The following is a 225,706-nucleotide window of genomic DNA, read 5'->3' on the forward strand; positions in this document are numbered from 1 at the left end:
ATCGCGCTGCCAAGTCATCCATTAATGCTGAGACAGAGAGATCCAGCTCTTGCATCCTTCACCCTGTGATCGCTTTCATATCAGTCACATGGATTATAGCGCATTCAGTTACGGCTGTAGTACTAGGAGGCTTCCATGTCCATCGATCTCCATTTCACCGATAGCGGTGGTGGCGGCACGCCGCTGGTTGTCGTGCATGGCCTGCTCGGCAGTGCCGACAACTGGCGTTCGCACCTCAAGCAGTGGCAGCGCCGGCATCGGGTGATTGCCGTGGATCTGCGCAACCATGGCCGTTCACCGCACGTCGCGGGGATGGGCTACGAGGCCATGGCCGAGGATATTCTCGCGCTCCTCGACCGACTCGCAGTGGCCAGCGTGCATCTGCTGGGGCACTCCATGGGCGGCAAGGTGGCGATCAGCCTGGCACGGCTGGCACCGTCCCGGGTTGCCTCGCTGATCGTTGCCGACATTGCGCCGATCAGCTATGGCCATGACCACGACAGAGTCTTCGCCGCGCTGCGTCGTGTCGAGGCGGGAAAGCCTACCAATCGGCGCGAGGCCGACGTGCTGCTCGCCGAGCATGTCGAGGAGTCCGCGGTGCGCCTATTCCTGGCGACCAACCTGGAGCGCGACGACGAGGGTATCCTGCGCCTGCGCATCGGGCTGGACGAGATCCAGGAGGACTACGAGACGATCATGGGAGAACCGGCGGGCGAGGGCGCCTACGAGGGCCCGACCCTGGTGCTGCGTGGAACCCATTCGCCTTATGTGACCGACGAGATGCTGCCGGTGCTGCGCGAGGTATTGCCGCGGGCCGAGATCGAGACACTGGAGGCGGGCCACTGGCTGCATGCCGAGCAGCCCCAAGCCTTTCAGGCGGCGGTCAACGCCTTCCTTGAGCGTGTGGAGGCTTAACCGGGCGGCGACGCTCCGGGGTCGATGGCCAGTCGCGATACCGGGTGGCGCTCCTGGATCAGTCCGGCCTCTAAGAGATACTTCTCGAAACGCTGGTAGCGGCCCTGGTCGAGAGCCGCCGGGCTTAGACTCAGGCGCGAGCGGACCGTCTCCCAGGCCTGGCGATTGACGGCGGTGTCCAGCGCCGGTTGCGCATCGCTGATCAGCGTCCAGGCCGCGTCCGGGTGGTTGGCGATCCACACCGCGGCCTCCTCGAGGGCCGCCACCAGCCGACGAATGGCATCCCGTTGCGCCGCCAGATGCTCACGGTTGGCTAGCAGCACCAGGCCGTCATACAGCGGGATACCCAGTTCCTCGATGCGCAGGACACGCGTGGCCAGCCCCTCGTCGGCTAGCTCGCGGGGCAGCAAGTGGCGCATGGCCCCGATCACGCCGTCCACGCGACCTTCGAGCAAGGCGTCACCGAGGCGGAAGTGCAAGGCCTCGGTCTCGATCTCATCGTCGCGAATGCTGGCGTCATGCAGCAGGGCGGCCAGCAGCACGTCGCGGCTGTCGATATCGGCGTGGCCGATGCGCTTGCCGGCCAGTTGCAGCGGGGCCTCGATGCCGGCATCTTCGCGCACCACCAGAGCGCTGAGAGGCATGGCGACAAGCGTGGCGACCCGCACCAGCGGTAGACCGCGGTCCACCTGGAGGTGTAGCAAGGGCTGACGGGCCAGGGCCAGGTCGATGCGTGAGGCCGCCAGCAGCTTGCTCGGTACGTCCGGGTCGGCCGGTGTGGCGAGGGTCACATCTAGCCCGCGACTGATAAACAAGTCCCTCTCTCTGGCGACAAACAGGGCGGCATGGCGAAGGCTGGGATAGCCGTCGAGCATGACCTTGAGCGCGATGGCCGGCGGCGGCTCGATCGGTTCCGCCGGGCGCAGGGCGATGGCGGGGACGCTGGGGCGTGAGGGGGTATCGACGCTGGGCCCGCTGGGGAGCTCGCTGTAGCGACGGCGGGTCTCTGCCCAGGCAGCCGCCTCGGCGACTGCCTTCGCTACCTGGTTGCTGAGGTCCGGCACCCTTACTGCGGTACCCAGCGGCGGATAGCTACCCTGTACCGCCATCTCGTCGTCAGAAGGGGCGGCCGCGGCGGCGAGCGCCGGTATCAGCACGGTGGCCAAGAACGGCAGGCTCCTGTGCAGAGCGCGCCGAAAAGGGGACATGATCATCGAAACGGGTCTCCTGCCAGGCCGGACATGCGGGGGTGTCGCAAGCTTAACCGCTGGCCACTGGTCACGGCCAGTCAGGCCCAAAAACGCAAATCGCTGTGCCAGGCATGGCATGCGATAATCGTCTCTCTCGCAGCCGACGTAGGACGCCATGGATTCGATCAATACGCTCTTCTTGCTTAGCGGCTTCCTACTGACCCTGAGTATTCTCGCCAGCCGGCTCTCCTCGATGGCCGGCGTCCCTTTGCTGTTGATCTTTTTGGGTCTGGGCATGCTGGCTGGCAAGGAAGGCTTGCTCGGCATCGTGTTCGACGACTATTCCCTGGCATTTTTGATCGGCCACCTGGCACTGGCGATGATCCTTCTCGACGGTGGCCTGCGCACCCGCCTGAAAACCTTCCGCGTCGGCTTCCGGCCGGCGCTCTCCCTGGCCACACTGGGGGTCTTCATCACCAGCTCGCTGGTGGGCGTCTTTGCCATGTGGCTGTTCGACCTGAGCCTGGTGCAAGGGCTGCTGGTGGGAGCCATCGTGGGTTCCACCGATGCCGCGGCGGTGTTCTCCATGCTCAGCGGGCGGGGCGTCAATCTCAACGAGCGGGTCGGGGCGACGCTGGAGATCGAGTCGGGTACCAACGATCCCATGGCGATCTTCCTCACTCTGGTGCTGGTGGACCTGCTGGTCGGGGATATCGGCGGGGTAGGCGAGACCCTGCTGTTCCTCGTCCAGCAGTTTGGCCTGGGCATCGTCATCGGCGTAGGCATCGGCTGGCTGAGTGCCCGCCTGCTGAGCTGGCTGGACCTGGCGCCAGGCCTCTATTCACTGCTGGCCCTGGGGTTGGGCTTCTGTATCTTCGGCCTAACCAGCGCCCTGGGGGGCAGTGGTTTCCTGGCCATCTACCTGGCGGGCCTGATGATCGGCAACCGGCCCGGCCGCCACCTCGCCTTCATTTTGCCGGTGCACGATGGCCTGGCTTGGCTCTCGCAGATCGGCCTGTTCCTGGTGCTGGGTCTGCTGGTCACGCCCAGCGAGATGCTGGACTATGCGCTCCCGGCATTGCTGGTAGCCCTTGCGCTGATCTTCGTCGCCCGCCCCCTGGCGGTGCTGGTCGCTGTCAAGCCGTTCTTCAAGTTTCGCTGGCGGGAGATCGGCTTCATCGCCTGGGTGGGCCTGCGTGGTGCAGTGCCCATCGTGTTGGCAATCTTTCCGGTCATCGGCGGGGTGGAGAATGCGTCGCTTTACTTCAACGTCGCCTTCGCGGTGGTGCTGCTGTCGTTGCTGATTCAGGGCGGCACCCTGCCGTGGATGGCACGTCGCATGAGAGTGGAGCTGCCCCCCAGCGTGACCCCGAACCGACGCGGGCCACTGGGCATCCTGCCCGAGAACGACTACGAGATGTTCGTCTATGAAGTCGAGAATGCCGATCTCAAGGACGTGCCGATCCGGCTGCTGCGCTTTCCCTCAGGAGCTTTGATCTCGGCGCTGTTCCGCGAGCATGCCATGCTGCATCCCAAGGGCAGCACCCGGCTACGGCTGGGTGACGTGATCTGCGTGATCGGTCGTACCGATGATCTGCCGGCGTTGAACCGGCTGTTCAACGGGGACGCCACGCTCAAGCGCGAACGGGCCTTCTTCGGGACATTCACCTTCGACGGCGCGGCCCACATGCGTGACATCGCCGATGCCTATGGCCTGACGCTGAGCCCCGGCGAGCAAGACATGACATTGGCGGAGTTCGTCTCGCTGCGGGTCGGAGGCCACCCGGTGGTGGGCGATGATGTTGACTGGCACGGCATACACTGGGTAGTCAGCGCGATGGACGGCAATCGGGTCACCCGGGTGGGGCTGCGTCTCTACTGAAACCCCGCAAGCCTTTGCGGCTTATCGCGGCGCACGCCGGCCAACTGGCCGCTTTGAGTATCTCCAGCGCCAGCTGGATGGCCGGATCACTCGCCGGTTAGGGAAATATGGGCGGCTATCATGACATAGTGATGGAGGAAGGAATCGGCGAGGAGACCAATGCATGCTGACGACACACGCCGCGAACAGCAGGGGCCGCGATTTCGTCGTGGGTGACCTCCACGGACAATATCGATTATTGCAGGATGCCTTGCAGGGTGTCGCTTTCAATGCCGCGGAAGACCGCCTGTTCTGCGTTGGCGATCTCATCGACCGCGGCAGCGATTCGCTCGACTGCCTCAAGCTCGTCTTCATGCCCTGGTTTCACGCCGTGCGCGGCAATCATGAGGAACTGGCCCGCCATGCGCTGTTCGAGGGCGAGGACAGCAGCGCCTGGGCGCTGTGGATGATCAACGGCGGGGGCTGGGTTACCGCGAGCGGCGTGGACGAGTCGCGCAGGGTCCTGGAGGCGGCGCTTCCCCAGTTGCCCCTGGCGCGAGAGCTCGCGGTTGCGGGCAAGCGTCTGGGCATGGTGCACGCCGAACCCCCGGCCGTCTGGTCGCGTCTCGAGGCGGCCGACCGGGAAGCGCTGGTCTGGGGGCGTTCGCGCATCCAGCGGGGCGACGCGACGCCGGTGGTGGGAATCGACGCCGTCGTCGTCGGCCACACCATCGTGGAGCGGCCGACGACGCTGGGCAATGTCCACTACATCGATACCGGGGCCTTCAGCACGGGCCGCCTGACGCTGATCGAGGCATGTGAGTTGCTGCAGGAGCAAGGCGAATGAAAAAGACGCCACTCGTAGGCGCCTGATTCTGAATAGGAAGTGGCGGAGGGACAGTCCGATTTGTATCGTTCGGAATCAATATCTTATGGGCGTATTTTTCTTGTACCCAACAAAATTGCCAACATATATTGTGATATTGAATGATCCCGCGTTAGCTTGTCTCTGGCGCGTCCGGGTGCAGGATGATCAGCAGCGAACGGCTGGCCTGGGCGTACGCCTGGGCCTCGCGCTCGGCACGCTCCACGAATGCCTGCATGTCCTCGCCGGCTTCACGCTCGCACCGCCACCCGGTTTGCTGGCAGACATAGGCGTCGCACTCCCATAGATGGTCATGCTTGTGAACGGGCGTGATGACGATCACCAGCGGCTCACGGTCGGCACCGGCCTGCACTTCCAGGCGGTGCAGGCGGCGTTGTAGATCCTTGCTCATCGCGTCACCCCGTTGGCATCCATGCCGAACACGACGACGACGCCTTGATGCCGGTTCGCCTCCAGGGCGGCGCGGGCCTGTAGATCCTCGTCAGACTCGCCACCATCACGCCAGACATGGGCAGCGCCACCCTTGGCCATCGGCACCACTTCCCAGCCAGCCAGCGCACCCTCTGGCGGGCCAATCCACAGAACACAGCGTTCGGTCGCCTCGCGCTCCAGGGCCTCTAAGCGCTTCTCCAGGTCACGCTTCATTGTCGTCAGCCTCGAATATCGCCATCAGGTCGCTACCCTGTTGCCGGCCATCGCCACCAGCAGCCAGGTCGGACAGCTCGTCTATCAGGTCGCTGATGGCCTTCACCGTCTGGTCGTGCGCTCTCGGCTCCAGGGCGTCGAGTCGTCGCTGTGTTTCACGCCTCATCTGTCACCACCTCGGCATTCTTCCAGCCTTGCAGGGTGCGCAGCTTCTCGGCACGCTCTCGGGCCTTCTCGGGCGTGAAGTCCCATAGGCGGGCCACTTCCTTTCCGTGGATGATGATGGCGGCGGCGTGGCGCTTGTCGGCAGCCTTGTTGATCCATGACACGTTGGCGTCAGGGTTGCTCAAATTACCCATTGCTCTGTTCCTCCAGGGTGTCGAGGCGCCGCTGGATCTCGTCCAGCTCTACCACCCGCACCAGGGCGGCGAGGGCGTCCAGCAAGCTCCGGCCTTGGTCGGGCGGTATCTCGCCGGCAGCGATGGCGGCGAGCACCTGCCGGCCTTGGTCTGCCAGCGGGGCCTCCCTGTCCAGGGCGAACGTCACCGGGGCGTGGGCAGGGCGATGTACCGGCACAACGCGGGCAAGTACCAGTTCAGCGGCGCGGAGGTCGCCACCCTTGGCGGCCTCGAGCACCTTGGCGGCCACTTCCTCGGCGTCACCGTCCAGCAGCCGGCGTAGCTCGTCAGCACGGGCGGGGCGTCCGGCTGGATTACCCGACGCGCCCTTGATGAACCTGCCCCGCTTGTCGCGTTCGGCCATGCTCACCTCAGAGATTGCGCAGCACGTCGTCATAGCGGGCGCGGGCCTCGTCGGCCTTGCGGGCTGCCGGGTCGTGGTCGTGGTTGATGTAGTGCCGGCGGATGAAGGTGCCAGCCTCAGCGGTCGCCGCTTCCAGCTTCTCGCCGCTGCGCTTCATGGCGTCCATCTCGGCGGCCAGCTTGGGCTCATGTCGGCGCATGTAGCTATCAAACATGCGGGCCTTCTCGTCGGCAGACAGGCCCGTCAGGAAGCCAGGCCCGTTAAGCACGGCGGCCATAACCTCGCGGTCGCCATTGGCGGCGGCCTCGTGGATAGCCAGGCGGCGCTCCTCGGTGCTCATAGACGCCAGCTTGGCGCGGATCTCCATGCCGTGCCGGCTGTCCTCGCTGATGCCGAGCCGGTCGTGTACCACCTGCTCCATTTGCTTCAGAGAGTCGATGTTGCGCATCGCCACAGCCTTGAACTTGTCGTCCAGGCGCTTAGCGGCGCGTTCTGCATCGGCGTTCACGCGGTCCTGATGGGCGGCAGGCGTCACCCTGGGGTCACGGGCCTTCACCAAGTGGTCGAGTTGATCAATCGCGTTGACCACCCCCATATGGTCGGCCTTGGTGCTGGTGAAGAAATGGTTTTCCGGGTGCGCCTCGAGGGCTGTCTCATGCCATTTGTAGCTCGCCAGCACATCGGGGCGCACAGGCTCCTTGTACGGCTTCTCGGCGCTGAACGGCTGCCGACGGGCGCCTGGGATCTGCTCACCGGCTTGATACGGGTTCGGCTTGGCGGGCTGGGTCGGATCTTCAAAGCTCATTGGTCGTTGTCCTTGCGCTTCTTGCGCTGTTGCTCAGTGATGTAGACGAGCCATCCGGCGGCGGTCGTGTCGCCGCTGTCGGCCTTGTCTGCCAGCAGGCGGTAATACGCTGCAATGGCGGCTTCGCTCGGCTTCGTGTTGCGGCGGCCCTTGGGGCGGCCTGGGCGGGCATCGGGCTCAGGCATGGCGCTGTCCTCATGCGGTGTGGGCCTGCTCCAATTATACCAGAAAAACTCCAATTTATGGTGGTTATATTGTTGGGTATCTTATAATTAATCCGCCATGATACTGATTTACATAGGTTGGAAGCGGAACAGCTCTCCGCCATTCCTGTTCCGGCCTGCATCCAGGCAAAGAAAACCCGGCTCGATGGCCGGGGACTCGTCACTCCTCGATGCTGGCATCGGACCATCGGGCTCTGGCGGCTTCCAGTGCCTCCTCCGGCGACATCAGCTTGCCGCACAGGGTGGCGATGGGCTTGCCGCCACGGATCACCCTCCAGCTTCTCCGCTTGTCGCTGTTGGCTGGGGACAGTTCTTGCAGCAGCTCCGCCTTGTGCGCCTTGATCCAGACGCGCACCTCCGGGGTGATGTTGTCGGCAGGCCAGACATAGATGCGGCCACCGGGCAGCGGGTCGGCATGGAGGTCGTGGGCTTGGAGGTAGTCGATGGCGGCCATCAGAACTCCTCCCCGGACACACGGGCGAAAGAATCTTTCCGAACCGATGTCACTGACGTCACCATGTCACCGCTCGATGGTGACGTGGTGACTTGAGTGACATCGGTTCCAGAACTTTCTTTGAACACTCGCCAGACGACGCGACCGCCTCTCACCTTCCCCAGCGACCGGCACTCGATGCCAAGCTGCCGGAGTGCAGGCGCGGCTCTGCGCATGGCGTCGGCAATGCCCTTTGCCGACCTTGGCCATGAATCACAGCCCAGCGGCTTGTAGCTCTCCAGGGTGCGGCGCCACTCGTCAGCCGTGACCTCCTGGGCCTCGCCGGGATGGATCTCCGCCCAGTCTCGGATAGCGGTTGCCACCGGGCTCGCCTCGAGGGTGCGCTCGAGCCCATCTTGCCGGGCGGTGTCGAACTGGCGCATGAACTCCTCCGGGTCATGCCCCATCGCCTTGGCGACTGCCATGCCGAGGAGCGCGAACTCCAGCAGGCGCGGGCGGCGCTCTGCCGGCAGCGTCATCTCCGGCAGGATCTCCAGGGCGCGGGCGGCGATGTCCAGCAGGGCGCCGATGATCTCCGGGCGCTTGGCCTCAAACTCCGCCTCGAGCCTGTCCTTGGCCTGGGCGTCGTGGATCACCGGCACCTCTACCGTAATGGTGCGGCTCACTAGATCCTGTTGAGTGACGGCTGCGGATATGCCGTTGAGGATCACCGGGCGCTTGAGCTGGATAACGCTCTCGTCGCTGTCCGTGTACAGCTTGCGGCGAGCAAACCCGCCTCCGGTCGCCACGACGCACAGCGCGTCCTGCATCGGCGCTTGGAGGTGGCTCACGTTCTCGATGCTGATAACGTGGTTCACGCCACCACTGACGAACAGATCCTCGGCAGACTTGGGCGCCCCCCGGAGGTCGGCGGCGTTGGGGTCGATCAGCCGACGCAGTGCCGACTGCGTGCCAGACTTGCCGCTGCCTTGCTCTCCCAGCAGCTCCAGCACCGGGAAGGGTGTGTCCGGTCTCAGGCACTCCACCAGCCACGCCACGACCAGCAGGCGGGCCTGCTCCGGCACGTTGGCCACCTTCCACAGCGCGTCGATACTGCCACCAGGCACCGGCTCCGGCAGCGGTTGGGCGCTCTCCGACCGGCAGAACATCAGCTCACTCTGCTCCTCCAGCGTCCAGGCGCCAGCCCACAAGTGAACGCAGCGGCTACTGCCTGTGATGCCGAGGTCGAGCCAGTAATGCCCCGCACCGCCGGCCACACGGATATGCACCGGGCGATGCTCTTTCATGGCGATGCCCTCGAGCGTCATCCTAGCCTCGCGGAGCGATTGGTCGCGGACGGCCCTTTCGTGCTGGGCGTAGAACTCTGCCGTCAGCCAGTGCCGAAACGCTCGGCTGCCGAGGGAGCGAACCTCCCCGGTTCCGCGATGCCGCGCAAAGGCGACATCGTTATCGTCGTGGAAAAGGTCACTCCACGTTTGCACGAACCCGACGATCAGATCGGTCTGCGCTTGCTTGCCGCTGTCGCCATCCTCCTCCTGTGCCAGCTCTACCACCGGCTCCTCCGGCAGTACCTCACCGCCCTGGGCGACGATCTCCTCGAGCTGCTCCAGGGTGCCACCGGCGTCGAGCCAGTCGATAACGTCGCCCTTCTCCGGCAGCCCCGGCAGCATCACCACCTGCACCTCGGCGCCAGCCGCCTCGAGGGACGCCTGGGCCTTGCGGGCGTGGGCGATACCGGGCGCATCGTTGTCGGGCAGGATCACCACACGGCGGCCAGCCAGGTACCGGCTATGCTCGTCTGTCCACTTGCCGGCGCCCCCGGCGTTGGTGGTGGCCAGCAGCCCCAGCTCCTCGAGCGCGTGAACGTGCTTCTCGCCTTCGACCAGATAGACCTCCGCCTCCGGCTGGGCGGCCAGCTTGTCGAGGTGGTACGGGATGCGCGTGTCGATACCCTTCACTCCCGGCAGGAAACGGCCACGCTCGTCGAGCCGCCCCTGGCGGAAGGTCTTAGGCTGCCCCTGGGGCTCGTACCTGACGACGTAGAAGCGCGGGCGCCCCTTGGCATCGTTGTAGCGGTAGCGGGCCACCTCATCGGCTTTGGTGGGCGGCTTGGGCGGCTCCGACTTCTCGCGGAAGCCGTGCTCCTCGAGCCAGGTCAATTGCTCGTGGCGAGTGCCTAGGCCAGTCTCGCGGGCGATCAGATCCAGCACGCCTCCGCCGGCTTCCTCCTCGTGGCTGTACCATGTGCCTTCCTCGGGCTTCACCGCCAGGCTCCCATGCGTGCCGAACCTCAGCTCGCCTTTCTTGCTTAGTGCCTTGTTCGGCTCGCCCAGCAGCTCGCGGGCGACCGGCTCCATCAGCAGCGCCAGATCCTGCTTTGCGCTATGATGATGTCGAGCCCGGTCAAAGCTCTGTCGAGGTGCCTGCCCCTGCCGGGGGGCGGGCGCTTTCGTTTGTGCGGTCATTGGGCCTCTCCCTCCCGGTCGATGCGCCACGCCTCTTGCCAGGCGCCAACGATCAGATCGGCCAGGCGGTTGGTCGTGTCGCTATCCAGCAGCTCCAGGGCCTCCACCAGCTCGCTGAAGCCCTCCAGCTTGTGAAGTTGATCCTCGCGGGTGCGGGTGTAGCGGGCGAGCCTTTGAAGCCGGCGAGCGTGGCCTCTCGCTGCCCAGCCGAGGCCGTCTTGCCGATGGCCGATGTCTTCCAGCAGGGCGATCAGGTCGTTGGTGGCGCTCATGCTGCACCCCCTTTGCCAGCGGCGGCTTCCAGGGTGCGGGCCTTGCTCATGTGGAGGTTGTAACGCTTGAGACGGGTCGCGGCGCTGCTGTCTGCGAACAGGGCAGCTCGAGCCATTGCGCGATGCGCAGCGGCGCGGTCGGAAAGGATGCGGGAAGGGAACAGGCGTGTGAGTGCCATAGGTCTGACTCCATTCGGTGTGGAGTCGTCCCCGGTTGCCGCCAAGCAACGGATGGGGGCGACTGTACGCGGATTGGCGGACCGGCCCGAATGGACACCGGCAGCCCCGTAGGGCTTCCACGCACAGCCGCCATAGCTCGTGGCGGGCACAAAAATAGCGCCAGACACGGATGCGGCGCTTGTGCGCCATTCAGGTTTCGATCCGCCAAGATCGGCCACGGATTTTGCCGTGACACGCTCATGATAGTGATACGGGATGATAGGCGCAAGCATCAGGCCACCTCCCGCTCGGCTTCCCACTTCTCGATGTCTTCCAGCTTCCAGCGGGTACAGTTGGAGGTCAGCTTGATCGGCTTGGGAAAGTCCGTCTCACGCGCCCAGCGCCAGATGGTCGGCACGGATGCGCTGTAGCGGGCGGCCAGTTGCTTTACGGAAAGGTAGGTCATTGCGGCTTGCCTCATTCATCGGAGTGCAAGCCCAGATTGCCGAGGGCGTGAGGGGCGAAAAATCCGCTCGTCGGCGGGGAGGGGTATTACTCAGGATCTTGGGCGGCCCCGCCTGCTGACATAGGAGGGCACCTTGCCACGCAGCCAGCGGCGTATCTCCTCCTCCGGCTCTTTGCCGGGTGGGATGAACTTGTGCCGAGGATCAGTGGGCGGGTAGATCCTCAGCAGATGATCGAACACGACCTCGCACAGCCCGCGCATCCGCATATTGTTCTCAGTGTCCATTAGGCTCAGGTAAGCGGTCGCGTAGGACACAGCCTCCCTCTTCACCTCTCTGAGCCCATCCTTGTAGGCGTCGGAGTTGCGCCTCGTGCTCTCGATTCTCTCTTTCCACTCCACAAGGGCCTCGGCATCAGTAGGCGATACAGGGAACTCCAGCTTTGCCAGCAGCCTTCCGACCTCGAGCCCAAACAGGTAAGACAGCTCCGCCGCCGCGCCTGGGTCATCCTTGGCTATCTCGTCAGCCAGTTTTCTTCCGGCTCGCTGGGCGAACACTGCCTGTCGCGCCACGTCCTCACGGTCATGACTCCAGTAGATCACCAAGGACGCCAGCAGGTCTCTCGCCGAGGCCAGTGCCATAGGATCGCCGGAGGGCATTCCTGCATCCTCCAGTGCCTTGAGCAGCGCACGGCGCATGACCTCCTCTGTCTCCGTGCGATCATCAGCCATACCACCTCCTTTGTTGGCTCCTATGATGGGTAGCCGGGCAAATCCCGCCCAACATGCTGATTTCATGCGACCGGAGGCGGATTGCGCATCCGCCATGCACGACTTGACGACTTAAACGACATTGGTTGCGGAACTTTCTTTTGGCCGGATGGGCGTCACGTTCTCCCCCTTGGCCGGCGCGGTGTCGATGAACTCTGCCCACCGCTTCATCAGGTCGGCACGCTTCTCCAGCAGCTCGCCGCGCCGATAGGCGGCCTCGACGCCGGAGGCGATGGTATGCGCCAGCGCCATCTCTGCGACGTGCTGCGGTGTGGAGGTACGCTCGGCTGTCCAGTCGCGGAAGCACGAGCGGAAGCCGTGAACCGTCACCCTGTACCCCATGCGCTTGAGGAGGGCGCTCATTGCCGCGTCAGACAGCTTGCCGCCCCTGGGCGCCGGGAATACCAGGGCCATGCCCTCACCACCGGGCAGAGACTCCAGCAGCGCCACAGCAGCATCGGACAGCGGGACGCGGTGCGGCTTGCCGTTCTTCATCCTCTCGCCGGGAATCGACCAGATGCGCTCCTCGAGATTGATCTCCGACCACCGGGCGCCACGGGCCTCCCCGCTGCGCACAGCCGTCAGGACTACGAACTCCAGGCACCGGGCGGCCATGCCCTCACGCTGCCGGAGGTCGCGCATAAAGTCGTGGATCTTGTCGAAGTGCAGGGCGGCGTGATGCTCCACCTTGGCGATCTTGGCCGGCGCCGGGAGGATGGCGTCGAGGTTGTTCTTCCAGGCGGCCACGTTCGGCCCCTGCCGGTATCCATGCGCCGATGCCCACGCCAGCACCGCCTCGATGCGCTGCCGGGTGCGGGAGGCGGTCTCGGTCTTGCTCTGCCAGATGGGCTCCAGCACCTCGACGATATGAGCAAGCTCGATGTCATCGACCGCCATCTTGCCGAGGGTGGGGTAGGCGTAGGTCTCGAGCGTGGTCTCCCACTGCCGGGCGTGCTTCTTGTTGGTGGCCTCTGCCATCTTCTTGGCGATTACCTTGCGGGCGCACTCCTCGAAGGTGATGGCCTTGGCCTGGGCGGCCATCAGGGCGCTTCGGGCGGCCTGGCGCTCTAGCACCGGGTCGATGCCCTCCTCCTTGATCTTGCGCTTGATCTCGAGGGCGTACTCCCTGGCCTTCGCCACCGTGACCTCCCTGGCGCTGCCGAGGCCGATGTCTCTGCGCTTGCTGCCGACCATGGTGCGCAAGATCCACGACCGGGCGCCGGTCTTGCCCACTTGCAGGTGGAGGCCAGCAGCTCCTCCGACTGAATAGAATCCCGGCTCCACCAGGCGCTTGATCTCCAGCGGGGTCAGTGTCTTCGCTACTTTCGGCATCTCGCTCTCCCAACGTCCTACCCAACATAGATATGCTGAATTGGATGATAGTAGCTGATACGCCGTTATACAAGGAAAGGCGCTAAGTTGGGGTCAGAAAAGGAAAAACCCGCCTCGAAGGGCGGGTTCTATGGGCCTGGGTGGCGGAGGGACAGGGATTCGAACCCTGGGAGCCCGTTAAGGCTCGCCGGTTTTCAAGACCGGTGCATTCAACCGCTCTGCCATCCCTCCGGCTCACGGACGGGTATACTACCAGCTTTCTCTGCGGGGTCAAGAGCGCCTTGGGATCAAGATGTTAGGCTTCTCATGGGAAGGTGGGGCACAATGGCATCTTCGGCGATAGCAGCAGGAGAGACTCATGACTGAGCCCTACGAGCGTCTTGGGGTGCGCCCGATCCCCGCCGTCTCTGCCGCCGTGGTCAGGGGTGATCGCATTCTCATGGTGAGACGAATGAATCCCCCCAATGCTGGTATGCTGGCCCTGCCGGGGGGCAAGGTAGAACCGGGTGAGAGTCTTCAGCAGGCGGCGGCACGGGAGCTGTTGGAGGAGACAGGAGTGATCGCCGCGCCGCGGCGCATTCTGACGGCCATCGATCTCTTCGATCATGATGACGCAGGCTTGCTAACAATGCATTTCGTTATCGTGGTGGTGCAACTCGAATGGCAAGGTGGAGTGGAGCTGGCCGCCGACGATGCCACCGAGCTGCGCTGGATGAATCTCGAGGCACTCGAGCAAGGTGACGGAGAGGTCAGTGACTCGGCCTTGCGCGTGGCGCGCCGGGTGCTGGCCGAGGCGATGTCCGCGGAAAATGCGTTGAAGCCTGACTAGCCAGTCGCTTGCGTCGGGAACCTTCTGCCGGCATTCTAGGTCAAGTGCCTAGATCATCCACACAGGGAGCTACCGATCCATGGCTTATCAGAATACCCAGATAACACGACAGCAGAACCAGGCTGTCGGTACCAGCAAGGTTCTGAGAAATACTTATGGCCTGCTGGCGATGACCCTGCTGTTCTCCGCAGCGACTGCCGGTGTCGCCATGGCCATGGGCATCGAGCGAATGAACATCCTGGTGTTCTTCATCGGTGCCTATGGTCTGATGTTCCTGGTGCATAAGACCGCCAACTCGGCGCTAGGCCTGTTGTCCACCTTCGCCTTTACCGGCTTCATGGGCTTCACCCTGGGGCCGATCCTTAGCGCCTACCTCACTCTGCCCAACGGCGCGCAATTGATCATGACCGCGCTGGGTATGACCGGGGTGACCTTTGTCGGGCTCTCGGCCATAGCGCTGATTACCCGCAAGGACTTCAGCTTCCTGGCGAACTTCCTGATGGCCGGTGCCATCGTATTAATCATTGCCATGGTGGCGGGTATCTTCCTGCAGATCCCTGCGCTGTCACTGATGGTCTCGGCCGGCTTCGTGCTGTTTGCCTCGGCGGCCATCCTCTACCAGACTAGCGAGATCGTTCATCGGAGCGGTGAGACCAACTACATCCTTGCCACCATCACTCTCTATGTCTCGATCTACAACCTGTTCATCAGCCTGCTTTCCATCCTGGGAATCATGAACCAGGAGTGATGCAACTGCCTCGGCACACTAGCCTGGCCCCGCCTTCCGGTGGGGCCAGGCTGTTTACGGAGGACCCCTATGCGCTACGCTATCCTGCTGATGGGTGCCCCTTACAGTCACCAGGCGAGCCATTCCGCCTTGCGGTTTGCCCATGCCGTGCTGGCACGTGGCCACCATCTCGAAGCGGTGTTCTTTTATCACGACGGGGTGTATAACGCCGCCCGTCTGGCCGCACCTCCCCAGGATGAGCCGCATCTGGTGGATGCCTGGATGGCGATCGCCAGTGAGCATCGGGTGGCCTTGCAGGTCTGTATCGCCGCAGCCCTGCGCCGTGGCCTGCTGGACGAACGTGAAGCGGCCCGGCATGGCAAGGACGGCGTCAGCGTTGAACCCCCCTTCGAACTGACCGGGCTGGGGCAGTTGATCGACCTTGGCACCCGTTGCGACCGTCTGATCACCTTCGGCCCCTGAGTGTTTCCCGATGGAGGCGCGATGCAAGAATCCCCCGACGATAGCGATCTGCTGGTGATCCTGCGCCATGGCCCCCATGGCAGCAGCTGGCTCAGGGAGGGCCTGGATGCCGCCCTGGTTGCGGCAGCCTTCGGACGCTGCGTCTCCCTGCTGTTCATGGGGGAGGGGGTGACGGCCTTGATGCCCGAGCAGCAGGTGGGCCCCCTGGGGCAGAAGGGGACGGCGGCGACGCTGGAGATGCTGGAGATGTATGATATCGAGACGCTGCTGGTGGACGAGCAGGGTCTGTCGGATCTCGGCCTCTCGAGAGATGACCTGATGCTCGAGGTGGAGTGCGTGTCGTCTGAAGTACTGGCGTCTTTCCTGTCGGAGCATCGCCTGGTATTGACCTTTTAGCCAGACGCAAGGAGTGCGCCAAATGCTACTGCATGTCGTGAATCGGTCCCCGGCAACCAGCCGGGTCTATCAGCAAGCCTTGTCCGGCATGTCATCGGAGGATCGCCTGCTGTTGATCGAGGATGGGGTTCAAGGGGCGCTCCCCCAGTTAGTGCGGTATTACGCAGAGGTGGAAGGGAGGCTATTCGCCCTCAAAGAGGATCTTGAGTCTCGCGGGCTGCTCGGGCGCTGCGATGCCAGCGTGCAGGTGGTCGATGTGGATGGCTTCGTGGAGCTGACCGAGGAAGCCGAGCGCACAGTGAGCTGGTACTGATGGCAAGTACAGAAATATACCGTTATCTAATTATTAATCAACAACACTACAGACTAGATCCTGAAGGCTACTTAATTGACATCAAAGAATGGACATCTGAGGTAGCAGAAGCCCTGGCAAAGGAAGAAGGTATAACGCTAACCGCAGAACACTGGGAAATCCTCCATGTACTTCGTGACTTCTATGCCCGTTACGAGATGGCGCCCGCCATGCGCCCTCTGGTCAAGGCAGTAGCGCAATCCCTGGGGCCGAAGAAAGGTCGTTCCATCCACCTGATGCACCTCTTCCCCGGCAGCCCGGCCAAAGTAGCGGCACGCCTAGCCGGACTGCCCAAGCCTACTCATTGCCTGTGAGTCGAGAATCGTGAACTTCCTGGCGCATGGCTGGCTCGCCCGAGGCGGCAATAACGACTTTCTCTATGGCAACCTGATTGCCGACGGGGTCAAGGGCGCGGACCTGTCGGCCTGGAAGACCGACCAAGCCGCAGGCATTCGCCATCACCGCCGCGTGGATGCCTTCGTCGATGGGCATCCGGTGGTCTCCGATGTGCTCGCACGATCCCCGCGCCGACAACGACGCTATGCCGGCATTGCCCTCGACCTGGTATGGGATCACTTCGCCGCTCGGCTTTTGGCAAGCGATGAGCGACGCTTGTTGGTACAGCGCTGCTACCGGGTACTGGCGACACGCCCGGCCCCGGCTCGTCTGGCGTCAATGATGCCGATCCTGGTGGAGCAGGACTGGCTAAATCGCTACGCCGACTTCAGCTTCACCTGCCGGGCCATCGAGGGCATCGGCCAACGGCTCTCGGGGCCCAACCGTCTGGCTGAACTGGTGCCCTGGCTGGAGGAGGACTACGCGCGACTCGCCCGAGACTTTGCCAGGCTCTGGCCAGCCGTGAATGAAGTGCTAGGCGTTCCGCCGCGAGATGCGTCGCTCACTCGACCCTGAGCCATAGGCAATCGACAGGATCGCCTGGTTCGATACGCGTCTCGGCCGGAATTACCGCCAGCGCATCGGCAGAGATGCAGGATGACAGCACCCCCGAGTTCTGATCCCGGAAAGCCCGAGCCACGATTCCCTTGCTGCCGAACTCGAGTGCCACGCGCATGTAATGGCGTCGTGGTTCGGTTTGCGTGGCGAACTCTGCTTGGGCCGTGAGGCAGGGCAATTCGGCGAGCGCCGGGCAACCCTGAAGGGCCCCCAGCAGGGGACGCAGGAAGAGCCAGGCGCCAACGAAGCAGGAGACAGGATTACCGGGCAGGCCGACGAAGCGGACGTCCCTTCCTTTCTCGTCGGGCAGGCGCCCCAGTGCCAGGGGCTTGCCGGGACGGATCGCCAAACGCCACAGGTCCAGCTGGCCCAGCGACGTCAGGGCGGCCTTGACATGATCCTCCTCGCCGACACTGACACCGCCGGTGCTGATCACCAGGTCGGTCCCACGGGCTGCGGTGCGCAGGGTTTCGCGAGTGCCTTCCGGGTCATCGGGAATCGAGGTGATCAGCGTCAACTCGGCGCCGAAACGTTCGAGAAGGCGCCTGAGCATCGGCCGGTTGGAGTTATAGATCTGGCCTGCGGCCAGTGGCTGACCCGGCTCGACGATCTCGTCGCCGGTGGAAAGCAGTGCCACTCTCGGCCGGCGTCGCACAAGGACCTCGGTGATGCCCTGACCGGCCAAGTGGCCCAGCGCGGCGGCCTCCAGCCGCTCGCCGGCAGGCAGCAGCAGATCCCCCGCCGCCACGTCACGCCCCCGGCGGCGGACGTTGTCGCCGGCCGGAATGTCGGGCGGTATCGCGGCCAGGTCATCCTCGACCTCGACGCGTTCCTGCATCACCACGCAGTCGGCACCCGGGGGAATCTCGCCCCCGGTGAAGATGCGTGCACAGGTGCCCGGCACCAAGGGCTTAACCGGCGAGCCCGCAGCGATGCGCTGGGCAATGTTCAGTCGCTTGCCGGCATCGCGATGGTCAAGGGCATAGCCGTCCATGGCGCTGTTGTCGAAGGCTGGAACGTCTAACCGGGCCTCGATGCCCTGGGCAAGCACACGGCCCGCCGCTTCGTCACAGGGCAGGGATTGCGCCGGTGTGATGACCACGTTATGCAGCAGCGCCGTCAGTGCCGTGTCGATAGATTGCAGCTCAGCCATGCTGGCCTCGCTCGGGGATTACCAGGTTAGCGAAGTTACAGGGTTTGTGCCGACTATCCAGCTGCTCGGCAAGGATGCCGTGCCAGGCGGTGCGGCAGGCCCCCGTGGAACCGGGCAAGCAGAACACCACGGTGGCGTTGGCCAGTCCGCCAAGGCAACGGCTCTGCACGGTGGAGCTGCCGATCTCCTGCCAGGAAAGCTGCCTGAAGAGCTCGCCGAACCCTTCGATGCGCTTGTCGAGCAGGACCGAGACCGCCTCCGGGGTGGAGTCACGACCGGTGAAGCCAGTGCCACCGGTGGTGAGGATCACTTGGACCTCGGGAGCGGCGATCCAGCCGGCCACCACCGCACGGATGCGGTAGACATCGTCGGGCACAATCCGCTTCTCGACTAGACGATGGCCAGCATCAGTGAATCGCTCGACCAGCGCCTGGCCACTGCGGTCGGTCGCCTCGGTGCGGGTGTCGGAGATGGTCAGCACCGCGATGGAGAGGGCAATCATCGGTTCGCTCATCCGTCCTCGCGCTCCTGTTTGGCGGCCTGGCGTGCCTCGAAGGCGGCCATCTGTTCGGGAGTGGCCTGCTGCTGATATTTGGCTTTCCACTGCGCGTAGGGCATGCCGTAGACGTGTTCGCGGGCCGTGTCGTAATCGAGCTCGGTGCCGCGCTCGTCGGCGGCGGCTACCAACCACTTGGAGAGGCAGTTGCGACAGAAGTCGGCAAGAATCATCAGGTCGATATTCTGCACCTCCTTGTGCTCGTCCAGATGGCGGAGCAGGCGGCGAAAGGCAGCTGCCTCGAGCTCGGTACGCGTGGTGTCGTCAAGATGCTGCATGAAAGATTCCTCTTGCGGTGGCGGTTGTGTCTTTCGCACCAGCTTAACAAAAGACACCGCCCGAAGGCGGTGTCAATGGGCCGATTTCAGCCAACGCTCAGCCAGAGCGAGGGGCTGGCTCATCGCCCTGGCCAGACGAGCGGCTGGCCGCCAGCTGCTCCTCGGAGGTGACCTGATCTTTGACCTCCTCGTACCATAGGTTGTGGTGCTGCTTAGCCCAGGTCTCGTCGACATAGCCGCTGGTCATGCCCTCCAGCGCGCCTTCGGTGCCTATGGTGCCGATGTAGATATGGCCCAGGGACACGGCCATCAAGATCAGCGAGGTCACGGCGTGGAACATGTTCGCCCACTGCATGTTGTCACGAGTCTGGCCGAACAGCGGAAAGTCGAGCACGAAACCGCTGACGATCACCAACAACCCCACGCTGGCAAGAATCCAGTACCAGGCCTTTTCACCGCCATTGGCGAAGCCGGCGTCTGGGTGCTTGTTGCCGACCATGCCGCCGCCCTGCTTGAACCACTGCCAGTCGTGCTTGCGAGGCAGGTTGACCGTAAGCCACTTGGCTAGCATGAGTAGCAGCAGGATGCCAAAGACCGGGCCCACGTAGTTGTGGACCAGCTTGGTCAACGCGATCATGCTGGACCAGAAAGCGTCGCCGAAGGCATGGCGGAAGACGAACTTGCCGTACAGCAGGTTGAGGCCGGTCAGCGCCAGGACGATGAACAGCGTCGCCACGGTCCAGTGCATGGCGCGTTCCAGCGCGGTCCAGCGCAACAGCTTGCGGCCTGTGCGTTCCTCGTCGAGGTCGCTGCGGCCGACGATCAGGTAGAAGATCACCAGGATCGCCAGCATGCTGCCCAGGGCGATGAGACCGGCCGGGGAGATCCAGTCGTTGCGGATCTGGCGCCAGGTCTCGCCGCTGGCGTTGATCAGACTGTAGTTGGAGCCGTAGCGGCTGTCCCGGTAGTTGGGCCCTGTCTCGCCGCTCTTGACCTGTCGCCAGACGTCGGCATCGACCGTCGGAACGGCGAAGGCGGCTTCCCTGCCGGGGTCGGCCTCCTGGGCCAGGGTCAACGGCGCCAGGACCAGGCTGGCCAACACGACCAGCAGCATCAGGAACAGCCGACAAGGGCCTGTACCCCTCGTTGAAATGCTCATGACTTCGCCTCCTTACCCCTGATGGGTGGCGTCATAGGCCAGTGAGTCGGCATCGGCCCTGGGATTGCCCGACCAGCCGCCGTCCTTGTGCCCGCGCTGGACCACGCGCTGGCGGAAGATGTCGGCGACCTCCTGGGCATCGCCGGCCAATAGTGCCTTGGTCGAACACATCTCGGCACACAGCGGCAGCTTGCCCTCGGCGATGCGATTAGCACCGTACTTCTGGTACTCCTCCTCCTTGGTTTCCGCCGGCCCGCCGGCGCAGAAGGTGCACTTGTCCATCTTGCCCCGTTCGCCAAAGGCGTTCTGCTTGGGGAACTGCGGGGCGCCGAAGGGACAGGCATAGAGGCAGTAACCGCAACCGATGCACAGATCCTTGTCATGCAACACGATGCCGTCATCGCGCTGGTAGAGGGTTTCGGTGGGGCAGACGGCGATACAGGGGGCATCGTCGCAGTGCATGCAAGCTACCGAGATGGAGACCTCGCTGGGCTCGCCATCGTTGAGGGTCACCACGCGACGTCGCTGTATGCCCCATTCCACCTCGTTGGCATTCTTGCAGGCGGTGACGCAGCCATTGCACTCGATGCAGCGCTCCGCGTCGCACATAAATTTCATTGTGGCCATGGTGTTCTTCTCCTCAGCTTGCCTTCTCGATGCGACACAGCGTGCATTTGGTTTCCTGCATCTGGGTCACCGAGTCGTAGCCATAGGTAGTAGCGGTATTGGCCGCCTCGCCAAGCACATAGGGGGCGGTGCCTTCCGGATAGCGATCATGCAGGCTCTCGCCCTGGAACACGCCACCGAAATGGAAGGGCATGAACACCACTTCGGGGGCAACCCGTGGAGTGACCAGTGCCTTGATCTTCACGCGTCCGCCCTCGGCGCCTTCGAGCCATACCATGTCACCTTCGGCAATCGACAGATCGTTGGCCAGCGCCGGGTTGATCTCGACGAACATCTCCTGCTGCAGCTCAGCAAGCCAGGACATGGAGCGTGTCTCCTCGCCACCGCCTTCGTACTCCACCAGGCGTCCGGAGGTGAGGATGATCGGGTATTTATCGGTGACGTCCTTCTGCTGGATGCTCCAGTAGAGGGTGGGCAAACGGTAGTGAGAAGCCACGTCGTCCCAGGTGCGGTACTCCTGCACCAGGTCACGGCGACTGGTGTAGAGCGGCTCACGATGCTTGGGGATGGGATCAGGAAAGGTCCAGACGTTGCAGCGCGCCTTGGCGTTACCAAACGGGGCACACTCATGAGCGATCGCCACGCGCTGGATGCCTCCGGAGAGGTCGGTCTTCCAGTTCTTACCTTCTGCCTCGGCCTTCTCCGCATCGGTCAACTCATCCCACCAGCCAAGGTCCTTGAGCATGGTGGCGGTGAACTCGGGGTAGCCATCCTCGAGATCGGAGCCCTTGCTGTATGAATCTTCGGCCAGCAGGTTTTCGCCGTTACGCTCGACGCCGAAACGGGCGCGGAAGGTCAGGCCGCCTTCCGACACCTTCTTGCTGGTGTCGTAGAGGATCGGTGTGCCGGGGTGGCCCATCTCGGCGGTGCCCCAGCAGGGCCAGGGCAGGCCGTAATAGTCGCCGTCGACGGGCCCGCCCTCGGCCTTGAGGTCGCGAAAGCTGAAGGTATGCCAGTTCTGCTGGTGGGCTTTCAGACGCTCCGGGCTCTGACCGGTGTAGCCCACCGTCCACATGCCGGCGTTAAACTCGCGGGTAATATCCTCGATCAGTGGCTCGTCGCCATTCATCCGGTAGTTTTTGACCAGTTCGTCACCAAAGCCGAGCTTTTTGGCCAACAGATACATGATCTCGTGGTCGGGCTTGGACTCAAACAGCGGCTCGATGACCTTGTCACGCCACTGGATGGAGCGGTTGGTGGCCGTGACGCTGCCGTAGGTCTCGAACTGGGTGGCGGCCGGCAGCAGGTAGACACCGTCCTGGCGATCATGCATGACGCCTGCCACGGTGGGGTAGGGGTCGACGATGACCATCATCTCGAGCTGCTGCATGGCCTTTTGCATCTCGGGACCGCGAGTCTGGGAGTTGACCGCATGCCCCCAGTAGAACATCGCCTTGAGCCGCGTGCGCTGGGAGATATCCTCTTGCTGCTCGAGTACACCATCGATCCAGCGCGAGACGGTGATCCCGCTGGAATACATCGGCTTGCCGTCGGTGTACTCGGTCTGGTCGAAGCGACTTTTCAGCCACTCGTAGTCAAGGCCCCAGATGCGCCCCCAGTGTTTCCAGGCTCCTTCGGCCAGGCCATAGTAGCCGGGCAGCGAGTGGGACATCAGGCCGAGGTCGGTGGCACCCTGGACGTTGTCATGGCCACGGAAGATGTTGGCCCCGCCGCCGGACTTGCCGATGTTGCCTAGTGCCAGCTCGAGGATGCAGTAAGCGCGGGTATTGTTGTTGCCAGTGGTGTGCTGCGTGCCGCCCATGCACCACACCACGCACCCGGGGCGGTTCTCGGCCAGGCGACGGGCGGTGTCGCGCATCGTCTCCTCGGGAACCCCGGTGATGTTCTCGACAACGTCGGGCGGGAAATTGGCCACTTCATCACGCACCTGATCCATGGCATAGACACGCTGGTCGATGTATTCCTGATCTTCCCAGTTGTTATCGAAGATGTGCCACAGCAGGCCCCAGATGAAGGCCACGTCGGAGCCGGGACGAATCCGCACGTAGCTGTCGGCCTTGGCCGCCGTGCGGGTGAAGCGCGGGTCGACGACAATGATCTCTGCCTGGCTGCGCTCCTTGGCCAGCAGGATATGCTGCATGGCCACCGGGTGGGCTTCGGAGGGGTTGGAGCCGATGAACATGATCGACTTGCTGTTCTGGATGTCGTTGAGCGAGTTGGTCATCGCCCCGTAACCCCAGGTGTTGGCCACCCCGGCCACGGTGGTGGAGTGGCAGATACGTGCCTGATGATCGGTATTGTTGGTGCCGGCCAGAGCCGCGAACTTGCGCATCAGGTAGGCCTGCTCGTTGCTGAACTTGGCCGAGCCCAGCCAGTAGATGCTGTCCGGGCCATTCGCCTCGGTCAGTTCCAGCACCTTGTTACCGATTTCCTCAATGGCATCGTCCCAGCTGAGCCGCTGCCACTCGCCGCCCACCAGTTTCATGGGGTACTTGAGGCGGCGAGTCGAGTGACCATGTTGACGCAATGAGGCGCCCTTGGCGCAGTGGGCACCGCGGTTGATGGGGTGATCGAAGGCGGGTTCCTGCTTGGTCCACACACCCTCCTGGACCTCGGCATAGACACCGCAGCCCACCGAGCAATGTGAGCAAACGGTCCGCTTGGTCTCCACCGGAGCGTCAGAGACGGCGGTTTTCTCAGCCGCCTCGGCACGCTGCATCATGGGCGCGCCCATGAAGCCTGCCGCCGCCAGTCCCCCGGTGGTGGCCCCGCTGCGCTTGAGAAACTGGCGGCGGGAAATGCCCAGCCCACCGGCTCTCGGGGTATCAGATCTTGGAGTCAGACGCATGGCTTTGTTCTCCTGGCTGGGTCGTCAGTCACGCAGGGTGGCGTAGAAGGCACGGATGTGGGCGGTTTCCCGGTACTCACCGCTGGTAGCGGCTTGTTTTGTCGGTGCCTTGGTCTCGGCCTGGGCCAGGGTCACGTGGCCCACCGCAGCGGCCGCACCGGCGGCGGCAGTGCCGATGCCTAGCGTCTTGAGAAAGCGCCGGCGCTCTGGATTGCGTGTGTTGGTCATGGGGGTGTCTCCTTCTTCTTTATGCTGTCTACTTTAAGCTGTCTGCGGCCTCTGCTGCGCCTTGTTGGGGTGGCCTCACCGTTTGGCGTGAGGCATCAGGGTTGGACGATCCGTACAGGAGAGGCGAGCGCCTCGGCTTCGAGATGCCGCGACTCCTCTTCGATGAAGGCCTGGCCGAACCGCCCCAGGTGAGCATGGAAGGGGGTGTCGACCTGGCCGAGATCCGCCAAGCATTGCGCGGCCCAGGGAGCAAGGTGCGCCATGAAGAAACGTGCCTCGTCGGGAGATCGGCTCTCGATCAGCATGGCCATCACCTCGCACAGGGCAGCCAGGTGATCCTCCGGGTCGCGACTGTGTTCGGCACGCTGGAAGCCGAGTCGTTTGAGGTCGCGGCGCAGTTCAACCAGAGCAGCGTCCATCAGCTCGCCGTTGCGATACCAGGAGGCGTAGGGCGTGATGTCGCCCTGCACCACGCCGACCAGATGGCGAAAGTGGGACCGCGCCAGGATCTCGGCATCGGCGTGTCCCGCGGCGGCAACCAGCGATGCCCAGCGCTCGGCGAGCAGGGAGCCGTCCCGTTCAACCTCCAGCCCGGCCAGCCACTCGAGCAGGGCAGCATCTGGAGCCTCGCGCACCAGCCGAGCCAGCAGCTGGTAGACATCAGTTCGCAGGGCATCATGCTCGTTCAACTCGTTCATGACGTCATACCTTCAACTGCGATTCAGGATCGCGGGCCATGGTCTGCCAGACATCCTTCACCCGGCAGTCCTCGCACATCTCCAGCCGGGCCAGGGCATCGCCGGCAAAGTAGGGGTGATCGGCCAGCTTCGACTTGAGGGTCGCGACGGTGCTGGCGGTGGCGAAGGGCTTGCCACAACGGATGCAGGGGAAGGCCGCCTCCTCGTGCTGGACGAGACGTTCACGACGTGTTGCATCGGCAAGAAAGCCGGGCACCAGGGTGATGGCATCCTCCGGGCAAGCCTCGGCGCAGAGCCCGCACTGCACGCAATCTGCCTCGCGAAAGCTCAGCAAGGGGCGATCATCGCCGGCGGCCAGTGCCGGGGTGGGGCAGTTGGAGACGCAGGAAAGGCAGAGGGTACAAGCGTCAGCGTCGACCGCAAGACCGCCATAGGCGGCACCCGCCGGCATTGCATGGCGTTGGCCGTCAGGGTGGCCAAGACGTGCCAGGTGGGCCAGCACGTCATCGAGGCGAGCGCGTTTGTCGCTGCTGGTGAACGTCAGCGGGGCACGATCCACCTCGAGCGGCGATGCGCCCGGCAGGGCATCGCGGGCTACCATGTCGCCGGCCATCAGGCGTTTCACCCGGGAAGGGGTGTGACCCATGGCATGGAGCAAGGCATGGGCCTGGTCGAGCTGATCGTCGATGAAGGCCGTGAGCCGTTCGGGCATGTAGGCGCGGCACTGGATGCGCACCTCGGCGGCACCGCCGGCCAGCGCGGTCAGCCACTGGTCGTGGCCGGCAGCGCCCAGCTCCTCGAGGGGGATGTCGAGAACATGGCCTGCCGCCTCGCCTTCCTCCGCCAGGTCACCGGCCTCGGCGAAGCGCACCACCGGTGCCGTGCCGCCGGCATCACGGTAGGCGGCGAGCTGGGCCAGCAGGGTCTGCTGCTGACGGGCGGTCTCGGGTAGGCGGAACTGGATGGCCCCGGTGGGACAGGCGCTGCTGCAACTGCCGACGCCATGGCAGCGGAAAGGGTCGATCTCGATCCACGCCTCGATGCGTCCCTGGTGGCTGCGGATAGCATCAGCCGGGCATACTTCAAGGCAGCGCGTGCAGCCCGTGTAGCCGCTGGCAGAGTGAGCGCAGAGGGCATTGTCAATCTGGAAGTAGCGCGGCTTGTCGAAGTCGCCGACCAGACCGGCAAGCGCCTCCAGCTGGGCGTCACGCTGAGGATCAGACCAGGTGAGGGCGACATAGCCAGGCGGTGGCAGTTCGAGGGCAAGCCGGGGCACTTCGCCGAGATCAAGCACTAGGTCGAAATGCTCGCGACCGGCCAATGCCCGCGCCAGGTCCAGGGTCTCGTCCACTCCTGCCAGGATGGCAGAGAAGCGGCCCAGGTAGCCGGCGATCTCGATCCGTCGGGACTCGGCCCGGGACAACCGCTGGCTGGTCATGCCGGCGGTTGCGGCCAGCAACGCCTCGTCCTCCTCGAGCGAGGCATCATCGTCCATCGGCTCGGTGAACAACAGGGCAGGTGCGGGCAGGCCTTTTTCGTGCAGGGCGTGGGCGGCGCGACGGACATCGCGTTCGTTGCCCAGCACCAGGGCATGGCCCTCGCTGTGATAGCCGACACTCGCCGGGGTGAGGTTGACCGGCCAGGAAACACGCTGGCGTACCGCCTCCCGTGCCTGCCGATTATGGTTGTCATCCACCGGCGTGATCTCAATTCGCTGGTTCATGCAGTCTCATGGTCGTGTAGGGAAAGAGGGTTGTCTCGACATGCCAATGTTCAAGTCTTCACTGAAACAGTGTCGAGTGCAAAGGCTCCCTTGGTCTAAGACATAAGTCTGATCCATCAGCCAGATAGACTGGCGTTATGAGCGACAGTGTGTAGGTAGATGGCTGCAGGGCCTGGTACTCATGTCGAGCGCTCATCAGTCGTTCCGCTCTTAGATGAAGGTATCTCATCAGTATCAGCGTCGCTTTGCGAAGCCGGCCGGGATGTGCCCAGGGATGACTCATCGGTATCTCCCCCCCTGCTGGCCAGCTCCTCAGAGGCAGTCTCTTGCGGTGTTTGGTCATCGTGAGGTGCCTGGTCTTCACTCCACGGTTGACGCGTCCAGTCGCGAAGTCGCTCGGCCACTTCGCTCGCCAAAGGCGTTAGCTTCTTGCGAAAATCATCATCGTAGTCGTTGAGACCATCACGTAGGCCATAGTGCTCAGCGGCAAAGAGGCGCCGCAGGGCGCGCTTGCGCAAACCGCTGCTAACCCCGTCGGCCAGGTAGGCCTTGATATCGCTGCCGGCGGGCAGGGTATCGGGGTCGGGCAGGGTATGGTCGAGACTGCCCGGGGGTGGTGCAGCAGGTGGTGTGAGCTCCCTGGTGGATGGCGCCGGTGTCGACGCTTCCTCTTGCGGCGTCTCGGCTTTCCGTGACTCTCCATCCTGCGGGGATGTATCGGAGCGCGGGGCGTCACACTGCGTGGTGTCACCCCGCTTGAGGCGCGACCATCGTTCGAAGCGACTCATGTATCGATCTCCCGGGCGCGCCCGGCACCCTTGTGTTTCTTTTTGCGACCCTCCATCGGAGCCTCGCCATGATGGGCGAGGTAAGCCTCGATCCAGGCTTGAATCGCCAACGGCATGTCGACCTCCAGCACTTGGTGCTCACCATCGAGCCAGCCGGCGGCCACGTCCTGGCTGGCCGAGATGGCGGCGGGGACAGGGGTGTCACTGGCGTCACCAGCCCGCACGAACAGGCGTGGGGTGGCGCTACCCAGGTTGAAGCGATAGGCGGCACGCTCGGTCATGTAAAGCTGCAGATCGAGTGTCCAGGGGCCGGCAGTGCCGGGGGCGAGGTCGGTGATCCCCCAGCGGGTCGTGGTGAAGCCCTTGATGGAGAGCGGTTCGCCGACGACATCGAAACTGAGTGAACGAGAGCTGCGGATTGGCGACATGGAACGAGTAGCTCCGACGTTATGTATATCCAGTAAAGACAGTCATGAAGGACAATGCCATCATCGTCAATCAATGTTCTGCCGAGGAGCCATGGATGAACGACATCAGCCTGAGCCGGGCACGCCTGCCGGCCACCCTGGAGATCGAAGTGCTCAACGAGTTCGGCGAGGCCAGGCAGCAGGCCATTGCTGCGGAGCGTGCCTTAACAGTCTACCTCAACAAGCGGGAAATCGTCACCCTGATGACCCTGGGGGCCGATCCCGAGGCGCTGGTAGTGGGTTACCTGCGCAATCAGGGACTCTTGAGTGGCCTGCAGGATCTCCAGGCGGTGCATGTGGACTGGGATGTGGAGGCGGCCGCGGTGGTCACCCGCCATCTGCCGGAGGATCTGGATGAGCGCCTGGGCCAGCGCACCGTCACCACCGGCTGCGGTCAGGGGACGGTCTTCGGCCGGCTGCTCGAGGCGACCTCCCTGAGCCCTTTGCCGGATACCGTGATGCGACAGTCGGTGCTTTATGACCTCCTCGACAATCTCGGCGCTTACAACGAGACCTATCGCAGTGCCGGCGCCGTGCATGGCTGCGCACTGTGTCGCCAGGCGGCGGTGCTGGACTTTGTCGAGGACGTGGGGCGCCATAATGCCGTGGACACCCTTACCGGTCGCCAATGGCTGGCGGCAGCGGAGAGCAGTGACGCCGACATCTTCTACACCACCGGCCGGCTGACCTCGGAGATGGTCCTTAAGGTGGCGCAGATGGGCATTGGGATGCTGGTATCGCGCTCGGGGGTGACCCAGAAGGGTGTTGAGCTGGCTGAGCGCTTTGGCGTGCTGTTGATCGCCCGCGCCAAGGGGCGTCATTTTCAGGCGATCCATGGCGCCGGGCGGCTGGAGCTCGATGCCATCCCCACGCGGCGCCCGGGAGACCGGGCGCGGGCCTGAGCCTCAGGTGCTGCCCTCGCCCCGGGTGCAGACCGACAGCACCACGGCATCGGCCTCGCTGACCGAGATCAGGGCATGACCCATGGCGCTGTCAAAATAGATGCTGTCGCCGCTGGTCAGGGCCAGCGGCTCGTAGTACTCGGTGTAGAGCAGGATCTCGCCGTCGAGCACCATCAGAAACTCCTCGCCATCATGGCGCACCCACTCGCTGAACTCCTCGAAGGCGCGCGCCCGCACGATGGTCTTGAAGGGGATCATGCGCTTCTGGGCGAGCTCGCAGCTGAGCAGCTCGTGCTCGTAGGTCGGAGTGGGATGGCGCTGTCCTTCTCCCTGACGGGTGAGGTCGCGTCGTCCCGTGGTGCGGGGCTGGACCTTGGGTGGCGAGAGCAACTGGGGCAGGTCGATGCCCAGGCCATTGATCAGCTTCTGCACAGCCGTAAAGGTAGGTGAGATCTGGTCGTTCTCGATCTTGGACAGGGTGGAGCGAGCTAGGCCGGTACGTTGGCTGACGTCCTCGAGGGTCCACTGTTGGGCCAGCCGATGTTCCTTGAGGCGCTCGCCGAGGCGCAAGGGTTCGACGAAGGGCTTGCGGCCGGCGGCAATGCGCAGGGCAGCGTCCTGATCGGTGGTGGCGGTCATGCACTGTTCACTATCGGAAACGAGATTTCGCCAAGTTTACCACAGTCACCACCCACGGCCTTGCGCCCGCGACCCGTTCATACCGCGCTGTGACGCGAAAAACAACAAGCCGGTGACGCTTGCGGCCATTTCTCTGCCCCGGGAAACCTGCGCTCAATTACCGAAGGGTAGCCCGAGCAGGGCCTTGAGATGCGCTTCGGCACAGCGCCCCAGGGAATCCACTTCATAGCCGCCTTCGAGTACCGATACCAGGCGGCCGTCGGCATAGAGCTCAGCGATCTCCAGCGCCATGTGGGTGATCCAGTGGTAGTCCTCGTCTTCCAGGCAGAGCTCTGCCAAGGGGTCCTCGCGGTGGGCGTCGAAGCCTGCCGAAACCAGCACGATCTCTGGTTTGAAGGCATGCAGGGCAGGCAGCCAGTCGTCCTCGATGGCCTTTCGAAAGGCGGCACTGTCGGTGCCGGCAGGCAGTGGCGTGTTGACCACGTTATGCCATTCGCTACGCAGGTACCGCCACGGGTAGAAGGGAAACTGGAAGCTGGAGCAGACCAGCACGTCAGGGTCATTCTTGAAGATATCGATGGTGCCGTTGCACTGATGCACGTCGAAGTCGAGGATGGCGATCCGGCGGGCGCCATACTTGGCCTTGGCGTGAGCAGCACCCACCGCGACGTTGTTGTAGAAGCAAAAGCCCATGGCATCGGAGGCTTCCGCATGGTGCCCAGGGGGGCGCACCGCGCAGAAGACGTTGTCGGCCTGGTGGCGAAATACCTGGTCGACGCCCCGCACCACCGCCCCCGCGGCTAGTCGTGCCGCCTTGAGACTATCAGGATTCATCATGGTGTCACTGTCCAGAGTGACGATGCCGTGTTGCGGTACGCATTTGTCCAGGGCCCGCAGGTGACGAAGCGGATGGACTCGGGCGAGCTGCTCCTCGGTTGCCGCCTTGGCGTCGGACTGCATGGTATGCTGCAGCACACCGGAGAGCATCAGCCGAGCGCGGATGGCATCCAGCCGCAGCGGGCTTTCGGGGTGTTCGGGCCCCATGTGATGCAACTGACAGTCAGCGTGAGTAATGTAGGCGGTAATCATGCACTGGCTCCGAAATGATTAAGTTCACCTTAAACGCGACCGCGGCGTGTCGGACAGTGTCAAAAAGTCTTACACAATGAAGGGGAGCGCCCCTTCAAGGAGGATACTGCGTGAGCACCCGCTTCCTGCGCCACTTCTTCGAACCCGCCAGCATCGCAGTGATCGGGGCGTCCGAGAAGCCCCACTCCACGGGCGGGCTGGTGATCCGCAATCTCCGCGAAGGCGGCTTTGCCGGCAGTATCTGGGCCGTCAACCCCGAGGACGATGAGACGGTCTTCTCGGTGCCCTGCGTTGGCCACGTCTCACAGCTACCCGAGGTGCCGGACCTGGCGGTGATCTGTACACCGGTGGCGTCGGTGCCTGAGCTGCTCGACAAGCTCGGACGCTTCGGCGTCAAGGCTGCGCTGGTGCTCTCCGTTGGGGCCCACCTCGACGACGAGCAGAACGGCACGGAGTCGATCCGTAGCCGCATGCTCGCTGCCGCCAGGGTCTCGGGCATCCGCGTGCTTGGCCCTGAGTGCATGGGACTGATCGTTCCGGGGCGCAAGCTCAATGCCTCTTACGCCAGCCAGCCGGTCAAGGCGGGTCGCGTGGCCTATCTCGGCCAGTCAGGCATGCTCGGCAATGCCATGATCGACTGGGCCGCCGGCCGCGGCATCGGCTTCTCGCACCTGCTGACGCTGGGGGACAGCGTCGATGTGCTGCTGCCGGACCTGATGGATTACATCAACCAGTTTTCACCCGCCCAGGCGATCCTGCTTCACCTTGAGCACATCATGGACGCCCAGCATTTCATGACCTCCCTGCGCGACGCCTCACGCAATCGCCTGGTGCTGGCGATCAAGAGCGGTCGCACCGCCGAGTCGGACATCTCCGGACTGCCGCCGACGCCCGGGGTGGCCAATCGTGACCAAATCTTCGAGGCGGCCTTCGCACGGGCCGGGGTGGTCCGGGTCGATGACTCTGACGATCTGTTCGACGCCCTAGAGACGCTCTCGCGCATGAAGCCCCTCAAGGGGGACCGCCTGGCTATCGTGTCTAACGGCCTGGGACCGGCGATGCTGGCCATCGACAAGCTGATCAATGCCGGGGGCAAGCTGGCCCACTTCAGCGAGGCGACTCGCAGGGCGCTGTCTCGCGACGACTTCGATATCAGCAAGCCCGGCGAGAATCCGGTGGACCTGGGCGGCAATGCCACCCCGGAGCGCTTCGTCCAGGCGCTGGAAATCGTGGCCGCCGAACCGGAGGTGGATGCGGTGCTAGTCGTCCATGCGCCGACCCGCCTGGCACCCTCCAAGACCACTGCCCAGGCGATCATCGCTGCGCGCAAGCGCTTCCGGCGTAACCTTTTGACCAGCTGGATGGGGCTGGAGGAGGCGCTGTCGGCCCGACACGAATGCAACCTGGCCGGCATTCCCACCTACATCTCGCCGGAGAAGGCGGTAAAGGCCTTCATGCACATGGTCGACTATCAACGCGTTCAGGCCCTGCTCCAGGAAACCCCGCCGAGTCTGCCCTTTACCACCACCCCGGAGATTCGACGGCGCTGCCGGTCGCTCATCGAAGAGGCCCGCGCGGCGGAGCGCGAATGCCTGTCGCACTCCGAGACCGCGCAGGTGCTGAAGGCCTACGGGCTGCCAGTGGCGACGAGCCGCTATCCACGTAATGCCGAGCAGGCCGCCGAAGCGGCGGCCTGCTTCGAGGGACCCATGGCCCTCAAGGTGATCCATGAGGGTAACTGTCGACCTTTCCGCTACCGCCAGCATCCGCACAAAATCTCCGCTGGCCTGATCCAGGACCTGACAGGCCCCGAAGAAGTTGCCGAGGCCGTGGAACGTCTGGGTGACAAGGTAGCGGAGAAGTTTCCAGACCTCGCGGTGCATGAGTATTGCCTGCAGGCCATGCAGCGCGGCAAGCACTCCATGCAGCTGTGTGCCGGCATCACCCGAGATCCGGTCTTCGGTCCGCTGATCGTGTTCGGCATCGGCGGCTACAAAGTCAATATTCTGGCCGACCGCCAGGTCGCCCTGCCGCCGCTCAACATGAGCCTGGCCGCCGACGTGGTAGGGCGCACCCATGCCGCCCGGTTAATTCGCGAGCATTCCAGCCATCCCGAGCGTGATCTGGAGCGGCTCTGTGAGCTGCTGGTCAAGCTGTCACAGATGGCCAGCGACCTGACACAGCTGCGCGGCCTGGAGCTCAACCCCCTGCTGCTCAACCGCGATGGCGTGGTGGCGGTGGACTTCGCCATGGACCTGGGCTCCCCCGCGCGCTTCGCGATCATGCCTTATCCCGAGGAGCTGCGTGAATGGGTGACGCTCAAGAACGGCTGGCAGGTCGAGATTCGCCCTATCCGGGCCGAGGATGCCCCGCTACTCAATCGTTTCCATGAGCAGCTTTCTGAGGAAAGCATCCGTTTTCGCTACTTCCACAACAAGGCCGATCTAACTCAGCGAGACCTGTCGATCCTCTCGCATATCAACTACGACCGCCAGATGGCCTTCATCGCTGAGCACCGTCGTGACGATGGCAGCAAGGAGATGCTCGGCGTGGTGCGGGTCTGGAACGACGCCGACAACATCCGCACCGAGTTCTCGATCATTGTCCGCGACGACCTCCAGGGGCTGGGCATCGGCAGCTTGCTGATGAAGAAGATGATCAGCTACTGCAAGAGTGTGGGTACCCTGGAGATGATCGGCAAGATCATGGTCGACAATCACCCGATGCGCGCGTTGATGAAGCACCTGGGCTTCAAGCTGCGCTACAACATGGAAGAACAGGTGGTGGATGCGGTGCTGCGGCTCAATGAACCGGAGAGCGATTGGCAGCGTCACCGCCTAGAGAGTCTGCCGGACTGAGCCGGTTGCCGGATGGGGCCACGCACCCCTGCGGAGTGGCGGGGGCCTTTGATGCAGACGGATAAGGCTGGTCAGGGTGCGAGACGGAAATGCTGCCAGGTGCCATCACGCCGCTCGTAGCGGACACGGTCGTGCAGGCGGCTAGGCTGTCCCTGCCAGAACTCGATCATGTCGGGGATCACTCGGTAGCCGCCCCAGTGGATGGGTCGCGGAATCTTTTGATCCTCATAGGCGTGCTCGAAGCGCTGCTCGCGTTCGGCGAGCCAGGTGCGATCCGGGATTACCACGCTCTGGGTGGCCACCCAGGCGCCCAGCTGATTGGCACGCGGACGCGTGGCGAAGTAGGCATCCGACTCCGCAGGTGTCACCTGTTCCACACGCCCCTCGACGCGCACCTGGCGGGAAAGCGACGGCCACCAGAAGACCAGGGCCGCATGCGGTACGTTGGTCAGCTCACTGCCCTTGTGACTGTGATAATTGGTGTAGAAGACCAGCCCCTGATCATCGACGCCTTTGAGCAGCACGATACGGGCATGGGGTAATCCCTGGCTGTCGGCAGTGGCCAGGGTCATGGCGTTGCCGTCATCCCCCTCGGCATCTAGCGCCAGGGTCAGCCATTCGTCAAACAACACCATGGGCTCATCGGGGGTGGCGGACTCGTCGAGCTGGCCACCTTCATAGTCGCGCCTAATGTCGGCAATCTTGCGTGTCATGACCTTCTCCTCGGATTTTGTGCCATGGTCGCCGCTCGCCGGAACGAGCTCAATACCTCGGACGGGGCAGGCAAGCGATATTTTTGGCTAAGCTTATGGCGTCCAGCCCAGCTGCACCATGGCCATGTAGGCGCCCGTGCCGCCGATGATCGACAGCAGGGCATTGCGCTGCCATAAATGCAGGCCCACCACTAGCAGTGAAGCGAGGATCATTGGCCAGCCATTGGCCATGGCATTGAGCCTTCCATCGACCAATGGACGGAAGTCACGCAGGGCGTAGAGTACCAGGATCATCATCACCGCCGGCGGCAGGTAGCGACCCAGGTGCAGGATCAGCGGATGCTCTGCATGGCGTGCCAGGGCCACGAAGGGCAGCACCCGGGTGACGAAGGTTGCCGCGGCACATACCATGATGAATTCCAGCAGCTCAAGGCCGTTCATGGGCGATCTCCAAGCTGCCGGCGCCGATAGTCGGCCAGCAGCACCAGGCTGGCGGCGCCGATCGCCCCTAGTAGCAGGTGGCGCTCGGGCAGCACTAGCATGGCCACGAGACCGGTGATCAGGGCGACGGCGAAGGGCAGCCACTGGCGCAGCCGCCTTGCCTGCTCCAGGGTCAGCACGATGAACAGTGCGGTCAGCGCGAACTCGATACCGCGACTGTCGAACTGGAAGGTGGTGCCGATCAGCACGCCTGCGATAGACCCCAGCACCCACCACAGCTGGTTGAGCAGGCTGATGCGAAAGGCTTGGGCGTGGTCGATACCGCGGTCAACGGCGTGAGTGGTCAGTAGCGAATAGGTTTCGTCGGTGAGGGCAAAGATGAGATACGGCTTGCGCCAACCGGCCCCCTGGAAGCGACGCAGCAGCGACAGGCCGTAGAAAAGATGGCGTGAGTTGAGCATCAGGGTGGCCACGGCCACCTCTACCAGGCCAGCTTCGCCGGCGAGCAGCGCGACAGCCAGGAACTGCCCCGCCCCGGCATAGATGAGCAGCGACATCAGCACCGCTCCCCATGCAGGGATGCCCACCTCGATGGCGAGGATGCCGAAGGCCGCTCCCAGCGGCAGATAACCGAACATCACCGGCAGGGTGGTGACGCCGGCCTCCTGCCAGGCGTGATGCTTGCGCAATATAACTCTCCTGTTCGCGTTTTTCACATCCGCTAGGTGGAGCGCTGCTGGCGGCTGCGGAAGCGAGCATAGCCCGTGCAGCCAGCGAACAACACCAGCGAGACCAGCGCCTCGGCAGTGCCGCGCAGTTCCTGGCCGGGCAGGGTGGCCACCATCACCCCCTGGGTGAAGTAGAGCAGGCTGACAAAGGCCAGCCAGGCATGCCCGCGGGGTCGACGAGTGAGAAGTGAGGGCAAAAAGAGCACCAGCGGCAACACGAAGGCCACCAGCGGCAACAAGGGATTGCCATCGGTGGTTACCATGACACCCCGGTAGACCATCAGCGCCAGCAGCAGGCCGTAGCTGCCCAGCACCAGTCGGCGCGAAGCCGCCGTCAAGCGGTCAAGCCCCTTGCGGGCCTCCAGGTCTTCCAGCCACTGTTTCATCTCATGAGCCCTTCGAGCGTGAGGCTGCAAGGGCCAGGGTGAGCCGCGCCAGACGCTTGCCCTGGGCGAAGATCAGGCGGCGCTCATGCTCATCCAGCGGTCTGTCGCTGCGCTTGCCGGCGAGGTGACTCGTTCCATAGGGCGTGCCACCGGTGCTGGTCTCCATCAGCTCGACCTCGCTGTAGGGCAGGCCGGCATAAACCATGCCATGGTGCAGCAGCGGCAGCAGCATCGAGATCAGCGTGGTTTCCTGGCCACCATGCAGGCTGGAGGTCGAGGTGAAGGCGGTAGCCGGCTTGTCGATCAGCGCCCCCCCCATCCATAGCTCGGCGGTGCCGTCGATGAAGTGCTTGAGGGGAGCGGCCATGTTGCCAAAGCGGGTCGGGCTGCCAATGGCCAGCCCCGCGCAGTGACGCAGGTCGTCGAGGCTGGCGTAGATGGCCCCCTCCTCGGGAATCTCAGGATCGACAGCCTCGCAGGTGGTCGAGACCGGTGGCACGCTGCGCAGGCGGGCGTCGATGCCCGGGCAGGACTCGACGCCGGCCGCTAGATGCTCGGCCATGGCGCGGGTGGCGCCATGGCGCGAATAGAAGAGAATCAGTACATAGGGAAGCTTTGCGGTCATGGGAATTCCTGGTGGCAGAGCGTGATCAAGGGCGCCTGCCGGTTCCACTCGGGGAAAAGCGGCTCATTGTAGGCCGCGGTCCAATCCTGCCACAACCGGGCTGGCTCAGTCGCTGCCCCTGTGGTCGGGGAAGAGGCGCTCGATGGCCCCCAGCACCGACATGATCACCAGCGCCATGAGGGTGATCATGCCGGCCAGCGCGAAGTTGTGGACCCCGGCGGAGACGCCGATGGCACCGGCCAGCCAAATCGACGCTCCAGTAGTGATGCCATGAACACTGGTACCACTATGAATGATACTGCCGGCGCCCAGAAAGCCGATGCCACCGACCACGCCTTGGACGATACGGGTGGGGTCGATGCGTGCCGAAGGGTCGCCCTCGGCGGTACTGAACAGGATATCCAGCCCAACGATCAAGAAGGCCGCGGCCCCCAGGGCCACCAGCATGTGCGAGCGCAACCCCGCCGGCTTGCCGCGCAGCTCGCGCTCCAGGCCCAGCACCAGCGCCAGGCCGGCGGCCACGCCCAGCCGGGTGAACATGTCGAATAGTGAAATCTCGGTTTCCATGGCATCTCCCTTGACCGAACAATGGTGCGGATGAGGATCTCAATGGCGGCGTCGGTAGGTCCAGACGCGCCGACCATCGGCCAGTGTGACGCGAACACGGTCGTAGCGAATGCCGAGTCTTTCATAACGGTCCAGGCGTTTCAGCTCCTTGGCATCGACCGTCAATACCAGGCCCTCCACGCGTCCCTGTCGGGCCTCTTCCAGATCAAGGCCGTCGCGCCGGAATCCCTCGAGCACGGCGGGCTCGGGGTCGCCAGTGCGGCCGTAGACCAGCCAGCGCACCGGGGCATGGGTGAGAGTGCCATAAACAAAGACCCGATGGGGGCCTTGCTGAATGGGGGGCAGCTGGTCGGGGCGATCGTAGGTCCAGGGGCTGAGCATCGTCAGCCACAACCAGCCGGACAGGGCCAAGGGGGTGCCGAGGGCCAGGGCGCCCAGCCATTTGAACGCTCGCATGGGATATCCTTGTCGCAAAACAGACGACCATCCTGCCACGACCGCGGCGGTGACTTAAGCCTTCAGGATGGCTCTGCTAGGATGAAAGCTCACCATCATGTCCAGGAGGTGCCCTATGGGCCAGGCAAATCATGACGACGAGGATTTCCGGGCACTGATGGCGGATGTTCGCCCCCTGCGTCGCACTACCAACCGCGCCGATCCCGGGCGCAGGTGTCCCGAGCCCAGCGAGGCCCAACTCGCCAGGCGGCTGAGTGCTGCGGCCGAGGGAGAAGGGCGCGACTTTCTTTCCGATGATTTCGTCGAGCTGATAGCGCCTTTCGATCCCCTGGCCTTCCGGCGAGACGGCATCCAGCAGGCGGTCGTCGAGCGCCTGCGCCATGGCGGCTATCCGGTTCAGGCCAGCCTGCATCTGCTGCGCCGGCCGCTGACGGAGTGCCGAGGTCTGCTGCCAGCCTTCATCCGCGAAGCCTACGCGCACGACCTGCGCTCGGTGTTGATCGTGCATGGCCGGGGGCGCGAGATCGACAGCCCCCCCAACGTGCTGCGCTCTTACCTGGCGAAGTGGCTCGCGGCCTTCGACGAGGTCCAGGCCTTCGTCTCGGCCGGCCAGTCAGAGGGTGGCCTCGGGGCGACCTGGGTGATGCTGCGCAAAAGTCCACGGGCCAGGGCCGCCAACCGCGAGCGCCAGCAGAAGCGCCGGGGATAATGATAAAGGGGCTGCAGGATATGCACCGTCAGGCGCCTTTCCGCTCGCGCATCCGGCGCTCAAAGAGCGGTTCGCGCACGTCCACGGCGGGCTGGTAGCTGACGCTGAAGGCTCCCAGTGCCCGTAGGGCGTCGTCGAGGTGCTGGTCCTCGCGCAGCGCCAAGGCATCGAAGCCGCAGCGGCTCATATAGTAGATCTGGTCGACCAAGACATCGCCGATGGCGCGAATCTCCCCCCTATAGCCGTGGCGCTCCCTGAGCAGGCGAGCCAGGGTGTAGCCGCGGCCATCGGTGAAGGTCGGGAAGTCGATGGCGATCAGTGGCGCCTCGGCGAGTTCCTCGGCAAGGGATGAGGTGAGCTCGCTATCGCTGGCAAGCCAGGGGGCCAGCTCGGGCTCGTGGGGATGTTCCCGCCACAGAGACAGGGGCACAATCACGGGACGAGTGTCCGGCAGGTGCGCTTCGCTCCGGGATAACGCCCACTTGTCCTCTGCCGGCTGTCCCAGCTTGATCAGGGTTCGGCCGGTTTCCATAAGCGAGTGCTGGGCCTGGTCGACAGGCGTTTCACGATCAGGCATAGACGCGTTCCTTGAAGGGCTTGAGGCCGATGCGGCGATAGGTGTCGAGGAATCGTTCATCCTCGAAGCGCTGCTCCACGTAAACCTTGAGCACCTTGTCGATCACATCCGGGATATCCTCGCGAAAGAAGGAGGGGCCGAGAATCTTGCCCAGCGAGGCATCGTCGGTGGAGTTGCCTCCCAGCGATACCTGGTAGTACTCCTCGCCCTTCTTATCGACCCCCAGGATGCCGATATGGCCGACATGGTGGTGGCCACAGGCATTCATGCAGCCGGAGATATTGAGATCCAGCGGCCCCAGGTCGTAGAGGAAGTCGAGATCCTCGAAGCGCTCCTGCAGGGCTTGGGCGATGGGGATCGACACCGCATTGGCCAGGCTGCAGTAGTCACCGCCAGGGCAGCAGATGATGTCGTTGAGGGTGCCCACCGTGGGGTTGGCCATGCCCAGCGTATCGAGGGCCTGCCACAGAGACTCCAGCTCGTCTACCGGGACGTCGGAGAGCACCAGGTTCTGCTCGTGGGTAACCCGGGTCTCGCCGAAGCTGTAACGGTCAGCGAGGTCAGCGATGGCTTCCATCTGGTCGGCGGTGACGTCGCCTGGCGCGTGCTCGCGGCGCTTCAATGACAGGGTAACCGCCTTGTAGCCAGCCACCTTGTGGTCGGTCACGTTGTTGGTGACGAAGCGGGCGAAGGCACGGTTCTCGCCGCGCAGCCTCTCGAAAGCGGCGATGGCCTCATCGGCCACCGGGCGCCGCTCGGGCTCGGGGAAGTGGGCCATGGCGGAGGCCACGACGCCCTCCGTCAGGGTCTGAGGACCCTCCTTGAGGTGGGCCCATTCGGCCTCGACGCGACGACGGAACTCCTCGATGCCCAGCGCCTTGACCAGGATCTTGATGCGCGCCTTGAACTTGTTGTCGCGACGCCCGAACTGGTTGTAAACCCGCACGCAGGCTTCCAGGTAGGTGAGCAGGTGCTGCCAGGGCAGATCCTCGCGCACCACGTCGCCGATCATCGGGGTGCGTCCCAGGCCGCCACCGGCGAGCACCTTGACCTTCAGCTCACCCTTGTCGTCGCGCCACAGGCGCAGGCCGATGTCATGGACCTGGATGGCGGCGCGGTCCTCGGCCGCACCACTGACAGCGATCTTAAACTTGCGCGGCAGGAAGGCGAACTCGGGGTGCAGGGTCGACCACTGGCGGATCAGCTCGCACCAGGGCCGCGGATCCTCAACCTCGTCCTTGGCGATGCCGGCGAACTGGTCGCTGGTGGTATTGCGGATGCAGTTGCCGCTGGTCTGGATGGCATGCATCTGTACCTCGGCCAGCTCACCGAGGATGTCGGGTACATCCTCCAGCGCCGGCCAGTTCAGTTGCAGATTCTGGCGGGTGCTGAAGTGGCCGTAACCGCGATCGTAGCGTCGGGTGATCGTCGCCAGGCGCCTGAGTTGGGCGCTCGAGAGCATCCCATAGGGAATGGCGATGCGCAGCATGGGCGCATGCTTCTGGATATAGAGCCCATTCTGCAGGCGCAGCGGACGAAACTCGTCCTCGCCGAGGCGGCCGGCCAGGTAGCGATCCATCTGATCCCGAAACTGGACGACCCGCTCGTCCACGAGGGTCTGGTCGTAGGTGTCGTACCGATACATTCAGGCGTTCCTGCTGGTCGAAGCGGGTGAAGAGCGTATCCGTCCGGCACCATACTCTCTTCGCTTTATTCTATGAAAGAATAAATAATCATAGAAATTTGAAAAATAGTTATTAAAAATCGTTTCATGCCGATTGCTGCACGGGATCGTAGGAGAGCACCGGCGCGAGCCAGCGCTCGAGCTCCTCGACGCTCATTCCCTTGCGGTGGGCTAGTATCTCGACCTGGTCGCGGGTGATCTTGCCGGTGGAAAAGTATTTCGAGCGCGGGTGGGAGAAGTACCAACCGGCCACCGCGGCGGCCGGCCACATGGCGAAGTTCTCGGTGAGTTCAATACCGGCATTCTTGCCGGCCTCGAGCAGGCGGAACAGGGTCGCTTTCTCGGTGTGGTCGGGGCAGGCCGGGTAGCCGGGGGCCGGGCGGATGCCCTGGTACTGCTCGGCGATCAGCGCGTCATTGTCCAGTGTCTCCTCGGGCACATAGCCCCAGAACTCCTTGCGCACCCGCTCGTGCAAGCGCTCGGCGAAGGCTTCGGCGAGCCGGTCGGTAAGCGACTGCACCAGGATGGCGTTGTAGTCGTCGCCGGCGGCCTTGTACTGTTCTGTCAGCGCTTCGACGCCGTGGCCGGTGGTAACCGCGAAGCCGCCGATCCAGTCGGGCTTGCCACTCTCCCTGGGGGCGATGAAGTCGGCCAGGCTGTGGCAGACACCGTCGCGGTTCTTGGTGGTCTGCTGGCGGATATGGTGCAGCCGCTCGATCACCTCGCGACGCGATTCGTCGGCATACACCTCGATGATGTCGTCATCGACGCTATTGGCCGGCCACAGGCCGATCACCCCGCGGGCCTGGATGCGCTTTTCATCGATCAGCTTGCGCAGCATCGCCTGGCCATCGGCGAACAGCTGGCGGGCCGCCTCGCCGACCTTGGCATCGTCGAGGATCTTGGGGTACTTGCCGGCCAGCTGCCAGCTCATGAAGAAGGGCGTCCAGTCGATGCGCTCGACCAGCTCCTCGATGTCATAGTCATCGAACACTTGAAGTCCGGTGATCGCCGGTCGCGGCGGCGTGTAGCCTGTCCAGTCCATGGCTGGCTTGCGGCTCCGGGCCTCAGCGTAGGTGAGGTCGGCCGCTTTGGGGCGACGTTTGGCGTTGCGTTCGCGCACCGTCTGGTATTCGGCGCGGATCTCGTCGATATAGGCCGGCTTGAGCGCCGGGGAGAGCAGCTTGCCGGCTACGCCCACCGCCCGCGAGGCATCGGTGACATAGACTACCGGATGCTCATAACCGGGCTCGATCTTCACCGCGGTATGGGCCTTGGAAGTGGTGGCGCCGCCGATCAGCAGCGGCAAGGTGAAGCCCTGGCGCTGCATCTCCCTAGCCACGTGGACCATCTCGTCTAGCGACGGGGTGATCAGCCCGGAGAGGCCGATAATGTCGGCGTTCTCGTCGCGGGCGGTCTGCAGGATCTTTTCGGCGGGCACCATCACGCCGAGGTCGATGACTTCATAGTTGTTGCACTGCAGCACCACGCCGACGATGTTCTTGCCGATGTCGTGGACATCGCCCTTGACGGTGGCCATCACGATCTTGCCCTTGGCCTGAGTGTCGGCGCTCTTCTCGGCCTCGATGTAGGGGATCAGGTAGGCTACCGCCTGCTTCATGACCCGCGCCGACTTCACCACCTGAGGCAGGAACATCTTGCCGGCGCCGAACAGGTCGCCGACCACGTTCATGCCGTCCATCAATGGCCCTTCAATCACCTCGATTGGCCGCTCGGCGCGCTGCCGGGCGAGTTCGGTGTCTTCCTCGATATGGGCGGTGATGCCCTTGATCAATGCATGTTCGATGCGTTTCTCGACTTCCCAGCTACGCCATTCGAGGTCTTCCTTCTTGGCCGGGCCGCTGCCGTCCCCCTGGTACTTGTCGGCGAGTTCCAGCAGGCGTTCGGTAGCATCGTTGCGGCGGTTGAGCACTACGTCCTCCACGGCCTCGCGAAGCTCCGTGGGCAGGTCGTCGTAGACCGCCAACTGGCCAGCGTTGACGATGCCCATGCTCAGGCCGGCGCGGATGGCGTGGTAGAGAAACACCGAGTGGATCGCCTCGCGCACCGTGTTGTTGCCGCGAAACGAGAAAGAGACATTGGAGACCCCGCCAGAAACCAGGGCATGGGGCAAGTGCTCGCGAATCCAGCGGGTGGCCTCGATGAAGTCCACGGCGTAGTTGTTGTGCTCCTCGATGCCGGTGGCGATGGCGAAGATGTTGGGATCGAAGATGATGTCTTCCGGCGGGAAGTCCAGCTCATCGACCAAGATCCGGTAGGCGCGCTGACAGATCTCGGTCTTGCGCGTGAAGGTGTCGGCCTGACCGGTCTCGTCGAAGGCCATCACCACCACCGCGGCCCCGAAGCGCCGGCAGGCCGTGGCCTGCGCACGGAAGGCGTCCTCGCCCTCCTTCATTGAGATGGAGTTCACCACCGACTTGCCCTGCACGCACTTAAGGCCCGCCTCGATGATCTCCCACTTGGAGGAGTCGATCATGATGGGCACCCGGGCGATGTCGGGCTCACCAGCGATCAGGTTGAGGAAGCGCACCATGGCCTCCTGGGACTCCAGCATCCCCTCGTCCATATTGATGTCGATAATCTGGGCGCCGTTCTCCACCTGCTCCAGGGCCACTTCCAGAGCGGTGGTGTAGTCCTCATCGACGATCAATCGCTTGAAACGCGCCGAGCCGGTGACGTTGGTGCGCTCGCCGACGTTGACGAACAGCGAGTCAGCCTCGATGTTGAAGGGCTCGAGCCCGGAGAGGCGGCAGGCACGCGGCCGATCAGGCACGCGGCGCGGCGCCAGCCCCTGGATGGCGGCATGGATCGCCGCGATATGCTCAGGGGTGGAGCCACAGCAGCCGCCGATGATGTTAACCAGGCCACTCTCGGCGAACTCGGCAACGATCGCCGCCATCTCCTCCGGGGTCTGGTCATACTCGCCGAACTCGTTGGGCAGGCCGGCATTGGGGTGAGCCGAGACGAAGGTATCGGCCTTGGTGGCTAGCTCCTCGATGTAGGGCCGCAGCTCCGCCGCCCCTAGAGCGCAGTTCAAGCCGATGGAAAGCGGCCGGGCATGGCGCAGCGAGTTCCAGAACGCCTCGGTGGTCTGACCCGAGAGGGTACGACCCGAGGCATCGGTGATGGTGCCCGAGATCATCACCGGCAACCGCTCGCCGCGTATCGCGAAGAGCTCCTCCAGGGCATAGATCGCCGCCTTGGCGTTGAGGGTATCGAAGATGGTCTCGATCAGGATCAAATCGGCACCGCCCTCGATCAGCGCTTCGGCGGCCTCGAGGTAGTTCTCGCGCAAGGTATCGAAGGTGACGTTGCGCTTGGCCGGGTCATTGACGTCCGGCGACAGCGAAGCGGTGCGCGAGGTAGGCCCCAGCACGCCGGCCACATAGCGCGGCACGCCGCTCTCCTCGGCCACGGCGTCGCATACCTGACGGGCCAGACACGCAGACTCGCGATTGAGTTCGGGGACGAGTGCCTCCATGCCGTAATCGGACTGGGAAAGGCGGGTACTGTTGAAAGTATTGGTCTCGACGATATCGGCCCCGGCCTCCAGGTACTGGCGATGGATCCGCGTCACTAGATCAGGGCAGGTCAGGGCCAGCAGGTCATTGTTGCCCTTGAGATCGCTCGGCCAGTCGGCGAAGCGTTTCCCGCGGAATTCCTGCTCGGAGAGCCCGGCATTCTGCAGCATGGTCCCCATGCCGCCGTCGAGCATCAGGATGCGTCGCGCAAGGCTGTCATGGAGCGTGGCGGTCAGGGCGGTAGGAACGTCGGCCATGGGTCGAATCGATCTCCAGCGTAGGCGTCAAGGAACGAGCCGGCAGCGGGGCGCCTGGGGGCATCTTGTCGAGGAGTGCGCTGCGGGCAGGGGCGGGCCTGGAGCGTTTGGCGCATCGGCAGGCCGTCGGGCAAGGCGGCTATCTTAGCAAAAGCCATGGCCCCGGGGCAGGGGGGCGGCTAAAACCTAGCAATTCAGTCGGGATTGTGTCGATCGCACGTGTCGCTTACCATTAGGGACATCACTTGTTCAGACCATGCCGCGCCACCTCCCCACCACGCGGGATGTCATGATAGCGAGAATACCATGAGCGACAACATCCAGATCACCGACAGTGCCCAGGACTACCTTGCCGAACTGCTCGAGAAGCAGAACGTGGAAGGCATCGCGGTGCGCATCTTCATCACCCAGCCCGGCACTCCCTACGCCGAGACCTGCCTGGCCTACTGCCGCCCAGGCGAGGAAGAGCCCAGCGACGAACTGCTGGAGCTCGAGAAGATTCGTGTCTACCTGGACAAGAACAGCCTGCCCTTCCTCGAGGAGGCCGTGGTCGACTTCAATGCCGATCGCATGGGGGGGCAGCTGACCATCAAGGCGCCCAACGCCAAGATGCCCAAGGTCAATGCCGACAGCCCGCTCGAGGATCGCGTCAACTACATCCTCTACAGCGAGATCAATCCGGGGCTGGCCTCCCATGGTGGCGAGATCAAGCTGGTCGAGCTGACCGATGACCAGGTGGCGATCCTGGCGTTCGGCGGCGGCTGCCAGGGCTGCGCCGCGGTGGACCTGACCCTCAAGGATGGCGTGGAGCGCACCTTGCTGGAACGCATCCCGGAACTCGCCGGCATCCGCGACGTGACCGATCATACCGACACGACCCACGCCTACTACCGCTAGGCCGCTCGAACTCCCATCTGGAAGCACAATTCATAGCGTGCTGCTGGCTTAGACGCCCCTTTTCAGGGAAGCCTTCGGTTGTCATCGCGATCTGAAGATCGCTCCCATGCAAGTCGGTGTCCTCTTTATCCTTTTCATCTCATCCTTTCATCCTGCCCCTGAAGGCCCCGCTCCCGAGGGGCCTTCGTCGTTCTCGGGCACCTCTTCATGGGGTCGGGCGAGCACCGGCGCCTGCCACAGGCAGCGGTGGAGTTGGGCCTCCAGGTCGCGCAGCCGGCGAACCTGTTCCTCCAGCAGTTGCTTCTGCTCGTCGATTCGCGCCTGCATCAGCGCCTGCTCATGCAGCAGGGTCCGGGTGCGTTCCTCGGCCTGATGGCGCGCCCACTCGGTCTCGCGGTGGCGCTTCTCCTCGTCGGTTAGGGCCGCTCGCGCCTGTTGAACCAGCTGCTGCGCCCGCTCCAGGCGTGCCTCGAGCTGCCCCAGACGCTGAGCCTGCTGCTTGTCGGCCGCCTGGCGCTCCTGGCGTGCCTCGTCGAGCAGCCCCATGAGGCGCGCCTCGCTGCTTTCGTGACGTTTCTCCTCGCGGGCCAGGCGTTCCTGATGGCTTGAGGCCTGCTCGCTGAGCGCCTGTTGTTGCCGCTGTGCCTGGCGTTCGTGCTCTTGCTGCAGGCTTGCTAGTTGCGCCTCCAGGCGAGTCTGGCGAGCGGTGAGCTTTGCCTCGCGCTCCGCCAGCACATCGCGCTCGGTTTCACGACGCGCCAGCTCGCCGCTCTGTTCCGCGAGGCGCTGCTCGGTACGCGACAGGTGAGCTGCCAGCGCCGATTCACGCTGCTCGGCGTCCTCGGCCCGGCGCAGGGCCTCGTCGGCTTTCTCCTTCGCCGCCTCCACGCGGCCTTCGGCTTCCTGCCGATAGTGGGCAAGCGCCTCGTTGGCCGATGCCTGGGCCTTCTCCCACAGCGACTCGGCAAGTTCCTGCAGGGCCTCAGGCATGCCCCGCGGCGGAGGCAGGTCGCGGTTCTCCTCGCGCCGTGTCCGCCACTCCCGCAGGTGCTCGCTGATGGTCGTGAAGCTGCCGGTGCCCAGCACCTCGCGCACCTTGTGTACGCTGGGCGCCTCGCCCTTTGCCAGCAGGGCATCGACGGCCCGCTGCACATCCTCGTAACGCACGCCGCTGCGTGCCATAGCCATCCCCTCTTGGTTCCGCCGGCGCCATTACCGGCCATCGAGCGCAGTATAGCCGCAGGAGGTCGGAATCTGAAGATTTATTACGTTTTATGTAAAGCATAATTTTATTTACAAATCACATAATAAAATTAAGATTACGCGGCTTATCTTGCTTTTATTATAGGGGAGGCCGGATACTAGCGAGTAGGGCACAAGGAGCGAATATGGATAGCGAAACGAGGCCGGCAGTAACGGGCAAGAGACTCGAGGCGACATCGGCGGCACTCGAACGACTGCCTACAGTGGCAGGAGAGCGGCAAGACCTGCACATTGCCGCCGGCAACGACGCCGAGGCCGTGGCACGGTGGCTCGACGAGTACCGGGCCAGCCCCCGGACCCGACGTGCCTATCACCGCGAAGCGCAGCGCCTGCTGCTATGGCTGGCGGAGCAGGGCAGGGGGCTCGATGCGCTGCGCCGGGAAGACCTGGATGCCTTCGAGGCCTTCCTGGCCGACCCGCGCCCCGCCGCGCGCTGGATCGGGCCGGTTCGCCCACGCCATGACCCACGCTGGCGTCCCTTCCGCGGTCCGCTGTCGCCCGCCAGCCGTCGCCAGAGCCTGGTGATCCTGCAGGGCATGTTCGCCTGGCTGGTGGAGGCGGGTTGGGTGGCCCACAATCCCTTCCGCCTGATGCGCGACAAGCGCCGCCGCCTGGACAACCGCCAGGGCGGGATCGAGCGCTACCTGGAGCGTCCGCTGTGGGAGTGGCTATGGGCGTGGTTGAACCGGCCGGCGGAGGAGGGCGCGGCGAGCCGACATCGCTTCGAACTTGCCCGGCGGCGTCTGATCTTCGGTTTCGCCTACCTGCTGGCCCCGCGGATCAGCGAGATGAGCGCGACGCGCATGAACGACTTCCAGCGCCGCGAAGGGCGCTGGTGGTGGCATGTCGTAGGCAAGGGTGACAAGGCGGCTCGTATCCCGGTGCCGCCGGACATGATGGCGTTGCTGGGCGAGTGGCGAAGCACGCTGGGTCTGGCGGCGGAACCCTCGCCGGATGACGAATCCCCCCTGCTGCGGGCCCTGGACGGCCGCCGAGGGTTGGGCGACAACTGGCTCTATCGGCTGATCCGCGAGAGCTTCCAGGAGGCAGCCGAGGCGCTAGAGAAGGAGGCGGGCGAGATGACTCACGGCGAGGCGGGGCGCCTGCGTCAGGCGACACCCCACTGGCTGCGCCATACGGCGCTGACCCATCAGGCGCAGGCCGGGGTGGAGCTGCGCTACCTGGCCGCCACGGCTCGTCATTCGCGTCTCGACACCACGGCGCGCTACCTGCATGCCGAGGACGCGGAGTGGCATCGCCAGCAGGCGCGGCACGGGCTGGGGGCGCGAGGGCCGGCAGGCGATGACGACGATCGAGATGGCGGGCATGAGTCGTTATAATGGCACCAGCCACCTTCCAGGAGAGACCATGACTGCCGTAAGCACCGCCGAACAGGCCCAGCAGGAGCTTCTCGAGGAGTTTGAGATGTTCGACAACTGGATGGACCGTTACCAGTACCTCATCGACCTGGGCAAGCAGCTGCCGGCCTTCCCCGAGGAGTGGAAGGTCGACGAACTGAAGATCCAGGGCTGCCAATCCAACGTCTGGATGCACCACTGTCGCGAGGGCGAGACCCTGCATTTTGATGCGGTCTCCGACGCCGCCATCGTCTCCGGGCTGATCGCCGTGTTAATGCGCATCTACAATGATCGCTCCCCGGCAGATATCCGTGCCACCAGCCCGCACTTCATGCGCGACCTGGGCCTCGACAAGCACCTCTCGCCGACCCGCAGCAACGGCCTCAACGCCATGCTGGAGCGCATCTACCGGGTGGCCGAGGCAGAGATGGCCGCTTGATCAGCGGTTCCCGGGTGGCTGGTCGTCCGTCCGGCAGCGGAACTGCTCGTCAAGTTCTGGATCCTCCCGGCAGAGCCGTTCGCTGGGGCCGCCCGGCACCGGGTCAATGCCGCCCTCGCCGCCCGGGTGACAGCGAGCGATCCGACGCAGCGCCATGATCCCGCCCCTGAGCGGGCCATGCATCTCCAGCGCCTCCCGCGCATAGCTCGAACAGCTCGGCCAGTAGCGGCAGCGTGGCCCCAGCAGCGGGCTGAGGGTGAGCTGGTAGAGCCTCACCATCGCGATCATCAGCCAGCTCAGGGCCCGACCCAGCCATCGCCACAGGCGCTGGATCGCGGTAGCCAGCCAGGACCTCTCAGCCCTTGCCATACAGGGTATCAGGGTCGATCAGGGGATCGCTGGCGATGCGTGCCGCATCGCCCTCCAGTGCCACATAGAAACAGCTGCGCCTGCCGCTGTGGCAGGCCGGCCCGGTCTGGTCCACCTGTAGCAGCAGGGTGTCGCCGTCGCAGTCCAGCGCCGCGCCCTTCAGATGCTGCTGCTGGCCAGAACTCTCGCCCTTGCGCCACAGCCTGCCCCGCGAGCGTGACCAGTAGCAGACCCGGCCAGTGCGCAGGGTTTCGTCCAGGGCCTCGCGGTTCATCCAGGCCATCATCAGCACCTCGCCACTGTCGTGCTGCTGGGCGATGACCGGGAGCATGCCGTCGGCATTGAAGCGGATGGCGTCGAGGATCTCGCCCAAGGGGAAGCGGCTGTCGGCGGCGGCCTGTTCCAGGGCCTTGAAGGTATCGCTCATGGAAACTCCGCGTAAAGGGCAGGGCGCTTGGAGGCTTGCCGGCAGGCATCACACTGACCCAGCAGCTCGATGGTCTGGCGCTGGACCACGAAACCCCGTTCGCGGGCGCGGCGCGTCAGGTGATCGTTTATCTCGTCCAGGTGCAGCTCCTCGACACGCCGACAGAGGCGACAGATCAGCAGCTGGAAGCCATGGGCATGCTCGGGACAGGGACAGGCCACATAGGCATTGAGGGACTCAATGCGATGCACCAACCCCTGGTCGATGAGAAACTCCAGGGCGCGATAGACGGTCGGTGGTCGGGCCGCCGCGTGTTCCGTGGCCAGGCGGTCAAGCAGCTCATAGGCTTTCAGACTGCCGGGGGCGTCGGCAATCATCTCCAGTACGCGCCGTCGGATCGGCGTGAAGCGTGCGCCGCGTTGCTGGCACTGCCGCTCGGCTTGGCGGATCATGTCGCAGAAATCGGTCATGGCACCCGGAGCGATGGCTGGGAGAAAACGATATTCTACGCACCGCGTCATGGAGGGGCCAGTCGCAGCCGCCCTCCGGCCATCTCGCGGGGCAGCGGTGTTCGGACGCTACAGCTCCGGTATTTAACATAATATACATTATACGAACCCAAGGAGGGGGTGTATTCATGTAATACCTGGCCATGCGGATGGCACAGTTTCGGGTATTCCACTAGTATATTTATACACAACCTATAGTTGGAACTTGCTATGTACAGGAAATGGCTTTTCCGCCTGGCCTTGATGGTGCTTCCTCTGGGAGTGCTGGCCGGCTGCAGCAGCGTGGATGTCGAGCATTACGCCGGCACCACTCCGCGCCTCGACATCGGCGACTACTTCAATGGCAAGACCCGTGCCTGGGGCATGGTCCAGGATTATAGTGGCGAAGTGCAGCGGCGCTTCACCGTGGACATCAATGGTCAGCTCGAGGGCAATACCCTGACCCTGGATGAACGCTTCACCTATGATAATGGTAAGACTGACCGCCGCGTATGGACCTTCGAGCGACAAGGCGAGAACCGCTGGATCGGGCACGCCGATGACGTCGAACAGGCGGTGGAAGCACGCCAGGCCGGCCACGTCTTCCACATGAACTATCGCCTGCCCGTCGAGGTCTCCGGTCGCGAGATGACCTTCACGCTGGACGACTGGATGTACCTGCAGCCTGACGGTCGGCTGATCAACCGCACGGCCATGAGCAAGTTCGGCGTGACGCTTGCCGAGATCACCATTGTCTTTGATCGCAACGCGCCGCCCTGAGCATCGCTTGGATACAACAAGGCCCCGGATCTGAAAATCCGGGGCCTTTCCGTCTATGGCAAATGCCGTCTATGGCAAATGCGATCACAGCGGTGTCTTGTCGTCCGGTTCATTGGCCGGCGCGTAGGAGCCATCCTCACGATGGACTTCCTTGCCCGTCAGAGCCGGCGTAAACACGCAGGCCAGGTGCATGGTCTTGCTAGCACGCAGCAGGTGATCGTCGTGCTGGTCGAGAATGTAGATATCACCCGGCTTGATCGGCCATATCTTGCCGTCGGCCAGGGTCTCCACCTCGCCTTCGCCTTCGATGCAGTAGACGGCCTCGAAGTGATGCTTATAGTGGATGTGGGTCTCGGTACCTTCGAAGATGCGCGTGATATGGAAGGAACATTTGCCGCCGTCTTCTGCCAGCAACAGGCGTGTGCTATCCCAGTTGCCGTTCTCGGCCACGACAAGGCGCTCGCCCTGTTGACGGGCTTCCTCGAGATTGCGAACGATCATGGATGAACTCCCTTTGTTCAGATCCAGAAATTGGTCGCCGCCAGGCGGCAGACCACTGATCCCGCGCCTCGCCATTCAGCTGCAATGTGACGCAGGATAACCACCAGCTTATCAGCTGAGTGCTTGCTTGGCGCTTTTTTCGAGGATATCGAGGCCTTCTTGCAGCTCCTCGTCGGTGATGGTCAGCGGACAGAGGCACTTGACCACCTCGCCGTCCTGGCCGCTGGTCTCGATGACCAGTCCGTTCTCGAAGGCCTGGTGGGTAATCTTGTCGGCGATTTCGCCACTGCCCACATCGATGCCGCGCATCAGGCCGCGACCCCGCTCCGAGGCCTCGATACCCAGCTCACGCAGCATGCCGGCAATCTTCTGGAAGCGCTTAGCGACGATCTCGCCCTTGCGCGTGACCTCCTGGGCCAGGGCATCATCGCTCCAGTAGTGGCGCAGTGCTGCGGCGGCGGTAGTGAAGGCCAGCGCGAAACCGCGGAAGGTGCCGTTGTATTGCCCCGGTGTCCAGACATCGAGCTCAGGGCGCATTAGCACATGGGAGAACGGCAGGCCCAGCCCGGAGAGCGACTTGGAGTTGGTAACGATATCGGGCACGACGCCGGCATGCTCGAAGCTGAAGAACTTGCCAGTGCGGCCGCAGCCGGCCTGGATGTCATCGACGATCAGCAGGATGTCGTAGGCACGACAGATCCCCTCGAGGCGCTTGAGCCAGTCGAGGCCGGCGACATTGATGCCGCCCTCGCCCTGCACGGTCTCGACGATCACTCCCGCCGGGATGTCTAGGCCGCCGGACTTGTCGCCGAGCAGCTTCTCGAAGTAGTCCAGGGTGTCGGCGCCCTCCCCCAGGTAGCCATCGAAAGGCAGGAAGCTGGCGCCGACCGTGGGAACCCCGCCGGTGGCCTGGCGGAACTTGCGGTTGCCGGTGGTGGCCAATGCTCCCATGGTTACACCATGAAAGCCGTTGGTGAAGCTGACGATGTTGTGGCGGCCCTTGACGTTGCGCGCCAGGCGGATAGCCGCCTCGACCGCATTGGTGCCGGTCGGTCCGGGGAACTGGACCTTGTAGTCCAGACCGCGTGGCTTGAGGATCACCTGCTCGAGAGCCTCGAGGTAATCACGCTTGGCGGCCGTCCAGAAATCCAAGCCGTGAATGATGTTGTCCTCGGCCAGGTAGTCGAGCAGTGCCTGCTTAATGTGCGGGTTGTTGTGCCCGTAGTTGAGGGTACCGGCACCGGCTAGGAAGTCGATGTACTCACGGCCATTCTCGTCGGTCAGGCGCGCATTGCGGGCCTGGGTGAAGACTACCGGAAAGGAGCGGGAATAGGTCCGTACGTCGGACTCCATGCGTTCAAGTATCTGGGTCTGCATGTGCGACCTCCTGTCAAAACGGAAAAAGCAGCACGCGCGAGCGCGGCCGAAGCGTGTGGGAATGTCTGCCGTGCGGAGCGGCAAGACGAGGGAAGAAGGAACTCAGATGCGACCGGTTTGGAAGGGGCCGATGCGCACGAGGTTTTCCGGGTCATGCTCGCCACCGAGCTGATCGGTGGAGAAATACTCGCGGCTGTTGAGCGGTGCCTGCCAGCGTTCGGCAAGTCGTCGGAACAGCCCCCATGAAGCCTGGTTATCGGGAGTAATGGTGGTTTCCAGATGGTGAACCTCGGCCATCTCCGGGCGGCTCATCACGGCTTCCACCAGGCGCCGGGCCAGGCCGGTACCGCGCGCCTTCTCGCCAACCGCCACCTGCCACAAGAAGTAGGTGTCCGGGGCGTTGCGCTTCACGTAACCGGAGACGAAGCCGACAATTTCCCCTTCCTCGTTGGTGGCCACGGCGCAGCTGTCGCGAAACTGGGTCGCCAGCAACAGATAGGCATAGGCGGAGTTGACGTCCAGTGGCGGGCAGGACTTGATCAGCTCGTAGATGCCCCAGCCGTCATCGGGATTGGGCTTGCGGATAAACAGCGGGTAAGAGTCGTGGCCGACGACGGCATCCGCCACCGTGGGACGAGCCAGATTGGCAGAAGGCGTGAAAGGCTCAGTGGTTGTGTTCATGGGTGTGGTTCGCTGTAGCGAATTTGTGAAAGAGTATAACAGCAGCATATCGGCGATTCAAAAATCATGATTATTATCCTGACCATCCGCTTTCATAATGGAATATTATACTGAATAGGCTGGCCTCGACAGTCGAGCTGCCTACCTGGGAGCATGGCCCACGGCGGGAGCGCCGGAACCGATTGCCGCAGGCCACCTCAAAGGGTGGCCCGCCGCAGTACCGAGGTTCGGCAAGGGCTCAGCGCCGAGTCGGCGTCCGCAGGGTGACGAATTCCTCGGCACTGGTGGGATGGATGCCCACGGTGGCATCGAAGTCGGCCTTGGTGAGGCCCGCGCGCACGGCCACGGCGATGCCCTGGATCAATTCACCTGCCTCCTCGCCCACCATATGGGCCCCCACGACTACGTCGCTGGCGTCATCGACGACCAGCTTCATCAGACAGCGTTCACGGCTGCCGGAAAGGGTGTGCTTCATCGGGCGGAAATCGGTCGCGTAGACGCGGATTTCGCCACACGCCACGCGGGCCTGCTCTTCGGAGAGTCCTACGCTTGCGATGTTGGGGTGACAGAATACCGCGGTGGGAATGTGGCGGTAGTCCAGCGGGGCCGGCTGGGTCTTTTCAAAGTGGTGCTTGACCAACTGCATGGCCTCGGCGAGGGCCACCGGCGTCAGCTCGGGGCCACCAGTCACGTCGCCCAGCGCCAGGATCGAGGGCACGGAGGTCTCGAAGCGCTCGTTGACGCGCAGGTGGCCAGTATCGGTCAAAGCGATATCGAGGCGATCCAGGCCCAGACCCGCGAGATTCGGGCGTCGTCCGGTCGCGGCCAGTACTGTATCCACCTCCAGTTGCTCGCCATTGGTGAGGCTCACCCGCAGCCCCCCTTCGACCTTCTCGATCGAGACGATATTGGCCTCGAAGTGCAACTGGAGACCCTTCTTGGCCATTTCGTCGCGGGCGAACTCGCGCACCTGTTGGTCGAAGCCGCGCAGGAACAGCTCGCGTCGATAGACTAGATGGGTTTCGCTGCCAAGGCCATTGAAGATGCTGGCGAACTCCACGGCGATATAGCCACCGCCAAGCACCAAAAAGCGCTCGGGAAAGCGTTCAAGGTCGAAGATCCGATTGGAATCGACGACATGCTCGTTGCCCGGGAAATCCGGCACCCAGGGCCAGCCGCCCACCGCGACCAGAATCTTCTCCGCGCTGAGGGTCTCGTCGTTGACGCTGACATGGTGCGCATCCAGCACGTGGGCGCGACCGTTGATCAGGCGCACGCCGGCCGAATCGAGCAGCCCCGCGTAGATCTCATTGAGACGCTTGATCTCGCCGATCTTGTTATCGCGCAACGTAGCCCACTCGAAGTGCGGGGCCTCGGGCAGGTGCCAGCCGAAGCCACCGGCATCCTCGAAGGCCTCATGGAAGTGGGCGGCATAAGAGTAGAGCTTTTTGGGTACACAGCCCACGTTGACGCAGGTGCCGCCCAGGTAGCGATCCTCCGCCACGGCGACCCGCGCACCGGTGACAGCGGCGGTGCGAGCGGCGCGCACCCCGCCGGAACCCGCCCCAATCACGAACAGGTCAAAATCGAAATCTGCCACGCAAGCCTCCTGTCGAAGGGTCGAGCCGCATGCGGCCCGTCAATGAGTCTGGTCATGCATCATACCAGTCCGGGCAAGGCCCCGGGAGAGCGCTTGACCCTCTCGAACGGCAAGGTTAAAAGAGGGCAGCCCACTTGCCTGCCGAGCCCTACGGAACCCGCCATGAGAGATGAGATCGAGAAACTGCTGGCCAACAACCGCGCCTGGGCGGAGAAGATGTGCCGGGACGACCCGGACTATTTCGCCCGCCTGGCCCGCCAGCAGAGCCCCGAGTATTTGTGGATTGGCTGCTCCGACTCTCGCGTGCCGGCCAACCAGATCATCGACCTGCCGCCAGGCGAGGTCTTCGTGCATCGCAATGTCGCCAACCTGCTTCACCATAACGACATGAATGCCCTATCAGTGGTGCAGTTTGCCGTCGACGTGCTCAAGGTGCGCCACATCATGGTGGTCGGCCACTATGGCTGCGGTGGGGTGCGGGCGGTGGTTGGCGGCGGCGAGTGTGGCATGGTTGACTATTGGCTGCATCCGCTCCGCGAGCTCTATAGTCGCTACCGGCATGACCTGGAAGGACTGCCGCTCGAGGAGCAGGTCGACCGCATGTGCGAGCACAACGTCGAGGCGCAGGTGAAGAACCTGTGTCGCACCAAGATCGTCCAACGGGCCTGGCAGCGCGGTCAGTCGCTCTCGGTACATGGCTGGGTCTACGGGCTGAGTGATGGTCGGGTCTCCGATCTCGACTGCAGCGTCCACGGCCTCGATCAGGTCGCCACGCTCTATCGCATCGATCGCCTCACCCCCGCCGGAGACTGACACAACCCCGGTCTGGCAGACTCATTGCCGGGCGCCGGGCGCCGGGCGCATGGCCATTCTCACAATTTCGCTTGTGCCCCGGTGGTCAGGCTCACTATGTTGTTGGCTGGACCTTCGCGGTCATCACCCCAATAAAAAGTCACCCAGCATGGAATAACCTATGACTCTCAAGAAGACCCTACTGGCGAGCGTGATCGGCGCCGCCATGACTACCGCCGTGCTGCCTTCCGTGGCCAGCGCCGAGACCACCCTGCGCATGGCCTATGACGCCGACCCGGTCTCACTGGACATCCACGAGCAGCTTTCCGGGGGAATCCTCCAGCTCTCCCACATGACTTTCGACCCCTTGGTACGCTGGACCCAGGATCTCTCCTTCGAACCGCGCCTAGCCACCGGTTGGGAGCAGGTCGACGACACCACCATGCGCATGACCCTGCGCGAAGGGGTGGAATTCCACAGTGGCAATCCCTTCACCGCCAAGGACGTGGTCTGGACCGTCGAGCGTCTCAAGCGTAGCCCGGACTTCAAGGCGCTCTTCGAGCCGGTCGAGAGCGTCACGGCCATCGACGACACCACCATTGAGATCACCACCCGCGAGCCCTATCCGCTGCTACTTAACCTCGCTACCTACATCTTCCCGATGGACAGCGCCTTCTACAGCGGCACCGACGCGGACGGCGACCCCAAGGACGAGATCGTCAAGAACGGCAACTCCTTCGCCTCGGCCCATCTCTCCGGCACCGGCCCCTTCACCGTGGTCGAGCACCAGAAGGGCACCCGCATGGAGTTCGAGCGCTTCGACGGCTACTGGGACGACGAGTCCCCCGGCAACGTGGATCACATCGTGCACACCCCGATCAGCGAGAACGCCACCCGCGTGGCCGCCCTGCTCTCCGGTGACGTGGACTTCATCGCCCCGGTGCCGCCCAATGACCTGGAGCGGGTGCGCGAGGACGACGACGTCCAGCTGGTCACCATGTCCGGTACGCGGATCATCATCTTTCACATGAACCAGGCGCGCGTCGAGGCCTTCCAGGATCCGCGGGTCCGCCAGGCCTTTGTCTATGCCATCAACCAGGAAGGCATCGCCGATCGCCTGATGAAAGGCTTCGCCACCCCGGCAGCGCAGTTCTCGCCGAAAGGTTATGCCGGCCATGTCGAGAGTCTCGAGCCACGCTACGACCTGGAGAAGGCCAAGCAGCTGATGGAAGAGGCCGGCTACGCCGAGGGCTTCGAGATCTCCATGATGGCGCCCAACAACCGCTACGTGAACGATGCCAAGATCGCCCAGGCAGTGGCCGCCATGCTGGCGCGCATCAACGTCACGGTGGACCTCAAGACACTGCCCAAGGCCCAGTACTGGGGCGAGTTCGACGACCGCGCCGCCGACATGATGATGATCGGCTGGCACGCCGATACCGAGGACAGCGCCAACTTCCACGAGTACCTGACGGCCTGCCCGGATGCCGACAGCGGCGCCGGCCAGTACAACGCCAGCAACTACTGCAACCCGGCGCTCGACAAGCTGGTGGCCGAGGCCAACCTGGAGGTCGACCTCGAGAAGCGTGCCGAGATGCTGCAGCAGGTCGAGCAGACCCTGCACGACGAGGCGGCCGTGGTGCCACTGCACTGGCAGGACCTGGCCTGGGCCTCTGCGGACAACGTCATGATCGAACCGATCCTCAACGTGATGAACTTTCCCTACCTCGGGGATCTGGTCATCAAGCAAGAATAAGCCTCTCTCGCGCCGGCCCTGGCGGCCGGCCATCCGAAACCTGACCCCTGTGACGCGCTCGCCAGTCGAGTGCGTCGCCGCGTGTTGCACTCGGGACGCCAGCCATGATCGCCTTTTTGATCAAGCGCCTCTTCCATGCCCTGCTGGTGATGTTCGTCATCAGCATCATCGCCTTCGCCATCCAGGACAATCTGGGTGACCCCATCCAGCAGATGGTCGGCCAATCGGTGCCGGAGAGCGAGCGTGAGGCCCTGCGCGAGCAGCTGGGCCTCAACGACCCCTTCGTGGTCCAGTACCTGCGCTTCGCGGGCAATGCCCTGCAGCTGGACTTCGGCTACTCCTACATCTTCAACGAGCCCACCACCGAGGTGATCGCCCGCCACCTGCCGGCGACCCTGGAGCTGGTCTTCGCCACCTCCCTGCTGATCGTGCTGTTCTCGGTACCGATCGGCGTCTACAGCGCGATCCGCCCCCGGGCGTGGCTGTCGCGCTTGTTCATGGGGGTGTCGATCATCGGCATCTCCATCCCGGTCTTCCTCACCGCCATCATGCTGATCCAGCTGTTCGCCATCGGCGTCTCCTGGTCGCCCTTCCCCGCCGATACCGGCTGGGGCGCCTGGCTCAACGACCTGGTCAGTACCGAGGGCGGCATGCCGGCCTACGGCCGTGGCAGGCCGGTACCCGTGTTCGGCACCTGGGCGACCAACTTCGCCTCACTCGAGGGCCTCACCTACCTGGTGCTGCCAGCCATCTCGCTGGCCTCGATCATGCTGCCGTTGTTCATCCGCCTGATCCGCGCCGAGATGCTCGAGGTGCTGCAGTCCGAGTATGTGAAGTTCGCCCGCGCCAAGGGTATCCCCTTGCGCCGCATCTACTTCATACATGCCCTCAAGAACACCATGCTGCCGGTGATCACCATGGGTGGCGTACAGATCGGCACCCTGGTGGCCTACACCATCCTCACCGAGACGGTGTTCCAGTGGCCGGGCATGGGGCTGATGTTCCTCAATGCCATCCAGCGCTCCGACGTGCCGCTGATCATCACCTACCTGATGATCGTGGGGCTGATCTTCGTGATCACCAACACCCTTGTCGACCTGATCTACGGCCTGGTCAATCCCACCGTCAAACTGACAGGGAAACCCGCATGACAACCCCGACACCTCGGGTGGCGAGCCGCTGGTCACGCTTTCGCGGCTCCTACCTGCTCTACAGTTTCAAGCGTGACCTGGTCGCCCAGCTGAGCCTGGTGGTGTTCATCGCCCTGGTCGCGATGGCGGTGCTGGCTCCCTGGCTGGCGCCCATGGACCCCTACGACCTGGCGCAGATCGACATCATGTCCTCGGAGCTGCCGCCCTTCTGGGTCGCCGGCAGCGATCCGACCTACCTGATGGGGACCGATGCCCAGGGGCGCGATCTGCTCTCCACGATTCTCTACGGTGCCCGGGTGTCGCTGATCATCGGCTTCGGTGCGGTGGCCCTGCAGGCCTTGCTGGGCGTCAGCTTCGGGCTGCTCGCCGGCTATCTGGGGGGGCGCATGGATGCCTTCCTGATGCGCCTGGCCGACATCCAGCTGTCGTTCTCCACCCTGATGGTGGCCATCGTGGTGGGCGCTGTGGTCAAGGCGGCCTTCGGCGGCGCCACCTTCAGCGCCTATGCGGTACCGCTGCTGGTGCTGATCATCGGCCTGGCCGAATGGCCCCAGTATGCCCGCACGGTGCGCGCCTCGGTGCTTGCCGAGCGCAGCAAGGAATACGTCGATGCGGCCCGGGTGATGGGTTTCACCAGCCGGCGGATCATGTTCCGCCACATCCTGCCCAACACACTGTCGCCGATCTTCGTGATTTCCACCGTGCAGGTGGCCAACGCCATCATCTCCGAGGCGGCGCTCTCCTTCCTCGGCCTGGGCATGCCGGAAACGCACCCGTCGCTGGGCTCGCTGATCAAGTCCGGCTTCGACTACCTGCAGTCGGGCTCCTGGTGGATCACCCTGATCCCCGGCCTGGTGCTGGTGGTGCTGGTGCTGGTGATCAACCTGCTCGGCGACTGGCTGCGCGACGTCCTCAATCCGCGACTCTACAAGGGCTGATCCCATGGCACTGCTCGACGTAAACCATCTCGACGTGCGCTTTGCCCTTCGCCGCGGCGATGTCCAGGCGCTGCGCGACGTCAGCTTCAGCCTCGAGCGCGGCGAGCGCCTGGGGATCGTGGGCGAATCCGGCGCCGGCAAGTCGGTGGCGGCCTTCAGCCTGCTCAACCTGATCGCCAAGCCGGGCTACATCGCCGGCGGCAGCATCCACTTCGACGGCCGTGACCTGACCGCCATGAGCGACCGGGCATTGCGCCATATCCGCGGCCACCGCATGTCGATTATCTTCCAGGACCCGATGATGACCCTGAACCCGGTGCTCTCCATCGGCGAACAGATGGTCGAATGCCTCAAGGCCCACCGGCGCATCTCGACCCGCGAGGCCCGGGCGATCTCGCTGCGCAAGCTCGAGCAGGTGCAGATCCCCTCGCCCGCGGCACGCCTGGACCAGTACCCCCACGAGCTCTCCGGCGGCATGCGCCAACGGGTGATCATCGCCATCGCGCTGCTGCTCGACCCGGATATCATTATTGCCGACGAGCCCACCACCGCGCTGGACGTGACCATCCAGGCCGAGATCATGGCGCTGTTGCTGGAGCTTTGCGAGACGCACCACGTCGGCCTGATCCTGATCACCCACGACCTGGGCGTGGTCAGCCAGGTCTCCCAGCGCATGCTGGTGATGTACGCCGGCCGGGTGATCGAGCAGGGCCCGACCCGGGAGATCATCAACGACCCCCAGCATCCCTACACCCAGGGGCTGATCAACGCCCTACCCCAGATGGCTACCCCGGGCAGCCGGCTGAACCAGATCCCCGGCAGCATGCCCTCGCTGGACAACCTGCCGAGCGGCTGCGCCTTCCACCCGCGCTGTGGCTTCGTCGAGCGCGCCGACGGTACAACCCGGCGTGCCTGTATCGATTTGGTCCCCGGCTACGTGACCTCCGGCAACGGCCGGGTCGCCTGCCACATGGTCGCCGAGATGCTCGAGCGCGAACGCATCCCGGCCGAGGAGATTCGCTGATGAGTGCCATCGCCCATGCTAAAGCCCAGGCCCCTCACCCTGCCCCTGCTGCGGAGACGGCCAGCCCCCTGCTGCAGGTCCGCGGGCTGGAGAAGCACTTCTCGCTCTCCGGGGATTTCCTCGAGCAGCTGAGGTTCAAGGGAGGGCGCATCGTCCGCGAGCAGCGCTACGTGCATGCCATCAACGGCGTCGACCTGGAGATCCAGCGCGGCGAGGCACTCTGCGTGGTCGGCGAATCGGGCTGTGGCAAGTCCACGGTGGCGCGCACCGTGATGGGGCTGCTGCATCCCAGTGCCGGCGAGATCCATTATGCCGGCCAGCGCATCGACGATCTTTCCCACAAGGCGCTGATGCCCTACCGCCGCCGCATGCAGATGATCTTCCAGAACCCCTATGCCTCGCTCAATCCACGCATGACCATCCAGCAGACCCTCGAGGAGCCGATCCGCCTGCATCACCCCGACTGGTCGGCGCAGCGCGTCAAGCAGCAGGTCGCCGAGGTGATGGCCTCGGTGGGCATTGCGGCCGACTGGGGTGGCCGCTATGGCCATGAGTTCTCCGGTGGTCAGCGCCAACGCATCGCCATTGCTCGCGCCCTGGCGGTGGACCCGGAGTTCATCGTCGCCGACGAGCCGATCTCGGCGCTGGATGTATCGATCCAGGCCCAGGTGCTGAACCTGCTGATGGAGGCCCAGCAGCAGCGCAACCTGACCTACCTGTTCATCACCCACGATCTGGCCGTGGTCGAGCATTTCGGTACCCGGGTGGCGGTGATGTATCTGGGCCGGGTCTGCGAGGTGGCGCCGACGGCGACGCTCTTCGCCCGGCCGCGCCACCCCTATACCCAGGCCCTGATGTCGGCGATTCCGCGTCTCGAGGACGACCGGCCGCAGCACATTCGCCTGCAGGGCGAAGTGCCCACACCGGTCAACCTACCCTCGGGCTGCGTCTTTCATGGCCGCTGCCCGCATGCGAACGAGCGCTGCCGGCGCGAGGTTCCGGCGCTGATCGTCACCGCCGAGGGCGGCCAGGTGGCTTGTCACGCCGTGGAGGAAGGACGTATCGACTGATCGCTGGTCGAGAGACTGGGCGCAGAAAGTGATACGAGCTTATCCCATGTTGTCACACTCGCTGAGGGTTTCTGCCTAGTCTGGCCACGTGGCGAGACCCGCGATCAATGTCGAGAATCCCGCAGCTGGCCGCCGCGCGCATCCATCACCTGAGGGGGAAAGATCGTGGACACGATGAATCAGTCACGTCAGGCGTCGACCAACACCAAGGTGCCTCGCCAGGCGCCCATGCTGCCCCCGGAATTGATGCAGGCGGTAGCCGATTGCGAGCTACGACAGTGCGACCGATATCGGTGGCGGGCGCTACGGTTCCTGGCCTACCACCCCGGCCTCAGTCGGCTGATGCAGGCCCTGGCCGGCGAGAGCCATGAGCGCCTCGGTGCCCTGGCCGAGGCGTTGGCCATGGAGTCGCCCTGCCTGTCTGACAGCGCGCCGTGGCCCTGGCACTACTCGGGCCAAGGCAGCGCGCACTTCTTCATCGTTGACGACGCCATGGCGCGCCTCGAACTGGCCCGTTGCCTGCTGGAGGAGCATCGCATGGAGCGTTTCTATATGCGACTGGAGCACAGCAACGCCATGCCGGAACTAGACGCCTTGTTGGGTGACGGCGTAGCCCAGTGCCGGGCGCATTGCCAACTGCTCGAGGAGACCCGGCAGTCGCTGCCGACGCGCTATCGCGCGCTGAGCAGCATCACCCGCGGACGGTGACGCGCGCGGCGCATCCTCTGACACCCGCATTGCAATTGTAACCGGCACAGGGGTCTACTGATGAAGCGAAGGGCGAGGCATCGCCCTCGCTCTGCCGTGTTCGGCAGCACCGCGAGGATGGATCGCCTCGCCATCGCCTTCATCGACGAGGACCCCGCATGAATGACCGCCATCGCCTCCAGGCAACCCTGAAGCGCCACTTCCCCCTGCACGACGACGATTGCGCACGCCTCGAACAGCTCGAACAGCACACCCACTCAGCAAGCAAGAACGAGGTACTGTGGCACTTCGGTGCCAAGCTACAGGATCTGTACATCCTGCAGAGTGGCTGGGCCTGTACCATCCGCGATACTCGCGACGGGGAAAGTCAGATCATCGAGTTGCTGCTGCCCGGCGATATCATCGGCCTGCGAGAGTTCACCTTCCAGCGGCATGTCTGCGAGGCGCAAATGATCAGCGCGGGCACCATCAGCCCCTTTGCCCACGAGCAGATCGTCGATTTGATCGCGTCGTCCGCGCCTCTGGCGGTAGCCCTGTTCGCCGCCATCGCCCGCCAGGAGGCATTGCTCACCGAACGCATGCTGGTCAACCTTCACCGTCCCGCCCGGGTACAGGTCAGCCACTTTATCCTCGAGACCTTCCTGCGCCTGAGCAAGATCCAGGCCGTGGATCCCGGCCATATGCCCTTCCCCATCTCCCAGCGCCTGCTGAGTCAGATCCTCGGCCTCTCCCCGGTGCATATCAATCGCACCCTGGCGGCGCTGGAGCGCGACGCGGTGCTCGAAAAGCATCGTGCCCACGTGGTCATCCATGACATCCGCCGCCTGCACGACGTGGCGGATTTCAACGCCGACTACCTCAGCGACCGCGTGGAAGATCTCAGCGAGCGCCTGGCTGCGTTGAGAAAGGAAGGCGGTTTACCCTCTAGAACCAGCCGACCGAGCAAGTGACACCGCTACTCATCAGGATGCCGTCATCCCGGGCGTGGGGAGACGGATCGGCATGCGGTGAGCGACAACTAGGGCACGGTTTTAGCCACCCATTCCATGCGCTCTCGGGCAAGAAGATGCAAAAAAGCCTCCAGAATTAACCCAAGTTGGCAGACGCTGGCCAGGGCCTTTACTAGGCTGTGCCTTAAGCATGGTAATCGACGATCATCCGGGGTCGAGAGGCCATTTCGTGGATCACGCTGTCCCATGAGGTGAACCCTATCGTGAACACGCCGAGCGTCACATCCATGATCGAGGATACCCTGGCCCGGGCCAATGCGCACGAGCACCAAGTGTTCCACCGCTACCGCTGGCTCAGCCTGCGTTTCTTGACCTATCAGGTCGCCCTCAGCAAGCTCATGAACGTGCTGGCCGGCGAGAGTCAGCAGCGCGTCCAGGCGCTGATCGAGGTGGCCGCCGCGTTGCCCCTCAATCGGTTCCCGCTGCGCGTTCCGACCAGCGGATCCGAGCAGACAGGGCGGAGATCGCAATCTTTCTTCATCCTCGATGATCAGAAGGCGGCTCAGGAACTCAGCCGGGCACTGCTCGAGGAATGGCGGTCTCGACGCTTCTACGAGCAGCTGCAGAATAACAATGCCATCCCCGACCTCCATGACTGGCTAAATGACTGTATCCGCCAGAGCCACTCACATTTCCAGATACTCCAGGAAACGCAAGACCGGCTACCCGTGCTGGCATTGCCGGCCCCGGCCATCTCGAATGAGCAGCCGTCGGCCCCGACCCATGAGCTTGAGGGAATGACGATGGGTCGGGGCCGAGAGCGCCAAGACATCCTTCGAATTCCCCGTGTCCCAGCGGCTGCTGGGAGAGATCCTTGGCCTGTCGCCCGTGCATGTCAATCGCACCCTCAAGGCCCTGGAGGAGGATCGCGTGCTGAAGAAACGCAACGCCCATATCGAGATCTTCGACCTGCCGCGGCTGATCCGGGAATCGGCATTCGATGCCGAGTACTTGAACGACGACTTGAATGGCTTGAAGGCCCGCCTGGCAAGACTCTAGGGCCTGCCACGGTCAGCCGATCGGGCAGCTGACGCCGGTCCCCTTAAGGCCGCAATAGCCGCCGGGATGCTTCGCCAGGTACTGCTGGTGGTATTCCTCGGCATAGTAGAAGGCCTCGAGAGGCTCGATCTCGGTGGTCACAGGCCCCCTGCCGCGGTGTGACAGCGCCGCAGCGTAGGCCTCGCGGCTGCGCTGCGCAAGGTCGCGCTGCTCGGACGTGGTGGTAAGAATGATCGAGCGGTACTGGCTGCCGATGTCGTTACCCTGACGGTGGCCCTGGGTGGGGTCATGGGCCTCCCAGAACACCCGCAGCAGAGTCTCCAGGTCGATCTGGCGCGGATCGAAGACCACCCTTACCACCTCGGCATGGCCGGTCCGGCCGCTGCAGGTCTCTTCGTAGGTCGGGTTGGGCGTCACACCGCCGGCATAGCCCACGGCGGTGACATGCACTCCCGGCAATTCCCAGAAGAGCCGTTCGGCCCCCCAGAAGCACCCCAGCCCGAATACGATCTCCTGCATGCCCTCGGGCCAGGGAGGCTGCATGGCATGGCCATTGACCAGGTGGCTGCCGCTGGTTGGCAGCGGTGTGTCGCGCCCGGTGAGCGCACGGTCGGGATACAGTGGCATGGATAGGCTCCTTGTCGGATGTGAGAGCTGGTGGCGTGGCCTCATGGGCTCGGCGGGGTGCCCGGCAGGCTGAAACTGTAGACCAGGTCAACCGCCTGGGACGCTCCCGAGATCGCCTCGAGATAGAGACTGCGCCACAGTTGGTAGCGCAGGGTCAATTCGGCGATCGGTGAGAAGACGCCCACCCCGTAACCGACATTCAGCCGATCGGTGAGGTTGCCGCTCACCATGACCTGGCTCTCCTCACCGGCCCCGGCGGTCTCGATGTTCAGGTCGGAAATGCCGAAGGCCTCGCCGACGGCCCCCACGGCGCCGCCGGTCTGGCCCAGGGTGAGACCGATCAGTGCCGAGGTCAGCGCCCCGTCGCTGCTACCGCTGCTGTCCGGGCCGCGACCACGCAACAGGTAGGAGAGCGCACTCGCCTCGTCCATGGCCGGTTCGGAGAAGATCTCAAGGCTGGGGTTGTCCGCGGAACCGGTGACCCGCAGGCCGGCAATCACCTCATCCTGGGTGATGCGCGGATTGCGGATCGCCTCGAAGTCGAGCAGCGGCTGCCCCGGCGGGCCACTGAAGAAGATGATGCCCTCCCGGATTAGCAGATCCTGGCCGAAGGCGCGGAAGCGGCCATCAACCAGGCTGACGTCACCGAACAGCTGGACCGGGCCGTCCTGCTGGCGCACCTCAAGGTTGCCTGAAAGCTCCGACTCCAGGCCATAGGCCTTCAGTTGCATGTCAGGCCCCAGCGACAGGGTGATGCGGATATCGGTGGCCATGCCGGCCTGGGCCATCGCCTCGGCGGTAGAAGTACCGGGCTGGTCGGCTGCCGCGGCCTTGGTCTCGGCGGTCTGGCGATCCTCGGCCTCGGTGATGATCACCTCGTCTGGACTCGGAGCCTCGGCCGAGGCGGGGACCTCGCCCACCTTGAGCCGGGCCCAGGGAATCTCGACCGTACCGCGGACCTGGAGCCGTTGGGGTGTGGCGCGAATGCGCAGATTCGGGGCCAGGCGCAGCCGGCCGAATTCCGGCAATATCGCCAGCAAGGGGTCGTCGACGGCCTGCAGGTCGATGGCCGCCTGCCAACTGCCCGAGGTAGGCCAGCGGGCATCGCCGGCAATTTTCAGGCGACCCTGGTCAGCGGCCAGGAAGCCGTCGATGTTGGCACGCTCACCGGAGAGCTCGACGATCAGCTCTCCATCGCGAACCTCCAGCGGCAGGTTCAGGCCACTGGCCTGCAACCCCGTCAGGGCGAGGCGGCCATCCAGCCAGGGCGCCTGGCGATTGCCGGTGATGCGGATATCGCCATCAAGCCCCCCGGCCAGTGACTCCAGGCCCACGGCCAGCGGCCGATAGGGGGCCAGGCGCAGGTCGACGAGGCGCAGCCGGCCATCGAGCCGGCCCTCCTCCAGCGGTTTATCGATGGCCAGTGACAGGCTTACCTCGCCGCTTTCCGCCAGCCCCAGCGTCAAGTCGAGGTCGGCGCGCGCCTGGCTGGCAGCGACGCTGAGACCCAGGGAGGTGCCGGGCACCGACCAGGGCCGGCCGTAGGCATCCTCGCCGGTGATCTCGGCACGACTGTCGAGGTCGGCGGCCAGCTGCCAGCGCTCCCCGCCGCCCGACCAGCCGGCCTCGAGGGTGCCGGCGGTCTCGCCACGGATGCGCCACCCTGGCGGCAAGGCGGCATTGGCAAGGTCCATGGGCAGGGCACGGATCGCCAGCACTGCCCGGCCAGTTTGGGCCGAGGCCGTCAGCGGCTCGGTCAGGCACAGCTCGCCGCCCTGGCGGCGAGTCAGGCAGAAGGGGGCCACCCGCGCCGAGCCGGCGGCGAGGTCGGCATCGACGCTCAACGCCTCGGCGAGGCGGATATCACCGAACTCGCTGTCGACATCGAGCGGTGTCAGGCGTGCGCGATAGCGTTGCCGCTCGCGGTCGAGCCCGCCCTCCAGGGCCAGGGATAGCCGCGACAGCGGCAGCGTTTCACCACCCTTGGCGGCCAGGCGCAGGCGGTGCGCCGAGAGGCGGCCGTCGAGGTCCAGGGTCAGGCTATCGAGACGCTGTCCGCCGGCCGCGAGCTCGTTGACGGCCAGGGCCAGGGCCAGCTCGGGGTCCTCCAGGCCGGCGACCTGGGCGCTCAGATCGAGCGCCTTCACGGTATTGTCGGCGAAGGCCAGCGAGCGGCCGGTCAGCGTGAGGTCGAGCTCCGGTGCCTCCAGGCTGCCGGCGGTGGTGAAACGCCCGCTCAGGGTCCCGCCGAGGCCGGGGTAGAGGGTGTCCAGTGCGGGCATGTCCAGCTCGCCGACCAGGTCCAGCGCCTCGCGGCTCACCCGCCCGGCGGCGCTGACCCGGTTGCGGCCCTGGCGGAAATCCAGGGTCTGGATATCCCAGCGCATCTCGCTGTTTCCGGAGAGAACGGCCTCGAGGTTCAGCGGCCGCTCGTCCAGCACCCCCTGGATATCCAGCCCCGGCACCTCGAGTCGCCAGCCGGCGTCATCCTGGGTGAAGGCCAGCCGGGCGCCGCCCCCCAGGCGGCCATCGAGCCCTTCGACGAAGCGGCCGGGATCGAAGTTGTCAAGCGACAGCGAGGCCTCGACGTCGAGAGCGTCGCGCCAGGCGGCCTGGCCACGGCTGACCAGCACGGCGCCCTGCTGGTGGAGCGTCAGCGGTGACCAGCGAAAATGTTGCAGATCCCCGCTCCCCTTGACCAGCAGCTCGGTGGACGGCAGCTCCGGCCCCTGGGCCCTGAGCGACAACTGGCTGCGATAGTCGACCAGGCTGCCCTCCAGCTGCAGCGCGAGGTCCGAGACCTGCCATGGCGCAGCGCTCGCCTGGCTTGTCGAAGGCTCATCCGTGGCCGGCGATCCGGCCGTCGCCTCGTTCGCCGAGGTGGTCTCGGCCCCGGGCAGCGGCCACTGCAGCGCTTCGCTGCGCAGCGAGGCGGTGAACGGCAGGGTCGGGTCGAGGGCGTCGAGCCGGGCCACCAGGTGGCTGTCGACAGGCCCCCGGGTGCGCAGGTCGACCTCGAGCTTGGCCAGGCTGCCGGCCAGCGCGAGCTCGATACGCTCACCCGCCAGCGCCGGCATCCGCTCGGGCAGGTAGAGATCGGCGGCCAGCCGGGCCTTGAGGGGATAGTCGTTGTGCAGCGCCACGCGCGCCATCAGCTCGGCATCCGCATCGGCGGTGGCCACCGCCAGGGTATCGATCTTGACGTCTTGACCCTGGGCGCTCAAGCGCAGCAGCAACTTCTTCACGCGGTACTCGACCGACCCGGTGATCGCCGCGTCCTCGATGGTGAGTTGCGGGACCTCCACGGCCATCGGCAGGGTCACCTCGGGGAGTTCGCGACGCGGCTGTTCGGCGAGAGGCAGGTCGGCGAGCCCCTCCAGTTCGGCGGCGGCCGCGGCGGGCAGCGCAGCATGCAAGGCGATGGCCGCATCGATGGCCGGCGCCACGAGCCGTCGACCCTGCGGTTCGGCCTCGTTTAGGGCCAGGCGGGTACCCGCCGAGAGTGGCAGGCTCAGGCGCAGTCCGGCCAGTCGCGTCGGCAGTAGGGTCAGGGTACTCTGCTCGGCGCGCAGCCCCGTGGTAAAGGAGTGCCAGGCCAGCTGGGTGCCATCGGCAAGTTGCAGGTTCACATCGACCAGCGACAGCTCGCGCAACGCCAGCGGGAACGGCAGCCGAATCTGCGCGAGGGGCGTACCGGCAGGCGGTTGTGGCGCGACGTCCGGTTCGGCGGGCGTATCGGCCAGGCGGATATCGGCGCCCGCCACGGCCAGTTGGTCCAGGCACAGCCTGCCCTGCAGCAGGCACTGCTCGGACCACGCCAGTTCGAGCCGCGCCACGGCGATGTGCGCCGGGCCGGCCTGGAGGCGTAGATCATGCAACACCAGGTGATCCAGCGGGGCGCCTTGCACGGCACCCACTTCATATAACCCGCGCTTGGCACCCTGTTCGAGCAGCACGCCGGTTCCCCAGGGAGAGAGCGCCAGACCCAGCAGCAGCAGCACCAGGCCTAGCAGCCACAGGGGAAGGATGATACATAAGCGGGCCAGAGCCCAGGTCAATGCACGGGTTCTCAAGGCGATGGCTCTCAGAATTCCGGACCGATGGAAAAGTGGATGCGAAAGCTATCCTGCGAATCGAAGGGATGGGCGACATCGAGGCGAATCGGACCAACCGGAGATATCCAGCGCACCCCCAGACCGGCACCGGTCTTGAGGCCGTTCGAGTCCCAGTTGCTGAAGGCATTGCCGGTATCGATGAAGCTTGCGGCCCACCACTGGCCGGTGACGCGACGCTGGGCTTCCAGGCTGGCGGTCAGCAGCTGTTCGCCACCGATCAGGCGGCCCTCGTCGTCCTCGGGCGCGAGCGTCTCGTAGTCATAGCCGCGCACGCTGCGATCGCCGCCGGCAAAGAAGCGCAGCGAGGGCGGGACATCGGCGAAGTCATCGGTGATGATGCTGCCGACACCGACCCGTCCGACGAAGCGGTTGTCGTCGCCGATCATGCGGATCCATTCGCTGTCGCCGGTGAGGCGCAGGAATTCGGCGGCCGAGCCCCACCAGTCGCTGGAGTACTCCACGGCCAGGCGCTGGCGATCGCCCCAGGTGGGAAAGGTGGGGTTGCGGGTGCGGATCCGCGACCAGCTGATACCGGGATAGAGCAGCAGCACCTGATTGGAGTTGCCGGCCTGGGTAAAATCCTCGTAGGTACCGCGCAGATAGAGGGACTGCTGCCAGTCATTGTCGAACGTCCAGCGACGGGCCGCTTCTACCGTGCTCTCTAGGGTCCGGGTATCCTCGTTGTCCTTGTTGCGAAGCCCATACAGGAAGCGATAGCTGTCACGTAACGGGTTCGCCAGCGGCAGGGTATAGCTCCCGCTGAGCTGCTGCTCCGGCCCCGAGAGATAGAGATCATGATTCAGGCTATGGCCGAAACGGTTGATCCAGGGCTGATTCCAGGAGAAACGCAAGCGGGGCCCGACGTCGGTGGCATAGCCTACCCCCACTTCAAACTGGTGACGATTGGCGGGGGTTACCACCACGTCGACCGGTACCTCGGGAACGCCCGGCTGCTTCAGGCTGGCGGCCGTTACCAGCGCCTCGGCGGCGATGCGCGGCCCAGCGGCGACGGGCTCCACGCCCTCGACGTCCAGCGACTGCCACCAGCCGGCGGTGTCCGGGAGCGCCAGTCGGGCCACCTCCCGGTTGAGACGCGGTCGCACGCTCACCGAGGCGAACCATCCCGTCTGACCCAGGCGCTGGTTGAAGCTGGCCACCTTGCTCGCCAGGTAGGGATCCCCGGGGGAGAAAGGTGCCAGGGATTGAAGCCGGTCGGTCTCGATGTGATGCCCCTGGAAGGTCACGTCACCGAAGTGATAGCGCCGACCGCTGTCCAGGGCCAGATACAGCCGGGCGCTGTGGGCGTAGGGCCGCACCTCCATGCGGCGATCGGTGAAACGCCAGTTGAAGTAGCCGCGTTCCAGGGCGAGGTTCGCCAGTCGACTGCGCAGGCTGTCGAAGGGGGCATGGCGAAGGCGATCTCCCTTTTCCAGGGGGAAGGCTTCGAGCGCCTGATTGAAGGGGGGATCGTCGGCGGCATCACCGGTCACGGAGAGCGACAGGACCTCGATACGCACCGGCTCTCCCGGTGCGATCGAGAGTGTCACGCGGCTCGGTGACTCAGGGTCGTCGAAGCGCAGCTCGATCCGCGGCGAATAGTAGCCATAAACGCGCAACGCCTCGCTGCTGCGACGCAATACCTCGCTTTCCAGGCGAGCGGGGCTGTATTGCGGGGCATCCAGCCCCTCGAGGTAGAGACGGACATTCTCCGCCAGCGGGTCTTCGACGCCCTCGATGGTAGCCTCGATGGCCTGTGCTGCGGATGACAGGCCCAGAAAGAATGCCGCCAGCCCCAGGCGGGTGAATACGCGGTTATCCATGGGTTACGCTTCCTGAGCGGCAACATGTCACTGGCGCATGACCTCGAGCTGAGCGCTCATGGCGAGTTGCGCCTGTCGCAACTCTCGCAGCCCGGAGGCGATCTCGCGAAGTCGATTGTCCAGCGTGTCTATGCGTTGCTGCTCATCTTCGCGTGATCCTGCCAGGGCTGCAATGTCGGCCTCGAGCCCCGAGAGTGCCTCATCGAGGGCGGCCAGGCGTGACTGCTGGGCCCCACGCTGGTCGGCGAAACGCGCCTGCAGGCTCTCCTGGGTGGCACTTAGGGCAGCCAGCCGCTCGCGCAAGGCGCCACGCCCCTCCTCGCCCGCCCGCTCCAGGGCATCCAGGGACGTGCGGGTCGCGGTCAGCGTAGCTGCCAGGGTGTCGTTCTCATCAGCCAAGCGGCTAACGCGAGCCTCGAGGGTGGCGAGCGATGCCTCCAGTGGCGCCAGGCGCTCGTCGATGACCGCATCGACCTCGGTTTCCAGGTTGGCAAGCTCGTCAAGCCGTTGCTGCAGGGCGGTCAGCGTCTCCCTCCCTTGTGTATCGAAGCGGGCATGCACGTTGGAGAGCTCGCCGCTGACCCGAGCGAGTTCGGCCTGCAGCCGCGCGCGTTCCTGCCAGCCGGCCCAGGCCAACCCAGCACAGGCGGCGAGCAGCAGCAGAACCAGCAGCCACAGTGGCCAGACGCGCGGTGGTGGCGATTGACGCCAGCGTGGCGCCGACAGGCTGGCATCCGGGTCCGGTACGATCGGCCGGGTGTACCGGGGACTATCCGGGCGCTCTGCCATGGCGAACTCCTTCACGGGAAACGGGCGTGATCGATGCAGGTTCAGGTGCCCATTGATTGGCGCCCCTGGGACCGGGTGCTAAGATGCCGCGGCGGCACCGACACATCATCCTGATAGTGTAAGGTTTTTTGGCATCGAAAGGCACCGGGCACGTCAACGCCAGCGCTGGGCCGTGTCAGCTTGCTGCGATGCCGGCCCCGGTGTTGGCGGCAAAGGCATCGCTGATCCACAAGGAGAAATTCGATGACATTTGAACTGCCCGCATTGCCGTACGAGAAGAACGCGCTGGAACCGTACATCTCCGCCGAGATCCTCGAGTATCATTATGGCAAGCACCATCAGGCCTACGTGAACAAGCTCAACGAGCTCATCGCCGGCAGCGACGATGCCCACAAGTCCCTCGAGGAGATCATCCAGTCCTCCTCGGGCGGGCTGTTCAACCAGGCGGCCCAGGTGTGGAACCATACCTTCTACTGGCACTGCCTGTCCCCCCGCGGGGGCGGTGAGCCGAGTGGCGTGCTGGCCGACGCCATCGCGGCCAGGTTCGGTGACGTCGCTACCTTCAAAGCAACCTTCAACGCCCAGGCTGCCGGTAACTTCGGCTCCGGCTGGACCTGGCTGATCAAGACCGACGATGGCGGCGTCGACATCCGCAACACCCGCAATGCCGACACCCCTATCGCCCATGGCCAGACCCCGCTGCTGACCATCGATGTCTGGGAACACGCTTACTACCTCGACTATCGCCATGCCCGTCCGACGTACCTCGAGAAGGTGTGGAACGTGGTCAACTGGGACTTCGTCGCCCAGAACTTCGGCTGAGGCCACGGCACCGGGTAGCGTCATGCAGCCGCGCCTGTCAGTCGCCGCCTTGCCGGATTCCAGGCCAGGGGTCGGCGCGTCGTCCGATCCCTCGGTAGTGCATGCCACAGGCGGCCACATGGGCCGGGTCGTAGATGTTGCGCCCGTCGAGGATCAGCCGCTCGCTAAGCCGCTCTGCCAGGCGCGGCCAGTGGGGATTCCAGTAGACCTTCCACTCGGTCACCAGCATCAGCGCATCAACTCCCTCGCAGGCCTCCAGGGGGTCACCCTGGAATACCTCGAGCAGCGGGTGCTCACCGACTTCGGCGAGTACCGCGGGGATCGCCGCCGGATCATGCAGGCGAACCCGCACGCCCTGGGCCCAGAGCGCACGCAGCAAGGTGAGCACCGGCGCCTGATCGATGCGGGCAGTGCCGGGCTTGAAGGCCGCCCCCCAGATCGCCACGCAGCGGCCCTCCAGGCGACCATGCAGATGCGCCCACAACTTGCGAAACAGCGTCTCCTTCTTGTGCTCGTTGATGTCGAGCACCTGATCGAGCAGCGCCGAGTGGCGCCCGCTCGCCGACTGGACGTCGGCCAGGCGCATCAGGTCGCGGGAGAAGTTGGGGCCGCCGAAGCCGCAGCCGGGATAGAGGTACTCGTAGCCGATGCGCGAGTCGGCACCCATGCCCTGGCGGACGTATTCCACGTCGACCCCCAGGCTGTCGGCCAGCCCGGCGATATCGTTCATATAGCTGATACGCGTGGCGAGCATGCCGTTGATGGCTAGCTTGGTCAGCTCCGCGGCGCGCCGCGGCATGCGCTGGAACACTTCGCGGCGGCGATTGAAGGCGCGCAGCAGCTCGCGCACCTGGCGCTCCGCGCCGTCGTCATCGCAGCCCAGCAACCAGCGGGAGGGCCGTGTAAAGGTCTCCCAGGCGCGCCCCTCCTCGAGCAGGTCGGCCAGGGCCACCGCCTGGCAGCCGTCGAGGCGTGACTCCAGCTGCTCGGTCTCGCCCACCGGGAAGGTGGAGTTGTTGACCAGCACCGCCCCCGGGCAGAGCCCGGCCATCAGGCGCTCGACGCTGTCGGCCGCGTCCTGGCGCTGGTCCGGGGAGACGGCGAGCCAGAAGACGTCGAAGGGCTCGCCGCCGACGGCGTCCCCCTCGTCGGCCACCAGGCGCAGTCTGCCCTGGGCCATCCCTTCCTCGAGGCGTCGCATCAGCTCCGGTTCGCTGGTCAGCCAGCCGCTGGCGGAGAGCGTGGACCAGTCAGCCGAGACATGGGGCAGCCAGGTCACCCGGTGGCCCACCCAGGAGAGCGCCGCTGCGGCGGTGGCGGCGGCCAGTTCGCTGCCGTGGATCAGTACCCGCATGGGTTCACTCCTGTACCGCGTAGCGCGTCAGCAGCTCACGGAACCCCTGGCCGTAGCGTGGATGACGACGCCCATAGGCGAGAATCGCCTCCAGGTAGCCCAGCTGGTGGCCGCAGTCGTAGGTCTTGCCGCGCATCCGCCAGGCATCCACGCCCTCCTCGCGGCGCAGGGTCTCGATGGCATCAGTGAGCTGGATCTCGTTGCCGGCCCCGGGCGGGGTATCGGCGAGCAGCGGGAAGATCCGCCCCGGCAGCACGTAGCGGCCGATTACCGCCAGATTGGAAGGCGCCTCGTCGATGGGCGGCTTCTCCACCACTCTTGCAATGGCCCGCGACTCGCCGGGTGCGGGAAGCTCCCCACCGGTGTCGACTATGCCGTATTTATCGACCCTGTCATGGGGTACCTCCTCGACCATCAGCTGGCTGTGATGGCTAGCCTCGAAGCTGGCGATCATGCCGGCCAGGTCGTTGATCGCGAGGCCTTCGTCGTCAACCAGCACATCGGGCAGCAGTACCGCGAAGGGCTCGTCATCGCCCACTACCGGGCGCGCGCAGAGCACGGCGTGGCCCAGGCCCAGCGGCTCGGGCTGGCGCACGCTGATGATGCTGACATCGGCGGGCACGATGGAGCGCAGCTGCTCGAGCAGTTCCGTCTTGCCCTTGGCCTGCAGGCTCGCCTCGAGCTCGAAGTGCTTGTCGAAATGGTTCTCGATGGCGCTCTTGGTGCCATGGGTCACCAGCACGATGTCGCGAATGCCGGCGGCCACGGCCTCCTGGACCACGTACTGGATCACCGGCCGGTCGACGATGGTGATCATCTCCTTGGGAATGGCCTTGGAGGCCGGGAGACAGCGTGTGCCGAACCCCGCCACGGGAAGAACAGCCTTGTTGAGCATGATGCGATCCCTGTCACTGCAACGAATGGGACCCCGGGGGAAAGCGTGGGAATGCCTTCGCGGGAGCGGGTACAATGCCCCATGATACCCGACCCAGCCCGACCTGGCAGCGTGTCAGGTCGGCGAACCCCTGGAGACCACAGATGAGTGCAAACCAGCCGCAAGCGGACAACGTCGACCGGGCTGAGATCGCCAAGTTCGAGGCCCTGGCCGAGCGCTGGTGGGATCCGCACGGCGAGTTCAAGCCGCTCCACGATATCAATCCGTTGCGCCTGGACTTCATCGACGCCCGGGCAGGACTGGCCGGACGGCGGGTGCTCGACGTGGGCTGCGGCGGCGGCATCCTGGCCGAGGCCATGGCCCACCGTGGCGCCGAGGTCACCGGCATCGACCTGGGCGAGGCGCCCCTGGCCGTGGCCCGTCAGCATGCCAGAACGAGCAGAGTGAGCGTCGAGTACCGCCATGTCAGCGTCGAGAGGATGGCCGAGGCCCATCCGGGCGAGTTCGACGTGGTGACCTGCCTGGAGATGCTCGAGCACGTGCCGGACCCCGCGTCAGTCGTGCAGGCCTGCGCTACCTTGGTCAAGCCCGCTGGCCAGGTGTTCTTCTCGACCCTGAACCGCACTCCCAAGGCTTATGCGCTGGCGGTGCTCGGCGCCGAGTACCTGCTGGGTTTGTTGCCGCGCGGCACCCATGACTACCGCCGCTTCATTCGTCCCTCGGAACTGGCGAGCTGGTGCCGCGAGGCCGGCCTGGATGTGCGTGAGCAGAACGGCCTGGTCTTCCATCCGCTGAGCCGTCGCTATGCCCTGTCGACGCGCGATGTCTCGGTCAATTACCTGATGCATTGCCGTCGGGAAGCCATGTGATGGGCGAGGACCGGCCGCGCGCACTGCTCTTCGATCTGGACGGCACCCTGGTGGACACTGCGCCGGATCTGGCTCGGGCTACCAACGCACTGCGTCGCCACCATGGGTTGCCCGCCCTGCCCTATCCGGTGATCCGCGCCCAGGTCTCCAACGGCGGCAGTGCCCTGGTGACCCTGGCCCTGGGCCTGGCCAAGCAAGCCGAGGGCCACGACGCGGCACGCACTTATCTGCTCGAGGCCTATGGCCTGGCGGTGGCCGAGGAGAGCCGGGTCTTCCCCCCGTTGGATCGCCTGCTGGCCGAATGGGAGGCGCAGCAGCGCCCCTGGGGGATCGTCACCAACAAGCCCCGGGCCTATGCCGTGCCGCTGGTCGAGGCCATGGGGCTGGCCCCCGGCGCCCTGCTCTGCGCCGACGACCTGCCGGTCAAGAAGCCCGACCCCGCGCCCCTGAGAGAGGCCGCGAGACGCCTGGGAGTGACGCCCGCAGACTGCTGGTATATCGGCGATCACCGTCGCGATATGCAGGCGGCTCGCGCCGCGGGGATGGCCGCGGTGGCAGTAGGCTACGGCTACATCGAAAAGGGAGACGACTATCGGGGCTGGCCGGCCGATTTATGGTTCGATACCGCCGAGGCGCTGGTCGCAACACTGCTCGGCGTTGGACGGCAGGCGTGAGGCGCCTCGCGGCCGCGGCCTTTACCGCTTGGGCGGCTGGGCGTCGAACATCTCGCCGTTGTGACCATGGCTGTCCGGCCCCATCAGCCACAGGTAGGTGGGCATGATTTCTTCCGGGGTGCGCAGTCTCATCTCGTTCTCCCCAGGGTAGGCCGTCTTGCGCATGGCGGTGCGCGTCGCGCCGGGGTTGAGGCTGTTGACACGCAGGGTGCCCAGGTGCTCGACTTCGTCGGCCAGTACCTGAACAAAGCCTTCGGTGGCGAACTTGGATACGGCATAGGCTCCCCAGTAGGCCCGGCCGCGGCGCCCTACGCTCGAGGAGGTGAACACCACCGAGGCATCCGGTGAGCTCTTGAGCAACGGAAGCAGCGCCTGGGTCATCCAGATCGGGCCGTTGATGTTGACCTGCATCACCTGCTCCCAGAGCTCGGGATTGTACTGTTCGAAGGGCGTGATGCGACCGAGAATGCCGGCGTTGTGCAGGATGCCGTCGAGGCGGCCGAACTCCTTGTCGAGGGTTTCAGACATATCGTGGTAGTCCTTGAGCGTGGCCCCCTCGAAGTTCAGCGGGAAGATGGCCGGCTGGGGGCCGCCGGCGGCCTCGATCTCGTCATAGACCCTCTCCAGCTTGGCAATGGTGCGGCCCAACAGGATCACGGTGGCGCCATGGGCGGCGAAGGCCAGGGCCGCACTTCGGCCGATGCCGTCGCCAGCCCCGGTCACCAGGATGATGCGCCCGTCGAGCAGGTCGGCCGCAGGCGAGTAGTCGATCTTACAGGTCATTACGTTTCCTCTATCCCTCAGTTGCCTGCCTGGCGCAGGAAGTCGTCGGCCAGCCCGGCGGCGGTGCTGTCGGGGTGCTCCTCGCGCACGCGCTCGAGCAGTGCCCGGCTCTTGTCGGGATGTCCGCGTCGTGCCTCGATCAGCCCCAGCTTGTAGAGAGCGTCGGGCACCTTGCGGCTCTCGGGAAAGTCCTCCAGCACCCGCCGGAAGGCGGCATCGGCGGCATCCAGCTCACCCTCGGCCGAGTAGAGCTCGCCGAGCCAGTAGTGGGCGTTGGCTGTCAGTCGGCTCTCGGGGTACTCGCTCACGAAGGCCTCAAAGGCACTAATCGCCTCGCCGAACTGGCGCGCCTGAACGTGCGAGAAGGCCGCCTGATAGGCCGACTGGGCGGCGGGATCATCGGCGTTCGGTGAAGGGGCCTCGACGACCTGGCGGGCGCTCTCCTCGTCCACGAGCGGGGCGGCCTGGTCGATCTCGCTGCCGGCTGCCATCAGACGGTCCTCGAGGTCCAGGTATTGCTGGCGGGTCTGGCGGCGCAGCTGCTCTAGCTGATGGCGAAGCTCCTCCAGCTGACCGCGCAGCTGGCGGAGCTCCTCCTGATGTTGCTGAACCTGGTTGAACAGCACCAGGCTGCCGCCGGCCTCCTCGCGGGTAACGGTCTGGTCATAGAAGCCCCCAGAGCCGGAGCGTCCGGTCAGGTCCTCGATCACCGGCTGCTGTGCCAGGAGGGGCCCCGCTACGGTCAGCGCAAGCAGCAAGGCGGCCGCACTGCACAGTCTGCTCTTCAGACCCTGTCTCATCGTCATCTCCCTCGTCGTGTCGGCCCGGTTCAGTAGGCGAAGACCACCCGACGGTTCTGGGCGTAGGCTTGCTCGTTCTGGCCACGTGCCACGGGTCTTTCCTCACCGTAGCTGACCACCTCGACCTGTGAGGGCGACACGCCCTGGACGTTGAGGTAGCGCTCGACGGCGCCGGCGCGACGCTCACCCAGTGCCAGGTTGTACTCGCGGGTGCCACGCTCGTCGGTGTGCCCCTGCAACACCACGCTGGTATTGGGGTTGGCCCGTAGGAAGCGGGCATGGGCGGTCAGCATCGGCTCGAACTCGCTGCGGATGACATCGCTGTCGTACTCGAAGTAGAGGGTACGGACCTGAGGAATGCGACTGTCGGCATCGGCCATCTGGCCGGCGCGGCCGTCGCTGACGCTACCGACGCCGCGACCCTCGGCGCCGCTGGTGGCGTCAGCGCCGCGATCGCTGCCGCCGGCGATGCCCGTCAGGTCGCCGGCCTGGCCGCCTCCCGTGCTGGAACAGCCGGCCACGAAGGCCAGGGACAGGACGAGGGCCAGAGGCCTGGCATAGCGCGTGAGCTGCATCGTGGAACTCCTTGTGGAATATCTCAGTTCAGAAAGGGCGACCACGCCGGTTCGCGGACATCACCCTGTGCCGCCGGCAGCCGGAAGGAGGCGCGACCATCGGCAGAGACCCCACCCAGCACGCCGTTGCCGCCCTGCTGGGTGGCGAAGATTACCATGGTGCCATTGGGCGCGACACTGGGCGATTCGACTTGCCCCATGTCGGAAAGCACCACCAGTCGACCGCTCTCCAGGTCCTGGCGGGCCAGCTGGAAGCCGCCGTTGCCGCGGTGGATCAGGAAGATGGTCTCGCCATCTGGCGCAAAACGCGCCCGGGCATTGTAGTTACCGGTGAAGGTGAGGCGCTGCTCCTCGCCGCTGGCCAGGTCGAGGCGGTAGATCTGCGGTCCGCCGCTACGATCCGAGGTGAACAGCAGGCTGCGACCATCTGGTGACCAGGCGGGCTCGGTGTCGATGCTCGGGTTGCGGGTCACACGTTGAATATCCCGCGAGGCGATGTCCATCACATAGATCTCGGGCTGGCCATCCTTGGAGAGCGCCATCGCCAGACGGCGGCCATCCGGCGACCAGGCCGGGGCGCTGTTAAGCCCCTCGAAGGCGGTGGCACGCACACGTCGGCCGGAGGCAACCTCCTGGATATAGATCGCCGGGCGCTCGGTCTCGAAGGAGACATACGCCAGCTTGCCACCATCCGGCGACCAGGCCGGCGACATGATCGGCTCGTCGGACGCCAGGATCTGTTGGCTGTTGCGACCGTCGGCATCGGCGACATGGAGGGCGTAGTGGGTATCGTCGCCGATCCCGCTGGAGGTCACATAAGCGATGCGGGTCGAGAAGGCTCCGCGGATATCGGTGATCTCCTCAAAGATCTGATCGCTGAGGTAGTGCGCGGCGTCACGCAGCTCCTGGCGACTGGCCGTCACGGTCTCGCCGAGCAGTCGATGCTCGCCAGTGACATCCATCAGCTCGTAGCGAATACTGATCTCTTCCCCTTCACGGCTGATGCGTCCTGCCACCAGGTAGCGAACGTCCAGGGCGCGCCAGTCTCCGTAGCGGACCTTCTCGCTCGAGGCGGGGCGCGCGAACATGGCGCCACGTTCCAGCGGCTCGAAGTAGCCGCTACGCTGCAGGTCATCGGAGACGATCTGGGCGATATCCTGGGGCAGGTCATCGCCGTCGGCAAAGGGCACGACGGCGATAGGCGTGGCACGGTCATTGCCGCGGGTGATCTCGATGGTCAAGTCGGCGGCCTGCGCCAGGCTGGTGAATAGCATCAGCAGGGCGGCCAGCCAGGTGGTCTTCAGGACGTTCATCAGCGGATATCCCCCGGTCGAAATCGCAGGTTAAATTGACGGTAGTCGCGCTGCACCGAGATCGGCAACTGGCGCAGTTCGGCGAAGGGTGCGGCGGACTCCACGGCCTGGATCGCTGAGCGGTCGAAGGCGCTATCGCCACTACTCTGACTCAGCGTAGCCGCCAACAGCTCTCCTGAGGGGCCGAGTTTTACCGATATCTCGGCACTGGCCCCCGCAGGCACGTTGGGTGGGATCACCCAGGCCTGCTCGACCGCCCGGCGGACCAGGGTGATGAAGCTGTTGGCCGCCTCGCTGGCACGACGGGCCTCTGCCTCGGCCTGGCGCTGGGCTTCTGCCTCAGCTTGACGTTGGCGTTGAGCTTCTGCCTCGGCCTGGCGCTGGGCTTCTGCTTCTGCCTGGCGCTGGGCTTCTGCCTCGGCCTGGCGCTGGGCTTCTGCTTCTGCCTGGCGCTGGGCTTCTGCCTCGGCCTGACGTTGGCGTTGGGCTTCCGCCTGGCGTTGGGCCTCTGCCTCGATCTGACGCTGACGCTGAGCTTCTGCCTCGGCCTGGCGACGTCGCTCGGCCTCCGCTTCGGCCTGTTTGGCGCGGCGGGCGGCCTCTTCCTCGGCGGCCCGCCGCGCCTCCTCCCGCGTCTCGGCATCGGCCTGACGCTGACGTTCGGCCTCAGCGGCTTGGCGGGTGGCCTCAGCGGCCTGGCGGGTGGCCTCTTGCTCGGCACTGGCCTTGGCCGCCTCCTCGGCCTGGCGGGCTAGCGCTTGCGCCCGGGCCTGTTTAGCACGCTGGGCCTGGTCAGTGGTGGCCTCGGTACTGACCAGGGTGGCCTGGACGATCGTGGCGCTCGGCGGCTCGATCTCTCGCTGGGGAAAATGCATCATGCTGGCGACCAGGATCGCCAGGTGCAGAGCGATGGCGAGCACCAGCGGCAGGCCATAGCCCACGCGTCGGTCATGTCTGGCCATAGGGCTCCTCAGCTGTCACCGGGGGGCGGTTCCGAGATCAGCCCGACATTGCTGACCCCGGCGGCCTGCAGGGTGCTCATCAGCGTCACCACCTGGCCGTAGGGCACGTGGCGATCGCCGCGCACCATCACCGGAGTGCCCGGCTGGCGCTGCAGCAGGATGATCACGCGCTGACTGACCTCGTCCAGGCTGACGGCTGTCTCGTCCCCGCTCAACGAGATGTAATACTGGCCGTCGCGATCCACCGAGATGACGATCGGATCGCGCTCCTCGTTGTTGTCGATGGGCTCGGAGGTCACCTGGGGCAGGTCGACCTGCACGCCCTGGGTGAGCATCGGCGCGGTGATCATGAAGATCACCAGCAGCACCAGCATGACGTCGATGAAGGGCACAACATTGATTTCGCCCATCGGCTTGGGGCGCCCGCCACGGTGGAAGGGTCCTAGCATGACGGCATCTCCTTCACTCGGCGCCGGGGTCGGTCCGGCCCTGCAGGTTGCGGTGCAGGATGGAGTGGAACTCCTCGGCGAAGTCCTCGTACTTGCCGAGCAGGCGCGCGGATTCGGCGGACAAGCGGTTGTAGAAGATCACCGCGGGAATCGCCGCGAACAGCCCCATGGCAGTGGCGATCAGCGCCTCGGCGATCCATGGGGCCACCGTGGCCAGGGTCGCCTGCTGGGCCATGGAGAGCGACTGGAAAGAGCCCATGATCCCCCACACGGTGCCGAACAGCCCGATGTAGGGGCTGGCCGAGGCGACGGTGGCCAGGAACACCAGGTGCAGGGTCAGGCGGTCCTCCTCGCGGGACCAGGCCACACGCATGCTGCGCTGCACGCCCTCGAGGATCGCCTGGGGGCTGCGGGTCTTGGCTAGCAGGCGGTTGAACTCACGGAAACCGGCACGAAAGACGTGCTCGGCCCCCTGGGTCTCCTGCTCGGGGGGTATCTCGCGATAGAGCTCGTTGAGGTCGACACCGGACCAGAAGCGCTCCTCGAAGACACGATGGGCCTTGCGTGCCCGGCGCATCACGAAGCTGCGCTGAAAGATCACCACCCAGGAGAGCAGAGAGCCGATCAGCAGGATCAGCATCACCACCTGCACCACGCCGCTGGCGTTCATGATCAGGTGGGGTATGGACAGGGAGTCGTTCACGGGCATCCTCGTCGGTCTTAGTCTGTCGTCACGGAAGCGGGAGATCCGCTAGTCGGGCGCCCGCTCATGGGGCGCCAGGTCGAAGTGTTGCCAGGCCTGACGGGTCACCACCCGGCCGCGGGCGGTGCGCATCATCAGACCCTGCTGAATCAGGTAGGGTTCGATAACGTCCTCGATGGTGTCGCGCTCCTCGCCGATCGCCGCGGCCAGTGAGTCGATGCCCACCGGGCCACCGTCGAACTTCTCGATCATCGCCAGCAGCAGGCGCCGGTCCATGTGGTCGAGACCATGGTGGTCGACGTGGAGCATGTTGAGGGCCAGGTCGGCGATTTCGGCATCCACGCGACCCTGGGCGCGCACCTCGGCGAAGTCGCGCACCCGGCGCAGCAGCCGGTTGGCGATGCGCGGGGTGCCCCGGGAACGGCGCGCGACTTCCCGGGCGCCCTCCCGGTCACACTCGACCCCCAGCAGCCGGGCAGAGCGCACGACGATCTCGGTGAGCTCGTCGATGCTGTAGAACTCCAGGCGCTGGACGATGCCGAAGCGGTCGCGCAGCGGCGAGGTCAGAAGGCCCGCCCGGGTGGTGGCGCCGACCAGCGTGAAGGGGGGGAGGTCGAGCTTGATCGAGCGCGCCGCCGGCCCCTCGCCGATGACGATGTCGAGCTGGAAGTCCTCCATGGCGGGATAGAGGATCTCCTCCACCACCGGCGACAGGCGGTGGATCTCGTCGATGAAGAGCACGTCGCCGGGCTGCAGGTTGGTGAGCATGGCGGCGAGGTCGCCGGCCCGCTCGAGCACCGGCCCCGAGGTGGACTTGAGCCCCACGCCCATCTCGGCGGCGACGATGTTGGCGAGCGTCGTCTTGCCGAGCCCCGGCGGGCCGAACACCAGGGTATGGTCGAGGCTCTCCGCGCGGCCACGAGCGGCGCTGATGAAGATATCGAGCTGTTCACGCACCCGTGGCTGGCCGATGTAGTCCACTAACCGCTGCGGGCGGATGGCATGGTCGACCCTCCCTTCTCCCTCGCAGGGATCGGCGGCGATCAGACGATCAGTCTCGAGCATGGCGGCCATCCGGCATCAGTTGAAAGCAGGCATACGGCATCGACTCACCCCGCCAGGCGGCGGGTCAGCGCCGCCTTGATCATGGCCTCGGTAGTACCGACCTCCTCAAGGCCGACCAGCATGCGGGCCGCCTCGGCAGGTTTGTAGCCCAGGCTGACCAGCGCCGCCTCGGCATCGGCGAGGGGATCTGTGGCCCTGGGGGGTACGTTGGCGGTCGGGACCTGAGTGCCGACAGCCAGCTCGCCCGGCTGCTCCCAGTGGGGAAAGCGGTCGCGCATCTCGATGATCAGCCGCTCGGCGGTCTTCTTGCCCACCCCGGGTAGGCGGGTCAGCGTCTTGACATCGTCGTCCATCACGCAGCGCACGAAGGCCTCCTCGTCCATGCCGGAGAGGATGCCCAGAGCCAGCTTGGGACCGATCCCGTTGACCTTGATTAGGGCACGGAACAGCGCGCGTTCCTGTTCACGGGCGAAGCCGTAGAGCAGGTGGGCATCCTCACGAACGGTCAGGTGGGTATAGAGCGATATCGGCTCCCCGATGCCGGGCATGGCCACCAGGGTGGTCATCGAGGCTTCCAGCTCGTAGCCGACACCGGCCACGTCCACCACCATCCAGGGGGGCTGTTTCTCGAGCAGGGTGCCGCGCAGGCGTCCGATCATGGAAGTTCGCTGTCCCTTGGGTTGGAGTCCATCGCGGCCCACCGGGCCATCATCGTGCCACTATCATCGCGCCACTATACTGTTCGCCCGGGCCGCATGCCAGCCTGCGGGAACGGCGTTCGACAATCTGCCGGTCTCGCCTGCCGGCGGCGAGGTCACGGCCGGAAGTCGCGCCATGAGCCCCCCTTGCGACGGCTGCGATGGCCGCCATAGCTGCCTTCACGTACCAGCCCCAGGCGTGCATGGGCATGGGTCAGCGCGATGGCCAGGGCGTCGGCGGCGTCAGCCTGAGGCGTGGCCGAGAGGCCGAGGATCGCCGTCACCATGTGCTGGACCTGGGCCTTGTCGGCACCGCCGCTGCCGGTAATCGCTTGCTTGATCTGACGCGGGCCGTACTCGCTGACCGGCAGACCATGGTTGGCGGCGCAGACGATGGCGGTGCCGCGGGCCTGGCCGAGCTTAAGGGCCGAGTCGGCATTCTTCGCCATGAATACCTGCTCGATGGCGAACTCGCCGGGGGCATGCACCGCGATCAGCTCACCGACCCCGGCGTAGACCTGGGCCAGGCGCTGGGCCAGATCGTCGGCCTGGATGCGGATGCAGCCGCTGGCCACGTAGCGCGGGGTGGGCGTGGTGACGTCGAGCACCCCGTAGCCGGTGATCCGCGAGCCGGGATCGATGCCCAGGATCAGCACGTGACAGGGTCAGTCCGGAAGATCGAGGGCATTGGCGCACTCCGCGTAAGGGTGACAGGATACCAGCTCGCTGGTGATTCGCTGATACGCCACCGGCGCCCCAGGGCGCCGGTGGAATGGCATCGAGTGGAAGTCAGCGTCACTCGCCGGCGCTCTCGGCCTTGGCCTTGTGGCGCAGGCGGATGTTGAGCTCCTTGAGCTGCTCGGCATCGACCTCGCTGGGTGCCTCGGTCATCAAGCAGGCCGCGCTCTGGGTCTTGGGAAAGGCGATCACTTCGCGGATGCTGCGCGCCCCGGTCATCAGCATCACCAGGCGATCGAGGCCGAAGGCCAGGCCACCATGGGGCGGTGCCCCGTATTGCAGGGCGTCGAGCAGAAAGCCGAATTTCTCCCGAGCCTGCTGCTCGCCGATGCCCAGCACCTCGAGCACGGTCTGCTGCATGGCGCGATCATGAATACGAATCGAGCCGCCGCCCAGCTCGGTGCCGTTGAGCACCATGTCGTAGGCCCGTGACAGCGCCGCCACTGGATCGGCCTTGAGGGTTTCCACGTCGCAGGCAGGGGCAGTAAAGGGGTGATGCAGGGCCTGCAGGCGGGCGCTGCCATCGTCCTCGAACATCGGGAAGTCGACCACCCACAGCGGTGCCCAGTCGCGGGTATAAAGGTTCAAATCCTCGCCGAGCTTGACGCGCAGGGCACCGAGCGACTCGTTGACGATGCGCGCCTTGTCGGCCCCGAAGAATACCAGGTCGCCGTCCTCGGCGCCGATGCGATCGAGCAACTCCTCGACCACGTTCTTCATGAACTTAACGATCGGCGACTGCAGCCCGTCAAGCCCCTTGCTGCGGTCGTTGACCTTGATCCAGGCCAGGCCCTTGGCACCGTAGATGCTGACGAATTTGGTGTAGTCGTCGATCTCCTTGCGCGAGAGCACGGCCCCATTCGGAACCTTCAGCGCGGCCACGCGGCCATCCTCGGCATTGGCCGGGGCGGAGAACACCTTGAAATCGACCTTCTCCATCAGGTCATCGACATCGGTGAGCATCAGCGGGATGCGCAGGTCCGGCTTGTCGGAGCCATAACGGTTCATCGCCTCGTCCCATGCCATGCGTGGGAACACCGGCAACTCGACGTCGAGCACCTCCCGGAACAGCTGTCGCACCATCGATTCACTGATCGCCATGATGTCATCCTCGCTGACGAAGGACGCCTCCAGGTCGATCTGGGTGAACTCCGGCTGGCGGTCCGCGCGCAGATCCTCGTCACGGAAGCACTTGGCAATCTGGTAGTAGCGATCAAAACCTGACACCATCAGCAGCTGCTTGAACAGCTGTGGTGACTGCGGCAGGGCGAAGAAACTGCCCGGATGCGTACGACTGGGGACGAGGTAGTCCCGCGCCCCTTCCGGGGTGGCGCGAGTGAGCACCGGGGTCTCGATATCGAGGAAGCCCTGACCTTCCAGAAAGCTACGTACACTATGCGTGATCCGTGAACGCAGGCGCAGATTGTCGACCATCTCGGGCCGGCGCAGGTCAATATAACGGTGCTTAAGGCGCACCTCCTCGCCCACCTTGCCGTGCTCATCGAGCTGGAAGGGCGGCGTGGCAGCGGTGTTGAGCACCTCGACCTCGCTGGCCAGCACCTCGATCAGCCCGGTCGGCATCTTGGCGTTCTGGGTACCTTCTGGGCGCAGCCTGACGCGGCCGACGATACGCAGCACGTATTCGTTACGGGCACTGTCCGCGTTGGCGAAGGCCGCGGCCGTATCAGGATCGACCACGACCTGGGCAAGGCCATCGCGATCGCGCATGTCGAGAAAAATAACCCCCCCGTGGTCACGGCGACGATGAACCCAGCCGCATAGGGTGACCGTCTGATCCACCAGGGTCTCGTTGAGCTGGCCGCAATAATGGCTGCGCATGTCAAATCCTGTTCTGTTGCGTGAAGTGGTGAAAAGCAACGTCGGGCGGCTCAGGCCGCCGCCCCGTCATCCTTGCTTGGCGTCTTGTCGGCCTTGCCGGACTCGCCACCGGCCAGGTTCTTCTTGCTGCCGGTCTTGAAATCGGTCTCGTACCAGCCGCCGCCGGCCAGCCGGAACCCGGCCGCGGAGATCAGTCGATGGAGGTCTTCCGCAGCACAGGCGGGGCAATTCGTCAGCGGTTCGGCGCTGATCTTCTGCAGCTTTTCCAAGCGGTGGCCGCAGGCCTTGCACTCGTATTCGTAGATGGGCATGGTTTGCTCACTCCCGATGTAATGGCATGTCCCATGAGTCAAGCGCGGGCAGGGGCTTCATCGCCTCGCGCCAAGCCAACCAACAAGCCAACCAATATGGTGCGATCCAACGTGGTGCGATGATATAGGGCCGGCCGACGGATAATCCAAGCCTGCCTCGAAAGCCGGTTATTATAGCCTGGTGCGCCGGGCCAGGCCCACCCCTGCCAAGGCCTGTTGCTCGACTCGCCGGCATCGACAAGGAACATTGCATGAAAGCCGTCATTCTCGACGCCGCCAGCCTGGGTCCCGATATCGACCTGGCCCCGATCCGCCAGCGCGTCGACACCCTGGAGGTGCATGACCAGAGCTCGCGCGAGCAGGCCGCCGAGCGCCTCGCCGAGGCCGAGGTGGCCATCGTCAACAAGGTGGTGCTCGACGCCGAGACCCTCGAAGCCCTGCCTGCGCTCAGGCTGATCTGCGTGCTCGCCACCGGCACCAACAACATCGATATGGCCGCGGCCAAGCGCCTGGGTATCACCGTGAAAAACGTCTCGGGCTACGGCACGGCCAGCGTAGCCCAGCACACCCTGATGCTGATGCTGGCCCTGGCCACCCGGCTGCCCCTGTATCAGCGCGACGTGGCCGGGGGACGCTGGAACGAGAACCCCTTCTTCTGCCTGATGGATCACACCATCCTGCAGCTGGAAGGCAAGCGACTGGTGCTCGTCGGCCAGGGCGAACTGGGCTCGAAGGTGGCGCGCCTGGCCCAGGCCTTCGGCATGCTGGTCGACTTCGCCGCCCGCCCTGGCAACGAGGCGCATGATCGCCGCCCGGGACTGTGTGACCTGGCGCCGGAGGCGGACGTCATCAGCCTGCATTGCCCCCTCACCGAGGCCACCCGCCACCTGGTCGACGCGCGCCTGCTGGCCACTCTCAAGCCCAGCACCCTGCTGGTCAACTGCGCCCGCGGTGGGATCATCGACGAGGACGCGGCCCTCGAAGCCCTGCGTCAAGGCCAGCTGGGCGGGCTCGGCGTCGACGTGTTGCCGGAAGAGCCGCCTCGCCAGGGGCATCCACTGATCGACGCCCTGGACGAGCCGCTCAATCTCATCGTCACGCCCCACAACGCCTGGATCACCCCCGAGGCCCGCCAGCGCATCGTGACCCTCACCGCCGACAACCTGCGCCACTGGCAGGAAGGCTGAGCACCCGGAGGCTCGCATGCTGCACAACTATGGATCGATCAATCTCGACCACGTCTACCGAGTGCCCCACCTGGTGCGTCCCGGCGAGACCCTGGCCAGCCGCGACTATCGGGTCGGCCTGGGCGGCAAGGGGGCCAACCAGTCGCTGGCCATGGCCAGTGCCGGCGGGCGGGTTAGCCACTGGGGGCGCCTGGGGCGCCAGGACGCCTGGGCCCGCGAGCGGTTGGCGCGGGCCGGCGTGCAGGTGGAGACCATCGCCCTGGTCAACGAGCCCAGCGGGCACGCCATCATCCAGGTGGACGACCACGGCGAGAATGCCATCCTGCTCTTCCCGGGCGCCAACCATGGCACCACCGAAGCGGATCTCGAGATATATTTCGCCACGACCTCGCCGGGGGACTGGCTGCTGACCCAGAACGAGTGCAACGACCTGTCGCGGGTCATGGAGCGTGCCGCCGAGGTGGGCCTGCACGTTGCCCTCAACCCGGCACCGATGAGCGATGCGGTACGGGCCCTGCCGCTGGAGCACTGCCAGTTGCTGTTCGTCAACCGTGGCGAGGCCGCCTGGCTGGCCGGCCTGGAGGCGGCCTCGCCACCCGAAGCCCTGCTCGATGGCCTGGCCCGGCGCCTGCCCAACAGCGAGTTGGTGCTAACCCTAGGCAGCGACGGCGCCTGGTACCAGGACCGCGACACACGCCACTTCCAGCCGGCCCTGCCGGTCACGCCGCGGGATACCACGGCGGCCGGTGACACCTTTATCGGCTATTACCTGGCCGCCCTACAGCAGGGGCGAGCGGTGACCGACTGCCTGATATGGGCCGCCACCGCTGCTGCCCTGGGCGTACAGGTTGCCGGTGCGGCCGAAAGCATTCCCCAGGCAATGGCAGTCGAGCGCGCCCTGCGTGACGGCCTGCCCGTGCCACTACACCACGACGAGGAGACCCCGTGAGCCATCCGATCATCTTCGATACCGACCCAGGCGTCGATGACGCCCAGGCCATCGCCATCGCCCTGCGCCATCCCGACATCGAGCTACTGGGGCTGACCACCACCTACGGCAACGTCGACGTGGAGACCGCCACCCACAATGCCCTGCTGCTCTCCGAGCTCGCCGGGCGAGAGGTCCCGGTGGCCCAGGGGGCCGCGGCTCCGCTGCTCAAGGAGCGACATCCGCCCCCCGTCCACATTCATGGTGCCAACGGCCTGGGTGATATCGAGCTGCCACCGGTCAAGGGAACGGCCGATTCGCGCAGTGCGGCGCAGTTTATCGTCGACACCCTGAATGCCCGCCCCGGTGAGGTCACGTTGGTGACAGTGGGACCGGTGGGTAACCTGGCCGCAGCGCTTCAGCTTGATCCGGGAATCACCAGCAAGGTCAAGCGGGTGGTGGTCATGGGGGGATCGATCCGCGAGGGCGGCAATGTCACGCCAGTGGCCGAGGCCAACATGTTCAATGACCCGGACGCCGCCGCGCGGGTGCTCACCGCCGGCTGGCCGCTGACCCTGGTGGGCCTGGATGTCACTCATCGCTGCGTGCTTACCGGCGAGCACATGGCGCGCATTGAAGCCGGCCAGGGCGCGCTTGGCAAGGTGCTGGCAGGCAGCTACGGCTTCTACCGGGACTTCTATCGGGAATTCCTGGGGATCGATGGCTGCTGTCCTCATGACAGTTGCGCCCTGGCCTGGCTGCTGCGATCGGAGCTCTTCACTACCCAGCGAGGTCACCTTAACGTGGTGACTGCCGGCGAGGCCGTGGGCCAGACGATCTTTGCCCCCGAGGGACGTGACTTCATCGAGACGCGCTGGTCGCGCACACCGCTGGTGGAGGTGTGCCTGGGCGTCGATGGCGAGGCGCTCAGCGACTGGATCGCCGATACCCTGGCCTGAGCGACGCCCCCCATGCACGGTCCGGCGGGCCGTGCATGAAACGTCAACAGGCCCTAGCCGACGCGGAAATCATCCGGCTCGTGGGTGTTATCGACCACTTCATACTCGACATGAGTGACATGGGCGTCTTCGGGCCCTTTCCATAGCCATTCGGCGAGGCGCTTGACCGCCTCGCGCTCACCGCACATCAGCACCTCGACCCGCCCATCCGGCAGGTTGATCGCATGGCCGGTGATTCCAGCCTTCAGGGCCTGTTCCTGGGTCGCCCGACGATACCAGACCCCCTGCACCTTGCCTGTCACCAGCGCCTTCGCACAGCACTTATCCATGGCTATCTCCTGTTTTCATCGCGATCGGTGGCATCTCCTTTCTACCAGTCGAAGCGGGTGGCGGACCAGTCCTGCGGCCTTCCCGCCGCGTGGCGGGCTTGAGCCACCGCCTTTGGGGTATGCCGCGACTCGGCGAGATCAACCACAGCGTAGGGGGCCTTGCTCACTGCTCCAGCAACTCGTGGCGGACCAGCACCGCAGCATTGCGCGGCACCACCGTCTTGCCCAGGGCCAGCAGGTGGCACTTGGTGAAGGCGGCTCCGAACAGCAGAATCAACGAGCTGTAATAGACCCACAGCAGGATCATCACCACCGACCCGGCGGCGCCATAGGTGGAAGCCGTGGCCGTGTAGGCCAGATAGATGGCGATGCCCGAACGGCCGATGGCAAACAGCACCGCGGTCACCACGGCGCCGACCAGCACGTCCCGCCAGCGCAACACCACGTCCGGCAGAACCTTGAAGATGGTGGCAAAGAGGGCGGCGATCACTGCCAGCGAGACCAGGGACTCGGCTGCGGTAGTCAGCAGCCCGATGTAGGGCAGCAGGTCATCGGCGGCCTGCAACAGCGAGCGGACCGCCACACCAAGTACCAGCGACATCAGCAAAATGAAGCCGATGGCCAGCACCACGACCAGTGACAGCAAACGATTCTTGAGAAACATGAGGACACTGTTGCTGCTGGGCTTTGCCGTCACCCCCCATAGGGTGTTCAGCGAGAATTGCATCTGGGCGAATACGGTAGTGGCACCGATCAGCAGCGCGCCCACCCCAAGCAGGGTCGGCAGCAGGCCGGACTCCTCGATTCGCGACTGGGCTACCGCTTGCTCGATGGCGGTGGCGGCATCATGCCCCATGGTGCCCTGCAGCTGAGCGACGATCTGTCCCTGGGCGGCCTCTTCACCGAGTACCACACCGATGATCGTGACGGCGATGATCATCGTAGGTGCTAGCGAAAAGAGGGTATAGAAGGCCAGCGAGCCAGCATAGCTGAAGGCATTGCGCTCCAGCCACAGCTCGACGGCCGCCTTCATCACCCGCCACCAGAACGTGCCGCTTTCGCGAAGGACCCTCCTGCTCATCTTCTTTATCATCCCCCTCTCCCTTGGCGCCATGGTTTGCTTGAGCATACCCGAATGTAGCCAGGCTCGCCGAGAGCGAGCCCGATTGCAGCGGTCGGCCGGCCTGACCATAATGGGCGTCGCCCTGCCCTCTCTGCCCAGGAGCGCCCATGAACTTACGACCGGATACCGAGCAAACGCCCGACTTCGATTGTCTGGTATTCATCGGCCGTTTCCAGCCGCCTCACCTGGGGCATCTGGCGGTGATCCGCGAGGCCCTGCGCCGTGCCCGCCAGGTCATCGTGTTAGTGGGCTCCGCCTGGCAGGCCCGTTCGCTGCGCAATCCCTGGCGCTACGAGGAGCGCCTGCGCATGCTGCGCAGCGCCTTCGAGGAAGAGGAGAACGCTCGGCTCGAGGTGGTGCCGCTGCTCGATGCTCTCTACAACAACGACGTCTGGGTGCGCGACGTTCAACGCAAGGTGCGCGACATCGCCACCCCCGAGCGCGCCCGCCTGCCGCGCATCGGCCTGATCGGCGCGAGTCGGGGGCAGTCCAGTTACTACCTCACGCTGTTCCCCCAGTGGGAATCGGTCAGCGTGCCTCTGGTGGAGGGCATCTCGGCCAGCCGCATCCGTGAACGCCTGTTGCGCTCCGCCAGCTCGGCGGAAGACTACCTGAGCACCCACGCTACCCATGACCTGCCCCCCGGCGTGGTGGCGTGGATTCGTGACTTCCTGGAGGAGGCGCCCTATGGTCAGCTGGTCGAGGAACAGCAGTTGCTGGACCAGTACCGCCAGGCCTGGGCCCAGGCCCCCTACCCACCGATCTTCGTCACCGTGAATGCCGTGGTGGTGCAATCCGGACATGTGCTGCTGGTCAGACGCACGGCCGCGCCCGGCAAGGGGCTCTATGCCCTGCCCGGCGGCTTCATCAGCCCTCATGAACGCTTGATGGATGGCTGCTTGAGGGAGCTTCGCGAGCGAGTCCGGCTCAAGGTTCCCGAGGCCGTGCTCAAGGGCTCGCTGCGCGATCAGCGGCTGTTCGACGAGCCTCATCGCAGCTGGCGGGGACGCACCCTGGCCGAAGCCTTCTACTTCGCCTTGCGTCCCGAACAGCAGCTACCCCAGCTCAAGCCGGTGCGCGGCGGCGACCATGCACGCTGGGTGCCGCTGGCTGACCTCGACCCGGAGAGCCTGTTTGAGGATCACTTCTTCATCATTCAGGACTTCCTGGGGCTGCCGGCGGATTTCGACCGCGTCTGATGCGCTATGGCCACCCACCAAGGGCGGGAGTCAAGCGCTCAGGCCTGAAGGAAATCGCGGGGCAACTTCATCATCTGCCGCCATAGCTTCTCGACCCCCGGCTTATGTACCAGCGAGCAGCGATAGAGACGGATCTCCAGTGGCACCTCCCACTGCTCGCCGGCCGCCGGCACGAGCCGAGCGTCGTTGAGCTCCTGGCGAATGCAGAAGTCGGGAATCCAGGCCATGCCCATGCCCTGCATGACCATGCCCTTTAGCCCCTCCGCCATCGCCGTCTCGTAGACGGTTCTCAGGCGCATGCGCAAAGGGTCGTTCTTGAGCAGCATGCGCACGCTACGCCCCAGGAAGGCCCCTTGAGTATAGGCCAGGTAGGGAATCGACTCCGTGCCCTCCAGCGGGAAGCGGGGCTGGCCCTGTGCATCGGGCAGGCAGACCGGCAGCATCTTGACCTGGCCGATGGAGAAGGAGGGAAAAACCTCGGCATCGAGCTGCATGCTGGCGTAGGGGTCGTAGTAGGCCAGCATCAGGTCACAGTTGCCCTCGCGCAACACATGGATGGCGTCGCCCACGTTCATCGCTACCAGCCGGGTCGGCAGCTCACCCAGTCCCTGCTGCAGCCGGGAGATCCACTGGGGGTAGAAGCTCAGCGCCAGGGAGTGGGCGGCGACGATATCCAGCGCCTCGTTGGCCATGGCCAGGCCGCGCAGATGCCCCAGACTCTCGTTGAGCTGCTCGACGACGTTGCGGGCGGTGACCAGGAACAATTGCCCTTCGGGGGTCAGGTTCACCGGGGTGGTCGAGCGGTCGACCAGGGTCACGCCTACCGCCTGTTCCAGGGAGCGGATACGCCGGCTGAAAGCCGGCTGGGTGACATGTCGCTGGCGAGCCGAGGTGGAAAAGCTGCACGTGCTGGCCAGGGCGACAAAGTCTTCTAGCCACTTGGTCTCAAGGTTCACTGATACTCCCGGGAAGTCTGCATGCGGCGCCCGCCAGGGCGCCTTTGAAGCCCGCTAATGTATCCCAGCAGCGCGCAGAGCCCAAGCCGCCTCACTGGATCGGCGAGAGCAGGTAGGCCGCCCGCGACAGCAGCTTGCGCCACAGCGGGCGGCTCGTCAGCTCCTTCAGGGTCACGCAACGGCAGTCACTAAAATCGTTCTCGAGCATCAAGCGCACCTCGGCGGCAAACTGCCGGTCAGGCAACACGGCGGTGATCTCGAAATTGAGGCGAAAGGAACGGTTGTCCAGGTTGACCGTCCCCACGCTGGCAGCAACATCGTCGACCAGCATCACCTTCTGGTGCAGGAATCCCGGCTGATAGCGGTAGACCTTCACCCCGGCGCGCAACATGTCGGGCAAGAAGGAAAATGCCGAGAGGAAGACCAGCAGGTGATCAGGGCGTTGGGGCATCATGATGCGCACATCCACGCCGCGCATCGCCGCCAGGCGCAGGGCATCCTGCACCCCCTGGTCGGGCACGAAATATGGGCTGGTAACCCAGAAGCGTTCGTTGGCACTGTGGATCGCATGCTGCACCAGCAGGCTTGCTGTTTCCTGAGGGTCCGCCGGCCCGGAAGGCACGATCACCACGTTCTGGTTGGCGTCCTCGCTCGGCTGCGGGGTCCAGGTCAGCGACAGCATCTTGACGGTAGCCCAATGCCAGTCTTCCCAGAAGGCCTCCTGCAGGCCCAGCACGCTGGGCCCGCTGAGTTTGAGGTGGGTGTCGCGCCAGTGGCCATGGCGGGGGTGCTGGCCGAGGTATTCGGTGCCGACATTGAAGCCCCCCAGCCACCCTTCCCGGCCATCCACCACCAGCACCTTGCGATGGTTGCGGAAATTGAGCTGGAAGCGATGCTTGAAGCCGCGTGAGGAGCGAAAGGCACTGACTTCCACGCCAGCCTCGGCGAGGTCGCGCAGGAAACGGTCGCCGAGGCCGCGACTGCCGATCTCGTCGTACAGAAAGTAGATGCGCACCTCGCGCTTGGCGGCTCGCTGCAGCCGATGCTTGAGTTCGAGACCCAGGGCGTCATCACGGACGATAAAGAACTGTACCAGCACATACTCTTTTGCCTGATCAATGCCGGCGAAGAGGCTGTCGAAGGTCGCCTGGCCATCGATCAGCAGCTGCGCCCGATTGCCGCAGGTCAGCGGCATCATCGACAGCTGTTCCACGGCGCGGATGTCGGCATCGACGCTGTCCGGCAGGTAGGGGTCGAAGCGGTCGCGGTAGCGTTCCAGCAGGCGGCGCAGTACGGTATCGCGCTCGCCGCGAGCCGAAACATAGCCATAGAAGCGCGGCCGGCCGAAGATCCAGTAGGCCGGCACCGCCAGGTAAGGCATGGTAATCAGCGAGATGATCCAGGCGATGGCCCCCTGAGAGGTGCGACTGGACATCAGGGCCAGCACCGCCGAGATGAAGCCCAGCAGATAGGTCAGGAAGATCGCCAGGCCAATCAGCCAGGAGGTCATGGTCGGATCCCCGTTCCGTGGGTGGACGGCAACGCCGTCCGAATGCAACGCCCAACAGCATATCCCCAAAGGTGACGGCGCCACCAGCGGGCGTAGCCGTCGTTAGCGTCATGGGTCAGGCGCGCTCGGCGATGATCTCCTTCCACTTGGCAGGGCCGGTCTGATGCACAGAGGTGCCCTGGCTGTCCACGGCCACGGTCACCGGCATGTCCTCCACCTCGAACTCGTAGATGGCCTCCATGCCCAGATCCTCGAAGCCTACCACCCGGGCCTTCTTGATCGCCTGGGCGACCAGGTAGGCGGAGCCCCCCACCGCCATCAGGTAGACCGCCTGGTTGTCGCGGATCGCCTCGATAGCCGCCTCGCCGCGTTCGGCCTTGCCGACCATGCCCAGCAAGCCGGTCTCCTCGAGCATGGTGCGGGTGAACTTGTCCATGCGCGTCGCCGTGGTGGGGCCGGCCGGCCCCACCACCTCGTCGCGCACCGGATCCACCGGCCCCACGTAGTAGATGAAGCGCCCCTGCATGTCCACGGGCAGCGGCTCGCCCTTGGCGATCATGTCGACCATGCGCTTGTGCGCGGCGTCACGGCCGGTGAGCAGCTTGCCGTTGAGCAGCAGGGTGTCGCCGGGCTGCCAGGTCTTGACCTCTTCCGGGGTCACGCTGTCGAGGTCGACGCGCTTGACGTTGTCGCCCGCCTCGCGAGTGACCGCCGGCCAGTCCTCGAGCTTCGGCGCGGGCAGTGAGGCAGGGCCGCTGCCGTCCAGAGTGAAGTGGGCATGGCGGGTGGCGGCGCAGTTGGGAATGATCGCCACCGGCTTGTTGGCGGCGTGGGTCGGAAACTCCTTGACCTTGATATCGAGCACCGTGGTCAGACCACCGAGGCCCTGGGCGCCGATGCCGCTCCTGTTGACCTTGTCGAACAGTTCCAGACGCAGCTCCTCGGCCCGATTGGCGGGACCGCGAGCCTGGAGCTCCTGGATGTCGATGGGGTCGAGCAGCGCCTCCTTGGCAAGCTCCATGGCCTTCTCGGCGGTGCCGCCAATACCGATGCCGAGCATGCCGGGCGGGCACCAGCCGGCGCCCATCTTGGGCAGCTGCTCCAGCACCCAGTCGACCACGCTGTCCGAGGGATTAAGCATGGCAAACTTAGATTTTGCCTCGCTGCCGCCGCCCTTCGCCGCTACATGCACTTCGACGCTGTCGCCGGGCACCAGCTTGTGGTGGATGACCGCCGGGGTATTGTCGCCGGTATTCTTGCGGGCACCGTCCGGGTCGGCCAGCACCGAAGCGCGCAGCACGTTATCGGGGAACTTGTAGGCGCGGCGCACACCCTCGTTGATCATGTCATCGAGGCTCATGTCGGCTTCGAAGCGCACGTTCATGCCCACCTGGATGAAAACCGTGACGATGCCGGTGTCCTGGCAGATCGGGCGCTTGCCGAAGGCACACATCCGCGAATTGATCAGGATCTGGGCAATGGCATCTTTGGCTGCGGGGTTCTCTTCCCGCTCGTAGGCGGCCGCCATGGCGTCGATGAAGTCCTTGGGATGGTAATAGGAGATGTACTGCAGGGCATCGGCGACGCTCTGGATCAGGTCGTCCTGGCGAATCACGGTCATGGGCAAGGAGCTCCTAGGCGTTGTCGGCATGCCCGCGGCGAGGCGATCGAAGGGCGCAGCGGCGGGCTTGAACGGCGAGCATTATACCCTAGCCTCCCCGCTGTCGACATTCTCCTCGCTCAAGGCCTGATCATGCGAATATAGTACAAGATGAAGATAACGGTATAAACTGGTATGACGAACATCTCACCGGCTGGCGCCACTGCCCAAGAAGTGGGCGGTAGCCGGAGCGCCAGACCTTTCCGGGCATGGCAGGCGCCGTCAGGCGGAGCCCAGCAGCAGCTGGCGCTCCTTGAGCTCGTGCAGGCGGTCGCGCAGCCGGGCGGCTTCCTCGAACTCCAGGTTCTGCGCTGCCTCGTGCATGCCGTCCTCGGTTCGTGAGATCTCCTTGAGCAGCTCGCTGGGCGACAGGTCGGCGGGGTCGTAAAGGGCCTCGCGCTCGGCCACCTTGCGCTCGCCGCGGCGCCCCTTGCCCTTCTTGCCCGGGGCCTGGGCGGCCTCCATGATGTCGGCCACCGAGCGCGTCACTGTGGTCGGCGTAATGCCGTGGGCCTCATTGTGAGCGATCTGCTTGTCGCGACGCCGCTGGGTCTCGTCCATGGCGCGGCGCATCGAGTCGGTGATCCGATCGCCGTAGAGGATCGCCTTGCCGTGGGCGTTGCGTGCCGCCCGGCCCATGGTCTGGATCAGTGAGCGCTCGTTGCGCAGGAAGCCCTCCTTGTCGGCATCGAGGATCGCCACCAGCGACACCTCGGGAATGTCGAGCCCCTCGCGCAGCAGGTTGATCCCCACCAGTACATCGAACTTGCCCAGGCGCAGGTCGCGGATGATCTCCACCCGTTCCACGGTGTCGATATCAGAGTGCAGGTAGCGCACTCGCACGCCGTGCTCATCCAGGTACTCGGTGAGGTCCTCGGCCATGCGCTTGGTCAGGGTGGTCACCAACACCCGTTCGCCCACCTCGCTGCGCAGGCCGATCTCCGAGAGCAGGTCGTCCACCTGGGTGGTCGCCGGGCGTACTTCGATCTCCGGATCGACCAGCCCGGTGGGACGCACCACCTGCTCGACCACCTGGCCGGCATGCTCGGCCTCATAGGGCCCCGGGGTGGCCGAGACGAAGATCGTCTGCGGACAGATACGCTCCCACTCCTGAAAGGTCATCGGGCGGTTGTCCAGCGCCGAGGGCAGTCGGAAACCATACTCCACCAGGGTCTCCTTGCGTGAGCGGTCGCCCTTGTACATGCCGCCCACCTGAGGAACGCTGACGTGGCTCTCGTCGATGAACAGCAGCGCATCGCTGGGCAGATAGTCGAAGAAGGTCGGCGGTGGCTCGCCGGGATGGCGCCCGGAAAGATAGCGGGAGTAGTTCTCGATGCCGTTGCAGTAGCCAAGCTCGAGCAGCATCTCGATGTCGTAGAGGGTGCGCTGCTCCAGGCGCTGGGCCTCGACCAGCCGGTCGTGCTTGCGCAACCAGTCGAGGCGCTCCACCAGTTCCGCCTTGATCTCGTCGATGGCGCCGAGGATGGTCTCCCGAGGCGTAACATAGTGCGACTTGGGATAGATGGTCATGCGTGGCACGCGACCTCGTACCTCGCCGGTGAGTGGATCGAAGAGGCTGATGGTGTCGATCTCGTCATCGAAGAGCTCGACGCGGACCGCCTCGTCCTCTGCATCGGCCGGGAAGATGTCGATCACGTCGCCGCGCACCCGGTAAGTGCCGCGCTTGAAGTCCATGTCGTTGCGCGTGTACTGCAGTTCCGCCAGGCGGCGCAGGAACTTGCGCTGGTCGATCAGCTCGCCGCGGGTGACGTGCAGGCGCATCTTCAGGTACTGGTCGGGATCGCCCAGGCCGTAGATCGCCGACACCGAGACCACGATGATGGCGTCGCGGCGCTCCAGCAAGGCCTTGGTCGCCGAGAGGCGCATCTGCTCGATGTGGTCGTTGATCGAGGCATCCTTCTCGATGAAGGTATCCGACGAGGGCACGTAGGCCTCGGGCTGGTAGTAGTCGTAATAGGAGACGAAGTACTCCACGGCGTTGTCGGGAAAAAACGCCTTGAACTCGCCATAGAGCTGGGCCGCCAGGGTCTTGTTGGGCGCCATGACGATGGTCGGACGCTGCAAGCACTCGACCACGTTGGCCATGGTGAAGGTCTTTCCGGAGCCGGTCACGCCGAGCAGCGTCTGATGCGCCAGCCCCGACTCCAGTCCGCTGACCAGATCCCGGATGGCAGTAGGCTGGTCGCCGGCGGGCTGGAACTTGGACTGCAGACGGAAGGGCTTGCTCATGGCGGCTCCAATGACGTGCCAAGCGCCAGCACGGCGCTTGGGTGAAACGGGTGGGGCTCAGGCCTCGGTGGTGCTATCGACGGTACGGGTGGTCACCTCCACGATGGAGGTGGTCATCAGCCGATGGATCGGGCACTTGTGGCTGATCTCCTCCAGACGCAGGCGCTGCTCGGGGTCATCGATGCCCTGGAAGGTCATCGCCACGTCGAGACGGTAAGTGCCGTGGCGCTCCTGGCTGTCGTCGCGGTTGACCGTGACGCTGACCCCGGTCAGCGGCCACTGCTTGCGCCGGGCATACATCAACGCGGTGATCGCCTTGCAGGCACCCAACGAGAGGTCGAAATAGTCGTGGGGGTCGGGAGCAGTCCCTTCGCCACCATAGGTCTCGGGCACGTCGACGAAAAGGTCGTCGAAACCCTCCAGTTCGACCCGCTGGCGATAGATATGGTTGCGTTCGCTGACGACTTCAATGGTTTTCTTCATCACTTGACCTCGATACCCAGATTGAGAGATTGCACCGCCTCGATCAGTGTCTCGCGCCTGCTGCGCCCCTCCACCTCGGCCCCGTGGCGGCCGACCTCGACACTATCGACGCCGTCCAGCATCATCAGGGCGGTAGTAATACGATTGATCTGTTCGGCGTTCTCGACGCCCTTGAAGCTGAGCGACTGCTGGGCCATGGGTGGCTCCTGATCCGGCATGAATGGACCTGAGTGCCCGAGTCTAGCATGCGCTCAGGGAACCGAGCAGCGCTTGCAATGTCGCCTAATCGCCCGCACCTAATGCATATGAGCATGCCAGAACCCGAACCACGAGGAGCCCGGAGATGATGGATTGGATCGCTGCCACCGGCGGTCGGCAGGAGGCCGAATACCGAGTGACGTTCGATACCCCCGATGCGCCGCGGCTGGCTCTGGACGGCACCGTGATGCCCCCGCTCGCCCATCTCGGGGCCCTCGACATCGAGGGGACCGATGCCGAGCGGTTCCTGCAGGGCCAGACCAGCGCCCAGCTCTCGCTGGCCGACGGCGACCTCGCGCCGCTGACCTGCTTCTGCACGCCCAAGGGGCGGATGCTGGCCAATGCGCAGCTGCTGCGCGTCGCCCCGGCCCACTACCGCCTGCTGATGCACGCCAGCCTGGTGTCCTCGCTGGCCGAGCATCTGAAGAAGTTTGCCCCCTTCTACAAGGTCGAGCTGCACGAACGCGACGACCTGGCACTGCTGGGACTGATCGGCAATGAAGCCGCGGCGCTGGCCGAGGTGCACTTCGATGTCCTGCCGCCCCGGCCCTGGCACCAGGCCGGCGATAAACGGCACCAGCTGCTGGCCCATCCCGGACCGCGCCCCCGCCTGCTGATCTGTCTGCCGGCGGACGAGCTCGAGGCCAGCTGGCAGTGGCTGAGCCGGCATGCCACCCCGGTGAGCAACGCCGTCTGGCGGCTGCACGACATCCAGGCCGGGCTTGCGTGGCTCGAGGCCGACCAGCGCGACACCTATTTGCCCCAGATGATCAACTGGGAGGCACTCGGTGGCATCAGCTTCAAGAAGGGCTGCTATACCGGTCAGGAAGTGGTCGCCCGGGCGCACTTCCGCGGCCAGGTCAAAAAGCGGCTGGTGCGTGCCCAGCTCGACGGCGGCCTGCTGCCGGAGCCCGGCAGCGCCATCAAGGACGCTAACGATCGGCGCCTCGGCGAGGTGCTCTGCGCCGAACTGGACGCCTATGGCGAGGCCGAGGTGCTGGCGGTGATGAGCACCCGGGAACCCGTCCTGCCGCTGTGCTGCGCCGGCCAGAAGCTCAAGCTGCTCAAGCTGCCCTACCCCGTCGAGCGCCTGGACCCGGAGAGTCTGGCGGAACGAGCATAGTCACCGGTTGAACAGACGGCGGGCAGTGGCGCTGCTGTCCGTCGCCACCTTGTCGGCGCTCTGACCTCGCAGCCTGCCCACCACTCGGCAGACCTCGGCGACCCGTGCCGGCTCGTTGCGCTCGCCCTGGTGGCCCGCCAGCGGCATGTCGGGGCTGTCGGTCTCCAGCACATAGCCATCGTCGGGCAGGCTCACCACCGCCCGCTGCAGGCGTTTCGCCCGATCGAAGGTCACCGCCCCGCCGAGCCCCAGCACGAAGCCCAGGTCAAGAAACTTGCGCGCCTGCTCGGGAGAGCCGGCGAAGGCGTGGATCAGCCCGCCGGCCGGCAGATCGAGCTGTCGCAGTCGCTTGGCCACCTTGTCGTTGGCATGCACGCAGTGGATCACCACCGGCAGCTCGCGCGCCTTGGCCAGCCTGAGCTGGGCATCGAAATAGTGCCATTGGGCGTCCCAGCTCGCCTCGAAACGCGCATCGATGCCGCACTCCCCCACCGCCACGACCTGCGGATTGGCATCGAGCGCCGCGTCCAGTGCCTCCAGGTCCTCCTCACGGTGCTCCGCCATGAAGTAGGGATGCAGCCCCAGGCAGACGCTGACGTCGTCGCGCTCGCCCAGCGCCAGCACATTGGACCAGCGCGCCCGGGTGGTCCCGGGTACCACGAAACGCGCGACGCCCGCCGCCCGGGCACGCGCGATCACCGCCTCGCGGTCGGCATCGAAGTCGGGGAAGTCCAGATGGCAGTGGGCATCGATCAGCATCACTAGAAGCTACAAGGAGCAAGGAAAAAACACCAGCCTTGCTGAGCGCTCGAAGCGAGGGGCGCCGGGGGGCGGGCCGAAGAGGAGGTCCTATGCCAGGGAGGGCATCGGTAGCGCCCAGGGAGGGGTTCACAGCGCCTCCTCGAAGAGCCCGCCGCCGGATCAGCCACGAGCGATCCGGCGACATGCAGCCAAAGCTTCAATGCTCCCGAGTAGGCTGGAAGCGGATCTCCGGCCAGCGCTCCTGGGTCATCTGCAGATTCACGCGCGTGGGGGCGATGTAGGTCAGGTAGCCGCCGCCGTCGATGGCCAGGTTGGCGCTCGCCTTGCGCTTGAACTCCTCGAGCTTCTTGGCGTCGTCGCTGTAGATCCAGCGGGCGGTGTTGACGTTCACCCCCTCGTAGACACAGTCGACCTTGTACTCCTCCTTGAGGCGGTGGGCAACCACGTCGAACTGCAGGGTCCCCACGGCACCGAGGATCAGGTCATTGTTGTCCAGTGGCATGAACACCTGGGTGGCCCCCTCCTCGGAGAGCTGCTGCAGGCCCTTCTGCAGCGCCTTCATCTTCAGCGGATCCTTGAGGCGCACGCGCTTGAACAGCTCCGGGGCGAAGTGCGGGATGCCGGTGAAACGCATGTCCTCGCCCTGGGTGAAGGTATCGCCGATCTGGATGGTGCCATGATTGTGCAGACCGATGATGTCGCCGGGCCAGGCCTCCTCCACCTGGGAGCGGTCCGCGGCCATAAAGGTCAACGCATCCGCTATTTTCACATCTTTACCAATCCGCACATGGCGCATCTTCATGTTCTTCTCGTACTTGCCCGAGCAGACCCGCAGGAAGGCGATGCGGTCGCGGTGGTTGGGATCCATGTTGGCCTGGATCTTGAAGACGAAGCCGGTGAAACGCTCGTCCTCGGCCGCCACCGTGCGGGTATCGGTCTCTCGCGGCTGGGGGGGCGGTGCAAACTCGACGAAGCCGTCGAGCATCTCGCGCACCCCGAAGTTGCCCATGGCGGTACCGAAGTAGACCGGCGACAACTCGCCGCGCAGGTAGGCCGCATGGTCGAACTCGTGGGAAGCGCCACGCACCAGCTCCACCTCCATGCGCAGCTCCTCGGCCTGCTCCTCGCCGAGCACCGCCTCCACCTCGGGGTTGTCGAGCCCCTCGATGCGTCGGTCATCGGGAATCTGGCTGCCCTGGCCCTGGGTGTAGAGGTGGATCACGTCGTTATGGAGGTGATAGACCCCCTTGAAGTGACGGCCCATGCCGATTGGCCAGGTCATGGGAGCACACTGGATGTTGAGCACCTCCTCGACCTCGTCCATCACCTCGACGGGGTCGCGGACATCGCGGTCCATCTTGTTGATGAAGGTGAGGATCGGCGTGGTGCGCAGTCGACACACCTCCATCAGCTTGATGGTCCGCGCCTCGACGCCCTTGGCGCCGTCGATCACCATCAGCGCCGAGTCCACCGCCGTGAGGGTGCGGTAGGTATCCTCGGAGAAGTCCTCGTGCCCGGGGGTGTCGAGCAGGTTGACGATGCGCCCGCCGTAGGGGAACTGCATCACCGAGGTAGTTACCGAGATGCCGCGCTCCTGTTCCATCTTCATCCAGTCGGAGGTGGCATGGCGGTCGTTACGCTTGCTCTTCACCGAGCCGGCCATCTGGATAGCATTGCCGAACAACAACATCTTCTCGGTGATGGTAGTCTTGCCCGCATCGGGGTGCGAGATGATCGCGAAGGTTCTGCGCAGCCCGACTTCACGGGCCAGGGTGGGGTTTGACATCAATGCGGTGCCTGGTCAGGACGCGAATGGGATTTCGAAAAGACGACATGATACCGCGACAGGCCAGTGGCCTGCATCCTGCAACCCCGGGAGGCAGGAAGATCACGTGAATAGAATAGTTCTCATCCGGGTAAAGGGGAAAATGCGCTTTCGGGCTGATGGGTATAGTGGGGACCCCACGGTCAAGACAGAATTTGCCTGAATTTAAGCTAATGCCTCGGTCATGTCCGCAGCGGCACAGCGCTGCCCTGTTGCTTCCTTCTTCGAAGGGACACTACCTTGGCTTTCACCTCCGTGACAGCAACAGGCGGCACCGTCGCTGTAACAACGCGCAGCCTGCTGCGCCTTTCGACGCTTCGTGCCTGCTTATCCGAAATCGATCGTTTTCACCTATTCCGGCGGGGGCTATCCCATCGCCAACCGCAGGCGATCATCGGCTGGGGGCACAAGCCCTCGTCTCGCCGCGCTCGCCCAGGCCATGGGTCTCGACACCGGCGAGAGCATCGGCGCTGCGGTGGTGCCGGTGATCCTCGGCAGCTGACCGCTCGCCGCAAGGGTCTCCCACGCGATGTTCGAGCGTGGCATCAACGTGCAGCAGATCCTACATCCCGCCGTGCCGGAGAAGAGTGCTCGCCTACGCTTCTTCCTCTCCTGCGACCCTACCGAGGCCGATGTCGACCGTACCCTCGATGAGCTGACGACCATCCTGGCGGCACGCGACTGACAGCAAGCGGCATGCCCGGTTCAAGCGACTATCTGGCGTTCCCGCAGCAGCGCGATAATGGCATCGGCGGCGTCCTCGCTGCTCATATCAATGGTCCTGATATGCAGGTCGGGGGCCATCGGCGCCTCGTAGGCGGAGTCGATGCCGGTGAAGTTCTTGAGTTCGCCACGGCGTGCCTTGCGGTAGAGCCCCTTGGTATCGCGCTCCTCGGCCACCTCGAGCGGGGTGTCGACGAAGATCTCGATGAACTCGTGTTCTTCTACCAGGTTGCGAGCCAGATCACGCTCGCTGCGAAACGGCGAGATGAAGGCGGTGAGCACGATCAGTCCGGCATCAACCATCAGTTTGGCCACCTCGCCTACGCGGCGGATGTTCTCCACCCGGTCGGCGTCGGTGAAGCCCAGGTCGCGGTTCAAGCCATGGCGCACGTTGTCGCCATCCAGCAGGTAGGTGTGCTGGCCGGCGGCGTGGAGCTTTTTCTCCACCAAATTAGCGATGGTTGACTTGCCGGCGCCGGAGAGCCCCGTAAACCACAACACTGCGGGCTGCTGGGCCTTGGAAAGGGAACGCGCCTGCTTGTCGATATCCACATGCTGCCTATGGATGTTCTGGCTGCGCCGCAGGGCGAAGTGCAGCATGCCGGCGCCGACCGTGTTGTGGGTCATGCGGTCGATCAGGATAAAGCCGCCGGTGTCCTGGCTCTCCCGGTACGGATCGAAGGCCACCGGCCGGTTCAGGCTCAGCGTGCCGACGCCGATGTCGTTGAGGTCGAGCTGCTTGGCCGCCGCGTGTTCCAGGGTATTGACGTTAACCTGGTACTTGATCTCGCTGACGGTGGCCGTGACGGTCTGGGTGGCGAGTTTCATCAGGTAGGGGCGGCCCGGCAGCAGCGGCTGCTCGTGCATCCACACCAGGGTGGTCTCGAACTGGTCGGCGATCTCGGCGGGTTGCTCCACGCCGGAGATGACGTCGCCGCGGGAGATATCGATCTCGTCGTCCAGCAGCAGGGTGATCGACTGGCCGGCCACGGCCTGGTCGAGGTCGCCATCGAAGGTGTAGATCCGCGACACCGTGCTGGTCTTGCCGGAGGGCTGCACGCGGATGGCGTCGCCGGGCTTGACCGTGCCGCTGGTCACCATGCCGGTGAAGCCGCGGAAATCCAGGTTGGGGCGATTGACCCACTGCACCGGCAGACGGAAGGGGTCGCGCTGCAAGCGCTCGTCGTCGACCTCCACGGTTTCCAGGTAGGCCATCAGGGTGGGGCCGTGGTACCAGGGCATGTGGTGGCCATGCTCGATGACGTTGTCGCCCTTGAGCGCCGACATGGGGATGAAGGTGATCGACTCAAGCCCCAGCTGCTTGGCGAAGGTCCGGTACGCCTCGGCGATCTCCTCGAAGCGTTCCTTCGAGTAGTCCACCAGGTCCATCTTGTTGATGGCCACCACCACCTGGCGCATGCCGATCAGCGACATCAAAAAGCTGTGGCGACGCGTCTGGGTGAGGATGCCGTGACGGGCGTCGACCATCAGGATAGCAGCGTCGGCATTGGAGGCGCCGGTCACCATGTTGCGGGTGTACTGCTCGTGGCCCGGGGTGTCGGCGACGATGAACTTGCGCTTGTCGGTGGAGAAGAAGCGGTAGGCCACGTCGATGGTAATGCCCTGCTCGCGCTCCGCGGCCAGGCCATCGACCAGCAGCGCGAAGTCCATCTCGCCCCCCTGGGTGCCGTACTTCTTGGAATCCGCCTCGATGGCGGCCAGCTGGTCCTCGAACAGCAGCTTGGACTCGAACAGCAACCGCCCGATCAGGGTGCTCTTGCCGTCGTCCACGCTGCCGCAGGTGATGAAGCGTAAGAGCCCTTTGTGCTCGTGGGCCTTGAGGTACTGCTCGATATCCGCGCCGATAAGATCCGATGAATGCGCCATTAGAAGTACCCCTCCTGCTTTTTCTTCTCCATGGACGCCGCGCTGTCGTGGTCGATTACGCGCCCCTGGCGTTCGGAGGTGTTGGTCAGCAGCATCTCCTGGATGATTGCCGGCAGGGTGTCGGCCTCTGATTCGATGGCGCCGGTCAGCGGGTAGCAGCCCAGGGTGCGGAAGCGTACCTTGCGCATCATCGGTACCTCGCCAGGCTCCAGAGGCATGCGCTCGTCGTCGACCATGATCAAGGCACCGTCGCGCTCCACCACCGGGCGTTCTGCAGAGTAATAGAGCGGCACGATGGGGATCTCCTGCAGATAGATGTACTGCCAGATATCCAGCTCGGTCCAGTTGGAAATGGGAAAGACGCGGATCGACTCGCCTTTATGCTTGCGGGTGTTGAACAGCTTCCACAGCTCGGGACGCTGGTTCTTCGGGTCCCAGCGGTGCCCCGCGGTGCGGAAGGAGAAGATGCGCTCCTTGGCGCGGGACTTCTCCTCGTCACGCCGCGCGCCACCGAAGGCCGCGTCGAAGCCGTACTTGTCCAGCGCCTGCTTGAGGCCCTCGGTCTTCATCACGTCGGTGTGAATGGCCGAGCCGTGAGTGAAGGGATTGATATCCTTCTCGATGCCCTCGGGGTTGATATGCACGATCAGGTCCATGCCGGTTTCCTCGGCCATACGGTCGCGGAACTCGTACATGGCACGGAACTTCCAGCGCGTATCCACGTGCAGCAGCGGGAAGGGGGGCGGAGAGGGCGCGAAAGCCTTGCGCGCCAGGTGCAACATCACCGCGCTATCCTTGCCGACCGAGTAGAGCATCACCGGATTCTCGGTCTCCGCGACCACCTCGCGCATGATCTGGATGCTCTCGGCCTCGAGCCGTTGGAGATGGGTCAATGAGGTCATTATGTGTCGGGTTCCGTGTGATTGATCACCCGCTTGGTAAATAGCTCAGGACTTTTGGTCTGCCATTCCTTCATCATCGCAATCGTTGATTGATGGTGCAGCGCCTTTTGCGGGATGCGGTGATTGTACAGCCAAGCGTAGCGTTTTGAGTGTCTGCTCCAGGTCCTCGTCTGAGGTATAGCGCCGAGTCGCCAGCACGTCGCTAATGCGACCGTTAAACCGTTCTACCATGCCGTTCGTCTGCGGCCGTCCAGGCTTGATCAGACCGTGCTAGATGTCATGAGCCTGGTACTCCTGGTCGAACGGATGCCGGCTACTGGGCTTGCGCTCACCTGCCCGTGCGAAACGATCGGTGAACGACTTTTCATTTGGGCATAGCGACGCATCTCGTCAAGGGTAAAGCCGCTCACACGGCGCAGCTGAACCCGCTGCGGATGGCCTTCCTCGTCGCCGCTGGGCGGTGAGACTCAATCCCAGTCTGGGGCGAAGTCAGGATCAGCGATGCGCTCGCCGCGGTCCAGCCCGGCAATCGCCTGGAGCTCCTCATCACTGAGCATGATCTCGAAGGCCTCCAGGTTTGCCGCCAGATGCTCGCGCCGGGTGGATGAGGGAATGGCCACCACGCCGCACGAACGGATCCAGGCCAGGGCCACCTGGGCCGGGGTAACACCGTGAGCCTCGGCAATGCCCTTCAAGGTCTCGTCTTCCAGCACCTTGCCCACGGCCAGCGGCATGTAGCCGGTCACCGTCAGGCCGCGCGCCTGGCAGTGCTCGACCACTTCGCGGTTCTGCAGGAAGGGATGCACCTCGACCTGATTGGTCAATAGCGCGTCGGGGCCGAGGATTTCCAGGGCCCGGTCGACCTGGGCGATGGTGAAGTTGGAGACCCCGATATGGCGGGCCTGGCCGGCCTGCTGCACCTCGTGTAGGGCCTTGAGGTAGTCGGCCATGGGCACGGCATCATCCGGCGAGGGCCAGTGGATCAGCAGCAAGTTGACGTAATCGGTACCAAGCTTTTCCAGGCTCTCACGCACGCTGGCCTTGAGCGATGCGGGCTCGAGGCGGTCGTGCCACACCTTAGTGGTGAGAAAAAGCGACTCCCGAGGCACATCGCTTGCGGCGATGGCGGCCCCCACGTCCTGCTCGTTGTCGTACATCTGGGCGGTGTCGATATGCCGATACCCCAAGTCCAGGGCATCGTGGATCGTCCGCTTGAGGGTGTCCCCCTTGAGGCGGAAGGTGCCAAGGCCGGGGTTGGGCAGTGTCAGAGTGCTCATGGGATCTCCTTCTCGTAGCGTGGTGTCAATGCAACTCCCTACTAAATGAGGGGGCTCAGGCGCGACTTCAAGGGTCCGCCCATTCCTTCGAGGGTTGCCCCGAAGATTCCCGAACAGTGCTTAAGACTTCCTTTGAGGAAGAACCCCGATACTCCCCCCTCCGCCGGGGCATCTCGGCCATCGCCAACAACCTGACCACGGCGATGTTGATGTGCGCCGTGGCCAACGCTGTAACCTGCCACACCCCGCTCAATCTGCTGCCGGTGCTGGGCATGATGACCGGCCTGGGCCTGCAGTTATTCGGCTACTACCTGCGCCACAGCCTGCCGCCCTCGCTGCGGCTGGGATCCGACCTGGGCCAATATCATGCTGGGCCTGGCCTCGGCTGTGGTCGACAACATCCCGGTGATGTTCGCGGTGCTTTCGATAGAGCCGGACATGTCGGTCGGCAACTGTCTGCTGATCACCCTGACCGCAGGCGTCGGCGGAAGCCTGCTCCGAGGCCTCCTGGCATGAGCCTTAAGGCTGGCATCGGGAGTTGTAGCGCAGGGAGGAGACGTTGACACAGGCCATAGGGCACCGGGCACAGCCTTCCCCGGATCGGGTATCATCGGGCCATCCCACTGCACGGAGTCGTCATGCCCGCTGCCCTGCCCCTGCCACTCTCCACGCCCAACCGCAACCTGGTGCGGCTGACCATCGTGCGTGGCATCACCTGGACCGGTTTCCTGGCCGCGATCATCATCGGTATCGAGTTGCTGGGCTTCTCGCTGGCGGTGCATGCCGTGATCGCGGTGATCGTCGCCATGGGGCTGATCAACATCGCCACCTGGTGGCGCATGGGGCGTCCGCGGGCGGTCACCCACCGTGAGTACCTGATCCATCTGCTGATCGATGTGACAGGCCTGACGCTGCTGTTCTACTTCACCGGCGGCTCCCACAACCCCTTTATCAACTACTATCTGGTACCGGTCACCATCGCCGCGGCGACCCTTCCCTGGCGGCATGCCTGGCTAATCGCCGCCGTGTCCATGGCCGCCTACAGCGTGCTGATGGTGGCCTATCAACCGGTCCCACAATTCGCCCAGGGCCAAGGCAGCGGCGCCGTCAATTTTCACGTGCTGGGCATGTGGCTCAACTTCGCGCTCTCGGCAGGCCTCGTCACCTTCTTCATCTACAAGATGGCCCGTGCCCTGCGCAGCCGCGACCAAGCACTCTCGCGCACCCGCGAGGCCGCGCTGCGTAACGAGCAGGTACTGGCCGTGGCCACCCAGGCGGCCGGCACCGCCCATGAGCTGGGGACACCACTTTCCACCATGGCGGTGCTGCTTAGCGAGATGCGCGAGGATGCCCGAGACCACCCGGGCCTGATCCGCGACATCGAACTGCTGCGCCAGCAAGTGGATACCTGCAAGTTGCGGCTGCATCAGCTGGTGGAGAGCGCCGACCGGCGACGCATGGCCGAACCGGAGGTTCGCGACGCCCAGGTCTGGCTGGCCGGTGTGGTCCAGCGCTGGCTGGTACTGCGTCCCGATGTCAGCCACCATCTGGCCGTCGCCGAACGGCGCGGCCATCCCTGGCTGGCGGTGGACGCCACCCTCGACCAGGCACTGACCAACCTGCTCAATAACGCCGCCGATGCCAACCCCGATGACATCACCATCCGGCTCGACTGGAATGACGACGAGGTGATCATCGATATCCGCGACCATGGTCCCGGCGTGGCGATGTCCATCGCTGACCAGCTGGGCGAGACCTTCATCTCGACCAAGAGCAAGGGGCTGGGCATCGGCCTTTTCCTGACCCACGCCACCATCAACCGCTTCGGTGGCGGTGTCCGCCTTTACAACCACCCCCAGGGCGGCACCTTGACCGAAGTGACCCTGCCCCGCAGCCACCCCCATAGCTGATGGCGACAGGATGACGTGACCCCCTGCGAGGACAACATGCAAGAGACCGCCGAACGCCTGCTGATCATCGACGACGACGAGATGTTTTGCCACGTGCTCAACCGCGCCCTAAGCCGTCGAGGGTTCGAGGTACTGGTGGCCCATGATGCCGCCCAGGCCCTCTTGCTGGCGCGCCGCCTCCGGCCACAGCTGGCGACCCTGGATCTCAAGCTGGAGAATGAATCAGGACTGAAGCTGCTGCCGGAGCTGCTGGAGATCGTCCCGGAGTGCCGGGTGATAGTACTGACTGGCTACTCGAGCATCGCCACCGCGGTGGAAGCGATCAAGCTGGGCGCGGTGAACTACCTATGCAAGCCGGCGGATGCCGACGAGGTACTGATGGCGCTGTCGCGGGCAGAGGGTGACCCGGAGACCGAGGTGGCCGACAACCCCCCGTCAATCAACCGCATCACCTGGGAGCATATCCAGAAGGTACTGCAGGAGCACAACGGCAATATCTCCGCCACCGCCCGTGCGCTGGGCATGCACCGCCGAACCCTGCAGCGCAAGCTGCAGAAGCGGCCGGTAAGACGATAAGCCGTAAAATGCCACCAGAAGCGCTGGTGGCAAGGGTTTCTCTTATAGCTTCTAGCTTATAGCTTACCGCTCTCGGTGAAGCCGGGTCATTGCGCCGTCCAGCCCAGATCAATGTTCCAGCTGGCCCCGGTGACGGCGCCGGCGAGGTCGGAGGCCAGGTAGCCGACCAGCTCAGCCACCTCGGCGGGCTCGATCAGCCGCTTGATGGCCGCATTCTTGAGCATGATCTGCTCGATCACCTCCTGCTCCTCCATGCCGTGCATCTTCGCCTGGTCGGCGATCTGGCCATCGACCAGCGGGGTCTTGACGTAGGCCGGGCAGATGGCATTGGCGGTGATGCCTTGGCTGCCGCCCTCCAGCGCCGCGGTCTTGGTCAGGCCGATCATGCCGTGCTTGGCGCTGATGTAGGCCGCCTTGCCCGGCGAGGCCACCTGGGCATGCACCGAGGCAATATTGACGATGCGCCCCCAGCCGTTCTCGCGCATGGAGGGCCACACGGCCTGGGCAAGCAGGAAAGGAGCGGTGAGCATCAGGTCGATGATCTGGCGCCACTTCGCTTCCGGAAACTCCTCGATGGGCGAGACATGCTGGATGCCGGCATTGTTGACCAGGATATCGACGCGCCCGAAGCGCTTGATCGCCTCGGCCACCGCCGCCTTGCAGGCCTCGCCGTCGGTCAGGTCGGCCTTGAAGAAGGCAGCACCCGCCTGCTCGGCGACCGCCTTGCCTGCCGGATTGAAGTCCACGGCCAGCACCTGATGGCCCTGCGCGCAGAAATGTCGAACCACGGCCTCGCCGATGCCGCTGCTGGTACCGGTGACCAAGGCGACGCGGGGGATGGAAGCGTTAGCGGTCATGCGTGACTCCTCTATGCGGTGAAATGCGGTAAACCGGGCCGAAATGGCACCGGGCAACTATCATTCTCCACCAGCATAAGACGAATGACGCAGCGCGTCATCCGCTCAGACGCAGGGCGATCACACAATGGCAATCACACAACATAGCCAGCGCACGCCCGCCTTCGCATCAGAGCGTGGTAACTGACATTCGGCAGGGGGAAAGGCGAGCTGCTAACATGAATGTCTCCCCCTGCCAAGGAGCCAGCATGACCCCTGACCAGCGACTGGAGATCGCCGTCGATATCGCCCACGAGGCTGGGCGGATGATCGTCAAGGCCCGTGAACGGCAGAGTTTCGGCCATCGCTACAAGCATGGCCACGAACTGGTCACCGATACCGATATCGAGGTCGATACGCGCATCGGCGAGCGCCTCGAGCAACACTTTGCCGGGGAGGCACGCTTAAGCGAGGAGCTGGCCCCGGATCGTCAGGTGCTGGCGAGCCCCCAAGCGCTATGGGTGGTGGATCCCATCGACGGCACGGTCAACTTCGCCCATGGGCTGCGCCATGTGGCGGTCTCCATCGGCTGGGCCCACCAGGGTCGTACCCGGCTAGGGGTGGTACATGCTCCCTTCCTGGGCGAGACCTTCACCGCGCTCGAGGGTTGCGGAGCCTGGTGCAACGGCCAGGCGATACAGGCCAGCCCAAACAGCGACATGGCCCATGCGCTGGTGGGCACCGGCTTCCCCTACCGTCGTGAGGATCGCCCGCCGCTGATACGCCGCCTGACCGCCATCCTGAGCCACTGCCAGGACGTGCGGCGCAACGGCTCGGCGGCTCTGGATCTGTGCGACGTGGCCTGTGGCCGCCTGGATGCCTACTACGAGAGCGTCTCCCCCTGGGATTGCGCCGCGGGCTGGCTGATCGCTCGCGAGGCGGGCGCCCGCACCGGGCACCTCTATCCCCCTCCGGCGGGGATTCCCGAGGATCTCTGCGGCGAGCACCTGCTGGTGACCTGCTCCGAGCTGCACGCCGGCCTCGCCGATTTGTTGCGCCGCGCCGACGCCGGGGAAATCGAGCGCTGAGCATACCGATAGCAAAGCTCCATCGCGGCACAAGGGGTCGACTATTGGCGCCACTTCACCGGCTGCGTCACAATAGCCAGCATTGTCCTGATCCCCTCTTCACGCACCCTGACGTGCAAGGAGTCACTGCATGTTCGTCGTCATCTTCGGTCGCCCCGCCTGCTCCTTCTGCAACCGCGCCAAGGCCCTCGCCGCCCGGCTTGAGAGTACCGGCAGCATCGAGGGATACCGCTACGTGGATATCCATGCCGAGGGCATCACCAAGGCCGATCTGGAAAAGACCATTGGCAAGCCAGTGCATACCGTGCCGCAGATCTTTGTCGACCAGACCCATGTCGGGGGTTTCACCGAGTTCGACCGTTATGTGCAAGATCAGGCCCTGCTAAGTGTCACCCACTGAGGCAAGATCGCTTCTACGCCGTGACACTGCTGAGCGATGAGCTCTCCTGACAGGGGGATGCCTCTGGAACACCCCCTTGGTTGACACGCCCGCCCCTGACAGGCCGGACGGGAAGCCCATGCGTTCCGACGAACGTCTTTCCCCCGTTGAATGCCACCGAAGATCCGCTGCCTATACTGGCGGCGAGCAGGCACGCAAAGCATCACGGCAGAGGGACAAGGCACGATGCAACGGGAAGAGTTTGTCCAGCAGCTGTGGCTGGACTATATCCACCGGCATCCGGACATCGGCGGATTGCGGCTCTGGCCCGTGGAGGCAACGGCGGAGTACCTGGCAATCCTGACTCTCAATCATGGCCCCTGGGCCATGGAGGTGCTACTGCCGATCCTGGTGCGTTACGGCTATCGACCACACCAGCGCTACGCCATGGCCGATCGCGGCCTGCTGGCAACCCTGCTCGCCGCCCCAGATGAAGGCGCCTGGATATTGCTCGCCGAGCTGCAACTCGGCACCCTGTCGCGCCCGCCTCGCGAGCGCCTCCTGCGGCTGGTCGGCAACGCCGATCCGCGGGAGGGGCGCAGCCAGGCATTGCTCTGCCATGGCCGCCCCTGGCCGATGCCTGAGTGGAGCACCTATCAGGCCCTGCAACTGACCCACCCGCTGGCCGCCTGGCTCGCGGTAATGGGGCCGCGGATGCATCACGCCGGCTTCGACTGCCAGCGGCTGGGGCACGACATCGTCGCGCTCGACAGCCAGCTGCGCCAGGCCGGCCTCGCCGGCAGCAGCGACCGCCACCAGGGCCTCTTCCCGGTGTCGCCGCTGCTCGATTACCGCTTCTATGCCAGCCGTTCACAGCGCCTGGCCTTCGCCGAGGGCGACGAGCATCGCATCGGGCTCGACGGGCTTGCTCTTGTCCAGAAGCAGGTCAGTGCCAACCAGGAACGCGCCGCCGAGTTGCTGCTGCCTCACCACACCCGCTGTGAACTGTCGTGAACTCAGCCATCCACAGAATCTGTGGATAACGCTGTGCATCACCGCCTCGAGGAAGCTACCAGGCGTGATGCCAAGGGGCATGGCGCGCAACGGTCAGTTTTTCGACAACCTCGTCGACATCACGAACGCCAGCGGCCTGGACAGATATCCGGGCCGCTGGCGTGTCACGACGAAATCTATCAGGCCGCGAAGGTCATCTCGGGGACGTGATCGGGCACCACCAGCTTGCCGGCCGTCAGTGACTTAATCTCCTCCACCGAGACGCCCGGTGCGCGCTCCTTGAGATGGAAGGCGCCGTCCTTGATCTCCAGGTAGGCAAGATCGGTGAGCACTCGGTTGATGCAGCCCGCACCGGTCAGTGGCAGGTTGCAGGACTCGAGTAGCTTGGACTCACCATGCTTGGAGGCGTGGGTCATGGTACAGATGATGTTCTCGGCACCTGCCACCAGGTCCATGGCGCCGCCCATGCCCTTGATCAGCTTGCCGGGGACCATCCAGGAGGCGATGTTGCCGTTCTGGTCGACCTCGAAGGCACCGAGCACGGTCAGGTCGACATGCCCGCCGCGGATCATGGCGAAAGATTCCGCCGAGGAGAAGATCGCCGCTCCTGGCCGTGCCGTGACGGTCTGCTTGCCGGCGTTGATCATGTCGGGGTCAAGCTCCTCCTCGGTGGGGAAGCGCCCCATGCCCAGCAGGCCGTTCTCGGACTGCAGCATCACATCGATGCCGTCGGGGATGTAGTTAGCCACCAGGGTGGGGATGCCGATGCCCAGGTTGACGTAGAAGCCGTCCTCGAGTTCGCGCGCTACGCGCATTGCCATCTGTTCGCGAGTCAGTGCCATGGTATTGCCTCTTGGGTAGCGGAAAAGGAGAGTCTGATCAGTCCTGGTGCACGGTGCGCTTCTCGATGCGCTTCTCGAAGGTGCCCTGGATGAGGCGGTCGACATAGATGCCCGGCGTATGGATCTGATCGGGCTTGAGCTCGCCGGGCTCGACGATCTCCTCGACCTCGACCACGGTGATCCTGCCCGCGGTGGCCGCCACCGGATTGAAGTTCTGGGCAGTATTACGATAGACGACGTTACCGTAGCGATCGGCCTTCCAGCCCTTGACGATGGCGAAATCGCCGACCACCGACTCCTCAAGGATGTAGTGGCGGCCGTTGAACTCGCGCACCTCCTTGCCCTCACCGATGGGCGTGCCATAGCCGGTGGCGGTATAGAAGGCCGGGATGCCCGCGCCGCCAGCACGCATCTTCTCCGCCAGGGTCCCCTGGGGGGTGAGGATGACCTCGATCTCCCCGTCTAGCATCTGGCGCTCGAATAGCGCGTTCTCGCCCACGTAGGAGGCGTAGAAGCGGCGGATCTGCTTATCCTCGAGCAAGAGCCCCAGGCCGAAACCATCGACCCCGCAGTTGTTGGAGTAGATGGTGAGGTCTTTAACACCGCGGCGTTTGATCTCAGCAATCAGGTTCTCGGGAATGCCGCAGAGCCCGAAGCCGCCGGCGATGACGGTCATGCCGCTCTCGATGCCATCCATTGCCTCGGCGTAGGAAGTCACACGCTTGTCGAATCCGGCCATAGTGGCGCCTCGCATTGTTGTAAAATGAAAAAATGTGGTTGTGGATGAATAAACATAGTGAAGAAACACGATGTCAGGCCAGTGTTGCCGCTGCCAATATATTTGTTAAGTTTGTTTTATTTATGGATTGATCCATTATACCAATAAATTTGACCTTGGTAGCATGCCATGACCGTCAAGCAACTGCGTGCCTTTCTCGCCGTGGCCCGTACCCTGAGCTTTACCCAGGCGTGCGAGCACCTTCACCTCTCACAGCCGGCCCTGAGCCTGGCGATCAAGGGCCTGGAAGAAAGCCTAGGCGGACGCCTGCTGATTCGCAGTACCCGCAGCGTTCGGCTAACCCCGGAGGGGGAGTCGTTGGTGCCCCTGGCCAAGCGGTTGATCGCCGAGTGGGACAACACAGAAGAATTGCTGCGCCAGCGCTTCACCCTGCAGCTGGGCCGCCTGGCGGTGGCCACCATGCCCTCCTTTGCCAGCAACCTGCTGCCCCCCGCTCTGCGCGTCTTCCGTCAGCGCCATCCACGGGTCAATGTCACGGTGCATGACGTCATCAACGAGCAGGTGATCGATATGGTGCGCGCCCGCCAGGTGGAACTGGGGCTGGTGTTCGAGCCGGAAGCCACCGGCAGTCTCTCCTTCACGCCCCTGTTTCGCGACCGTTTCGTGGCCGTGGTGCCGGCCGACTCGCGCCTGGCCGAGCGCTCACGGCTCGGTTGGCCGACGCTGATGACCCGAGACTTCATTGCCCTGCAGCGCCCCTCCATGGTGCGCCGGCTGCTGGAACAGGCGCTGGAAGGTCGCGGCCTGACTTTGCCCGCCGCCTTCGAGTGTCACCAGCTGGCGACCGTGGGACGCATGGTCGCCAGCGGTCTGGGGATCAGCGCCGTGCCCTCATTGTGTATTGCTCAGATGCAGGAGCTGGGCGCCGTCTGCGTGCCCCTGGAGAACCCGGTGATCGAGCGCGACGTCGGGGTGCTGACCTGGAACACCCATGAGCTGTCGGTGGCCGCCGTGGCGCTTAAGGAGGTGCTCGCCGAGACCATCCACAGCCCCGGTCTCGCCGCGGCACGTTGACCCCGATCGCTGGGCAGCCCGAGGTCGATCTATTAGCATGGGTGAATCGTGATCTGCTCAAGGAGCTAGGCATGTCGACCCTCAGGGGGCTCGTCAGCAGCCTGCTGCTGACACTCACTACCCTTGCCTGGGGGATGCCGCTGGTGCTGCTGACCCTGGTCAAACTGGTAACCCCGGGGCGACGTTGTCAGCGCCGGGTGCTGACGGCGCTCAACCGAGTCGCGCTCAACTGGGTGGGCAGCAACCTGTGGTGGATGCGCCGCTGGCTAAACCCGCGGCTGGAGATGAGCCTGCCGGAGGGGCTGTCCCGCGACCAGTGGTGGCTGGTGATTTCCAACCATCGCAGCTGGACCGATATCTTCCTGCTGTTCTTCGCCTTTCACCGACGCCTCCCCATGCCCCACTTCTTCGTCAAGCGCCAGCTGATCTGGATTCCCATTGTCGGTCTGGCCTTCTGGGCTATGGAGTTTCCCATGCTGCGCCGCCTGAGCCGCGAGCAGCGCGAGCGCAACCCGCAGCTGGCAAGGCGCGACCACGAGGCCACCGAACGTATGTGCCGTCACGCTCGGGAGCGCCCCATTGCCATCTACAACTTCGTCGAGGGCACCCGCTTCACCCCCGCCAAGCGGGCGGCCCAGCATTCCCCCTATCGTCACCTGCTCAGACCCCGTGCGGGGGGGATCGCCCAGGTAATGAGCCTGCTCGGCGAGCGCCTCGGTGGCATTCTGGATGTCACTCTGCACTACGCGCATCCTGACCCCAGCTTTTGGGGCTTTCTCTGCGGCCGCGAGGGGCCGGTGCGCCTCGAGGTCCGACACCTGGCAGTACCGGCCTGGATGCTCGAGGGTGACTATCACGACGACACGGACTACAAGGAACGCTTCCAGTCATGGCTCAACGCTCTGTGGCAGGACAAGGATCGCCGCCTCGACATCTCGCGCTGACTCTACTGCTGGCCGGCCTGATCCTGCTCGTGGCCGGTTGCGCCGGGCACGGCGGTGGCCGCGCGGGCGAGGCAATTGCCGGTGAGTGGATCACCATCCAGCGCGGCGACACTCTGGGTGATATCGCTCGCCGCGCCGGTGTGCCCCTGGTGCGCCTGGAGCGCTTCAATCCCGGTGTCGATGCCCGGCGCCTAGCCGTAGGCCAGCGCCTGCTGGTTCCCGGACACGATGAGCGGGCCCCGTCCGGCGGCCCCTACCGCTATCGGGTACGCCCGGGTGATACCTATAGCGCCATCGCACGGCGCTTCGGCGGCCGCGCCGAGCTGATCCAGGCGGCGAATCCCGGCATCGCCCCCACCCGCCTAAGGGTCGGTCAGTTGATTCAGGTGCCGCTGGGCGGCCGGCAGGCCGTCTCCTCGAGCCGCACCGATCGCAAGGCGTCCACCAAGCGCCAGGCCTCAGCACCGGCCAGTAAACGCCTGCCGGACCCCGGCGCGCTGCCTGCCTCGGCGCACCGCTGGCCCTGGCCACTAGCGGAGTATCGGGTCGAGCGCCCCTTCGGCACCGATCAGCGCGGCACCCTGCAGCCCATGCTGCTGGCCACATCACGGGGCAGCCAGGCCCGTGCCGTGGCCGACGGTGAAGTGCGCTTCGCTGACAGCATGCGCCAGCTCGGCCAGGTGGTGATTGTCCACCATGCCGACAACTTGCAGAGCGTCTATGCCCTATGCAAGCGACCCCTTGTGGCCAGCGGCGATACCGTCACGCGGGGCACCCCTGTGTGCGAAGTCGGTGAGCAGGATGGCAGCCCGCGGCTGCTCTTCGACATGCGCCATGGTGGCAAGCCCATCGACCCGGCCCGGGTACTGCGCTGACGGAGGCGACGCTGTCCGGCCTCTAACGGCCAGTCCGCCGTCATGTCCTCTTCATCGCCGTGACCCGCGGCTGTCATGGCCAGCCGGCATCATGACGATGTCAGCCCCTCCGGGCCTGCCACCGCACGAGGTGCTCCATGCGCATCTGCCTGGTTAGTGAAACCTGGTCCCCCGACATCAATGGCGTCGCCCATACCCTCGGCCAGCTCAGCATGGAACTGCGCCGGCGCGGTGTGGCCCTGCAGCTGATCCGTCCCCGACCGGCAGACGGAGCGGTGCCACGCGCCGAAGGGATGGAGACCGAGCTGCGGGTTCATGGGCTGGGCCTGCCCGGCTACCGCCAGGTGCGCATCGGCTTGCCGTCCACGGCGGCCATCCAGCGTCTGTGGCGTCAGCAGCGCCCGACGGCTGTCTACCTGGCTACCGAGGGCCCTCTGAGCTGGTCCGCCCTGCGCGCCGCCGAGCGGCTAGGCATCACGGTGGTCAGCGGCTGGCACACCAATTTCGACCACTACTGCCGCGACTATGGTCTGCCCTGGCTGGCGCCGCTGGTGCTGCGTCGCCTGCGCCACTTCCACAACCGCACGGCCGCGACCCTAGTGCCGACCCATGCCCAGGCCAAGGCGCTTGCCGACCGCGGCTTCGCCAACCTGCGAGTCATGGCACGCGGCATCGACGGCGAACGCTTCTCGCCAGCCGAGCGCGACCCGGCCCTGCGCGCCGCCTGGGGAAGCGATACCCATCGTCCGGTGGCGCTTTATGTAGGACGCCTCGCCGCCGAGAAGAACCTCGACCTGCTGCGCGACACCTTCACGGCAATGCTCGCCGCCCGCCCCGACATCACCCTGGTGGTGGTCGGTGACGGCCCGGGACGAGCCACCCTGCAGCGTGCCCTGCCCGACGCCCACTTTACCGGTTTCATCGACAGGGAAAGCCTGGTGCGCCACTACGCCAGTGCCGACCTTTTCGTCTTTCCCTCGATCTCCGAGACCTGGGGCAACGTAGTCCTTGAGGCCATGGCTAGTGGCCTGGCCGTGGTGGCCTTCCGCCATGCCGCCGGCGCCGAACTGATCGAGGACGATCGCAACGGTGTCAGCCTGCCAGTGGGCGACGAGGCCGGCTTCCAGGAAGCCGCCGCGACCCTCTGCCAGCAGCCTGCCCGCTATGCCCGTCTAGGTCGCGCCGCCAGGGAGCGCGCCCTGACGTACCGCTGGTCGGCGATTGCCGATATCTTCCTCGCCACCTTGGCCCAGCCTCGGGAGACGCTCGATGAAACTGCATCCGCCTGCCGTGTTTGAACGCCTCGACCTTATCGAGTGGCAGCTCTGTCGACGTCTGGCCGGCTACAACGTACACCCACCCTGGCTGGCCCTGCTGCGCCTTTCCAGCAAGCTGGGGGACTGGCCGCTGTGGGTCGGACTGATCCTTGCCCAGCCGCTGCTCCAGCCCGCCGACAGCGGCCAGCGCATGGCCCAGTACACCGCCACGGCGCTGGTGGCCATCGGTCTCTACCGTGTGCTGAAGACCCGCCTGTGTCGCGAGCGGCCCTTCATCACTTTCACAGGCATTATTCACTGCAGCGAGCCTGCCCGCGACCGCTACAGCTTCCCGAGCGGCCATACCATGCATGCGGTGCTGTTCTGCGTGCTGACCGCCGCTCATGTTCCCTGGCTACTGCCCGGGCTGGTGCCTGCCGCAGTGTTGATTGCCGTCTCGCGGGTTGGCCTGGGGCTGCACTACATCAGCGACGTCGCGGCCGGCGCCCTGCTGGGGTTAGGCTTTGGCCTGGCCAGCCTCTATCTGGCCGGCTGACCCTGCATCTGGCCGGCTGACAGGGTGCCACTGGCCGCGAGCCGGTCGGGATGGCACGCTGTCGAAATGTCCACCACCAAGACGTGTCAAAGGGTCACCCTGCTCAACTCGCCGCTGCTGATTCTATTCACCGGCCTGCACGGCGAACCCGCCGCTGCCCAGGTGCTGGCGCGGCTTGACCGCGAGCTTGCCTGGCAGCGCCCTACCCTGCGCCTCTACGGGCGAGAGCATCCGATCCCGCGTCGCCAGCTGTGGATGGGTAGCCCCGAGGCCCGTTACCGCTACTCGGGCCGGGACTTCCTGCCCGAGCCCTGGCATCCCGCAGTAACAGCGCTGCGCGACCGGGTGGTCAGCACGCTGGCCGATGCCGGCACTCGGGCCCGCTTCAACAGCGTGCTGCTTAACCGCTATGCGAACGGCGAGGAGCGCATGGGCTGGCACAGCGACGACGAGCCCGAGCTTGGCCCGGCGCCGCTGATCGCGGCGGTCAGCCTCGGCGTCGAGCGGCCGTTGCGCTTCCGCTGGAAGGACCGCTCTGGCGAGGCCTTCAACGTCTGGCTGCCCCACGACAGTCTGTTGCTGATGGGCCCCGGCGTGCAAGAGAGGCTACAGCATGCCCTGCTGCCGCGCCGGCTTCCCGGGCTGCGTATCAGTCTGACCTTCCGCTGGGTGGCTCCGACGATGGGCGGAGCCTGATTCTTACCGTTCTTACCATGTAAAAACGGCCACCCCATTTTAGAGTAACGATAGGTGTGATTACGCAGAAAGATAACGGTATAAAACGACGTTCACGCCATCATCCTCGATGGTAGCCGGGTCTAACGAAAGGCATCTTGCTCACCGTCATCGGCAGGCGCTTGCCGCGCACCTCGGCATACACCGTGGTGCCGACCTCACTGGCCTCGATGGCCACGTAGCCCATCGCCACAGGCCGACCAACACTGGGGCCGAAGCCCCCCGAGGTCACCCGTCCCAGCAACCTATCGTCAGCGTCGAAGAGTTGCGCGCCTTCGCGCACCGGGGCGCGGCCCTCGCCGAGCAGACCCACCCGCTTGCGGCGGTAGTCCTTCTCGGCCACCTGGTGCAGGATCAGGTCGGCGCCGGGAAAGCCCCCTTCACGCTCGCCGCCGTGACGGCGCGGCTTGCCGATGGACCAGGTCAACCCCGCTTCTACTGGCGTGGTCTGGGTATCGATATCGTGGCCATAGAGGCACAGCCCGGCTTCGAGGCGCAGCGAGTCACGCGCTCCCAAGCCGATCGCCTCGACCTCGTCTTCCTCTATCAGGCGACGCGCCAGGGCCTCGGTGTCCTCAGCGGCCACCGAGATCTCGAAGCCGTCCTCGCCGGTGTAGCCGCTGCGGCTGACCCAGACCTCGATGCCGCCGATGGTGAAGCGGCCATGCTGCATGAAGACCATCTCGCAGGCCTCGGGGCACAGGCGCTGCATCACCTCGGCCGCTTTTGGGCCCTGCAGGGCCAGCAGGCCCCGTTCGATCCCCTCTACCTCGTGGTCGGGCAGGCCGCGGCGCAGGTGGGCAATGTCTTGTTCGCGGCAGGCGGCATTGACCACCAGGTAGAGATGATCACCGCCATTGACCACCATCAGATCATCGAGAATGCCGCCCTCCTCGGCGGTGAATAGCGCATAGCGCTGCATGCCTTCAGCCAGCCCGACGATATCCGCCGGCACCAGGGTCTCCAGCGCTTCGGCAGGATGCGATCCACGCACCAATATCTGTCCCATGTGGGAGACATCGAAGAGCCCGCAGGCGCGACGGGTATGCTCGTGCTCGCGCTTGACGCCGAGCGGGTACTGCACCGGCATCTCGTAGCCGGCGAAAGGCACCATCTTGGCGCCCAGTTCCATGTGCAGGGCGCGCAGAGGGGTATGCTTGAGTTCACTCATGTCGTCATCTCTCTTGGGCGGGGCCAACGCAGGAGAGGTGTCCCAGGGACACCTCTCCTGCGTCACTCACCCTCAGGATTTGTCGTGGTCCAGCTCCTCGCCCGGCAGGATCGTCTTGCCGTCGAAGTAGTCTCGGGACAGCTTGAAGACCACCGGCGACAGCAGCGCCAGAGCGATCAGGTTGGGAATGGCCATCATGGCGTTGAAGGTATCGGCCATCAGCCAGATGAAGCCCAGCTGGGCTATGGCACCCAGCGGGATCGCCAGCACGAACAGCACCCGGTAGAGCATGATCGAGCGAGTGCCGAACAGAAATTGAAAGCACTTCTCGCCGTAGAAGGACCAGCCCAGGATAGTGGTGAAGGCGAACACTGCCAGCGCCAGCGAGACGATCTGGTTGCCCATGCCCGGCAGAGCGGCATCAAAGGAGAGCGCGGTCAGCGACGCCCCAGCCTCGCCCGTCTCCCAGACACCCGCGGTCAGGATGACCAGGGCAGTGATGGAGCAGACGAGGATGGTGTCAATGAAGGTGCCGAGCATGGCGATCAGGCCCTGACGGACTGGATCCTTGGTCTGTGCCGCGGCATGGGCAATGGGCGCGCTGCCCAGTCCGGCCTCGTTGGAAAAGATGCCGCGCGCCACACCGAAGCGGATCGCCGCCATCACCGCCGCGCCGGCGAAGCCACCCACCGCCGCATGCGGGTTGAAGGCATAGGTGAAGATCATGCCGAAGGCCCCACCGATCTGGTCGGCATTGATCACGAGCACGACAAGCCCGGCCAGCACGTAGAGGATCCCCATGATCGGCACCAGCTTGCCGGCCACCTTGGCGATACGCCTAATGCCACCTATGATTACCGCCCCGGCCAGCACCATGATCACCACACCGGTGATCCAGGGTGGCAGGCCGAAGGTGCTGTCCAGGGCATCCGCCACCGAGTTCGACTGCACCGTATTGCCGATTCCGAAGGCGGCCACGGCGCCGAAGAAGGCGAAGGCACCGCCCAGCCACAGCCATTTCTTGCCCAGGCCGTTCTTGATGTAGAACATCGGCCCACCGACGTGGTAACCGGTGCTGTCGGTCTCGCGGTAGCGTACTGCCAGTACCGCCTCGGCGAACTTGGTCGCCATGCCCACCAGGGCCGTGATCCACATCCAGAACACCGCCCCAGGCCCACCCAGAGCGATGGCGGTGGCCACACCGGCGATATTGCCGGTACCGATGGTCGCAGACAGCGCCGTCATCAGAGCATTGAAAGGCGAGATCTCACCGTCGTCGTGTTTTTCGGGCGCCTTGCCCGGCGCGGGTTTCCTGTCACGACCCTGCCACATCAGTTTGAAGCCAGAACCGAGCTTGCGGATCGGCATCAGCTTCAGGCCGATCTGCAAGTAGAGCCCCACCCCCAGCAGCAGGATGAGCATCAATGGCCCCCACACCACGCCATTAATGTCAGTGAAGATACTGTTCAAGGTTTCCAAGAGAGTCTTCCTTAATCCAGGTTTATTGTTGTGACGCGCCATGCCCATGTTCCCCTCAGCAGCGAACAGGCGAAATGGCATGGACGAGCCAGACATCGACGAAAGATCGACAGGACAAGCGCCTTCACAATAGCGGATATTACCATTGCCTCACCAGCCCGATGAAGCGGTGAAGGGACCACAGTGGCGGCACGAACGATCTCGATTTTTTGTTTCCGATCGGAAACGTGGCCAGCCTACCGGCGGCAACACCCGCGAACAAGAGGAGAGTGCGGGATGCCAAGAAGACCTACCTCCGCCTGGAAAAAGGCCCTGCCTGGGCCAACACTGGACGAACCGGCCGCGGCGGACCACCCTGTGAACGGGCCGAGGCGCACCATGCACTGGATCGGTCCACCGGGGGACTCGCCAAATGCCGACGATGGCGTTAGCATTCGCGGATCCGAAAACCTTTTTCGTATAGGAAATCACGATGAGCTCTATCCCCGCCAACCTGCGCTATGCCGAAAGCCATGAATGGGTCCTCGACAATGGCGACGGTACCGTGACCATCGGCATCACCGACCATGCCCAGGAGGCACTGGGCGACGTGGTCTTCGTGGAGCTGCCCGAGGTGGGCCGCACCCTGGCCGTGGGCGACGAGTTTGGCGTCGTCGAGTCGGTCAAGGCCGCCTCCGACCTCTACGCCCCAGTCGCGGGTGAGATCCTTGAGGTCAACGAGGCTCTTGAGGACGCCCCCGAGACCCTCAACGAGTCGCCTTACGGGGATGGCTGGATCATGAAGGTGCGTCTCGAGGAGGCCAGCGCCCTCGACGACCTGCTCGATGCCGACGCCTACCAGGCCGTGGCCTCCGCCGAGGAGTGATCCTCACCCCGGCGCCCCGTCCGGGCCGGCCAGCGGCTGCCGGCCAATGCGGCAGTGAAGCGCCTTTTCCGGCCTCGTCGATGACGGGGTCGGGCCATTTCGATGATTTCCGGGGCGAGGCCCCGTCACGCAAACAGGGTATTCCATGGCTTTCGACAACCGCCGTCTGGCCGATCTGGCCGCTCACGATGCCTTCCTCCAGCGCCACAACGGCCCGGCCGGCGCCGATGTGGACGGCATGCTCACCACTCTCGGCATGCAGAGCCTGTCCGCGCTGATCGAAGCCACCATCCCCGCCGACATTCGGCTGGGCCGTGAGCTGGAACTGGACCCGCCCAAGAGCGAGGCCGAGGCCCTGGACTACCTGCAGCGCCTGGCCCGCCAGAATCGGGTCGTCAAGAGCTATATCGGCCAGGGCTACTACGACACCCACCTACCGACGGTGATCCAGCGCAACGTGCTCGAGAATCCCGGCTGGTACACCGCCTATACCCCCTACCAGCCGGAGATATCCCAGGGCCGCCTGGAGGGGCTGCTCAACTTCCAGCAGATGGTCATGGATTTAACCGGCATGGAGCTGGCCAACGCTTCGCTGCTCGACGAGGCCACCGCCGCCGCCGAGGCCATGGCGCTGTGCAAACGCGCCAACAAGAAGGCCAAGAGCGACACCTTCTTCGTCGCCGAGGACGTCTTCCCCCAGACCCTCGACGTGGTGCGCACCCGCGCCGCCTGGTTCGGCTTCGAGCTGGTGGTGGCCCCGGCCGAGGCGCTCGCCGAGCATGAGGTCTTCGGCGCCCTGCTGCAGTACCCGGGCGACAGCGGCCGTGTCCGCGACCTGGCGCCGTTGCTCACCACGGCCCGCGAGGCCGGCGTGATGACTTGCGTGGTTGCCGACCTGATGGGTCTTGTGCTGCTCAAGGAGCCGGGGGCGCTGGGTGCCGACATGGTGGTGGGCTCTTCGCAGCGCTTCGGCGTGCCCATGGGCTACGGCGGCCCGCATGCTGCTTTCTTCGCCACCACCGACAAGCTCAAGCGCTCGATCCCGGGCCGCATCATCGGTGTCTCCCAGGACAGCCGCGGCAACACGGCGCTGCGCATGGCCATGCAGACCCGCGAGCAGCACATCCGCCGCGAGAAGGCCACCTCCAACATCTGCACCGCCCAGGCGCTGCTGGCCAACATCGCCGGCTTCTACGCCGTCTATCACGGCGCCGAGGGTCTGCGCACCATTGCCGGGCGCATCCATCGCCTGACCACCATTCTCGCCGAGGGGCTCAAGGCCAAGGGCGTCACCCTAGTCCACGATAGCTGGTTCGACACCCTGCGCCTGACCGGCATGGATGCCGGCAAGCTCCATGGCCGCGCCATGACCCACGATCTTAACCTGCGCTACTTCGAGAACGGCGACGTCGGCCTGAGCCTCGACGAGACCACTACTGCCCATGACCTGGACGTGCTCTTCGATGTGCTGCTCGGCGAGGAACACGGCCTCTCAGTTCGCGAGCTCGACGACCGCGTGGTCGAGGCTGGAATCAGCGGGATTCCAGCGGCCTGCCGGCGCGAGTCGGCGTTTCTGACCCACCCGACCTTCCGCCGCTATCACAGCGAAACCGAGATGCTGCGCTACCTCAAGCGCCTGGAGAACAAGGACCTGTCGCTTGTCCACGCTATGATCCCGCTGGGCTCCTGCACCATGAAGCTCAACGCCACCAGCGAGATGATGCCCATCACCTGGCCGGAGTTCGCGCGCATCCACCCCTTCGCGCCCCGTGATCAGGTAGCCGGCTATCGGCAGATGATCGACGAGCTGGCCGCCTTCCTGGTGGAGATCACCGGCTACGACCACATCTCCATGCAGCCCAACTCCGGCGCCCAGGGCGAGTACGCCGGCCTGGTGGCGATCCGCCGCTACCAGGCCGCCGAGGGCGAGGGGCACCGCAATGTCTGCCTGATCCCCAGCTCGGCCCATGGCACCAACCCGGCCTCCGCGGCCATGGCGAGCATGAAGGTCGTGGTGGTGGAGTGCGACAACGACGGCAACATCGACCTTAACGACCTCACCGCCAAGGCCGACAAGCACCGTGATGCCCTCTCGGCGATCATGATCACCTATCCCTCCACCCACGGGGTCTTCGAAGAGAGCGTACGCGAGGTATGCGACATCGTGCATACCCACGGTGGCCAGGTGTACATCGACGGCGCCAACATGAATGCCCAGGTGGGACTGACCCGCCCCGGCGACTTCGGCGGCGACGTCAGCCACCTCAACCTGCACAAGACCTTCTGCATCCCGCATGGCGGCGGCGGCCCGGGCGTGGGACCCATCGGCGTCAAGGCCCACCTGGCCCCTTTCGTCGCCAACCACGTGGTGACGCCGCTGGAGGGCGTCGAGGCGAGCTGCGGCGCGGTCTCGGCGGCACCCTTCGGCAGCGCTTCGATCCTGCCGATCTCCTGGGCCTACATCAAGATGATGGGCGCCCGCGGCCTTCGCGAGGCCACCGAACTGGCGATCCTCAATGCCAACTACATGGCCCACCGACTCGGGGACCACTACCCGGTGCTCTACAAGGGCCGCAACGGCAGCGTGGCGCACGAGTGCATCATCGACATCCGCCCGCTCAAGGCCGAGTCGGGCATCAGCGAGGAGGACATCGCCAAGCGCCTGATGGACTACGGCTTCCACGCCCCGACCATGTCCTTCCCGGTGCCCGGCACGCTGATGATCGAGCCCACCGAGTCGGAGTCGCGCTACGAGATCGACCGCTTCTGTGACGCCATGATCCGTATCCGCGAGGAGATCGCCCGGGTCGAGGCTGGCGAGTGGCCCGCGGATGACAATCCCCTGGTCAATGCCCCGCACACCCAGGCCGACCTGAGGGACGACGCCTGGCAACACCCCTACTCGCGCGAACTCGGCACCTTCCCCTCGGCGGCGGTCAAAGCCGCCAAGGTTTGGCCGGCGGTCAATCGGGTCGACAACGTCTTCGGCGACCGGCAGTTGGTCTGTTCCTGCCCGAGCATCGACGAGTATCGAGATTGACAGCGTGATCGAGGTCTGCCGCCGCCAGGCCTCGTGATGTTGCAGCCACTCGCCGAAAGCGTCGCGTTCGCGGCGCAGCATGATAGCATCGTGCAATGAACAATGCCGCCATGACGAAGGTAATGCCAAGGATGCCCGACACCATTTCCACCACCATCTCGCCGGAAGGTAGCCTCGAGATCCTCTCCCAGCAGGAGGTCGAGCGCCTCCACGATACTTCGCGAAGCGGCCTGCACGACCTGCTGCGCAACTGTTCGCTGGCCGTACTGAATTGCGGCAATCCCACCGATGATGGCCTGGCCCTGCTCGAGACCTACCGCGACTTCGACATCGAGGTGCTGCAGCAGGACCGCGGCGTGCGCCTCAAGATCAGCAATGCACCTGCCGAGGCCTTCGTCGACGGCAAGATGATCCGCGGCATCCGTGAGCACCTCTCCGCGGTGCTGCGCGACATCGTCTACGTCTACAACGAGATCCAGACCCGCCATCGCTTCGACCTGGAGAGTGCCGAGGGAACCACCAACGCGGTCTTCCACATCCTGCGCAAGGCGGGGACCCTCAAGCCGGGACGCGACCCCAGCCTGGTGGTCTGCTGGGGTGGCCACTCGATCTCCCGCAAGGAGTACGACTACACCAAGTCCGTCGGCTACCACCTGGGGCTGCGCGAGCTGGATATCTGCACCGGTTGCGGCCCCGGCGCCATGAAGGGCCCGATGAAGGGCGCCAACGTGGCCCATGCCAAGCAGCGGCGTTCCCAGGGACGCTATCTGGGTGTCTCGGAACCCGGCATCATCGCCGCCGAGGCGCCCAACCCCATTGTCAACGAGCTGGTGGTGATGCCCGATATCGAGAAGCGCCTCGAGGCCTTCGTGCGCCTGGGTCACGGCATTGTCGTGTTCCCCGGGGGAGTGGGTACCGCCGAGGAGATTCTCTACCTGCTGGGGATCCTGCTGCACCCGGACAACGCCGACATGGTCCTGCCCGTGATCCTCACCGGCCCGGCCGATTCTGCCGACTACTTCCAGCGTATCGACGAGTTCCTGGTCTACACCCTGGGTGAGGAGGTTCGCCAGCACTACCGCATCGTCGTCGACGACGCCGTCGAGGTCGCCCGCACCATGCGCAAGAACATCGATGCGGTCACCGACTATCGCCGCAGCCGCCAGGACGCCTTCTACTACAACTGGCGCCTCACCGTGGCTCGAGACTTCCAGCAACCCTTCGAACCCACCCACGAGGCCATGGCCGGACTGGCGCTGCACCGCGAGCAGCCGGTCCACGAACTGGCGGCCAATCTGCGCCGGGCCTTTTCGGGCATCGTCGCCGGCAACGTCAAGGAGAAGGGCATTCGCGCGATCGAGGCTAATGGTCCTTTCCGTCTGCACGCCGAGCCTGAACTCATGGCACGCCTCGACGCGCTGCTGGCCTCCTTCGTCGCCCAGGGCCGCATGAAACTCGCCGGTGACTACGTGCCCTGCTACACGCTCGGCTGAGGGACAGGGTAGCGGGGCCGAACTCAGCGAGGCACCCTGACCCACAGCCACAGGGCATGCAGCAGCAGCCCCAGGGTGGCGCCGTGGGAGACCAGCAGTTCCCAGCCGAAGTAGGCGCTGGACAGGGTATGCCAAGCCGTCATTATGGCCAGGCCCAGGATCAGGCAAAGCCCCAGCCGACGCAGCAATCCGGGCAGGCGCGAGCGCGCCTGCCTCGATAGCAGGCGCCACTGCAGCATGACCACCACAGCCACCACCGCCAATGCCATCAACATCAGCGATAATCGCGTCTCATGCCCGCCTACCAGATAGCGGGGCAGGGTCGCCAGCATCAGGGTCGCCAGTCCCAACAGCAGGCTGATCCGCTCGGGTGTCGGCGTGGCGCCCATCTCAGGCCACCTTCAGCTGCTGTTCATCGATCCACTGCTCGGCCCAGGGCAGGGCCTCGTCGTCCGCCATGAAGGTCTCCATGGCATCCACTTCGAGACGCTCACCGAGGCGTTGGGCGCCCTGGTCTTCGAGCAAGGCATCCAGCTGGCGCCCGGCGCCGCAGAAGGTATCGCCATAGGAGCTGTCACCCAGCGCGATAAGGCCGTAGCGAAGGCCGTCGAGGCCGGGACTCTGGGCCTCCAGCTCGCGGGCAAACGGCACGATGTTGCCGGGCAGATCGCCACTGCCGGTGGTCGAGACGCAGAACAGCGCCAGGTCGGTGGGCGAGCCGATGAGGTCATTCAGGGTCGGCTGATCGAAGATGGCCACCTCATAGCCGGCCTCCTCGAACACGGGCCTGAGCTGCTCGGCAACATCCAGGGCGCCACCGTACATGGTACCTACGAAGATCTTGAGCATGGGCATGTCATGGATTTACCTGAGAATTTCGCTCAGATATTAACATGAGGCCGCGGCATGGGACCACGCCTTGGCGGCTGCAGCAGCAGCAAAGCCTGAGTATAATGGTCGGAGTTCTCCCCGCAGCATGCACGGAGGCGTCATGACGCATACCTTCGAAACCTGGATCACCCCGATCATGATCGGTGGCCTGATCCTCTTCATGTGCTTCATCATCTGGGATCTGGCGAAGAAGTCTCAGGCCGGACGCTTCGGTACCCTCATGCTGTTCGTGGTGCTGGGGGCCGGGATGCTGGGCTATGTGCTCAAGGTGGTGATCACCTGGGTGCTGGAGAACGGCGCCGTCTGACGCTACCGCCAGATGACGCCATCCGCGGCAACACCACGCTCCTGGTACACGAAGAGGGTGTGGCGTTGCGCATGGGCAGCAGGATGATCAGCGGGCTTCGCCGCGATAGCCTTCGACCTGACTCTTGAGCTTCTGGCCGGGCCGGAAGGTGACCACCCGCCGGGCAGAGATCGGGATCTCCTCGCCGGTCTTGGGATTGCGGCCGGGTCGTTCACGCTTGTCGCGCAGGTCGAAGTTGCCGAAGCCCGAGAGCTTGACCTGCTCGTTTTCGCGCAGGCAGCCGCGTATCTCCTCGAAGAAGGCCTCCACCATGGACTTGGCCTCGCGTTTGGAAAGCCCCAGTTCGGCTTGCAGATGTTCGGCCAGTTCCGCCTTGGTCAACGCAGCCATCTTGTCACCCCCATGTTGTCGTCCTCGTGGCGCTGCTCCCGCCGATCGACGAGACGCCCAAGCCTCAAGCGCGTAGCAAAGCCCCCAGATGCTGCCGGGACTCGGCGACGATGGCATCTACCAACTGATTGATTTCCTCATCATTAAGCGTGCGCGATGGATGCTGCCAGGTCAAGCCTAGGGCCACGCTCTTGAGCCCTTCCGGCACCCCCTGCCCCTGGTAGACGTCGAACAGGTGAGATTTTACCAGCCATTCGCCCGCCTGAGCCCGGATGGTGTCGAGCAGCGCCTGCACCGGCAGCCCCTCGTCGACCAGGAAGGCTAGGTCGCGACGTACCTCAGGATGACGCGACAGCGGCGTAAAGGCCGGTACCCGGCCCTGGGTCAGCGCATCGAGGCGCACCTCGAAGAGCAGCGCATCGACCTTGAGACCGAGCCTGACGCGCACCGCCGGATGCAGGGTGCCGATCCAGCCGGCTTCCTCGCCGCGATGCAGCAGGCGGGCACACTGGCCGGGGTGCAGGGCCGAATGCTTGCCGGGTTCGAAGCGCCAAGCCTGGGGCTCGCCGAGGGCTAGCAGGCTCTCCAGGTCGCCCTTGAGGTCGAAGAAGTCGACCGGCTCCCGGCCGCCGGTCCACCCCTCCGGCTCGCGAGGACCGCAGACCAGCGCGCCGAGCATCGGCGTCTGGTGCAGCTGATCAAGCTCGCCGCGGAAGGTGAGGCCGATCTCGAACAGGCGGACCCGCTCCTGTTGGCGATTGAGGTTATGCTGCAGCGCCCGCACCAGCCCGGGAAAGAGGCTCGCGCGCATCACCGAGAGGTCACTCGAGATGGGATTGGCCAGGGTCGGCGAGACTGCCTCGGGATGCAGCGCCTGCTGCAGCTCGGGGGCGACGAAGCTGTAGGTCACGGCCTCCTGATAGCCGCGTGCGACCATCTGGCGACGCAGCCGTGCCAGCGGCGTGTGCGCCTCGTGGTCCGGACGCAGGGCCAGGCGGACGAGGGGACGGCGCACCGGCAGGCGATTGTAGCCGTGGATGCGCGCCACCTCCTCGATCAGGTCTTCCTCGATGGCGATATCGAAGCGCCAGCTCGGGACCTTGACCGTCCAGCTCTCGCCGGAGGCCTCGACCCCCAGGCCGAGGCGCTCGAGGATCTCCGTGACCTCGTCACGCGGCAGCGACTTGCCGAGCGCCTGTTCCAGCCGCGAGACCCGCAGGCGCGCCTCGCGACCGTCCGGCAGGTGTGGTTCGCTCGCCACCTCGACCAGCGGTCCCGGCATGCCACCGGTGATCGCCAGCAGCAGAGCAGTGGCCCGCTCGGCGGCCTCGCGCGGCAAGCGCGGGTCGACACCGCGCTCGAAACGGTGCGAGGCGTCTGTGTGCAGGCCATGGGCGCGCGCCTGTCCGGCGATGGCCAGCGGCGAGAAGAAGGCCGATTCGAGGAAGATATCGCGGGTTGCGGGGCTCACGCCGGAATGCTCGCCGCCCATCACGCCGGCGATGGCCAGCGGGCCACGCTCGTCGGCGATGACCAGCGTAGCGCCATCCAGGGTGATCGCCTGGCCATCCAGCAGCACCAGGCGCTCGCCCTCGCGTGCCAGCCGCACGACCACGCTACCGTGCAGGTTGGCACGGTCGAAGGCATGCAACGGCTGACCCAGCTCGAGCATCACATAGTTGGTGACATCCACCACCGGATCGATGGCACGGATGCCGCTGCGCCGCAATCTTTCGACCATCCACAGTGGTGTCTCGGCGTTGACGTCGACGCCCTTGATCAGGCGACCGATGTAGCGCGGGCAGCGCTCGGCGTCCTCCACGCGCACCGGGAAAGTCTCATCAAGGGTGGGCGCCACGGGGGTGAGCTCAGGACCCGAGACGGCCAGCCGGTTGAGCACCCCGACCTCGCGGGCCAGCCCCTTCACGCTTAGGCAGTCACCGCGGTTCGGTGTCAGGTCCACCTCGATGGTGTAGTCATCGAGGCCCATGACGTCACGCAAGCCGGCACCGACCGGTGACTCGGGCGGCAGCACAAGAATACCCGCCGAGCTCTCCTCCTCGAGCCCCAGTTCGGAGGCCGAGCAGATCATGCCGCAGGACTCGACGCCGCGCAGCCGGGTCTGCTTGATCGTGACGTCATCGGGCAATACCGCCCCGACCCGGGCGAAGGGCACCTTCTGCCCCACCGCTACGTTGGGCGCCCCGCAGACTACCGGGACAGGCTCTCCGCTGCCGTCGTCGACCCGGCAGACATTGAGCTTACCGGCATCGGGATGGGGGGCCTTGCCGACCACTTCGGCCACCACGACCCCGCTAAAGGGGACGGCCACCGGCTCCACAGCATCCACCTCCAGACCAGCCATGGTGATCTGGTCAGCCAGCGCCTGGGTGGAGAGCGCCGGTGAGACCCACTCACGCAGCCACTGTTCGGAAAATTTCATGACGTATCCTGTGTTCTGCTTATCCGGTGGTCAATCAGGCGAACTGGCGCAGGAAGCGCAGGTCGTTATCGAAGAACAGCCGCAGGTCGTTGACACCGTAGCGCAACATGGCCAGCCGTTCGGCGCCCATGCCGAAGGCAAAGCCCGTATAGCGCTCGGCGTCGATGCTGGAGTGGCGGAACACCTCAGGATGCACCATCCCGCAGCCCATCACTTCCAGCCAGCCGCTATGGGAGCAGACCCGGCAGCCCTTGCCGCCACACATCACGCACTGGATATCGACCTCAGCCGAGGGCTCGGTAAAGGGGAAGTAGGAGGGCCGGAAGCGCACCGAGAGGTCGTCGCGCTCAAAGAAGGCGTGCAGGAAGTCCTGGATGGTGCCCTTGAGATCAGCAAAGCTAACATCTTCGTCGACCAGCAAGCCTTCGACCTGATGAAACATCGGAGTATGGGTCAGATCGGAATCGCTGCGATAAACACGGCCAGGACAGACGATGCGGATCGGTGGTTCGGCCTCCTTCATGGTTCGCACCTGCACCGGCGAGGTATGGGTTCTCAGCAGTCGAGTGGCATCGAAGTAGAAGGTGTCGGCCATGCCCCGCGCCGGATGATGGGCGGGGATATTAAGGGCCTCGAAGTTATGGTAGTCGTCCTCGATCTCGGGACCGACCGCCACCGTATAGCCGACACGGGTGAACAAGCCCTCGATGCGCTCTAGCGTCAAGGTCACCGGGTGCAGGCCACCGTTGGGCTGGCCGCGACCGGGCAGGGTCACGTCGAGGCGCTCGGCGTCCAGGCGCGCCTCAAGGGCCGCCTTTTCCAAAACCTGACGCCGCTGGTCGAGCTCCTTGCCCAGGGCCTGCTTGGCCTGATTGATCTGCTCGCCCGCCGCCGGTCGCTGCTCTGCCGGCAGCTTGCCGAGCCCCTTGAGCAGCGCGGTGATCTCGCCCTTCTTGCCGAGATAGCGGACGCGCAGTTCGTCCAGCGCAGCCAGGCTCTCGGCGGCGTGTATGGCATCGCGGGCCTCAGCAACCAGAGTGGGAAGGTGATCCATCCATTGAGCTCCGGAGTCTTTCAAAGAAGTCTTTCAAAAAAACAGGGGAAGAGCGGCTGCTCTTCCCCTGCGGCGATCATGATCCGGCCAGGTGGCGCGCACGCGGCCGGACAAGGGTCGACGTCCCTTACTGGGCAGCCTTGGCCTTCTCGACGATGGCTGCAAAGGCAGCCTTCTCGTGGACGGCGATATCGGCCAGCACCTTGCGGTCAATCTCGATGCCTGCCTTCTTCAGGCCACCGACGAAACGGCTATAGGAGAGGCCGTGCTGCCGAGCGCCGGCATTGATGCGCTGTATCCACAGGGCGCGGAACTGACGCTTGCGCTGACGGCGGTCACGATAGGCATACTGACCTGCCTTGATGACGGCCTGCTTGGCCACGCGAAAGACTCGCGAACGGGCACCATAGTAGCCCTTGGCCTGCTTGAGAATCTTCTTGTGACGGCGACGTGCGACGACACCACGCTTAACACGAGTCATGGCTATCTCCTGACGTTAGAGGGGTACACTCAGGGCGTTACAGGTTCGGCAGCAAGCGCTGCACGAGCTGCTTGTCGGCGTCGTGGATCAACTTGGTACCACGCAGATGACGTTTCCGCTTGGTGGACTTCTTGGTCAGGATGTGACTGCGAAACGACTGTTTGTGCTTGAAGCCGTTGGCCGTCTTCTTGAAGCGCTTGGCAGCGCCGCTGTTGCTCTTGATCTTCGGCATGAGGTTAACTCCGCTCGAGGTTTTTCAGAAAATCCGTGGCCAACGGAAGGGACTTTTGCCTTCCGCCCGTTGGACTGGCCGTCGGATCACTTCTTCTCTTACTGCTTCTTCTTGGGGGCAATGATCATGATCATCTGTCGCCCTTCCATCTTGGGGAAGGACTCTACGGTGCCGATCTCGTCGAGATCCGCGGCGATCCGTTCCATCAGCTTGCGGCCGATGTCCTGGTGCGCCATCTCACGACCTCGGAAACGCAGCGTGACCTTACCCTTGTCACCCGCCTCGAGGAAACGAATCAGGTTCTTCAACTTGACCTGATAGTCGCCCTCGTCGGTACCAGGTCGGAATTTCACTTCCTTGACCTGAATCTGCTTCGTCTTCTTCTTCTGAGCAGCCTTCTGTTTCTTCTGCTCAAAGACGAACTTGCCGTAATCCATGATCTTGCAGACGATGGGGTCGGCGTTGGAAATCTGCACGAGGTCCATACCGGCCGCTTCGGCTCGCTCCAGCGCTTCGCTGGTGGGCACGATGCCCAGCTGCTCGCCGTCGCTGTCGATCAGGCGAACCTGATCCTCGGTAATCCGCTCGTTCATGGGGGGGCGTTTATCCTGAACGCGCCCTCTGGGGTTGCTTCGCTTGATGGTTCAGTCTCCACTGTAGCCTTGGAAGATGTCGCTATTGCCGCTCAGCCTGAACATGGGCGATGAAGGCACCTACTTCCATCGTACCAAGATTCTCGCCGCTGCGCGTACGCACGGCCACCGAGTCGGACTCGACTTCCTTATCTCCCACCACCAGGAGATAGGGAACCTTCTGCAATGTATGCTCGCGGATTTTAAAGCCGATCTTCTCGTTCCTCAAGTCCGACTTGACGCGCAGGCCGACTTTCTGCAAACGCTCCATCACCGACATGGCATGGTCGCGCTGCGCATCGGTGATGGTCATGACCACCACCTGCTGGGGTGCCAGCCACAACGGCATGGCGCCAGCATAATGCTCGATGAGGATGCCCAGGAAGCGCTCGAAGGAGCCGAGGATCGCCCGATGCAGCATCACCGGGATCTTGCGGACACCATCCTCGTCGACGAACTGTGCCCCCAGCCGGCCCGGCAGGTTGAAGTCAAGCTGCAGGGTGCCGCACTGCCAGACCCGGTTGAGGCAGTCGCGCAGCGAGAACTCGATCTTGGGCCCGTAGAAAGCGCCCTCACCCGGCTGCAGCTCCCAGTCGAGACCGGTGGCGTCGAGCGCGGCCTCGAGACCGGCTTCGGCGCGGTCCCAGAGCTCCGGCTCCCCCATGAATCCCTCGGGGCGGGTGGAGAGCTTGAGTTCCACGTCGTCGAAACCCAACTCCCGATAGACCTTGAGGGTCAAGGCGATGAAGGCCTCAGCCTCGGACTGTATCTGCCCCTCGGTGCAGAAGATATGCGCGTCGTCCTGAGTGAACCCGCGCACCCGCATCAAGCCGTGCAGCGAGCCTGAGGGCTCGTTGCGGTGGCAGCTGCCGAACTCGGCCAGACGCAGCGGCAGGTCGCGGTAGCTCTTCAAGCCCTGGTTGAACACCTGAACGTGGCACGGGCAGTTCATCGGCTTGACGGCAAACTCGCGCTTCTCTGACTCGGTGGTGAACATCAGCTCGCTGTAGTGGCCCCAGTGACCGGAGGCCTTCCACAGCGAGAGGTCAACGACTTGCGGAGTCTTGATCTCCTGATAGCCGTTCTCGACCTGCACCCGGCGCATGTACTGCTCCAGGGCCTGGTAGATGGTCCATCCATTGGGGTGCCAGAAGACCATCCCCGGCGCCTCCTCCTGCAGATGGAAGAGGTCCATCTTCTTCGCCAGCTTGCGATGGTCGCGCTTCTCGGCCTCCTCGAGCCGCTTGAGGTAGGCCTTGAGCTGCTTCTTGTCGGGCCAGGCTGTGCCGTAGATGCGTGTCAGCATCGGGTTATCGGCATTGCCACGCCAGTAGGCACCGGCCAGCTTGGTCAGCTTGAACGCCTTCAGATGCCGGGTATTGGGCACATGAGGCCCGCGGCACATGTCCACGTACTCTTCGTGATGGTAGAGACGGATGGTCTCCCCCTTGGGAATCTCGCGAACGATCTCCTGCTTGTAAGGCTCATCGCGATGCAGGAAGGTCAGCATTGCCTGGTCCCGATCGACGTACTCGCGCACCACATCATACTCGCGGTCGATCAGCGTCTTCATACGGGCCTCGATCGCCTCAAGGTCATCGGGAGTGACCGAACGACCGAAGTCGATATCGTAATAGAAGCCGTCCTCGATCACCGGGCCGATGGCCATCTTGGCGTCGGGGTAGAGCTGCTTGACGGCGTGGCCGATCAAGTGAGCGCAGGAGTGACGGATCACCTCCAGGCCTTCCGGGTCGCGGGCGGTGAGGATCGCCACTTCGGCGTCATGATCGATGACATCGGCGGCGTCTACCTGGACACCATCGATTTTGCCGGCCACGCAGGCCTTGGCGAGACCGGCACCGATGCTCTCGGCCAGTTGCATCACAGTGAGGGGGGCGTCGAAAGATCTCTGACTGCCGTCAGGCAGGGTCACGATGGGCATGAAGGGTTCCTTATGCACAGTGGTGATCCATACCAGGGATCACGTGTCGCCAGAAGAATAAAGAATGCTCAGGAAAAACGCTGCCTAGCGTAGCAGACCCCCACCTTGCGGCGCCATGGCACGATGATGTGCCAGACACGAGAGAAGGCGCCCGAAGGCGCCTTCTCTCGATTCACCGTCATCCCCGGCATCAGCCGGGGAATGGTTGGGGTCGGGGCAGGATCACTCCCACTCGCCTAGTTCCACGCGACGGTTCATGGCACGACCCGCATCGGTATCGTTGGTAGCTACCGGCTGAGACTCACCGTAGCCAATGGTGCGCATGCGCTCCATGTCGACGCCCTGGCGGCCCAGGTAGTCGGCCACGGATTCAGCGCGACGCTGGGACAGATCCAGATTATAGGCCTCGCTGCCCAAGGAGTCGGTATGGCCCTCAATACGCACCCGCACATTGCGATTGGCACGCAGCTTCTCGGCCACACCGTCGAGAATCTGTTCGGCACCCATGGTCAGGGTGGCGGAGTCGAACTCGAAATTGACGTCACGCAGCACCAGGTCCTGCACGCAGCCAAGGGCGTTGACTTCGGCACCGGCGGGGGTCCCCGGGCACTGATCCTGATAGTCCGCTACACCGTCACCGTCGGAGTCCAGCGGGCAGCCCACGGCATTCACGGCCACACCGGCCGGCGTGCCCGGACACTGATCATTGGCATCGTTGACGCCATCACCGTCGGTGTCGCGTGGCGCCGGCGGGACGGGTTTCGGAGAATTATCGGCGCACAGCACAGCCCCCATGGCAGCACCCGCCGTGGAACCAAGGGCAGCGCCGGTATCCTCGTCGTCGGAATCATTGCCAGCTGCATAGCCGATGCCACCGCCAATCAGGCCGCCAGCCAGGCCACAGAAAAACGGATGCTGATACCAAGCATCAGCGGAAGCCGCGGTCCCTGAGCTAGGCTGAGAAGCAGAGCTGGCGCAGCCGGACAAGCCGACCACCAGCGCGGAACCGAGCAACAAACCAGTCGTGGATTTTTTCATGTAAGACTCCTTCTTCTTAACGTCATACCGGAATGACAGAACCTTCGTCACCCGGCGTTCCAAGTAATGACCCAAGCGAAGCGGTCCCCGACTCGCTTCCTGCACCTGCCAAGAAAGCACGGAAGTGACTTCCCAACCAGTACAGCACGCAGATGGACGTATCATTGGGGCGTATATCCGCCATCTGAGTGACTCGACAAGCTTGGCCCAGGGGCCGAAAGGTTGCAATCCATGTCATCAATGTATAGTGCGCTACCACACAAGAGAATGCCAGAACTCTTGCCGCGACCAACTTAGGGTCTCAATGCAGGTTCTCCGGCCAGCCACGACGAAACTCCACTACCGCCGCCGCAGCCTTGAGCACTGGCTCACGGAACTCCTCTTCAACGGTCAGGCGCTCACGATCCTCTCGGGCCCGGTCACGAGGATCGAGTGCCTGACGGGCAGTGTGGGTATGCAGATGGCGGGTGCGGCGATGTACCTCGTCGAAGGCCTGGAACGCCGGGCGCTCGGTTAGCTTCTCGTCGAGTATCTCGAGCAGCACCTTGCAGCGCCAGCTACCCTCGGTAATATCTACCTGGTCCTGCGCGAGCGCCGCGGCGACGATCTCGAGATTCTCCAGGCAGTTGTGATGGGCGCGCTGACGCTCTTCCTCGCGGAAGGCCTTGCGGCGCTTAACCTCCTTACAGAGCGAGAAAGCGTAAGTGCCTAACCCAGCGATAATCGCCAAGGCAAGAGCAAGAAGAATCAGTGCCAGGGTCGTGGTCATGGGGATACTTCCCCCTTCGGTTCTAGGCATGTACAAACACTATACGCGAATAGAGTAACTCAACAAAATATCACCGACCAAGGAGCGATGATGTCTCACAGCGACGACTCTTACGACCAGCCATCGACGACACCACCTCCCTCCATCGCCATGCGCATCGGACTGTGGCTGGGGCCGCTCTGGGTACTGATGACCCTGTTGTTACCCGCCCCGGCCGGCATGGCCGACTCGGCTTGGGCCTGCGTAGGCCTTGCTCTGCTGATGGCCACCTGGTGGTCCACCGAGGCCATCCCGATCCCTGCCACTTCGCTGCTACCGCTGGCCCTGGTGCCCGCGCTGGGGATCGGCAGTATCAAGGAGACAGCCGCCAGTTATGCCAATCCGATCATCTACCTGTTCCTCGGCGGCTTCCTGCTTGGCATCGCCATGCAGCGCTGGAACCTGCACAAACGCATCGCCCTTCACGTGCTGCGGCTAGTCGGACATCAACCGCGCCAGCAGATCGGCGGCTTCATGCTCGCCACGGGCTTTCTCAGCATGTGGGTCTCCAATACGGCAACCGCCATCATGATGTTGCCGATCGGCATGTCGGTGATCAGCCTGCTGGAGGACAGCGATCCCCAGGAGTTGCGCCGCTATGCCACCGCGCTGCTGCTGGCCATCGCCTATTCCGCCAGCATCGGCGGCGTGGCTACGCTGATCGGTACACCGCCCAATGCCCTACTGGCCGGTTACCTGGCCGAAGACCGCGGCATCGATATCGGCTTTGCCCAGTGGATGATAGTCGGTCTGCCGATCAGTGCGGCCATGATGGTCAGCGCCTGGTGGTGGCTGACCCGGCGCGGCTTCGCCCTGGGGGTCGAGGAGGATAGTGCCGGCATGGTCCGCGACGAACTGGCCAAGCTCGGCCGGACCAGTGCGCCGGAGCAGCGGGTGGGGATCATCTTCCTGCTCGCAGCGCTGGCCTGGATACTGCGCCCGCTGCTCAATGACGTGGGTCTCGACTGGCTCTCCGACACGGGCATCGCCATCATCGCCGGCATCGTGCTGTTCCTGGTACCGGCCGGCCGCGAGCCCGGCGTGCGCCTGATGGACTGGGAGTCGGCGCGCGAGCTGCCTTGGGGTATCCTGCTGCTGTTCGGTGGAGGCCTGGCACTTGCCGGCACCATCAGTCGCTCGGGCCTGGCGAAGTGGATTGCCGAGCAGTTGGGGGTATTCGGTACCTTCCCCCTGCTGGCGATGGTCGGCGTGGTGGTCCTGGTGGTCATCTTCCTCACCGAGGTAACCTCCAATACCGCCACCGCCGCCGCCTTCCTGCCGCTGCTCGGCGCCTTGGCCCTGTCGCTGGACATCTCGCCGCTGCTGATCACCGTGCCGGCCGCCATCGCCGCCAGTTGCGCCTTCATGATGCCGGTGGCCACGCCCCCCAATGCTATCGTCTTCGCCACCGGCCACATGCGCATCCAGTCGATGATCCGTGCCGGCTTCATGCTCAATCTGATCAGCACGGTGCTGGTAACCCTGATGGCCTACTTCCTGATCACCACCCTGTGGTGATCCGCCGACTCAGCCAATGACGCAGCGGGCCCGGCCCGGAAGTCAGTTCACGACATTAGATATTGACAGGGAGCAAGCATTACCCATTAGCGCATTGGCTGCGATGCACACGTCAGCATTGATCTTCTACACTTACAATGAACGACGAAAATGTTCCAGAAGTTCGTCAGTGATTCACAAGGAGATCGACCATGAGCCAGCAAGACACTACCGCCAATCCCACCCTGGCCGCGACCCAGTCGATGATGGAATGGTGGCAGAAGCAGTTCAGCCAAGGAACCACACCCATGACGCGCATCCAATTGGCCTGGATGCAGAGCATAGCCGAGGCAATGCAGCTAGAAGCCCAGTTCCTGCTAACACTCGCCGAGAGCGGCCTGAAGATCGCCAAGTGCCTCGAAGGCGAGGCCCCTCGGACACCGGCCGAGATGCAGGAGTGCTACCAGAAGTTGATCAACGAGGTTACTGAGGCCCAGATGGAACGCATGAAACAGGCCGCAGAGCTCTCTCACGATTTCCGTCGTCGTGTCTGGGAGGAGATCTGAGCCGAGCATTGTAGTTGCGGTATCGCCAGCCCCACCGTGTCCGGCCCCAAGAGGAAGTGGATAAACTGGGCGCCCTCGAAGTAGGTGCGGTAGTCTATATCCAGCAGCAGCAGGCCAATCAGCATGGCAATGGAAAGCGTGACCGGGTGCGATCGGCCAGAAATCAGCACTGCTCAACGCCAAGAGCACCATCAACCCCACCCCGGCGGGCACGAACAGCAGCGTCAGGGAGCAAAGCAGCCCCGCCCCGTCAGGCGCAGGCTCGCGCATGATCAACGGCATATCCACCCTCCTCTCGATCGCCCCTCGGCAAGCAGGTTCTCGTTGCCAATAGTGTGTGATATAAGCAGCGGGGCTAGAGGCCTCGTCGCGACATCCGGCCAAGCAATTGAAACGGAAGCGCAAAAGGGACTTTCCATTTGCCCCGCGACGCGCTAGTATACGCCTCGTTCTCGGGAGCCAGGAGCCACAGGCGAGGCACCCCTGAACCGGCATCGGAGCGTGGCGCAGCTTGGTAGCGCGTTGCAATGGGGTTGCAAAGGTCGCAGGTTCGAATCCTGTCGCTCCGACCAGAAACATCAAGAGAAACCGCCACTTACGGGTCATGCCGGGTGGCGGTTTTTCGTTGTGCTCAACAAAAAACGGCTGGGTTCCGTATGAGTTCCATTAGAGAGCAACAACCAGCGACGTCCCGCGCTCTACCACTCATCCCTCTCGAAACCCAACAACCCATGAATAAGAGTTACACGGGTTGCGCTACAGGCCATCTGTTGCGGGAAGGACATTACTCCACCCCCAGCGCCTTCACTACCGCATCCACCGGCTCGGCGTAGAAGCTGGTCTGGAACTTGGTGAACAGTTCGGCAGGAATGGTGGGGATGTCCACAGCGCTAGCCATGGGCAGGGTGACGCGCTTGCCGCCAGCGTCGAAGGCCACCTGCAGGCACTCGGCCAGGCTCTCCACGGGTTTCAGGCTACCGCCCAGGCTCATGTCGCCCAGCACCACCAACTGGCTCTGGGTGGGACGGCCCAGCAGCCCGGACGAGAAAGCCACCAGGCTGGCCAGGGCGAGGTCGCGAAGCACGCCGGTGTTCTGCAGGTCGACCACATGCAGGTGGAAGTCGTGCTCCAGCACCTTGCTGGAGCCACTGATGCGGCTGGCGTTGGCCTTGAAGTAGTCGAAGGCCATCTTGACCTGCTCCTTGGCCGCGGTTGAGTTCCACAGCTCCGACATGGCCAGTTTGCCGCTGCCGGCGGTGACCTGGAGTTCGATGCGGTAGACCCCGGGCATACCCTTATCGCTGAGGCCGATGGTGTGCACCACACCGGGCTTGCCGAGCCCCTCGGGGATCAGCCCGCCGCCACCTTGTTCCTTCACCGAGACGAAGTGCTCCTCCAACGTCTCCTTGTCGATGTAGCTGAAATGGACGTCGTAGAACTCCATGCCCCCAATCTTCTTGAGCTGCTCCTTCACCCGACGGCGCACCTGCAGGGCGTACTCCAGGCACTGGCGCACGTCTTCCTTTTCCAGCCCTTGTGAAGAGCCGCCGTGGGGGTAGAGCAGCTTCAGCAGGCCAGAGACGGTCTTGCGCACGGCGATGACGTCGCGCTGGTTGAGGTTGTCGCCCAAGCGGAAGTGCTGGTCGATGGCATCGGCGAAGCTGCGCTTGCGCATCTCGCGGAAGAACTCGGCCAAGTAGTCGACGATGAAGCCGTAGCGCTGGGTGAAGAATGACGGCCGCATCTTGGGAATCTCCCAACCCGGGATGTAGGCGTGGAAGCGATCGAAGAAGGCGGCGTCGATCATGGCCTCGGGGAACGGGGTCAGCAGGTGGCTGGTCTTCACCAGCGACTCGACGCTCTGGTTGATGTTGCCGATGAACACCATGGAGGCGGAGGCTTCCATCTGCTCCCGCCCGCGGGCGAAGGAGCCGGAGGCCATGTAATCCTTCATGATCTGCACGCCGTCCTTGTCCTTGAACGAGATGCCGGCCACCTCGTCGAAGGCCACCAGGTCCCACATGCCGACCAGGCCGATACGCCGGGAGCTCATGTTGTAGAACAGATTGGCCACGGTGGTCTGGCCGCCGGAGACCAGGATGCTGTTGGGCGAGCACTCCTTGTAGATATGGCTCTTGCCGGTGCCGCGGGGACCCAGCTCACAGACGTTGTAGTTGTTCTCCACAAACGGAATCATCCGGGCCAGCAGGTGCCACTGCACCTCGGCGTCGAGCTCGGCGGGCTCCATGCCGATGGAGCGGATCAGCACCTCGCGCCACTGGTCGGTGGTGAAGCCGCGGCGCCCATCGAATAGCTCCTCCATGTTCATGTGGGGCATCTGGATCGGCTTGAGCTGGCTGACCCCGAACGGCGAGCCGCGCTGGCCCTCCTCGTGGTAGTAGCTCAGGGTGGCGATCACCCAGATCCCGCCCACCAGAAGCTTCTCGTGCTCCTTGACGATGCCTGCGGAGATCTCGGCATCCTTGATGCCCAGGTTGCTGAACGCCGCCTCGTAGCAGTCCTGCTTCTCGTTGAGGCGCACCGTCACCCGGTCGATGACCTTGAAGCTGCCGCGCTCACGGACCAGCGACTTGACCTTCTCGGCCTCGTCGGGGCGCACGTAGTTGTCGGTGAGGATCGTCTTGACGTTCTTCAGCCCCTCGTCAATCACCTCCGGGTCGTCGGTGGCGCAGTACATGCCGAGCAGGTACTCCAGCACGTAAACCGGTACGTTGGCGCCTTCCTTGACCCGCTGGGTCAGGTCCTTGCGCACCACCCGCCCGGCGAAGTGGGTGTTGAGCAGGGTGTCGAGGTCGGCAGGCTCGTCAGAGCTGACGTTGGGGAGCGCTTCCATTCGAGCGGGTTCCATCGGGTTGGTCATTTATGACACCAGGGCATCATCGAAGTGGCGGATGTGTTCCGCCGGCACCCGGCGGCTTTCACGGGCCACATTGGCCTGCATGCTGGTCTGCGCCACCTCGCGCAAGGCGTCGTCGATCTTCCTGCGCTGATGGGTCTGGAACCAGTCCAACACCTCGGCCAGGTGCCACAGCGAGGCACGCCCCTCATGCAGCGGCAACGGGAAGGTGGCCAGGTGCGATTGCAGCAACTTGCGCATGTTCTGGCGAGTGAAATCCAATAGCTCGGCGATATCCGTGACGCCGACCAGGTCGGGCCCCACCTCGATCAGGCGCGCCTCGGGGATGGCGCGCTTCACATCCGCCATGGCGCTGGTAATCGCCTGCTGAGCCGAGACCGCCTCGCGGGAAAACTCCAGAGCCAAGCGCCCCTTCAGCCCAATGCCGATCAAGGCATCGTCACAGCCCGCCTCGAACAGGCGGGATTCTAACGCCTTCATGCCGAGGTCACCGGGAACCGCGAACTTGAGGGTAAAGTCGTAGGTCGTCATGTCTCGTCCTCCTCGGAGGATGTGCCACCCGTGCAGTTGTCGACCACGCGGCGCAGCTGCCGGGCATGATTGGCTGGGTTCTTCGGTGTGCTCCACACGCTGACGATGCCGAACTCTCCACAGCGGCACTCACTGTCGTTGTGTGGGCAATACAGCCGGCCCCAGGCATGCCCCGAAGCGAGCTCAACCCGCCAGCCCTGCGCCTCGGCATGGGCCAGCGCCGCCTCGATGTCCTTCTTGCTGTGTCGTGGGCGGGTCATCGTGTCTCCTGCCAGTAGCTTAGGCATTCGCCGTCAAGGTTGTCAATTGACAACCTCAAAAGAAATCATCGGTGAACGCCAGGTCGATGACCACCCGGTAGCGCTCAAGCTCGGTCTGCAGGTCCTTGTCGCGCAGTACCAGGAAGTAATCCCGCTTACGGTCGAAGTCGGTACCCGACAGCGACAGGCGCACGGACTTCATGCGATCGCTGATGTTGTCGCTGGTGCTGTCGAAGGTGACCGTCTCCTCGCTGGAGACCGCCTCGGTGCCCTCGTAGATGGCCACGGCCAGGGTGATGGGCTTGAGCTGCTCGCTGACCGCCTCGGTCTGCAGCAGCTCGAAGCGCTGGATATTGTTGACCATCTTCAGCGAGGCCTTGGGCGAGATCACGTCTACCTTGCGGCGGGTGCGCTTCTCGACCTTCTCGCCGCGCAGCTGCTTGACGGTGAGCACCGGCACGACGATCTCCTGGGGCATGATGCCGCCATGCACGAAGCGAGCGCCGCCAACGAAGTGGAAGCGGTGCGCGCCCTTGGGAATCCAGAACTCGGTATCGCAGGTGGTGGCGGCAGTCTCGCGGGTATGGCCGTGCCATACGCTGGGGTTGTCGGGCAGGCTCGTCCCGAGCACATAGCGCTTCTTGCTTTTGAAGGCGCCGGCCGGCTTCTCGGTCAGGCTGGTGCGGTCAGTGGCGTCCAGCTTGCTGCGTTGGAACAGAAAGCCATGATCGGCGGTGACCAGCACGGTACTGGTGTTGAGGTGCATGAGGATCTTGCGGGTGAGCGTATCGAGCTCCTCGATGGCGTCCTCCACCGCGGCGAAGGTCTCGCTCTCGGTGCTGGCGGTATCCCCCCGGGCATCCACCACGTTGTGGTAGACGTAGACCAGCTGCATCCCCTTGATCGCCTCGCGGCCCTGCTCGCGGGACCAGCCCCTCACCTCCTCGGCGGTCACGGCCATGGCCTGGCCGCTCACGGCGGCGCTGAGGCGCTGGCTGCGGTTCTCGGTGCCCTGGCTGGACTTGCCATCCACCAGCACGCTGTCGCTGCCGGGCTGGTAGGTAAGCTCGCGATGCGGCAGCAGCGAGGCCATGCCCAGGGTGGTGTAACTGGGCACCACACCGAGCTGACTGCCCAGGGTGGCCTCGCTGTAGCGCTTGGCGTTGATGCGCTCGCGCAGCTCCTCGGCCGCCTCATAGCGGAAGGCGTCGCTGATGATTACCACCAGGCGCTTGTTGCGGTGGGCGTCCAGGTGCGGGCGCACCACGTCGCGGAAGAAGTGCTGCTGGTTGGGGATGCGTGGCAGCTTCCAGTCCTTCAGGCGTCCCTCGGCGTCGATGCGCTCACTCCAGTTGCGGGTGACCTGGCCCAGGAACCACTCGTCGTAGCAGCGCTCCACCGCCTCGTCGAGCTTCTTGAGCAGTTCCACGCCGGTGCTGTCGGAGGCCACCGCATAGTGGCGGTAGGCGGTATCGAAGCGGTAGAGCTCGGTGCTGTAGGCGTGGTAGAGCGCCTCGACGCTCTCATAGTGGAAGCCGTTGAGATGCTGCTGTCGCAAGGCAAACAGGTCGATGGCGGCGCTAAGGGCGGCATAGAGCTGGCGATAGCGCGCACGCCGCTCGTCGTTCTTGTGCCGCGAGGCCCAGTAGCCATCCAGGCGTTCGGCGATGATGCCGCGGAACATCTCCAGGTCGCGCACATCGGCCTGGGGGATAGCTTGGCACAGGTCGACGATGATCTGCTTTTCGACCACCTCGAAGGTCGCCACATTGGCCAACCGCTCCAGGGGCACGTCGCGGATCTTGTCCTCGATACGCAGCGCCTCGGCGACCCAGCCGGAGATCACATCGAAGGCCGGGTAGAAGCGCGAGCTGTCCCGCCACCGGGAGAGCAGCGCCCGGGAGGTGGCCCGGGCATTCACCGAGGCGATGGCATGGCTCTGCGCCCAGTCGGGGATCTCCGAGATGCTCTCGCAGTAGCCGGTGGTCAGCAGCCGCAGCATCAGTTGGCCGAACGGCAGCAGCGCCTCGCCACTCAACTCCGCCTGGCTGGCGGGGTACCCCACCTCCAGCTGCAGGGCCCGCACCAGGCTCGGCACCAGGGCGTACTTGGCCATCTCCTCAAGCGAAGAGGGATTGCCCTCCAGCCCTGTCTCCTCAGCCACCGCCTCATCACCTAGGTGGAACAGTAGCGTGGCGATATCGCCCGCGGGAGCCCCTACCACGGCGGCACACATGGCCAGATCCAGGCCATCCTCGTCCATCTCCGGCGTGACCAGGCGCTTGAGCGCTTCGGTCCGCTTGCGGCTGCCCAGAAACGCCTGCCGCTTCGCCAGATGATCACGCAGCGTATGCCGGGTGAGGCCGAGCTCGTTGAAGGTCATCGACAGCTGATCGGCGTAGAAGCGTCCGGAGTAGAGCTTGATGTCCAGCAGCCAGTCATCCTCCGGCGCCGGCTCGGCGTAGGGGAAGTAGAGCAGCGTCGGCGTCTCCGGCTCCTCAAGCTCCAGGCGCAACTTCACGCCGAAAGTAGACTCACCGGCCATGTTGAGGATCTGTACGCCATCCAGGGAGAGCTCATCCAGTGCATCAGCAAAGTGGCCGGGCGGGTCGTACCAGAAGACCAAACGGTGGCCGTCCGTGAAGAAGGCGTTTTGGAGCCCCTGCTGAAGTTGGTCGAGTTGCATTTAGCCTCCTTGCTGGTGGAACACAGTGAGCGGATATCGACCGCAGTATCGCGAAACAGGACAAGACACGGCAGCAGTGTAACCTTTATGTTTACAGAAGTAATCCATCAGGCTACACTGCTCCTATGATCAAGACTTTCAAGAACAAGGGCCTGGCGACGCCTACCAAGTTGATTTCGAGCAATACCACTGAGAGAGATGGAATCACTATGGCGATTACCGCAAAGCAAAACCGCAACCACTGCCCGCCGCACCCCGGCGAGGTGATCGATGACATGCTGCAGGATCTGGACTACAGCAAGAGCGCCATCGCGAAAATGTTGGGCATCTCACGTCAGCAGCTGCACGCCATCCTGGCCGCGCGCAAGCCGGTATCACCGGAAGTGGCGGCACGCCTCGGCAAGCTGTTCGGTAACGGCCCTGGGCTGTGGCTGCGCCTCCAGGCGGCCCACGACGCCTGGCACGCCGAGCGAGAAGTCGACGTCAGCGCAATTCCCTCGCTGAAAATTGCGGGATGAATCCAAGTTTCAAGATGAATGTTGACTGATTTCCACCGCCGATTCATCCCCGCAATGAATGAAGAAGCACCCTTTGGCGGTACCCGAGGATGTAAGCTCAAACCAGCCTCGCCCTAATTTAATGCTACCATCATCATTTCCCGACCAGGAAAATTCAATGCGCCGGCCATCATCTGAAACACGGTAGTCGACCTGGCCCTCGACAGCACCGAAGATAAAATAGCCAAGGCCATTCTCATCGAAACGGAAGTGGCCAGGCTCGATCATATCGACAAAATCTTGATCCCACATTTCCATCCAGATGATGCGCCATCTTCCGACGGGGTTGATCATAGCGGATCCTTTACATTGCACATTATTGATTTATTTCATCCACAAATATATCGTGTTCGATGGCATCCTCGATAGCGGAATCCAGCCGAATCAGCAAATCCTTAAATGATTCTTTTGGCCGCCTGACTAACATGGCAAGACATTCGGCTTCATCACAAGCAGTGGCACCATAGCGAACGGGACCCACTCTACCGATGGTGATTTCTCCATTGTTATCAATAAGCTCTTCGATATTTTTTAGTTTCATGAATAATCTCAACATCAATATTTGAAATCCTGGATTCATTCCCGCTCGCAGAAGGTCATGCTCCGGCGCCGGCTCGGCGTAGGGGAATTAGAGCAGCGTCGGCGTCTCCGGCACCTCCAGCTCCAGGCGCAGCTTCACACCAAAGGTGGACTGCCCCGCCATGTTGAGGATCTGCACGCCATCCTGGGAGCTTAATCCAGCGCTTCGGCAAAGTGGCCTAAGGCGTCGTGCCACAAGACTAGGCGATTGCCTTCAGTAAAAAAATATTGGCTCGGCCCCAATGTGGGATCTTGAGTATTAATATAAAGAAAACCCGACACATTGTTTTTCTCCTTTCATGAATCAAAACCTATTTGTATTTTGCAATGGAGAAATAAAGATCCCCCAGAAATGCTCGGCCATACCTTCATTCGTCATCAAAGCATCCCTATTTCCGGTCATTATATAACTGCCCATGAGAGGGCGAAAACCAATCACTTGCCCATTATCATCTATAGTCATGCTTTCGTTGCAAGAGTTTTTCGATATCTCACCCTGGCTATAACAAATATCGCCTAACCCAGAATTTCTATCATTCCTCCATATGCCACATTGACAAGCCTTTTTCCCATTTTGATAAACGGCGCATGAAAAAGAGTCTGCGTCACGCTTCTGAAAATCAACATCCAAGCCAGAATTTCTATTCTTAAGTTCTTCAAGAGAATTTTCAAAGAATCTAACCAAATATTCAAACCCTTCCTTGCAAGCACGGTCGCGGTCCAAGTCAGTGATTTTTTGGGGGATAGCCAAGTTGCTAGAACGAGGGGACGTAATAATAGGAGAGCTCTGTATGTTCGACGCCTCCGTGCCCAAAGGGTTACGCTCATCAGGTTGAGCACCAACTTTGTCCAAGGCTCTTGAAACGGAATCGACAACCTGAACAAAACCTTCATCGTAACTAGGAAACTGAACAACCGGCTTGCCATCTTTCGTAGCAGCCAAGAGTTTTCCAAATGGCAGTTGATGCCAAGCACAGGGTCTGAGGATAACAGGGATTACTACAGCCTCGCCGCGATCATGTCGCTGTAAAGCTCTTTCCATCTCTACCTGGAAGCAATAATCGGAATCTATAAAATCGCTACTTATTAGAAGCAAAACAATATCAGCTTCTAAAAAATTCTTATTAATTTGCCCCTCAAACTCTTCTCCTGGCACAATTCTTCTATCATGCCAAGCATCAATTTTCCCCATTCGCTTCAGAGGAGACAAGTGCTTTTCTAGCTCGTTACGTAGCTCCTCGTCTGTGTGTGAGTAAGAAAAAACCAACTTTGCCATATTGGGCCTCTGATGTTTAGTGGGGGTAATGCTTAGTTACTTACTACTGCTACGTATAGCGATCAATCTGCTTCAGGAATGCTATTAGTCGACCCGTGTTTATTGGTGAGCTGCCAAGTTGAAACTGCTGCCAAGCATCAACAAGCATCATTTCATCTGTATTGGGCTTTCGCCCTCCAGACTGGCCGCTTCCACATCCCTCAGACGCAAGTGCCACATCGATTCCCTGAGACTTAATATAAACCTTGACACAAACCGCACCAATGCCGCGATGATGATTTATTTGCTCAGCAATCCAGCTTTCTGAGGCCTCGCTTAACTCTTTCTCAACATTGTTAATTGATATTTTGATCATGAGCTCACCTCAATACATCACAACGATTCTAGTTTCCAGTTACCGCCTTAACTTCCGCCAGCAAATCCCCAAACTTCCCATAGTTCACCTTCACCCCGTCATCCAGGTCCAGCGAGATCCGCTGGTCGGCGTAGTGGCGCAGCTTCTCGTCGAAGGTGTTGAGCTCGGCCTGCTGTTTGTAGAGCTTGCTGAGATCCTTCTCGATGCGCTTGGCTTCGGCGGCGGAGGCGCTGGCTTCCTTGTCCTGCTCCAGCTTCTCGACGTAGCCGGCGAGCTTCTCGGTCAGCGGGATCACGTAGTCGGTACGCATCTCGGCGAGGGTGCTTTCATTGTAACGGTGCAGGTAAACCAGGCATTCAAAGGCTTTCTGCTTGCCGGAGCTGAACAGCCAGTAGATGGGGCGTTTCTTGTAGGTGCGTAGGTGATCCTTGTAGAACTGCGTACTGAGGTAGCGGCGGATGGTGTCCAGCGCCGCCTCGCCCTTCTTGGCAGTGATCGCATGCAGGGAGAGACTCTCGGCGACGAAGTTGAGGTTTTCCTGAAGGTGCTCCTCGCCCCAGACGGTACGGACGAAGTCGCGGAAGCGGTTGGTGGCGTCGTCGGGGAACCACTCCTGGTCGGTCAACGGAATGATGGCATTTTGATCCGGCGCGAAGCTAGGTTCGGGGATTTGGGCGAGATAGTCGCGGACGGTTTCGCCTTGGCTGGCGAGGATCAGGCCGGGCTTGTCTAGAGAGTAGCGGCCCATCATGCATCCGATAGAATAAGAAGCAAGGTCCCTAAAAGTATCACTCTTAGCGATATTAAATTTTTCTTCGATAGTTTTGCTCCCCCCATGCCTGTATAAGGGGTTGCAACTCAGACTCACCTCGTCGCTAGGAACCGAATGCTCCATTTCATTTTTAAGGTGATAGGAATCTATTATTATTTTATTTAGCTCTTCCTCTAGCTCTTTCGCTTGAAGAAAAAGCTCGCGCCGATTTTTTTCTAAATTAAGGTACGATTCTTTAAGGCTGACTTCGCTACCACATGACGGGAGGAGCGGATGGGAGCAAAAATCCCAAGAGCTCTCAAAAGAATCCCAGTCGGACTTTGAAATATTAACTAGCTTGCGCGTAACACATCCAACCTTTTCCCTATCAAAACTCAACACTGGAATTTTACCAACATCACCCACTTGGAAGTGAAAAGAGGAATTTATTATTGAAATAAACTTATCGAATGCTTTTGAGTTGGCAAACCCAAGAAGCCACATGAGGTCTTCTCTTTTCGGGTAGAAGCAATGCCCTGAAATATCATGAAAACTATCTTCGGGGGCAAATCGAGCATTAAACTTACCCGAAGTTAGATCAGTCCAGGTTCCCTTGGGCTTGTTAAGGTTCTCCAAGGGAAGGATAGACGCGTTATTTTGCGAAAGAATGAAGTCTGGAGATCTGTTATACCTAAGCACATAATCCAAATTTCCATACCACCTCCGAAAAGATCCGCCTTTGATATATTTAATCCATTTTGGTTTTTTTTCACCGCTTTCATTTAGCTCTGAAAAAGAGATCTCATGCCATAATCTCAGGAACTTATCATTATTTGAAGTTTGCATTCCAACCTTAGGGCTCCCTAATTTTTTGAAGGGTATCCCATGATAAAATGCGTCTTTTATTTCCTGGCTAACCCAATAAGCCATAGGGTATCCCGGTATCTTTTTAAGCTCATCCGGTTTCTCTTCATAAAGCCATCCGCACTCTCGATCCTGAATGGCTTCCAGCGTTTTGGGCCCTTGATTCACAGCACCACGAAAATCAGACAGGCGAATATAGCTGCCGGTGTAGCTGGCGATATGCCCTTTGCTTAGAGTAAAGGTACAAATCGGCACTGTCGCGCCGTCAAACCCAGAATACTCAAGCTGGATCAAACTAGTAATCACATCCTCTTCAATCAGACGCTTACGCAGTTGCTCATAGCTGGAAATAAACATCCAAACGAAAGGCGTCATAAAGCCAAGCTGGCCATGCTCCTTTGCGAACGCCAGGTTGCGGATTATAAAGGCAGAAAACAGATCCTTCTCGTAGCCCTTGTACGCATCTTTCAGGTATTTCTTCACTGCTGGTGTTTGATATTTGCTGCCCATATAGGGCGGGTTCGCCACCACCGCTTCATACCGCTGCGCCAATACCCACGCCTGCTGCACAATGGGCATCAACTGCCTGGCAGCCGTCTTCTGCATGGTGTCGCCATTTTCAACGAGCTCGGTGAGCACATTCAGCAGGGACTTGAGCGGGGCTTCGAAACTGTTGGGCACTTCGATAAGCGAACCAAAGGTTTTGGCGTCCTGGAAGCGCTCGATCAGGTCGACGATGGCCTTGTAGGTGCTGTCGTTGCTGGAGAGCTCCTTCTGCTCGCCCTCGAACAGGCTCTGGGACTGGCCCTGGTGCCAGTCGCCGGTGAGGTTGAGATCGCGCCACAGGGTGCCGGCATCCAGGTGCTGAGTGCTCTGCAGGGCCATCACGTTGAGACGGACACCTCTTGAGAAGATCCGACGGTCGTCCTCTCGGGCCTTCATCAGCAGCGCGAAGCCGGCGAGCTGGGCGGCGCGGTCGTCGATATCCAAGCCGAATATGTTGTTCTCCAGGATCAGTTTAGGGATATCGCGGGAGCGGTAGCCGCGCTCCTCGTAGATCGCCTTCAGCACGTTGTAGGCCTCGACCAGGATGTGGCCGGAGCCGCAGGCGGGGTCGAGCACCTTGATGGTCTCGGGGTCGATGCTCGCCGGGGTGATGGCGTCCAGCTGGGCCTGCACCTCGGGCTCCTGCTCGGCGGGCTCGATGTAGTACGGCATCTGGCCCTTGAGGGGGGAGTCCGGATAGGTCTGCAGCCACTGGCGCCCCACGGAGTTCTGGACCAGGTACTGGACGATCCAGTTGGGGGTGAATAGCTGGGTGGCAGCGGGGATGTCCTCGCTCTTCACCACCTTGCCGATCACCTCGTCCTTCTTATCGGCGATGTAGAACTGGTAGAGCCAGCCGATCACCTCGACGTCCTGCCAGTCCTCCTCGGGAATCGCCTCGACCAGCTCGCGGATCAGCGAGTCGGTCTTGGTCAGGTTGTCCGGCAGCAGCAGCTCGCTGGCGTCGTCCAGCGGCTCGAACAGGAACGGCATGGCCTCGTGCAGGGCGTGACACTGGGCCAGCAGCAACTCGCGGTAGAGCGCCTCGTCCTGGGTGCCGTCGAGCTTGAGCTCGCGCACCCGGGCGGTGTCCAGGCTCTTGTCCAAGGCAGGCAGGTCGATCTCCAGGCAGTCATCGAGAATCTGGAAGCCACCCTCGTGGTCCGGGTGGGAAAGCACCCGCCGGCCATGATTCAGATAGCCCTTGAGCTCCATGAAGCGGATCGCACACAGGCGGTTGAACCAGCTGTAGGCCGCCTGCTCCATGGCTTGCTCGAAGCCCAGCCGGGTCACCCACTTGGCCAGCGCCTCGCGGGGGCCACGCAACGCCTTGGGGAAGCTGTGGGTCTGGCCATCCAGGGCGCTGATCAGCATCACGTCGCCACGCACCTCGGCGGGCGCGACATGGCCCTCGCCCTTGTGGCCCGCGCTGATGCCGTAGCGAGCGGCCTGGCGGGTCATGGTCTCGATGAAGCGGGTACGCGCCTTCGGGGCGTACTTCTTGATGTTCCCTGTGTGCATGCTGGATTCCTGATCTTGCGGGTTGCTATCGCCGGGCAAGGTGTTCTCGCCTGTCCCGTGTCCCAGGACACGGGACAGGCCACTTGATGCATGGGCAGGAGCGTCAAGAGCTTTCGGTCGCTGACGGTGCCATGTACAGCAACGGGCGCCGCCACATCCGCGCTTGTTTGGCAAAGCCCACGGCAGCTATGCTCTTCGCGTATGGACTGGGAGAGCCCGGTCGGCGTCTGGGCCTCGGTGAGCTGCATCGAGGCCTTTCGCTGTGCGGCATTTACGATGATGTCTCGAAGGTACGCGGGGCGCGCAAGCGACGCACATGGCGCTCCACATCGTCCTCGGTGGGATCGGCTGTCTCTGGAATTGCTAGGTACCGGACAGGCCGGGTGAGCTTTTCCGCTCTCTGCTCTTCCACGGCCTGCTTGAGCCAGGTATTCACCTGAGATTTCTGCAGTCCCGTATCGGCAACGATCTCATCTACCGTTCTTGGGGACTGGGCAAACCGTTGCAGCTCGCGCAGGAACAGCTGATAAAAATCGATGCCGCCTACTTGCCAGGGTGCCTGACTTGAGCGTGCATCGGGTTCTTGCTCGGCAGGATCCGCGGCTGCATCCATGCTGCCGGTCGCCGTTGCTTCGGGGGCCGCAGTCTGCCCCGCCTCCTCTTCTGTCTGTCCCTCCGGGGTCGGCTCGAAGGCGGATTCCGGTTCGGGCTGCTGCAGGTTTTCCAAGGGTGCGTTCACGGCACCAAAAAGGTCAGCCTGGGGTAGCTCCGCGGTGCTTTCGGAATCGCCATTATCAGCGGGAGATTCTGCAGCGCTGATCGTTTGGTCATCGGCAGACGATTCTGTCACCGACGACGGTTGAGGCAGAGTGAACAGTGCTTGTATCTCTAACTGGTCTACCTCCTGCGCGCACCAATCGCCACCAGCACTGACAAGCTGCTGGTTGCCGGCTTCCGGGTCCTGTGAGGGCTTCACCCAGAGCGTCACCCAGCCCTTCTTGAGGTTCTCTTCCGCGCCTGCCTTGGTGCCGCCACTACTGCCGGAGTGCACCACGACGGCGGCATCTGCAAGGCAGTAGATATACTTGTTGCGACCCATGGCGTTGCCGGCATTGAACCCGGCTTCCGGATAGTAGGGCGAGACCAGCACAAGGCCGCCATTCATCAGCCCTTGGCGCCACTGGCTGGAGGTCGCCGCCTTGAGGAGGCCTTCACTGAGGATTCCAATGACGGGGCCACCCTCCTGAACCGCCCCTTGCATGGCGGCTTCGTCTATTCCGCGCGCCCCACCGGATACGATCCCTGTAGCGGCTTGAGCGGCTTTCGCTCCCAGCTTGCGCGCATAGGTCAGGTCATCATTACCTGCCTTGCGCGAACCCACTACGGCAAGACCACCGGCGTTGAGAAGCTCAGCATCGCCACAGCCGTAGAGTACGGGGGGAGCAGCATGCTTCAGTCGTTTTTTTAGTCGCCTTGGGTATTCCGGATCGGATCGAGTGATGACCCACAGGCCCGAGCGCTGCCACTTCTCCATGGCCAGCGCCATGCTGCTACCACGCTGCAGCAGGGCCTCAAGCCGGTCACGAGGAATCTTCTCATCACTCCACTTGCCCAGCACCCAAGGCGCGGCATGGCTCAGCAAGTCCCCTGGTGTGTGATTTGTTTCATGCAGCCATTGGGCAAAGCGTCCCCACTCGGTGGGCGTCAATGGTTTGGCCGCCCCCTTGGCAGGCTTACTGAAGTAGCTGGTAAGCAGGAGAGTTGCCTGTGCGGCTGTCGATAGGGTCATCAATCATTCACCGAACTGGATGCCAGGGCTGTAGGGTAGACAGGCCCCGTGCCAGCACGTTGCAGCAGAGCGGCGATCACGGTCAATGTCCAGCCTGAGTCGACGATATCATCGACCAGCAGCACGGGTTCTCGCGGTAACCCGTTGGCGACTTCGAAGACACCGTCAAGGTTACGGCACTGGTGGAAGCGGTTCTGCTGGCCTTTCTGGGGCTCATTGTGCCTGATCTTGCGTACAGCATCGACGTAAGGCAGCCCCAGCCGGTTGGCCAGCCGCTGGGCGAAATCCGGCACCAGGTGCGGATGATTGAGAGATGGCACGGCACATACCCAGCCGGGGCGGGGTTGCGGCTGCCAGCGCTGTTCGATCATCTCGGCCATGGCTTCGACCAAGTCGTCGCCGAACCGGCCCTGATGTTTACCCTGTTTGACCAGCCGCCCCCAGCCGCCGTCATTCCATCGGGACAGAACGCGACCTTCTTGTGCCTGCAGGCCAGAGGGAAGGTTGCCTCGAAAGCCATACTGCTGGAAGGCATTGGCGGCAACCTGCTTTCGTGGCTTGATGGCCATCTCGGCATGGCGCTGGTAGGTCGCTGCCTGATGAATCAGCTGCGGATCGACCTGAGTTGGCACCAGCGACTGGCCCAGACAATTGGTACATCGGCCACAGGGCGCGCTCTGCGGATCATCCAGGGCTAGGCGCAGAAAGTTCATCAGGCAGCCCGTGGTGTTGATGTAGTCGTTGACCTGCTGCCACTCCCGCTGCCGGATTTCAGTTAGATGCTGAATACGTTGATAGTCTGGCTGATAAGCTACCGGCGTCCGTCGCCACATACTGCCATCTTTCACCACCGGAGCGGGCGACTCCACACTGAGGATTTTCAAGGTCTTGTCGATCTGGCTGCGTCGCAGGTTGGCATGCTGTTCAATCCGAGTAACCGGCAATCCATCAAAACGCGCCAGGGTGTCGAGAACCGTATTGATCTCATGATCCGACGGAAACGCCGAGCGCCGAAAATACTCGTGAATATCGTCGTCTTCGTGACCGGCAATCAGCACGCCAAGTGCAGAGTCGATGGCCCGCCCGGCGCGCCCTACCTGCTGGTAGTAGGCAACGATGGAGCCAGGTGCCTGGTAGTGGATAACAAAACCGAGATCCGGCTTGTCGTAGCCCATGCCCAGTGCTCCGGTGGCCACCAGCACCTTGAGCTCATTGCGGAGCAGTCGATCTTCCAGGTACTCGCGATAGCGGTTATTGTCGGTCAACCCTTGCGCCCGCAGCCATTCGGGCGGGCTGACATCGCCGTAGTAGGCGCTAGCCTCGATGCCACCACGCTGAAGCCAGTCGGCTACCTGCTCGGCGTCTCGGGTGGTGAGGGTATAAATGATGCCGGTGCCCGGGAGCGTCGGGACCACCTGAGCCAGCCAGGCGAGGCGAGAGGCCTGATCCGGTAATATCATCGCCTGCAGTGCCAGGCTCTCACGCCCCAGCGGGCCACGCTGGATCAGAATATCTCCCATCTGGGTACGAATGTCGTCGATGACCCTGTCGTTGGCGGTCGCTGTGGTGCCCAGCACCGGCACCCCAGGTGGGAGCTGCCGTAGGATGCCGACGATACGCCGATAGTCGGGACGGAAGTCATGGCCCCAGTCGGAGATGCAGTGCGCCTCATCGACCACTAGCAGCCCGATACGATCGGCGATTGGCATCAGCACGGTTCGCACGAATTCATCGTTGGCCAACCGCTCAGGAGATATCAGCAGGCAGTCAACCTGACCGGAAAGCAGGGCCTTCTTCACGACCTCAACTTCTTCACGGCTATTAGTTGAATTGATGGTCTCCGCACGAATGCCCAGGCGCTTGGCCGACTCGATCTGGTTACGCATCAGGGCCAGCAGCGGCGAGATGATGATGGTGACGCCAAAGCCGCGGTCACGCAGGATACGAGTGCTGATGAAATAGACCGAGCTCTTGCCCCAGCCGGTGCGCTGAACCACCAGCAGCTTTCGCCCTTGATTCACCAGTGCATCAATCGCTTCCCACTGCCCCGGGCGAAAAGAGGCGGAATTATCGTCCAGCGCGGTCTTGAGAAGCTGTTCGGCGTGTTGCCTATCCATAACATTTGCTCCTAGAGATCATATGTCTCATCGCAGGCGAATCCGCTTGTTCGCCTTGATCGCCCCTTCCAACTCGCGCTTGAGGGCGTCGAGGAAGGCGTCGACCTCCTGCTGGCTCTCCAGGTAGACCCCTTCGTGGGTGCGGCTGAGCACCTGGCTGACGCTGACCTCGGCGACGGGCTTGGGGGCGGCTACCGGGGCGCCTTCGCGCACGTCGCCGGCGGGCGTTTGGGGTTCAGATGCGGGAGCACCGCCTGTTGGCTTGGCGTCGTCATCGCGGGTGCCGGCATATTCCACCCCCTTGCGTGCGGCGCGCTGGCGTTCGGCCTCAGCTAGCTGTTCGCGGTGGAACTGGTCGAGGCTATCCTGCTCGCGGTCGTTGGCGGTATCGCCCTGCAGCAGGTAGATCTGGGCGATGCCGGTGGCCGCTTCTATCTCCTGTTTGAGCAGCTGCAGCGGGCGCAGCAAGCGGTTGCTGAGCTCCGCCGTGCCAATGCCGCTCTTGACGATCTCGGCGCTGACTCGGGCGATGCGTTTGTCGATCAGACCGATGGCGTGCTCGCGCTTCTGCTCCAGCAGCTTAGTGTTGGTTTCATCGACGCTGTGAATCAGCCCGGCGACCTTCTGCAGCATTCCGTAGGGCGCTTCGGAGGCGTAGATGCGGTCCAGCTCGGTCAGGGCTGCCCTCGCTTCGGGCTCCTTCTCCAGCGCCGGGCGGTTGGGGGCGAAGCGGGTCAGCGCCTGGTCCAGCTGTTTCCAGGTGGTGAGCTGCTTGGTGAAGAACTCGTGAAGGTCGCGGTACTCCTCTTCGAGGTCGAGCAGGTGTTCCTGCTGATCGGCCACCGCCGTGAAGAAGTCGAAGCTGTCGTCGATGCGCAGCAGGTGTTCGACCTCCTTGAGGGTGCTGTCGATGGCGGCGCGGCCCGGGAAGCGGCCCACTTCGGTCTTGCTGCGGTAGGCCTCCAGGTCCTTCTTCCACTCGCTCAGCCGGTCGACATAGAAGGCGTAGAGCTCCTTCTCGCTGGAGGGCCCGAGCTTGGTGAACAGGTCCTTGGTGAGGTTGCGCACCTGGCGCAGCACGGCATCGTCGGTCTGGCGCTTCTTCTGGATGCGCACCTCGCTGCGCCGCCGGCTGTTGTCGAGCAGTTCGAAGGCCTCCTTGCCGGGCAGCGCCGGGCCGGCGGTGTGGAAGGTGAGCCTTCCTGCGGCATACAGCCGGCCGAGGATCAACAGGGTCTCCTCCACCGGCCAGCCGAAGGGGCGGTTGCTGAAGCGCTCCAGCAGCGGGTTGAGCGGCACCGGCTCGCCGCCATGCAGGCCGATATACGTTTCCATCTCGCGCACCGCCTGGGGGTTGCCTTCCTCGCCGTCGAGCTCGATGGCCTGCTGACCGATGTCGTCGGCGGTCATCACCGCGAGCAGTTCGCGCATGGGGTCGGGGGTGAGCACCTGCAGGTAGCCGAGCTTGCTGTAGGTGTTTTCCAGCAGGTACTGGCAGGCATCGTCGAGGCGGGCGCTGAGGTTGCTGCGGTTGATGTCGAGCTTCTGGCCCAGGGCGTAGACGTCGGCGTCGAGGAGCATCTCCTCCAGGCGCACCAGCAGGTGCTTGCGACGCTCCTGGTTCTCGCGTCCGCGATCGGCGAGGATGCGCTCCACGCTGTTGTCGCCGGAGGCGGCGTTCAGGCGGATAAACTTCTCGGTCTTGATGAAGGTGCGCAGGTCGTCGAAGAAGGCCTTGTTGTCGCCGAGGCGAATCAGCACCTGGCCCTGGTTCTCGTTGCTGCGGTGGATGCAGCCCGCCTCGCCGTTCTGGACCGAGTAGCTCTGGGTGTAATCGATATCCAGCGGCGAGACCACCTCGACACGCAGCTGGCTCTGGAAGCGGCCGTCGATGGTGTGGCCGTCCAGGTAGCGGCCGATGGTGTAGTCGGTCTTGTTGAGCGGGTAGCGGTACTTGTTGCGGTCGCGCAGGCGGTCCTTGTAGATCATCTCGGCCAGCAGCTTGTTCTCGTCGCTGCTGGTGATCTCGGTGGCCTTGATCTTGCGCGTGATGTCGCGCTCCTCGTTGGTGAGGAACAGGTACTCCTCGCCGTTGCGGGTGACCAGGCTCTCCTTCTCCAGGCGGGCCAGGGTGCCTTCCAGGCGCTCGCGGATCGCCAGGCGGTCATCGTCGATGCGGGTGATGGCGAGCGTGACCAGGTTGTCGAGAGTGCCCTTGACCAGATCGACGTAGCGGATCATGAACAGGGTGCGCAGGATCTCCACGTCGAAGGCGTCCAGGGCTACGTTCTCGCCGGCCTGGTCGATGGTGCGCTTGACCGCGGTGTCGAGGAAGCCTTCTACCGCACCGTAGAAGCTGTGCATCGGCACCAGGGCGCCGATGTCCTGATCTGCCACTGCCATGGCGGCCATCTGGAAGGCGTCGAGCATGGAGCGCTCGCCGTAGGCCAGGTGCGCCCCGGTGGCGCCGACCTTGCGGATCTCCTCGAAGACCTTCTGGACCAGCTGGAAGTGGTACGGCACGAAGGGGTAGTTGGCGACGAAGCTCTCCGCACCATCGACGTTCTTGAGCGTGGGGCCGGAGCGGTCGAAGGTGAGCTGGTTGCGCAGGATCGAGCCCTTGGCCTCGAACACGCCGGCCAGCTCGTCGCGAGCCTCAGGCGTCTTGGCCAGCAGGCGCTTGCGAATCACCTCGTCGGAGTTGGAGCTGGAGAGCGACAGGCGGGTCTTGAAGCGCCCGGCGATCTTGGAGAAGTCGTTGGCCTTGGCCGCGGTCATCTCGCCGAGCACGGCGTCCATGTCGGCCTGGGAGGTGACCACGATCCAGGCGCGGCCGCCACAGAGGGTGCCGAGGTTCTCGGTGAGCGTCTGCAGGGTGAGCATCAATCGCGTGTCGCTGCCGATGAACTGGCCCACCTCGTCCACCATGAAGACGATGCGCTGGGTCGGGGACTTCTCGTCCAGGTACGCCTTCACCCAGCGGCAGAAGTTCTCCACCGAGACGCTGAAGGTCTCCTCGGAGTCCTCGAACCACTTGTGGGCCGCCTCCGGGGAGAGATCCAGCGCCTGGCTGATCGCCTGCTCGATGTCGTCCTGGTAGAACTGGAAGCCGTCACGCTCCTCTTCCCAGACCATGCCGCTGGCTTCCTGGAACGCGGCCCTGAAGCGCTCCAGCACGCCGCGCTGGGCCAGGTGGCGCTCCATATGGGCGATATGCGGGTGGTCGCCGCTGAAGCCCTGGTACTCGTTGAACACGCGCAGGAAGACGTTGAGGATCGGGTTGCCGCCGTCGTTGGAGCTCGCCTTGCTGTCGATGTTGAACAGGATGACCTCCGCCGGCTCCTGCACCGCCTTGGCGATGTCGGCGCGAATCATGGGGTCGTGGAGCTTGTGCTCGTCGAAGAAGTCGGCGGCACGGTGTGCCTTGCCGGCATCGTCCTCGGCCTCAATGTTGGCGAGCAGGTAGGAGAGCGCCTTGAGGAAGTGCGACTTGCCCGAGCCGAAGAACCCCGAGATCCAGACCCCGACCCGGTTGGCGATGGAGGGGTCGCCGAGCGGTGTGGCGTAGGACTCGAAGAAGGCACGGAAGTGCGTCTCCAGCTCGTTGGTCACCACGTACTCGTCGAGCTCCTGGTAGACCGTCTCGCGGTCCTTCTGGTCGGCCTTGACCACCCCGTTGATGGGGCGGTTCAGGGATTTCTGGAAGAGGTCCTGGATTTTCATGGAAGGCTCTCAAGGCACTAGTGAGAAGGCGCGGTAATAGTGATTGCCGGCGATACGGTTGAACAGCGTCAGGCTCTGGCCGTCGTAGCTGCCGGGGTAGAAGAGCACCAGCGGCTTGTGGCCGAGCCGGCCGTGCAACGCATTGAGCAGACTGTGGGCACGCATCACCGGCCAGACGCTACCCACGCCTGACAGCAGAATGATATCGGGGTCTTCCGACAGCGCGTGTCGGATCAGGAAAGGAGCGAACTTGTCCATGTGCAGCGGGCCACGCAGCGCCTTGAGCAGCGCCGCATCGCCCTTGGTCTGCTGCATGGCGATGGCCTTGTCGAGAAAGCCGCGTTCCTGTAGGTAGTCGCGCAGCACGCGCAGCAGGTTGACGTGGTCGACCGTCAGCTCGCTGTGCTGACGGGACAGTACCCCTTCCAGGAAGGTGAGGTACTCGCGAACCTGCAGTTCGTGCTCGGGGGGATAGTCGAAGATCCAGAAGCCGATCTCGTTGCCCAGCCCCTGGCCGGAAAGGAAGGCCGGGCTGGTGATCTTCTCGGCGACCTGGTTGAGGCGATCCTTTAGCTGGGGATCGTCCTGGCGGGCCGCCTGGCGGTTGGCCAGGGGAGTGTCGGCGTGTGACATGTGGTTCCCATCCCTGTGTCTGCGTTCCTTGGCATCTCATTCTTTTTAAGGCGTTTTTTGGCATGCTGCGAGGCGCGGCCCGATGGCTTGCCGCATCGACCGCCGGCAACCCTGACATTCAGGCACGCTACCGCCAGCCCGGGTCCATGGCGTTCAACGCGGCCCCAGGGCATTCAGACAGTCCAGCAGCCGAATCAGGTGGTGCCTTTCCAACAGGCTCACTACCTCGGGCCGCAGCATCAGCGGTCGCAGCCGACGGCTACGCGCATTATCCAATAAGCCTACTTCGCATAGCATACGAAAGGCCACCTGCCCCATCTTTCGTCTAGAAGAGGCTGTCCAGTCGGTAATGGCCGGATCGCGGAAGGCTCGGTCGTCGAGGAAGTCGTCCCACTGGTAGGGCTCAAGCGTTTCCTCGTGGGTAACGAAAGCATCGGCCACCACTGTCTCCAGAAATTCCACCAGCAGCAGGTTCCGAGCCAGTGCCGCACAGAACGCCACCTGGGTGGCCAGCTGGTCGTCGCTGTCGTGCAAAGCCTGCCAGAACGGCGGCGGGAGCTTCTCGAGGCGCTTGCGGATCGCCTGGGCCATGCGCCTGGCTGAAGCCGGCCGCGACTTCTGGAGGCGATTCTCGTCGATGATGGCTGCCTTCCAGGCCGCGTTATCGACACCGGCCAGCAGCAGCTCGGCCACGATGCGGCTCTCGCGCACCATCAACGAGCCGCCGATGAGGTCGGAGTGGTAGTCGAAGGTCATGGAGTATGGCATTGGGCCAAGACACTTGCAGCAGCTGGAGGCGGACCCACATGGTGGTGGCACGCCTGCACAAGCGCAACGACTTTGCCGTTGGTATACACGGGACTCCAGGCCGGCGCGACCAGTGGATGGACGAGCCGGCCCGCGTGGCGGGCTCAGTAACGGCCGAGCAGCGATTCCAGCTTGAAGGTGTTGGCGGAGAGCTCTCCGTAGCTCATCACCGGGTTCTGGGGCGCCACGGCGGAAGGCCAGGCGGCCATTGCCTGGTCATAGGCCGCCATCAGCTCCGCGTAGGCCGCTTCGTCGCTGGCCTTGAAGAGCTCGGCGTGTTGTTCGAGCAGCGCCCTGGCAGTGAGCATGAAGCCGCGCCCGTCCTGATACTCCAGGACATTGACGAACTGGCCATCATCCACGGCCTCCTCGTACTCGTGCACTGCCTGGCGCAGCAGGGCCAGCTGGACACGGCTCTGGAAGGCCGGATCGTCGCGCAGCTCAGCATCGACGTCCTGCATGGCGGCATCGATGGCGTCGATGGCGGCCTGGTAGGCATCGGCATGTTCGCCCCATTCCCCGCCCTCTCGGACGTCATGCATCAGCGCCTCGAGGGTATCCTCGAACGGCGCCACGCCTCGGCGTTCCAGGGCCGGCTCCAGGGGCTCGTAATGCTCGTGGAGGGGATGGCCGAAGTGCGGCTGGGAGGCGGTCTGCTCGCCTTGCTGATAGAGCTCGCGGGCGATGGCCAGGTGGCCCTTCATCATGGCGAGGTTGGTGTAATAGACGCCTGGGTTGCTGGCATCGACACCCTGGCCCGCTTCGCCGCCTTCACCACCTTCGCCGCCTTCTCCACCGACAGAGGCATCCAGGTCGTCAAACATGCTGAAGGTCTGCGCCGAACCACCGCCTTCGCCGCCTTCACCACCTTCACCGCCTTCACCGGCTTGCTGCTGATGGTCGGCCTCATCGCCTTCGCCACCCTGGTCCACTTGGGCGAGCAACAGGCTGTCGGGGCCCTGGGTATAGTCGCCCGGCAGCGGGTTATCGGCCCAGGTGGCCGCGCTGGACCCCAGCAGAACGGAGGCGCCGACGCCGACCCAGAGCTTGGTGCGAGTACTGTTAGACATGCAAACTTCCTTAAGCACAGGGATTGCGAGAACCCTCGGCCCTTGGGCCCGAGGCACACACCTAATTATTGACGTGCTCAAATCTTAATGCAAATAGTTCGCAATACTTTATAATGAGACTCTCCCTCTCAACTGGAGCGATTCCCGTGATTCTCTGCATCGATCAGGTCATCCCGACGCCACTGTTGTCGCGGGTCCAGGCGACCCTGGCCGACACCACCTACCGCGATGGGCGGGAAACGGCTGGCTGGCATGCCCGAACCGTCAAGCAGAACGAGCAGGCCGATGGCCGCCTGCCCCAGGTGGTCCGCCTGCGCAAGGAGCTGGAATCGACCCTTCAGCGTCACCCGCTGTTCCAGATGGCGGCCCGCCCGCGACGCATGAAACCGCTGATGTTCAGCCGCTATCAGGAGGGCATGAGCTACGGCAACCATGTCGATGATGCCATCATGGCCACCCCCGAAGAGGCCATGCGCACCGATCTCTCCTTTACCCTCTTCCTCAACGACCCGGACAGCTACACGGGCGGCGAGCTGGTGATCGATACAACCGCCGGCGAGCAGACCTACAAGCTGCCCACCGGGGCCCTGGTCCTCTACCCCTCCTCGACCCTGCACCGTGTCGACCCCGTGACTCGTGGCCAACGGCTAGCCGCCGTGGGCTGGGCCCAGAGCCAGGTTCGTGACCCACAGCAGCGGGAGATCCTCTTCGACCTGGATACCACCCGCCGCCAGGAATTCGAGGCACACGGCAAGACCCGCACCTTTGACATGCTGTCGAAGAGCCTGGCTAATCTGTTACGCATGTGGGCGGAGATCTAGGCAAGACATTGGAAGGTGGCCAGAACCAACGGTTAGAATGAACCCAACGCTTATCCATGCGAGGTGTTCCGGTGTCCCGCAACGAGAAAACCATCCTGGCCTTCGACCAGGCCGGCAACGAATATTTCATCGACGTGTTCGTCAGCGTCCGGGATCTCAGTGACCTGCAACATGCCGGCCCGATCCAAAGCGGCCTACCCGCCTTCCGCACGCGAGAAGGTCACTCAGTCACTCACCTTGGCGGGGGCGAGTTCGCTGTGACGGTGCCCGGCGAGGAGGAGCCGATTACCGTCAGGACCGACGACCCCGAGTTCGTATAAGGGCATACATGCTCGGCGGCGGCCGAGTCTATCGACGGGAACGAGCATCGCCACGAAAGGAGCTGCGCCTTTCGTCACCCCGCGCTGGGCCTGACGGAGCCCATGTCATGTATCTCCTGCTGTAAGGCGTGCCGAGGTCTCGTTTGACCGCCGGCGCGCGCCTCAGGCATGCTCTTCAAGCCACTGACTCACCAAAGGAAAATGACAATGAAAGGTTATGCATGCCATACGCTGGCGCTCGCCGTCTCGCTAGCGGTGGCCACCGGCACTAATGCCGCCGAGTTCGACGACATGGATCCCGTCACCCTGCGCCTGGCCCATGTGGTCAACGAGCAGGACGGTTTCCACATCGCCGCCAAGAAGTTCGAGGAACTGGTAGAGGAGCGCACCGAGGGCAAGGTGAACATCGACATCTACCCCAACGCCAGCCTCGGCGACGAACGCACCCTGCTCGAGGGCATGCAGATCGGCACCGTCGACATGGGCGTGATCACCAATGGGCCAGTGGCCAACTTCGTCGAGGGGATGGCGGTCTTCGAGCTGCCCTTCCTCTTTCCCACCCCGGAGGCCGCCTACGCGGTGCTCGACGGTCCGATCGGCCAGGAGCTGCTGGACCGCCTCAGTGAGGTCAACCTCAAGGGCCTGGCCTATGCCGAGCGCGGTTTCCGCAACCTCACCAACAGTGAGCGCGCGGTTCACAGCCCAGCGGATATCGCCGGACTGCGCATCCGTGTGATGGAGAACCCGGTCTACGTCGACACCTTCCGTGAACTGGGGGCCAATGCCATTCCCATGGCCTGGACCGAGGCGCTGACCGCCATGCAGCAGGGCACCATCGACGGCCAGGAGAACCCGATCAACGTCATTCATTCCTTCAAGCTCTATGAGACCCAGGACTACATGACGCTGTCACGCCATACCTATGCGCCAGCCATCTTCGTGATGGGCATGCCCGCCTGGAACACGCTGCCTGAACCGGCGCAGACCGTGCTGGAGCAGGCCGCCCAGGAGGCCGCCGAGCACGAGCGTCGGATGAATGCCGAGATAGAGGCCGAGCAGCTGGCCGACCTGCGCGAGGCGGGCATGCAGATCGTCGAGGAACCCGATATTGCCGCCTTCCAGCAGGCCGTAGTCCCGGTCTACGAGAAGTACGGCGAGCAGTTCGGTGACACCCTGCCGCGCATCCAGGAGGCGCTCGAGTAAGTGCACGACCTCGCCCCTTCCCTGCTACGAGCGCTGCGCTGGAGTGAGCGAACCCTGGACGCCGTCATCGCCCCTGTGGTCTGCATGGCGATGGCGGCATTGATCGGTATCATTACCCTGCAGGTGGTCTCCAGGGTCGCCTTCACTGCCGTGGGCTGGACCGAGGAGGTGGCCCGTTTCCTGCTGGTCTGGATCACCTTCCTCGCTGCCACCCTGGCCTTCCAGCGTGGACGGCATATCGCGGTGACCTTCATGGTCGACGCGCTGCCCGGCCTCCCCCGGCGGCTGGCGCGCATCGCCGCCCTGCTGGTAACGCTGGGCTTCCTGCTCGCCCTGATTGCCATCGGCTGGGAGTACATGCAGGTGCAGAGCTTCCAGAAGTCCGCCTCGCTGCGCCTCTCCATGACCTGGGTCTATGCCGTCATGCCGCTAGCCGCCGCGCTCATGGCCTGGTATGCGCTGGTCGATATCGTCACCCTGATGCTCGGCGACGATGGCGAGCGCCCTGACCCGACGGCATCGATGGAGCGCGAGCCATGACCGTCCTGCTCTTCGCGCTGTTTTTCGTGTTCATGCTGCTCGGTGTGCCCATTGCGCTGGCCATCGGCGCCAGCGTGCTCGTGGCGCTGCATGCTCAGGGCGTGCCGCTGATGGTGGTGCCTCAGCAGATGTTCCAGGGCATCAACTCCTTCGCTCTGGTGGCGGTGCCGATGTTCATCCTCGCCGGCGACCTGATGGCCCAGGGCAAGGTGAGCGAGAAGCTGGTGGCCTTCGCCGATTCGCTGTTCGGCTTCCTCAAGGGCGGCCTTTCCATCGTCTCGGTGGGCGCCGGGATGTTCTTCGCCGCCATCTCCGGCTCCGGGGCCGCCACCACCGCGGCGGTAGGCTCGAGCCTGGTGCCGGAGCTTCGCAAGAAGGGCTACGACCCCGCCTCGGCGGCCAGCCTGATCGCCGCCAGCGGCACCATCGGGGTGGTGATTCCGCCCTCGGTGCCGATGATCATCTATGCGGTGATCGCCCAGCAGTCGGTCTCCAAGCTTTTCCTCAGCGGCATCCTGCCGGGGATCGCCATGGGCGTGGGTCTCGCCGCCATCGCCATCGTCCAGGCCTATCGACGCCACTATCCGCGGGGCACCGCCTTCTCGCCGGCTACCATCTGGCGCACCTTCAGGGGGGCGAGCTGGGGCCTGATGACGCCGGTGATCATCCTCGGTGGCATCTTCTCGGGCGTGTTCACGCCCAGCGAGGCGGCGGCGGTAGCCGTCAACTATGCGTTGCTGGTGTCACTGTTCGTCTATCGCGATCTGGGCCTCGCCGACGTCTACCGCATCCTGATCCGCTCGGCGATCACCACCTCGGTGATCATGCTGGTGATCGCCACCTCGGCGGTGCTCAGCTGGACCCTCTCCAGCTGGCAGGTGCCGGGCGCCATCGCCCAGGCGGTGCTATCGCTCTCCACTGACCCCTACGTGATCATGCTGCTGGTGGTGGCGGTAATCCTGCTCACCGGGGTGTTCATCGAGACCGCCAGCGCGCTGATCATCCTCACCCCGGTGCTGCTGCCGCTAGTCACCCAGCTGGGCATCGATCCTATCCACTTCGGCCTGATCATCGTGGTAGGACTCGCCATCGGCATGATCACTCCGCCGGTGGCCATCAACCTCTACGTGGCCTCATCGGTCACCCAGCTGCCGCTGGAGCGCATCACCCGCGCCATTCTTCCCTACCTGCTGGGACTGATTGGCGTGCTGCTGCTGGTCGTCTATGTGCCGATCCTGTTGGGCTATTCCGGCGCGATCTCTCACGGCTGACCTCTTCCCCCAAGGAGCTCATGATGCATCGATCGATCAAGCCTGTTGCCGGCGTGCTGACCCTCGCCCTGCTGGCCGGCTGCACCACCTACACCTGGGAAGACGGCCGCCAGGAAACCGTTTGGGGCGTTCCCGCCGAGGACGAGACCAAGACCCGAGAGGAACGCCAGGCCGAGGGCGTGACATACCGGGAGCCCGGCGAAATTCCCCAGTGATGGCACCGCTAGCTCGCCGCCCTGTTCATTTCAGCCATGACGACGTGTTACTTCCTGCCCCGGGGCTTGCCGGACGGACCGCCGCCTGTCGGGCGTAGCCCCTTGGCCGGCTTGGCTCTTGGCTTGCGGGCCAGGGAGGGCTTGCCGGGGCCTGGCTTGGCATTGCCCGTTCTGCTGCCCTTGCCCGCCTGGCGCCGGGCCGAGCGACGGCCAGGTAGAACCTCGGACGAGGAGTGCTCGGTGCGGGCAAGGATCGTCGCCACCTCTTGCGCGGTCAGATCCCGCCACTCTCCTGGTGCCAACCCCTTGAGCGAGACGTTCATGATGCGGATCCGCTCGAGTTTCACCACCTCGAAGCCGAACACCTCGCACATGCGCCGGATCTGGCGATTGAGCCCCTGTATCAGGGTGATGTTGAAGACGAAGCGGGACTCCTTGACCACCCGGCACTTCCTGGTGACCTCGCCGAGAATCGGCACCCCTGCGCCCATGCCGGCGATGAAGTCGTCGGTGATCGGCCGGTTGACGGTGACCCGGTACTCCTTCTCGTGCTGGTTGCTCGCTCGCAGGATGCGGTTGACCAGGTCACCATTGTTGGTCAGGAAGATCAGCCCCTGGGAGTCCTTGTCCAGCCGGCCGATGGGAAAGATCCGTGCGCCGTGGCCGACGAAGTCGACGATGTTGGCCTTCTCGCCGGGGTCCGTGGTGCTGACGATGCCAACCGGCTTGTTAAGCGCGATGAACACCAGGTCCTCGCCCTCCAGTGCCAGCGGCTCGACCCGCTGACCGTTGACCTTCACCACGCTGCCGGGAAAGACCTGATCACCAGGCGTGGCGCGCCGGCCGTCGATATGCACCCTGCCCTGCTCCACATAGCGGTCCGCCTCACGTCTCGAGCACATTCCGCTCTCGCTGATGTACTTGTTGATGCGTTTCGAGGGGCACAGGGCCATGTGAGCCTCCAGAACAAGGAAAGATGAGGCCGTATCGGCATACTGCCGAGCAGTTTACGGGCTGGCCTGCCCGACGGCCAGCCGACAGCCGAAAGCACCCAGATGACAGCGACAGGCGAGCAAAGCTACTATGAATCACTGCAGTGCAGCATGCGATGTGATAGATCTAAGAGGGATTCGCTGCCCATCGGAGGACGAGAATGACCGATCACTCCCAGAACGGAGCTGTCGACTGGCATGCCCTTTCGCCCGACGAGGCGCTGTCCCGGCTGGAGAGCCGAACGCAAGGCCTGAGCCCGCAGGAAGTAGAGCAGCGCCTTGAGCGATATGGCCCCAACCGGCTTAAGCAGCAGCAGACAACGTCCTGGTGGAAGCGTTTCCTCGAGCAGTTCAACAACCTGTTGATGCTGATCCTGCTGGTGGCCGCCGGCGCGAGCCTGGCACTGGGCCAGGTACTTGACGCCGCGGCCATCCTCGGCGTGGTGTTGATCACCGCGCTGATCGGGCTCATCCAGGAAGGCAAGGCGGAACAGGCCCTGGAGAGCATCCGCGACATGCTCTCGCCCAGGGCCCAGGTGATTCGCGACGGAAAGCGCCGGACAATCGATGCTGAGGCGCTGGTGCCGGGCGATATCGTGACCCTGCAGGATGGTGATCGCGTACCCGCCGACTTGCGCCTGTTCGAGGCCCGGCAATTGCGCTGCGACGAAGCCCCGCTGACGGGCGAATCCACTCCGGTCGACAAGTCCAGCGACGCCGTGGACACCGACGCGGCACTGGGCGATCGTCACAGTATGGCCTACTCCGGCACCCTGGTGGTCCATGGCTCGGGCCGCGGGCTCGTGGTGGAAACCGGCGAGCATACCGAGATCGGGCGCATCTCGCAGATGCTGCGCGGGGTGGATGAGCTCAAGACCCCGCTGCTCAAGCAACTCGACCGCGCCGGGCGCGTGCTCGCCCTCTCCATCATCGCCGCGGCCGCCTTCACCGCCGCCATCGGCATCGTCTGGCATGGCGAGGCCGCCACTGAGATGTTCATGGCGGCGGTCGCCCTGGCGGTGGCCGCCATTCCCCAGGGCCTGCCGGCCATCGTCACTATCACCCTGGCGCTGGGAGTGCGGAACCTGGCCCGGCGCAACGCCATCATCCGCCGTCTGCCGGCCGTGGAGACCCTGGGCTCGATATCCACCATCTTTTCTGACAAGACTGGCACCCTGACCTGTAACGAGATGACCGCTCAGGCGCTTTGGCTGCCGGACGGCGAGATCGCCATAGACGGCGTGGGGTTCGCCCCGGAGGGCGACTTCCATGCGGTGGCAGACGGCGAAACCCGTATCGCTGCACTCAAGGTCGAGGACTCCCCCGCCCTTCGCCACTTCCTCGAGGCTGGCGTGCTGTGTAACGACGCAGGACTCGCCAAGGAGGAAGGGCGCTGGCAGATCCAGGGCGATCCCACCGAAGGCGCGCTGGTAGTGGCAGCCGCCAAGGCGGGCCTGGACGCCGACAGGCTGCGCGATGATCACGTCCGACAGGATGCCATCCCCTTCGATTCCGAACACAAGTACATGGCTACCCTCCACCATGGGGAAGGCGCATACACCCTGCTGGTCAAGGGCGCGCCGGATCGTCTGCTCGCGATGTGCCGGCGACAACGCAGCGACGACGGCGACCAGGAGCTCGACCGCGAGACATGGGAGCAACGCCTCCATGAACTCTCCTCCCGCGGCCTGAGGGTGCTGGCGCTGGCCGAGAAGACGCTCGACGAAATCGACGGTGAGCTCACCGAGCACCACGTGGAGAAGGATCTGGTGTTGCTTGGCCTGGTAGGGCTTTTTGATCCGCCCCGGGAGGCGGCCATGAATGCCGTGAAGCGTTGTCTGAACGCCGGCATTCGGCCGGTAATGGTCACCGGCGACCATGCCGTCACCGCCCGGGCCATCGCCGAACGGCTGGGGTTCGCCCACGTCGACCGGGCCATCAGCGGCCACGAGATCGAGGCGATGTCCGACGAGGAGCTCAAGGAGTGTATCCAGGAGGTGGATGTCTTTGCCCGGGTGGCCCCGGAACACAAGCTGCGCCTGGTCGAGGCGATGCAGGCGCGAGGCGGCGTCTGCGCCATGACCGGCGACGGGGTCAACGACGGCCCGGCGCTCAAGCGTGCCGATGTCGGGGTAGCGATGGGCATCCAGGGCACCGAGGCCGCCAAGGAAGCCGCCGAGATGGTGCTCGCCGACGATAACTTCGCCACCATCGCCGCCGCGATCGAGGAAGGACGCAAGACCTACGACAACATCCGCAAGACGATCACCTTCATCCTGCCCGCCAACGGTGGCCAGGGATTATCGATCATGCTGGCGGTCATCGCCGGCGTGGCCCTGCCGATCACGCCGCTGCAGGCACTGTGGGTGAACATGGTGGTGGCGGTCACCCTCGGCATGGCGCTGGCCTTCGAGAAGGCCGAGCCAAACATCATGCGGCGCCCCCCTCGCGACCCCGCCGCACCGCTTCTCGATCTGTTCCTCCTGTGGCGGGTGGTATTCGTTTCGGTATTGTTACTGGCAGGGGTATTCGGCATGTTTGCCTGGATCCAGGCCCAGGGCGGCAGCGATGCCCTCGCCCGTGCAGGCGCCGTCAACATGCTGGTGATGGGCAGCGCCGCCTACCTGATCAACAGCCGTTTGCTGGTCAACAGCACCCTGTCGCTCTCGGGCCTGTTCGGCGGAAGGCCGATCTGGGGCGCCATCGCCATCATCGTGACTCTGCAACTCGGCTGGACCTACCTGCCTTTCATGCAGGCGATCTTCGGCAGCGAGGGGCTCAGCCTCGGCCACTGGGGGGTAATCCTGGCCGGCAGCCTGGCCATCTACCTAATCGTGGAGATGGAGAAGCGAATCCTGCGCGGGCGTGGCATGGGCGGCAGCGGCAAACAGAGCGATGACCCTGCCAGCGGCGACGATTCCGCTGGGATGCGTTGAGCTCTCTCCCGCCGCTCAGCACTAGCCTGTCAAGCACCGCCGCTTGGTCCGCGCGGTGGTTTCCATAGTCGCATCAAGAGCGACGGGCCCTGAAGAGATGATCCTCAACGACTCGCGCGTGCTGCGCGCCGAACTGCTGAGCTTCGAGGCCGACCCCGGCGAGGGCGATGCGCCTGCCGAGGGCAGCCCGGACGCTGCCCTGTGGATCGAGAACGGCCACATCCGCGCAGTGGACGACCATGCGCGCCTGACCCCCTAGCTCCCCGACGAAATCGAGGTGATCGATCATCGCGGCAAGCTGATCATGCCCGGCTTCATCGACAGCCATGTGCATTACGTGCAGCTGGAGATCATGGCCTCGTACGGCCGCCAGCTGCTCGACTGGCTGAACGACTACACTTTTCCCGAAGAGTGTCGCTTCGCGGCGCGGGAGCATGCAGAGCTGCTCTCGGAATCCTTCCTCAACGAAATGCTGCGCGTCGCTTCGCGCCCACCTCCAGCCGGGCCCAGCTGGACGCTACCGGCGCCCTGATGCGCAACGACTCGAGCCTGTGGCTGCAGACCCACCTGGCCGAGCACAGCGGCGAGCTCAACTGGGTCGCCGAGCTCTTCCCCGACAGCTGCGACTACCTGGCGGTCTACGAGCAGTCGGGGCTGGTGGGCCCGCGCAGCACCTTCGCCCACGGCATCCACCTGGATCAGGCAATGCGCGGGCGGCTTGCCGCACACGGGGCGAACCTCGCCTTCTGCCCGAGCTCCAACCTGTTCCTGGGTAGCGGCCTCTTTGACCGCCTGGCGGCCTGCGAGATGAGCCTAAACATCAGCTACGCCAGCGACGTGGGTGACGGTACCGACCTCTCCGGCCTGGCCACGCTCAAGGCTGCCTATCAGTTGGGCCAGCTGCGCGGCCAGCCACTCACCGCCTAGTGTGGATGGTCGGGCATGCGCTCGACGACCCGCAGGCGAACATTGGAGAGCGGACAGACGGCACGCTCATGTCCTGGTAATAGAGACCGAGGAAGGTCGACAGGTCGGTGAAGTCTCGGCCGCACGCACGTCTTCCACGCTGGCGTAAGGCAGGTCGACGCCGTTACGCTCGGCCAGGTAGAACATCAGCTCGGGCTCAAGCGTGCCCTCGATATGCAGGTGGAGTTCGGCCTTGGGCAGCCGCCTGAGGAAATCACGCAAGGCCTACCTCGTGGGAAAATCATCGCTCTCATCCTGAAACACCTTGAGCGGTCTTGCAAAGTCTTCCCTCACGCAGAATGCGGCGCTGATCGATGCCGGGCGGATCGACGCTATCGCCGAGCTGATGCACCAGGTAGATGACGGTGCGCCCCACCAGCCAGGCGTCCAGGCGCGCCGCCAGACAGGCGGCGGTGGCGGCATCGAGCCCGGCGAAGGGCTCGTCAAGCACCACCAGGTCCGGCTCGCGCAGCAGCAGCCGGGCCAGGGCAACACGGCGGGCCTGGCCGCCGGACAGTCGACGGCCGCCCTCACCCACCCGGCTGGCCAGTCCTTGGGGCAGGGCATCGGCCCAGTCGGCAAGCTCCACCATCGCCAGCACATGCCACAGTCGCGCCTCGCTTGCCTGGGGATCGCCCAGGCGCAGATTGGCGGCCAGGCTAGCGTCGAACAGGTCAGTCTGCTGGGTCAGCAGGGCGACGCGATCGGCCAGCGCCGCCGTGGGCCACGCTTCGAGCGCCACGCCCCCCAGCCGCACGTCCCCCGATTCGGGCGTGAGCTGTCGCGTCAGCAGCCCGGCCACGCTGGACTTGCCCGCGCCGGAGGCCCCGCACAGCGCCAGCCGCTCGCCAGGCCCCAGCTGCAAGCTAACCCCGGCAAGAGCCGGAATCAAAGCGCCCGCGTGGGTCAGGGTAACCGCCTCGAGGGTCACCGAGAGCGGGCCTCCCGGCAACCGGGGCGACGGGTGTGCCTTGGCTGCGCCCCGCTGCTGCGCCTCCAGGGCATTGAGGCGCTCGGCGGCAGCCCATGTCGCCCCCAGCCAGGTGAAGGCCGCTGGCAAGGCGACCAGCGCTTCGCCGATGGCCAGCACCGCCAGCGGCATCATCACCATCAATGGCCCGGAGAGCAGCTCGGTGCGCCAGGCCTGCGAGGCAAGCCAGAGGGCCAGCAGCATGGCCAGGCCCACGACGATCGACGCCAGGGCGTTGCCCAGCGAGACCCATTGACCCAGGCGGCGCTGGTCCCGGTAGAGCCGAGATTCGATCGCGGCCAGCCGGGCGCAGTGATCCCCCAGACTGCCGTAGGCCTCCAATTCGGCCAGGCCTTGGAGCTGCTCGATCAGTCGCCCCCTGAGCCGCTCGAGATCCCTGACCTGACGATGACTCGCGGCCATGCCCAGCCGAGCTTGGCCCGCCGTCAACCACACCCAGCCCACCAGCAGCAGCGACCCGATCGCCATGCCAACCCGCGGCGACCACAGCGCCAGGAACGCAGCCAGGCCAAGGATCGCCAGCAACGCCACCAGCGCCGGGGCCAGCAGGCGCAGATAGAGGCTGTCCAGGGTGTCGATGTCCGCGGTCAGGCGGTTGAGCCAGTCGCTGGCGCGGCGACGTGATAAGGCGTGGGAGTCGAGGCCGGAGAGCACGGCGAACAGTCGGGAGCGCAGGTCGGCAAGCAGGCGCAGTACCGTATCATGGTTGTAGAGGCGCTCCACGTAACGCGACACGGTGCGGGTTACGGCGAAGAGGCGAATCCCGCCACCGGGGACATAAACATCCAGCGCTGCGGCAACACCCGCCGTGAGCAGCAGGCCGGTCAAGGCCGTGGCGGTGATGAACCAGCCAGAGAGGGCCAGCAGGCCGATGGCCGAGACCAAGGTCACGGCCATCAGTAGGCCGCCGAGGATCAGCCGACGGCGACGCTGGCCGAGCAACGATAGCCACGGGCGCAGGGTGCGCCAGAGCGAGGCGTCAGGCGAGGGCATCGTGGCTCGCCTCCTGTACCGTTGCCTGGGCCTCGAGCGACAGGCGGCGCTTCGCCAGCGCCATCAGGGCGGGATGATGGGTCGCGATGACCAGTGCCCGACCCTCATCGGCCAACGCCTGTAGCGCCTCGATGAGGTAGCCTTCTGTCTCGGCGTCCAGGCTGGCCGTAGGCTCGTCAAGCAGCACCAGCGGTGCTTGGGAGAGAAAGACCCTGGCCAGGGCCAGCCGCTGTGCCTGGCCACCGGATAGGCCGACACCGCGCTCGCCGAGGTGGGTCTCGATCCCCCGAGGCAGTGTCGCCAGCAGCTCGCCGAGGCCGGCCCGGCCCAGTGCCCCGCGCATCTCGGCCGCGCTGGCGTCGGGGGCGGCCAGCCGCAAGTTGTCGGCGAGGCTGCCCTGGATCAGCAGCGGGCGCTGGTCCATCCAGGCCAGACTCAGGCCCTCGGCCACGCGAATGCTGCCGCTGGCGGGCGCGATGAAACCGGCCAGCAGCTGCAGCAGGGTGGACTTGCCGACGCCCGAGGGACCGGTGACCGCCACTACCTCGCCGGCGGCCAGTGTCAGGTCGACGGGGCCCAGCACTCGGCCGCGCCCGGCATGCTCGACGCTGACGGCCTCGAGCTCAACCAGTCGGTCGTGCAAAGGCGCCGGGGCGGCCCCGCCCGACAGGCGCTGGGCATCAGGGATCTCGTTGAGCAGGGCCACCAGCCCCTCGGCGGCCCCCAGCGCCGCCGCGCGGTCATGGTAGTGCTGGGAGAGGCTGCGCAGCGGCTGGAAGAATTCCGGGGCCAGCAGCAGCACCAGCAGGCCGCCGAACAGGGTCAACTCGTCCGCGGGGCCATATTCGATGTAGCCCAGCAGGCCGAAACCCACGTAGATCGCCATCACGGCGATGGCCACCGAGGCGAAGAACTCCAGCACCGCCGAGGAGAGAAAGGCGAGTCGCAAGACGCGCATGCTGCGCTGCCGGTAATCATCGGCGGCGGCATGCACCTCGCGGGTGGCCTGGGCGGTGCGACCGAAGAGCTGCAGGGTGGTGATGCCCCGCACGCGATCAATGAAGTGGCCAGAGAGGCGCGCCACGGCGGCGAACTGCTCGCGATTGAGCTGCGCTGCCCCCATCCCGACCAGCGCCATGAACAGCGGGATCAGCGGCGCCGAGATCAGCAGGAAGAGTGCTGCCAGCCAATCCAGCCACAGCACTGCCAGCAAGATGGACAACGGCACCAGTACCGCCAGGCCGAGCTGCGGCTGGAAGCGGGCGAAATAGCCGTCCAGGGCCTCCACCTGCTCCACCAGCTGATTGGCCAGCGAGGCGCTGTGACGCGCGCTCAGCCTGACGGGCCCCAGACGGGCCAAGTGGTCAAGCAGCGCATGCCGGGCGCGGCGGCGAATCCGCAGGCTCGCCGCCTGAGCCAGGGTTTCCTGCAGATAGAGGGCCAGCGCACGCAACACCAGCAGTGCCAGCAGTCCAGCGAGCACCGGCATGAGCTCCGACAATGATGCTCCGTCGATGAGCAGGCGGCTGATGAACCGGGCCAGCAGCATCAATTGCGCGATGGTCAACAGGCCCGCCGCAGTCCCTGCCAGGATGGCGAGACGCAGCCGCCGGCGTTCGCCGGCGGCCAGGTCTCTCAGGTAGCGGCGCGCGGTCAGCGCGCCTGTCGCCGCGTCGGGCGCATCCATCGGCTCAGTGATACCCCTCGCCGGGTCGCACCTTGCCGCGGAACACCCAGTAGCTCCAGGCGGTATAGGCCAGCACGATGGGGATCACGAACAGCACGCCGATCAGCAGGAAGAGTTGCGAGCCGGGATCCGAGGCGGCGTCCCAGATCGTGTAGTTGGGCGGCACGATTACCGGCCACTTGCTGACCACCAGGCCCAGGTAGGTGAAGACGAACAGCCCCAGCGTAGCGATGAAAGGCTGCCCCTCCCGACGCTGGCTGACAGCACGCCACAGCAGGGCCGCACAGAGCAGTGCCAGCACCGGGAAGACCCAGATCAGGTGGAGATGGCCAAACCAGCGCTCACGCACCGCGCTATCGACGAAGGGCGTCCAGAGACTGATGATCGCGAACACACCCAGTACCGCCAGCAACAGGCGTGGGGCGAGCCGGTAGGCCCAGGCCTGAACCGCCCCTTCGGTCTTCATGATCAGCCAGGTGGCGCCAAGCAGGGCATAGCCCGCCATCAATCCCAGACCGGTCAGTACGCTGAAGGGCGTCAGCCAGTCCAGGGGCCCGCCGACATAGACGAAGTCCTCCACAGCGAAGCCCTGGATGTAGGCCCCCACCACCACGCCCTGAGCAAAGGACGCCACGGCGGAGCCCCAGCAGAAGGCGCGGTTCCACCAGCGGCGGTTACGATGTGATTTGAAACGGAACTCGAAGGCGATACCACGGAAAATCAGGCCGGCTAGCATCAGGAAAACCCCGATATACAGCGCTGGCAGGAATACCGAGTAGACCAGCGGAAAGGCGCCCAGCAGGCCGGCACCACCAAGCACCAGCCAGGTCTCGTTGCCGTCCCACACCGGGGCGACAGAGTTCATCATCAGGTCGCGGGACTGCTCGTCCGGGGCGAAAGGAAAGAGAATTCCCACCCCCAGGTCGAAGCCGTCCATCAACACGTACATGATCACCCCGAAGCCGATGATCACGGCCCAGATCAGGGTCAGGTCGAATGTAGCCATGGCTCAGCTCCTTCCGGGTTGGCGAGAGGCGTCCTCGAAGGTCGCATTGGCGGCGGACAGCGGACGCGTGGGACGCTGTATTTCTCCTTCCTTGGCCTCCTGTTGAGTCTCGGGCAGCATGCCCTGGCGCACCACACGAGTCAGGTAGTAGGTGCCGGCCAGGAACACGACGGCATAGACAGCGATGTAACCGATCAGGGTGAACAGCGCCATGCCTCCGCTCAGCGAGGGCGTCAGCCCTTCGGCATGGGTCATCATTCCATAGACCAGCCAGGGAGCCCGCCCGGTCTCGGTGACGAACCAGCCGGCGAGCACCGCGATGAAGGGTGTTACGGTCATCACCCGCAACAGTTGCAGGAAGCCACGATGCTCGTAGATGCGCCCACCGCGACGTAGCCAGAGACCTGTCAGGGCGACCGCGATCATCACCAGACCGATGCCCACCATCACCCGGAAAGACCAGAATACCAGCCATACTGGTGGTTGTTCCTCGGGCGGCACTTCACTGAGCCCCGGCACCACACCATCGACATGATGCGTCAGGATCAGGCTGGCCAGGCTGGGGATGCCGATCTCGAAGCGATTCTCCTGGGCCTCCTTGTCAGGCCAGGCAAAGAGCAGCAGCGGCACATGGGAGCCGCGCTCCCAGTTGGCCTCCATGGCCGCGACTTTGGTTGGCTGGTGCTCAAGGGTATTGAGGCCGTGAAAGTCCCCCAGCACTGCCTGGGCCGGCGCCAGCACCAGCAGCATCCACAGGCACATGGAAAGCGCCTTGCGATTGGCCTCCACATCGCGCTTGATCAGCAGGTACCAGGCGCTGACCCCGGCCACCACGAAGCCTCCGGTGAGAAAGGAGGCCAGCACCATATGCCAGAAGCGGTAGGGGAAGGAAGAATTGAAGATCGCCTCGCTCCAGGAAGTGACATGGAAGCGGCCGTCAATCAGCTCGACACCGGCAGGCGTCTGCATCCAGCTGTTGGCAGAGAGAATCCAGAACGCGGAAATGAAGGTCCCAGTAGCCACCATGATGGCGGCGAAGAGATGCACACCCTGGGGTACCTTGCCACGCCCAAAGAGCAGCACGCCGAGGAAGCCCGCCTCGAGGAAGAAGGCGGTGACCACCTCGTAGCTAAGCACCGGACCGAGGAAGTTCGCTGCCGCCAGGGAAAAGTTGCTCCAGTTGGTGCCGAACTGGAAGGACATGACAATGCCCGACACCACCCCCATTCCGAACACCACCGCAAAGACCTTGGTCCAGAACAGCGCCAAACGGTCCCATGCCGGATTCTCGGTCTTGAAGAAGAGACCGTTGAGCAGGGCGATATAGGACGCCAAACCGATGGTGAACACCGGAAAGATGGCGTGGAAAGCGACCACGAAAGCGAACTGCAGTCGCGACAGCAGCAGGGGATCCAGTTCCATCACACACTCCTGATAGTAGCGGAGACATGGCTCCGCAGAACAGCTTAGTCAAGGGATGCGCATGGCACTTCTGTGCTCTTGTGCTTGGGGCTACCATGCCCATGGTGCCTTGCCGCATTTTTCCTCGCTCATTCCTAGCCTAGACCAGTCAGATGGCAATACCGTAACTAGGATGCATTACGTCAGTCGACATTAATCTATCACCAGGCATAAAAGTTATAATGTCTTGGTGGGGTGGCCAAGGCAACCACGCACACCGTGTCGCAATGTCGCAGCCAAGCTTCAGGTAACCGGAGTGCCGCCGCGGATGACTATGCTGACCATGTAGGCGGTATAACCGAGAAACATCGCCAGCAGGGCGGCACCCTCGGCTCGATTGATACGGCCCTGGCGCCCTCGCCAGCCCATGGCGAAAACCGCCATCAGGGCAGTCATCGCTGCCATTAGGCTCCAGTCGCGCAAAAGCACCTCGCCACCGACCTCGATGGGGGCGATCAGCCCGGCCAGGCCCACCACCCCCAGGGTATTGAAGAGGTTCGACCCCACCACGTTGCCCAGCACCAGGTCGTGCTCGCGGCGCCGCAGCGCGCTGATCGAAGAAGCCAGCTCGGGCAGCGAGGTACCCACCGCCACCACCGTCAAGCCGATGACCAGGTCGCTGACGCCGAAGCCCTGGGCAATGGCCACCGCCCCCCACACCAGGATGCGCGAGCTGATCACCAGCAGCACCAGGCCGATCGCCGTCCAGATCAGGCCGGCCTTGAGCGACATGGCATGCACCGTCAGGCTCTGCTGAGTATCGCTTGAGAGGGCATCGTGGCCGTCGCGAAGCCCCAGGTAGATGGAAATACCGATGAAAGCTGCCAGCAGCACCAGCAGCAAGACCGCCTCGAGACGCCCGATCAGCCCGCCCCACAGCAACAGGGCGGAGAGTAGGGTCACCCCACCCAGCACCGGCAACTCGCGACGCACCACCCCGGAATGCACCGCCAGCGGCGAGATCAGCGCCACTAGGCCCAGGATCAAGCCGATGTTGGCGATATTGGAGCCGTAAGCGTTGCCCAAGGCCAGGCCGGGATTGCCCTGGCTGGCCGCCAAAGCGGAGACCACCAGCTCCGGCGCCGAGGTACCAAAGCCGATCACCAGCATGCCGATCAGCAGCGGCGACAGCCCCAGCCGGGCGGAGGTCGCCGCCGCGCCGTCGACGAAGCGCTCGGCACTCCATACCAGTAGAATCAGGCCAGCCAACACCGCCACGCTGGGAACTAACATGTCGTCTCCTCGGGAACCTTCAGGTCTGCATGCTTGTATATGGTGCCAGCGTCGTCAACGTGCCACACTAACTTTTCCGCCAATACCCTGATAATAAGGAGACACCATCGCGGTGCCCAGGCCTGCCTTTCGCGTCCCTACTCAGCTACCTTGGGGAGATCCACTGGTGGATCGCTCGCCCCCCGAGATACGCACCACTCGTCGACGATTACGGGCTTGCCACGAGTGCGATTGGCTGGTGGCGCTACCGCCGTTGCATCCTGGGGAGCAGGCCGAATGCCCGCGTTGCGGTCATACCCTGGTCAGCCGCCATCATCGACCGGCCCAGCGCAGCATGGCGCTGGCGCTGGGTGCCCTGATCGCCCTGGCACTGGCGGTTTCCTTTCCCTTCGTCAGCTTCAGCGTCAGCGGCATCGGCAACCGTATCGAGCTCACCCAGACCGCCACCTCGCTGATCGATTTCGACCAGTCGCTGGTGGCCATCACGGTGCTGCTGACCATCGCCGTGCTGCCCGCCGTCTATCTCGTCGCAGTGGTCTGGCTGCAGTTCGGCCTGCTACGCCAGGCGCCATTGCCGGCCAGCCGCAGCATCGCCCGCTCGCTATCGCATCTGCATCCCTGGATGATGGCCGACGTGTTCATCGTCGGCGCCCTGGTCAGCCTGATCAAGATCGCCGGGATGGCCGAGATCGAATTGGGCATCTCCTTCTGGGCCTTCTGTGCCTTCGCCCTGCTGCTGCTGTTCACCACCCAGTCACTTGACGCCGACTGGCTGTGGTTTTCGCTGGCCGGCGAGCCCCTTGCCCCGCCAGGCACTCGTACCGGCGAGCCCGCGTCTCGCCAGGGGCTGGCCGGTTGCGCCACCTGCGGGCTGGTCAACCGGCTGGATGACCACGGCCACTGTCGCTGCCGACGTTGCGGCGAGAACCTGCATGCGCGCCTGCCCCACAGCCTGCAGCGCACCTGGGCCCTGCTGGCCGCCGCCGCGGTGATGTACCTGCCGGCCAACCTCTATCCGATCATGACCACCACCAGCCTGGGACGCGCCACGCCCTCCACCATCATCGGCGGCGTGGTGGAGCTGATCCAGATGGGTTCCTGGCCGGTGGCGATAGTGATCTTCGTGGCCAGCGTGATCGTGCCGGTGGGCAAGCTAGTGGCTCTTTCATGGCTGTGCCTGATGGCCAAGCGCAGCGATGAACTCAAGGCGGCGACCCGAACGCGCCTCTATCGCCTCACCGAGTTCATCGGCCGCTGGTCGATGGTCGACGTCTTCGTGGTGGCGATGCTGGTGGCGCTGATTCGGGCCGGCGCGTTGCTATCGATCACCCCGGGTCCCGCCGCTCTGGCCTTCGCCAGCGTGGTGGTCAGCACCATGCTGGCCGCCATGACCTTCGACCCCAGACTGCTCTGGGACACCCCACCAGCAGAGGCAACCCGCACCGCACAAGGACGCCCGCGATGAGCGACACCCCTCCCGCCCCCGAACACGATGGCCAACGCGCCCAGATCAAGCCCGAGGCGCGGCTCTCGCCGATCTGGATCGTGCCGCTGGTGGCGATCCTGATCGGTGCCTGGCTGGTGTATGATAACTACCGCAGTCGTGGTCCGCAGATCACCCTGCTGATGGATAACGCCGAAGGCATCGAGGCAGGCAGCACGCTGATCAAGACCCGCAACGTCGAGGTCGGGCGCGTCGAGCGGGTGCAGCTATCGGACGACCTCTCCCGGGCGGTGATCACCGCACGCATGAGCCCTGACAGCGATGCCATGCTGGTCGAGGACAGCCGCTTCTGGGTGGTCAAACCACGCATCGGTCGCGAGGGCATCAGTGGCCTGGGAACGGTGCTTTCCGGCGCCTACATCCAGCTCGAGCCAGGCCAGAGCGAGATCGATAGCCGCAAGTTCGAGGTCAGCGACCAGCCGCCGGTCTCGGCCGCGGGCGCCGAGGGACTGCGCATCAACCTGGTCAGCCAGGTGGGCGATTCACTGAACATCGGCGACCCGGTTACCTATCAGGGCCTTATCGTCGGCCGAGTCGAAGAAACCCGCTTCGATGCTGAGACGCGGCGCATGCATCAACGCATCTTCATCGAAAGCCCCTACCATGACCTGGTCACCACCAGCACGCGCTTCTGGACCGCCAGCGGAATCGACCTGCGGCTGGATTCCGAAGGCCTCCAGGTGGCTATCGACTCCCTGGAGACGCTACTCGGTGGCGGCGTGACCTTCGGCGTACCGGAAGATGTTCCCCGCGGCGCAAGCGTAGAGCCCGACGCCACCTTCACGCTCTACCCGGACGAGGAGAGTGCCCGACAGGGCACCTTCAATCGCTATCTGGAATACGTGCTACTGGTGGAAGACACGGTGCGCAACCTGGACCGCGGGGCACCGGTGGAATTCCGCGGCGTGCGCCTTGGCACCGTGGCCGCCGTGCCCTGGAACTTCACCGCCCCGCAACCGGATTCACGCGCCAGCTTCGCCATTCCGGTGCTGATTCGCATTGAGCCCCAGCGCCTGGGCATCGATGGCGAGGAGCTCGACCTCGACGCCTGGCGACAACGCTTCGAACGCCTGTTCAACATGGGCCTGCGCGCCTCTCTCAAGACTGGCAACCTGCTCACCGGTATGCTGTTCGTCGACCTCGACTTCCAGCGCGACAGGGTCGGTGACTACGTCGCGGAAACCTTCGCCGAGCGCGCGGTATTCCCCTCCACGTCGGGCGGTTTCGCCCAGATCCAGGCCCAGGTGAGCGCACTGCTCGACAAGCTCAACAAGCTGGAGGTCGAGCCGTTGCTGACAGGGCTCAACCGCAACCTGGCAAGCTCCGAGGCCATGCTCGACGAGGTACGACAGCTCACCGCCGGCGTTCGCGCCCTGGTCGAGGCGCCGGGCACCCGCGAACTCCCCGGCACCCTCAACCGGACCCTGGAGGAGCTGAGTACCACCCTGGCTGGCCTCTCGCCGGATTCCGCCGCCTATCGCGATTTCAGCTCGACGCTGCAGCAGCTCGAGCGACTGCTGCGCGACCTGCAGCCCACCGCACGCACCCTGCGCGACAATCCCCGCGCCCTGCTCTTCGACAGCCTGGACAGCGGGGACCCGGTGCCCAGGGCACCGCAACACCAATCACCAGGGAGCCCGCCATGACACCCATCAAGGCCCTGATCACCGTTGCCCTCGGCCTGTGGCTGGCCGGTTGTGCCACCAGCGGGCCGGCACCCAGCCGCTACACGCTGCCAATGGAGCCCGGCAGAGACCCCACAGATGTCGCAGGCGTGCAGGCCGCGCATCGGCTGCTGGTGGAGCAGCCGCGGCTGGCCCGCTTCCTGGAGGTCGACGGCCTGGTGCTGCAACTCGACGACATCACCCTCAATGAGGCCAACCATCATCGATGGGCCGAGCCTCTCGTCTTGCAGCTCGAGCGTGGCCTGCGCGCTCGGCTGGCCGCACGACTGCCGGACACCCGTGTCATGCAGGCCGACACCAACCGCCACCAGCAAGGGGCGCCCACGCTGCGCCTGACGGTGGACGCCTTCCATGGCCGCTTCGACGGACGCGCCGTGGCCGCAGGGCAATGGCAGCTGCGTGGCGCTGAAGGGGAACTGCTGGCGATGTCCCCCTTCGCGGTGGAGGTCGAGCTGACCCAGGACGGCTATCCCGCTCTGGTGCGCGCGCTGGGCCGCAGCTGGGACCAGGTGGCCGAGCAGATCGCCACCGATATCAAACGGCTGCGCTGAGCCACGCACTGTGGCATACTAGCGGCACGCGGCGATCGCTGGTCCCTCCTGCCGCGCCAGATTCCTTTTACACGCCTCGCCCCGGGACTGACCACGTCGCAACTCGACGCGGCGCGAGCGAGGCGTCTCTGCGGAGACCGCATGACCTTTTCCGACCTCGGCCTGCGTGCCGAACTGCTGCGTGCCGTCGAGGCACAGGGCTACACCACCCCCACCCCGATCCAGCTCAAGGCAATTCCCGCCGTCCTCGAGGGCGGTGACCTGCTGGCCAGTGCCCAGACCGGCACCGGCAAGACCGCCGGCTTCACTCTGCCGATGCTGCAGCGTCTGGCGGACGGCCCGCGCCCGACCAAGCGCCAGGTCCGCGCCCTGGTACTGACCCCGACCCGCGAGCTCGCCGCCCAGGTCGGCGAGAGCGTGGCCGACTACGGCCGCCACCTGACCCTGAAGAGCCACGTGATCTTCGGCGGTGTCGGCCAGCAGCCCCAGGTCGACGCCATCCGCGCCGGCCTCGACGTGCTGGTCGCCACCCCCGGCCGCCTGCTCGATCTGCACCAGCAGAAGCATGTGGACCTGTCGAAAGTCGAGATCCTGGTGCTCGACGAAGCCGACCGCATGCTCGATATGGGCTTCATCCACGACATCAAGAAGATCCTGCGCGTGCTGCCCGAGAAGCGCCAGAACCTGCTGTTCTCGGCGACCTTCTCCAACGAGATCCAGGCGCTGGCCGGCAAGCTGCTCGATGACCCGGCGATGATCGAGGTTGCACAGCGCAATACCACCGCCGAACTGGTCGACCAGGCAATCTACCGCGTCGACCGCGAGAAGAAACGCGAGCTGCTGGCCCACCTGATCACCGAACACAATTGGCAACAGGTGCTGGTCTTCACCCGCACCAAGCATGGCGCCAACCGCCTCGCCGAACAGCTCTCCAAACAGGAGATCCCGGCCATGGCGATCCATGGCAACAAGAGCCAGTCGGCGCGCACCAAGGCGCTGGCCGCCTTCAAGACCGGTGACCTGCAAGTGCTGGTGGCCACCGACATTGCGGCCCGCGGCCTCGACATCGAAGAGCTGCCCCATGTGGTCAACTTCGAGCTGCCCAATGTCGCCGAGGACTACGTGCATCGCATCGGTCGCACCGGCCGGGCAGGTAGCGAGGGCAAGGCAGTTTCGCTGGTCTGCGTCGACGAGCACGGCCTGCTCAAGGGCATCGAACGGCTGATCAAGCGCGATCTGGAGAAGCGCATCGAGCCTGGTTTCGAGCCCGACCCCCATGCCAAGCCCGAGCCCATCGAGAATGGCCGTGGCAAGCGTGCGAGCAGCGGCCGCCCTGGTGGTCAGGGACAACGCCGCCAGGGCGCGGGCTCGGTTCAGCGCCAGGGCGGCGACGACACCCGTGCGCCGCGTCGCCGGCGTGGCGGACGCAGCGGCTCACGTCAAGCCTGAGAGGAATGACTGGCGGGTTGCATTGAAAAATGCGAATGTCACCCGCCACATACCCCCATGCTTATTCACTGTCCCCGACAGACAGGACGCCTCCATGGATGAAAAGACGCTTGTCAATGAGTATCGCCGCTGGCTGAGCTTCCAGCAGCAGGCCCAACTGGACCGAGAGCACCGTGGCGCCCAGCAGCGGCTCGAGGCGTCGAAGGTATCGGCGACGCGCATGACCGAGGCCTACCGCAGCATGGCATCTAAAGGCGCCAGTGATGGTGCCAGCTATCGCACCCTCTTCCTGCGTGAGCATGGCGACACAGCACTGGCCTGCGAGGGCTGGCTATGGGTTCGCCGGGTGCTGGCGGAGGGTGGCTCGACGCGCGTGCGCGCCACCCTGCTGATCACCTTCACCCTCGAAGAGGGCCGCATCGAGCCCGGCCGCCACCCGGTTGAGAAGGTCAGCCTGGAAATCTTCGACCAGCTGAACATCGATCGCGGCATGAGCAGCGTGGCACGCGTTGATCGCATCGACAGTCACCGCGACACCCGCTTCATCACCCTGCTCGATGCGGTGCGAGGCGACCTGCGCCGCCACATGCAGTGAACATGGCATGTTGAAGAGGCTGTTCGGCAGCGAGTGGGCATCATAATGAACGGCACTGAGGCGACCCGGCCCGCTGCCCGTCGGCTGGCGCTGTTCATCGGCCTGATGGTGCTGGTGGGGCTAAACCTGCGTCCCGCGCTCTCTTCCCTGGCCCCGGTGCTCACTCGCATCCAGCAGGATACCGGACTCATGCCGCTGTCCATCGGCGCCCTGACCACCCTGCCGGTGCTCTGCCTGGGTATCTTCGCCCCGCTGGCGCCCTGGCTTTCCAAGCATTTCGGCCCCGAAAACACCCTGTCCCCGCCCTGCTGCTGCTGTCCGGCGGTCTGCTGCTGCGCGGAGTGCCGGCCGTGGCCGCACTGTTCGCCGGCACGTTGATGGTGGGCGCTGCCATCGGCGTGGCCGGCACCCTGCTCCCGGCACTGGTCAAGCGCGAGCTGCCCGTCGGGGCCGACCTGATGACCGGCGTCTATACCATGGCGCTATGCTTGGGTGGCGCACTGGGCGCGGGGCTTAGCATTCCTCTGGCCGACGCCTTGGGAGGCTGGTCGGCCGGGCTCGCCAGCTGGGCGCTGCTGGCGCTGCTGGCGCTGGTAGCCTGGCGGGTGCTGATGCCGCACCATGACGACGCCCTGACAGTACCCGGCGGTGGCTCCACCCGCGAACTGCTCAGCCAACCGCTGGCCTGGCAGGTCATGGTGCTCATGGGTAGCCAGTCGTCACTGGCCTATATCGTCTTTGGCTGGCTGCCCACCCTGCTGGTGGCCCGCGGCTACAGCGAGAGCGAGGCCGGCTGGATGATGGGGGCCTCGGTGATGGTGCAGCTGGTCTCGGCCCTCTCGGCGCCCTGGCTGGCAAGGCTGGGCAGCGACCAGCGGCCTGCCCTGCTGATCATGCTGGGCCTGGTGGGCATGGGCTTCTGGCTGCTGCTGCAGGCGCCCGATGTCTGGCGCTGGCCCAGCGTGGTGCTGCTGGGGCTCGGTCAGGGCGGCTGTTTCAGCCTCGCCTTGACGCTGATCGTGCTGAGAACCGCCACATCGCGCCTCGCCGGCCAGCTCTCGGGGCTGGTTCAGGGGGGCGGCTACACCTTGGCCGCCATGGGGCCACTGGCGATCGGTGTGATGCTGCAGTTCGAGGTGGGGCTGAGCCTGCTTACGCTGGTGCTGTTGGGCATCGTCGCGACCAGCATGGGCTTCGCCCTGTTGGCCGGCCGCAACCGCCGCCTGGAGGTCGACGACGCGGGACGCCTGGTTACCCGCTAGCTGGTGCTCCAGCACGGTGCGCATCAGCGTTTGGCCATCGCCCGGGCCCGTGATCAGGCAGCCCGCCGTCCTGGATGAAGGGTGGTCGAGGCCGCCGCCTTTCCCCCACGTGATGCACCGGTATCATGGCGCCATCGCCTTTGTCATCCGCCGCCGACAGGAGCCCCCATGCCCGCCCCGGTTTCCGCAGACCCTCCCGTGCTGGTGCTCTATACCGGCGGCACCCTGGGCATGGTGCCGAGCCCGAAGGGCCTGGTCCCCGGCCGGAACATCAAGGCGCGGCTGCACCGAGCCCTGGACACCTTGCCTCCGGCGCGCCAGGCGAGCCTGCCGGCCTTCGAGGTACACGAGACCGATGTCCCCATCGATTCCAGCAGTGCCACGCCTGATGACTGGCAACGGCTCGCCGCCTTGGTGGCGCAGTGCTACCGGCAGCATGCCGGCATCGTCATCCTGCATGGCACCGATACCCTGGCCTGGACGGCCTCGAGCCTGGCCTTCCAGCTGCTGGGGCTGGACCGTCCGGTGATCCTCACCGGGGCCATGCGTCCCCTGGAGGCCGCCGAGAGTGACGCGGTGGCCAACGTCGAGGATGCACTACGCTTCGCGGTGGCGCCGCGCCTGCAGGAGGTGGCAATCTGCTTCGACGGCCGCCTGCTGCGCGGCTGCCGGAGCCGCAAGTGGCAGGCCCACGCCATCGATGCCTTCGAAAGCCCCAACCAGCCGCTGCTTGGCGAGCGGGTCGACGACGAAGTGGTGCTCTACCCGGGACGCAGCCTGGCGGATCACCAGCGCGGAGCCCCGCGCTTCGAGTTGCCCGACTACACCCCCTTGGCGGCGGGCGGCGTGGTTCGGCTAGTGCTCTGGCCTGGCCTCCAGGCATGGCAGGTCGAGGCCTGGCTGCGCGACGAACGTGTACGCGGGGCGGTGCTGGAGGTATGGGGCGGCGGTAACCTGCCCGACGACCCGGCACTGGTCGGGGCGCTTGCCCGGGCGAGCGGCGAGGGCAAGCTGCTGGCCGCCCTCAGTCAGTGTCCGCATGGGGCGGTGGCCTTCGGCGGCTACGCCGCCGGTCAGGGGCTCAGCGATGCCGGCGTGCTCTCGGCGGATGACATGACCCCCGAGGCCACCTTCACCAAGCTGTTCCATCTGCTGGCCCAGCCCTTGGGGGAGCGCGAACGTCGACGACGCTTTCTCACGCCGCTGGTGGGCGAGCGTTGAGATGCCGCCATCATAGCCGCGCCTCGACCCGCTCCAGGATTTGCCGACTGACCTTGTTGACCAGAGGCTTGGCCGCGCGGTTGACGGCCTTCTCCAGCAAGCGATTGCGAATCTCATAGGTCAGGGTCAGCGCGACCTCGGTGCCTTGCGCAACACGACGCAGGCGATAGCAGCCCCGATTACGCACCCCATCCAGCGATTCCCAGGCCAGCACTTCCGGGGCCCGCGCCTGGGTGATCGCCACGTCAAAGGTCCAGTCCATGCCCACCGCATGGACATGCCAGCGATAACGATCCTGCCCCAGCGGCTCGATGGCCTGGATCAGGTCAGAGTAGTCAGCAAAGTCCTCGACCCGCTCAAGCAGGGCAAAGACTCGCTCGGGGGGTGCCTTGAGAATCGCGCTGTGTTCGATGGTGGCCATGCCGCTCCCTGTTCGTCGAACAATCGATGCCTACCATGTTCGCCAGTGGCCATGGATGTCCAGCCGTCGGCCGGCTCAGAGGTCGCGCATCAGCAGCGCGTACTCGATCCGCGCCCCCTCGATGGCCTCGCCCGGCACCGGGATACGCACCACATGGCCCGAGCCCGGCGCGGCACCGACGGCTTCGCCGCGTCGGTTCTCGAGTTGCTCGAGCACGAAGCGACGGTTGCCGCCGGGCAGCATCAGTTCCATGCCGTCGCCGACCTCGAAACGGTTCTTGACGTCGACCTCGAGCACCCCGCGGTGCGGATCGTAGCCGATCACTTCGCCGACGAACTGCTGATGCACGCCCACCGAGTTGCCCTGCTCGTAGTTCTGGTACTCGTCATGAACGTGGCGACGGTAGAAGCCCTCCGTATAGCCGCGGTTGGCCAGGTTATCGAGTTCGTCCATCAGGCGTATGTCGAAGGGTCGGCCGGCCACGGCGTCATCGATGGCGCGGCGATAGACCTGGGCGGTGCGCGCCACGTAATAGTGAGACTTGGTGCGCCCCTCGATCTTCAGCGAGGTGACGCCCATCTCGGTGAGCCTAGGGACGTGCTGTACGGCGCGCAGATCTTTGGAGTTCATGATGTAGGTGCCGTGCTCGTCCTCGAACACCGGCATCAGCTCGCCGGGGCGGGTACGATCCTCGATCAGCGCCGAGAGCTCGTCCTGGCCCTCCACGCCACCCGCTGTGGCGGTGCTCTCCATCGACGAGGTGCTGCCGCCGCCGGAGGCGATCAGGCCGCTGCCCCGCTGCCCTCCATCGTGGGGTGTCCAGACGCCGCTTGCCGCGTGGGCGCGGGCCGAGTTGGCCGGCACCAGGTCGCCGCTCTCGTCGTGGGCGGCGGCCACGGTGTTGTACTTCCAGCGGCAGGCGTTGGTACAGGTGCCCTGATTGGGATCGCGATGGTTGAAATAACCGGAGAGCAGGCAGCGCCCGGAGTAAGCGATGCACAGCGCGCCATGGACGAAGGTTTCGATCTCCAGATCCGGGCACTCTGCGCGAATCTCGGCGATCTCGGCAAGCGACAACTCCCGCGAGAGGATGATGCGGCTGATGCCCTGCTGCTGCCAGAAACGCGCCGCCGCCCAGTTGACCACATTGGACTGCACCGACAGGTGGATGACCTGCTCCGGCCAGCGCTCGCGGATCATCATGATCAGGCCCGGATCGGACATGATCAGCGCATCCGGGCCGGCCTCGATCACCGGTTCCATGTCGCGCAGGTAGCTCTTGAGCTTGCTGTTGTGCGGCGCGATGTTCGAGGCCACGTAGAACTGCTTGCCCCGCTCGTGGGCGTAGGCGATGCCCTTGTGCAGGTTGTCGATCTTGAAGTCGTTGTTGCGCACGCGTAGCGAGTAGCGCGGCTGGCCGGCATAGACCGCATCGGCGCCGTAGGCGAAGGCGTAGCGCATGTTCTTGAACGTTCCCGCAGGGGAGAGCAGTTCGGGGGCTTGCATGGATTCACCGTTGTCAGGACGATGGCGCGCGTCGGCGCTGGAAAAAGAACGCACATTGTAGCAGCGACGAGCGCCAGGCGCCGAAGACCCAACCAATTCTCGACCAGAGCAATTGCCATGACACTGACGGCTTCTCATTCGACGACCGAAAGCGCTTCGGCGTGCTCGGCTCCATGAATACACGCGGTTGTCGGCCCGGATGCGGCGCCTGCTGCATCGCGCCCTCGATCAGTTCGCCGATTCCCGGCATGCCCGATGGCAAACCGGCGGGCGTACGCTGCGTGCAGCTCGATGATGCCAACCTCTGCCGGCTGTTCGGTGACACGCGCCGCCCGGCGGTATGCGCGCGCTTCGATTACGACCCCGAGCTGTGCGGCACGCGACGCGACGAGGCACTCAGCCGCATCGAGGCCCTGGAACTGGCCACCTGAGCCCCGCCCTCCCAATCGCAACGGCGCCCTGAGGGGCCCTTTGTGCTCTGCGGATCTGCCTATCGGGGCGTCAGAAGGCGGGGCGTCAGGAAGAGAGGTTCGCGGCATGGGGCAGGCGTTGATCGAGCAGGGTGCGCCAGCGCATCAACACCGGCGCATCGCTGGGACTCACCTCACCCAGCAAGCTGCGAAACGCCGCCCGGGAGGCTTTGTCACGAGGATCGATCAGGGTCAGCCACAGCTCCAGGGCGGCGAGCTGCTGGTGCAGGTTGCCATCCTCCCGGGCCTGCCCCAGGGCCTGCTCGGCAAGACTCCTGACCTCCTCGGGGGAATGGCCCAGGCGCTGGCGCACACGTGCCAGATGCACGGCAAGCTCCGGGATGAACAAGGTGGTGCGTTCGCGGGCGATCATCAGGCACTGGTCGAGGTAGTCCTCGGCTTGAGTGAATTCTCCCAGCGCCAGACAGGCATCCACGTACCACAGCGCCGGGCGCTGGTGAGAGTCCCGACCGGTGACCTCGGCCAGCTCCTCCTGGGCCGACTCGATCTGGGCCAGCCCGTCCCGATCACCCGACAAGGCCCGTTGCCAGCCCAGCACGCTGCGCGCGGCCACCTGCCAGAGATGCAGATCCGGGGTACCGGCCAGCTCGAAGGCCCGCTCGGCGCGCACGGTGGCGAGGTGCACGTGCCCCAGCTGGCGATACAGGGCCGCGGCATACATCAGCGCCATGGCCAGGCTCCCGGGGTGGCCGATCCGCTCGGCCAGCCGGATGGCCGACTCCACCTGCCGCTCGGCACGCTGGTAGTCGCCACGCAGGCAGAGCGTCCAGCCCTGGAAGCAGGCGGCCGCCACCTGGGGATGATCGGAGAACGGCAACCACTCGATCATCATCGGCACATTGAGCGGATCGATCTCCTCCAGGTGGTCATAGGCCTGAGAGATGCGCCCGGCCCAGTACTCGCAACAGGCCCGCGCGAAGTCGGCCAGGCGCCGGTAGCGCGGATCCTCGAGGCGCTCGGCGAGACCGGCCAGACGCGAGGCCAGCGAGAAGGCATCGGCATGGGCATGGCGCTGGCTGCAGCCCACCCACAGGCCCCACTGGACCAGGAAGGCCTGCTCCAGATCGCCGGGATCGTCGGGACTGGCCTGCTCCTGGGCGAGCAATTCCTGGGCTCTCACGAAACTCTCGTGGGCGGTGGGCGAACCATGCCCCTCCAGGGTGAAGGCAGCCTGGCCACGCACGGTGAGCAGGCTAATCTCGCGCTCGGTCTGACCCGCCACATGGCGCAGGCTGACAAGGCCAAAGTCGGCCATCTTCAGCGCCGTGCGGTTGGCGCTGACCTTGAGGGCCTCGCGAGCGGCCAGTTCGAAGTAGCGGGCACCCCGGGCGTAGTGGCCACTGCGCCGCAGATGCGTGGCGAAGTCGCCGGGATGGCGGCTGATCCACATCGGGAAGTGCTCCTCGATCAGGCTGACCACCTGGCGATGGATGCTCACCCGCACGTCCCGGGGACAGGAGAGATAGGCAGCCTCCTGCAGCAGCTGATGGGTGAACTGGTATTCACGCTCGCCCTCTTCGCTCTCGGCCGGCTCGATGATCTCGAGCCGACGCATCTGCTCCAGCGCCGGGACCAGACGACTCATCTCCCAGCCACTGCATTCGGTCAGGAAGTCGAGGCGGAAGCGGCGTCCCAGCACGGCCGCCACATGAGCCACTTCACGGTCGGCGTCGAGCTGGTCGATGCGGCTGGCCAACAGCCCCAGCAGGCCGCGGGGCAGCTCGTCGAGATGCACGCCACGCCCTTCGCGGCGATCCATGTCTACCCGGCGGCAGATCTCCTGGAGATAGAGCGGAACGCCATCGCAGCGCTCGATGATCTGCCCGCGCAGCCGCGGGCTCAGGTGGATGCGATAGCGACGCGCCAGTTGCGAGAGCAGTCGCGAGGATTGCATGGCATCCAGCCGCCCCAGGGCGATCTGCTGATCCCAGTGCAGCTTGGCGGGCAATGCCTCGCGACCATGATGGCTGGCCACCAGCAGGAAGGGGCTATTGATCGGCAACCGCGCCTGGAGTCCGGTCAGCACCTTGAAGGAGGGCTCGTCGAGCCACTGCAAATCATCGATCATCAGCACCAGGGTACGCTCGCGGGACAGCTCGCGGATTAGCCGATGGACCAGTCCGACGACCAGCTCGACGGCCTCCCCGCTCTGGGCCAGCATCGCCATCTCGCGAGGCTCACGGACGCCGAGTGCCTCCTCCAGCAATAGCCGATGGTCTGCCCCGAGCGCCTCGTCATCGTTGAGCAGCCAGGAGAGCGCCTCGGCATCGATGCGCCCCCCCAGGTGCCAGCGCAGCAGCTGGCGCGCCACCCCATAGGGCTCCTGGACGGACAGCCGGGTGGTCGGCTGCCAGCAGATCGCCGCCTCGCTACTCTGCTCGAGCTGGCGGAAGCCCACCAGCAGCGCTGACTTGCCAAGCCCCGAGGGCCCCCGTACCAGCACGCTCTGGCGCAGGCCGATGCCGGCCCGAGCCAGGGCATCGCGCAGGGTTCGCAGAGCCCCCTCGCGCCCTACCAGACTGGGCGGCGGCACCTCGCGCCCACCCTCGTTGGTGCCGAGTACCAGCGCCCGCAGGCGCACCCGGCCGTCGCTGGCCACCAGCCGCGTGGAGAGCCGTGGCTGAAGGTCCAGCGCCGGCGGCATGTGCTGGCTGGCATCCTGGGAGATGACCAACTCGCTGCCCTCGGCGGCGCTCATCAGGTCCAGCGAGCCTTGGGACACCTGGCCGAGCGGGTCGACCAGGTGGCGCTCGGGCAGGTAGACCACGCGTCCGCTGTCCAGGCCGGCGGCCAGCTGAATGCGTGGCGGCTCACCTTCTCCGCTCCAGTGGCGCTGGGACTGCTCAGGAAGCACGCGCCGGCAGTGCTCGTAGAGCGCCACTAGTTCGGCCAGCTGATGCGCTGGGCCATGGGTGCCGAAACAGGCCAGGCCCAGCCCGCCCGTGGCTCCGGGCAGCCAGAAGCCACCCAGGTGATGGCACTGCTGCTCGAGCCAACGCATCAGCTCGATCTGCAGCGTCAGGCAGGCATGGGCATCGGCGCGCGCCGACAGGTCCGCGTTGAAGCGCAGGCGAATGGCCATGACCGACAGCTGGCGCTGCTCGATCTCATCTTCGCGAAGGGGCGTGCTGTCCATGGCCAGGGTGCGCGCAAAGGCACCGCTGGGGCCAAACTGCGCTCGTTCGGCCTGGCTATCGGACCAGTAGCGAGCTAATTGCAGAAAGGAGGGCTCCGGCTGCTGGCCAGAGAGCGCCAGCAACTGCAGGTAGGCATTGTACTGCTCATGCGCAGCAGCCAGCTGGCCCTTTTCGGCGAGCTGGCGAACCAAGCGTTCGTGGAAAGGACCATAGCCGGAAAAGCGGCTGGCGAGCAACTCCAATACACCGTCAGACAGCGACTCCTGGCGCTCGAGCACGTTCTCGGCGAAGCGGATTACTCGTTGGCGCCATTCGTTGCGCACCTGTACCAGCCACCGCTGGAACTCGGCACAGCTGGCAAGATGCAGCTCCTCGGCGAGATCGCCGCGGTAACAGGCCAGCACCGCTTCGAGCGTGGCCACGTCAACGGGCCCCTCGAGCAGCGCCTGCAGTCGGTGCATGTCGAAACGCCAGTGTTCAGGCAGCCGGAAGGCAATGGTCTGGCGGGAGACCGACAACACCCGCTCGGCCTGGTCACCGAGTGACTGACGCAGGCAGTGCAAGGCATGACGTAGATTGGTACGCCCCGACGACAGGCCCTGATCGGGCCACAGCATTTCGGCCAGGGTGGCGCGGCTGACCGGCTGATCGTGGAGCAGCAGGTAGATCAACAGCGCCTTGACCTTGTCGTAGCTGAACTGGGTCAGCACATCGTCGCCCAGTGTCAGGGAAAAATGGCCGAAGAGCGCCAGGTGGTCGCGGTCATTGTCGTCTACGTCGTCGGCAGCATTCCGCATGGTGTTCATTCCTGCGTGGCGGAAGTGAAGGCCTCAGGCCGGCACGCCGCTGTGAAAACGAAAGGCCGTGTCGGGCATGGTGACAAGCGCGGCCTCATGCTCGGAAAAAAAGGCGATGCGCGAGTCGATGGGCGCCGGGGACAGGCGGCGCGCCAGCATCAGGTAATCTTCAAAATGGCGACCTTCTGACTTAACCAGACTGAGATAGAACTTGGCAAGCTCCTCATCAAGATGCGGCACCAGGCAGGCAAAGCGCTCGCAGCTGCGTGCCTCGATCAAGGCACCGATGATCAGAATATCCACCAGCCGCTCCGGCTCCTGCTGGCGGACATGGCAGCGCAGACCCTCAGCGTAGCGCGAGGCGCTGATGTGGCGGTAAACAATGCCCCGCGCCTCCATCAGCTTGACGACCTGCTCGAAGTGCAGCAGCTCCTCGCGAGCGAGCTGGCTCATCTTGCTCAGCAGCAGCGGCTGATGCACATAGCGGTAGAGCAGGCTCATGGCCGTGGAGGCGGCCTTCTTTTCGCACTGAGCATGGTCGATCAGCAACAGCTCGGGGTTGGCCAGGGCCCACGTCACCCAAGCAACAGGGGTGGCACAGGGCAAAAATGCCCGCAACTGGGCAGACAGCAGGTCTCGGCAGTCGGTCGTCTCTAGGCTCGGCATCGGCGGCATCAAGGGTCCGGTATCAGCAGGTCGGGCATGGGCAGTCGTGGCTGTCGCCGTTCGGCGGCGGCCAGTAGATCGGTGATGATACGCTCATGCAAGCAGGCCGCGTCCTCGCCGTCGCGGCCTGCCAGCCCGTAGCGCGCGAGCTCGCGGATACGGCCACGCCCCACCCGCAGCAGCTCGACAGCTCTGGAGAGCGGCGGCTGCTCCTCACGGAAGCGGATCCGATGACGGCGCAGCTGAGCCTCCAGGCGCTTGGCATCGATCACCTGCAGATAGCGCCCGGCGACCTCGCCACGCAATTCATCGAGCTCGACCATGCAACGCTGGCGCTGCCCGGCAGACAGCGCCGACCAGTCGCGGATTTCGCTGTCGATACGCTGACAACCGCGACAGACCCGATCCCCCAGGCTGGTCGAGCATAGCCCGACGCAGGGCGAGATGATCCGCTCTCCCATGCCTCTCCCGTTCAATTCAATTTGACCTGCGCTAACAAAGCATCATGGTAACGTGGGAAACATCGGCCTGGCATCCACAAGTTGTCACCGACCAATGTTCAAGGGGGTTAACCGGGCCTCACCTTAACATTGTCGACAGTTTCCACTATGATCGCGCCACCGCTGGACCGCCTGGCAAACGGAAGACACTGCCCGCCGCCTTTTCCTTGCCGAAGCATGGCTTGCGTCGACATTCGACAAAGGTCTTGTGGCTTCGGCCACCACCACCGATGAGGGCCCCAACGTGCTTGAAGCCTATCGCCAACATGTCGAGGAGCGCGCCGCCGACGGCGTGCCGCCGAAGCCGCTGAACGCCGAGCAGGTCGCCGCACTGGTCGAACTGCTCAAGAACCCGCCTGCCGGCGAGGAAGAGGCCATCCTCGAACTGCTCACCCATCGCGTGCCGCCCGGCGTCGACGAGGCCGCCTACGTCAAGGCCGGTTTCCTCACCGCCATCGCCAAGGGCGAGGCCGAGTCGCCGCTGATCGACAGGGTGCATGCAGTAAAGCTGCTGGGCACCATGCAGGGCGGCTACAACATCGTATCACTGGTCGAGCTGCTCGATGACGGGGAACTCGCCAAGGAAGTGGGCGAGCAGCTCAAGCACACCCTGCTGATGTTCGACGCCTTCCACGACGTGGAGGAGCGTGCCCGCGCCGGCAACGCCGTAGCCAAGGAGGTCATCCAGTCCTGGGCCGAGGCCGAATGGTTCCTGTCTAAGCCGGCCCTCGACGAGAAGATCACGCTCAGTGTCTTCAAGGTGCCCGGCGAGACCAATACCGACGACCTTTCCCCGGCTCCGGATGCCTGGTCGCGCCCGGATATCCCGCTGCATGCCAATGCCATGCTCAAGAACGAGCGCGATGGCATTACGCCCGATGAGCCAGGGGTCAAGGGACCGCTCAAACAGATCGAGGAGGTGAAGGCCAAGGGCTTCCCGGTCGCCTACGTGGGCGACGTGGTCGGCACCGGCTCCTCGCGCAAGTCCGCCACCAACTCCGTGCTGTGGTTCTTCGGCGACGACATCCCCTACGTGCCCAACAAGCGCGCCGGCGGCTTCTGCTTTGGCGGCAAGATCGCCCCGATCTTCTTCAACACCATGGAAGATTCCGGCGCCCTGCCCGTGGAGATGGATGTTTCCAAGCTCGAGATGGGCGACGTCATCGACGTCTACCCCTACGCGGGCAAGGTGTGCAAACACGGCACCGACGAGGTGCTGACCACCTTCGCGCTCAAGACCCAGCTGATCCTCGACGAGGTACGTGCCGGCGGCCGTATCCCGCTGATCATCGGCCGCGGCCTGACCACCAAGGCCCGTGAGTCCCTGGGCCTGGCGCCCTCCGACGTCTTCCGTCTACCTGAGCAGCCCACCGACACCGGCAAGGGTTACACCCTGGCCCAGAAAATGGTCGGCAAGGCCTGCGGCATGCAGGGGGTGCGCCCCGGCATGTACTGCGAACCGAAGATGGCCACCGTGGGCTCCCAGGACACCACCGGCCCGATGACTCGTGACGAGCTCAAGGATCTGGCCTGCCTGGGCTTCCAGGCCGACCTGGTGATGCAGTCCTTCTGTCATACCGCTGCCTACCCCAAGCCGGTCGACGTGGATACCCATCACACCCTGCCCGACTTCATCATGAACCGTGGCGGCGTCTCGCTGCGCCCGGGCGACGGCATCATCCACAGCTGGCTGAATCGCATGCTGCTGCCCGACACCGTGGGTACCGGCGGCGATTCCCACACCCGCTTCCCGCTGGGCATCTCCTTCCCGGCGGGTTCCGGCCTGGTGGCCTTCGCCGCCGCCACCGGCGTGATGCCACTGGACATGCCGGAATCGGTGCTGGTGCGCTTCAAGGGCCAGCGCCAGCCCGGCGTTACCCTGCGTGACCTGGTCCACGCCATCCCCTACTACGCCATCCAGCAGGGTCTGTTGACCGTCGAGAAGTCCGGCAAGAAGAACGCCTTCTCCGGTCGCGTGCTAGAGATTGAGGGCCTTGAGGACCTCACCGTCGAGCAGGCCTTCGAGCTCTCCGACGCCTCCGCCGAGCGCAGCGCCGCGGGCTGCACCATCACGCTGTCTGAGCAGAGCGTGAGCGAGTACCTCAAGTCCAATATCACCCTGCTCAAGTGGATGATCGCCAACGGCTACGGCGACCGCCGCACCATTGAGCGCCGCATCCTGGGCATGGAGGAGTGGCTGGCCAACCCGAGCCTGATGCGCGCCGACCAGGACGCCGACTACGCCGAGGTGATCGAGATCGACCTCGAGGAACTCAAGGAGCCGGTGCTGTGCGCGCCGAACGACCCCGATGACGCCCGCCTGCTGTCCGAGGTGGCCGGCGAGAAGATCGACGAGGTGTTCATCGGCTCGTGCATGACCAACATCGGCCACTTCCGCGCCGCAGGCAAGCTGCTCGAAAAGCAGCCCGCCGGCAGCCTGAAGACCCGCCTGTGGCTGGCCCCGCCGACCAAGATGGACCAGCACCAGCTCACCGAGGAGGGCTACTACGGCATCTACGGCCGTGCCGGGGCGCGCATGGAGATGCCGGGCTGCTCGCTGTGCATGGGCAACCAGGCCCGCGTCGCCGCCAAGAGCACCGTCGTCTCCACCTCGACCCGCAACTTCCCCAACCGCCTGGGCGACGGTGCCAACGTCTACCTCGCCTCCGCGGAACTGGCGGCCGTGGCCGCCGTGGAAGGCCGCCTGCCCAGTGTCGAGGAGTATCGCCGCTATATGGGCGAGTTCGACGCCATGGCCGGCGAGATCAACCGCTACATGAACTTCCACGAGATCGAGGAGTATCAGAACGCCGCCTCCAACGTGATTCCAATCGCCCAGGAAGCCTGATACCCCGGATAGTGACAGCGTCAGGTTCGACCCCGATGCTCGCACCATCGAAGGCCGCCGCCCGCGGTGGTCGGAGCCGATCAACGAAGCGCCCCGCTGGGGCGCTTTTTTATGCCTGGCGACCGCCTGCCCGTGCAGACACTGTTCCCTTCTTGCCACGACATGGCATCATCGGGACATCACCCACGTCACCAGGAGCCTCACCGTGAGCCAGATCATCACCCCAGATATCTGCGATGCCTACCCCGAGGTACAGGTGCTCGAGCCGATCTTCGTCAATGTCGGTGGTCTCGAGGCCTTTGCCGGCCCGATCCGCACCGTCAAATGCTTCGAGGACAACTCCCTAGTCAAGCAGGCAGTAGCCGAACCCGGCGATGGCGCCGTGCTAGTCGTCGATGCCGGCGGATCTACCCGCTGCGCCATGCTGGGCGACATGCTCGCCGAGCAGGCCGCCGGCCAAGGCTGGGCCGGCGTGGTGATGTATGGCTGCGTGCGCGACGTCGACGTGCTGGCCGAGACCGAGCTCGGCATCCAGGCCCTGGGCGCCCATCCGCGCAAGAGCGAGAAGCGCGGCGAGGGACAGCGGGACATCCCGGTCAGCTTCGCCGGCGTCACCATGCGGCCCGGCCAGTGGCTCTACGCCGATAATAACGGCATCCTGATCGCCGACAAGGCGCTGGAACTCGCGCCCTGATTCGCGATGGATCAAGCTAACGTGCCGGGCTGCGCTGCCATCTTGATTCACGTACGCGTCATACTCGCGCCCATGCCGATCAGCGCTTCTTCACACTATTGGTCTTCAACCTGCACGTCTGAACCCTTACCGCTTACACCTGACGGCAGGTGAATCAGGCCCGATTGTCGCCACCCCCCCGGCGACAGCGCCAGAGGGCCAGCAGATTCATGCCGGCGAGGGTCAACAGGGCGGCGGCGGCCCAGCCCAGGGTGGTGACCAGGCCATGAAACGCACCGGGGGCGACTTGCGGTCGGAACGTCATGCCGTATTCGGCCAGGCGACTACCCGCATAGAGCAGCAGGGCCAGCAGGCCCAGCGGCAGCGGAGAACGCCGCCGCGCCAGCCAGTGGGTCAGACACCAGGGCGGTGCTGACGCCTTGTTGGAGGCGGCTTTTCGGGCCCTGGATCGGGGAGAAACCTTGGGCCGGTTGGGGGCACGCCGCGCCGCGCGCGTTGGCGGTGTACAAGCCCTACCCGGCAGGCGCCTCGCCAACCAGTGCGCAGCGCGGGCCAGGCACCAGCCCAGCGTAAAGAAGACGGACAGCGCCAGGGCCCCCATCACCAGCAAGTATGCCATTCCGGCAGATCCCCTTCGGCTCGTTGGAGGCGCTATCTTGCCAAATTCTCGCCACCCTGTGGGGCGAAATCGTCTTTCCCACTTTCATGGCACGACAATGACCGGGATCAGCAGGCGAGCCAGCAGGTCGGCATCCTGGTCGACCAGGCGGGCGAGCTGGGGGCGATGGAGCAGCAGGGCGCCGCTGTCCACATGGGCCAGCTGCTGCTCCAGTTGCCGAGCATCTCTCGCCGGCAGGATCTCCCTGCCGTCAAACAGACGGGTCAGCGCCTCGAGAACCGGCGGGAACTCGCCGCCCGCCCCGGGATCGTCCAGGGTCCGCAGCGGGCCGCGAGCCAGCGACAGACGCTCGTCCCAGATGATCACCGTGCAGGGCGCCTCGAGGATCAGGGCACGGCTGGTTGAACCCAGGCGCACGCCCCAGTGGCCCGATAACCCGGCCTTGCCGAGCACCAACAGGTCCCCTGGGCCGGCGTGCGACAACGCCTCGCTGATCACCCGGCCGCGACTGACCCGCAACTGGTGTCGCAGCTCCCGGCCGGCTACCGCGGCATCTAGGGCCTCGGTCACGCGACGGGCCTGTCGGGCCATACTGGCCTCGAGATCGGACCTCGACAGCCGGCGCACCCGCCCCGAGGTGGCGCCGATCTCTCGGGCAAAGGGAAAGCCGGCGCTGCCCAGCAGGTCCTGGTCCTCGACGTAGAGGGCCACCAGCTCAGCGTGGCGCATCACCGCGAGATCCACCGCGGCGGCCAGAGCCGCCAGGCTATGGCGGGACGCATCGAGCAGCGCCAGCACCCGACTCACCGGAATCTCACCCCCGCCTCCCTGCTCCTCCGGGCCTGACCGAGACTCGTCAACATTCATCATCAGGCTCCTCGTGCTCATCATCATCGCCGCCCCGCTCCTCCTGGCGCGCGTGCTTCACCACCTCGCGGAAATGGGTCAGCCGCTCGGTCACGTGGGCATCCAGGCTGCCCTCGGGGAAGCGCCCCTGTTCGTCGGGGGCACCGATGGGCAGACCGGTGAGTAACTCAAGTGCCTCGTCCACCCGTGACACGGCGAAGACCCGGAAGCGCCCCTCCTCGATCGCCTCGCGAACCTCGGTCTTGAGCATCAGGTGCTCGACATTGGTCGCCGGCAGGATCACCGCCTGCCCCTCGAGGTCACCACGGGCGCTGCAAACATCGAAGAACCCCTCGATCTTCTCGTTCACGCCGCCCACCGCCTGGACCCGCCCATGCTGATCGATGGAACCGGTCACAGCGAAGGCCTGATCGAGTGGCACCCGGGCGATGGCCGAGACCAGGGCACACACCTCCGCCACCGAGGCGCTGTCGCCTTCGACGCCGCCGTAGGACTGCTCGAAGGCCAGGCTCGCGGAGAGCGAGAGCGGCTCCTCCCCCGCATAGCGCGTGGCCAGGTAGCGCGACAGGATCATCACCGCCTTGGAGTGGATGCGCCCCCCCATGCGCGCCTCGCGCTCGATGTCCACCACCTGGCCGTTGCCCGGCCGTGCGGTGGCAGTGATACGCGACGGCTGGCCGAAGGCGTACTCGCCCAGCTGCAGCACGGAGAGGCCGTTGACCTGGCCGACGCTGCTGCCCTCGATGGCGACCATCATGGTGCCACGCGTGATCATCTCGTGGCTGCGCTCGCGGATGCGCCCGGCGCGCCAGAGCTGCTGGCTGACCGCCTTCTCGACATGGCGGCGGGCGATCACCGTGGCCGCCTCCTCACTTGCCCAGTGGTCGGCCTCCAGCACCAGATCATGGAGATCGCGATGACGCGCGGTCAGCTTGCGCTGGTCGTCGGCCAGACGGCTGGCCCGCTCGATCACCGCGGCCACGCCGCTGCGGTCCAGCGGGCGCAGAGCCGCCTCGCGGGCCAGGGTCGCCACCATACGAGCATAGAAAGCCTCGTGACGGGGATCACGGTCGAGCTCGTCCTCGAGGTCGGCCTGGACCTTGAACAGCTCCAGGAATTCGGGGTCATGCTCGCAGAGCAGATAGTAGAGCAGGCGCTCGCCCAGCAGCACGATCTTGACATCCAGCGGGATCGGCTCCGGCTCGAGGGTCACGGTGCTGATCAGCCCATAGGCCTGCTCCAGCGACTCGGTACGGATCTCGCCGGCCTTCAGCACACGCTTGAGGGTCTCCCAGGCCCCCGGCTGGGTAAGCACGCCACGCACATCCAATACCAGGTAGCCGCCGTTGGCGCGATGCAGGGCGCCGGCCCGTATCAGCGAGAAGTCGGTCAGCAGGGTGCCATTGTGCATATGATGCTCGATGCGACCCACCAGGTGCTGATGGGTGGGCAGATCCTGGTAGATCAGCGGCGCCCCGTCGGCCTCGGCATTGTCCACCAGCAGATTGACCCGAAAGCGGCTGAACAGCGCCTCGGGCGGCACCTCCGGCTGTTCGGCTTGGAAGGACTCGACATGTTCCAGGATCGACTCGCGAATCGCCTTGAGATGCGACAGCACTCCCCTCTCTTCGCGGTAGCGTTTTTCCAGATCACCGATCGGCCCGTCGATGACCGATTGCAGCATCTCTTCGCTGAATGCCTTGAGTTCCTTGCGTAGTTCCTTGGCGAGCCGCGGCATCTGGCGGATCGCCTGGGTCAGCTTATGCTGGAGTTCCTCGACGGTGCGCTCGATGCGGTTGCGCTGTTCCTCCGGCAACTTCTCGTAGTCGTCCGGTGACATCACCTGGTCGCCGTCGGCCGGCGCGAAGGTGAATCCGTTGGGAGTGGAAAGCAGCAGGATATCGTGCTCGCGGGCCTCGCGTCGCACGGTCTCCACGGCGTCACGCTGGCGTTCCCCCATGGCCTGCTTGAGCTCGTGGAGACGGTTCTGGTACTCCTCGCTCTCGAACACGGCAGGGATGGCGCTGCGCAACTCTTCGACCAGCGCCTCGAGGTCCGTACGCAGCTGCCGCCCCAGGCCCGGCGGCAGCGGGAGAGCCAGCGGCACGGCCGGATCGTCGAAGTTGTAGCGGTAGCACCAGTCCCGGGGTACCGAGGCGCCCCGAGCCTTCTCAGCGAGGAAGCTGCCCACCAGGCTTTGCCGATCATGGCCGGGCTGACCCAGCACAAAAAGGTTGAAGCCGTCGCTGCGGATCGCGGTGCCGAAACTCAAGGCATCCCGTGCGCGTTCATGGCCGATAAGCAGATCCAGCGACTCAAGCTCGCTGGTAACCTCGAAATCGAAGGTATCGGTCGGACAGGTCCGATATACCTGTGCCACCCCAAGGGGTTCCAGCATGGCAATTCTCCTTTGCAGACACGGGCAGTATGAGACATGACGAAGGGTCCTGTCTGATGGAGATCAAGGAGAGCGAGCACCGGGGTGCCCGCTCAGGGGATCACCGCAGGATGTCGTGGATCACCTCGTAGATGATGTCGTTGGTGAGATCCACCAGCACGGCATCGCTCCCCACACGGCGCCATTCATAGCCCTCGTAGTCGGGCAGGTCGCGCCGCAGGGACGCGTCGAATTTCTTGGCGATACCTGGCGGCAAGGATTTGCCGCGCGCCAGGTTCATGCGGATGCCTGGCGGGAGGCGGTCACGGTCGTCATGGTCGAGGTATTCGCGGCGACGGCGGAAGATCTCTCGGATCTCGCGTTCGTCGATTGAGGGCCGCCTGGCTGTATCGCGGTCGTGATACTCCTGGCGGTCTCGTTCACGGTACTCGTCACGTTCGCGGTCGCGGTACTCGTCACGTTCGTGGTCACGGTACGCCGGGCGCTCGCCGCGTGCCTTACCATGGCCCTTGGCGCCAGGCGACTGCTGGCCTTGATGCTGCCAGGAACCCGCCCCCTGGCCATTGCCATGCCCATTGCCGGGCTGAGCCAGCAGCGGGGATGCGGCGAGGGTCAGGCCAAGGGATACGGCCGCCACCAGCGGGTACAGCGGAAATCGAGTCTTCATGCAGCGCTCCTCATCGGGACATCCAAGCTCAGTCTAGACCTCCATCGTGCAAGGGACGTGCATGAAGCAAGACACCCGGACAAAGAGCCCGGGTGTCATCACGCGCTGATCACGAAAACCAGCTTAGCCAAGGGTCTCGCCGGCCAGCATGAACCAGGTCTCGAGTACCGCATCGGGATTGAGCGACACCGAGTCGATCCCCTTCTCCATCAGCCACTTGGCCAGGTCTGGATGATCCGACGGCCCCTGGCCGCAGATGCCGATGTACTTGCCCTGGGCATGGCAGGCCTGGATGGCCATGGCCAGCAGCTTCTTGACCGCCGGGTTACGCTCGTCGAACAGGTGGGCAACGATACCGGAGTCGCGGTCCAGCCCCAGGGTCAGCTGGGTCAGGTCGTTGGAGCCGATGGAGAAGCCATCGAAGTGCTCGAGGAACTCCTCGGCCAGCAGGGCGTTGGCCGGCAGCTCGCACATCATGATCACCTTAAGGCCGTTTTCGCCACGTGCAAGACCGTTGGCGGCCAGTAGATCGACCACCTCGCGAGCCTCGTCGGTGGTGCGCACGAAAGGCACCATGATCTCGACGTTGTCGAGCCCCATCTCCTCGCGCACCCGCTTGAGGGCGCGGCACTCCAGCTCGAAGCAAGGGCGGAAGGAGTCGGAGATATAGCGCGACGCTCCGCGAAAGCCAAGCATAGGGTTCTCCTCCCCCGGCTCGTAGAGCTTGCCGCCGATCAGGTTCTCGTACTCGTTGGACTTGAAATCCGACAAGCGCACGATGACTCGCTGCGGAAAGAAGGCAGCGGCCAGGGTGGAGATGCCCTCGACCAGCTTGTCGACGTAGAACGCCACTGGGTCGGAGTAGCCGGCGGTCCGCAGGTCGATGGTCTGCTGCAGATCGGCGGGCAGGGTGTCGTACTCGAGCAGTGCCTTGGGATGCACCCCGATCATGCGATTGATGATGAACTCGAGACGCGCCAGGCCGACCCCGGCATTGGGCAGGCCGGCGAAACTGAAGGCACGATCCGGATTGCCGACATTCATCATGATCTTGAAGGGGATCTCGGGCATGGCGTCGACGCTGGTCACGCGACGGTCGAACTCCAGCAGCCCCTCGTAGACGTGGCCGGTATCCCCCTCAGCGCAGGAGACGGTGACGTCGCGCCCATCGTCCAGCGCTTCGGTGGCGTCACCGCAGCCAACTACCGCGGGAATACCCAGCTCGCGGGCGATGATCGCCGCATGACAAGTGCGACCGCCCCGGTTGGTGACGATCGCCGAGGCGCGCTTCATGATCGGCTCCCAGTCCGGGTCGGTCATGTCGGTGACCAGCACATCCCCGGGGTTGACCTTCGCCATGTCATCCGGGGAGAACACCACCTTGACCGCGCCACGACCAATGCGCTGGCCGATAGCCCGGCCGGCGACCAGGGTGCGGCCCTTCTCCTTCAACTGGAAGCGCTCGAGCTTGCCGCCCTCCTGCTGGGAGACCACCGTCTCGGGGCGCGCCTGGACGATGTAGAGCTCACCGTCGTCGCCATCCAGCGCCCACTCGATGTCCATGGGGCAGCCATAGTGCGTCTCGATGGTCACCGCCTGACGGGCCAGCGCCATGATCTGCTCATCATCGAGGCAGAAGCGTACTCGGTCGGTCAGCGGCACGTCTACCGTGGCCACCGACTTGCCGGCGCTGGTGTCGTCGGTGTAGACCATCTTGATCAGCTTGGAGCCGAGGTTGCGGCGCAGCACCGCCGGGCGGCCCGCCGCCAGGGTCGGCTTGTGGACATAGAACTCATCGGGGTTCACCGCCCCCTGCACCACGGTTTCGCCCAGCCCCCAGGAGGCGGTGACGAAAACGGCATCGCGATAGCCGGATTCGGTATCCAGGGTAAACATGACGCCTGAGGCGCCGGTCTCGGAGCGCACCATCTTCTGGATGCCCGCCGACAGCGCCACGTTCTCGTGGGCATAGCCGCGATGCACGCGATAGGAGATGGCGCGGTCGTTGAACAGCGAGGCAAAGACCTCATGCACGGCGCGCTTGATGTTATCGAAGCCCTCGATGTTGAGGAAGGTCTCCTGCTGGCCGGCGAAGGAGGCATCTGGCAAATCCTCGGCGGTGGCCGAGCTGCGCACGGCGACCTTGAGGTGGGGATGCATCGCTGCGAGCGTCTGGTAGCTCTCGCGCAGGTAGCGCTCGAAGGTTGGCGGCAGCGGCGTATCAATCACCCACTGGCGGATCTCGGCACCAGCCCTCGCCAGCTCGGCCACGTCATTGACGTCCAGCGCGGCGAGCCGGCGGTTGATGCGCTCGTTGAGTCCTTCGTGGGAGAGGAATTCGCGGTAGGCGTGTGCCGTGGTGGCGAAACCGCCAGGGACGGTAACACCCGCGCCAGACAGCTTGGAGATCATCTCACCGAGGGAGGCGTTCTTGCCCCCGACCCGCTCAACATCGTCCATGCCCAATTGATCGAACCACTGAATGTAATCGTCCATGAGACCTCCCAGGATATCGACGACGGGTGCCTCATGCCGGTAGGCCGCGCAGAACTCAAGCATGAGGAATGGCGGTGACTCTACCAGCGGCCTGCCATATTCGCCATTGGTCTAACATCGAAGTCACTGGAGGATTTTTACAACAGCGGGGGTTGTCCGCCGACACGCCACTCGGACAGCGTCGCGAGGAGCGCAAGGCCACTGCTTGTCCCAACCCCGTCCAGCACCGACAATATGGCGTATCTTGATCTTCGCCACACAGCGACATGCCATGACGCGCACCGCCTTTTTTATCTCCGACGGCACCGGCATCACCGCCGAAAGCCTGGGTCGCAGCCTGCTCGCTCAGTTCGAGAGCGTCGAGATCCGCATGCTCACCAAGCCCTATATCGACTCCCTGGAGAAAGCCCGTACCCTGGTGGCGATCATCGAGGCCACGGCGGTGCGCGATGGCGAGCAGCCGATCATTATCGATACCATCGTCGATGAGCAGATCCGCGAGGTGATCCGTCAGGCCCCAGGCTTCAAGGTCGACATCTTCTCGACCTTCCTCAAGCCGCTGGAGGAGGAGCTGGAAGCGCACTCCTCCTACAGTGTGGGTCGCACCCACGCCATCGGCCGCGACGATGTCTACATGGACCGCATCCACTCGGTGCACTTCGCCCTGGACAACGACGATGGAGCGCGCACCCATCAGTATGACAAGGCCGACATCATCCTGGTGGGGGTCTCGCGCTGCGGCAAGACCCCCACCTCGCTCTACCTGGCCTTGCAGTTCGGCATCCGTGCCGCCAACTACCCGCTCACCGAGGACGACCAGGACGAGAACGGCACCCTCAAGCTACCCAAGGTGCTGGTTCCGCATCGCCATAAGCTGTTCGGGCTGACCATCGACCCGCGCCGGCTGGCGGCGATCCGCCACGAGCGCCGACCCAATAGCCGGTATAGCTCCATGGACCAATGTGTCCAGGAGGTCGAGCAGGCCGAGGGCCTCTATCGCCAAATGCATATTCCCTATATCGACACCACCCGCTTTTCCGTAGAGGAGATCTCTACCCGGATGATCGCCGAGACGGGACTGACACGACGGTTTTCGCCCAGATAGGCGCCTGGGACCAGCATGCGGATAACCGGCAACAGGTCTACGCGAAGGCGCTGTGACCCCATCCGTGGGCGCTACCGACACCATCCCTGGCGTAGACCTCCGCTACAACCTGTCCACGGCACCGCCAGTTAGTTTCTTACCTGACCACGCCTGCCTGTCTGAGCTTGGCAATATCCTCGGACGAGAGACCCATCTCGGCGAGAATCGCATCGCTGTCCTGACCGAGCCGGGGTGGGGCCACCTCGCTGGTGACGGATTCGCCGTCGAAGCGCAGAGGGTTGGCAACCTGGGGCACCTCTAGATCGCCACGCCGCAGCGTCCGGTGTAGGCCGCGATGGCGTACCTGAGGGTCGTCGAAGACCTCGGTCAGGGTGTTGATGGGTCCGGCGGGGAGTCCACGCGCCTCCATCTCGGCCAACCACTCATCACGGCCCCGCTCGAGCAGGATCTTCTGGATGAGCGAGACCAGCACCTGCCGGTTGCCTACCCGAGCGCCATTGGTGGCATAGGCGGGATCCTCGGCCCACTCGGGATGACCCAGCAGCTCGGCGAGACGCGCGAACTGGGCATCATTGCCCACAGTGAGCACCAGATGGCCATCGCCACAGGCGAACGCCTGGTAGGGCACGATATTGGGATGGGCGTTGCCATGGCGCTCGGGAGAACGGCCTTCAACCAGCGCATTGAGCGCCTGGTTGGCCAGGGTGGCCACCTGCACGTCGAGCAGTGCCAGGTCGATATGCCGCCCCTGGCCGGTGCGCGCGCGCTCCTGAAGGGCGGCGAGCACCCCTACGCTGGCATAGAGTCCGGTCATCACGTCGGTAATCGCCACGCCTGTCTTCATGGGCATGCCATCGGGCTCGCCGGTCAGGCTCATCAAGCCACCCATGGCCTGGATCATGAAGTCGTAGCCGGCCCGATGGGCATAGGGGCCGTCCTGGCCAAAGCCGGTAATCGAGCAACCGATCAGGCGCGGGTTGAGCGCCCGCAGGCTGGGGTAGTCGAGGCCATAGCGAGCCAGCCCGCCGACCTTGAAATTCTCGAGCAGGATATCGGCGCCCTTCGCCAGTGCCCGGACCAGCGCCTGTCCACCCTCGGTGGCGATGTCCACGGCCAGCGACTGCTTGCCGCGGTTGGCGCACAGAAAATAGGCCGCCACCCGCTCGGCATCATCCTCTCCGGTCAGCCAGGGAGGGCCCCAGCCACGGGTATCGTCACCGCGCGAAGGGTGTTCGACCTTGATCACCCGGGCGCCCAGGTCGGCCAGCAGCTGGCCGGCCCAGGGGCCGGCCAGTACCCGCGACATGTCGAGCACCGTGATGCCGTCCAACGGTTTGCTCATCTGCAGCTCCTTGCTCACTCGGGGCCGATCCAAAACAAGCGCCGGACCGTCGAGCAGGCGTTATGAATATGGTGCTTAGACCTCCTATTCTTCGGCCTACCCCCGGCGCCCCGCGTTATCTTCAGCCGATTGCGTTCTGGTGCATCAGCCGGTAAAGGCCTGGATACCGGTCTGAGCACGCCCGAGGATCAGCGCGTGGACGTCATGGGTACCCTCGTAGGTATTGACCGCCTCGAGGTTCATCACGTGGCGGATCACGTGGTACTCATCGCTGATGCCGTTGCCGCCATGCATGTCGCGGGCCACCCGAGCGATGTCCAGCGCCTTGCCGCAGTTGTTGCGCTTGATCAGCGAGATCGCCTCCGGCACCAGCTGGCCATCGTCGATCATGCGACCCACGCGCAGTGCCGCTTGCAAGCCCAGGGCGATCTCGGTTTGCATGTCGGCGAGCTTCTTCTGAATCAGCTGGTTGGCGGCCAAGGGACGGCCGAACTGCTTGCGCTCCAGGGTATAGTCGCGCCCCGCATGCCAGCACGCCTCGGCGGCCCCCATGGTGCCCCAGGCAATGCCGTAGCGGGCGCGGTTGAGGCAGGAGAACGGGCCCTTGAGGCCAGTGACGTTCGGCAGGCGTTGGTCATCGGAGACTTCCACGTCCTGCATGGCGATCTGGCCGGTGATGGAGGCGCGCAGGCTGAACTTGCCCTCGATCTTGGGTGCCGAGAGCCCCTTCATGCTCTTCTCGAGGATGAAGCCGTTAACTACCCCCTCGTCATCTCGCGCCCAGACCACGAAGACGTCGGCGATGGGCGAATTGGTGATCCAGGTCTTGGTGCCGTTGAGCCGCCAGCCGCCGTCGGTGCGCGTGGCACGGGTACTCATGCCGCCGGGGTCGGAGCCATGGTCGGGCTCGGTGAGGCCGAAGGCCCCCACCCACTCGCCGCTGGCCAGCTTGGGCAGGTACTTCTCGCGCTGCTCCTCGCTGCCGAAGGCATGAATCGGGTACATCACCAGGCTCGACTGCACGCTCATGGCGCTGCGGTAGCCGGAGTCGACGCGCTCTACTTCTCTGGCAATCAGGCCATAACTGACGTAGTTCAGTCCCGCGCAGCCGTAGCCGTCGATGGTCGCGCCAAGCAGGCCCAGCTCGCCCATCTCGGTCATGATCTCGCGTTCGAAGCGCTCGTGACGGTTGGCCTCCAGCACTCGCGGCAGCAGCTTCTCCTGGCAATAGTCGTGGGCGGTCTGCAGGACCATGCGCTCGTCCTCGGAGAGCTGGTCGACGAGGCGGAAGGGGTCGTCCCAGGTGACGGGGGTGATCTGGCTCATGGGGGAATCCTCGCGTAGCGAACAGATAATTTCTACATTTTGAATGAATGTAGACCAGATGCAGCTTTCTGCCAAGTCCCGCGTGGTCGGCGTACGTCGGCCAGCCGCTACCCAGGCCAGCGGCACGGTCAGCACGAAGCGTCTGCCCCGAGAGTTGCATGGCCCGCGCGTGGCGGGATCGTGATGCAAGGGAGGAGGACGGAAAAGCGGGTACGCTCATGCCGGGTCTCGACGGAAAAGGAAACCCTCCAGCAGTTTACTCTGCTGGAGGGTTTCCTTGGCCGCTTGGCCGCTCGGTGCTTACTTCTCCTCGCCCTGGCGGTAGAGGGTCTGGATGCTGGAGAAGTCGAGTTGGCCACTGCCCTGGGCGCTGTGCAGGGCGAAGAGGTTGCGCGCCTGGGAGCCCATCGGCACGGTGGACTTCGAGCCCAGCGCCAACTCCCAGGCCAGCCCCAGGTCCTTGGCCATCAGGTCGGTCAAAAAGCCGCCCTGGTAGTCCCGCGAAGCGGCGGTGCCCTCCATCACCCCGGGCCAGGGGTTGTAGACGTTGAGCGCCCAGTTACCCCCGCTGCTCTGCTTCATGATCTCGGAGAGCACGGCCGGGTCCATACCGTTCTTCACGCCCAGCGCCAGGGCCTCGGCGGTGCCCGACATCAGGATGCCCAGCAGCATGTTGTTGCAGATCTTGGCCACCTGACCGGCCCCCGCCTCGCCGGCGTGGAAGATATTCTTGCCCATGGCCTCGAGCAGCGGCTTGGCCTTGTCGAAACCGGCCGCATCGCCGCCGACGATAAAGGTCAGGGTGCCCGCCTGGGCGCCGCCCACACCGCCCGATACCGGGGCATCCAGGTAGGTGAAGCCGCGCTCGGCGGCGGCCGCCGCCACCAGGCGGGCATCGTCCGGGGCGATGGTCGAGGAGTCGACCAGCAGCGGCGCTCCCTCGAGGGTATCGAGCAGCCCCGGCGTGCCGTCGCGCCCCAAATAGAGCCCTTTGACGTGCGCCCCGGCCGGCAGCATGGAGACCACCACATCCGCCCCTTTGGCGGCCGCCTCGGCGCTGGCGGCGCGCCGTGCGCCCTGCCCTTCTAGTGACTGGATGGCGCTCTCAACCAGGTCGAAAACGCTGACGTCATGGCCGGCCTTGACCAGGTTGGTGGCCATGGGCGCGCCCATGTTGCCAAGGCCGATGAAGGCGATGTTCATACGCTGTGCTCCTTAATGATGGATCTCGTGAATGCTTTGGCGGCAGTGCGCAAGACTGGCCCGCCCCTACCCGACCCGATGGCCGACGCCGAGGTCGCGTAAAGGATGAGACTCACTGGACCAGCGCGGGGTCAACAGCGCCTGGATGTCGGCCTGGGGCACCCCGGCGACACTGGCATGCTGCCAGTGCGGCGACTTATCCTTGTCGATCAGCAAGGCGCGCACCCCTTCGACGAAGTCTCCCTGGCAACAGCATTGCACCGACAGGCCGAGCTCGTCACGGAAGGCGTCGGCGAGGCTGGTGTGGGCGTGGCGTTCGAGCATGTGCCATACCAGCTGGGCCGTCATCGGACTACCGACCTGGAGACGTGCGCGGTTGGCGGCGAGCCAGGCGTCATCGCTGGTATCGCCCAAAATGCGCTTGACGGCCGTAGCGGCATCCACCCGCCCCACCAGCGCCTGGAGATGGTCGAGATGCGGCCACACCTGGCCGGCCGGCATGGCGCGGCGCTCCTCGTGGTCATCGAGCACTGTCTGCACCCCAGCCCGCAGGGCCGGCAGGCTGCGGTCGCCGCAATCGGCCTCCTTCAGGGCGCCGATCAACGCCTCGCGACGCTCACGCGGAATAAAGCGGTCGGCCAGCCCCAGGTCCAGGGCGTCGCGGGCGTTGAGCTGGGCGCCGGTCAGGCCCAGGTAGGCTCCTATTCCGGGAGGCATGCGGCCCAGAAACCAGCTCGCCCCGATGTCGGGATAGAGACCGATAGTGATCTCAGGCATGGCGATGCGCGTGGTCTCGGTGGTCAGGCGCTGGAAGCCGCCGGCCATCAGGCCCAGGCCACCGCCCATGACGATGCCATCACCCCACACCAACAGCGGCTTGGGATAGGTGTGGATGCGGTAGTCAAGGCGATACTCTGCCGAAAAGTAGGTCTCGGCGAACAGACCGTCACGGTCGACACTGCGGTTCTCGTCCTGCTCGGTCAACGAACGGTAGAGGGCCACCACGTCACCACCGGCACAGAAGGCCTTGTCGCCGCTGCCCTCGAGCCACACCGCCACCACGCTGCGGTCCACCGCCCAGGCCTCGAGCTTGGCGTCGAGCTGGCGGATCATCTCCAGCGACAGGGCGTTGAGCGACTTCGGGGCGTTGAGAGTGGCCATGCCGATGCGGCCGCCATCGCGGGTGGGTAGCTCGTCGAAGAGCACTGCAAGGTCCGACATCCAGGATCTCCTACTGTAAGGATTCAATGACACCGTCGGCCAGCAGGCGACGGGCGACGATCAAGCGCATGATCTCGTTGGTGCCCTCAAGGATCTGATGCACCCGGGTATCACGGACCATGCGCTCCAGGGGGTACTCACGGATGTAACCATAGCCGCCATGCAGCTGCAGGGCCTCGTTGCAGACGGTGAAGCCCATGTCGGTGGCGAAGCGCTTGGCCATGGCGCAGTGGGCGGTAGCCTCGGGATCGTTCTGATCGAGACGCCAGGCGGCGTGACGCACCATCAGCCGTGCGGCAGTCAACTCGCTGGCCATGTCGGCAAGCTTGAACTGCAGGGCCTGGAACTGCGAGAGCTCACGGCCGAACTGCTTGCGCTCGGCAAGGTAGTCCCGCGACAGGGTTAATGCCTGCTGGGCCGCCCCCAGCGAGCAGCTGGCGATGTTTAGACGCCCGCCGTCGAGGCCCTTCATGGCAAACCGGAAGCCCTCGCCCTCCGCGCCCAGGCGATGGGTGACCGGCACCCGCACACCGTCGAAACTGACCAGCCGCGTCGGCTGGCTCTTCCAGCCCATCTTTTCCTCGTTCTTGCCGTATTCGATTCCTGCCGCATCGGCCGGCACCACGATCGCCGAGACACCGCCGGCGCCACTGTCGGGCGCGCCGGTGCGCGCCATCACCACCAGCACCTCGGTGGCCCCCGCGCCGGAGATGAACATCTTCGAGCCGCTGATCAGGTATTCGTCGCCCTCGCGCACCGCCTTGGTGCGCAGGCTGGCGGCATCGGAGCCGGCGCCAGGCTCGGTCAGGCAGTAGGAGCCGAGCGCTTCGCCGGCCACCATGGCAGGCACCCAGGCCTGGCGTAGGGCATCGTCGCCCCAGCTGGCGATCATCCAGGTCACCATGTTGTGGATGGTCAGGTAGGCGGTGGTGGAGATGCAGCCCTGGGCCAGCTGCTCGAAGATCAGCGAGGCCTCGAGGCGCGAGAGGCCCAGGCCGCCATGTTCTTCCGGGGTATAGATGCCGAGAAAGCCCGCCTCGCCGGCCCGGCGGATGACGTCCACCGGGAAGTGGGAGCGCGCGTCCCAGTCGGCGGCATGCTCGGCGAGCTCGGCCCTGGCGAAATCGGCAGCCGCCGCGGCCAGCGCCTTCTGGTCATCGGTCAGGGAGAAGTCCATGGGGAAACCCTCTTGTTCAACAATGGGGGAAATGGCTGACGCCAACCTAGCATTTGCTAGGTTTATCCCATATCACGCCTTGGTCGAACAAGCACTTTACGTTAACGTAAACCTCGTTTAGGGTTGCCAGACGAGGTGAGAAACCGCCGGTTCACCACCCGCTCACAGGATCGATGTCATGACACAGACAAGCGCCCCGGCCAACGAGGCCAGCCAGGAGGCCCTGCCCCGCCAGCACCGACACTACAGCATCGGCGAGCTGGCGAGGATGTTTGAGGTCACGCCACGCACCATCCGCTTCTACGAACAGGAAGGCCTGCTGGCGCCGTACCGCGAGGGACAGAAGCGCATCTACCGTGAGAAGGATCGGGTGCGCCTGAAACTCACTCTGCGCGGCAAGCGGTTGGGGTTCTCGCTGGCCGAGATCCGCGAGGTGGTGACGATGTACGACGCCATGCCCGACGGCAACGCACGCCAGCTCTGGCGCCTGCTGGAGATACTGGCCGAAAAGCGCGACAACCTCGAGCGTCAGCTGGAGGATATCCGCCTGATGCGCAAGGAGATCGATGACGTCGACCAACGTGCCCGGCAGGTACTGCGCGGACTCGGCCAGGAGGCATGAGCATCGAACAGGCGACCCGGCGCCGCCTAAGCGGACCACGACGTCATCACCCGTTTCACGCCCACAGGCACAGGCCACAACAAGACGAGAAACACCATGACACGCCAACATCAATCGATCAGCTATGTCAGCGGCATCAGCGACACACCTCTCAAAGGCCAGACCATCGGCGACTGCTTCGACGACACCGTGGCACGTTTCGCCGAGCGCGATGCCCTGATAAGCCGCCACCAGGAGCTGCGTTACAGCTGGAAGGCACTGCAGCAAACCGTCAACCAGGCGGCACGCGCGCTGATCGCCCTGGGGGTGGACAAGGGCGACCGAGTCGGTATCTGGTCGCCCAACTGCGCGGAATGGACCATCACCCAGCTCGCCACAGCGAAGATCGGCGCCATTCTCGTCAATATCAACCCCAGCTATCGCACCCATGAGCTCGAGTATGCACTCAAGCAGTCGAGCACCTCGACGCTGGTGCTGCAGGGCGCCTTCAAGGCCTCGGACTATGTCGCCACCCTGGCGGAGCTCGCCCCGGAGCTACGCGATGGTGCTCCCGGCAACTTCTCCTGTCAGCGCCTGCCCGAACTCAAGCGGGTGATCTGCCTTGATGCCGAGCGCGCGCTGACCGGTATGCTGACCTGGCCGCAGATGCTGACCCATGCCGAGGAGGTGTCCGCGGACCACCTGGCCGATGTCCAGGCCAGCCTGCAGTTCGATGACCCAATCAACATCCAGTACACCTCGGGAACCACGGGGGCACCCAAGGGAGCCACCCTCTCCCACCACAACATCCTCAACAATGGCTTCTTCGTAGCGCGCACCATAGACCTCTGCGAGACCGACCGCATGGTGATCCCGGTTCCGCTCTACCACTGCTTCGGCATGGTGATGGGCAACCTGGGTTGTGTGACCCACGGCGCCACCATGATCTACCCGGGCGACGGCTTTGACCCTGAGCAGACGCTGCGTGCCGTCTCCGAGGAGAAGGCCACCACCCTCTACGGCGTGCCGACCATGTTCATCGCCGAACTGGAGCACCCGGCCTTCGAGACCTTCGATTTATCCAGCCTGCGTAACGGCATCATGGCCGGCTCCATCTGCCCCATCGAGGTGATGCGCAAGGTCATCGATCGCATGAACATGCAGGACGTCACCATCAGCTACGGCATGACCGAGACCAGCCCGGTGAGCATCCAGACCCAGACCGATGCGCCGCTGGAGAAGCGAGTTACCACCGTGGGCACCATTCACCCTCACCTGGAGGTCAAGCTGGTGAGCCCCGATACCGGCGCCGTGGTGCCCCGCGGCGAGACCGGCGAGCTATGCACCCGCGGTTACAGCGTGATGCTCGGCTACTGGGAGAACCAGGAAGCCACCGACAAGGCCATCGACCGGGCCGGCTGGATGCACAGCGGTGACCTTGCCACCATGGACGACGAGGGCTATGTGGCGATCGTCGGGCGCATCAAGGACATGATCATTCGCGGCGGCGAGAATATCTATCCGCGCGAGGTCGAAGACTTCCTCTACACCCACCCGGCCATCTCAGACGTGCAGGTGATCGGCGTGCCCGACGAAAAATATGGCGAGGAAGTGATGGCCTGGGTCAAGCTGAGCGAAGGCGAGTCGCTCAGCGAGGAGGAGCTCAAGGCCTTCTGCAAGGGGCAGATCGCCCACTACAAGGTTCCTCGCTACGTGAAGTTCGTCGACGACTTCCCGATGACCGTCACCGGCAAGATCCAGAAGTTCAAGATGCGCGAGGAAGCCACCCACGAGCTGGGACTGTGACCCGGGCTGCGCCCGGGAGCGGTAAGCCGTTAGCTTGAAGCTGGAGGAAAAGACCCCGCAGTCCCAAAGGCCCGCGGAGTCTTCTTGTGGCCTACGGCGTAACGCTTACAGCACCCGGCGAAGCAGGGTTCTTCCAGCTTTCAGGCGCGTCGTGCCGCTCTTCCAGCTTCCAGCTTATAGTCCTTTGGGCGCATAGATACCTGGGGCATTGCGCCAGTACCCCTGGTAGTCCATGCCGAAACCGAAGACATAGCGGTCGGTGACGTTCAGGCTGCAGTAGTCAGCCCTCAAGCCGGGAACCGCCTTGCGGTCGTGCTGCTTGTCGACCAGCACCGCGGTGGCGATGCTCGCAGCCCCGGCCTGCCGACAGTAGTTAAGGATGGCGGCAAGCGTCGCGCCTTCGTCGAGAATGTCATCGACGATTACCACGTGACGACCGGCCATCGGCACCTCCGGGGAGACCCGCCAGAACAGTTCGCCGCCACGCAGGCCACCTCGATAGCGGGTGGCGTGGAGATAGTCGACCTCCAGCGGGAAGCCCAGCCGGGTCAGCAAGTGCCCGGTGGTGATCAGACCGCCGTTCATCACGCAGTAGAAGACCGGCAGGCGGTCACCCAAGTCGCGGGTGATCTCGTCGGCCATGCGGTCCAGCGCACGTTCGACCTCGCGCTGTGAGATCAGACAGTCGGCATTGTCCATGACATCACGCATGTCGGCCAGGCGGGGCAGGGAATCGGCATCGAGTCGGGGCATTGTCGTCGGCTCTTGGGGGGAATCAAAAAAGGAGATTGCATCAGCCGGTGGCCATCGCCTCGAGCCGCGCATGGACGCGGCGCCAGCGCGACAAGGCCCCCAACGCCTGAAGGTCGGGGCGGGCGCGAGCATAGCGAAGCCTGGCGATGCGCCGCACCTGGTGTACCTGGCAGGCATCCAACACCTCGCGGGTGGCAGCACGATCATTGCACACCAGCAGCATGTCGCATCCCGCGGCCAGCGCCAGCCGGGCCCGCTCGGTGGGCGAGCCGGCGCTCGCGGCAGCAGCCATGCTCAGGTCATCGGAGAAGATTACGCCTTTGAAGCCCAGGCTCTCACGCAGCATGCCGAGCCAGGCCGGTGAGAAACCCGCCGGGCGATGGTCGAAGTCGGCATAGACGACATGGGCCGGCATCACCGCATCGAGGCGCGGTGCCAATTCGGCGAAGGGCAGCAGGTCATGGCTGCGCAAGGCGGCCAGGGGACGCTCATCCACCGGCAACTCGTGATGGGAGTCACCCGCCACGCCGCCATGGCCGGGGAAGTGCTTGCCCACCGCCACCATGCCCGCCTCGTGCAGACCATCGATAAAGCCCCCCCCCAGGCGAGCCACCGCCCGAGGATCCGCGGAGAAGCTGCGATCACCGATCACGCAGCCCCCCCTGCCGTCCACATCGAGCACCGGCGCGAAGGAGAGATCGAGGCCACAGGCCGCCATTTCCATGCCCAGCAGCCAGCCAGCATCCTGGCAGAGACGCAGCGTCACCTCGGGCTGCTGGGCGAAGTCGCGGCCCAGGCGCCTCATGGATGGCAGGCGCGTGACGCCTTCGCGCAGACGCTGGACCCGCCCTCCCTCCTGGTCGATCGCCAGCAGCAGATCGGGGCGCAGGTAACGGATCTCGTCGCACAGGGTGCGAACCTGATCGGCGGAAGCGATGTTACGGGCGAACAGGATCACGCCTCCGACCTCGGGGCGCATCAGCAGCGTCTGCTCCTCGGGCGTCAGACGCTGGCCCTCCAGATCCAGCATCACCGGTCCGAGCCTCTGGGTCATGGTCGTGTCCCTGGCAGATGAAAGGGAGCCGATTCTAGACCATCGCCGCGGCACGGGACAGCCCATCCGCAGCGGGAGAGTAACCGGGCATTCGACGTCATCCGCCGATACAATAAGCAAGCGGATCCGACTGCACAGGAGTCACCTCTTGCTTACTGATCTCTCCCCCTTCTTGCTCTGGCCGCTGGCGGTCGTGCTGGGCCTGTGCCTGGGCAGCTTCCTCAACATAGTGATCACCCGTCTGCCGGTCATGCTGATGATCGGCTGGCGCGCCGAGGCCCGCGAGGCGCTGGAATTGCCCCCGGAACACACGTCGCCCTTCAACCTGATGACCCCGCGTTCGCAGTGTCCGCGCTGCCAGACTCCTATCGCCTGGCACGACAATATTCCGTTACTGGGCTGGTTCAAGCGTCGCGGGCGCTGTGCTTACTGCCAGGCGCTCATCAGCCCGCAGTATCCGCTGGTGGAACTCGCCGGCGGCGCGCTGGCCGTGGCGGTGCTGGCGCTCTTCGGGCCGACTCTTGAGGGGCTGTTCATTTTCGGAGCTTGCCTAGCGCTGTTGGCCATGGCGGTGATCGACCTGCGCACCCAGCTACTGCCGGATCTTCTCACCCTGCCCTTGCTGTGGGCGGGACTGCTCTACCAGCTGTTGTTCCAGCCATTGATGCTGCCCTCAGCAGTGATCGGTGCCATGGCCGGCTACCTCGTGCTGTGGAGCTTCTACTGGCTGTTCAAGCTGGTGACCGGCAAGGAGGGCATGGGTTATGGTGATTTCAAGCTGCTGGCCGCCCTGGGCGCCTGGCTGGGCTGGCAATACCTGCCGCTGGTGCTGATCCTCTCCGCCGGGGCGGGAGCGGTGGTGGGCATCCTAATCCAGCTGGCGATCCCGCGCCTGCGCGGTGCGCCCCTGCCCTTCGGGCCCTGGCTGGTGATGGCCGGCTGGATCGCCCTGCTCGCCGGTGAGCCGCTGATGGCGCTGTATACCGGGCTGCTGTAGTGAGGTGACCATGGCTAAGAACCTTAGTGCGACCCGGGAGACCGGGCTGATCATCGGCGTGACGGGCGGCATCGCGTCGGGCAAGTCCACGGTGGCGCGGGCGTTCGCCGCGCACGGCATCCCCTGGGTGGATGCCGACGAGGTAGCCCGCGAGATCGTGGCGCCGGGCGAGCCGGCACTCGCCGAGATCGCCGAAGGCTTCGGGCGCGAGGTCCTCGCCGACGATGGCAGGCTTGACCGCCGAGCGCTGCGCGAGATCGTCTTCACCGATAGCAAGGCGAGGCGCCAACTGGAAGAAATCACCCATCCCCGCATCCGCGAGCGCCTGGCGGCCCATCTCAAGCGGCTACAGGCGCAGGGCGCCCCCTATGTGCTACTGGTCTCGCCACTGCTTTTCGAAACGGGGCAGGACGCGATGGTCGACCGCTGCCTGGTCATCGACGTGCCGGAGGCGACCCAGATCGCCCGCACGGCGGCGCGCGACACGGTGGATGAGACCCAGGCCCGGGCCATCATCGCCGCCCAGATGCCACGGGCGGAGCGTCTGGCACGCGCCGACGACGTGATCGACAACTCCGTCGATGAGGCGCACCTGGCCGCGCAGGTGGCCGCACTCGACCGCCAGTATCGAGCCGCCGCCGGTTTGCCTCCCGAGTCCTGATTCGTCATCCTTAACCGATACCCTGTCGAAGACGCTACCAATGACCACGCAAGACACCTCACGCCCCCTGGAAGTCGCCTGCCCGCAGTGCCGCAAGAAGGTGCTGTGGAGCGCGGCCAATCCCTACCGCCCCTTCTGCAGCAAGCGCTGTCGCCTGCTCGACCTGGGCGCCTGGGCCGACGAGTCGCATCGCATCGCCGGGGAGCCCGCCATGGACGAGACCGACCTCGACGCTCTGCTGGCACGCGCGGACCAGGACGGTGAACCATCGTGAGCAGTGACCAGCAGCGCCCGGAATACCGCCTGATGGCCGAACTGGAGGCATGCTTCGATCGGCTGCTGGAGCACACCGAGGCCCTAGTGGCGGCCTGGCAGGCCTCTGGCGCCCCGGCCTGGTCCTTCGATCACGATACGCCCGATACCGACTGGCTGCGCCATGCCCTGCTCGATGTGTGGTACCAGGATGGCCAGGACGGTCGCGCGACCCGCAGCCACGTGGGATTGGTGGCGGCCGATGACACGGTGGTGGATGCGGTCGAGCGGGTGAATGGCTCCAAGCAGGCCTTCGCCGCCTTGCTGGCAGAAATCCGCGACGAAGTGCCATCCCTGATTCCAGAGATCAAGGCAATCCTGCCCCTCCGGCATCCGGGCCTGCACGATCACCTGCGCGGCACCGGGCTCGCCAGGCTGCACCTCAAGCAGTGCTGGCGGGCGATTCCCTTGGCTGAAGCCCCAGTGGCCCGTGTGCGCATGGCCTGGTATGCCAGTGGACGCTCGATCAAGCGGTTGACGGTACGCGAGGCCGAGCAGAAGCTACTGGCACTGGACAGCGACGCCCCTCACGTGCGCATCCAGCTGCGCCAGCTGGCCGGCATTCCCGATAGCGAGCCGCTGGCCCAAGTGCAGCGCCAGGCCCCGTTGATGCGCGCCAACCTCTTCTACCGTGAACCTCTGGAGGATGGTCGCAGCCGGCGCGCCATGAACATCGCCCTGCCGTTATTCGTGCCCAGTCCCGACGGCCGACTCCCCGACCATAACCTGCCTCCCGCTCATCCGCCAGTCACCCGCACCCGCGCCCGCCGGCGCGACGAGCGACTGGAGGACAGCGCCTTCCTGCCCAGCTTGCGCGTCTATCGCTACCGCTGACATTCGCTCGATGCTGCGCCCCAGGCAAGTCGGCTTAGGCAATATGGCCGAGGGACTTCAAGGTCTGCAGCAGACATCTTACGCTCTTGACGGGCTGGGCATACTCGGCCATCAGGGCCTTGAGGCGCTGCTCGAAGGCACGCTGGACAGCCTGCTCATCCTGCGACTCGGCGGCCTCCTGCTCCAGGCGCTCGAGTGAACGCACCGGCGGGCCGGTGGGAATATCGAGTTGGTTGTCGGGACTCTCGAGTTCACGCAGTGCATCGGCGAAGGCGTCATCGAGTTCGCGGAACTTGCGCAACTTCTCTCGCTCGTCCATGGGTTGTCGGGGATGATGGGCTTTCATGTGATTCCAGGGGTCCAAGGCGAAGGCGGTGGCGAAAGGGATACCCGAGCCTTGCCAACATTCAGGAGATAAGCTCCAGTATACGGACAACGCGGCGCTGAATCATTTTTCGGTCTCGCCATGCCATCCGAGACAGTGTTGAAGTAAACGACGACGCCGCCCGGGAAGGCAGCGTCATGCCGTGACGTGCCGGCAGTTACTCCTCGACACGCACCAACCAGGATTCGACGGTGTCGGAGCCGTACTCGTCCTTCCAGGCCTTGAGAGTCTTCTGGTTGCCCCCGCGAGTTTCCACGACTTCTCCAGTGTTGGGATTCTTGTAAATCTTCAACTTGCGCTTGCGGCGAGTACCGCCAGTCGTCGGGGCAGCAGTATCGCGAGACACCGCAGCGGGCTGGGGATCGAGAAGCTCGATAACGTCAGCAGCACTCTTGTCGTACTCGCGCATCAGTGCTTCGAGCTTTTCCTTGAACTCGAGTTCAGCCTTGAAGCGGTCGTCATTCTGCAGCTTGTCGAGCTCCGATTGGATTTTCTTGAGCTGCTGCTCCATCTGCATGTAGTTACTAAGCAGTGATGACATCTAATAGATCCTTCTTGGAGATGATGGGAGGCGGCAACATTATTGCCGTTAGAGACTTGTTTGGCAACAGTAAGAACATATATGCAAAGTCCGACCCGTTGTCATCGCGACCCTGGGCCACATAGGGGCAAGTAATACACTTCAGCAAACTTACAGGACTGGCATTATTTATCGATTTGACGCGATGGTCACGGCGTAATGAAAAAAGGCCAGCCCGTGACATCATCAACACAAATATCATCAGCACAAACATCATCAATTCAAAACATCAGAAAAAAGCGCCGCCCCATGGGGCGGCGCCTTGCCAGATGATGTGGGACAGTGTCCCAGTTACGATCAGTCCTGGCCCATCTGCTGCTTGATCAGGTCACCAATGGTGGTCGGGCCACCCGCATCATTGCCCTCGACACGCAGCTTCTTCAGATTATCGCGCGTCTCATCCTGCTCCTTGGCCTTGATGGAGAGGCTGATCTGGCGGTTCTTGCGATCGACACCGACGATGCGGGCTTCGATGGTGTCGCCCTCGTTGAGGATATTGCGAGCATCCTCAACGCGGTCAGCACTGATCTCGGAGGCCTTGAGCACGGCAACCACATCGGTGGTCAGCTCAACCTGAGCTTCCTTGGCGTCGACCTCGATCACGCGACCGGAGACGATGGAGCCCTTGTCATTGACGGCCAGGAACTCGGAGACCGGGTCAGTATCGAGTTGCTTGATGCCCAGCGAGATACGCTCACGTTCCGGGTCGATGGAGAGGATGACGGCTTCCACCTCATCGCCCTTCTTGAACTGACGCACGGCTTCCTCGCCAGTATCCGTCCAGGAGATGTCAGACAGATGCACTAAGCCGTCAATACCGCCCTCCAGGCCGATGAAGATGCCGAAGTCGGTAATCGACTTGATGGTGCCGGACACGCGGTCGCCCTTGTTGTAGCGCGCGTTGAAGTCTTCCCAGGGGTTGGTGGTGCACTGCTTGATGCCCAGGGAGATACGGCGACGCTCCTCGTCGATATCCAGCACCATGACGTCCACCTCATCACCAACCTGCACGACCTTGGACGGATGGATGTTCTTGTTGGTCCAGTCCATCTCGGAGACGTGGACCAGACCCTCGACGCCCTCTTCGAGCTCGGCAAAGCAGCCGTAATCGGTGAGATTGGTGACCTTGGCGTGAACCTTGGTACCTTCCGGGTAGCGATCCTTGATGTTGACCCAGGGATCTTCGCCCAGCTGCTTAAGGCCCAGGGAGACACGATTGCGCTCACGATCGAACTTGAGCACCTTCACGGTGATTTCGTCGCCCACGGCCACGATCTCGCTGGGATGCTTGATGCGCTTCCAGGCCATGTCAGTAATGTGCAGCAGACCATCGACGCCACCCAGGTCGACGAAAGCGCCGTAATCGGTGAGATTCTTAACGATACCCACGATCTGCTGGCCTTCCTGCAACGTCGCCAGCAGAGCCTCACGCTCAGCGCTGTTCTCGGCCTCGAGCACGGCACGGCGGGACACCACCACGTTGTTGCGCTTGGCGTCGAGCTTGATGACCTTGAAGTCGAGTTCCTTGTTCTCGAGGTGGGTGGTGTCGCGTACGGGACGAACATCCACCAGGGAGCCCGGCAGGAAGGCACGGATGGAGTCGATGTCGACGGTGAAGCCACCCTTGACCTTGCCGTTGATCACGCCCTTGACGATCTCTTCCTTCTCGAAAGCCGCTTCCAGCACCTTCCACGCTTCGGCGCGTTTGGCCTTCTCGCGGGACAGGCGGGTCTCGCCGAATCCGTCCTCGACGGCTTCCAGGGCGACATGCACTTCGTCGCCGACAGCGATGGTGAGTTCGCCGTTTTCGTCGCGGAACTGCGCCGCGGGGATCTGACCTTCCGACTTCAGGCCGGCATTGACGGTAACCCAGTCACCGTCGATGTCGACGATGGTCGCCGGGACGATGGCGCCCGGCTGCATGTTAATGTCCTGGAGAGACTGTTCAAACAGTTCAGCAAAGCTTTCGCTCATGATGTTCCTACGTGATCAACGTTGAGTACGGCGTTACCGCCTTCTCCGCACCACCAGCGAGTGCGGGCCTTATTTACCAAGCCCCCGGGGATGTTAGCGCTGGTTCGACCTGGCCCGGCTCACGGAAACTCTTTTCGAACCAATAAGTGCCGGACCACGTCATCACATCCTGCCGGAGGCGCCGCAAGGGAGTTCAGGTGGCGGATGCCAGACCGCGTTCGGTCAGCAGCTCCGTCAGCTGATCCACCACTTCCGGTATCGTCAGGCGCGTGGTATCAAGCATGATGGCATCAATGGCCGGCTTGAGCGGGGCCACGCTGCGCTGCATGTCGCGGGCATCGCGCGCCTGAATCTCCTTCAGAAGACTCGATAGACTAGCATCTACCCCAGCCTCTCGCAACTGAAGGTGGCGTCGTCTTGCACGCTCCTCGGCACTCGCGGTGAGAAATATCTTCAGCGAAGCATCGGTGAACACCACGGTGCCCATGTCACGTCCGTCGGCCACCAGACCGGGGGCCTGACGGAAGTCGCGCTGACGCTGCAGCAGCGCCTGGCGTACCGCGGGCAGGGCAGCAACCCGGGAGGCGGCATCGCCCACCTGTTCGGTGCGAATGGCGGTGGTGGCGTCCTCGCCTTCCAGCAGCACCCGGGTGGTAGTGTTGTCGGCCACGAACACCACATCAAGATCCGCCGCGACACGGGCCAGGGCCGGCTCGTCATCCAGGGGCAGCTCGTGTTTCACGGCGGCCAGCGCGGTCAGCCGATAGAGCGCCCCGCTATCGAGCAGGTGCCAGCCCAGGCGAGCGGCAACCAGCCGACTGATGGTGCCCTTGCCGGCGCCACCCGGACCGTCGATGGCCAGCACCGGCGCCTCGCGCTGCGTATCGCTCATGATACCTCCTGCTGTTCCTCGAGGATCATCCCCACGCGTCGCGCCAGGTCGATGAAGCCAGGAAACGAGGTTGCCACGTTGGCACAGTCGTCGATGATGATCTCATCGCCGGCACGCAGCGCGGCGATGGTGAAGGCCATGGCGATGCGATGATCCCCCAGGCTGTCGATGCGTCCGCCTCCATAGCGGGCGCTCTCGCCGCCCGGCCCTGACGAACGGCCGACAATATCGATGCCATCCTGATGCAGCACATGCTTGACGCCGAGAGTGGCCAGGCCATTGGCCATCGCCTGCAGCCGATCGGACTCCTTAACACGCAACTCCTCAGCCCCGCGCAGACGGGTGGTGCCTTCGGCGTTGGCCGCGGCGATGAACAGCGCCGGAAATTCGTCGATGGCTAACGGCACCTGCGACACCGGAATGTCGATGCCCTTGAGCGGTGCGTAGCGGATATGCAGGTCCGCCACCGGCTCGCCACCCACCTCGTGGGCGTTCTCCAGGCGCAGGTCGGCGCCCATTAGTGTGAGAATATTGATCGCGCCGATGCGGGTCGGGTTGATACCGACGTGCTCCAGCACCAGATCGGCACCCGGGGTGATCGCCGCCGCCACCAGGAAGAAGGTGGCCGACGAGATGTCGCTCGGCACGTCGATGGGGGCCGCGGCGAGCCTGCCGCCGCCCTGGAGCCAGCAGGTATCACCTTCGCGATGCACTGCATAGCCGAAGCCCTGAAGCATGCGCTCGGTATGGTCGCGGGTCGGCGCCGGCTCGCGTACGCGGGTCTCCCCCTCGGCGTAGAGTCCGGCCAGCAGCAGGCAGGACTTCACCTGAGCGCTGGCCATCGGCATGTTGTAGGTAATGCCCTTGAGCGGCCGGCCGCCGTGAATATGCAGCGGCGGCCGGCCACCCTCGGCGGTGTCGATCGCCGCGCCCATGGCGCGCAGCGGCTCGGCCACCCGGTTCATGGGGCGCTTGGTCAGGGAGGCATCGCCAATGAGCTCGGTGTCGAAGGCCTGGCCGGCCAGCAACCCGGCGAAGAGGCGCATGGCGGTGCCGGCATTGCCCACATAAAGCGAGCCGCTGGGGGCCTTGAGGCCATGCAGGCCGACACCGTGGACGGTGACTCGCCCCTGATGCGGCCCCTCGATGGCCACGCCCATCTCCCGGAAGGCCTGCAGGGTGGCGAGACTGTCCTCGCCTTCCAGGAAGCCCTTGATCTCGGTGACGCCCTCGGCCAGCGCCCCGAGCATGATCGAACGGTGGGAGATCGACTTGTCGCCGGGCACGCGGATCCGCCCGGTGACGCCACCGCCAGGGCTGACCCGGTAGCGCAGCTTGCCGTGTTGTTGCATCTGGTACTCCGCCTGATAACTGGTCTGGTTGAGCAGGGATTCGAAATAGTGCCGGGCATGGCTGGCCCGGTCGAAAATAGCCAGCATGGCATCGCTGTCGCCGCGCTCCACGGCGCCACGCAGCCGCTCCACGCCGGCCTCGAAGTCGTCCAGAGCGGCGAGCACCGCATCACGGTTGGCGATAAAGATATC

General features: G+C 64.4%; 213 protein-coding genes, 2 tRNA genes and 7 pseudogenes (1 of these 222 cut by a window edge). 81 read left to right on the forward strand and 141 right to left on the reverse strand.

The window, feature by feature from the left end; translation table 11 throughout:
• Positions 1-135 precede the first annotated feature (135 nt).
• Positions 136-915, forward strand: a complete 780-nt coding sequence (locus DFO68_RS03135) for an alpha/beta fold hydrolase (RefSeq protein WP_133481972.1) — start codon at positions 136-138, stop codon at positions 913-915.
• Here DFO68_RS03135 and DFO68_RS03140 read toward each other — a convergent pair.
• On the reverse strand, positions 912-2,129 hold the full coding sequence (locus tag DFO68_RS03140) for an ABC transporter substrate-binding protein (RefSeq protein WP_243726401.1): 1,218 nt from the start codon (positions 2,127-2,129) through the stop codon (positions 912-914). The genes DFO68_RS03135 and DFO68_RS03140 overlap by 4 nt on opposite strands.
• A 151-nt stretch (positions 2,130-2,280) precedes the next feature.
• Between DFO68_RS03140 and DFO68_RS03145 the strand changes: the two genes are divergently transcribed.
• Together DFO68_RS03145 and DFO68_RS03150 are read left to right on the forward strand one after the other, a co-directional pair.
• On the forward strand, positions 2,281-3,987 hold the full coding sequence (locus tag DFO68_RS03145; protein WP_133481974.1) for a potassium/proton antiporter: 1,707 nt from the start codon (positions 2,281-2,283) through the stop codon (positions 3,985-3,987).
• 163 nt (positions 3,988-4,150) lie between these two features.
• A complete protein-coding gene (locus DFO68_RS03150) occupies positions 4,151-4,813 on the forward strand; it encodes a metallophosphoesterase (RefSeq protein WP_133481976.1) in 663 nt (220 codons plus the stop codon).
• 151 nt (positions 4,814-4,964) lie between these two features.
• On the opposite strand, the gene DFO68_RS03155 is transcribed toward DFO68_RS03150, so the two are convergent.
• The 15 genes from DFO68_RS03155 to DFO68_RS03220 all read right to left on the reverse strand — a co-directional run bounded on the left by DFO68_RS03155 (position 4,965) and on the right by DFO68_RS03220 (position 13,435).
• A complete protein-coding gene (locus DFO68_RS03155) occupies positions 4,965-5,243 on the reverse strand; it encodes a hypothetical protein (protein WP_133481978.1) in 279 nt (92 codons plus the stop codon).
• Positions 5,240-5,497, reverse strand: coding sequence for a hypothetical protein (locus tag DFO68_RS03160; protein ID WP_133481980.1), 258 nt, complete (start codon positions 5,495-5,497; stop codon positions 5,240-5,242). The genes DFO68_RS03155 and DFO68_RS03160 overlap by 4 nt, the downstream gene beginning before the upstream one ends.
• A complete protein-coding gene (locus tag DFO68_RS15450) occupies positions 5,487-5,663 on the reverse strand; it encodes a hypothetical protein (protein ID WP_166637515.1) in 177 nt (58 codons plus the stop codon). The genes DFO68_RS03160 and DFO68_RS15450 overlap by 11 nt, the downstream gene beginning before the upstream one ends.
• Positions 5,653-5,856 (reverse strand): hypothetical protein, encoded by a 204-nt coding sequence (locus tag DFO68_RS03165; RefSeq protein WP_133481982.1) that lies wholly within the window; start codon positions 5,854-5,856, stop codon positions 5,653-5,655. The genes DFO68_RS15450 and DFO68_RS03165 overlap by 11 nt, the downstream gene beginning before the upstream one ends.
• On the reverse strand, positions 5,849-6,259 hold the full coding sequence (locus tag DFO68_RS03170) for a DUF5681 domain-containing protein (RefSeq protein WP_133481984.1): 411 nt from the start codon (positions 6,257-6,259) through the stop codon (positions 5,849-5,851). Before DFO68_RS03170 ends, DFO68_RS03165 begins: the two co-directional genes overlap by 8 nt.
• A 7-nt stretch (positions 6,260-6,266) precedes the next feature.
• Complete coding sequence (locus DFO68_RS03175) at positions 6,267-7,064, reverse strand: hypothetical protein (protein ID WP_133481986.1); 798 nt, start codon at positions 7,062-7,064, stop codon at positions 6,267-6,269.
• Positions 7,061-7,249 carry a hypothetical protein gene (locus DFO68_RS03180; RefSeq protein WP_133481988.1) on the reverse strand — a complete coding sequence of 63 codons (189 nt, stop codon included), beginning with the start codon at positions 7,247-7,249 and terminating at the stop codon, positions 7,061-7,063. The genes DFO68_RS03175 and DFO68_RS03180 overlap by 4 nt, the downstream gene beginning before the upstream one ends.
• A 199-nt stretch (positions 7,250-7,448) precedes the next feature.
• Positions 7,449-7,742 carry a hypothetical protein gene (locus DFO68_RS03185; RefSeq protein WP_208107349.1) on the reverse strand — a complete coding sequence of 98 codons (294 nt, stop codon included), beginning with the start codon at positions 7,740-7,742 and terminating at the stop codon, positions 7,449-7,451.
• Positions 7,742-10,207 (reverse strand): hypothetical protein, encoded by a 2,466-nt coding sequence (locus tag DFO68_RS03190; protein WP_133481992.1) that lies wholly within the window; start codon positions 10,205-10,207, stop codon positions 7,742-7,744. The genes DFO68_RS03185 and DFO68_RS03190 overlap by 1 nt, the downstream gene beginning before the upstream one ends.
• Entirely contained in the window at positions 10,204-10,479 is a 276-nt protein-coding gene (locus DFO68_RS03195; RefSeq protein ID WP_133481994.1) for a hypothetical protein, read from the reverse strand. The genes DFO68_RS03190 and DFO68_RS03195 overlap by 4 nt, the downstream gene beginning before the upstream one ends.
• A complete protein-coding gene (locus DFO68_RS03200; RefSeq protein ID WP_133481996.1) occupies positions 10,476-10,658 on the reverse strand; it encodes a hypothetical protein in 183 nt (60 codons plus the stop codon). Before DFO68_RS03200 ends, DFO68_RS03195 begins: the two co-directional genes overlap by 4 nt.
• Positions 10,659-10,930: 272 nt before the next feature.
• Positions 10,931-11,104, reverse strand: coding sequence for a helix-turn-helix transcriptional regulator (locus tag DFO68_RS03205; protein WP_243726402.1), 174 nt, complete (start codon positions 11,102-11,104; stop codon positions 10,931-10,933).
• A 90-nt stretch (positions 11,105-11,194) separates the two neighbouring features.
• Positions 11,195-11,833 carry a hypothetical protein gene (locus DFO68_RS03210; RefSeq protein ID WP_133482000.1) on the reverse strand — a complete coding sequence of 213 codons (639 nt, stop codon included), beginning with the start codon at positions 11,831-11,833 and terminating at the stop codon, positions 11,195-11,197.
• A 111-nt stretch (positions 11,834-11,944) separates the two neighbouring features.
• Positions 11,945-13,204 (reverse strand): tyrosine-type recombinase/integrase, encoded by a 1,260-nt coding sequence (locus DFO68_RS03215; protein ID WP_133482002.1) that lies wholly within the window; start codon positions 13,202-13,204, stop codon positions 11,945-11,947.
• 141 nt (positions 13,205-13,345) lie between these two features.
• A tRNA-Ser gene (locus DFO68_RS03220) sits at positions 13,346-13,435 on the reverse strand.
• Between the two features lie 127 nt (positions 13,436-13,562).
• Between DFO68_RS03220 and DFO68_RS03225 the strand changes: the two genes are divergently transcribed.
• The 7 genes from DFO68_RS03225 to DFO68_RS03255 all read left to right on the forward strand — a co-directional run bounded on the left by DFO68_RS03225 (position 13,563) and on the right by DFO68_RS03255 (position 16,903).
• On the forward strand, positions 13,563-14,033 hold the full coding sequence (locus DFO68_RS03225; protein ID WP_133482006.1) for an NUDIX hydrolase: 471 nt from the start codon (positions 13,563-13,565) through the stop codon (positions 14,031-14,033).
• Between the two features lie 79 nt (positions 14,034-14,112).
• Complete coding sequence (locus tag DFO68_RS03230; RefSeq protein WP_133482008.1) at positions 14,113-14,781, forward strand: Bax inhibitor-1/YccA family protein; 669 nt, start codon at positions 14,113-14,115, stop codon at positions 14,779-14,781.
• Positions 14,782-14,850: 69 nt separating this feature from the next.
• The gene (gene tusD / locus DFO68_RS03235; protein WP_133482010.1) at positions 14,851-15,243 is read left to right on the forward strand and encodes a sulfurtransferase complex subunit TusD; all 393 of its coding nucleotides are present in this window, start codon (positions 14,851-14,853) and stop codon (positions 15,241-15,243) included.
• A gap of 21 nt (positions 15,244-15,264) precedes the next feature.
• Positions 15,265-15,639, forward strand: a complete 375-nt coding sequence (tusC, locus tag DFO68_RS03240) for a sulfurtransferase complex subunit TusC (protein WP_133482012.1) — start codon at positions 15,265-15,267, stop codon at positions 15,637-15,639.
• A gap of 22 nt (positions 15,640-15,661) precedes the next feature.
• A complete protein-coding gene (gene tusB, locus DFO68_RS03245) occupies positions 15,662-15,952 on the forward strand; it encodes a sulfurtransferase complex subunit TusB (protein WP_133482014.1) in 291 nt (96 codons plus the stop codon).
• Positions 15,952-16,305, forward strand: a complete 354-nt coding sequence (locus tag DFO68_RS03250; RefSeq protein WP_133482016.1) for a TusE/DsrC/DsvC family sulfur relay protein — start codon at positions 15,952-15,954, stop codon at positions 16,303-16,305. Before tusB ends, DFO68_RS03250 begins: the two co-directional genes overlap by 1 nt.
• A 10-nt stretch (positions 16,306-16,315) precedes the next feature.
• Positions 16,316-16,903 carry an ACP phosphodiesterase gene (locus tag DFO68_RS03255; protein ID WP_133482018.1) on the forward strand — a complete coding sequence of 196 codons (588 nt, stop codon included), beginning with the start codon at positions 16,316-16,318 and terminating at the stop codon, positions 16,901-16,903.
• Here the strand turns inward: DFO68_RS03255 and DFO68_RS03260 are convergent.
• From DFO68_RS03260 to DFO68_RS03310, 11 genes are all read right to left on the reverse strand, one after another.
• Positions 16,890-18,098, reverse strand: a complete 1,209-nt coding sequence (locus tag DFO68_RS03260) for a molybdopterin molybdotransferase MoeA (protein ID WP_133482019.1) — start codon at positions 18,096-18,098, stop codon at positions 16,890-16,892. The genes DFO68_RS03255 and DFO68_RS03260 overlap by 14 nt on opposite strands.
• Complete coding sequence (gene moaB, locus DFO68_RS03265) at positions 18,091-18,612, reverse strand: molybdenum cofactor biosynthesis protein B (protein ID WP_133482021.1); 522 nt, start codon at positions 18,610-18,612, stop codon at positions 18,091-18,093. Before moaB ends, DFO68_RS03260 begins: the two co-directional genes overlap by 8 nt.
• Complete coding sequence (locus DFO68_RS03270) at positions 18,609-18,932, reverse strand: DUF1244 domain-containing protein (RefSeq protein WP_133482023.1); 324 nt, start codon at positions 18,930-18,932, stop codon at positions 18,609-18,611. Before DFO68_RS03270 ends, moaB begins: the two co-directional genes overlap by 4 nt.
• A 97-nt stretch (positions 18,933-19,029) precedes the next feature.
• Positions 19,030-20,091: a formate dehydrogenase subunit gamma gene (locus tag DFO68_RS03275; protein ID WP_133482025.1), complete on the reverse strand. Its 1,062-nt coding sequence runs from the start codon at positions 20,089-20,091 to the stop codon at positions 19,030-19,032.
• Positions 20,092-20,103: 12 nt separating this feature from the next.
• A complete protein-coding gene (fdh3B, locus tag DFO68_RS03280; RefSeq protein ID WP_133482027.1) occupies positions 20,104-20,718 on the reverse strand; it encodes a formate dehydrogenase FDH3 subunit beta in 615 nt (204 codons plus the stop codon).
• Positions 20,719-20,731: 13 nt separating this feature from the next.
• The gene (locus DFO68_RS03285) at positions 20,732-23,587 is read right to left on the reverse strand and encodes a molybdopterin-dependent oxidoreductase (protein ID WP_133482029.1); all 2,856 of its coding nucleotides are present in this window, start codon (positions 23,585-23,587) and stop codon (positions 20,732-20,734) included.
• Positions 23,588-23,611: 24 nt separating this feature from the next.
• Positions 23,612-23,815, reverse strand: coding sequence for a twin-arginine translocation signal domain-containing protein (locus tag DFO68_RS03290; RefSeq protein WP_133482031.1), 204 nt, complete (start codon positions 23,813-23,815; stop codon positions 23,612-23,614).
• Positions 23,816-23,910: 95 nt separating this feature from the next.
• Positions 23,911-24,513 carry a TorD/DmsD family molecular chaperone gene (locus DFO68_RS03295; RefSeq protein ID WP_133482033.1) on the reverse strand — a complete coding sequence of 201 codons (603 nt, stop codon included), beginning with the start codon at positions 24,511-24,513 and terminating at the stop codon, positions 23,911-23,913.
• A 4-nt stretch (positions 24,514-24,517) separates the two neighbouring features.
• A complete protein-coding gene (locus DFO68_RS03300; protein ID WP_133482035.1) occupies positions 24,518-26,236 on the reverse strand; it encodes a 4Fe-4S binding protein in 1,719 nt (572 codons plus the stop codon).
• A 179-nt stretch (positions 26,237-26,415) separates the two neighbouring features.
• A complete protein-coding gene (locus DFO68_RS03305; RefSeq protein ID WP_133482037.1) occupies positions 26,416-27,024 on the reverse strand; it encodes a DUF3306 domain-containing protein in 609 nt (202 codons plus the stop codon).
• Complete coding sequence (locus DFO68_RS03310) at positions 27,021-27,452, reverse strand: DUF3305 domain-containing protein (protein WP_133482039.1); 432 nt, start codon at positions 27,450-27,452, stop codon at positions 27,021-27,023. The genes DFO68_RS03305 and DFO68_RS03310 overlap by 4 nt, the downstream gene beginning before the upstream one ends.
• 95 nt (positions 27,453-27,547) lie before the next feature.
• Between DFO68_RS03310 and DFO68_RS03315 the strand changes: the two genes are divergently transcribed.
• On the forward strand, positions 27,548-28,393 hold the full coding sequence (locus tag DFO68_RS03315) for a formate dehydrogenase accessory sulfurtransferase FdhD (protein WP_133482041.1): 846 nt from the start codon (positions 27,548-27,550) through the stop codon (positions 28,391-28,393).
• A 3-nt stretch (positions 28,394-28,396) separates the two neighbouring features.
• On the opposite strand, the gene DFO68_RS03320 is transcribed toward DFO68_RS03315, so the two are convergent.
• Positions 28,397-29,032 carry a helix-turn-helix domain-containing protein gene (locus DFO68_RS03320; protein WP_133482043.1) on the reverse strand — a complete coding sequence of 212 codons (636 nt, stop codon included), beginning with the start codon at positions 29,030-29,032 and terminating at the stop codon, positions 28,397-28,399.
• A gap of 153 nt (positions 29,033-29,185) precedes the next feature.
• A complete protein-coding gene (locus tag DFO68_RS03325) occupies positions 29,186-30,121 on the reverse strand; it encodes a histone deacetylase family protein (protein ID WP_133482045.1) in 936 nt (311 codons plus the stop codon).
• 110 nt (positions 30,122-30,231) lie between these two features.
• On the opposite strand from DFO68_RS03325, the gene DFO68_RS03330 reads away from it, so the two are divergent.
• Complete coding sequence (locus DFO68_RS03330) at positions 30,232-32,979, forward strand: bifunctional acetate--CoA ligase family protein/GNAT family N-acetyltransferase (protein WP_133482047.1); 2,748 nt, start codon at positions 30,232-30,234, stop codon at positions 32,977-32,979.
• 71 nt (positions 32,980-33,050) lie between these two features.
• Here DFO68_RS03330 and pdxH read toward each other — a convergent pair whose 3' ends face one another.
• From pdxH to DFO68_RS03365, 7 genes are all read right to left on the reverse strand, one after another.
• Complete coding sequence (pdxH, locus tag DFO68_RS03335; protein WP_133482049.1) at positions 33,051-33,692, reverse strand: pyridoxamine 5'-phosphate oxidase; 642 nt, start codon at positions 33,690-33,692, stop codon at positions 33,051-33,053.
• A gap of 93 nt (positions 33,693-33,785) precedes the next feature.
• Positions 33,786-34,133, reverse strand: coding sequence for a branched-chain amino acid transporter permease (locus tag DFO68_RS03340; protein WP_133482051.1), 348 nt, complete (start codon positions 34,131-34,133; stop codon positions 33,786-33,788).
• Positions 34,130-34,822 carry an AzlC family ABC transporter permease gene (locus DFO68_RS03345; RefSeq protein WP_243726403.1) on the reverse strand — a complete coding sequence of 231 codons (693 nt, stop codon included), beginning with the start codon at positions 34,820-34,822 and terminating at the stop codon, positions 34,130-34,132. Before DFO68_RS03345 ends, DFO68_RS03340 begins: the two co-directional genes overlap by 4 nt.
• A gap of 32 nt (positions 34,823-34,854) precedes the next feature.
• On the reverse strand, positions 34,855-35,247 hold the full coding sequence (locus DFO68_RS03350; RefSeq protein WP_133482053.1) for a DUF2069 domain-containing protein: 393 nt from the start codon (positions 35,245-35,247) through the stop codon (positions 34,855-34,857).
• 1 nt (position 35,248) lies between these two features.
• A complete protein-coding gene (gene wrbA / locus DFO68_RS03355) occupies positions 35,249-35,872 on the reverse strand; it encodes an NAD(P)H:quinone oxidoreductase (RefSeq protein ID WP_133482055.1) in 624 nt (207 codons plus the stop codon).
• A 105-nt stretch (positions 35,873-35,977) separates the two neighbouring features.
• Positions 35,978-36,439, reverse strand: a complete 462-nt coding sequence (locus DFO68_RS03360) for an MgtC/SapB family protein (protein ID WP_133482057.1) — start codon at positions 36,437-36,439, stop codon at positions 35,978-35,980.
• Positions 36,440-36,478: 39 nt separating this feature from the next.
• Positions 36,479-36,895, reverse strand: coding sequence for a gamma-glutamylcyclotransferase family protein (locus DFO68_RS03365; RefSeq protein ID WP_133482059.1), 417 nt, complete (start codon positions 36,893-36,895; stop codon positions 36,479-36,481).
• Positions 36,896-37,010: 115 nt separating this feature from the next.
• On the opposite strand from DFO68_RS03365, the gene smrA reads away from it, so the two are divergent.
• On the forward strand, positions 37,011-37,604 hold the full coding sequence (gene smrA / locus DFO68_RS03370; RefSeq protein ID WP_133482061.1) for a DNA endonuclease SmrA: 594 nt from the start codon (positions 37,011-37,013) through the stop codon (positions 37,602-37,604).
• 28 nt (positions 37,605-37,632) lie between these two features.
• Here smrA and DFO68_RS03375 read toward each other — a convergent pair whose 3' ends face one another.
• The 3 genes from DFO68_RS03375 to metH all read right to left on the reverse strand — a co-directional run bounded on the left by DFO68_RS03375 (position 37,633) and on the right by metH (position 43,664).
• A complete protein-coding gene (locus tag DFO68_RS03375; protein WP_243726404.1) occupies positions 37,633-38,181 on the reverse strand; it encodes a DUF934 domain-containing protein in 549 nt (182 codons plus the stop codon).
• Entirely contained in the window at positions 38,174-39,826 is a 1,653-nt protein-coding gene (locus DFO68_RS03380) for a nitrite/sulfite reductase (protein WP_133482063.1), read from the reverse strand. Before DFO68_RS03380 ends, DFO68_RS03375 begins: the two co-directional genes overlap by 8 nt.
• A 124-nt stretch (positions 39,827-39,950) precedes the next feature.
• Positions 39,951-43,664 (reverse strand): methionine synthase, encoded by a 3,714-nt coding sequence (gene metH / locus DFO68_RS03385; protein ID WP_133482065.1) that lies wholly within the window; start codon positions 43,662-43,664, stop codon positions 39,951-39,953.
• Between the two features lie 306 nt (positions 43,665-43,970).
• Here metH and nfuA point away from each other — a divergent pair, with 306 nt between their 5' ends.
• On the forward strand, positions 43,971-44,561 hold the full coding sequence (gene nfuA / locus DFO68_RS03390) for a Fe-S biogenesis protein NfuA (protein WP_133482067.1): 591 nt from the start codon (positions 43,971-43,973) through the stop codon (positions 44,559-44,561).
• 147 nt (positions 44,562-44,708) lie between these two features.
• On the opposite strand, the gene DFO68_RS03395 is transcribed toward nfuA, so the two are convergent.
• Positions 44,709-45,743 (reverse strand): DNA-binding protein, encoded by a 1,035-nt coding sequence (locus tag DFO68_RS03395; protein ID WP_166637516.1) that lies wholly within the window; start codon positions 45,741-45,743, stop codon positions 44,709-44,711.
• A 206-nt stretch (positions 45,744-45,949) separates the two neighbouring features.
• On the opposite strand from DFO68_RS03395, the gene DFO68_RS03400 reads away from it, so the two are divergent.
• Together DFO68_RS03400 and DFO68_RS03405 are read left to right on the forward strand one after the other, a co-directional pair.
• Positions 45,950-47,164 carry a tyrosine-type recombinase/integrase gene (locus DFO68_RS03400; protein ID WP_133482071.1) on the forward strand — a complete coding sequence of 405 codons (1,215 nt, stop codon included), beginning with the start codon at positions 45,950-45,952 and terminating at the stop codon, positions 47,162-47,164.
• Positions 47,165-47,192: 28 nt separating this feature from the next.
• Positions 47,193-47,621 (forward strand): SufE family protein, encoded by a 429-nt coding sequence (locus DFO68_RS03405; protein WP_133482073.1) that lies wholly within the window; start codon positions 47,193-47,195, stop codon positions 47,619-47,621.
• On the opposite strand, the gene yidD is transcribed toward DFO68_RS03405, so the two are convergent.
• From yidD to DFO68_RS03420, 3 genes are read right to left on the reverse strand one after another with little or no spacing between them, the layout of a single operon-like run.
• A complete protein-coding gene (yidD, locus tag DFO68_RS03410) occupies positions 47,622-47,990 on the reverse strand; it encodes a membrane protein insertion efficiency factor YidD (RefSeq protein ID WP_133482075.1) in 369 nt (122 codons plus the stop codon).
• Positions 47,977-48,417: a phosphoribosyl-AMP cyclohydrolase gene (gene hisI, locus DFO68_RS03415; RefSeq protein ID WP_133482077.1), complete on the reverse strand. Its 441-nt coding sequence runs from the start codon at positions 48,415-48,417 to the stop codon at positions 47,977-47,979. The genes yidD and hisI overlap by 14 nt, the downstream gene beginning before the upstream one ends.
• Positions 48,414-48,887 (reverse strand): Fur family transcriptional regulator, encoded by a 474-nt coding sequence (locus tag DFO68_RS03420; RefSeq protein ID WP_133482079.1) that lies wholly within the window; start codon positions 48,885-48,887, stop codon positions 48,414-48,416. The genes hisI and DFO68_RS03420 overlap by 4 nt, the downstream gene beginning before the upstream one ends.
• A 249-nt stretch (positions 48,888-49,136) precedes the next feature.
• On the opposite strand from DFO68_RS03420, the gene DFO68_RS03425 reads away from it, so the two are divergent.
• Positions 49,137-49,685 (forward strand): DUF3833 domain-containing protein, encoded by a 549-nt coding sequence (locus DFO68_RS03425; RefSeq protein ID WP_133482081.1) that lies wholly within the window; start codon positions 49,137-49,139, stop codon positions 49,683-49,685.
• Positions 49,686-49,769: 84 nt separating this feature from the next.
• Here the strand turns inward: DFO68_RS03425 and DFO68_RS03430 are convergent, their stop codons facing one another.
• The 4 genes from DFO68_RS03430 to gorA all read right to left on the reverse strand — a co-directional run bounded on the left by DFO68_RS03430 (position 49,770) and on the right by gorA (position 53,844).
• The gene (locus DFO68_RS03430) at positions 49,770-50,186 is read right to left on the reverse strand and encodes an ectoine synthase (RefSeq protein ID WP_133482083.1); all 417 of its coding nucleotides are present in this window, start codon (positions 50,184-50,186) and stop codon (positions 49,770-49,772) included.
• A gap of 111 nt (positions 50,187-50,297) precedes the next feature.
• Positions 50,298-51,563 (reverse strand): diaminobutyrate--2-oxoglutarate transaminase, encoded by a 1,266-nt coding sequence (ectB, locus tag DFO68_RS03435; RefSeq protein ID WP_133482085.1) that lies wholly within the window; start codon positions 51,561-51,563, stop codon positions 50,298-50,300.
• 102 nt (positions 51,564-51,665) lie between these two features.
• Entirely contained in the window at positions 51,666-52,244 is a 579-nt protein-coding gene (ectA, locus tag DFO68_RS03440; protein WP_133482087.1) for a diaminobutyrate acetyltransferase, read from the reverse strand.
• Between the two features lie 238 nt (positions 52,245-52,482).
• Positions 52,483-53,844, reverse strand: a complete 1,362-nt coding sequence (gene gorA / locus DFO68_RS03445) for a glutathione-disulfide reductase (protein WP_133482089.1) — start codon at positions 53,842-53,844, stop codon at positions 52,483-52,485.
• Between the two features lie 162 nt (positions 53,845-54,006).
• Here gorA and can point away from each other — a divergent pair, with 162 nt between their 5' ends.
• From can to DFO68_RS03490, 9 genes and pseudogenes are all read left to right on the forward strand, one after another.
• Positions 54,007-54,657 carry a carbonate dehydratase gene (gene can, locus DFO68_RS03450; RefSeq protein WP_133482091.1) on the forward strand — a complete coding sequence of 217 codons (651 nt, stop codon included), beginning with the start codon at positions 54,007-54,009 and terminating at the stop codon, positions 54,655-54,657.
• Positions 54,658-54,817: 160 nt separating this feature from the next.
• Complete coding sequence (locus DFO68_RS03455) at positions 54,818-56,392, forward strand: ABC transporter substrate-binding protein (RefSeq protein WP_133482093.1); 1,575 nt, start codon at positions 54,818-54,820, stop codon at positions 56,390-56,392.
• A 104-nt stretch (positions 56,393-56,496) separates the two neighbouring features.
• Positions 56,497-57,543, forward strand: coding sequence for an ABC transporter permease (locus DFO68_RS03460; RefSeq protein ID WP_133482096.1), 1,047 nt, complete (start codon positions 56,497-56,499; stop codon positions 57,541-57,543).
• Positions 57,540-58,481 carry an ABC transporter permease gene (locus DFO68_RS03465; protein WP_133482098.1) on the forward strand — a complete coding sequence of 314 codons (942 nt, stop codon included), beginning with the start codon at positions 57,540-57,542 and terminating at the stop codon, positions 58,479-58,481. Before DFO68_RS03460 ends, DFO68_RS03465 begins: the two co-directional genes overlap by 4 nt.
• Before the next feature lie 4 nt (positions 58,482-58,485).
• The gene (locus tag DFO68_RS03470) at positions 58,486-59,505 is read left to right on the forward strand and encodes an ABC transporter ATP-binding protein (RefSeq protein ID WP_133482100.1); all 1,020 of its coding nucleotides are present in this window, start codon (positions 58,486-58,488) and stop codon (positions 59,503-59,505) included.
• Positions 59,505-60,575 carry an ABC transporter ATP-binding protein gene (locus DFO68_RS03475; RefSeq protein WP_208107350.1) on the forward strand — a complete coding sequence of 357 codons (1,071 nt, stop codon included), beginning with the start codon at positions 59,505-59,507 and terminating at the stop codon, positions 60,573-60,575. The genes DFO68_RS03470 and DFO68_RS03475 overlap by 1 nt, the downstream gene beginning before the upstream one ends.
• Positions 60,576-60,740: 165 nt before the next feature.
• Positions 60,741-61,283: a hypothetical protein gene (locus DFO68_RS03480; RefSeq protein ID WP_133482102.1), complete on the forward strand. Its 543-nt coding sequence runs from the start codon at positions 60,741-60,743 to the stop codon at positions 61,281-61,283.
• Positions 61,284-61,441: 158 nt separating this feature from the next.
• On the forward strand, positions 61,442-62,233 hold the full coding sequence (locus tag DFO68_RS03485) for a Crp/Fnr family transcriptional regulator (protein ID WP_133482103.1): 792 nt from the start codon (positions 61,442-61,444) through the stop codon (positions 62,231-62,233).
• Between the two features lie 837 nt (positions 62,234-63,070).
• Positions 63,071-63,292, forward strand: a pseudogene (locus DFO68_RS03490) (helix-turn-helix domain-containing protein); the annotation flags it as partial.
• 12 nt (positions 63,293-63,304) lie between these two features.
• Here DFO68_RS03490 and msrA read toward each other — a convergent pair.
• From msrA to DFO68_RS03510, 4 genes are read right to left on the reverse strand one after another with little or no spacing between them, the layout of a single operon-like run.
• The gene (gene msrA, locus DFO68_RS03495; RefSeq protein WP_133482107.1) at positions 63,305-63,919 is read right to left on the reverse strand and encodes a peptide-methionine (S)-S-oxide reductase MsrA; all 615 of its coding nucleotides are present in this window, start codon (positions 63,917-63,919) and stop codon (positions 63,305-63,307) included.
• Between the two features lie 41 nt (positions 63,920-63,960).
• Positions 63,961-67,992, reverse strand: a complete 4,032-nt coding sequence (gene tamB / locus DFO68_RS03500) for an autotransporter assembly complex protein TamB (RefSeq protein WP_133482109.1) — start codon at positions 67,990-67,992, stop codon at positions 63,961-63,963.
• A gap of 11 nt (positions 67,993-68,003) precedes the next feature.
• Positions 68,004-69,854 (reverse strand): autotransporter assembly complex protein TamA, encoded by a 1,851-nt coding sequence (tamA, locus tag DFO68_RS03505; protein WP_133482111.1) that lies wholly within the window; start codon positions 69,852-69,854, stop codon positions 68,004-68,006.
• A 27-nt stretch (positions 69,855-69,881) separates the two neighbouring features.
• Positions 69,882-70,643 (reverse strand): hypothetical protein, encoded by a 762-nt coding sequence (locus DFO68_RS03510; protein WP_133482113.1) that lies wholly within the window; start codon positions 70,641-70,643, stop codon positions 69,882-69,884.
• Between the two features lie 243 nt (positions 70,644-70,886).
• On the opposite strand from DFO68_RS03510, the gene DFO68_RS03515 reads away from it, so the two are divergent.
• The gene (locus tag DFO68_RS03515; RefSeq protein ID WP_133482116.1) at positions 70,887-71,465 is read left to right on the forward strand and encodes a superoxide dismutase; all 579 of its coding nucleotides are present in this window, start codon (positions 70,887-70,889) and stop codon (positions 71,463-71,465) included.
• Positions 71,466-71,502: 37 nt separating this feature from the next.
• Here the strand turns inward: DFO68_RS03515 and DFO68_RS03520 are convergent, their stop codons facing one another.
• Together DFO68_RS03520 and galU are read right to left on the reverse strand one after the other, a co-directional pair.
• Complete coding sequence (locus tag DFO68_RS03520) at positions 71,503-72,819, reverse strand: nucleotide sugar dehydrogenase (protein ID WP_133482117.1); 1,317 nt, start codon at positions 72,817-72,819, stop codon at positions 71,503-71,505.
• 4 nt (positions 72,820-72,823) lie between these two features.
• Entirely contained in the window at positions 72,824-73,714 is an 891-nt protein-coding gene (gene galU, locus DFO68_RS03525; RefSeq protein ID WP_133482119.1) for a UTP--glucose-1-phosphate uridylyltransferase GalU, read from the reverse strand.
• Between the two features lie 143 nt (positions 73,715-73,857).
• Here galU and ubiG point away from each other — a divergent pair, with 143 nt between their 5' ends.
• A complete protein-coding gene (gene ubiG, locus DFO68_RS03530) occupies positions 73,858-74,583 on the forward strand; it encodes a bifunctional 2-polyprenyl-6-hydroxyphenol methylase/3-demethylubiquinol 3-O-methyltransferase UbiG (protein WP_133482121.1) in 726 nt (241 codons plus the stop codon).
• Positions 74,583-75,257 carry an HAD-IA family hydrolase gene (locus tag DFO68_RS03535; protein ID WP_133482123.1) on the forward strand — a complete coding sequence of 225 codons (675 nt, stop codon included), beginning with the start codon at positions 74,583-74,585 and terminating at the stop codon, positions 75,255-75,257. The genes ubiG and DFO68_RS03535 overlap by 1 nt, the downstream gene beginning before the upstream one ends.
• Before the next feature lie 21 nt (positions 75,258-75,278).
• Here the strand turns inward: DFO68_RS03535 and DFO68_RS03540 are convergent, their stop codons facing one another.
• The 12 genes from DFO68_RS03540 to DFO68_RS03595 all read right to left on the reverse strand — a co-directional run bounded on the left by DFO68_RS03540 (position 75,279) and on the right by DFO68_RS03595 (position 85,493).
• Entirely contained in the window at positions 75,279-76,040 is a 762-nt protein-coding gene (locus DFO68_RS03540) for a YciK family oxidoreductase (RefSeq protein ID WP_133482125.1), read from the reverse strand.
• A 17-nt stretch (positions 76,041-76,057) separates the two neighbouring features.
• Positions 76,058-76,840 (reverse strand): tol-pal system protein YbgF, encoded by a 783-nt coding sequence (gene ybgF, locus DFO68_RS03545; RefSeq protein ID WP_133482127.1) that lies wholly within the window; start codon positions 76,838-76,840, stop codon positions 76,058-76,060.
• A 29-nt stretch (positions 76,841-76,869) separates the two neighbouring features.
• A complete protein-coding gene (pal, locus tag DFO68_RS03550; protein WP_133482129.1) occupies positions 76,870-77,415 on the reverse strand; it encodes a peptidoglycan-associated lipoprotein Pal in 546 nt (181 codons plus the stop codon).
• A 23-nt stretch (positions 77,416-77,438) separates the two neighbouring features.
• The gene (gene tolB / locus DFO68_RS03555; protein ID WP_133482131.1) at positions 77,439-78,728 is read right to left on the reverse strand and encodes a Tol-Pal system beta propeller repeat protein TolB; all 1,290 of its coding nucleotides are present in this window, start codon (positions 78,726-78,728) and stop codon (positions 77,439-77,441) included.
• Positions 78,728-79,690, reverse strand: a complete 963-nt coding sequence (gene tolA, locus DFO68_RS03560; protein ID WP_133482133.1) for a cell envelope integrity protein TolA — start codon at positions 79,688-79,690, stop codon at positions 78,728-78,730. Before tolA ends, tolB begins: the two co-directional genes overlap by 1 nt.
• Before the next feature lie 8 nt (positions 79,691-79,698).
• A complete protein-coding gene (tolR, locus tag DFO68_RS03565) occupies positions 79,699-80,139 on the reverse strand; it encodes a protein TolR (RefSeq protein WP_133482135.1) in 441 nt (146 codons plus the stop codon).
• A 13-nt stretch (positions 80,140-80,152) separates the two neighbouring features.
• Complete coding sequence (gene tolQ / locus DFO68_RS03570) at positions 80,153-80,848, reverse strand: protein TolQ (protein ID WP_373190785.1); 696 nt, start codon at positions 80,846-80,848, stop codon at positions 80,153-80,155.
• A gap of 42 nt (positions 80,849-80,890) precedes the next feature.
• Entirely contained in the window at positions 80,891-81,907 is a 1,017-nt protein-coding gene (gene ruvB / locus DFO68_RS03575; protein ID WP_133482139.1) for a Holliday junction branch migration DNA helicase RuvB, read from the reverse strand.
• A gap of 44 nt (positions 81,908-81,951) precedes the next feature.
• Complete coding sequence (gene ruvA, locus DFO68_RS03580; RefSeq protein WP_133482141.1) at positions 81,952-82,566, reverse strand: Holliday junction branch migration protein RuvA; 615 nt, start codon at positions 82,564-82,566, stop codon at positions 81,952-81,954.
• 155 nt (positions 82,567-82,721) lie between these two features.
• Entirely contained in the window at positions 82,722-83,261 is a 540-nt protein-coding gene (gene ruvC, locus DFO68_RS03585; protein ID WP_133482143.1) for a crossover junction endodeoxyribonuclease RuvC, read from the reverse strand.
• A gap of 139 nt (positions 83,262-83,400) precedes the next feature.
• Positions 83,401-85,182, reverse strand: coding sequence for an aspartate--tRNA ligase (gene aspS, locus DFO68_RS03590; protein ID WP_133482145.1), 1,782 nt, complete (start codon positions 85,180-85,182; stop codon positions 83,401-83,403).
• Positions 85,183-85,232: 50 nt separating this feature from the next.
• Positions 85,233-85,493 carry an FmdB family zinc ribbon protein gene (locus tag DFO68_RS03595; protein WP_133482147.1) on the reverse strand — a complete coding sequence of 87 codons (261 nt, stop codon included), beginning with the start codon at positions 85,491-85,493 and terminating at the stop codon, positions 85,233-85,235.
• Between the two features lie 251 nt (positions 85,494-85,744).
• On the opposite strand from DFO68_RS03595, the gene DFO68_RS03600 reads away from it, so the two are divergent.
• The 3 genes from DFO68_RS03600 to DFO68_RS03610 are packed head-to-tail and all read left to right on the forward strand — an operon-like array spanning position 85,745 to position 88,567.
• Positions 85,745-86,680, forward strand: a complete 936-nt coding sequence (locus DFO68_RS03600; protein WP_133482149.1) for a D-2-hydroxyacid dehydrogenase — start codon at positions 85,745-85,747, stop codon at positions 86,678-86,680.
• A gap of 16 nt (positions 86,681-86,696) precedes the next feature.
• Entirely contained in the window at positions 86,697-87,629 is a 933-nt protein-coding gene (locus tag DFO68_RS03605; protein WP_133482151.1) for a ribokinase, read from the forward strand.
• On the forward strand, positions 87,626-88,567 hold the full coding sequence (locus DFO68_RS03610) for a nucleoside hydrolase (RefSeq protein ID WP_133482153.1): 942 nt from the start codon (positions 87,626-87,628) through the stop codon (positions 88,565-88,567). Before DFO68_RS03605 ends, DFO68_RS03610 begins: the two co-directional genes overlap by 4 nt.
• Positions 88,568-88,620: 53 nt before the next feature.
• Here the strand turns inward: DFO68_RS03610 and DFO68_RS03615 are convergent, their stop codons facing one another.
• Both DFO68_RS03615 and DFO68_RS03620 read right to left on the reverse strand, forming a co-directional pair.
• Positions 88,621-88,896, reverse strand: coding sequence for an acylphosphatase (locus DFO68_RS03615; protein ID WP_133482155.1), 276 nt, complete (start codon positions 88,894-88,896; stop codon positions 88,621-88,623).
• Between the two features lie 163 nt (positions 88,897-89,059).
• Positions 89,060-89,977: a YihY/virulence factor BrkB family protein gene (locus DFO68_RS03620; RefSeq protein ID WP_133482157.1), complete on the reverse strand. Its 918-nt coding sequence runs from the start codon at positions 89,975-89,977 to the stop codon at positions 89,060-89,062.
• A 149-nt stretch (positions 89,978-90,126) separates the two neighbouring features.
• Here DFO68_RS03620 and DFO68_RS03625 point away from each other — a divergent pair, with 149 nt between their 5' ends.
• The gene (locus tag DFO68_RS03625) at positions 90,127-91,218 is read left to right on the forward strand and encodes a bifunctional nicotinamide-nucleotide adenylyltransferase/Nudix hydroxylase (protein WP_133482159.1); all 1,092 of its coding nucleotides are present in this window, start codon (positions 90,127-90,129) and stop codon (positions 91,216-91,218) included.
• A 38-nt stretch (positions 91,219-91,256) separates the two neighbouring features.
• Here DFO68_RS03625 and DFO68_RS03630 read toward each other — a convergent pair whose 3' ends face one another.
• From DFO68_RS03630 to DFO68_RS03655, 6 genes are all read right to left on the reverse strand, one after another.
• A complete protein-coding gene (locus tag DFO68_RS03630; protein WP_133482161.1) occupies positions 91,257-92,174 on the reverse strand; it encodes a LysR substrate-binding domain-containing protein in 918 nt (305 codons plus the stop codon).
• A gap of 91 nt (positions 92,175-92,265) precedes the next feature.
• The gene (gene cls, locus DFO68_RS03635; protein WP_133482163.1) at positions 92,266-93,684 is read right to left on the reverse strand and encodes a cardiolipin synthase; all 1,419 of its coding nucleotides are present in this window, start codon (positions 93,682-93,684) and stop codon (positions 92,266-92,268) included.
• Between the two features lie 115 nt (positions 93,685-93,799).
• Positions 93,800-95,305 (reverse strand): fumarate hydratase, encoded by a 1,506-nt coding sequence (locus DFO68_RS03640; protein ID WP_133482165.1) that lies wholly within the window; start codon positions 95,303-95,305, stop codon positions 93,800-93,802.
• Between the two features lie 261 nt (positions 95,306-95,566).
• Positions 95,567-97,594 (reverse strand): excinuclease ABC subunit UvrB, encoded by a 2,028-nt coding sequence (gene uvrB, locus DFO68_RS03645; RefSeq protein WP_133482167.1) that lies wholly within the window; start codon positions 97,592-97,594, stop codon positions 95,567-95,569.
• A 57-nt stretch (positions 97,595-97,651) separates the two neighbouring features.
• The gene (locus DFO68_RS03650; RefSeq protein ID WP_133482169.1) at positions 97,652-98,077 is read right to left on the reverse strand and encodes an OsmC family protein; all 426 of its coding nucleotides are present in this window, start codon (positions 98,075-98,077) and stop codon (positions 97,652-97,654) included.
• A complete protein-coding gene (locus tag DFO68_RS03655; RefSeq protein ID WP_133482171.1) occupies positions 98,077-98,274 on the reverse strand; it encodes a hypothetical protein in 198 nt (65 codons plus the stop codon). The genes DFO68_RS03650 and DFO68_RS03655 overlap by 1 nt, the downstream gene beginning before the upstream one ends.
• Before the next feature lie 146 nt (positions 98,275-98,420).
• Here DFO68_RS03655 and DFO68_RS03660 point away from each other — a divergent pair, with 146 nt between their 5' ends.
• The gene (locus DFO68_RS03660) at positions 98,421-99,458 is read left to right on the forward strand and encodes a YgfZ/GcvT domain-containing protein (protein WP_133482173.1); all 1,038 of its coding nucleotides are present in this window, start codon (positions 98,421-98,423) and stop codon (positions 99,456-99,458) included.
• Here the strand turns inward: DFO68_RS03660 and DFO68_RS03665 are convergent, their stop codons facing one another.
• Together DFO68_RS03665 and DFO68_RS03670 are read right to left on the reverse strand one after the other, a co-directional pair.
• On the reverse strand, positions 99,459-100,217 hold the full coding sequence (locus tag DFO68_RS03665; RefSeq protein ID WP_133482175.1) for a TatD family hydrolase: 759 nt from the start codon (positions 100,215-100,217) through the stop codon (positions 99,459-99,461).
• Positions 100,218-100,416: 199 nt separating this feature from the next.
• On the reverse strand, positions 100,417-102,006 hold the full coding sequence (locus tag DFO68_RS03670; RefSeq protein ID WP_133482177.1) for a peptide chain release factor 3: 1,590 nt from the start codon (positions 102,004-102,006) through the stop codon (positions 100,417-100,419).
• A gap of 469 nt (positions 102,007-102,475) precedes the next feature.
• Between DFO68_RS03670 and DFO68_RS03675 the strand changes: the two are divergent.
• Positions 102,476-102,730: pseudogene (locus DFO68_RS03675) on the forward strand (aminotransferase class I/II-fold pyridoxal phosphate-dependent enzyme); the annotation flags it as partial.
• Between the two features lie 20 nt (positions 102,731-102,750).
• Here DFO68_RS03675 and cysN read toward each other — a convergent pair.
• The 5 genes and pseudogenes from cysN to dkgB all read right to left on the reverse strand — a co-directional run bounded on the left by cysN (position 102,751) and on the right by dkgB (position 106,834).
• A complete protein-coding gene (gene cysN / locus DFO68_RS03680) occupies positions 102,751-104,655 on the reverse strand; it encodes a sulfate adenylyltransferase subunit CysN (RefSeq protein WP_133482179.1) in 1,905 nt (634 codons plus the stop codon).
• Complete coding sequence (gene cysD / locus DFO68_RS03685) at positions 104,655-105,557, reverse strand: sulfate adenylyltransferase subunit CysD (RefSeq protein ID WP_133482181.1); 903 nt, start codon at positions 105,555-105,557, stop codon at positions 104,655-104,657. Before cysD ends, cysN begins: the two co-directional genes overlap by 1 nt.
• Positions 105,557-105,935, reverse strand: a pseudogene (locus DFO68_RS03690) (integrase core domain-containing protein); the annotation flags it as partial. The gene cysD and the pseudogene DFO68_RS03690, both read right to left, overlap by 1 nt.
• A pseudogene (locus DFO68_RS16025) lies at positions 105,893-106,006 on the reverse strand (IS1595 family transposase); the annotation flags it as partial. The pseudogenes DFO68_RS03690 and DFO68_RS16025, both read right to left, overlap by 43 nt.
• An 18-nt stretch (positions 106,007-106,024) precedes the next feature.
• A complete protein-coding gene (dkgB, locus tag DFO68_RS03695; protein ID WP_133482183.1) occupies positions 106,025-106,834 on the reverse strand; it encodes a 2,5-didehydrogluconate reductase DkgB in 810 nt (269 codons plus the stop codon).
• Between the two features lie 339 nt (positions 106,835-107,173).
• Between dkgB and nhaD the strand changes: the two are divergent.
• The 3 genes and pseudogenes from nhaD to DFO68_RS03710 all read left to right on the forward strand — a co-directional run.
• Positions 107,174-107,332: pseudogene (gene nhaD, locus DFO68_RS16030) on the forward strand (sodium:proton antiporter NhaD); the annotation flags it as partial.
• 140 nt (positions 107,333-107,472) lie between these two features.
• Complete coding sequence (locus tag DFO68_RS03705) at positions 107,473-108,744, forward strand: ATP-binding protein (protein WP_133482185.1); 1,272 nt, start codon at positions 107,473-107,475, stop codon at positions 108,742-108,744.
• A 36-nt stretch (positions 108,745-108,780) separates the two neighbouring features.
• Complete coding sequence (locus tag DFO68_RS03710; RefSeq protein WP_133482187.1) at positions 108,781-109,320, forward strand: response regulator transcription factor; 540 nt, start codon at positions 108,781-108,783, stop codon at positions 109,318-109,320.
• An 86-nt stretch (positions 109,321-109,406) separates the two neighbouring features.
• Here DFO68_RS03710 and DFO68_RS03715 read toward each other — a convergent pair whose 3' ends face one another.
• Positions 109,407-110,177, reverse strand: coding sequence for a 3-hydroxybutyrate dehydrogenase (locus DFO68_RS03715; protein WP_133482189.1), 771 nt, complete (start codon positions 110,175-110,177; stop codon positions 109,407-109,409).
• 248 nt (positions 110,178-110,425) lie between these two features.
• On the opposite strand from DFO68_RS03715, the gene DFO68_RS03720 reads away from it, so the two are divergent.
• The 3 genes from DFO68_RS03720 to DFO68_RS03730 all read left to right on the forward strand — a co-directional run bounded on the left by DFO68_RS03720 (position 110,426) and on the right by DFO68_RS03730 (position 112,637).
• Positions 110,426-111,244, forward strand: coding sequence for an inositol monophosphatase family protein (locus tag DFO68_RS03720; protein WP_133482191.1), 819 nt, complete (start codon positions 110,426-110,428; stop codon positions 111,242-111,244).
• A 130-nt stretch (positions 111,245-111,374) separates the two neighbouring features.
• A complete protein-coding gene (locus DFO68_RS03725) occupies positions 111,375-111,644 on the forward strand; it encodes a GrxA family glutaredoxin (protein ID WP_133482193.1) in 270 nt (89 codons plus the stop codon).
• Positions 111,645-111,869: 225 nt separating this feature from the next.
• Positions 111,870-112,637, forward strand: a complete 768-nt coding sequence (locus DFO68_RS03730; protein WP_133482195.1) for a DUF1338 family protein — start codon at positions 111,870-111,872, stop codon at positions 112,635-112,637.
• A 179-nt stretch (positions 112,638-112,816) separates the two neighbouring features.
• Here the strand turns inward: DFO68_RS03730 and DFO68_RS03735 are convergent, their stop codons facing one another.
• Positions 112,817-113,479, reverse strand: coding sequence for a CoA transferase subunit B (locus DFO68_RS03735; protein WP_133482197.1), 663 nt, complete (start codon positions 113,477-113,479; stop codon positions 112,817-112,819).
• A 37-nt stretch (positions 113,480-113,516) separates the two neighbouring features.
• The gene (locus DFO68_RS03740; RefSeq protein ID WP_133482199.1) at positions 113,517-114,218 is read right to left on the reverse strand and encodes a CoA transferase subunit A; all 702 of its coding nucleotides are present in this window, start codon (positions 114,216-114,218) and stop codon (positions 113,517-113,519) included.
• A 168-nt stretch (positions 114,219-114,386) separates the two neighbouring features.
• Here DFO68_RS03740 and DFO68_RS03745 point away from each other — a divergent pair, with 168 nt between their 5' ends.
• From DFO68_RS03745 to DFO68_RS03770, 6 genes are all read left to right on the forward strand, one after another.
• A complete protein-coding gene (locus DFO68_RS03745) occupies positions 114,387-115,292 on the forward strand; it encodes a LysR family transcriptional regulator (RefSeq protein WP_133482201.1) in 906 nt (301 codons plus the stop codon).
• A gap of 71 nt (positions 115,293-115,363) precedes the next feature.
• Complete coding sequence (locus DFO68_RS03750; protein WP_133482203.1) at positions 115,364-116,236, forward strand: acetyltransferase; 873 nt, start codon at positions 115,364-115,366, stop codon at positions 116,234-116,236.
• A complete protein-coding gene (locus DFO68_RS03755; RefSeq protein ID WP_133482205.1) occupies positions 116,182-117,111 on the forward strand; it encodes a M23 family metallopeptidase in 930 nt (309 codons plus the stop codon). Before DFO68_RS03750 ends, DFO68_RS03755 begins: the two co-directional genes overlap by 55 nt.
• Positions 117,112-117,248: 137 nt before the next feature.
• Entirely contained in the window at positions 117,249-118,409 is a 1,161-nt protein-coding gene (locus tag DFO68_RS03760) for a glycosyltransferase family 4 protein (RefSeq protein ID WP_133482207.1), read from the forward strand.
• Positions 118,381-118,923: a phosphatase PAP2 family protein gene (locus DFO68_RS03765; protein WP_133482209.1), complete on the forward strand. Its 543-nt coding sequence runs from the start codon at positions 118,381-118,383 to the stop codon at positions 118,921-118,923. Before DFO68_RS03760 ends, DFO68_RS03765 begins: the two co-directional genes overlap by 29 nt.
• A 66-nt stretch (positions 118,924-118,989) precedes the next feature.
• Positions 118,990-119,619, forward strand: coding sequence for an alpha-ketoglutarate-dependent dioxygenase AlkB family protein (locus DFO68_RS03770; protein WP_133482211.1), 630 nt, complete (start codon positions 118,990-118,992; stop codon positions 119,617-119,619).
• A 100-nt stretch (positions 119,620-119,719) separates the two neighbouring features.
• Here the strand turns inward: DFO68_RS03770 and gcvT are convergent, their stop codons facing one another.
• Positions 119,720-120,829 carry a glycine cleavage system aminomethyltransferase GcvT gene (gene gcvT / locus DFO68_RS03775; protein ID WP_133482213.1) on the reverse strand — a complete coding sequence of 370 codons (1,110 nt, stop codon included), beginning with the start codon at positions 120,827-120,829 and terminating at the stop codon, positions 119,720-119,722.
• Between the two features lie 72 nt (positions 120,830-120,901).
• Positions 120,902-122,308, reverse strand: coding sequence for an alanine/glycine:cation symporter family protein (locus tag DFO68_RS03780; protein WP_133482215.1), 1,407 nt, complete (start codon positions 122,306-122,308; stop codon positions 120,902-120,904).
• A gap of 472 nt (positions 122,309-122,780) precedes the next feature.
• Between DFO68_RS03780 and gcvH the strand changes: the two genes are divergently transcribed.
• From gcvH to ppnN, 3 genes are all read left to right on the forward strand, one after another.
• Positions 122,781-123,173 carry a glycine cleavage system protein GcvH gene (gene gcvH, locus DFO68_RS03785; RefSeq protein ID WP_133482217.1) on the forward strand — a complete coding sequence of 131 codons (393 nt, stop codon included), beginning with the start codon at positions 122,781-122,783 and terminating at the stop codon, positions 123,171-123,173.
• Positions 123,174-123,318: 145 nt separating this feature from the next.
• Positions 123,319-126,213 (forward strand): aminomethyl-transferring glycine dehydrogenase, encoded by a 2,895-nt coding sequence (gcvP, locus tag DFO68_RS03790; RefSeq protein WP_133482219.1) that lies wholly within the window; start codon positions 123,319-123,321, stop codon positions 126,211-126,213.
• Between the two features lie 131 nt (positions 126,214-126,344).
• A complete protein-coding gene (gene ppnN / locus DFO68_RS03795) occupies positions 126,345-127,706 on the forward strand; it encodes a nucleotide 5'-monophosphate nucleosidase PpnN (RefSeq protein ID WP_133482221.1) in 1,362 nt (453 codons plus the stop codon).
• A 23-nt stretch (positions 127,707-127,729) separates the two neighbouring features.
• Here ppnN and DFO68_RS03800 read toward each other — a convergent pair whose 3' ends face one another.
• Entirely contained in the window at positions 127,730-128,095 is a 366-nt protein-coding gene (locus DFO68_RS03800) for a hypothetical protein (protein ID WP_133482223.1), read from the reverse strand.
• Position 128,096: 1 nt separating this feature from the next.
• The gene (locus DFO68_RS03805) at positions 128,097-128,561 is read right to left on the reverse strand and encodes a flavodoxin (protein WP_133482225.1); all 465 of its coding nucleotides are present in this window, start codon (positions 128,559-128,561) and stop codon (positions 128,097-128,099) included.
• Between the two features lie 136 nt (positions 128,562-128,697).
• On the opposite strand from DFO68_RS03805, the gene DFO68_RS03810 reads away from it, so the two are divergent.
• Positions 128,698-128,904 (forward strand): DUF2788 domain-containing protein, encoded by a 207-nt coding sequence (locus tag DFO68_RS03810; RefSeq protein ID WP_133482227.1) that lies wholly within the window; start codon positions 128,698-128,700, stop codon positions 128,902-128,904.
• An 87-nt stretch (positions 128,905-128,991) separates the two neighbouring features.
• Here the strand turns inward: DFO68_RS03810 and DFO68_RS03815 are convergent, their stop codons facing one another.
• From DFO68_RS03815 to DFO68_RS03855, 9 genes are all read right to left on the reverse strand, one after another.
• Positions 128,992-129,294 (reverse strand): integration host factor subunit alpha, encoded by a 303-nt coding sequence (locus tag DFO68_RS03815; protein ID WP_133482229.1) that lies wholly within the window; start codon positions 129,292-129,294, stop codon positions 128,992-128,994.
• A 64-nt stretch (positions 129,295-129,358) separates the two neighbouring features.
• Positions 129,359-131,737 (reverse strand): phenylalanine--tRNA ligase subunit beta, encoded by a 2,379-nt coding sequence (pheT, locus tag DFO68_RS03820; protein WP_133482231.1) that lies wholly within the window; start codon positions 131,735-131,737, stop codon positions 129,359-129,361.
• 34 nt (positions 131,738-131,771) lie between these two features.
• Complete coding sequence (pheS, locus tag DFO68_RS03825; RefSeq protein ID WP_133482234.1) at positions 131,772-132,791, reverse strand: phenylalanine--tRNA ligase subunit alpha; 1,020 nt, start codon at positions 132,789-132,791, stop codon at positions 131,772-131,774.
• Positions 132,792-132,918: 127 nt separating this feature from the next.
• Positions 132,919-133,272: a 50S ribosomal protein L20 gene (gene rplT, locus DFO68_RS03830; RefSeq protein ID WP_133482236.1), complete on the reverse strand. Its 354-nt coding sequence runs from the start codon at positions 133,270-133,272 to the stop codon at positions 132,919-132,921.
• Between the two features lie 37 nt (positions 133,273-133,309).
• Positions 133,310-133,504, reverse strand: a complete 195-nt coding sequence (gene rpmI / locus DFO68_RS03835) for a 50S ribosomal protein L35 (protein ID WP_133482238.1) — start codon at positions 133,502-133,504, stop codon at positions 133,310-133,312.
• A 98-nt stretch (positions 133,505-133,602) separates the two neighbouring features.
• Positions 133,603-134,145, reverse strand: coding sequence for a translation initiation factor IF-3 (gene infC / locus DFO68_RS03840; protein WP_279512793.1), 543 nt, complete (start codon positions 134,143-134,145; stop codon positions 133,603-133,605).
• Positions 134,146-134,179: 34 nt separating this feature from the next.
• The gene (thrS, locus tag DFO68_RS03845; protein WP_133482241.1) at positions 134,180-136,078 is read right to left on the reverse strand and encodes a threonine--tRNA ligase; all 1,899 of its coding nucleotides are present in this window, start codon (positions 136,076-136,078) and stop codon (positions 134,180-134,182) included.
• A 222-nt stretch (positions 136,079-136,300) separates the two neighbouring features.
• On the reverse strand, positions 136,301-137,116 hold the full coding sequence (locus DFO68_RS03850) for an OmpA family protein (RefSeq protein WP_133482243.1): 816 nt from the start codon (positions 137,114-137,116) through the stop codon (positions 136,301-136,303).
• Positions 137,117-137,417: 301 nt separating this feature from the next.
• Positions 137,418-137,885, reverse strand: a complete 468-nt coding sequence (locus DFO68_RS03855; RefSeq protein ID WP_133482245.1) for a DUF2489 domain-containing protein — start codon at positions 137,883-137,885, stop codon at positions 137,418-137,420.
• A 90-nt stretch (positions 137,886-137,975) separates the two neighbouring features.
• Here DFO68_RS03855 and DFO68_RS03860 point away from each other — a divergent pair, with 90 nt between their 5' ends.
• Together DFO68_RS03860 and DFO68_RS03865 are read left to right on the forward strand one after the other, a co-directional pair.
• On the forward strand, positions 137,976-139,442 hold the full coding sequence (locus DFO68_RS03860; RefSeq protein ID WP_133482247.1) for an SLC13 family permease: 1,467 nt from the start codon (positions 137,976-137,978) through the stop codon (positions 139,440-139,442).
• A gap of 191 nt (positions 139,443-139,633) precedes the next feature.
• Positions 139,634-139,987: a hypothetical protein gene (locus DFO68_RS03865; RefSeq protein ID WP_133482249.1), complete on the forward strand. Its 354-nt coding sequence runs from the start codon at positions 139,634-139,636 to the stop codon at positions 139,985-139,987.
• On the opposite strand, the gene DFO68_RS03870 is transcribed toward DFO68_RS03865, so the two are convergent.
• Positions 139,951-140,112, reverse strand: coding sequence for an LrgB family protein (locus DFO68_RS03870; RefSeq protein WP_243726410.1), 162 nt, complete (start codon positions 140,110-140,112; stop codon positions 139,951-139,953). The genes DFO68_RS03865 and DFO68_RS03870 overlap by 37 nt on opposite strands.
• 370 nt (positions 140,113-140,482) lie before the next feature.
• On the opposite strand from DFO68_RS03870, the gene DFO68_RS03880 reads away from it, so the two are divergent.
• A tRNA-Pro gene (locus DFO68_RS03880) sits at positions 140,483-140,559 on the forward strand.
• 212 nt (positions 140,560-140,771) lie between these two features.
• On the opposite strand, the gene brxL is transcribed toward DFO68_RS03880, so the two are convergent.
• The 4 genes from brxL to pglZ are packed head-to-tail and all read right to left on the reverse strand — an operon-like array spanning position 140,772 to position 146,342.
• Complete coding sequence (gene brxL, locus DFO68_RS03885; RefSeq protein ID WP_133482251.1) at positions 140,772-142,841, reverse strand: protease Lon-related BREX system protein BrxL; 2,070 nt, start codon at positions 142,839-142,841, stop codon at positions 140,772-140,774.
• 27 nt (positions 142,842-142,868) lie between these two features.
• Entirely contained in the window at positions 142,869-143,396 is a 528-nt protein-coding gene (locus DFO68_RS03890) for a helix-turn-helix transcriptional regulator (protein ID WP_133482253.1), read from the reverse strand.
• Positions 143,393-143,656 carry a hypothetical protein gene (locus DFO68_RS03895; RefSeq protein WP_133482255.1) on the reverse strand — a complete coding sequence of 88 codons (264 nt, stop codon included), beginning with the start codon at positions 143,654-143,656 and terminating at the stop codon, positions 143,393-143,395. The genes DFO68_RS03890 and DFO68_RS03895 overlap by 4 nt, the downstream gene beginning before the upstream one ends.
• A gap of 55 nt (positions 143,657-143,711) precedes the next feature.
• A complete protein-coding gene (gene pglZ / locus DFO68_RS03900) occupies positions 143,712-146,342 on the reverse strand; it encodes a BREX-1 system phosphatase PglZ type A (RefSeq protein WP_133482257.1) in 2,631 nt (876 codons plus the stop codon).
• Between the two features lie 209 nt (positions 146,343-146,551).
• Here pglZ and DFO68_RS03905 point away from each other — a divergent pair, with 209 nt between their 5' ends.
• Positions 146,552-146,860: a HigA family addiction module antitoxin gene (locus DFO68_RS03905; protein ID WP_133482259.1), complete on the forward strand. Its 309-nt coding sequence runs from the start codon at positions 146,552-146,554 to the stop codon at positions 146,858-146,860.
• Between the two features lie 9 nt (positions 146,861-146,869).
• Here the strand turns inward: DFO68_RS03905 and DFO68_RS03910 are convergent, their stop codons facing one another.
• The 11 genes from DFO68_RS03910 to DFO68_RS03960 all read right to left on the reverse strand — a co-directional run bounded on the left by DFO68_RS03910 (position 146,870) and on the right by DFO68_RS03960 (position 162,930).
• The gene (locus DFO68_RS03910; protein WP_208107351.1) at positions 146,870-147,193 is read right to left on the reverse strand and encodes a hypothetical protein; all 324 of its coding nucleotides are present in this window, start codon (positions 147,191-147,193) and stop codon (positions 146,870-146,872) included.
• A gap of 22 nt (positions 147,194-147,215) precedes the next feature.
• Positions 147,216-147,440, reverse strand: coding sequence for a hypothetical protein (locus tag DFO68_RS03915; RefSeq protein ID WP_133482261.1), 225 nt, complete (start codon positions 147,438-147,440; stop codon positions 147,216-147,218).
• Between the two features lie 342 nt (positions 147,441-147,782).
• On the reverse strand, positions 147,783-148,754 hold the full coding sequence (locus DFO68_RS03920) for a toll/interleukin-1 receptor domain-containing protein (protein ID WP_133482263.1): 972 nt from the start codon (positions 148,752-148,754) through the stop codon (positions 147,783-147,785).
• Positions 148,755-148,803: 49 nt separating this feature from the next.
• A complete protein-coding gene (locus DFO68_RS03925; RefSeq protein ID WP_133482265.1) occupies positions 148,804-149,109 on the reverse strand; it encodes a hypothetical protein in 306 nt (101 codons plus the stop codon).
• A 28-nt stretch (positions 149,110-149,137) separates the two neighbouring features.
• Positions 149,138-152,791, reverse strand: coding sequence for a BREX-1 system adenine-specific DNA-methyltransferase PglX (gene pglX / locus DFO68_RS03930; protein ID WP_133482267.1), 3,654 nt, complete (start codon positions 152,789-152,791; stop codon positions 149,138-149,140).
• 271 nt (positions 152,792-153,062) lie between these two features.
• Complete coding sequence (locus DFO68_RS03935) at positions 153,063-154,580, reverse strand: DNA-processing protein DprA (protein WP_133482269.1); 1,518 nt, start codon at positions 154,578-154,580, stop codon at positions 153,063-153,065.
• Positions 154,580-156,697, reverse strand: a complete 2,118-nt coding sequence (locus tag DFO68_RS03940) for a RecQ family ATP-dependent DNA helicase (protein WP_133482271.1) — start codon at positions 156,695-156,697, stop codon at positions 154,580-154,582. Before DFO68_RS03940 ends, DFO68_RS03935 begins: the two co-directional genes overlap by 1 nt.
• A 27-nt stretch (positions 156,698-156,724) precedes the next feature.
• Complete coding sequence (brxC, locus tag DFO68_RS03945; protein ID WP_133482273.1) at positions 156,725-160,420, reverse strand: BREX system P-loop protein BrxC; 3,696 nt, start codon at positions 160,418-160,420, stop codon at positions 156,725-156,727.
• A 9-nt stretch (positions 160,421-160,429) separates the two neighbouring features.
• On the reverse strand, positions 160,430-161,053 hold the full coding sequence (locus tag DFO68_RS03950; protein ID WP_133482275.1) for a DUF1788 domain-containing protein: 624 nt from the start codon (positions 161,051-161,053) through the stop codon (positions 160,430-160,432).
• Between the two features lie 153 nt (positions 161,054-161,206).
• Positions 161,207-161,821: a DUF1819 family protein gene (locus tag DFO68_RS03955; protein ID WP_243726405.1), complete on the reverse strand. Its 615-nt coding sequence runs from the start codon at positions 161,819-161,821 to the stop codon at positions 161,207-161,209.
• Positions 161,822-161,964: 143 nt separating this feature from the next.
• Positions 161,965-162,930 (reverse strand): hypothetical protein, encoded by a 966-nt coding sequence (locus DFO68_RS03960; protein WP_133482277.1) that lies wholly within the window; start codon positions 162,928-162,930, stop codon positions 161,965-161,967.
• A 146-nt stretch (positions 162,931-163,076) separates the two neighbouring features.
• Here DFO68_RS03960 and DFO68_RS03965 point away from each other — a divergent pair, with 146 nt between their 5' ends.
• The 6 genes from DFO68_RS03965 (at position 163,077) to DFO68_RS03990 (ending at position 167,300) form a co-directional block, all read left to right on the forward strand.
• Positions 163,077-163,751, forward strand: coding sequence for a Fe2+-dependent dioxygenase (locus DFO68_RS03965; RefSeq protein WP_133482279.1), 675 nt, complete (start codon positions 163,077-163,079; stop codon positions 163,749-163,751).
• Between the two features lie 71 nt (positions 163,752-163,822).
• Positions 163,823-164,071, forward strand: coding sequence for a hypothetical protein (locus DFO68_RS03970; RefSeq protein WP_133482281.1), 249 nt, complete (start codon positions 163,823-163,825; stop codon positions 164,069-164,071).
• A gap of 207 nt (positions 164,072-164,278) precedes the next feature.
• Positions 164,279-165,274, forward strand: coding sequence for a TRAP transporter substrate-binding protein (locus DFO68_RS03975; RefSeq protein WP_133482283.1), 996 nt, complete (start codon positions 164,279-164,281; stop codon positions 165,272-165,274).
• Positions 165,275-165,814, forward strand: coding sequence for a TRAP transporter small permease (locus tag DFO68_RS03980; protein WP_243726406.1), 540 nt, complete (start codon positions 165,275-165,277; stop codon positions 165,812-165,814).
• Entirely contained in the window at positions 165,811-167,085 is a 1,275-nt protein-coding gene (locus DFO68_RS03985) for a TRAP transporter large permease (protein WP_133482285.1), read from the forward strand. The genes DFO68_RS03980 and DFO68_RS03985 overlap by 4 nt, the downstream gene beginning before the upstream one ends.
• 23 nt (positions 167,086-167,108) lie before the next feature.
• A complete protein-coding gene (locus DFO68_RS03990) occupies positions 167,109-167,300 on the forward strand; it encodes a hypothetical protein (protein ID WP_133482287.1) in 192 nt (63 codons plus the stop codon).
• A gap of 47 nt (positions 167,301-167,347) precedes the next feature.
• Here DFO68_RS03990 and rluF read toward each other — a convergent pair whose 3' ends face one another.
• The gene (gene rluF / locus DFO68_RS03995; protein WP_133482289.1) at positions 167,348-168,253 is read right to left on the reverse strand and encodes a 23S rRNA pseudouridine(2604) synthase RluF; all 906 of its coding nucleotides are present in this window, start codon (positions 168,251-168,253) and stop codon (positions 167,348-167,350) included.
• 200 nt (positions 168,254-168,453) lie between these two features.
• Between rluF and DFO68_RS04000 the strand changes: the two genes are divergently transcribed.
• Both DFO68_RS04000 and DFO68_RS04005 read left to right on the forward strand, forming a co-directional pair.
• On the forward strand, positions 168,454-171,228 hold the full coding sequence (locus DFO68_RS04000; RefSeq protein WP_133482291.1) for a cation-translocating P-type ATPase: 2,775 nt from the start codon (positions 168,454-168,456) through the stop codon (positions 171,226-171,228).
• Between the two features lie 97 nt (positions 171,229-171,325).
• Positions 171,326-172,152, forward strand: a pseudogene (locus tag DFO68_RS04005) (amidohydrolase family protein); the annotation flags it as partial.
• 64 nt (positions 172,153-172,216) lie between these two features.
• Here the strand turns inward: DFO68_RS04005 and DFO68_RS04010 are convergent.
• The 6 genes and pseudogenes from DFO68_RS04010 to DFO68_RS04035 all read right to left on the reverse strand — a co-directional run.
• Positions 172,217-172,416: pseudogene (locus DFO68_RS04010) on the reverse strand (adenosine deaminase); the annotation flags it as partial.
• A 28-nt stretch (positions 172,417-172,444) separates the two neighbouring features.
• Positions 172,445-174,178: a thiol reductant ABC exporter subunit CydC gene (gene cydC / locus DFO68_RS04015; RefSeq protein WP_133482293.1), complete on the reverse strand. Its 1,734-nt coding sequence runs from the start codon at positions 174,176-174,178 to the stop codon at positions 172,445-172,447.
• Complete coding sequence (cydD, locus tag DFO68_RS04020; protein WP_133482295.1) at positions 174,165-175,865, reverse strand: thiol reductant ABC exporter subunit CydD; 1,701 nt, start codon at positions 175,863-175,865, stop codon at positions 174,165-174,167. The genes cydC and cydD overlap by 14 nt, the downstream gene beginning before the upstream one ends.
• A gap of 4 nt (positions 175,866-175,869) precedes the next feature.
• Positions 175,870-176,871, reverse strand: a complete 1,002-nt coding sequence (gene cydB / locus DFO68_RS04025) for a cytochrome d ubiquinol oxidase subunit II (RefSeq protein ID WP_133482297.1) — start codon at positions 176,869-176,871, stop codon at positions 175,870-175,872.
• A 3-nt stretch (positions 176,872-176,874) separates the two neighbouring features.
• Positions 176,875-178,293, reverse strand: a complete 1,419-nt coding sequence (locus tag DFO68_RS04030; RefSeq protein WP_133482299.1) for a cytochrome ubiquinol oxidase subunit I — start codon at positions 178,291-178,293, stop codon at positions 176,875-176,877.
• Positions 178,294-178,575: 282 nt separating this feature from the next.
• Positions 178,576-179,565 carry a calcium/sodium antiporter gene (locus tag DFO68_RS04035; protein WP_133482301.1) on the reverse strand — a complete coding sequence of 330 codons (990 nt, stop codon included), beginning with the start codon at positions 179,563-179,565 and terminating at the stop codon, positions 178,576-178,578.
• 166 nt (positions 179,566-179,731) lie between these two features.
• Between DFO68_RS04035 and DFO68_RS04040 the strand changes: the two genes are divergently transcribed.
• The 8 genes from DFO68_RS04040 (at position 179,732) to DFO68_RS04070 (ending at position 187,832) form a co-directional block, all read left to right on the forward strand.
• Positions 179,732-181,030 carry a paraquat-inducible protein A gene (locus DFO68_RS04040; RefSeq protein ID WP_243726407.1) on the forward strand — a complete coding sequence of 433 codons (1,299 nt, stop codon included), beginning with the start codon at positions 179,732-179,734 and terminating at the stop codon, positions 181,028-181,030.
• Positions 181,027-182,715 (forward strand): intermembrane transport protein PqiB, encoded by a 1,689-nt coding sequence (gene pqiB / locus DFO68_RS04045; protein ID WP_133482305.1) that lies wholly within the window; start codon positions 181,027-181,029, stop codon positions 182,713-182,715. Before DFO68_RS04040 ends, pqiB begins: the two co-directional genes overlap by 4 nt.
• Positions 182,712-183,305, forward strand: coding sequence for a PqiC family protein (locus tag DFO68_RS04050; RefSeq protein WP_133482307.1), 594 nt, complete (start codon positions 182,712-182,714; stop codon positions 183,303-183,305). The genes pqiB and DFO68_RS04050 overlap by 4 nt, the downstream gene beginning before the upstream one ends.
• Positions 183,306-183,446: 141 nt before the next feature.
• Positions 183,447-184,754, forward strand: coding sequence for a DEAD/DEAH box helicase (locus DFO68_RS04055; RefSeq protein WP_133482309.1), 1,308 nt, complete (start codon positions 183,447-183,449; stop codon positions 184,752-184,754).
• A 94-nt stretch (positions 184,755-184,848) separates the two neighbouring features.
• Complete coding sequence (locus tag DFO68_RS04060) at positions 184,849-185,349, forward strand: hypothetical protein (RefSeq protein WP_133482311.1); 501 nt, start codon at positions 184,849-184,851, stop codon at positions 185,347-185,349.
• 45 nt (positions 185,350-185,394) lie between these two features.
• Positions 185,395-185,727 carry a hypothetical protein gene (locus DFO68_RS15975; protein WP_347813118.1) on the forward strand — a complete coding sequence of 111 codons (333 nt, stop codon included), beginning with the start codon at positions 185,395-185,397 and terminating at the stop codon, positions 185,725-185,727.
• The gene (locus DFO68_RS04065; protein WP_347813119.1) at positions 185,682-186,611 is read left to right on the forward strand and encodes an MFS transporter; all 930 of its coding nucleotides are present in this window, start codon (positions 185,682-185,684) and stop codon (positions 186,609-186,611) included. The genes DFO68_RS15975 and DFO68_RS04065 overlap by 46 nt, the downstream gene beginning before the upstream one ends.
• A 168-nt stretch (positions 186,612-186,779) precedes the next feature.
• Positions 186,780-187,832 (forward strand): asparaginase, encoded by a 1,053-nt coding sequence (locus tag DFO68_RS04070; protein WP_133482313.1) that lies wholly within the window; start codon positions 186,780-186,782, stop codon positions 187,830-187,832.
• Between the two features lie 10 nt (positions 187,833-187,842).
• On the opposite strand, the gene DFO68_RS04075 is transcribed toward DFO68_RS04070, so the two are convergent.
• Together DFO68_RS04075 and yegQ are read right to left on the reverse strand one after the other, a co-directional pair.
• Positions 187,843-188,253, reverse strand: coding sequence for an SRPBCC family protein (locus DFO68_RS04075; protein WP_133482315.1), 411 nt, complete (start codon positions 188,251-188,253; stop codon positions 187,843-187,845).
• Between the two features lie 75 nt (positions 188,254-188,328).
• Complete coding sequence (gene yegQ, locus DFO68_RS04080; RefSeq protein WP_133482317.1) at positions 188,329-189,759, reverse strand: tRNA 5-hydroxyuridine modification protein YegQ; 1,431 nt, start codon at positions 189,757-189,759, stop codon at positions 188,329-188,331.
• 173 nt (positions 189,760-189,932) lie between these two features.
• Here yegQ and DFO68_RS04085 point away from each other — a divergent pair, with 173 nt between their 5' ends.
• Positions 189,933-190,190 carry a YkgJ family cysteine cluster protein gene (locus tag DFO68_RS04085; protein WP_133482319.1) on the forward strand — a complete coding sequence of 86 codons (258 nt, stop codon included), beginning with the start codon at positions 189,933-189,935 and terminating at the stop codon, positions 190,188-190,190.
• Between the two features lie 85 nt (positions 190,191-190,275).
• On the opposite strand, the gene DFO68_RS04090 is transcribed toward DFO68_RS04085, so the two are convergent.
• Genes DFO68_RS04090 through DFO68_RS04100 form a run of 3 tightly spaced genes read right to left on the reverse strand, consistent with a single transcriptional unit; the run spans position 190,276 to position 195,311 of the window.
• The gene (locus tag DFO68_RS04090; protein ID WP_133482321.1) at positions 190,276-194,184 is read right to left on the reverse strand and encodes an AAA family ATPase; all 3,909 of its coding nucleotides are present in this window, start codon (positions 194,182-194,184) and stop codon (positions 190,276-190,278) included.
• Positions 194,185-194,217: 33 nt separating this feature from the next.
• Positions 194,218-194,859: a tRNA-(ms[2]io[6]A)-hydroxylase gene (locus DFO68_RS04095; RefSeq protein WP_373190848.1), complete on the reverse strand. Its 642-nt coding sequence runs from the start codon at positions 194,857-194,859 to the stop codon at positions 194,218-194,220.
• Positions 194,859-195,311 carry a DUF1289 domain-containing protein gene (locus DFO68_RS04100; RefSeq protein ID WP_133482323.1) on the reverse strand — a complete coding sequence of 151 codons (453 nt, stop codon included), beginning with the start codon at positions 195,309-195,311 and terminating at the stop codon, positions 194,859-194,861. Before DFO68_RS04100 ends, DFO68_RS04095 begins: the two co-directional genes overlap by 1 nt.
• A 283-nt stretch (positions 195,312-195,594) precedes the next feature.
• Between DFO68_RS04100 and acnB the strand changes: the two genes are divergently transcribed.
• Positions 195,595-198,198: a bifunctional aconitate hydratase 2/2-methylisocitrate dehydratase gene (gene acnB / locus DFO68_RS04105; RefSeq protein ID WP_133482406.1), complete on the forward strand. Its 2,604-nt coding sequence runs from the start codon at positions 195,595-195,597 to the stop codon at positions 198,196-198,198.
• A 205-nt stretch (positions 198,199-198,403) separates the two neighbouring features.
• Positions 198,404-198,892: a ribonuclease E activity regulator RraA gene (rraA, locus tag DFO68_RS04110; RefSeq protein ID WP_133482325.1), complete on the forward strand. Its 489-nt coding sequence runs from the start codon at positions 198,404-198,406 to the stop codon at positions 198,890-198,892.
• Positions 198,893-199,046: 154 nt separating this feature from the next.
• Here rraA and DFO68_RS04115 read toward each other — a convergent pair whose 3' ends face one another.
• From DFO68_RS04115 to ppsA, 5 genes are all read right to left on the reverse strand, one after another.
• Positions 199,047-199,511 (reverse strand): hypothetical protein, encoded by a 465-nt coding sequence (locus DFO68_RS04115; RefSeq protein WP_133482327.1) that lies wholly within the window; start codon positions 199,509-199,511, stop codon positions 199,047-199,049.
• A gap of 84 nt (positions 199,512-199,595) precedes the next feature.
• Positions 199,596-200,378, reverse strand: coding sequence for a universal stress protein (locus DFO68_RS04120; RefSeq protein WP_208107352.1), 783 nt, complete (start codon positions 200,376-200,378; stop codon positions 199,596-199,598).
• Positions 200,368-202,776, reverse strand: a complete 2,409-nt coding sequence (locus tag DFO68_RS04125) for a Lon protease family protein (RefSeq protein ID WP_133482331.1) — start codon at positions 202,774-202,776, stop codon at positions 200,368-200,370. The genes DFO68_RS04120 and DFO68_RS04125 overlap by 11 nt, the downstream gene beginning before the upstream one ends.
• 100 nt (positions 202,777-202,876) lie before the next feature.
• Positions 202,877-203,443, reverse strand: coding sequence for an anti-virulence regulator CigR family protein (locus DFO68_RS04130; protein ID WP_133482333.1), 567 nt, complete (start codon positions 203,441-203,443; stop codon positions 202,877-202,879).
• 123 nt (positions 203,444-203,566) lie between these two features.
• Positions 203,567-205,939 (reverse strand): phosphoenolpyruvate synthase, encoded by a 2,373-nt coding sequence (gene ppsA / locus DFO68_RS04135; protein WP_133482335.1) that lies wholly within the window; start codon positions 205,937-205,939, stop codon positions 203,567-203,569.
• Positions 205,940-206,210: 271 nt separating this feature from the next.
• On the opposite strand from ppsA, the gene ppsR reads away from it, so the two are divergent.
• Complete coding sequence (gene ppsR, locus DFO68_RS04140) at positions 206,211-207,044, forward strand: posphoenolpyruvate synthetase regulatory kinase/phosphorylase PpsR (protein WP_133482337.1); 834 nt, start codon at positions 206,211-206,213, stop codon at positions 207,042-207,044.
• A gap of 136 nt (positions 207,045-207,180) precedes the next feature.
• Here ppsR and DFO68_RS04145 read toward each other — a convergent pair whose 3' ends face one another.
• From DFO68_RS04145 to DFO68_RS04165, 5 genes are all read right to left on the reverse strand, one after another.
• Positions 207,181-208,386, reverse strand: coding sequence for a CaiB/BaiF CoA transferase family protein (locus tag DFO68_RS04145; protein WP_133482339.1), 1,206 nt, complete (start codon positions 208,384-208,386; stop codon positions 207,181-207,183).
• A 144-nt stretch (positions 208,387-208,530) separates the two neighbouring features.
• A complete protein-coding gene (locus DFO68_RS04150; RefSeq protein WP_133482341.1) occupies positions 208,531-209,712 on the reverse strand; it encodes an acyl-CoA dehydrogenase in 1,182 nt (393 codons plus the stop codon).
• Positions 209,713-210,012: 300 nt separating this feature from the next.
• Positions 210,013-210,915, reverse strand: coding sequence for a 3-hydroxyisobutyrate dehydrogenase (gene mmsB / locus DFO68_RS04155; protein ID WP_133482343.1), 903 nt, complete (start codon positions 210,913-210,915; stop codon positions 210,013-210,015).
• Positions 210,916-210,981: 66 nt separating this feature from the next.
• Complete coding sequence (locus tag DFO68_RS04160; protein WP_133482345.1) at positions 210,982-212,136, reverse strand: enoyl-CoA hydratase/isomerase family protein; 1,155 nt, start codon at positions 212,134-212,136, stop codon at positions 210,982-210,984.
• Positions 212,137-212,146: 10 nt separating this feature from the next.
• Entirely contained in the window at positions 212,147-213,313 is a 1,167-nt protein-coding gene (locus DFO68_RS04165) for an acyl-CoA dehydrogenase family protein (protein ID WP_133482347.1), read from the reverse strand.
• Positions 213,314-213,491: 178 nt separating this feature from the next.
• On the opposite strand from DFO68_RS04165, the gene DFO68_RS04170 reads away from it, so the two are divergent.
• Both DFO68_RS04170 and DFO68_RS04175 read left to right on the forward strand, forming a co-directional pair.
• Positions 213,492-213,935: a MerR family transcriptional regulator gene (locus DFO68_RS04170; RefSeq protein WP_133482349.1), complete on the forward strand. Its 444-nt coding sequence runs from the start codon at positions 213,492-213,494 to the stop codon at positions 213,933-213,935.
• A gap of 96 nt (positions 213,936-214,031) precedes the next feature.
• Complete coding sequence (locus DFO68_RS04175) at positions 214,032-215,720, forward strand: AMP-binding protein (RefSeq protein ID WP_133482351.1); 1,689 nt, start codon at positions 214,032-214,034, stop codon at positions 215,718-215,720.
• Between the two features lie 174 nt (positions 215,721-215,894).
• Here the strand turns inward: DFO68_RS04175 and DFO68_RS04180 are convergent, their stop codons facing one another.
• Together DFO68_RS04180 and nagZ are read right to left on the reverse strand one after the other, a co-directional pair.
• Complete coding sequence (locus DFO68_RS04180; protein ID WP_133482353.1) at positions 215,895-216,473, reverse strand: hypoxanthine-guanine phosphoribosyltransferase; 579 nt, start codon at positions 216,471-216,473, stop codon at positions 215,895-215,897.
• Positions 216,474-216,513: 40 nt separating this feature from the next.
• Positions 216,514-217,527 carry a beta-N-acetylhexosaminidase gene (nagZ, locus tag DFO68_RS04185; RefSeq protein ID WP_133482355.1) on the reverse strand — a complete coding sequence of 338 codons (1,014 nt, stop codon included), beginning with the start codon at positions 217,525-217,527 and terminating at the stop codon, positions 216,514-216,516.
• A 148-nt stretch (positions 217,528-217,675) separates the two neighbouring features.
• On the opposite strand from nagZ, the gene DFO68_RS04190 reads away from it, so the two are divergent.
• The 4 genes from DFO68_RS04190 to DFO68_RS04205 are packed head-to-tail and all read left to right on the forward strand — an operon-like array spanning position 217,676 to position 220,331.
• On the forward strand, positions 217,676-218,524 hold the full coding sequence (locus DFO68_RS04190) for a prepilin peptidase (protein WP_243726408.1): 849 nt from the start codon (positions 217,676-217,678) through the stop codon (positions 218,522-218,524).
• Between the two features lie 10 nt (positions 218,525-218,534).
• Positions 218,535-219,185 carry a dephospho-CoA kinase gene (coaE, locus tag DFO68_RS04195; protein ID WP_133482358.1) on the forward strand — a complete coding sequence of 217 codons (651 nt, stop codon included), beginning with the start codon at positions 218,535-218,537 and terminating at the stop codon, positions 219,183-219,185.
• Positions 219,186-219,225: 40 nt separating this feature from the next.
• The gene (gene yacG / locus DFO68_RS04200; protein WP_133482360.1) at positions 219,226-219,459 is read left to right on the forward strand and encodes a DNA gyrase inhibitor YacG; all 234 of its coding nucleotides are present in this window, start codon (positions 219,226-219,228) and stop codon (positions 219,457-219,459) included.
• A gap of 32 nt (positions 219,460-219,491) precedes the next feature.
• Positions 219,492-220,331 carry a DNA replication terminus site-binding protein gene (locus DFO68_RS04205; protein WP_133482408.1) on the forward strand — a complete coding sequence of 280 codons (840 nt, stop codon included), beginning with the start codon at positions 219,492-219,494 and terminating at the stop codon, positions 220,329-220,331.
• Positions 220,332-220,365: 34 nt separating this feature from the next.
• Here DFO68_RS04205 and DFO68_RS04210 read toward each other — a convergent pair whose 3' ends face one another.
• From DFO68_RS04210 to DFO68_RS04230, 5 genes are all read right to left on the reverse strand, one after another.
• Positions 220,366-220,650, reverse strand: coding sequence for a hypothetical protein (locus DFO68_RS04210; RefSeq protein WP_133482362.1), 285 nt, complete (start codon positions 220,648-220,650; stop codon positions 220,366-220,368).
• 223 nt (positions 220,651-220,873) lie between these two features.
• The gene (locus DFO68_RS04215; RefSeq protein ID WP_133482364.1) at positions 220,874-221,257 is read right to left on the reverse strand and encodes a histone-like nucleoid-structuring protein, MvaT/MvaU family; all 384 of its coding nucleotides are present in this window, start codon (positions 221,255-221,257) and stop codon (positions 220,874-220,876) included.
• Positions 221,258-221,593: 336 nt separating this feature from the next.
• Positions 221,594-223,270, reverse strand: coding sequence for a 30S ribosomal protein S1 (rpsA, locus tag DFO68_RS04220; protein WP_133482366.1), 1,677 nt, complete (start codon positions 223,268-223,270; stop codon positions 221,594-221,596).
• A gap of 193 nt (positions 223,271-223,463) precedes the next feature.
• On the reverse strand, positions 223,464-224,162 hold the full coding sequence (cmk, locus tag DFO68_RS04225; RefSeq protein WP_133482368.1) for a (d)CMP kinase: 699 nt from the start codon (positions 224,160-224,162) through the stop codon (positions 223,464-223,466).
• A protein-coding gene (locus tag DFO68_RS04230; protein WP_243726409.1) for a bifunctional prephenate dehydrogenase/3-phosphoshikimate 1-carboxyvinyltransferase crosses the window boundary here: on the reverse strand, positions 224,159-225,706 show its 3' portion. It continues 774 nt past the right edge of the window; only the last 1,548 of its 2,322 coding nucleotides appear in the window; its start codon lies off the right edge, out of view; it ends in the stop codon at positions 224,159-224,161. Before DFO68_RS04230 ends, cmk begins: the two co-directional genes overlap by 4 nt.

This window comes from Halomonas ventosae (assembly GCF_004361885.1).
Classification (GTDB): Bacteria; Pseudomonadota; Gammaproteobacteria; order Pseudomonadales; family Halomonadaceae; genus Halomonas; species Halomonas ventosae_C.

Bases quoted from the DNA above. Each gene is read 5' to 3' on its own strand.
- DFO68_RS03135 (WP_133481972.1), top strand. From the start codon at position 136: ATGTCCATCGATCTCCATTTCACCGATAGCGGTGGTGGCGGCACGCCG.
- DFO68_RS03140 (WP_243726401.1), bottom strand. From the start codon at position 2,129: ATGATCATGTCCCCTTTTCGGCGCGCTCTGCACAGGAGCCTGCCGTTC.
- DFO68_RS03145 (WP_133481974.1), top strand. From the start codon at position 2,281: ATGGATTCGATCAATACGCTCTTCTTGCTTAGCGGCTTCCTACTGACC.
- DFO68_RS03150 (WP_133481976.1), top strand. From the start codon at position 4,151: ATGCTGACGACACACGCCGCGAACAGCAGGGGCCGCGATTTCGTCGTG.
- DFO68_RS03155 (WP_133481978.1), bottom strand. From the start codon at position 5,243: ATGAGCAAGGATCTACAACGCCGCCTGCACCGCCTGGAAGTGCAGGCC.
- DFO68_RS03160 (WP_133481980.1), bottom strand. From the start codon at position 5,497: ATGAAGCGTGACCTGGAGAAGCGCTTAGAGGCCCTGGAGCGCGAGGCG.
- DFO68_RS15450 (WP_166637515.1), bottom strand. From the start codon at position 5,663: ATGAGGCGTGAAACACAGCGACGACTCGACGCCCTGGAGCCGAGAGCG.
- DFO68_RS03165 (WP_133481982.1), bottom strand. From the start codon at position 5,856: ATGGGTAATTTGAGCAACCCTGACGCCAACGTGTCATGGATCAACAAG.
- DFO68_RS03170 (WP_133481984.1), bottom strand. From the start codon at position 6,259: ATGGCCGAACGCGACAAGCGGGGCAGGTTCATCAAGGGCGCGTCGGGT.
- DFO68_RS03175 (WP_133481986.1), bottom strand. From the start codon at position 7,064: ATGAGCTTTGAAGATCCGACCCAGCCCGCCAAGCCGAACCCGTATCAA.
- DFO68_RS03180 (WP_133481988.1), bottom strand. From the start codon at position 7,249: ATGCCTGAGCCCGATGCCCGCCCAGGCCGCCCCAAGGGCCGCCGCAAC.
- DFO68_RS03185 (WP_208107349.1), bottom strand. From the start codon at position 7,742: ATGGCCGCCATCGACTACCTCCAAGCCCACGACCTCCATGCCGACCCG.
- DFO68_RS03190 (WP_133481992.1), bottom strand. From the start codon at position 10,207: ATGACCGCACAAACGAAAGCGCCCGCCCCCCGGCAGGGGCAGGCACCT.
- DFO68_RS03195 (WP_133481994.1), bottom strand. From the start codon at position 10,479: ATGAGCGCCACCAACGACCTGATCGCCCTGCTGGAAGACATCGGCCAT.
- DFO68_RS03200 (WP_133481996.1), bottom strand. From the start codon at position 10,658: ATGGCACTCACACGCCTGTTCCCTTCCCGCATCCTTTCCGACCGCGCC.
- DFO68_RS03205 (WP_243726402.1), bottom strand. From the start codon at position 11,104: ATGACCTACCTTTCCGTAAAGCAACTGGCCGCCCGCTACAGCGCATCC.
- DFO68_RS03210 (WP_133482000.1), bottom strand. From the start codon at position 11,833: ATGGCTGATGATCGCACGGAGACAGAGGAGGTCATGCGCCGTGCGCTG.
- DFO68_RS03215 (WP_133482002.1), bottom strand. From the start codon at position 13,204: ATGCCGAAAGTAGCGAAGACACTGACCCCGCTGGAGATCAAGCGCCTG.
- DFO68_RS03225 (WP_133482006.1), top strand. From the start codon at position 13,563: ATGACTGAGCCCTACGAGCGTCTTGGGGTGCGCCCGATCCCCGCCGTC.
- DFO68_RS03230 (WP_133482008.1), top strand. From the start codon at position 14,113: ATGGCTTATCAGAATACCCAGATAACACGACAGCAGAACCAGGCTGTC.
- tusD (WP_133482010.1), top strand. From the start codon at position 14,851: ATGCGCTACGCTATCCTGCTGATGGGTGCCCCTTACAGTCACCAGGCG.
- tusC (WP_133482012.1), top strand. From the start codon at position 15,265: ATGCAAGAATCCCCCGACGATAGCGATCTGCTGGTGATCCTGCGCCAT.
- tusB (WP_133482014.1), top strand. From the start codon at position 15,662: ATGCTACTGCATGTCGTGAATCGGTCCCCGGCAACCAGCCGGGTCTAT.
- DFO68_RS03250 (WP_133482016.1), top strand. From the start codon at position 15,952: ATGGCAAGTACAGAAATATACCGTTATCTAATTATTAATCAACAACAC.
- DFO68_RS03260 (WP_133482019.1), bottom strand. From the start codon at position 18,098: ATGGCTGAGCTGCAATCTATCGACACGGCACTGACGGCGCTGCTGCAT.
- moaB (WP_133482021.1), bottom strand. From the start codon at position 18,612: ATGAGCGAACCGATGATTGCCCTCTCCATCGCGGTGCTGACCATCTCC.
- DFO68_RS03270 (WP_133482023.1), bottom strand. From the start codon at position 18,932: ATGCAGCATCTTGACGACACCACGCGTACCGAGCTCGAGGCAGCTGCC.
- DFO68_RS03275 (WP_133482025.1), bottom strand. From the start codon at position 20,091: ATGAGCATTTCAACGAGGGGTACAGGCCCTTGTCGGCTGTTCCTGATG.
- fdh3B (WP_133482027.1), bottom strand. From the start codon at position 20,718: ATGGCCACAATGAAATTTATGTGCGACGCGGAGCGCTGCATCGAGTGC.
- DFO68_RS03285 (WP_133482029.1), bottom strand. From the start codon at position 23,587: ATGCGTCTGACTCCAAGATCTGATACCCCGAGAGCCGGTGGGCTGGGC.
- DFO68_RS03290 (WP_133482031.1), bottom strand. From the start codon at position 23,815: ATGACCAACACACGCAATCCAGAGCGCCGGCGCTTTCTCAAGACGCTA.
- DFO68_RS03295 (WP_133482033.1), bottom strand. From the start codon at position 24,513: ATGAACGAGTTGAACGAGCATGATGCCCTGCGAACTGATGTCTACCAG.
- DFO68_RS03300 (WP_133482035.1), bottom strand. From the start codon at position 26,236: ATGAACCAGCGAATTGAGATCACGCCGGTGGATGACAACCATAATCGG.
- DFO68_RS03305 (WP_133482037.1), bottom strand. From the start codon at position 27,024: ATGAGTCGCTTCGAACGATGGTCGCGCCTCAAGCGGGGTGACACCACG.
- DFO68_RS03310 (WP_133482039.1), bottom strand. From the start codon at position 27,452: ATGTCGCCAATCCGCAGCTCTCGTTCACTCAGTTTCGATGTCGTCGGC.
- DFO68_RS03315 (WP_133482041.1), top strand. From the start codon at position 27,548: ATGAACGACATCAGCCTGAGCCGGGCACGCCTGCCGGCCACCCTGGAG.
- DFO68_RS03320 (WP_133482043.1), bottom strand. From the start codon at position 29,032: ATGACCGCCACCACCGATCAGGACGCTGCCCTGCGCATTGCCGCCGGC.
- DFO68_RS03325 (WP_133482045.1), bottom strand. From the start codon at position 30,121: ATGATTACCGCCTACATTACTCACGCTGACTGTCAGTTGCATCACATG.
- pdxH (WP_133482049.1), bottom strand. From the start codon at position 33,692: ATGACACGCAAGATTGCCGACATTAGGCGCGACTATGAAGGTGGCCAG.
- DFO68_RS03340 (WP_133482051.1), bottom strand. From the start codon at position 34,133: ATGAACGGCCTTGAGCTGCTGGAATTCATCATGGTATGTGCCGCGGCA.
- DFO68_RS03350 (WP_133482053.1), bottom strand. From the start codon at position 35,247: ATGAAACAGTGGCTGGAAGACCTGGAGGCCCGCAAGGGGCTTGACCGC.
- wrbA (WP_133482055.1), bottom strand. From the start codon at position 35,872: ATGACCGCAAAGCTTCCCTATGTACTGATTCTCTTCTATTCGCGCCAT.
- DFO68_RS03360 (WP_133482057.1), bottom strand. From the start codon at position 36,439: ATGGAAACCGAGATTTCACTATTCGACATGTTCACCCGGCTGGGCGTG.
- DFO68_RS03365 (WP_133482059.1), bottom strand. From the start codon at position 36,895: ATGCGAGCGTTCAAATGGCTGGGCGCCCTGGCCCTCGGCACCCCCTTG.
- smrA (WP_133482061.1), top strand. From the start codon at position 37,011: ATGGGCCAGGCAAATCATGACGACGAGGATTTCCGGGCACTGATGGCG.
- DFO68_RS03375 (WP_243726404.1), bottom strand. From the start codon at position 38,181: ATGCCTGATCGTGAAACGCCTGTCGACCAGGCCCAGCACTCGCTTATG.
- DFO68_RS03380 (WP_133482063.1), bottom strand. From the start codon at position 39,826: ATGTATCGGTACGACACCTACGACCAGACCCTCGTGGACGAGCGGGTC.
- metH (WP_133482065.1), bottom strand. From the start codon at position 43,664: ATGGCCGACGTTCCTACCGCCCTGACCGCCACGCTCCATGACAGCCTT.
- nfuA (WP_133482067.1), top strand. From the start codon at position 43,971: ATGAGCGACAACATCCAGATCACCGACAGTGCCCAGGACTACCTTGCC.
- DFO68_RS03395 (WP_166637516.1), bottom strand. From the start codon at position 45,743: ATGGCACGCAGCGGCGTGCGTTACGAGGATGTGCAGCGGGCCGTCGAT.
- DFO68_RS03400 (WP_133482071.1), top strand. From the start codon at position 45,950: ATGGATAGCGAAACGAGGCCGGCAGTAACGGGCAAGAGACTCGAGGCG.
- DFO68_RS03405 (WP_133482073.1), top strand. From the start codon at position 47,193: ATGACTGCCGTAAGCACCGCCGAACAGGCCCAGCAGGAGCTTCTCGAG.
- yidD (WP_133482075.1), bottom strand. From the start codon at position 47,990: ATGGCAAGGGCTGAGAGGTCCTGGCTGGCTACCGCGATCCAGCGCCTG.
- hisI (WP_133482077.1), bottom strand. From the start codon at position 48,417: ATGAGCGATACCTTCAAGGCCCTGGAACAGGCCGCCGCCGACAGCCGC.
- DFO68_RS03420 (WP_133482079.1), bottom strand. From the start codon at position 48,887: ATGACCGATTTCTGCGACATGATCCGCCAAGCCGAGCGGCAGTGCCAG.
- DFO68_RS03425 (WP_133482081.1), top strand. From the start codon at position 49,137: ATGTACAGGAAATGGCTTTTCCGCCTGGCCTTGATGGTGCTTCCTCTG.
- DFO68_RS03430 (WP_133482083.1), bottom strand. From the start codon at position 50,186: ATGATCGTTCGCAATCTCGAGGAAGCCCGTCAACAGGGCGAGCGCCTT.
- ectB (WP_133482085.1), bottom strand. From the start codon at position 51,563: ATGCAGACCCAGATACTTGAACGCATGGAGTCCGACGTACGGACCTAT.
- ectA (WP_133482087.1), bottom strand. From the start codon at position 52,244: ATGAACACAACCACTGAGCCTTTCACGCCTTCTGCCAATCTGGCTCGT.
- can (WP_133482091.1), top strand. From the start codon at position 54,007: ATGAGAGATGAGATCGAGAAACTGCTGGCCAACAACCGCGCCTGGGCG.
- DFO68_RS03455 (WP_133482093.1), top strand. From the start codon at position 54,818: ATGACTCTCAAGAAGACCCTACTGGCGAGCGTGATCGGCGCCGCCATG.
- DFO68_RS03460 (WP_133482096.1), top strand. From the start codon at position 56,497: ATGATCGCCTTTTTGATCAAGCGCCTCTTCCATGCCCTGCTGGTGATG.
- DFO68_RS03465 (WP_133482098.1), top strand. From the start codon at position 57,540: ATGACAACCCCGACACCTCGGGTGGCGAGCCGCTGGTCACGCTTTCGC.
- DFO68_RS03470 (WP_133482100.1), top strand. From the start codon at position 58,486: ATGGCACTGCTCGACGTAAACCATCTCGACGTGCGCTTTGCCCTTCGC.
- DFO68_RS03475 (WP_208107350.1), top strand. From the start codon at position 59,505: ATGAGTGCCATCGCCCATGCTAAAGCCCAGGCCCCTCACCCTGCCCCT.
- DFO68_RS03485 (WP_133482103.1), top strand. From the start codon at position 61,442: ATGAATGACCGCCATCGCCTCCAGGCAACCCTGAAGCGCCACTTCCCC.
- msrA (WP_133482107.1), bottom strand. From the start codon at position 63,919: ATGCCACTGTATCCCGACCGTGCGCTCACCGGGCGCGACACACCGCTG.
- tamA (WP_133482111.1), bottom strand. From the start codon at position 69,854: ATGGATAACCGCGTATTCACCCGCCTGGGGCTGGCGGCATTCTTTCTG.
- DFO68_RS03510 (WP_133482113.1), bottom strand. From the start codon at position 70,643: ATGGCAGAGCGCCCGGATAGTCCCCGGTACACCCGGCCGATCGTACCG.
- DFO68_RS03515 (WP_133482116.1), top strand. From the start codon at position 70,887: ATGACATTTGAACTGCCCGCATTGCCGTACGAGAAGAACGCGCTGGAA.
- DFO68_RS03520 (WP_133482117.1), bottom strand. From the start codon at position 72,819: ATGCGGGTACTGATCCACGGCAGCGAACTGGCCGCCGCCACCGCCGCA.
- galU (WP_133482119.1), bottom strand. From the start codon at position 73,714: ATGCTCAACAAGGCTGTTCTTCCCGTGGCGGGGTTCGGCACACGCTGT.
- ubiG (WP_133482121.1), top strand. From the start codon at position 73,858: ATGAGTGCAAACCAGCCGCAAGCGGACAACGTCGACCGGGCTGAGATC.
- DFO68_RS03535 (WP_133482123.1), top strand. From the start codon at position 74,583: ATGGGCGAGGACCGGCCGCGCGCACTGCTCTTCGATCTGGACGGCACC.
- DFO68_RS03540 (WP_133482125.1), bottom strand. From the start codon at position 76,040: ATGACCTGTAAGATCGACTACTCGCCTGCGGCCGACCTGCTCGACGGG.
- ybgF (WP_133482127.1), bottom strand. From the start codon at position 76,840: ATGAGACAGGGTCTGAAGAGCAGACTGTGCAGTGCGGCCGCCTTGCTG.
- pal (WP_133482129.1), bottom strand. From the start codon at position 77,415: ATGCAGCTCACGCGCTATGCCAGGCCTCTGGCCCTCGTCCTGTCCCTG.
- tolB (WP_133482131.1), bottom strand. From the start codon at position 78,728: ATGAACGTCCTGAAGACCACCTGGCTGGCCGCCCTGCTGATGCTATTC.
- tolA (WP_133482133.1), bottom strand. From the start codon at position 79,690: ATGGCCAGACATGACCGACGCGTGGGCTATGGCCTGCCGCTGGTGCTC.
- tolR (WP_133482135.1), bottom strand. From the start codon at position 80,139: ATGCTAGGACCCTTCCACCGTGGCGGGCGCCCCAAGCCGATGGGCGAA.
- tolQ (WP_373190785.1), bottom strand. From the start codon at position 80,848: ATGCCCGTGAACGACTCCCTGTCCATACCCCACCTGATCATGAACGCC.
- ruvB (WP_133482139.1), bottom strand. From the start codon at position 81,907: ATGCTCGAGACTGATCGTCTGATCGCCGCCGATCCCTGCGAGGGAGAA.
- ruvA (WP_133482141.1), bottom strand. From the start codon at position 82,566: ATGATCGGACGCCTGCGCGGCACCCTGCTCGAGAAACAGCCCCCCTGG.
- aspS (WP_133482145.1), bottom strand. From the start codon at position 85,182: ATGCGCAGCCATTATTGCGGCCAGCTCAACGAGACCCTGGTGGATCAG.
- DFO68_RS03595 (WP_133482147.1), bottom strand. From the start codon at position 85,493: ATGCCCATCTACGAATACGAGTGCAAGGCCTGCGGCCACCGCTTGGAA.
- DFO68_RS03600 (WP_133482149.1), top strand. From the start codon at position 85,745: ATGAAAGCCGTCATTCTCGACGCCGCCAGCCTGGGTCCCGATATCGAC.
- DFO68_RS03605 (WP_133482151.1), top strand. From the start codon at position 86,697: ATGCTGCACAACTATGGATCGATCAATCTCGACCACGTCTACCGAGTG.
- DFO68_RS03615 (WP_133482155.1), bottom strand. From the start codon at position 88,896: ATGGATAAGTGCTGTGCGAAGGCGCTGGTGACAGGCAAGGTGCAGGGG.
- DFO68_RS03620 (WP_133482157.1), bottom strand. From the start codon at position 89,977: ATGAGCAGGAGGGTCCTTCGCGAAAGCGGCACGTTCTGGTGGCGGGTG.
- DFO68_RS03625 (WP_133482159.1), top strand. From the start codon at position 90,127: ATGAACTTACGACCGGATACCGAGCAAACGCCCGACTTCGATTGTCTG.
- cls (WP_133482163.1), bottom strand. From the start codon at position 93,684: ATGACCTCCTGGCTGATTGGCCTGGCGATCTTCCTGACCTATCTGCTG.
- DFO68_RS03640 (WP_133482165.1), bottom strand. From the start codon at position 95,305: ATGACCGTGATTCGCCAGGACGACCTGATCCAGAGCGTCGCCGATGCC.
- uvrB (WP_133482167.1), bottom strand. From the start codon at position 97,594: ATGAGCAAGCCCTTCCGTCTGCAGTCCAAGTTCCAGCCCGCCGGCGAC.
- DFO68_RS03650 (WP_133482169.1), bottom strand. From the start codon at position 98,077: ATGAAGAAAACCATTGAAGTCGTCAGCGAACGCAACCATATCTATCGC.
- DFO68_RS03655 (WP_133482171.1), bottom strand. From the start codon at position 98,274: ATGGCCCAGCAGTCGCTCAGCTTCAAGGGCGTCGAGAACGCCGAACAG.
- DFO68_RS03660 (WP_133482173.1), top strand. From the start codon at position 98,421: ATGATGGATTGGATCGCTGCCACCGGCGGTCGGCAGGAGGCCGAATAC.
- DFO68_RS03665 (WP_133482175.1), bottom strand. From the start codon at position 100,217: ATGCTGATCGATGCCCACTGCCATCTGGACTTCCCCGACTTCGATGCC.
- DFO68_RS03670 (WP_133482177.1), bottom strand. From the start codon at position 102,006: ATGTCAAACCCCACCCTGGCCCGTGAAGTCGGGCTGCGCAGAACCTTC.
- cysN (WP_133482179.1), bottom strand. From the start codon at position 104,655: ATGGCGCATTCATCGGATCTTATCGGCGCGGATATCGAGCAGTACCTC.
- cysD (WP_133482181.1), bottom strand. From the start codon at position 105,557: ATGACCTCATTGACCCATCTCCAACGGCTCGAGGCCGAGAGCATCCAG.
- dkgB (WP_133482183.1), bottom strand. From the start codon at position 106,834: ATGAGCACTCTGACACTGCCCAACCCCGGCCTTGGCACCTTCCGCCTC.
- DFO68_RS03705 (WP_133482185.1), top strand. From the start codon at position 107,473: ATGCCCGCTGCCCTGCCCCTGCCACTCTCCACGCCCAACCGCAACCTG.
- DFO68_RS03710 (WP_133482187.1), top strand. From the start codon at position 108,781: ATGCAAGAGACCGCCGAACGCCTGCTGATCATCGACGACGACGAGATG.
- DFO68_RS03715 (WP_133482189.1), bottom strand. From the start codon at position 110,177: ATGACCGCTAACGCTTCCATCCCCCGCGTCGCCTTGGTCACCGGTACC.
- DFO68_RS03720 (WP_133482191.1), top strand. From the start codon at position 110,426: ATGACCCCTGACCAGCGACTGGAGATCGCCGTCGATATCGCCCACGAG.
- DFO68_RS03725 (WP_133482193.1), top strand. From the start codon at position 111,375: ATGTTCGTCGTCATCTTCGGTCGCCCCGCCTGCTCCTTCTGCAACCGC.
- DFO68_RS03730 (WP_133482195.1), top strand. From the start codon at position 111,870: ATGCAACGGGAAGAGTTTGTCCAGCAGCTGTGGCTGGACTATATCCAC.
- DFO68_RS03735 (WP_133482197.1), bottom strand. From the start codon at position 113,479: ATGGCACTGACTCGCGAACAGATGGCAATGCGCGTAGCGCGCGAACTC.
- DFO68_RS03740 (WP_133482199.1), bottom strand. From the start codon at position 114,218: ATGGCCGGATTCGACAAGCGTGTGACTTCCTACGCCGAGGCAATGGAT.
- DFO68_RS03745 (WP_133482201.1), top strand. From the start codon at position 114,387: ATGACCGTCAAGCAACTGCGTGCCTTTCTCGCCGTGGCCCGTACCCTG.
- DFO68_RS03750 (WP_133482203.1), top strand. From the start codon at position 115,364: ATGTCGACCCTCAGGGGGCTCGTCAGCAGCCTGCTGCTGACACTCACT.
- DFO68_RS03755 (WP_133482205.1), top strand. From the start codon at position 116,182: ATGGCTCAACGCTCTGTGGCAGGACAAGGATCGCCGCCTCGACATCTC.
- DFO68_RS03760 (WP_133482207.1), top strand. From the start codon at position 117,249: ATGCGCATCTGCCTGGTTAGTGAAACCTGGTCCCCCGACATCAATGGC.
- DFO68_RS03765 (WP_133482209.1), top strand. From the start codon at position 118,381: ATGAAACTGCATCCGCCTGCCGTGTTTGAACGCCTCGACCTTATCGAG.
- DFO68_RS03770 (WP_133482211.1), top strand. From the start codon at position 118,990: ATGTCCACCACCAAGACGTGTCAAAGGGTCACCCTGCTCAACTCGCCG.
- gcvT (WP_133482213.1), bottom strand. From the start codon at position 120,829: ATGAGTGAACTCAAGCATACCCCTCTGCGCGCCCTGCACATGGAACTG.
- gcvH (WP_133482217.1), top strand. From the start codon at position 122,781: ATGAGCTCTATCCCCGCCAACCTGCGCTATGCCGAAAGCCATGAATGG.
- gcvP (WP_133482219.1), top strand. From the start codon at position 123,319: ATGGCTTTCGACAACCGCCGTCTGGCCGATCTGGCCGCTCACGATGCC.
- ppnN (WP_133482221.1), top strand. From the start codon at position 126,345: ATGCCCGACACCATTTCCACCACCATCTCGCCGGAAGGTAGCCTCGAG.
- DFO68_RS03800 (WP_133482223.1), bottom strand. From the start codon at position 128,095: ATGGGCGCCACGCCGACACCCGAGCGGATCAGCCTGCTGTTGGGACTG.
- DFO68_RS03805 (WP_133482225.1), bottom strand. From the start codon at position 128,561: ATGCCCATGCTCAAGATCTTCGTAGGTACCATGTACGGTGGCGCCCTG.
- DFO68_RS03810 (WP_133482227.1), top strand. From the start codon at position 128,698: ATGACGCATACCTTCGAAACCTGGATCACCCCGATCATGATCGGTGGC.
- DFO68_RS03815 (WP_133482229.1), bottom strand. From the start codon at position 129,294: ATGGCTGCGTTGACCAAGGCGGAACTGGCCGAACATCTGCAAGCCGAA.
- pheT (WP_133482231.1), bottom strand. From the start codon at position 131,737: ATGAAATTTTCCGAACAGTGGCTGCGTGAGTGGGTCTCACCGGCGCTC.
- pheS (WP_133482234.1), bottom strand. From the start codon at position 132,791: ATGGATCACCTTCCCACTCTGGTTGCTGAGGCCCGCGATGCCATACAC.
- rplT (WP_133482236.1), bottom strand. From the start codon at position 133,272: ATGACTCGTGTTAAGCGTGGTGTCGTCGCACGTCGCCGTCACAAGAAG.
- rpmI (WP_133482238.1), bottom strand. From the start codon at position 133,504: ATGCCGAAGATCAAGAGCAACAGCGGCGCTGCCAAGCGCTTCAAGAAG.
- thrS (WP_133482241.1), bottom strand. From the start codon at position 136,078: ATGCCCATCGTGACCCTGCCTGACGGCAGTCAGAGATCTTTCGACGCC.
- DFO68_RS03850 (WP_133482243.1), bottom strand. From the start codon at position 137,116: ATGAAAAAATCCACGACTGGTTTGTTGCTCGGTTCCGCGCTGGTGGTC.
- DFO68_RS03855 (WP_133482245.1), bottom strand. From the start codon at position 137,885: ATGACCACGACCCTGGCACTGATTCTTCTTGCTCTTGCCTTGGCGATT.
- DFO68_RS03860 (WP_133482247.1), top strand. From the start codon at position 137,976: ATGTCTCACAGCGACGACTCTTACGACCAGCCATCGACGACACCACCT.
- DFO68_RS03865 (WP_133482249.1), top strand. From the start codon at position 139,634: ATGAGCCAGCAAGACACTACCGCCAATCCCACCCTGGCCGCGACCCAG.
- DFO68_RS03870 (WP_243726410.1), bottom strand. From the start codon at position 140,112: ATGCTGATTGGCCTGCTGCTGCTGGATATAGACTACCGCACCTACTTC.
- brxL (WP_133482251.1), bottom strand. From the start codon at position 142,841: ATGGAAGCGCTCCCCAACGTCAGCTCTGACGAGCCTGCCGACCTCGAC.
- DFO68_RS03890 (WP_133482253.1), bottom strand. From the start codon at position 143,396: ATGACGACCTACGACTTTACCCTCAAGTTCGCGGTTCCCGGTGACCTC.
- DFO68_RS03895 (WP_133482255.1), bottom strand. From the start codon at position 143,656: ATGACCCGCCCACGACACAGCAAGAAGGACATCGAGGCGGCGCTGGCC.
- pglZ (WP_133482257.1), bottom strand. From the start codon at position 146,342: ATGCAACTCGACCAACTTCAGCAGGGGCTCCAAAACGCCTTCTTCACG.
- DFO68_RS03905 (WP_133482259.1), top strand. From the start codon at position 146,552: ATGGCGATTACCGCAAAGCAAAACCGCAACCACTGCCCGCCGCACCCC.
- DFO68_RS03910 (WP_208107351.1), bottom strand. From the start codon at position 147,193: ATGATCAACCCCGTCGGAAGATGGCGCATCATCTGGATGGAAATGTGG.
- DFO68_RS03915 (WP_133482261.1), bottom strand. From the start codon at position 147,440: ATGAAACTAAAAAATATCGAAGAGCTTATTGATAACAATGGAGAAATC.
- DFO68_RS03920 (WP_133482263.1), bottom strand. From the start codon at position 148,754: ATGGCAAAGTTGGTTTTTTCTTACTCACACACAGACGAGGAGCTACGT.
- DFO68_RS03925 (WP_133482265.1), bottom strand. From the start codon at position 149,109: ATGATCAAAATATCAATTAACAATGTTGAGAAAGAGTTAAGCGAGGCC.
- pglX (WP_133482267.1), bottom strand. From the start codon at position 152,791: ATGCACACAGGGAACATCAAGAAGTACGCCCCGAAGGCGCGTACCCGC.
- DFO68_RS03935 (WP_133482269.1), bottom strand. From the start codon at position 154,580: ATGACCCTATCGACAGCCGCACAGGCAACTCTCCTGCTTACCAGCTAC.
- DFO68_RS03940 (WP_133482271.1), bottom strand. From the start codon at position 156,697: ATGGATAGGCAACACGCCGAACAGCTTCTCAAGACCGCGCTGGACGAT.
- brxC (WP_133482273.1), bottom strand. From the start codon at position 160,420: ATGAAAATCCAGGACCTCTTCCAGAAATCCCTGAACCGCCCCATCAAC.
- DFO68_RS03950 (WP_133482275.1), bottom strand. From the start codon at position 161,053: ATGTCACACGCCGACACTCCCCTGGCCAACCGCCAGGCGGCCCGCCAG.
- DFO68_RS03955 (WP_243726405.1), bottom strand. From the start codon at position 161,821: ATGCCATACTCCATGACCTTCGACTACCACTCCGACCTCATCGGCGGC.
- DFO68_RS03960 (WP_133482277.1), bottom strand. From the start codon at position 162,930: ATGTCTAACAGTACTCGCACCAAGCTCTGGGTCGGCGTCGGCGCCTCC.
- DFO68_RS03975 (WP_133482283.1), top strand. From the start codon at position 164,279: ATGAAAGGTTATGCATGCCATACGCTGGCGCTCGCCGTCTCGCTAGCG.
- DFO68_RS03985 (WP_133482285.1), top strand. From the start codon at position 165,811: ATGACCGTCCTGCTCTTCGCGCTGTTTTTCGTGTTCATGCTGCTCGGT.
- DFO68_RS03990 (WP_133482287.1), top strand. From the start codon at position 167,109: ATGCATCGATCGATCAAGCCTGTTGCCGGCGTGCTGACCCTCGCCCTG.
- rluF (WP_133482289.1), bottom strand. From the start codon at position 168,253: ATGGCCCTGTGCCCCTCGAAACGCATCAACAAGTACATCAGCGAGAGC.
- DFO68_RS04000 (WP_133482291.1), top strand. From the start codon at position 168,454: ATGACCGATCACTCCCAGAACGGAGCTGTCGACTGGCATGCCCTTTCG.
- cydC (WP_133482293.1), bottom strand. From the start codon at position 174,178: ATGCCCTCGCCTGACGCCTCGCTCTGGCGCACCCTGCGCCCGTGGCTA.
- cydD (WP_133482295.1), bottom strand. From the start codon at position 175,865: ATGGATGCGCCCGACGCGGCGACAGGCGCGCTGACCGCGCGCCGCTAC.
- cydB (WP_133482297.1), bottom strand. From the start codon at position 176,871: ATGGCTACATTCGACCTGACCCTGATCTGGGCCGTGATCATCGGCTTC.
- DFO68_RS04030 (WP_133482299.1), bottom strand. From the start codon at position 178,293: ATGGAACTGGATCCCCTGCTGCTGTCGCGACTGCAGTTCGCTTTCGTG.
- DFO68_RS04035 (WP_133482301.1), bottom strand. From the start codon at position 179,565: ATGTTAGTTCCCAGCGTGGCGGTGTTGGCTGGCCTGATTCTACTGGTA.
- pqiB (WP_133482305.1), top strand. From the start codon at position 181,027: ATGAGCGACACCCCTCCCGCCCCCGAACACGATGGCCAACGCGCCCAG.
- DFO68_RS04050 (WP_133482307.1), top strand. From the start codon at position 182,712: ATGACACCCATCAAGGCCCTGATCACCGTTGCCCTCGGCCTGTGGCTG.
- DFO68_RS04055 (WP_133482309.1), top strand. From the start codon at position 183,447: ATGACCTTTTCCGACCTCGGCCTGCGTGCCGAACTGCTGCGTGCCGTC.
- DFO68_RS04060 (WP_133482311.1), top strand. From the start codon at position 184,849: ATGGATGAAAAGACGCTTGTCAATGAGTATCGCCGCTGGCTGAGCTTC.
- DFO68_RS15975 (WP_347813118.1), top strand. From the start codon at position 185,395: ATGAACGGCACTGAGGCGACCCGGCCCGCTGCCCGTCGGCTGGCGCTG.
- DFO68_RS04070 (WP_133482313.1), top strand. From the start codon at position 186,780: ATGCCCGCCCCGGTTTCCGCAGACCCTCCCGTGCTGGTGCTCTATACC.
- DFO68_RS04075 (WP_133482315.1), bottom strand. From the start codon at position 188,253: ATGGCCACCATCGAACACAGCGCGATTCTCAAGGCACCCCCCGAGCGA.
- yegQ (WP_133482317.1), bottom strand. From the start codon at position 189,759: ATGCAAGCCCCCGAACTGCTCTCCCCTGCGGGAACGTTCAAGAACATG.
- DFO68_RS04085 (WP_133482319.1), top strand. From the start codon at position 189,933: ATGAATACACGCGGTTGTCGGCCCGGATGCGGCGCCTGCTGCATCGCG.
- DFO68_RS04090 (WP_133482321.1), bottom strand. From the start codon at position 194,184: ATGCGGAATGCTGCCGACGACGTAGACGACAATGACCGCGACCACCTG.
- DFO68_RS04095 (WP_373190848.1), bottom strand. From the start codon at position 194,859: ATGCCGCCGATGCCGAGCCTAGAGACGACCGACTGCCGAGACCTGCTG.
- DFO68_RS04100 (WP_133482323.1), bottom strand. From the start codon at position 195,311: ATGGGAGAGCGGATCATCTCGCCCTGCGTCGGGCTATGCTCGACCAGC.
- DFO68_RS04115 (WP_133482327.1), bottom strand. From the start codon at position 199,511: ATGGCATACTTGCTGGTGATGGGGGCCCTGGCGCTGTCCGTCTTCTTT.
- DFO68_RS04120 (WP_208107352.1), bottom strand. From the start codon at position 200,378: ATGAATGTTGACGAGTCTCGGTCAGGCCCGGAGGAGCAGGGAGGCGGG.
- DFO68_RS04125 (WP_133482331.1), bottom strand. From the start codon at position 202,776: ATGCTGGAACCCCTTGGGGTGGCACAGGTATATCGGACCTGTCCGACC.
- DFO68_RS04130 (WP_133482333.1), bottom strand. From the start codon at position 203,443: ATGAAGACTCGATTTCCGCTGTACCCGCTGGTGGCGGCCGTATCCCTT.
- ppsA (WP_133482335.1), bottom strand. From the start codon at position 205,939: ATGGACGATTACATTCAGTGGTTCGATCAATTGGGCATGGACGATGTT.
- ppsR (WP_133482337.1), top strand. From the start codon at position 206,211: ATGACGCGCACCGCCTTTTTTATCTCCGACGGCACCGGCATCACCGCC.
- DFO68_RS04145 (WP_133482339.1), bottom strand. From the start codon at position 208,386: ATGAGCAAACCGTTGGACGGCATCACGGTGCTCGACATGTCGCGGGTA.
- DFO68_RS04150 (WP_133482341.1), bottom strand. From the start codon at position 209,712: ATGAGCCAGATCACCCCCGTCACCTGGGACGACCCCTTCCGCCTCGTC.
- mmsB (WP_133482343.1), bottom strand. From the start codon at position 210,915: ATGAACATCGCCTTCATCGGCCTTGGCAACATGGGCGCGCCCATGGCC.
- DFO68_RS04160 (WP_133482345.1), bottom strand. From the start codon at position 212,136: ATGTCGGACCTTGCAGTGCTCTTCGACGAGCTACCCACCCGCGATGGC.
- DFO68_RS04165 (WP_133482347.1), bottom strand. From the start codon at position 213,313: ATGGACTTCTCCCTGACCGATGACCAGAAGGCGCTGGCCGCGGCGGCT.
- DFO68_RS04170 (WP_133482349.1), top strand. From the start codon at position 213,492: ATGACACAGACAAGCGCCCCGGCCAACGAGGCCAGCCAGGAGGCCCTG.
- DFO68_RS04175 (WP_133482351.1), top strand. From the start codon at position 214,032: ATGACACGCCAACATCAATCGATCAGCTATGTCAGCGGCATCAGCGAC.
- DFO68_RS04180 (WP_133482353.1), bottom strand. From the start codon at position 216,473: ATGCCCCGACTCGATGCCGATTCCCTGCCCCGCCTGGCCGACATGCGT.
- nagZ (WP_133482355.1), bottom strand. From the start codon at position 217,527: ATGACCCAGAGGCTCGGACCGGTGATGCTGGATCTGGAGGGCCAGCGT.
- coaE (WP_133482358.1), top strand. From the start codon at position 218,535: ATGGCTAAGAACCTTAGTGCGACCCGGGAGACCGGGCTGATCATCGGC.
- yacG (WP_133482360.1), top strand. From the start codon at position 219,226: ATGACCACGCAAGACACCTCACGCCCCCTGGAAGTCGCCTGCCCGCAG.
- DFO68_RS04205 (WP_133482408.1), top strand. From the start codon at position 219,492: ATGGCCGAACTGGAGGCATGCTTCGATCGGCTGCTGGAGCACACCGAG.
- DFO68_RS04210 (WP_133482362.1), bottom strand. From the start codon at position 220,650: ATGGACGAGCGAGAGAAGTTGCGCAAGTTCCGCGAACTCGATGACGCC.
- DFO68_RS04215 (WP_133482364.1), bottom strand. From the start codon at position 221,257: ATGTCATCACTGCTTAGTAACTACATGCAGATGGAGCAGCAGCTCAAG.
- rpsA (WP_133482366.1), bottom strand. From the start codon at position 223,270: ATGAGCGAAAGCTTTGCTGAACTGTTTGAACAGTCTCTCCAGGACATT.
- cmk (WP_133482368.1), bottom strand. From the start codon at position 224,162: ATGAGCGATACGCAGCGCGAGGCGCCGGTGCTGGCCATCGACGGTCCG.